This window comes from Kosakonia sp. H7A (assembly GCF_003028445.1).
In the GTDB taxonomy this organism is placed as follows: Bacteria; Pseudomonadota; Gammaproteobacteria; order Enterobacterales; family Enterobacteriaceae; genus Kosakonia; species Kosakonia radicincitans.
In genome coordinates, this window is the sequence record NZ_PYTZ01000005.1 from 1 (window position 1) to 225141 (window position 225141).

Genomic DNA, 225141 nt, shown 5'->3' on the forward strand with positions numbered 1-225141 from the left:
CCCAGGTGACACCTTCTTCACCGGTGGCCTTCTGCAGTTGCTGGTCGCTGGAGACGGCATCCCCGCCGCTCGAAGCCACGACGTCTTTATACTCTTCGGCTACAGCAGCCTGCTGCCATTTGCTGCCCAGCGTGTAATCGGCGAGTTTTTTCGACATATTCTGGCAGTTCAGCAGGGCTTTATCGTAACTGAGTCCCGCCTGCAGCACGCCGTTGGTCAGCATTTCATACAGCCCCGGGTTGGCACGCTGGATGGCCATCGCCGGCATGCTCATGACCGCACCGGTGGCCCCCTGAATCACATTGCCCATCAGGTCCTTAAACCCACTGGTGATACCGTTAAGCTGGTTGCCCACAGTGGTTTTCAGGTCGAAGTTGCCGCACATGAGGTCACTGCTCCAGCCGCCGTTCAGCCCCAAACGCGACATGTTGCTGCGGCTTGGCGGCGGAGAAATCACCGAACCGCCACCAATGGAGTAAAAAAGGCCGTCGTTGATGGCACCGCTCACCGAGGCACCGTCGGATGAAAGTGATGTATTCACGGCCAGTGCCGGCAGGGAAAGCGCGGCGAAAAGTGCCAGTGCCGCCAGGGGGCGGCGCAGCCGCTGCGGATATTGCTGTTTCATCTGCATAATCCTCATGAGAAATCGGTGCTGTAAAGAAAAGTCTGCCCGCGTCGCTTACAACAACTGTACGGTTGCCACAGTGCCCAGGCGTAGTTGCCGTCCTGAGCCTCCTGTCCACCGGTGTCCGGGAACACCGCGCAGCTCTGCGACAACTGCGGGGAAAGACGCTGCCACTTGTGATTTTTCGTACCGGTGTTTTCCTGCACGGGGTCGGGTGGCCAGTACCCCGGCGAACGCTGGCCGGTGAGCGGACTGTAAACATGCAGTTGTCCCTGGCGGGTAATGATGTCAGCCACGCGCTGCACCACTATGGCCGCCGATTTGTAGCTGTCGGTCTGGGTCACAAAGCCGCTGCGGGGGTAGACGTTGCTCCACATATTGCCGCCGGTGGTACTACCGATTTCACGCTGTCCGGGGATAAGCGCCTCCGGGTAGAGTGATTCCGGCACGCCGGTGCGCCAGGCCAGTGCATCGAGAGCACTTGTGAAGTACGGCATAAAGGGCGTGGCGGCACTGTCGCACGAATACCCCGGCACCATCCCGCCAATAAGTCTGGTGGCCGGATGGCCATACGCATCGCCATAGTAAAAGTGCAGGTTCTGCTTGCGCTCACCCGGGGCTTTCATCTCCTGACGGCCACCGCCGGTGGCCACACCTGCAGCACTACCGGGCAGCGTGCTTTCGGTGCTGTCGGCCAGGCTGCTGACAGCCGATATTTCGGTCCACGGATTGGCACCCGGGCTGAGGTAGGCCGAGACCACGGCTTCAGGAATAAAATGCGTGACCTTCACGGAGGTTTTCACCGAGCAGCCGAACGGCGTACAGAACAGCCAGTAACAGATACCGCTGATGCGCCAGCTGATACAGTCCGGACTGGCGGCACTGGAGAGCAGGCTGGCGGTATTGACGCTGGCCATCGTGCCCGTGCAGGCCATTAACGTGGCCATCGCCAGCCGGCGCGGACGGGAGAGCATCATGTTCATTGTCCCCTCTCCTTCCATGCAGTCAGTTGCTGCGTGGCCACACCGACGTCGGTGGTACCGTAGACCACCCACTTATCGTCAAACACCACGGCGGGATATTTCTCAACCCCCAGTGACCAGGCGCGCGTGAGACCGGCATAGGTTCCGGCAAGGTCCTGCTGGCGTCGCTGAAAATCCGGTGAACTGATAACGGCGCGCGCCTGCTGTTCAGCCTGCGCCGGGTCTGCCGGAAGAGAGCCGAACAGTTCGGACTGTAGCCGGTCAGGGGCATCCAGCAGAATGACAGTCACGTCAGGGCCCGGGTTGCCCGTTACCGGGTGGGCGCTGTCGGTATAAATGACGGTGCCGGCATGGGCGCCGGCGGTAAGGAAAAGTGCTGCGAGGCAGCAGACGGGTAATTTCATGGAGAACACTCCCTGAGTGAGTAACCCGCTCAGGGTGCGGTCAATGATACAGCTGGTCAGTAATTAACTCTGAGCCCGGTGCTGATAATTTATTAACCGGGTTTCCTGGTTGACAGAATGCAGAATCTGCACCATCCGGCCGGTTGACAAAACTGGGATTCTGCACCTTTAGGATGACTGACCAGTGTCGCTGTCGCGCCGCCATTCCAGATAATCCAGCTCCTGCATAAACCCGGCCGCTGCCGCGTTACGCTCAATGCTCCATCGGGTTTCGCCCTCCTGCATAAACGGAAGCCAGTCTGCCGGGACATTTTCCTCGAGTGCCTGATCAAAATCCTGTTCATACAGGAAATCAGCCTCACTGCACGACGGGGTATTTCTGGCATACCACTGGTCACCGTTTTCCCAGGCCCGCATGGCCCAGGCGGCCAGTTCCTCCTCTTCTGAATCGGTCATATAAGCAAGAAACGCCACAGCCCTGTCATTCAGATTTTCCTCAGTCGCCCCGGGTAAAATGGACAGGTAATGCAATTTACGGGACTCCAGCCACATCTGCTCTTCGGCTTCATCTGCCTGTTGCTCATCCGTCAGGATATCGGTCTCATCTTTATCTGAAGCGTACCCTTCCTCCAGAGCCTGCTGCTCACGCAGCCGCGCGAGCTGATTTTCACGCGTCTTCTCAATCCCCGCAGCCACCACGCTGTTCCAGTCTGTTTCTGCAGGCGCTGCCGTAACCGCACCGTTCAGCTGCTGGTTGAGGAAGCGGAGCCGTGCCGCATCCTCCGGCGCCGGCTGCGCGCTGACGGCCTCGCTCAGGCCCTCATCGCTGATGATGCCCGGCAGTCCCTTTTTCTCCCGGCCGGTGCTGGCGCGCTCGGTCAGGTAACGCTCCCGCCATGCCGTGCCGGTGGCGCGTTTACCCTCAGCCTCCAGGCTCGTGGTGTACTTCATCAGCCAGACGTGCATGTAACGCTGCCTGTCGGGGGCGCACAGGATGCTGATATCATGAAAGCGCTGGTAAAAAGCCTCGTCATGGCCACAGTCCATGCTGTCACCCTCATGCGCCACCTCGTGCTCCGTCATGCTGAACAGCAGGCTGGCGGTACGCAGCGCATCAGACTTCAGCCGGCGCACGATATCAATGTTGTAGGCAATGTAGGTTTCTCCGTCCGTCCAGGCATCGGCGGACGTGGACTCACCCAGCAGGATCTGAAAGCGTTTACCCCCATAAGAACGTGACTGATAACCGGCCTCGCCACCCGAACAGACGGCAGCATACCGGGCCAGGCACCAGCGCAGCGCCGTCCACGCCCGCCGGGTCTCCTTATCCAGCAGCTTTTCGCTGACCATCAGCGTGCGATCGATAAAGTTTGCGCTAAGCGTTTCAAAGTCCACGAGCGCCAGCTCTGACAGCCAGCCGGAACCCCATCGCTGCTCCCGGGGCAGGGGGTCCCGGTACGCCATGAGGTTTTCCCGGACACGGCTCAGGCACTCCATGAACTCTTCCGGCTCATAACAGCCAAAGCGGGAAAGCGTGACCGGATGCACCACCGGCGCGATCCCCGCGCGGGCAATGAGATCCCCCCGGGGCACCTCACCGGCATAGCGGATGAGAGTGAAACAACTTTTATCCACCGCAGAGGGGTAATGGCAGCATTTGCGGATGAAGTGCTCCAGCGTGACGTGCTGCTTTCCGGGCAGCAGGGTTATCACCTCTTCACCATTGAAAAGACTCTGCATGTCTCCCTCGCCGGACAGCAGCGATCGCGCCGTTTTCTCCCGCCGGGCTTCCGTTTTACGGTGCTTACCCTGATTGTCAGAAAAAGTGGCAGCAAGCCGGCCAAACCGGGCCGCAATCGATGTCCACACAGGGCAGGTCTTGCGCAGGATTTCGGTGCGTGAGACGTTCAGCGCGAGCGGCTTTTTACTGACAATAAGGCCACCCACGCCCCAGATATGAGCCGGGTCATGTCGTACCAGGACGCCCTGATTGTAAATGGATACGGCACCGTCTTCGCGCAGGCGATACCAGGCCTCATCGTCCTCCATATCCCACTTTTCCAGCGCCGGATTCCGGGTAATGATGGTGCCGTTGAGATGTACCGTGACGGGCGTATAGCGTACCAGGTCGCGGATTTCCTGGAGGCAGGACATACGCTCCTGGCTGGTGAGCGGCTCATACCATTCACCGCTGATGATGCATCCCTGAATCGGCTGAGTCAGTTCTTCCAGATCATAGTGATACCCCATTTCACGCGTATCAACGGACATCTGCCATCGCTGCGAACGCCACAGCGTCCGGGCATGTGCCATAATCTGCCCCCGCCCGAGCCGGAAACGGCCGTAAGTGGCATCGCCCTCCTGGTGCGGGGTGCCGAACCGGCCAAAGTAGCGCTTAACATCATCGTATGACGCAAAACCCCGGCCATCATCCCGGCAGGAGAAGCCTTCCGGGGTAATATCGATAATCACCGCGCCGGCGCCGGCATCGACGCTGTTCATGATGAGTTCTATCACGGCCTTGCCGATGGAACCGGCCTGGCTGTAAATAATGTGATGGATAATCTGTGGATCGAGTTCAAAGGGATAGCGCATCAGAAGTCTCCGATATGGGGGTTCAGATGCCATTTTCCGGAAGAGCGCTGAGGGTTAAATAAAGAACTGTGATTGCGTCTGTGGAAGAATAGCCGGCAATGTCATGACGGCCTGGCGATGGAGATATATGGTACTGAAAGACAGTATTGCTGAAAGTCTGGAACACCGGGGGCAGTGGCGCCGTGCCGCCCGCCGGTGGCTGGCTGTGATGGACCTGTCGGACGACGATGCCGTACGGGAAGCCATTGCCCGTCGCAGGGAACACTGCATCAGTATGGGCGCAAACATAGCACCGGACGGACGACGAAATGAAACACGACGCCTGTATAAAATGCAGAGTCGCTACAACAATGGCTACTGACAACTCGGGACTGGCATCGAAGAGGCAGACTGTAATGTTTCAGACACGATATTCCCGAAGGACTGAAAGGCAAATCAACGCGGGCTCTTTGCCGCCCGCACCCGCAGCCTGCGTATTTGTCAGACAGCAGACTGCGCTGTCCGACAAACACGCAGGTCCTGTTAACTGCAGATTTCCCCGCCCGTAACTCTGTCAATCTCCTTCAGTACCCACAGCAGGTCGGTGGCGTCGGGTACGCAGACATTCCAGCGCAGGCCATTTCTGAACTCCGCTTCACCGGGCCACAGCGTATTGCCGGTCACTGTGATCAGGATATCCAGTTTTTTTTCATTCTCATCCGTCAGGTGTACCGCCACGCAACTGCGACGGCCAACACGGTGCGGGTAAACCGACAGCAAAAACGGTGTTTTCAGACGTTTCAGTATTTCCCGCAGCAGCGTATCAAGTGACACGCTGTCAGACTGCCCTATCGAGGCCATACCCTGCGGCGGTACGGTAAAAATGACAGACGCAATCAGCGCTTTGTCCGCAACGACCATCGGCGGTGCCATAGTCAGTTTCTTCATGAATTCCCCTGTCAGATACTCAGTCCGCGATTTTCATCAAGCCGGCGCGCAACATGAAACGCAGCCTCAAGTTCACTGCACTGTAATTCATTCATAATGAGGCGTCTTTCAGCTTTCTCTTCTTTTTCTGTCATACCCAGAGCAAGGTAGAGGCTCGGGGGCACGGCACGGAACAGGGCCTGCACCTTACGTGACAAAATAACGCCTTCCGTATATTTTTTAGGGAGTTTGGTGGCAGACAACAGCATCGCCTTCTGTTCACTGTTCAGCGTTTTAAAACGCGCTATCTGCTCCACTTCATCAGGGGGCATCACCAGACAAATCCACCACTCCGCCATATTAAGCATCTTTTTGGCCGTATCCGGAAAGTCGGCCAGGTTCTGCGTGAACAGCCAGAGCCAGGCACCCAGCTTACGCCACATTTTCACAATCTTGGTGGCATAAGGCCCCATCAGGGGATTTGCGGTCACGATATGCGCCTCATCGATCGACACGATAATATCCCGGTCACTGTACTGCTCGCGCTCAGCAATATTGTTGATGGTGTTTAGCAGGGAAATCACCGCAACGGCCATCTGCGCCTCATAGCCTTCGCGTGCCAGCGTGCCGAGGTCAACGATGGTCACATCAGCCTCCGGCCACGGCGTACCCGGACGGTTAAACAGCTCACCTTCAAAGCCTTCGGTAAACATCCGTAACGCTTCCGACATTTCCTCAGCACGGGCCCGGCGGGCGGCCGTACGTTTTTCGCGCCCGTCCTCACCCATTCCGGCATCCCGGGCGATGCCCTGCAGCGCAAACATCAGATCTTCAGGCAACATCTGCCGTCCGGCCTCAAACGTACTCCGCGCGGCGATCATGATGGCCTCACGGATCATCCCGCGATCGGCGCGCGTCATTCTCTGCTCCTCCGCTGGCTCGCCGCCGGTAATCATCAGACGTGCTGCAATCTCCATCTCACCCAGCACATCACGTTTTTCATCCTTGTCCTCATCGTCATCAATATCCGGCAGGGCGTCTTCACTGATAATGAGTTCATCCGGTTTTTCCTGCATCAGCAGATGCGAATCACCGAACGGCGCCAGCGAGATGGCCTTACCGGGCTTGATGCTGACACGATGAACGGTGAGCCCCAGGGACTCAAAGTAGTCTCCGGCCAGCCCGAAGCTGTTACCCGCCTCCAGTAAAAAGATACGTGAACGGTAAATGGCTATCATTTGTGCCAGCTTATCAAGTGCGGTAGCCGATTTACCTGCACCGGTCGGCCCAAACAGCAGGAGGTGGGCGTTCTGCGTACGGTCATTTTTGTTGAGGGGATCGACGGACAGCGGACCACCGCCCCGGTTAAAAAAGGTAAAGCCCGGGTTGCCGGTGCCGGTATCACGCCCGTACACCGGCGCCAGGCAGGCAAAATGCTGCACGAACATCAGACGGGTATACCAGTTGTGCCGGTCCTGCTCCGGATTAAAGCACATGGGTAATGCACGCATGTAGGTGCTGAGCGGCCCGATATCATGCTCCGGGTTTACCGGCTCCAGCCCGCAGTTCAGTAGCTTACTGCTGAGGTCGAGATAGCGACTGTCCAGTGAAGGCAGGTCGCGGGCTTTAATCAGCAGGGTAATGGCCGCGCGATACAGTTTATGCTTATTACCCAGGTAAGTGCGGGCGGTGGCCGCATCCTCCCGGGCACGCAGCGAATCCACGTTCTCCCCCATCGAGTCGCGACTCAGCCGGGCAAAGTTCTCCTCCAGCTTGTCCTGGGGCTGAATAACCAGCGTCATGACGAGCACCGTACCTTCCGGCAGCAGGTCCATAATGGCGTTGATATTATCGCCACGGCGGACCTCACCGGTCAGGTGCCCCGTGGTGGGTGCGCTGCGCAGACGAGCCACCGGCACCGCCCTGTGCGCCACGTCATCAAACCACCATACGCCTTTCTCCGCATCACTGCGCGGGCGGGTGAACCACAGGCTTTCACTGAAATCATTCAGCAACGGCAATTCACCAGGCGCGTCGTCAGTGTGTCTGGCACAGCGATACAACGTGGCCTTATCCACCCACGTTGGTTCAGGGTTGAACCAGCGCAACAGCCAGCTGTGGATCTGCTCGCCGTTCTGGCGCTGGCACTGAATACCGGCACCGCTCATGGCGGCCGTCAGGCGATCGCAGACCTGCTTCAGCAGCACCTCGGGGGCCATCGGATCACGATACGGTGACTCCACCCAGCGGTAGATGACCATACGCGTACGACGTATCTGACCGCGCCACGGCGCACCGGTGACGGCCTCATCGACAAACAGGCCTTTTTCAGTGGCCACATTCTGCAGGTGACGGGCCTGTTCCTTCAGCCAGGCGTCGGTGAAGTCGGTGCCCTGCGCCCGGGGCTTCACATACCCCCGGATCTTATCCATATACACCATCAGGTCAGACTCGTCCTGACAGTAGAACTGCACCACCCACTGATGTGTATCCAGCTCCGGCAGACTGTCCTGCAGGGCGTTTTCGACCACGTCGCGGATTTCCTCCAGGCGGGAATCCGGACGCCCCTCGGTGCCCACCGGGATGATTTCGTAAACTGCCCCGACCGACACGCCGTCATCAAGCAGGATGCACTGATGTTCAGGGAGATATTCCCCCCAGGGAATGTGATCGATGATGGACGGAGCCGTCTCATACAACTTCGCTTCCTCGCTGCGGGTCAGACGTCCCTCGCGCGTCAGGGGTTCATGGCCGTTAACAGAAAACGGCCCGTCACCGTACTGGTGTGCTTCCTGCGCTTCAGTCCGGCGACGGAAAAGTGAAAAGGCCATTACAAATCCTCCGTGCGCTCGCCGGGCAACGCGTACTGTACCTGGCTGTAGAAGGGAAATACGGTGCTGTAGCCAGGCACCGGCGTGTTGCCATCGGCCAGATGCGGGAAGACGTACATCACCAGGTCGGGGTTGGGCAGGCGCGGAAACGTCTGCTGGATTTCATTCTCCTGGGTGCGGCTGTAGCTGTCCCGGGTCTGCCGTGAAATAACCCGCTCACTGTCCGTAACCGGACGGCGCAGGGTGGTCCGGCTCTCACCGGTTGCATGGGTGGCTGAAGCACCATCATTCCACAGTTCCAGCATGGTGCTGTCACCCGGCGGGAGCATCTCATCTTTTGATGTGCTGCAGCCGGCAAGCAGCAGTGCCACGGCTCCGGTCAGGAAAAGCGTGACGGGACGCAGACTGCGCCACCTCATCACAGCGGTATCAGGGATATCGTTTTGCATCAGTCTCTCCGTCAGTCCATGCCCGTGCCGCTGCCGGCCAGGCTGAAATCGTATTTAACCCTGCGGCCTTTTTCCTCGTAATCGATGGCCAGCTGGCGCGTGATATGCAAAGCCACTGTCTGACCCGGCGGCACGTAGATGGCATCAAACGTCTGGCCATAGCGGGCCTTCACCCAGTCAACGGTCTCACGCATGCCGCCGGAGAGCGCTTTACCCAGCACGGCCTGACCCGCATTACCGGTGAGCGTTGAGGTCACGCCACCGTAAGCGTTGGTCTGGCCGGTACTCTGGTTTTCCGCCACGGCATCCCCCGCCGCACTGGCGGCCGCAAGTGCGGTGATGGTCGGCAGATATGTCGAAGCATTGCTCTTGCGCGTCCCGGAGATGCAGGGAATACCGTTATCATCGGACAACCAGCCAATACTGCTGTTATTACCGCCCTGACTGTTCTGATTACTGCTGTTTCCGTTCTGCCCCTGACCGTCAGGCGAAGGCAGCGTCCTGACCGTGCCGTCGCTGAAGACAAAGGTGATGCTGGTAATGGAGCCCCGCACGCATGACAGCGTCCAGTCGCCCGTCGCCGTGCCGGAAACAATGGCCCCCTGCACGTCGGGCAGCTCAATGCCGTTTGCCGTCAGGTTGTCTTTGCCAATCATCACCTTGAAGGGATAGGGGTCGGTCACTTTGCCATCCACGGGGATACGCCCCAGCAGTGCGGTCATCGCGCGACTGCCAACGAGGGTGGAATTCTCCGGCAGCGTGTACACCGGGTCGGTGGCCTTCTGTGCATCCGTAAGCTGCGTCTGTACCGCTGCTGCGGTGTTGCCGACGGCCTGTTTACCGGCATCAGCGGTATCAGCAAACGACGTGGCAAACGAGAAGCCGGTGGCGTTATTCCTGTTGCTGTCAGTCACCGGCCGGCCGCTGGCATCCACGGAGACACCGTCTCTGGGTTCAACCCACTGCAGACCATCGGAGGAAGACGAGACACCGGAAGCGCCGCTGTTCAGCCCACTGTCATAGCCCAGCCCGATCGGAATATCACTGCCGGAGCCGCTGTTTTTTCCGGATCCCGTGCCGGCACCGCCATTGCGCAACTGATCCATCAGCTGTTTGACCTGGGTACTGAGATCGGTGACCTCTGCACTGAGCTGCTGGCGTTTCTGCGCCTCCTCGGCACGGGCATTGCTTACTGCCTGATTAATCTGCGTGTCCACATTGCTGTTGGTGGTTTTCAGGGCTTTATTTTCGTCGCTGAGCTTTTTGTTATCGTCCGCGAGCGTATCGAGACGGTCCTGCACTTTGCGGAAATTTCCCACCACCGTGCGCAGTGTGTCCTGCGGCGTGTCACCTTCAATACCCAGCGCTTTGAGATCTTCCGGCGACAGGTCCTTCAGCGCAACATTACTGGCAGTATGTGGTGCAGCCGTCTGATTCCCCCCCCCTGAGCAGGATTTCACGCCCACCACCACCGCGCTGGCCAGTACCACCGGAACGGCGACTTTCACGAGAAGATTTGAGGAGGGTGCCTTCATTTTTTCGCTCTCCGTTTATGTCCGTCAGCGGGCTGCAGCGAGGGTGGCTCAGCAATGAAGGCACCCTCCGGGCGTCCGGGCGTCACCAGATAGAGGACCGTTGTATCCTCCGGTGTGCCTGCGCGCCCCAGCCAGCGGTGCTGGAAGGTGGCCGTGGTAAACTGACCTTCCAGCGCGCGGGGATCAAGAATGACCTTGCCGGCAGAACGGTTACGGACCTGCAGCGCGACGACGCTGCTGCCCTGCAGACTCCAGGCGGCCATCGGCGTGACGGTGACCGGTTCAGCAGGCATCAGTGTGGTGATGACGGAAGGCAGCTTCAGTGACACCGGGCTGATACCCGGCACCGGTTCAACCGTACGCAGCGGGCCGTACATGTTCTGGGCCGCATAGCGGGTCAGGACCACCGGCAGCGGTGCATTCAGTTTCTCGGGCTTACGGTCCGGCTTTGTGGTTTCCGTATCAGCCTGTTGAGCACTGCGGCCGGTGCTGTCACCCTCGCTGCTGACGGACTGCCTGTCACTGGCGGTTGCGGTGGCCACTTCGCCGTCATAGACAATTTTCACGGGTTCACGCGTGGTTTTTCCCGGTGCGGCTGATACATCGAGCAGAATAATTTCCCCGTTTTCCTTGTTCTGCAGCTCAAGCCGCGTCACCGGAAACGCCTCACTCGCATCGAGATACACCACGCCGCCGGTGCTCTGAATACGCAGCTTATTGTTAAGCGCGGGTGGAAAGCCGACACGCACGTTTTTATTCACAAAAACGATACGCTCCTGACCCACCGTCAGGGGAACCTGCAGCGGGATACGTTCCCACTTCATCAGCTCCACAGCGTCTGCCGCCCCCGACAGGATCAGTCCGGCGAGCAGGAGCAGACGGCATTTTTTTAACGGGTTCTTCATCACTTTTTCTCCGGCTCAGGCAGCGTGACGGCCTCCAGCCGCTGCGGGGTGGCCGCATAACAGTCCAGAGCAAGTCCGAAGGGATTGCGTTCCGGATCACCCTCCCAGCGCACCACTTTCAGCGGATAGCGGACCAGCGCACGTTTTACCGGCTCAGTGTGGTAATACTCATCCGCCACCAGATCGAGCTGTGCTATCCAGTGGTCCTGATCGAGAATGGTGACGCTGCGGCTGCTGTAGCCACGGCGCGGGATCTCATACACCACGCGCACGCGGTCCCGGAGCTCGTCGCTGTTTTTACGCATCTCCGCGTCTTTATTGAGAAAATCCTGGCAGGACGGCGTCAGGTAAGGACTCATCTGGGCAATTTTTGCCGGATAATCCACCTCGCCGTTCTTTGGCCAGGAATTGAGCTGCTGAAAGATATAGAAGGCAAAGCTGTACACGGTGGAAGGCGGCACTTCCCACCATTTACGGGTGCTGCCTGAACGCAGATCCGGCGGATTGTGGATGGTAAGTTCTGACGGTGCACGCATCCAGCCAATACCGGCCATCAGCATGCCGGCGAACAGCAGCGCACAGGCGATGCGCAGGGAGAAAATATGATTATCCCGCGCGGTCATGCCATTGCGGAAACGACTCATGACAGACCTCCGCGTTTTATCGCTGTGGTACGTTTCATCTCCCATGCCCGGCTGTTGAGGATCAGGGCGCGGGACAGACCGGTACGACAGCGGATTTCCTCCAGGCGTTGCCAGATATAATTCTCCGGCTTACCGCGCTTGTAACCCGCAATCCAGCCCCCGCCGAAGAAGATGACGAACATCGGCATCAGCAGCATACAGGTGGGAAAGGCCAGCCAGCCGATAAAAGGTACCAGAGCCAGCGGCACCGCCAGCGGAATACCGGCAATGACGCCGGTGATGGCCGCCAGAAGAAATTCACCGGACGTGAAACCTTTCCACACCACAGGCGGGTTGTTCAGACGGTCAGGAAGGAAATCGATGACGGCCATAGAGTCTCCTTACAGAATGTCTGACGCTTTGGTCGCCAGAAAAATAACTACAAGGATAAGAATGATGCCCACCACACCGTAAAGCAGGAATTCCGTCCAGGAGCCTTTGCCCTTGCGGATATCATGGAAAGACGTGATGACAGCATGCGCCACGGCCAGAAATGCCCCCACGCTGACAAGCAGTCCGAGTGCGAGACCGCCCATTTTTGCGTAACCCATCATAATGTTGTACGTCCCGCCACCGCCGCCGGTCGTGGGTTGTTCAATGGGAGGAAGGTCAGCCAGGGCATTACCGGTAAAGAACAGCCCTGTCAGCAGTATGTGTTTTGCACGGGCCCGGATAGCCCGGTAACGCCTGAGTAATGTGGATAGCATTTATATGGTCCTTTCAGTGGAAAAACAGAAACAGCATTGCCAGGTAAAGCACGATCAGTCGCACGGCAAGCTCATTGAACTGACGGAATGTCACGGATTTCGAGGCAACCCCGCGATAGGCCTGCACCAGCGCCCAGGCGCTGAACAGGAGGATGACGACCGCGAGCGTACCGAGGATGAGCGTGTTCAGTTGCGAAGGCGTGAGGCTGCTGCCGGTGCCGGCGCTCCAGCCATTAAGCTGTGCACCGTTCATCGCCATGCCGGTGCCTGTGCGCGGTACTGTCCGGTGACAGAAGACGACGGTGACGCAGGCTGAGCGCGGGAGGGTTCAAGATAGGTTGAGATCCCCTGCTTCATGGTGGTGATATCGCGCGTCGCCTGCTGGTAATCGAAGTAAAAGCGGGCATCCTGGGTCTGGTTCGCCACCACGCGGGCGCGGTCCAGCCCGGCCTGCACCTGGTCGAGCTGGCGCATGACCAGCGCGAGTTCATCTTTCTCTGAAGCGTGGCACTGCAGCGCGGGCAGGACGGCCATCAGCAGGGCTGTGAGGATTCGGGTATGAGGCATTCTGCGGCTCTCCGGTTAACGGGTCGTCGGGAGAGTGACGCAAAGGCGTAAGTCTTACAGCAGGAAATTATTTATGCTCCAACGAAAATAATCCCTTAACGGCATCCTCTTTAATCGCCGATGTTTAAGACACCAGAACAGGTATGTTATAAAAATGAACAATATGACTGAGAAAGGACGCGCTGGAAGGTGAATGTTTATAAGCTGGATGTAAAAAAACAGGGATACTGGTTACTCGATAAAGATGGTTACGAACAGCGCACTGCTCGTCGTTCCCCCTGGTATAAAGTAAGTGATTCTGGTTCCCCCCGTTATTTTGCAGTCTGCCCGGCCTGCAATAATCCGATCCAGATAATAGGTATCTACAGGCTCCCCGCCAATGTCTCCGCTCCCTATGCAAAACACTATAATACGGCACTGCCTGGTGTAGGGATCTACGACAGGGAAGCATACGAACATTGCCCTTATGCCGACAAAACTAAGAGCTCTGACTCAGATAAAGGCAAAAGAGCACCTGGCGCACTTTCACGGCTGATACTTCAGTTGCTTATCGAACATTTTGATAAAGTGATCTGGCTGCTAAGTAAAACTATCGGCATCAGAATTGATGAGAAGCTGGCTGTGTCCATGCTTCGGCAGTACGCCCGTGAGGAAGGGTGGCTGTATTCCCGGGCAACGTTAATGAACATTCCCTGGATATTCGCGTATATGGCAGACTGGCAGGATATTTTTTACAAAAAACTGGAGAATAAGGAGATGGCTCAGGCACTGATGGTCGCTGAGCCGGAAAGGCTTTTGTTGAACGAGAATAGTTTTCTTGTCAAAGTCCCGTCCTGCACTGATTACCTGACTCTGGGGGCCTATTACACTTGTCACAGCGCTGTTGTGACCAACGATGTGCTCCGCGAGACAATGGATATGGTGGTCACGCTAAAGTGTGGTTATGAAGCCCCGCGTGAAATTTACCGTCAAAAAATAGATTTCGACTTTAACTATTTCAATAATATCGTGAATTTTTCTGAGTGGGAAAGCTCAGCCGCTGGACAGAAACTTCTTGCACACGCGGCTGACATTCTGGGTCCACACCTGCTCACTAACTGATTTCAGGGTATTTGCAGTTCAGCAGTGACCACCATGCCTCAGGAATGACTGGTACCTCGCCCAGTTTCTCTGCTTCACGCAGGCATCGCAGGAGCGTTTCCAGTGGCATCAGGACAGTGTGACACCTGTCCTGAAGAACAAAGTGCATCTCCTGCATCTCTGGCGAAGGTCTGATAGCTGCCACTGGCCGGGCCTGATTCGGTTCAGACAGGTTGCCAGCATTATTTTTGTTCATCATGTGTCCTCGCAGGTATTTCCTGATACAGCTCCGTACAGCATAAAGGCGCTATAAATATTTCTTGAAGGTTGCGGTTGTGATGGCCAGAACCGCACCAACCAGCAACGCTGATGGCAGCAACAGCAGATTCGGCCATACCGCCGTGGGCCATGCCAGATAGAGCATGCAGGGGCCATACAGCGCGGGTTTGATAAAGCGTTTGGCATGGTGATACACAAAGCTCGATTCATACCCCGCGCCGTAGCGGCGCAGGTCACGCCTGACCAGCCCGTCCACCACGCCCGTGATGACAACCAGCGCGAACAGCGGCAGGCTGAGAAAAAGGATCATCACCCGGATGAAGAATATCAGCGTGACCCAGACCGTCGCCTGAAGGTACACCCCCAGCCAGCTCACAAGTGAAGCACCCACCCCATTCAGCGCCGGAATAAGCCCGCTGCCTTTTTCACTCAGGGATTTAAATGACTGCAGCCAGCCACTGAACCCGCTGTCCACAAACAGCCACTGCCAGGCAACGTGCACCCACCGGCTGACTGTCTCAACCGGGGCGGCCATCAGCAGGCTGCGCGTATACCCTTCCGAGAGCCAGTGGCTTTCTGCCACCATCACCTGATAGCTGTGGGCCGCGCCTTCTTCCGGCCACAACAGCGCTATACAGACATACTCGATAAGCAGGCTGACCAGGAGTGAACCGAGCAACACACCGATAAGGCCCATCGGGAAATCCCAGAGCAGCAGGCCAATCGGACCGGACTGTCGCTGTCGGGGCGTCGCGCTGCGCTGCCCGTTCTCACTGTCCTGCTGTGGCATCCGGCCCTCCTGCATACGTTATGTCACCACCGGTCCACCAGGTTTCACCGGTGTGGTAGTTTTTCTCCATGCTGTCAGCCAGATGCTTCAGGCTGGCTGGCATATGTGGGTCGTTGTTATCCGCCGGCAGCGGCATACGGATTTTCCACAACCGTCCGCCCTCCAGCAGTGCAAAGGCCTGGCCTTTCGGCAGATTGATGATATCGGCGGGCCGTATCATCGGCACCTTCACCAGACTCACCTGGTCGTTAACGTTGCTGTTAAAGTCCGTGCCTTCCCCGGGACGCGAGACGTCGGTGACACCCGATGTCAGTGTCTTCTGGTAGACGTCCACTTCCGGGAGCTGATCAGTGAGCAGCATGGCGGTGTTTTTCTCGCGCACGCGCAGCATCACCAGAGTGTTGAAGTTACCCACCACCTGGTTCGCTTTGGCCGTACTGCCGATGCGGGCCTCGATGTCAGAAAGCGTCTGGGTGTAAGCCGTCACCTGAAAACCGGCACCACCGCCTTTGTTGATGAGCGGGATGAATTCATCCCCCATCAGCTCGTTAAACTCATCGCAGTGAAGGTTGATGGCCACCTTTGCGGATTTCCCTTCCTCCTCATCACCGAGACCGAACTTATAGATGTGGCCTCCCTCAGACACGAGGTCTGCGAACATGCTGTTACCAACGGCGGCGGCCACCACCGGGTCAGAAAGTGCATCGAGACCCACATACACCACACCGCGGGACTTGATAATGTTGTGCCAGTCCAGTATCGGACGCGGATCGTCCAGGTCGGTGTAGTCGGGGGCGAGAAGCGCGGCCGTTTTGCCGGTAGTGAGTTTCTCCAGGAGCGGCAACAGGGATGCCACAATTTTATCGAAGTAGGTGCGATCGTACTGTACCGCGCTGCGCAGGCCGTCCAGCACCGGGTCCCAGAGTTTTTTCCCCTCCGGGCTGCCGAGTACCTGCTCTGACACCCAGATTTTCGCGCCGTTGGGCCGCCCCTGCAGATGACGCGGCAGGTCCTTATCGCTGATCCCGCTCTGCATCATGGCTTCCGTTGTATTCATCAGCTGCGGCGCCTTTTCGCTCAGCAGGTTATCCACGTAAGTCTCATACAGCTCACCGATATTGGTGACATATCGCAGAATGAGGCCATAGTCCGGGCGCTGTCCGAGGGCGACCAGCGCCCGGGTGATGATATTGACGAACCGCCAGGCAAATTCACGGAAGGCCGCGGAGTTACCTTCCCCCGAGAGCTGACCGGCCACGCGGGAGGCCACCTCGGAGATACGGCTGAACCGTCCGACGGCGTTATAACGGGCGCTGATATCGGGCCAGCCGAGGTGGAACACCCAGAAGTTATCCTGACGCCCCGCGCGGTGCGACTCTGCGTACATCCGCCGGAGCAGGTCCGCGTCCCCTTTGGGGTCAAACACAATGACCACCTCGTGTTCACCGGCGGCGTTTGTGCGACGGATATCCTGGGTGATAAGCAACTCCGCCAGTCGGGTCTTGCCCACGCGGGTCGTGCCGATAACGAGCATATGCCCGACACGTTCGCCGAGATCGTAGGTCACCGTAGTCTCATCAGGCTCGACACCGTGATACACCGGGCTGCCGCCGACCGGGGGTAAAGGGCGAAAAGGGTTCAGCGCCGAATCCGTGCGGGTCAGCCGGCACAGCCAGGGGAGGCTGTACTCCATCTTCTTTTCCATCTCACGCGCCATGCGGTACAGCACGGAGGGCTGCACATAGATTTCGCACTCCGGCCGACGCGCCTCAATCAGCCGCTGGGTATGACGCACAGACCACTGAAAACCTTTCCCCAGAAACAGATGGCGCCGGCTGACCGGTATCTGTTCGCTGGTCAGTACATAACGGGGAAGACGGCGGATATTCTGCCGGTAGCGCAGAATTTTCATGCCCTCGCGGGTGCGCTTCAGGGCCAGAACGCCGAAACCGGCGGCCGTCACCCAACTGACAGAAGGCGAGAGTGCCACCGCCCACGGGGCGGTCAGGCAGATACAGGTCGCACTGGCCGCAACCGTTGCGGAATACAGTTCCACAGCCGGGCGCAGCAGGGATTCCATCACATAGCGATCGCTCATGTACGCCCCCTGCTGGTCAGCCGGCTGAAAAATCCGGGACGTTTTGTTGCAGTACGCTTATCCCGCCATGCCATCAGAGACACAAGCAATTGCCATCCCTCATCCGGACACGAAAAATCACGCGGTGCAGACAGTGCGCTGATGTCCAGGTTGTCAGCGTGTTCCCTGCACCATGACCCCACACTGAAATACAGCGACGTGGAATAGATATCGGTTTTCCAGCCTGCGGTATCCTCCCGGGCGCGATGAACGCGGTTGACATTCAGGTCCATGTGAAAGCCCTGTGCCGCATGCTGGCTCAGTTCCTCACGAAGGGCCAGATACACGGCCAGCAGGGGTTCATCGAACTCATAATGGTTCAGATGCACGCCATGCAGATACGCCATTTCCCGCTCATGAAACAGAAACCGTGCCAGACCGCTGCGGTGATTGCCGTCAGCACCGATATACCAGTCAATACCGTCATAGCTGTTGTAATACATGGAAGGTTTTTTACGGTCAGTCTCCAGGTAGTAACCCGGGTTACGTTCCAGCATCGGTATGTTCCGGTCCATGCGTTTACCCCGGTGCAGAAACTCATGCCAGGTCAGCCCCTGATAGTCAGGATGGTCGGTGCCTTTTATGCAGAACACATTAATACTGCCCTGATCGGTCCAGTAATGCCGGCGGAGAAAACCACCGTACAGGCGCAACTTATGGTCATCCCATTTGCCGATAACCTCCCCCGCCCAGTGTGGCGGGTTAGCATCCGTTCTCGCCAGAAAATCACTCATCGCTTATCTCCCTTTTCGCTGAGCCGCATTATCCGGCCAGAAATCAGGGAGAACCGTAAAACGGCGAATCAGGTAAACCAGTTCAGACAGTGCACCGGCTACGCACAGCGGGGTATACGCCCCGGGGAGCAGGTGAATCACCCGTAAGAGGCCCTGAGCCAGCACATCCGGGGTGAACGACGGACTGATAAAAACCGCAACAGGCACGGCGATCAGTACCGCGAGTACCATGCAGCAAAAGATAATGAGGGGACGCAGAATACATATTCTGAGCACACACTGCACGAGGACGAAAATGACCATCGAGGCCGTTTTTGCCGCCTGAGAGGTAACCAGGTCGACGATGCGGTCTGTCAGGGAATACAGCATTCTGGGCATAGCAATGTTCCTTCTTAATCGCGGATGACGGGGGATGGTGCCGGTTCTTTACGTTGACTTTGTGGGGTGAGGGAGCGGTGTGGCGGTCTGGTCAGTGTGTCCATCCAGCGCCGGTCACCGGACAGCAGCCAGAGCAGGCGCTGCCCGCTGATAAGGATGATGCCGTCATAGCGGCGAAAGGCTTCCCGGCTGACCTCGCCGGTCCGGCCGGTGTGAACGAACAGCCCCGGACACCCCTCGCGCTCTGTCAGTAACCCGAATACCGAAACATGCGCGGCACTGATGGTGGCGCTGTAACGTTTGGCCTGAATCAGCCAGCGACGACCGTTGATCCAGACCTGACCGTCTGCGCCGTTATCACCGCTGTAACGGGCGTTACGCTGTATGCGCAGGCCCTGCCGGGAAAGTGCCGTCAGCAGCATTTCCTCGAACACATACGGGTTCATCTTACGCAACCAGGCCATCCTTGCCGCCTCGTCGCGCAGCTGTGGCAGGCGAAGCAGCGCCCGTGCGGCCTGTTTCTGATAGCGCCGATGGCGGCGCTGACTGATAGTGCGCGGTTTTAATACCAGGAATGCCAGCACTACCGCCCCCGTCATTGCCAGGACAGACAGTCCCCTGTGCGGGTTCAGCAACTCAGCGATAAGGGAGGCCGGCATCACTGTGATATCCCCGTTGCGGTGATGAGGGCAGGATAATGCGTCAGTGCCAGGCGACGGGCCAGGTCACCGCCGCTGACAGGCACCATTGCCACCCCCGGCGCCAGCTGACGCAGTGCGTTTAATCCCTGCTCATCCCTGACACTGATAACCATGCCGGTTGCCTGCATGCGGCTGAGCGTGGTGGCGTGCTGCGTGAGCCACTGACGGGAAGACGCATCGTCACCCAGTACAAACACCGGCGGCATGCCGGGAAGATTCAGCGGCCGGGCGGCGACAGCGCCTGGTGACATTTCAGGCGTGCTGACCGGCAGCATGTCGGACAGGGAAAGCGATGCCGGCGGTGGCGGGAGAACGGGCGACTCCGTTGCAGACTGACCCGGACCGGCATTGATGGCGTCAAACAGCGGTCCTGTGGATTCACCGCCGAGGTCGCCCACCACGGTCAGCGTGGCAGAGGCACAAAAGGCACTGGTCAGCAGCCCTGAAAAAAGCGTGAAAACAAGGGTATAACGAAGCGTATTTTTCATTGCGGTTCAATCCAGGAAAGAGAATTTCGGGCCAGTAAACCGGGCTGACCGACGGCCGCCGGTGTACCGGTCATGGCTATCTGACTGAGCTTGCGTCGCACAATGGCCATATAGGTTGCCGCGTGCGCACCGCCTGACGGATGGTGGTAGCAGCCCGCCGCACGAAGCCAACTGCCGGGGCGGGCGTCATAGCAGGCCCGCAGGATACGGGCCGCTGCGCGAAGATTGGTGTACGGATCAAACGCATCACGGTACGTCGGGAAAAAATGCCCGTTCCAGCCCAGGTTCACCTGGGCCACACCGACATCAATATTTTTCAGCGGCCAGCGCTGCATAAACCCGAGCAGCGCCGTAAAGGCCTCTTCACGCGTGCTGTAATGGTAACCCCTGCCTGCCACGTTAATGGTCCAGGGCCACGGCTTCGCACCCCAGGCAGTTTTGCGGGTGCTTTCGGCCATTGCCAGCGAATACAGTGACTCCGCCGGCACCCGCTCAGCGGCGGCTATCTGCCGGTACGCATCAGGAATAACCTGCAGGTCTGTGGCGCCGGACGCCGCTGTTGCAAACAGAATCCCGGCACCCAGCATCAGAATGCGGCGAGCTGCCATCCGTTTTCCCCCTGCTGCAGAATCACCGGCATCTGGCCCTGCCCGTAGCGCAGCCACAGGCCACCGTCGTGGTTGAGCGTTATCTGGCGGCTGCGGACTTTTTCCACCGGGATGTTGTGACGGATGGCCCAGGTACGGATGGCCTCATCGCTGTTTCCGCCGACCAGATAAATATCGACGGGACGGTCGTCGGCGAGCACGGCCGCCAGACGCGCATCGCAACGCGAGCAGTTCTCTTTCACAAACAGGGCGAGACGCCCCTGTGTGTCGTGCGCGATACCCGCCGCATTGCTGCCCATGTTGACGGCCAGCGTCTCCGGATACAGTCGCAGCCAGGCAGCATTGATTTCGCGCTGAAAGGCCAGCTCCTTTTCGCTTCGCTGGTATTCGTGCCTCACCCAGAGTTCAGCCAGGCGACGGCGTTCAGCACTGTTATCGGTTTCCACACCCAGCGCCGTCAGCGGGTCAAGGCCCGGTGACATAATGCCGCGATCCCCCTTCATCAGGGTCTGATAACGGCTCCAGTCGCTGTCAGACAGTCCCCACTGCTGCGCCTGCTGCTGCGCACTCAGCACGCCGGTGGAGGACTCCTGCGATGTGGATATGCTGCTCTGCGCGGAGGAAGTCCTGACCGTGGCAGCGGAGGTCATGAGCGGCACCAGAAACAGTGAGGCCATCAGTGTTTTTTTCATCAAAGCGTTATCTCCGTTTATTCAACCTGAATCCGGTGTTCGCGGCCGTTTACCAGAAAGACAGCAGCACCGCTGCCCTCCGTTGAGCGCAGCGTCCAGCCCAGCATGGCATCCCCCGGTGAGAGCAGGCGCATGGCCGATATCTGCGAGACACCGCGGGGAATGACGACGGCGAAGGTCTGACCACCACGGCGTTCAATGCCGGTCAGCACAAACGGTGCAGCCGGCGTCACCGCACGCCTGGCTGACCGGTCAGTCTTTTTTACAGTGGCGGCCACCGTGGGGGTCACTGCGCCAGTGCTGGTCCGGGGCTTTTCAGGCGCCGGCGTTTTCTGCGTCAATTCCGCCTTACGGTTAATCTCATCAAGCTCGGCCCGGGACTGCTGTACATCGTGTTCAAGAGAGCCCACGCGTGACTGCAGCTGAGTCACCGCCCGGGTGTTGTCGTTGCCGGCCTCCTGAAGCTGACTGACGGATGTTCTCAGGGCACTCTGCTGCTCATCGGCCGACTGCATGGCAGCAGGAAGTGAGGCAAGCGTGGCCGCCTGCTGTTCGAGCGTCTTCAGGCGCGCTTCCATCGCTGAAATATTTGAGGTGAGCTGGCCTATCTGGCCGCTGCGGAATGCCGCATCGAGTGTGTTAACACGTATGGTCAGGTCTGAAACCTGACGCCCCATGACAACCAGCGCGATCAGGGAACCCGTCAGACTGACAGTCAGCAAAATGATGCTGCCAGTCTGAAGAATTTTTCGGGGGCTGAACGGAAGCCGGATACGTGGCTTAACCGCAGCAGCGGACTGCACCTCCGGCGCACTGACCTGATGCTCAGGAGCTTCAGGGAGCAGTTCATCGGGCGAGGCATGACTGAGTGACATACAGGGATTCCTTATGGCTGCACAGCAGAACGGCCATAAGGTGCTAAAACACGCCGTGAATGGCGATGATTAACTCATCAGCCATTTTTTAAAATTATTCCGGGGAGGGGATCACCGATTAAGTTCCGTTATCAGTGCCTGCTGCCTCTCCCCCTTTATGGAAGGGATTAATCAGTACGCGATGAGCTTCCCGGACGCCAGTTTCACCTGGTGGCGGAAGCCTTTTACCGGCTCGCGCTGCCAGAGCCTGAATTCGCAGAAGATGTGAGGCTGCATTTGCCAGGGCTTCATCACGATTTACTGCGGTAATAGCCGTGTGCTCCAGGTCACTGAACTGCACCCGGTACAGGCCGCCGGATTCTGAAATGTCTGCCGGATAGGGAACAAATAACGTTGCCAGCTTCTGTGCCTGACGGCGTCGGGCATCCAGTTTGCTGACCAGCTGAGAGGCCCGAAGGTGTGTATACCGTTTCAGCATATTCATACTCTTATGGCCTGAGATCGCCGCCACCTCCATGACATTCAGCGTCCCGAGCTCGAACAAGCGGCTGACCGCTTCATGACGCAGATCGTGAAAATGGAGATCATGTATCTCCAGTTCAGCCAGAAGAACCCGCCATGCGCTTTTAAAACCATTTGAGGTGTAATCAAAAACCGGCCCCGTCACCGGCCCCACAAACTCTTTCAGGACCTGTCGTGCTTTCCATGACAAAGGCACATCACGGGCGGTGCCATTTTTCGTGAGCGGCAGGTGAGCAATGCCCAGATGAAGATCCACATATTCCCAGCGCAGGGACAGAATTTCCCCCTGACGCATGGCTGTTTCCAGCGCCAGATGAAAAATGGCGAGAAGCTGTGGATTTTTCTGGCGGAGGGCGCGCACAATCCGGCGCTCTTCGGTGGAGGTCAGCCGGCGCGTACGCCCGGGGGACGCCGCAGGTTTACGGACGTGTTCCACGGGATTGTGTGAGCAGGTTCCCCATTCGATACGCGCAAGATTATACAGCGCCGAAAGTAAGGCCAGTTCAAGCCTGACCGTATTGGGACTCACAGTACGACCTGTACGGTCGCTCACCGTATTCAGCCTCATATCACGGTAATCAGCGATATCCACGGAGGTAATCTCATCCATGCACTTCAGTGACAGCGCTGAACGTTTGATAACGTTGATGCGGTAAAACTCCTGAAGATGACCACGTTTGTGGACAGAGACCGCACTGAAATATTTATCCAGTGCTTTTGCCAGTGGCATTTTTTTTATCCGATTCCTGACCGCCATCGTATTCCCCTGAAAAATCAGGAAAGATATCACACTGCTGTCAGACATCACTGTCAATCCGGTGTGTGGCAATCCAGTGGAGGATCAGGCCTCAGGGTGTGTGCAAACTACTGTGGAGGGAAATGGCCGCTGGAAGTTGGAAAAGTTAACCATGATGGAGACTGGTCATCCTGGAACACCCTGGGAGAGGGGTGTGGCGGTGGATATTCCATGAATTGGTTAACCCCTGTTTTCTGCAGCATTAACTGACTGTCAATCCGGTGTGTGGCAAAGCACCAGTCTTGGGGGATTCCAAATGGTACAGGGGAATAGCGCATGCGGAGCAAATACATTATCAACTGCTGTTTGCCCTAATGGGATGCGAGTCATTTCTGGCGGTTGGACTTTAACCGGATGGTCTGGAAATGACGGTCATAACTCTCCCGACCAAAGTATCCCTGGTAGCGCCAATACATGGCGGATAGTCACTGGAGGGGGGAATAATAATGGTCAATGTCTTGCAGCAGTAGCTTATTGCTCAAGGTAAATTATCTTCCTGTCAATCCGGTGTGTGGACCAAACAGTCAAATTCTATGTGTTTATCGAATACATTTCCGGGTGCTATAGGCATTACGCGCTGTACTGTCCTTTCGTATGTTGGGGGACTACTTACTGGAATTTGCGCGGACCAAAATCCTCAGCATGATCCATTTCATACTGGCCGACCATATACCTGGATGGCCATAGATACACCTGTCCAGTCTAACTATGTAATTCCGTGCGATTAGGTTCATCTCCGGTTCAAGTGGTAGGAAAATATGGCCGGTGTAAGATTGACAGTCACTGCAAACGGACGGCGTAACAACGGACGTTATCGTAAGTGCAGTATTCACCATCCTCCGTACACGCATCAGAACCAGAAGCTACCCACCCATCATTAATCATTCCGGATGACTGAATATATGCCTGACACACATCGCCATAATTCTCACCCGTTCCTGATACTGTCCATGTGGTTCGCTGTAGTGCAACTGTGCTTTTTCGCCACACACCGGATTGACAGGAAAGTATTGCGCCAGACGCATCACGGCTTACAAGCCCGTTTGGTGAACACGTTGTGCCCGCTGTGTTCACCCCATCGAGCTGCAGAACCTCACCGGTGGACAGACGACCATCTGCCCGTACGCTACCACCGCGAACCTGACCGGCGGTGTAAATATTCTTGTTATTAACAACCCGTACCCAGTCATTATCGGACATATAAAAACCACCGCCATGTGTTTCATCCAGCCAGCCTTTCCCGTCCCGCGTAATGAACCAGCCATTATTCGAACGGATATCGTTATTGGCTGTAATGGTATTGCCGGCGGTAACATTTGTCCCTGCAGCGACGTTCTGTCCCGTTACCGTGCCGTTTGCCGTCATATTGCCACCGGCGGTCACGTTGCCGCTGAACGTCCCCGTTACGGCATTGACGGTTCCGGTATTGTTGAGGTTGTTGCCGCCCATATCGATGCTGGTATGCATGGTATTGAGATCGGGCTTGCCGGTGACCGAAAAACGGTAAAGCCGGTCACTTTCACCGCGTGCCACCCCCAGTTCATCCGCAGTCAGCAGGGCGGCAATATGCCCCTGCGTGCTGCTGACACCAAACTGTGCGAGAGGAACAGTCCAGCTCCCCATTGCACCGGTGGCGATACCGGGCGTCCAGATGTAGCCCCCCATGCCGGCAGAGATATCCATTGATATCTGACGCAGCGCGAGAAACGGCAGCGCAGATCCGTTCTGCGTGTAGACCATCGCCTGCAGCTGGTCGGTGTTGGTGGCATTGCGTATCACCGCAGCGGAATAAGCCTGACCGTCAATGGTGGTCTCACTGAAGCCCTGCTCCAGAAAACCGGTATTTTTCAGCATAGCGGGGGTCACAATGACCGGCGCGGTGGTGGTGGCACTGGCGAGCAGCGTATCGTAATAACGCCCGGTATAACTCTTTACGGCCTGCGTGAAGCGGGACACCTGCGCGGAGGTGTTCATCCAGGTCCGTCTCTGCATCCAGTCGCTGATAAGCGAATATCCCCATACGCTGACCAGCAGCAGGATCACTAAAGCCGCACCTGTGCTGAGAATAGCCCAGCCACGATCGGTTGTTTTTGTAACGTTCACTGGTATCACCATGTAATAAGCGGCTGATAAAGTTTAAGCAGTGTCACTGACATCGCGCCGGCACACAGCCAGGGGCCCATCGGCCCGCCCTCGTGGATGCGACGCACCGTTAACTGCCACAGGACAAAAAACATCACACCGGTCAGCAGGGCATAAAGCCCGCTGGTTCCACCGAGCCATGCGGCAATGGCACCGGCCAGCCACACATCGCCAAGCCCCAGACACTCGCGCCCCTGAATCTTCGTTGAGCCATATCGCCAGCCACCAAATATCAACATCGTAATGACCGCAGAAAGGAGATGTTCCGTAAATCCCGGGTGCAGAAGTGCGGCAGCAAGCCCCGCAGTCAGGCAACTCACCGTCATTTCGCGGGGGAGCAGTCCCGTCAGCGCATCGGTCAGCGTCATTCTGAAAAGAAACAGGCTGAGGAAAAAGGACAGAAGGCGGAGCATCGCCGGTGCAGGCGCCAGCAGCATGACACTGACAGCAGCGGCATACAGCCAGACTATCGCCGGAGGCACAGGAGAACTGCGCCCGTTCCGGTGCCCCGATATCACCAGGTTAATACGGACGAGGATCGCCATAACATTAAACAAACCGAGACTAAGGGGAAAAAGGATGCCAAGCGTTGGCCACGGCATACTCAGCGTCAGCAGCGTCACAGTCTGATCCCCCGCTCTTTCAGTAAAAGGCGCCGGTAAATGGCATAAATCCGGTTGGCGTAGGATTCGCGCGTTTCATGGCGATCCTGACGAAACCCGGCGTTGTAAGAACCCAGACAGTTCCAGCTGATACCGCATACCTGAAAATGTTTCGCCAGAATCCAGGTGCCAATCTGCACATTGAGACAGGGACGGGCCAGCAGATCCTGCGGGCTGCGGATAACCCCCTGAGCCATCAGCGCCGGGATGTGTGAGGAGTTGACCTGCATCAGCCCGTAATCAGTACTGAGCGCACGCCCGGTCTTTTTATCGCGGTTAACATTCGTAATCCCCGGGCGCAGACTGCTTTCGCCGGTGGCAATGGCCTGAATCAGCAGCGGATCGATGTGGTACTTTGCCCCGGCTGCGTCAAAGCAGAATGCCCCCGCGCGGGGGCTGAGCAGGATAAACAGCAGGAGGACTGTCAGGCGCAGCATGTCATCAGCCGTTGTGCGTGAAGACCAGGGTGTTGTTACCCGTCATACCGGTGTCAGCGGTACAGGCTTTGCCGGCATCTTCGGCGCTGACCAGACCGTCGCTGTAATCGGTGCTGTTGATGCTGATGGCGCTGAACGCGCCACCGGAGCCGAGCTGGGTGGCAATGGAGATACAGTCGGCCTGCGGCACTTTCTGCGTGGTGACGGAGAAACCATTATTGAATCCGTTTGATGCCACCGGTGCCATGACAACCTGGCCACCGTAGCTGTTCCACATCGTCCCCGTGCCGGAACTGGCCGTCCCCTGAATCGTCCAGCCAGCTTTTGGCGCGCCTCCCTGCTGAATCAGCGTACCGGTCATGGTGGTGCCGCTGGTAAAGTTATACCCGCCCTGGGTCTGCTTGAGCTGCCAGGCATTGGTCACAACGGTCTGGATATTTGAGGTTTCCACCGCAACAGACTTTTTGCCAGAGAGACTCCAGACAAGCGCCCCGACAATGCAGATGACGATAACCGTAAACAGGGCAATGCTGCCGTGCTCAAGGATACCCCAGCCCCGGTCTGGCTGGCGCTGGTGATAATGTGATGTCTGAGATGACATAGTCGTTCCTTAATGTATGTTGAAGGTGTTCATGTCCTGAATCTGCATCACCATCAGCAGGATGAGTAAGAAGAAACTCATAATCAGAACGAGAGAAAAGAGTCTGGTGACATTCGCTTTACGGGCAACGCGTGTCAGCGCCTGTTCGAGCCAGCGGTCGGCATAGTTAGTGATGAGTGACCCGGCGCTATTCCCCTTATCCAGCAGCGAGAGGTAGTTCACCGCTTCGCGGCTGGGGAAGTCGTAACCGCTCTGGCGCAGCGCCATGCCCAGCGAGTCCCCCTCGCTCATACACTCGATTGCCGCTTCGATACGCTCCTGCAGCCAGGGCGGAGCGAACTCGTTGAGGATCTGCAGCGCCTTGAGTTCCTGCACGCCGGCCCCCAGCAGGGCCCCGATATTCATCAGGAAAACCGCCCCCTGTAGATCCTGGTAAACCGACCAGGGCATCAGAAAATCGGCAACACGACGCAGCCGGCCTCGCCAGCGTGGCAGTGACCAGAACGCCAGAATGACGCCCCCGACTGTGGCACCTGCTGCGGTCACACCCCACCTGTCGGTCCACTGTGCCACCCCGTTCATCAGCCCGAGTGCACCGGTCCAGCGTACAGGGTCAGACATTTTGCTCAGGGTGGGCACCAGTGCCATGTTGTTGGCCAGCAGCAGCCCCGCGCTCAGCAGGGCCAGCGCTGACGGAAAGACCGAGGCAAAAACCACCTGACCGAGGATGCGCCGGCGGGCGACAATCAGCTTGTCAGCCTGCATCAGCGCACCGGGAATATTGCCGGTTTCCATACCGGCGCTGATAAGCGCCGCCTCTTCATAAGGTGCCCAGGCAGCCAGCACATCTTTCAGGGAGCGGCCCTCACGGTTGTCTTTCACACCCTCAAGGCAGTCCTGCACCAGTTCATAATAGGGGTGCCAGCGCCGACCAAAGTCGGTATGCACCTCACCAATCATGGTCAGCGCCTCTTCCAGTGCTTTGCGGTTTTCCAGCAGAAAGCGCAGGGTTTCGTAAAACGGCTGGCGATACTGTCCGGTAAACGTTGCCCTGACCACGCGATACCGCAGCTTTTCCGCCAGCGACATATCACGCTCAGGCGAAAAACGTGTCTTAACCGACATTTGGCACCTCACACTGCATGATGTCGTCCTCGTCCAGCGGACAGATAAGATCGCCTTCCACCGGATCAACGCGCCCCTGCGCGAGATAACGCAGCAGATGCATACGGCGGGTGATACCCCCCTGGTTTACCCAGTACTGACGGGCAACGGCCGGGCCGTGAGACAACCAGAGCTGCATCAGACGGGCATCCGTTCTGACGACTTCGGCAACAGCCGTACGACCGGTTACGCCCCGGCTGATGATGCGGCCAGTCAGCGGCACCGTCTTCTGGCAATGCGGACAGCCATTGTGATTACGGAAGAAGAGCTTGCCGGTGTCACACATACCCTCCACGGTGCAGTATTTTTCCAGGCGCGCGCGGGTTTCATCGTCGAGCTCAGGCGCTTTTACCTGCCAGGGAATACGGCATTTTTCACACAGCAGTGGGACGAGCCGCTGACCTACCAGACCCGTTACGAGTGAAGCATCTGCAAGAAGATGGCGATCAATGCCAAAATGTTCCATTCGACGTAGTGCACCTATTGCACTCTGTGTATGGGTCGTGGACAGAAGCAGATGCCCTGTTTCACTTGCATAGATGGCTGCAATGAGTGAATGCAGGTCGCGCATCTCGCCGTTCAGGATGGCATCCGGATCGAGTCGTAGTGCGGAAGCATTGGCATTATTCCAGGCGCGGCTGATGGCCTCTGGCGAGTTATCAGCCGGCATGACCGGCGTCTGGATGGCGCCGGGAATACGCCCCTCGGGCGGGTTTTCCAGTGTCAGCAGGCGCTTTTTCCCGCCGGTCAGTTTCAGCCAGATATCACTGAACACACGCAGTGTGGCGCTCTTCCCTGAACCGGTAGGCCCGGTCAGCAAAACCATGCCTTCCGGCAGTCGAAGGATCTGCATAATAAGCCTTATCTGTTCCGGCAAGAATCCCAGCTGCGGCAGCGTCGGTATGTTGTTTCCGTCGTCCGGGATAAGACGCATTACGACGATAAGGCCATCGGGTGTGGGGCGATGTTCATAACGGGCACCATACAGACCGGCACGGCGTGCAAACTTCGCATCGATGCGCCCTGACTGCTCGCGGCCGGCAAAGAATGACTGCTCGCGTACGTCGCACATGGAAAGATAGGCGGTGGAGGCCAGTGTCATCCCCTCCACATCTTTCACTTCATCCACCACTTCCAGCTCGCCGTGAATCCGCAACTGGACGATGCTGAGCTTACGGTCGGCGCTGATTTCAATATGGATATCAGACGCACTGAACTCGTTTCCCAGTTTCATATAACTGATGACCTTATCCTGCGACACGCTGATATCACGGCAGTTCAGATCACTTTCACTGACGCTCTGAGACAGGGCCAGACCGCGCTGCTCTGCCACTTCGCGCCGGCGGTTCAGCTCGCTCAGCGTCACAAACTCGGTCTTTGCCGTCGGATACTCGCGGGTGACATCCATCACCCAGCGCTGTATGGCCGGTTCTTTTCGCCGGTTACCGTCGATAAGCAGCGTCACGCCGCCGGACGGATGCTGTTCGGCAAACACAAAATCCATAATGTCTTTATCGGGCGTCATCGTTGCCTCAGAAGGAAAGTTCAGAATTGTCGCTGAGGCGCACGAGCGTGGACGTGACCTCCGTGACCCGTTTTGCAGTGCCGGGGATCTGGTCACCTTTCGCCACCTCGGTAACGCCCCCGTCCGGCAGCACAATGCGGGCGCGCAGCTGTGTGCCGCGACCGTAAATCTCCTGCAGGCGCACACTGCCGGCACGCTTCTCCGTGCCAGACGTCGCGGCCGATTGTGACGGGACGGGTTGCGTCATGAGAGGGGCTGACGGTTGCAGGGATGTCGCCAGATAATTACGGTCGGTACTCTGCCCGGACTGGCTTTCGCGCAGTTGCTGTTCCAGACGGGCGGTCTGGACTTTCTGCTCCAGAATCAGGTTCCTGGCCTGTGCGGCTTCCAGTTCCCCGAGGGTGACGTTCGGTGGCAGCGCATCGGCGGTGGTGGCTGACAGCGCGGGCCCGCTGAGCAGAACGGACAGCAGCAGCCCCGTCCGGGCGGGATTAATTCTGCGCATAAATGCTCCCCTTCATGGTGTATCCGAACTGCCCCTGCGGGCTCATGGTGATGGACACGCTGGTCAGGCGAAGCCCGGCGGCATCAAAATCCTGCAGCAGGCGCTCAGGCTGCAGACGCGAGCTGACGGAAAAGGTGAATTCCCGCCAGTCCTGGACGGGCGTGTTTTTTTCCTGACCCGGCGCGACGGCAGGCGGCTTCACCTCCGTGAATTTCACGTCCAGGTTGCGGCGCTGCAGGTGAGAGATAAACCGCATCAGTTGCGCCTCGGCACCCGGCAGCGCTTCATCGGTGTACTCGCCTGCGAGGTATTTACGGAAGGGAATGAAAACATCACCATTTTTCCCGCCTTCCTGCAGGTTAAAAACGGCCGCATGCCCCAGCAGTTCACGGGCGCGGCGGGAGAAGTCTTCCACTGTTGAGCCGGGGGTGGCGACAAAGCGCAGCCGCAGTCCTTCCGGCACACACTCACCGTCGGTAAAACGCCAGCCGGCCACCGAGGCAAAGACCGGCTCCCGCGTCAGCCAGCAGTTGCTGAGCAGCACTGACACCGGAGGCTGTGAGGCCCACGGGTGAGGTGCACGGGCCGGGAGGGCTGGTTTATCGTGTTTCGGCGCCACACGGGAGCGAAACGCCTCCATCGCAGCATCCTGGTCTGCCTGCTGCTGCACGGTGTCGTGCCAGTAAACGCCGGCAGCCGTCGCCAGGGTGAGCACAACAGCCGGCAGGATGAGCGACATCGGCGCCAGGCGTTTTCGCAGGCGGCAGCGCCTGAGCTGTGCACCACTCAGCCTGTCCGTGAGCGTGGTGGCATCGCGGCCATCCTCAGCCGTAGCTGCACAGCGCAGGCCCGGCGCATCGGCATCGTTAAAGCGCAGAAAATTCTGTGCGGCTGACTCAATGAATGCCCGCGTGCCGGTCACGTCGCCCATCACGGAAAGCTGCCCCCCACTGGCGGCAAAGAACACCCACAGGTCTTCATCGCGGCTCAGACGGTAAATACCCCAGGCATTACCGCCTTCGGACAACTGAAAAGCCACGGCAAGGGCATAAAGGCGGTGACGCACGCGTCCCGGTGAGACAACGCCCGCCATGGAAGCGCTGCCTCTGCCGGCCGTCACGCAGTGGGTGTCCGGCGAGGCCCTGCCCCGCAGACGAACCCTGAGTGCGCTGTGCTGCGGCGCCCAGTGAAGACCGGCCATCCAGTCGCGCCGGTGGTGCGTGAGACGAATACCGGTGCGGCGTGCTGTTTTTTTCTGTGATGACATCGTTACCTCAGCAGAACAGGGGTGATCATGATGACGAGCGTGGTACGGCCCCGCGAGCCGGTCTGACCGCCGCCCAGGATAAAGTTGCCCGGCGTAAAGGTGCCCTGCTTATCCGCCGAGACGTTCTGCTGTTCAGAACCGGTCAGGACCAGCGTCTGGCCCGAGCGCAGGTTGACCTTACGGGCTAGCCCTTCGGTAGAGGTGTCTGCGGTATCATTGCGGGTATTACCGTCCCGGCTGACAAAACTTTTGATATCCGGCGGGCTGGTATAACTGAAGGCAAACTGCAGCTGCACATCACCGTTTTCCTGAATGAAGGGCAGCATGGTCATGAACAGACCGGTGGTGACGTTGGTCGTGGTCATCGTTGACGTCACCCCCACGTTGGCGGTGGCCGTCGAGCTGGAGCTGGTCAGCATCCCGGTGGATTTCGAGAGCTGATAGGCCACCGGCGTCAGGTTGGCGGTCGGGTCAGTCTGGTTCAGCGCCATGCTGACGTTACCCTGCTCAGACAGGGCATGAATGAGCAGGCTGGAGCCGGAGAATTTAGCAGCATTGCCGCTGGCCGTATCAAGAATGGAGATACCGGCGCTGGCGGCGGATGAGGAGGCGTTCGCCATTGAACCGGTCAGGCTGGCACCCACGTTCTGCAGCGATTTATAGACCAGTCCCCAGTCCAGTCCCATCTGCTCGTTACGCGTCTGGTTGACGCTGACAATCTGGATATTCAACTGGACCTGACGGCTCAGAACCTTGTTCTGGTATTCGATATAGCGACCGATACGATTCAGAACATCGGGTGTATCCGTTACGCTGAGCGTACCGGTGGCAGACGACAACCAGAAGCGGCCGGATTTTGGCGTCACCATCTGCTCAACCGTTTTTTTGATGTCATCGTACAGGTCGCTGTTCATGCCATAGTCGGTCTTCTGGTTCGAGCTGATATCGCCGGTGGTCCCCCCGGATGTACCGCCACCGCTGCCGAGCTGGTTACCGGAGCCGGAGTTGATGGAGGCACTGCTGTTCACCTTCGTATTGAGGATGACGAGCTGAAAGGTACGCGTATCCTGCTGGTAGAAATACACGCCGCTGCTGTCGCTGCGCCATGACAGTCCCGGACCACTCGCTGCCATATCCAGCAGCCCGCGGATATCGCCCTGATATTTCAGGCCCCGGATAAGCGAAGGAGATGACTGAACGGAGACGGGCTGCGCAGACGTGGTGCCCATCTGTGACAGAGGTACGCGGCCATTATCATCCGGTGCCGGCAACTGACCGTTCATCTGCGACGTCACCACGCTGCCGGTGGAAATGCTGCTCAGTGCGGCAAAGGCATCCGGCGTGATGGAAACGCGGATGCCGCAGAGCGCGGTGATACGCTGCCCCAGCTCCGGCAGCGAAATCCCCTCCGGCCGGTTAATCGTAATCTGGCAGGCAGGCAGGTTCTTCTCATCCGGCGTGGAGATGACCGGCGTGACCGGCTGCAGGTTCACCCAGGGTTTATCGGACCAGACAACGGTGGGCTGAGTCAGGGTCTGGCGACTCTGCAGTACGCGCTGAGCGGTATCGGCCTGCCCCGAGGCCTCCTTGTCCATTTTGCTGATTTCATTCAGCGAACATGATGACAGCGCCAGCGCGGCGGCCAGCGCTGTCAGGCAGAAAGGTAAACGCGGCATCCGCAGCTCCCTGATGAGGTTAGTTGAGGTAAACAATGCTGCCCTCCGTCACGCCGGACGGCAGGGGCAGGTTCATATCGGTGCCGTCCGCCATCCGCAGCCGCCCGCCGCTGACGGTCAGCGCCAGCGCCGAGGTCACGGACTGTGTACGCAGCGCCGCATACACGCCATCAGTGGCGGGCACCCAGACCCAGAGGCGTCCCCCCTGAATCACGGTCTGAATACGGCTGTCAGGCGCGGGGACGATGCCGGCCTGTGCAGGTGTCACCGTGCCGTCAGCGACCGTCCGGCCGTGGCGCCAGTTGTTCACCGCATCCGCGGTGCGCAGCATGTCGGTGGCAAGCTGGTCAGGCAGGGTCTGCTGCAGCGACAGCCGGACGTGTTCAGCGGAGTGACGCTGCGCATCGCCGGCCATCAGCGCAATGACCAGACAGAAAACAAAGACGGGCAGCGCATAGCCCATATCAGTGCCCTCCGCCCGTCGGGGTATCGCTCACCGAAATCAGGCACTGAATGCGGTTAGCCTCGGCAAACAGCGGTTTTTCCGCTTTGCGGTAGAGGTCAAAGACCTGTACCAGGACGGATTCGAAGTTGCCGTGAAACACCAGAGGCGCATCAATACGGTAATCCAGTGATACCGGCCAGATGACCACCCAGTTTCCGCCATTGCTGCACGTCGCCTTTGATGCCCAGCCCGTCAGGGTCTCTTTCAGTGTGGAACCCGGTTCGGCGCGCCACGTCTGGCCAACTGGCTGAGGAGTGACCGGCGCCCCCGGTATATATGAAGAAGCGGTCTGACCGGAGACGGGGGGAGCCGGCGGCAGTGAGGTGACGGGCCGGACGGGCACAGTCTGCCGGGCAGCGTTCACTGTAGCTGGCTGTACGGTAACCGGATGAACGGCTGTAACAGGGGTTTTCTGAGATGAGGCTGCTTTCGGTGCAACTGCAGGTAGTGGCACCGGCGGGCGCCCGGCTGGCGACAGCGCAGCAGACTTCTGTGCTGCAGGTGTCTTCGCCACTGTCAGTACCGGTGACGGGACGGACGGGTTCTGCGCCGTAAGTACCGGTTTTTGCACGGTGCCCGGGGTGCTGTTAATACGCGTATCACCGGTAAAGGGATTACGCGGCACAGCATTGACAGTGCCGGCGGCCCCGCCAGTCCGGGCTGGCTGTATGACCGGGGGGAGACTGACGGGTGCATGCTGTGACACCAGTGAGACCGGAGCCGGCAACGGTGCGGCGAAGCTGCGATACTGGTCCCGCAGTTCAAAGCAAATTTCACGGTTAACATCATCCACCTTCAGTCGCCAGGCCGGGCCGGCCACAATCTGCAGGGCTTCACTGAGCCGGACCGGACCGATATCACGCTGAACGGCCGGCAGTGGACGGCTGAGAAGTTCTGAAAATGCGGAGGTTGTGGCTGAGCACAGTGAATATCCGGACTCCAGCAGCAGATAGCGAAAGCCCTCACCGACCGTTTTGACCAGTTGCGCCGGCATGGTGATATCGACAATCTGATTGAGTGGATCGCGCTGTGCATCGTCCGGGCGCGTGCTGACCAGCGTATAACGGTCATAGCGAACCACGTCGGGGGCCCGGTTGCGGTAAATATCATCGAAGCGGGTGGGCTGCTGATAGCGGCCGTTTGCAAAGGGCGCGGGATCAGAAACGGCGCTGCTGCAGCCCGCCTGGATAACGGAACAGGCGAGGAGGGCGGCGCCCGTTGCCACACGTCTGGAAGGTACTGCCATCAGGATTCACCCCAGGATTAGTCTTAATCAGGAGTGCTATTCTGGCGGTGAAGAAAAAACGGACAACGTGAAACTCTGACTGCCAATTAAAGAAAAAAGCCGGGACGCCGGGCCCGTCAGACTGTCAGGAAGGTTTTACGGCCTGCGGGAGGCCAGGCAAAACCGATGGGTATTTAAAATCCCCAAAAAAAAGCGCCCTCAGGCGCTTTGTGGTCAGAAAGGCTGACAGATCATTCCGGGTAAAATTCCTGCGACAAAATCTGTCCCATATCCCAGATGCAATCTTCAGGAAAAACATCGAGCTGTGTTTCCTGCGCGGCAGAAGACACCGCATCGGCCCAGACTGTCGCAATCCAGTCAGTATCAGAGAGCGCAGTTTTAAGACTGGGTGTTCCTTTTATATGAAGTGCCAGTGCTTTTCTTTGTTCCTTAATGGTTCGCTGCCAGCTGGAGCCACGACGCCCCGGCTGGAACTTCCATTTGAGAAGATGCGCCAGCAGAACGGCCATGCGACTGGCGAGTTCACGCTTTTCGCTTTTACCCACGTCCTCGATCTCCTCGGCGATATTAGCAATATCAATCTCAGAGAACCGACCGGCACGGAGTAAAGCTGCCTGCTCCTGAGCCCAGGCAACGACGTCAGCTTCATATCGTGTGTTCATGGTTGATCTCCAGTGACATTCCTGATTAATGAACATCATTATAGAAGAAAAAAGCGCCAGACTGAACCGGCGCATAAAAGTATATAATCATCTGAATCCGTTACGAAATGGCGTAAATAGCTTTCCGGCAGATGCCATAACCGTGCCCGAGGAACGGTATGTCATCGTCAAAATCCATCGGCGGTTCATTCTGCGGATTTCGTGGCGCTGACGGTGTCTGCTGCGGTTGCTGAGGCTGGCCCCGGCCGCCCTGCTGACCTGACTGCGCATTATTTCCACTGGTACTGGTGCTGTTATTACGGCCACCGCCCAGCATCTGCATCGTTCCGTTAACCCCGACAATAATTTCGGTTGTCCAGCGATCGGTGCCGCTGTTATCCGTCCATTTGCGGGTGCGCAGCTGGCCTTCGATATATACCTGTGAACCCTTACGCAGGTATTCACCGGCAACCTCGGCCAGCTTGCCAAACAGCACGACACGATGCCATTCGGTATTTTCGCGGTTCTCACCGCTTTGTTTATCACGCCAGGTTTCCGACGTGGCCAGATTTAATCCGGTCACTGCATTACCATTTGGCATGTAACGTACTTCCGGGTCCTGACCGAGATGACCGACCAGGATCACTTTGTTGACGCCGCGTGCGGACATAATGATTTCCTCTTATGAATAGGGTTGAGAGGAGCACACCCACCGGGGTGTGTTCCGGTGGTGTGTCCGTGACGCTTAGAACGAATTCGGATCGTACTCTTTCTGAGCCGATGAACCGGATTCCGGCGTCTGGGAAGCATTGGGTGCCTGATAAACGACGTCCTGACCTTTCTTGATAAACTCCACCTTAATCAGGCGGGCTTTCAGGGAAGGGCGACTTTCACCGGCGTGATCACCCGTCTGCAGGGTAAACACATCGGCTTTCAGCCCGCTCAGCACAAAGCCAATCAGCACTTTTTCTTCTTCATCAACGGCTTTCTGACAGCGGTTGATGAGTTTGGTGGTCTCCGCACCCGCGATGGTGACATCGAAACGGGTATAAGACGCATTGTCTGTCGGACCGGTGAGGGCATTGATAACGGCGCAGGTGAATTCACCATTACCACCCTGTACACGGCGTATCGAGCTGAGATACCCGATACCATTGACATTGAGGTTGAAAAACTCTTTTTTCTGCTGAGTACCAGAAGCAGAGCCGTTTGAAGCAGGGGTCTGAGTTGTTGCAGTCATGATGGTTTCTCCGGAGTAAAACTGAACAGGTTGCGGAGAAACATCAGTCCCTTACGGGAAGTGTTTCCCGCAGGGAGGTCAGCAAGGGTTGCCGACTGGCTGTATTGGTGAAATGGACCTTAACCTGGTTATCAGGTCCCTGTTTGCAAAGGTTAACAGGTTTGAACCACCCGAAGGCGCCACTCTCAGGTTAATGTGGCATTGGCATGTGATTACCCGAAGGCGCCTGTCTCAAATCACCCAGGCATTGGCAGTTGTCGGAAAGACAACGATTAGCCTCTTTATCATTCATTCAGACGCCACGGATGTCAACGCCGCAGCGTGCAAAAAATCATCAGTACACAAAAATAAAAAGCGGTGCCCTGCGGCACCGCCTTCTGAGGTCTGCACCATCGACCTGAGGTAAACCTGCTTATCGCAGTGGCTCCGCTGGCTGAAAGGGCCCGGCACAGGTTTCACGGAGTTTTTGTGCCTTACCGGCTCCTGTTCAGGTGTGGACAGGGCCGGTCAGACTGTATTCCGGCAGCACATGCATTAGATGCTGACGAAACCCGCAGTCACGGGGTGCGGCTTCAGAGCCGGGGTCACAATAGCAGAGCCCACAACGTCCCGCAATCGGGGACAGCGGATTAATTCTTCTTTGATTCAGGAGACTTAGCCCTGCGCGATCGTTTCTTTCTGGTGCCCCCGATGTTAATGACACCTTTGCATTCCGGATAGTGCTGACAGCTCCAGAATTCCCCTTTTTCTCCCCTGCGCAGACGGGTTTTTCCGCCGCAGAGCGGGCAGGCAGGCGTGGGGGGGACACGAATGCGGACCTGCTGCTGTGATCCCTGACTGACCAGGTTGCGCGTCCATCCAGCCTGTCGCTGAAGGAAGTCATCAAGTGACATACGCCCGGCAGCAACCTCATCCAGCGCCTGTTCCCATAGCGCTGTCATGCCCGGTTCGGTCAGCTGGGGCGGCAGGGCATCAATCACATCGGAGCCAAGTTCGGTCGCCATGATTTTGCTGCCTTTACGCACGATAAAGTGACGGTTCAGCAGTTGCTCAACAATACCGGCGCGGGTGGCTTCGGTGCCCAGTCCCGCGTTGTCTTTCAGCACTTTGCGCAGCGCGACGTCGGTGACAAATGCTGCCGCGTTCATCATGGCGCCAATCAGCGTGGCAAAGGTATAGTGCGCCGGCGGACGGGTCATCAGTTGCACCACCTCAGCCCCCGTCACCGCGCAGCGGTCATTCTGCGCCAGCGGCGGCAGGGCAACGTCTGCTTCATCGCCGCCATCAACTTCATTATCACCCGCGTTCTCAAACAGAACCTTCCAGCCCTTTATCACCTCCGTTCGCCCGGTGGCACGGAACAGCTGCCCGCCAGTGTCGAACTGCAGCCGTGTGAAATCGGACTCATGCAGGGGGAGGAACTGGGCCAGATAGTTACGGCGGACAAGCAGATAGACGTTACGCTCGGTCTCCGTCAGCGCGGACAGCTGAAACGCATTGCGGGTGGGGATAATGCCGTGGTGTGCCGTGATTTTTTTGTCGTTCCAGATGCGCGAGACAAATGCCCTGTCGAGGCGTGCCAGCACCGGCGCACATTCCGGGTCGGTACGGCCGATGGCATCAAGCACACCGGAAATCTCCTCCCGCATCGATTCCGGCAGGTAACCGCAGTCGGTTCGGGGGTAGGTCGTGGCCTTGTGCTTTTCATACAGGCTCTGGGCAGTGTCAAGCACCTGCTGCGGGGACATATCCCACAGCCTGCCACACGCCTGCTGCAGGGACCCGAGGGAAAAAGCCAGCGGCGCGGCGGCTTTTTCACGCTTTGTGTCACATTCGGTCACCACGGCGTGACCTGCCTGCCGGCAGAGCTGTGCCACCTGCTGCGCGATGTTCTGGTGAACACAGCGCTTTTCCTCGTCGGTATACACCTTCGCCGGCACCCACTGCACCGGAAAGGTGAGGCCACCGGCGGAAATAAGCGCTTTAACCTGCCAGAACGGCTTCGGCACAAATGCTGTGATTTCCCGGTCCCGGCGGACAACCAGCGCCAGCGTGGGCGTCTGAACACGCCCCACGGAGACCACGCCATCAAAACCGGCTTCCGCTGCGCGCAGGGTATAAAGACGGGAGAGGTTCATACCTATCAGCCAGTCGGCCCGGGCACGACCCAGTCCGGCGTGATACATCCCGAGCGTGGCCTGACCGGGACGCAGGTCCTGAAGCGCCGCGCGGATACTGAGTTCATCCAGCGCAGACAGCCAGAGCCGCTGCACCGGACCTTCCCAGCGGCAGTATTCCAGCAGCTCACGCGCAATGACCTCGCCCTCCCGATCTGCATCAGTGGCAATCACCACATCGTCAACCTGTCGCAGCAACCGCTCGATGACTTTGAACTGATCCTGCGTCTCTTTTTTGACCACAACCTGCCAGGGGGCAGGCAGGATCGGCAGTGCCGAAAGTGACCACGGTTTACCGTATTGCTGACCGTACGCCTCGGGCGGTGCGGTTTCCAGCAGGTGCCCCACTGCCCAGGTGACGGTGACACCGCTGCCGGTCAGAAAGCCGTCACCGCGCCGGGTGGCACCGAGAACCCCGGCCAGATCGCGTCCCTGCGAGGGTTTTTCACAGATATATAGCCGCATGACCAGCCTCCGGCGACTCAGACTGTCTGATAACGCAGGCGCAGCAGGTTCACGCTCGCTTCATTAACGGGAGGGGAAAATGCTGAACGTTTTTCTCCGAGCAGCACGGCACGATCGGGCTCACCCGCCTCCTGACAGGCTTTCTGCCAGACTTCATTATTCTCCACCGCATCCAGACGTGTTGCGCCGGTTTTACGATAACGCAGCACACATCCGTAAATTTCACGCAGAAGCCGGCTGCCATCACCCAGCAGTTCATAGCGCTGCGTGCGTGAAATGACACCATAATGCGCCGCCTGGAGGACTTTTTTGGCAAACTGATCGAACCCCATCAGCAGGAATACACATCGATACCCCAGCGGAGTACCGCTGAATACGGTCAGATCCAGAGGTTCCGTCGCCTGAGCATCGCTGATAGTCACACCCGCCGGGATAAAGCTCATTTGTTTGTCCAGGCTCGCAATCAGAGAGTTCATTTGCCTGCCGGCATACTCAATTTTTTCCTCCAGAGCCAGCATAGCCATATCTGCCCAGGGATCGTTCTGAATTGAGTCTTTGTTAATGAGCGTAGCGCGGTAAAGGAACTGGGGCATGCCCATAATCGGCTGCTTTCCTTTTTTACCATCCTCCCGACTCTCCCGTTTACGTCCCTCCCATAAACCTATCGCGTAGTTTGTATGCAATTCGATATGGAGTTCAGACTGGAGCGCCCCGGCCCGTTTTTGCTTTTCTGCCATCGTTGTCATTACCTGTATTCAGTTAAGAAGAACAGGCATAGTCGTGAATATCCCGTGGCACTAACAATGTGAAACTCATAATTAACCGGATGAAATTATGATCTATCAGTTTTCAATTGTTATCCGCTATTGCGCCCCGTAACGCTGATTATTTTTTAGTCACTGTTGCGCCCCGCAACACTGCTCACTTTTTAGCCACTGTTGCGCCCCGCAACACTGCTCACTTTTTAGCCACTGTTGCGCCCCGCAACACTGCTCATTTTTTAGTCACTGTTGCACCCCGCAACACTGCTTATTTTTTAGCCGCTGTTGCACCCCGCAACACTGCTCACTTTTTAGCCACTGTTGCGCCCCGCAACACTGCTCATTTTTTGGCCACTGTTGCGCCCCGCAACACTGCTCATTTTTTAGTCACTGTTGCGCCCCGCAACACTGCTTATTTTTTAGTCACTGTTGCGCCCCGCAACACTGCTTATTTTTTAGCCGCTGTTGCGCCCCGCAACACTGCTTAATTTTCAGCCCCAATTCTGTTCTACAACACTGCACAACGTACAATTGCTGCCATACCGAAACTAAATTTTCAATATATTTTCAAACAGTTATCTTGCTCCGAATGGCAGCAATCATCGCACTAATCTCATCGCGGGAAGGCCGTCTGGCAGGCTGCACGGGGATGATCGCCGCCGGTACAGCAGGTGTACCGGTTGTCCGGGGATTGTTGCTGCCGGAACCGGCAGGGGCAGGTGCTGCGGCTTCCGGCAGGTTCAGCTCACCGCTCCGGGCACGCCGCAGCATCGTGAACAGCCAGCCCACCGGGTTATTCAGCCTGCCAAGCCGCAGTTGCTCACGCAGCATGTCAGCCAGCGTCTTCGCCACCGCCTCAGGCAGTGAGGCCATCTGTGTGGTCAGCATCTGCCGGTCATCGCTGTTCAGTCCGTTCACAAAATCGTCAGGCAGAAAATGTTCCCCGCCCGGTATGTACGTTTTTTTATTCACACTCTGTGTGAAAGAACGTACGTTACAGTCCGGATTCCGGACTCCGGTGTAACTCGTTGATTTCAGGCTGAGTCCTGATTCCGGACTCTGTGTTTTATCCGCTGTCGGGGTACTGAGTCCGTTTTCCGGACTCAGTGATTCCGGGGCGTTTTTGGTGCTTTTTTGACTGAGTCCGGATTCCGGACTCCGGTTCACTGCCGGTCTCTGGCGAACCATTTTTTCAGGTGTGGACGGCGCGCTCAGGCGACTTTCGATAAGGGCCAGGCGACTGTGACGGTGACGCATTCCGGGGTCCTGAAGTATGTCATTCACCACGGCAAGCGCGGTCATGCGGACCGCTTTATTACGGCTAAGGCAGCTCTCTTCAACCAGCTTAAGCCAGCCCGGATCGAAGGTTTCGGCGTCACGGTAACCCAGCGGCTCGTCATGTTGCGCGTAAATGTTGCCCCGCACACGCCCGCGGTCATCGCGTACCCGCTTACACAGGCTGAGCCAGCCGGTCAGGCGCAGCATCAGCAGGACGCGGCTGACCGTATCCCTCGATGCCTTCTCTGAATGCGCGGAGGCAAGCTGAACCTGCAGCTCATCGTAGGTCGGGAAGATGGCGCCTTCGTTCTGCTGGGCATAAAGTCTTATCATCACCCAGGCGGTTTTATCCAGCGGTGAAAGGCGTGTATCCAGAAACAGCCTGCGCGGGAACGCATCGTGCACGTTGCCCATGAACAGCAGCCCGCTGCGCTCCTGGCTGACATCGCCGGTATCGGTGCGCCGCTCAAGATTCTGCTGCATTCTGGCGAGCGTGTGTGCCACGATGCTGTCGGCGGGAATGGTCATTTTATGCTCTCCTCTTCAGCCTGAGACAGCACAGTGCCGGGATAAACCCGGCACTGTCTGGTCATCAGCAGCAGTCCGTTACCGCCGTATTTCACGGTTGTAGGTCTCATGGTCCATCAGCCACCACTGCCGGCCGCCATCCTTGCTCAGGATGCGCCAGAACGGCCCCACGTCTATCTTGAGGTAGCCGTTCATGGTCAGCCGGCGGAACACCTTCTGTCCACCGCAGACAGCGCAGAACAGCTGCTGCGCGCGGCGGCGTACTGCCGGTGACACCTGCTGCCGGGGGGAGAAATCACCCATCTCCATCACGCCTCCTTACGAACAGGTATTTCAGCCCGGCGGCCTGCGGCATTCGCCTCCCGACACCACTGGCAGACCCGGCTCCATACGGCCGTCAGTGAAAGACCCAGTTGCTCGGCCGCCAGCATCATCGCCTCCAGCGCCTGATGGGAGTCCGGTGATGACAACCCTGCCGCTTTCCACTCGGCCCAGAGCGCGGCGTCCTGTGGCTCTGTCAGGGCCTGGGTTCGGCCCTGCCGGGATTCAATGCCCATCAGACGGCGGCGGGCACTCACCTCCGAAGGAGACAGACCAAAATACCGGTCAATCAGCTCCATCGAACCACCGAGCTCCAGTGCGCGGTCAATCATCATGAAGCGCTTCTGCTCATTGCGGGCCTGATTCAGCATCAGCCAGAAGTTTTCATGATTCAGGGTGACATCAAGAACGGAAACATGTGACTGGCTGAGGTAATGCAGTTCATCAAGGCTCAGATGACTCAGCGCACGGATTTCCTCGACCGACATACCCAGTGACTCACAGCGGCGGATATTGCCGTTTTTGACGTCCATCAGCAGTGAGGACAGAATGGCCGTGGTGGCCTGAGAAAGATTATGCTGGCTCACAGGCCACCTCCTGATATCGCCCGGTCAGCGATGAGCAGAACATCAAAAAGCCAGCCCGACAGGCAGGCACTCCATAAAAGAACGTCAGTCATGTGCATGCCCTCCCGCTGTTATCTGCCGGGAAGCCTGTGCGCCACTGAGACCATGATGGAGGTCGGTATCGCGACCTGCGAAAAAACCGGCCACCCGGGCCGTTCTGTCACCCCGGCATTTACCCGCAGACCGGACCGCCATATCTGCCAGCGGCTCGCCGGCATGACGCCGGGCCAGCCAGCGCTGCAGTACGGCGTTCTCTTCCCCGGAGGGTGAAAAGGACTGCAACACCTGCCAGACGCCGGATACCCAGCCCTCACGGAACTGGTCTGCCCGGCGACGGCGCGTGCGCAGAAGAATGCGGCGCGTGCGATACCCGGACATATGTGCGTCTGTGGCGGCACGCAGCTGCCGCTGGAGAACGGTATAGATGTAGAGCGCCACCTCCGGTCGTTCGCTGAATCCATAAAAGTGCAGTGAACGGCGCACGCTGCTCACGCCCTGTGGACTGACATGAACATGCCACCCAAACCAGCAACGGCAGCCCGTGGCCATACAGACCACGGTTGCCAGCGAGCTCAGCCAGGCCGGCACCTTTTCTGCATCACTGGTCAGGCTGAAACAGACTGACTCACTGACATCACTGAGGGAAAGCATGTCCGGCGTCAGCCCGTGGCGCTGCATCAGCCGCTGTGCCAGCGCCACCGCACGCGCGGCTTCATGCGGGTTGCTGTTGCGGGTGCCCAGCGCCATCAGGCGCCGGATACGGGCAGTGATTTTTGCGTTATCCGACATGGCGCATCCCCCTGCCACCGTCAGCCCGGTGACGGTTTTTCATCTCTTTTACCTCCTGACAACCGGCACAGAGCTCCACGCCCGGAACCGCAAGCTGACGGGCAACCGGAATAGCCGCACCGCAGCATTCGCAGAACGCTTTCGACGGTGTTGCAGAGTTTACCGTTGCCCGGATGGCATCGATGCCGTGCTGGATGAACAGAGCTGTACTGGCCTGGGCCATTTCATCATTCAGATCATCAGACATTTTCCCCTCCTTTCGCAGCGAGTCGCTGCAGCTCACGCAGACGGCGGATAACGCGGATAAGGCGCATTGTTTTCACGACCGTGATATCGTCGAATACGGCCATGTCAGCCGGTGACTGAGAACCGAAGAAATTCAGGCAGAACATAAACATATTGAACTGCCTGTTGGGGAGCGAGCCGGACAGGCCCGCCAGGAAGAGGACAAATTCGCTGCCGGTTTCGGAGACGGCAAAGCCTGCTGACTGAGGGTTTTTATCCTCCCGCACATTGTCCGCGCAGCCCATCACCTCAGCAATCTCGAAGACAAGCCGGTAAGCCATATCCTGCAGGTGCTCAATATCATCCTGGAGTGCCGGGATGTGCCAGATATCACTGACGGGCTCAAGTCCGGTTGCGGCAAAGGCGACCGAACTGACGGACGCTGCCGGGGACGCATTCTCCTCGCCAAATGCTGACATCAGTGTGCCCGGGCTGAAATCAGGGAGAGAAATGCTGTCAGGGTCAGCCGTTTCACCGGAAATGACCGGCCGTCCGCCAAACAGATCATTCTGTACTTCACGACGTGGTTCACTGCCGGCGGTCATCAGTGCGTTCACAGGCAGTTCAGCATCTGCGGGCAGTTCCGGTGCCGGCTCAGGGCGTCCGGGCGTGGTCAGCGTGCCGCTGCGAAGTCCCGTGACCGGCGTTTCAGATGCAGTATCCGGAGGCAGGACAGTCACCTGCGGCTCCGGGGGTTCACGACCTGCCGCTCTTTCCGGTGGTGGTGTCAGTACGGGCAGCGGAGGCGGCTCACCAAACTGCTCACGGCGTTTCTGCTCGCGGGGGTCCAGTTCAATCATCCAGCGGTCATAGTTCAGGCTGGGATGTGGCAGCGCTTTGACAAGGTGACCTATCAGTTCATCACGCAGATGATCAAATGAGAAGCCATCAGGATCATTGAAATTGCGGCACGCCTCACCAAATACACGCTCGAATTCATCTGCAGAGTTATCGGATATGTCATATTTAGACCATACCTTCTCAGCAAGCGATCTCAGATTGAGTATCGGAAGGACCTGTCCACGACTTAGACCGTTTTCCAGAAGATCAGGCATGTACGGATGAAGATATTTAAGAGTATCTTCCATCCGACTAATACTGGATGCGTGAACAGGATAGCCTTCAGCATTCAGGAGATCAGACAACTCGCGAAGTGAAACCGATCTCCCCATTTGCTCTTCCTGAATAGTTCTAGCTTTATGAATCCCGAATGCTTTATCTATGTAACTCAGGTCTCCTCTGACTTCGTTTTCTGCCAGGTGCCCGACCAGACATTTCAACCGTCCTGGCCAGGGTTTAAAAATAGTGTGAACGCGATAGAAACGCTCATCACCAGTCTCCTGCCACAGTTCGCAGAGGATCTGATACCGGGTGTTACCCCCGTCGCTGAAAATGTAAACGTCTTCGCCGTCCGGATCGCGTGTCACTTTCGGTACCTGGACCAACCCACAGGCCCTGATGGAAGCCTTGATTTCATCGAAATGTGGGTTACGGCTCTTGCGGGGGTTGTCCGGATTTGGGCGCAGTTGGTCAAGGGTGAGGACCATTGCCATCTCGCTGACTGGCAGGGGGACTGCGGCGGGAACCGCATCACCCTGAGCCGGGGTTTTGCCGCGCTGCAGCATGGCCGCGCCAAGATTAAGATTACGGACGTTGCTCATGCGCTCCTCCCCGGTCGGCCCGCGATGTCAGAAAAACGGGTAAAACGACCTTCATACTGCAGGCGGATCGTCCCCGTGGGTCCCTGGCGCTGTTTACTGATAATGATTTCAGCAATCCCTTTATCCTCGGTGTTTTCGTGATAGACCTCATCGCGATAAATAAAGACGATGACGTCAGCATCCTGTTCCAGCGCACCGGAATCACGTAAATCACCGTTATTGGGGCGTTTATCCTGTCGGCTCTCAAGCGATCGATTGAGCTGAGAAAGCGCCACTATCGGGCAGGCCATTTCTTTCGCTAATGCCTTAAGAGACCGGGAGATTTCAGCGATTTCCTGGGTACGGTTTTCCTGTTCAGGGGAGCGCATGAGCTGCAGGTAATCGAGGCCAATAATTGAAGGCGCACCATAACGGCGCGCATTACGGCGGGTACGAATACGCAGCATCTGAGGAGTCAGGCCACTGGTATCATCTATAACCAGGCGCGCATTAAAATCCTCAGTACAAATCTTGTATGCCTCAGACACCCGGGCCCAGTCTTCATCATCCATCAGGCCGCTCTTCAGGCGCTGGAGTTCCAGACTGCTCAACGAGGACACCATGCGCATAAGAATCTGCTCTTCCGGTTGCTCCAGGCTGTAGAATTGTCCTCTGGAATCAGGCGTTTTCATCATGTGGTTAAGCAGCAGACTGATAAGAAATGCTGTTTTCCCCATTGATGGTCGGGCGGCGACCAACACCAGATCACCAGCCTGCAACCCACTGGTCAGGTCATCAAACTCATTAAACCCGGTCGCTGCACCGGTAATACCATCCGGCGTGTTGCACCGACGTTCAAGTTCGGTCAGCAACCTGTCCATACCGTCAATAAGCGTGTGTGCCTGTTCCGGTTCTGCACGCTCTGCCAGGCGAGTGATTTTTTGTTCGGCCTCTTCCATTACCGCGGGGATATCAGCACCGGGCTTTTGCACGTTTTCGGTAATATCCGCACCAATACGGGCAAGTTGCCGGGCCTGGCTGTACTTCGCCACAATCTCGCAGTAGGCACGAATATTCGCAGCACTGGGGGTGTTTTTGGACAGTTCGGCGAGGTACGCAAAACCACCCTGCTGCTCCAGGACATTAGTCCCCTGACTCTCAATGCTCTCTGCCAGAGTAATCAGGTCAATTGGCTTGCCTCTGCTGATAAGACGGGTCATTTCACGAAATATCGTGCGGTGAACGTGGTAGTAGAAATCATCGGTACTGACGAGCAACGCAACTTCGTCCCAGCATTCGTTATCCAGCATCAGACCACCAAGAACCGACTGCTCAGCATCCCTTGAAAAGAGACCGCTAATCACTTGTTTTTGTTCAGACATAAGCGCCCCCCGTTTGCGATAAGGAGTCGTTTAAAGCTGTGTAAAATGGCGCCGGACGAACAGTTGCCGGGAGTAAACTCCCTGAGACTGCCTGCACGATTTCAGACCGGTAAGTTTGGCGACCCCGGCCAGAAAGTGCGGACAGCACATTCATATCAACTTTGTCTAAGGAATCTCTATGAATTCTGACGAACAACTGCCATCCGGCATTGATTTTTCTGACTTTACTGGTAACGATTCGGGTAAAAGTCATTTCATGTCCCCTTCCCCGGCAAGCACATCGAACCTGTGTTTCCACTCCGGGAACAGTTCGCAGGCGAGTTTATGCATCGAGTCAAATGCGGAATCACTCTTGCGGGATGTTTTCTTCTCAAGGCGGTGAACAGGTAATCCGGATGCGTGCCCCTGCTTGTAAACATCAAGGTCATAAATGCGGGTCTGGAGCATATCGATGACAATTTTATCCGCATGCAGGCTGTAATCACCGCTCATGATGATGCTTTCGGCCTGCTCAACAGTTGTCCTGGCAAGAAGCGTATAATCCATGCAGTTCACAAGCATTCGTATGTGCGGGAGACTAATACCAAAAGCCATGTACGGGAGCAGTTCCTCCATTAAAGCAACCGTCCCGCGCATGAACTCACGCACGTCAGGCAGCACTGGCTTGACCATTCCAATCATTTCACCGGTCGCGGCCAGAATAATCAGCTCCGACATCACTGAGCGTGAACCCTGAGAATCTATCAGGATGACGTCATACTGGCTGAACACCGGATTTGACAGTGCATTGCGAAGACGCACGCGTCCGTCAGCAACATTAAGCATGTAGGTAGGTAAAAGGTTTCGGGGGTCGTTGGAGACGATGACGTCAAGATTATCGATCTCGGTGCGGGAAATGATGTTTTCGGCCCGGGAGAGGTCAACGGACTGCATCAGCAGCTCGTAAAGGCCACAGGGTGCTTCGTACTCTAAGGGATAGATGCTGCTGGCAGTGGGCTGGGCATGGTCGCCGTCAATGATGAGGGTTTTTATGCCTGCATCGGCGAGAAAACCGCCGAGATTAGCGGTCTGGGTTGATTTCCCCTCGCCACCTTTGGTGGAGACAACAGGCAAAATCTTAGGATTTAACCCAACGCTTTCGTATGCTTCTGATTTTAAATGCATTTATAACACCTGAAATTTATTCAGGTGAGATAAACAAACATTTAACATTCACTATCGAAATTTAACATCCGAACACGGGGATTGAAAATCCCCGTGTCCTTGGTTCGATTCCGAGTCCGGGCACCACTATTTAAAGAACCCAGCCTATGGCTGGGTTTTTGCTTTTCTGCTTCCGGACTCTCCATCGAACTCCGTTCGATTATTCGCCGCAAGCGGCTCACCCCTTCGGGGCCAGCGCGACAAGCGCGCTGTTCAACGCCTGACGGCGTTAGTCCGGGTCCGGGCACCACTTCTTCAAAGAACCCGCTCAAAAGGCGGTTTTTGCTTTTCTGGCTACGGTCAGACTGCTTATGGCGTCAGGGGCTGATTATGTGGATTTGCCTCAACTTTACCGGCAGAAAACGCCTCAAGTGAGAAATTAATAAAGGCGCGAATCTTGGGTGTCATTCTTTTATCCCTGAGATATAACAGCCATACCTGTCTTTCTCTTATATGCCATTCCTGAAACAGGCGTACCAGTCTCCCTGAAATCATGTCCTCCGACAGAAGTATTTCTGGCTGCATAACAATCCCAAGACCTGACCGGGCCGCTACCCTCAGCGCCTGTCCATTGTTAATCGTCAGTTTACTGTTTACCGGGATTTCAATTTTTTCCTCACCTCTGCTCAGCCTCCATGGCGAACGGGACGACGTCGAGAGAGAAAGCAACTGATGCTCGAAAAGCTCAGAAGGATGTGCCGGTGTGCCATATGCTTGCAGATATTCCGGTGATGCACAGACTGCCATCCGGTATGGCATCAATGGTCTGCCAATCATACTGCTGTCATTCAGCTCCCCAATTCTGAAAGCAATGTCGATCCCTTCATCAACCAAATCGATAACCCGATCGGTCAGAGTAATGTCAATCTCAACATCCGGTGCCATTTTCCTGTAACGCTGCAGCGCGGGTATGAGACATTCGGTACCAAAAGATATGGGAGCGGTTAGCCTCAGTTTCCCGGCAAAGGAGTGCTGCAATCCTTCAGCCTGCGTTTCGGAGGCCGCCACCCTTTCCAGAATGTCATGGCACTGCTCCAGATAACTGAGGCCAAAATCGGTCAGCTTTTGCTTCCGCGTTGTCCGGTTCAGCAATCGCATTCCCAACCGATCCTCCAGTGCCGCTATATACTGACCCACCATCGCCGGAGTAATGAGCAGCTTTCTTGAGGCAGCACTCATCGATCCGGATCTGGCCACTTCAGCAAAAACCGTCATCGCCCGGAAAAGATCCATTCGATACCTTTACTTTAAAGTCATTAAATTTATAGGCTGATTATCCTTAAAAAACTATTTTATTACTATCCCGGTTGAACTTAATGACACCCGGAGAATTTATGAACAGATTGCGTTTCGTGGACAGAGCCGTTGTGGTTACCGGTGCCGGTAGTGGGATGGGACGGACAGCAGCAATAAGGCTGGCATCAGAAGGCGCAAAGGTTATGCTCCTTGGCCGGCAGGCAGGGATGCTCGAAGAAGTACGTGATGAAATAAAACGAGCAGATGGCCTTTCTTATGTTTTCCCCTGTGATATCAGAAGCCAAAGCCAGGTGGAAAAGACCTTTACCGCTGTTGCTTCTGTTTGCGGGCAAGTTGATGCCCTGTTTGCGAATGCAGGGTATCTCGGGGCTTTTAAACCGCTGGCTGAAGCAGATATCGCGGACTTCAGTGAGCCACTGGAAACCAATCTCAATGGAACATTTCTGACGATCCGCCACTGTCTGCCCCTGATAAAGAAAGGCGCAATTCTGATCAATGCTTCCTGGACCACCGGAAGTGTGATGCCCGGCGCCGGGATTTATGCAGCAACGAAAGCAGCATTGCTTGCAATAATGCGTACACTGGCCGTGGAATGTGGCCCCCGAGGTATAAGAGTCAATGCTGTCAGCCCCGGAGTTATTCTCACCCCGATGGCAGCATCAGCACTACCCGAAGAAACGGTTAACGCGCTGGCTTCACGTTCATTATTACAACGCAATGGTGTTCCTGAAGACATCTCAGGGACAGTGGCATGGTTACTTTCTGATGATGCCAGTTATGTTACAGGGCAGGAAATTATGGTGGATGGCGGTTTCACTATCGGTGGAATGAGGTAACCACTTTTCGTTCAGGACCATGTGATGAAAATCATTTTTATGACATGGTCGCTGGCAATCACTGTGATTTCTCCTGACCTTCCTCGGCTTCCATCCCGTCATCTACTACAGCCGCTCATTCTCTGTCAGGGGAATATCCTGCACCATCCGAATCAGGTGATTCTGGCATTCCGGATACTGTACTTCAGATGACGTTTTCGGAAGGTAAACAGTACTTTGCGCAGGCCATGTGGTACGGACATTGCTCAAAAAAATCATAGATACAGAAACCATGCCCCCGATGGTACCAGCGCCAGGATTTGCCTCCTGCTGCCTGGCCTGCAGCTATGGCACCTTGCTCAGGTATACCAGCTTTTTATTACGTCGCACCAAACCACATATCCCAGTTACCGTTAAGTTTTTTGCCACACGACGGTAATTCTCCTACGGCACGGGTGATGACAAACAACCCATGCCGGAACAGATAACCGAGAAACGGGAAAGTTATGAGGGAGTCTAAGCCACAGTTAATCTGCCGCTGGAACGGCTGGTCGTATCATGATTGACACGAAAAGTGGATATCGCCTCCGCCAGCGCGCTGGCTTGCAGCTCCAGTGAATTGGCTGCGGCAGCGGCTTGTTCAACCAGCGAGGCGTTCTGCTGAGTGACACTATCCATCTGCGAAACGGCAAGATTAACCTGATCTATCCCGGAGGCTTGTTCGCGCGAAGCGTGGGATATTTCCGCAACGGTATCAGTAACATGTTTAACGGATGTCACAATTTCGAGCATGGCAGCCCCTGCCCGCCCGACTTGCTCAGTTCCCGCATTCACCCTGTCCGTTGAGTTTTGGATCAAATCTTTGATCTCTTTAGCGGCTGAAGCGGAACGCTGAGCCAGCGTACGCACTTCACTGGCGACGACCGCGAAACCTTTCCCTTGCTCTCCGGCCCTGGCGGCTTCAACGGCGGCATTGAGCGCCAGAATGTTCGTCTGGAAAGAGATGCTGTCAATCATGGAGACAATGTCAGCGATTTTGCTGGAGCTTGTCGCAATTTCATCCATGGTCTGAACCACTTCCGATACCGCTTTTCCGCCCGATTCGGCAATTTCTGACGCCTTAAGGGCCAGCAAATTCGCCTGGTACGCGTTGTCAGCATTCTGCTTCACGATGGAGGCAAGCTGTTCCATTGATGCCGCCGTTTCTTCAAGCGAGGATGCCTGTTCTTCCGTGCGGGATGAAAGATCCAAATTCCCTGCAGCAATCTCCCGGGAACCCACATGTATTTCATCCACCCCGTTTCGAACCTGCGCCACTAAATTACGCAGACTCTCCTGCATACCGCGAATAGCGTTGAGAAGTTTGCCGATTTCATTATTACCGGCCATCTGAATATTTGTTGTTAAATCGCCTTTGGCGACAGTATCAAGATGTTCAATAGCATAATTTAGAGGCCGTAATATTACATTACGAAGAACATACAAAACAGCAACACTAATTAAAAGAGCGAGCAACAATCCCACAAACATAACCCATAATAACTGACGGTATTGTTTTTGTTGCTCATCTACCAAATTATTAACAATTTCATTGGTGCTTTTTTGATATTTTTCCAGTGCGGCTGAGAAACGCCCGCCAGCTTTATCAATTTGCTGCACGTTAACATCGTAGTAACCTTGTACGTCCCCAGCCTTAAGTAATTGCTCAGCCTTATCAAGGAGTGTATTCAGCGCGCCAGCCGAGGTAACCAACTCGTTTTTTATCTCTTCATCCCGGCTATCCATCACCGGCAGAGTTTCAAATCTTCGCAGGTTGACCAGCATCCTTTCGTGGGTGGTCTGAATATTTTTAAATACCCATGCCTCGGTTTTTCCCTCTTTTAACAAGCTTGCATAGACCAGCGCAAAACCAGCACGCGTACGGGCTGAGTCTTTGTAGATATCATTAATCAGGATCACCCGACTGTCAGAATTGTGAATAAATTCAGTCGTGTTTGTTGAACGGGTAAATGCGAAAAAACCCACGGATGAGATAGCCACAATAATCAATACAAATATCGATATTGCGCCTGACAGCGCCACCCTGACAGAAATGTTTTTCATTAATACATCCTTACCTGCGTGTTCCGTAAACCCTCGTGTTATCGGTAACACCATCATCGGCAAGGCCGCTGAATTGTTTAACCTCTTTCTGTAAATTTTGCGAGTCTGCCATTACGCTCCTCTTATTGACTATTACCCCCTGAGCCGCGGCATGAAAAAGCTTAAAAATTAATACTGGCTGCAATTGAACTTGTGGTATGTCGGAATAACAAGTTTACTTCCACAGTGTTTACAAACGCGATGGCTTTCGACCATTAGCAACATTAATCAATCAGGAGGAAAAATGCATACGTTAGGAATGATTACCGGTGCAGCAATTGTGCTCATTATTTATTTTTTGGTTAAAAAAAGACGCCATTCAGCCGCAGGCAACAAAACTCAGAAAAAACAGAATTAAACTTTTCACCGGGGTCACTTCCTGGCCCTATAGTACGCCGCTACTTTTCATGCCGTGCCGCGAACCGGTCTTTCCCACGACAGACAGACAATCGTTAAGCTCGTTACCTGACTACAAAAGAATAGTTCCCTGTCGATAATTATATTTCTTATCACTCTGAAGAAATTACTGATATTCATAGCGCCTTCCACTCATACTTTCTCGTTTTCCTTGCCAGTAAACTCCCATCATTATTTAACGCAAGGAAAGGGTTATTCATGAAAATTAAAATTATCGCACTGGCCGTGGCGCTATTCAGTGCCAATAATGCATTGGCTACCGAAAATATCTCTCTTGATATGTATCGCCAGTTATTACCCAAAGATTCCTCTGGCCAGATTGATTATGATCTACATCTGGCAGATAAATTATCACTGCCGTATCACTGCAATATTAAGCAAGACAGTGAAGGCCGTTATGAAATTGATCTGGATAACTGCGAACATCATGATCTTAACTGGAAAAAAGATCGTTCCGGCGTGGTGAAACTGGATCTGCTGGGTGATAGCTCCGGTGCCACCATGGTTGAACACAAACTGTGGGCAATGGCCTTCGCGCAGGCCTATGTCAGCACCATGATCCAGATGCAGTTCGGGCTGGACAAAGAGAACGGTACCTTTGATTTGCAGCGTCCTTTCGGCGTGGGCGAGAGCTTTGGTAACTATTTCGCGCGTAATATGGGACCGAACTACTTTGTCTCTAAAGGGCTTCAGGAAAGTTCATTAGGCCGCGATCTTCCTGCTCCATCGGAAGAAGGAGATGACGGCGTCCTACAAATTGAATATCCGGGCAGCGCCTGGAGTGAATTACAGGGAACTGGCGGCGGCGGTTTCCCGCGTATTTTTGGTATGATGCAACCGAAAAAAATCCTCGACTCCTTCTCCGGCCCGGCACGCAATATTATTGGTTCAGCCGTAACCAGCGGCTTTTATAACGGTTCGGTGATTGGGATTAACACCGGTTCTCTGCCGTGGGATAAAAATAAGACCGATACGACAGTGCGTATTCAGGATTTTATTCAGGACAGTAAGGATAAAGATACATTAGCGATGGTAATGAGCTACATGTACAACCGTGGCCCCTATTCCGTTAAAGAATTGCTGCTGAAAAGCGAGCAAAGTTTCCAGCATTGTATGGCTCTGACAGACCATCTGGAAAGCGATCCGGCCTGTTTCGTTCAGTTGAATGATTTCGGGACTCGCTATATTCGCCAGATCCCATATGTCACTCAAATGCTTAACGAAGCAAGCCTGAAAGAAGAAACCCGCTATGAAACGCAACTGACGCGCCTTGATGTCAGCAACTACTTTGACCTGCTGGCCCGCTATGGTTTCTACAGCAATGCGGAGATGGCGAAAGCCAAGCCTGCCGCGATGGCCCGCTTCGATGAACTGGCGAAAAACGGCGAGATTTCCTGGTCTCACGATTTTGCCAAAGTTCTGGAAGCGCTGATGGTGGAACTGCCGGTCACCCAGTTTGCAGAGAAGAGCCCTATTGACGAGTCGCTGGTTTCTACGCTGACTAACAGTGACGACCAACGTCTGTTCCTCTCCGTGGCGGATAATGTGGGTACGATCGTCTCGCACGACTGGCTGGAGCCGAATGCTAAAATCGCGCTGATGCCGGGTAGCCAGGTGCAGCAGGCCGCATTTGAAAATGGCGCAGGTATGGATTGTGCAACGCTGATCCAGGATCAGCTCAGCAGCCTGGACGGCACGGCACCGGTGCATCTTTTCATGCAGCAGGAGAATGGCCAGTGCTCGATCAGCCAGGAAGGGGATGAAACCCCGTCCGAAAAACCGGGCATTCCGCAGAACGTTCAGGCCAGCAATATCACCACCACCACTGTGACCTTAAGCTGGAAAAAAGTGGCCGGTGATGTCGCTCGCTATCAGGTATACCGTAATGGCGAGCTGCTCGAAAGCCCGCAGTCAGAGTCGTTTACCGACAGCAATCTGAAGCCAGGCACTGCATACGTTTACCAGGTCGCAGCAGAGTTCAGCAACGGTTTAGTGTCCGACCTCAGCGCTTCGCTGAATGTGAAAACGTTAGCGGATGATGCGGAAGAAACGCCAGCGCCGGGTGATGTTACGCCATGGGCAGAGGGCGCCGTATATAAAGTCGGCGATCGCGTGTCGTTCAACGGCAAAACCTATTCCTGCCTGCAAGCGCATAGCGCTATTGTCGGCTGGGATCCGGTCAGCGTTCCGGCACTCTGGAAGCTTGAAAGCGCTCGTTAATAGCGAGCATTGACAATAAAAAAGCCCGGTACGCAAGTATCGGGCTTTTTCCGTGGTGATAAAAAATTAGAACAGCGCTTTACCCGAAGCGTCTTTGACATTCGCTTTCCAGGCGGCACGAACCTGGCTGGTTACAGACTCCGGCAGCGGCGCATAATCGAGGCTGCTCGCAATCGCGTTACCGTTTTTGTAAGACCAGTCGAAGAATTTCAGCACTTCTGCGCCTTTCGCTGCGTCATCCTGTTTTTTGTAGACCAGGATAAAGGTCGTGGAGGAGATCGGCCACGCGTCTTTGCCTTTCTGGAAGGTCAGATCCTGGGCGAAAGATTTGCTCCAGTCAGCCCCTTTGGCGCTGTTACTGAAGCTCTGCTGCGACGGTTCAACCACTTTACCGTCGGCATCAAACAGTTTGGTCCAGGTCAGGTTGTTCTGTTTGGCATAGGCGTATTCCACGTAACCAATGGAACCAGGCAGACGCTGTACGAAAGCGGCTACGCCATCGTTGCCTTTACCACCGAGACCGACTGGCCAGTTAACGGTTGAACCTTTACCAATTTTGCTTGCCCAGTCTGCGTTCACTTTAGACAGGTAGCTGGTGAAGACGAATGACGTGCCGGAGCCATCTGCACGACGCACAACGTTGATATTGGTGTCCGGCAGTTTTACTTTTGGGTTCAGCTTAGTGATTTCCGGATCGTTCCATTTTTTGATGGTGCCCAGGTAGATATCACCCAGCGTTTTACCATCCAGAGTCAGCTCGCCGGATTTCACGCCCGGGATGTTCACTGCCAGCACCACACCGCCAATCACAGTCGGAAACTGGAACAGGCCATTTTTTGCCAAATCTTCATCGCTCATCGGGGCGTCGGATGCGCCAAAATCAACGGTTTTTGCAATGATCTGTTTGATACCACCAGACGAACCAATTCCCTGGTAGTTGACCTGAGAACCCACTTGTTTCTGATATTCAGCGGCCCACTTTGCGTATACCGGGGCCGGGAAGGTACCGCCTGCGCCAGTGACATTGGTTGCTGCGAAAACGGTAGTCGTAGAAAGCGCAAGTGCTGCGGCCATCAGGCGAACAGATGCATTAAACGTTGCCATAATCTCTCCAAAAACGAAAAAGTTGATAGATTTTTGAATAATTTTGCGGACGGAGGGAAGGATAGAGCGCTTATATGACAATTTTGTGTCATGACAAAAAATAGAGCGGTATCAATCAGCAGAAAAAAACCTCCGGGCAATTACCCGGAGGAGTGAATGAAAAGCAAAATAAAAATGAAATTAACCTAAGGGTTAAAATGTGCAACCCGGCAATCATAGATTGGGCGAAGTTGCAGTAGCCGGGGATTATTAGATAGTGAAAAAATCGCAGCTATATGACAAAAGCCCCAAAAGAGTGTAAGCGTATTTTTCTACACATGACCGTATCGTTACAATTCGCGACTGACGGCGCTGACGATATTTATCGCCGCCCGGAAGACTTTCCATCCTGTTATTTTCCGGGCGGGTCTTTACTTACACTTGTTATTTCCGCAGTGCTATCGCGTTATTTAGCGTGACCGGTTCAGACTGGCCCGCAGAATCTTTACACCACAGTTTTTCATAGGTATAACCGGTCAGATCTTCCACCACCGCCCGCGCTTGCGGCGCAACATTCTGTTTCAGACCGTTCGCCTTCAGACGATCGAGTTCATCAACGAAAATCTTATGCGTGCGCTTGTTCAAATGGAATGTCAGCGCCTGCCACAATGCCACCAGCAATAACCCAACGGTGCCGACAAACAGCAGCAGCACAATGGTGGTCACCGCTTCCTGCGGCTGTACCTGGCTGCCTTTAACGAAACCACCGCTTTGCAGTAACAGACCGACAATAAAGGTGGCAATCGCGACGGTGGTTTTGCGTGAGAAGGTCATTACGGCGGCAAACAGCCCTTCCCGGCGCTGGCCGGAAATCATTTCGTCAATATCCGGAATGAACGGGAAAACGTTCCACGGCGTGAACTCCAGCACACAGCGGCCAACCTGATACACCCCGGCAAGAATCACCAGCAATAGCACCTTGTTCTCCGTCGGGAACTGGTACACCAGGAAGAAACCGCCCAGACACAGGATCATTACGCTGTAGGCGAAAACATAAAGCCGCGATGGGCCATATTTAATCATCGCCACACCCGCCGCCAGCGTTACCGGCAGCCCGACGATACTCATCGACAACAGGGTTCCCGCCAGTGAAGAGGAGACGTGCAGGCAGTAGACACAGAAGAAAACAAACACTGTGTTATAGACATCTTTTGCCGTAAATGAGAACAGATAGATAGCCAGATGTTTACGAAAAGCCCGCACTTTAAGCGTTGAAGCGTAATCTTTAAACAGGGTGAAAAACGCCTGCAATTTCTGGCTCGCGCTGGTCGGCTGGTAGCCTTTTTCCATCTCCGCCAGCATTTCCGGCGTTAATTCACGTTCCCAGGTGACTCGCCAGGAAATAAACACACAGAGCATAAACAGCACGGCAAAAACGATACCGTTAATCAGATAGGCATCGGCATTTTTCTCCCCCAGCCAGCCAATCAACACGCCGGGAATAAACGTGGCGAGGAATGTACCAGCAGCGGAAAGAAACATACGACAGGTGGAAAGTTTAGTGCGTTCATTAAAATCTTTGGTCATTTCCGAGGGCAGCGTTTCCCAGGGAATAAGCACCATTGCCGCGATCACTTCAAATGCCAGGTACACGGCGAGATAAAAGAGAAAATTCATCCCGTCGAGCCATAACAAAATATAAACCAGCATTAATGGTGCGCCGATTAGCAAGAAAAACCGGCGGCGGCCAAATTTCTTGCCGAAATAGTTTTTGTAAAAGTGGTCGGTGAAGCGCCCCATAAATAAGCTGACGATAGCATCAACAATACGGGCAATCGCCACAATCGAAGCCGCTTCAATCGGTGACAGGCCAACAAAGGTGGTATAGAAAAAGAGTAACCATGCACCAATAACGGTAAATGCGCCGCCGCCCATAATATCCGTCATGCCATAGCCGATACTGACGGGAATAGTGACTTTCCGGTTTTTGCGGATCATAGCGTCTCTCCGCGTTTATGCAGCTTACCCGCCAGCGGGAAACCGTTAACCCAATGAGTTTGTTGTTTATTTTTCATGGACATCAAAACTCCATAAGCGAATCTTCATTCAACCATGTCCAGCGTAAAGCCGGGATCGTTAAGGCAAATACATCACGGCTTTCACGGTATCTCCCTTACGGTTTTTATGTCTACTACCATACAAGATAAGGTGTCTGAATTGTGACCGGGGGCGAAGGGTACAGAAAAAAATCCCTTAAAAAGACGGAAATGAGAGGTGAAACGCAATTTCAAAATGGATTTTGGTGGGGTAAGAAAATAAAAAACCCGCCTGTTTTAGGGCGGGTTCTAATCCGGTACGCACAGTTCATTCCAGTAGCTGTAGCGCATCACCAGATGGAAGCGCTCATTTTTCATCGTAAATCCATACAGATGGATGATAATCAAGGCCGTAGAGCAGGCCGAATGGGATCATCAGCGCCACATGGCGACCAGAATCATATTCCCCTTCCTCCACGTGTACAGGCAGCACGGGAGCAAGGCGCTCAAGCCACTGTTGCAATATTTTCTTCATCCGCGAGTTCTCCGGCTAAGGTTGACCTTTTCAGTTAAGCGCAAACGCTTCCATAACCAAAACGAGAATTTTTGCGCTGGATTGCCGAAAATCGCATATACCACAGCAGATCATTGTCGCTAACAGTGTTTGTTGATGAGAATGACCTTCATTGCGGGATATAAAAAAGCCCCTGCACGATCGCAGAGGCAAGGCTGTGTCCGAGCCATCAAACGTATTAGTTAAATACCATACCACCATCAATCAGCAGGGACTGACCGGTCATATAGTCTGAATCCGGCCCTGCAAGATATGAGACGCAAGCTGCCACATCTTCGGGTTCTGACAAGCGCCCAAGCGTGATGCGTTTGGCGAACTGTTCGGTGCCGTAACCGAGCGGTTTGCCCGCGGCATCAGAGACCTGGCGATCGATTTCGGCCCACATCGGGGTTTTCACAATCCCCGGACAGTAACCGTTAACCGTAATGCCCAGCGGCGCCAGATCGCGCGCGGCGGTCTGGGTTAAACCGCGCACGGCGAATTTGCTCGAACTGTAGACCGCCAGTTCCGGGTTGCCGACATGCCCCGCCTGCGAGCAGGCATTGATGATTTTGCCACCGTGTTTTTCCGCTTTAAAAGCGCTGACCGCAGCCTGAATCCCCCAAATCACACCTTTAACATTGATGTTATAAACCTTATCCACCACTTCCGGGGTGATCGATTCAATGGGGGTTGAAGGCGCAACGCCTGCGTTATTGACGATGACATCAAAGCCTTTTAGCTTGCTTCTGGCCTCTTCCACCGCGGCAAAAACCTGTTCGCGATCGGAAACATCTACTGTTACAGCAATCGCGCTGCCCTGATGGCTATTGATCTCGTCGGCCACGGCTTTGGCGGTGGCGGCGTTATAGTCGGCAACGGCGACGGCAAAACCATCTTTCGCCAGACGCAGCGCAATGGCTTTACCAATTCCCTGACCGGCGCCGGTCACGAATGCGACTTTTTTCATCACTTCTCCTTGGTTATTCAAAGAATCTGGTTAAGGTTGAGCTGGCCCATCAACAGCGGGTTATCGCTGTAATCCACCGGAATGGCGACGACTGCCGGGCCCTCTGTGTCCATCGCTGCACGCAGTGTCGGTTCAAGTTCCGCCGTGCTCCCGACGGCAAAACCTTTCGCGCCAAATGCTTCGGCATAGGCTTTAAAATCCACCGGGCCGAAATTCACCCCGGAGAGACGCTGGTATTTTTTCTCTTCCTGAATCGCCACCATGTTGTAGGCGTTATCCACCCAGATGATGTGCAACACATTCGCGCCGAGACGCACAGCGGTTTCCAGCTCCATGCTGGATTGCAGAAAACCGCCATCGCCGGAAACCGACACCACTTTGCGCCCGGGGTTAACCAGCCAGGCGCCAATCGCCCACGGCAGTGAGACGCCCATCGTCTGTTGACCGTTAGAAATCATCATCTGGCGAGCGCGGAAGCTATAGAGATAGCGGGCGATCCAGATGTGAAAACTGCCCATATCGACTGTCAGCGTCACGTCGTTATTCACGATGTCCTGCATCGCCCGCACAATGCGCAGCGGATGAATGGCAAACTGGTTAAGCTGCGCGCCTTTGCGGTTGAGCAAATCGCGCTGGTTGCAGCGATCAATCAAAATCTCCGACGCGCGCGGGGTGAGGATCAGCGGTTTTTCAATCTTCGCCGCCAGTTTGTCCAGCGTGCTGGCGATGTCGCCAATCAGCTCAACGTCCGGAATATAGTTGCGCTCTTCATAGGCGGGCAGCACATCAATATGCACCAGTCTGGCGTTGCCGGTGTTCCACATCGCAGGTTCATATTCCACCGGGCTGTAACCAATACAGATAACCAGATCCGCCAGATGCAGAAGCCGATCCCCGGCCTGGTTATTGAATAAGCCAACGCGTCCGGCGAAACGGCTGAAATGTTGCTGGTTGACTGCGCCTGCCGCCTGGTAAGTACTGGTGACCGGAATGTGGCTTTTTTCCAGCAGCAGATGCAGCGCCTCGATATTCTCCTGTCGGCTGGCCATCAGCCCCAGCAGAAACACCGGGTTTTCCGCCGCGGAGATCATTTTTGCCACGTCGTTGATCATCGCATCCGGCGCAGCGCCTAACGCAGGAGGCGAGCCGGCAGGCAGGATCGCGCCGCTGGCGGGTTGATCGGCAATATCCTGCGGAAGGCTGACAAAAGCGCTGCCCGGGCGCCCCTGCTCTGCGGCGCGAAACGCATTCGACACCACTTCTGCAATGGCATCAGAAGAAGGGACTTCCACGGCGTATTTGGTTACCGGGCTAAACATCGCGACGGTATCCATGCTTTGGTGCACCAGTTTGGCTTTGTCGGCGCGTTTAACCGCGCCGCCCAGCGCCACCACCGGATCGCCTTCGCTGTTCGCGGTCGCCATGCCGGTGATAAGGTTGGAGCAGCCGGGCCCGGAGGTTACCAGCGCCACACCCGCTTTGCCGGTAATACGTCCGACTGCACCCGCCATAAAGGCGGCATTGGCTTCGTGACGAACCGGAATTATTTGGATGGATGAATCCAGAAGGGAGTCAAAAACTTTATCGATTTTCGCGCCTGGAATGCCGAAAACCTGTTTAACGCCCTGAGCTTCCAGTTGTTTCACCACCATGTCGGCGCCATGCGCCCACTGCTGCGTATGGTTTTCATTGCTCATTAGTCACTCCTTTGTCCGTGTCTCAGCTCTCTACCGAACGAATTGCGGCATCGAGATTATCCGGGTGCAGATCGGCCTGAAGAAACGCCTCATCCGCTGGCAAATCAACCATCAGTTTGTGAATCTCACCGAAGGTCAACGTGCCGTGATCCAACTGATAATCCAGCAAATGACCACCGCCGCGTCGATCGTCGGTAATAAAGTGTTCGTGATAACCGGCAACATTGATTCCCTGCATATGCTGCGGTGTGCGGAAACCAACCAATACGCCCGCGCGGCTGTTAAAGCGAAAGACCGGCTGATCGTCGAGTACGTCGGTCATCGCCCGATAAGGTGGCGTCTGGCGCGGCACGGTGCGGGTGTGCGCGTGGCGAAAATGGCCCTCAATGCGCAGGGCGCAAAAGAGGTTGTCGGAAGGAATCTGTTTATCAATGATCTCGTGCAGTTGTTGTCGGCTGACGGGAGCATCGAACTGCTGGCTGTAGCTCGGCCGGAACCAGGTCATCACGGCGAACGGTGTTTTTTGATCCGGGCGCGCCTCCCTGGCGCTGCCATCTGCACGCAACTGATAGACTTCGCTGTTGAAGGCAATCAGTTCGCCATCCAGTTCATTAAACGTGCCGAGTCCAAAGTCGCCGTGATTGAGTAAATCCTTAATCGTGGTATTTCCTTCGTAAACCCCACTTAATAGCGCACTCATTAGCGATGTTTGATATATCACACATTCAGGTTTGCTTTTAGAAAAAGCACGAATTGTTTCACTTAAATTTTCTTTGCAGGAACAATCATTTAGATTAGTCATCCTCTAATACCTCATTGAGTAGACCTTTAGAAAAGCTGATTAAATATTGACTCGCTTCAGCGAGAGATTCCAATATACAAACCATCAAGGTTTGAGATGTTTTCGATATGGAACTTCGTTATCTACGCTATTTTGTCGCCGTTGCGCAGACGCAACATTTCACCCGCGCGGCAGAAATGCTGGGCATGTCGCAGCCGCCGCTGAGCCAGCAAATTCGCCGTCTTGAGCAGGAAGTGGGGACGCCGTTATTTCACCGTTTAACGCGCGGTGTGGAGCTTACCGAGGCGGGCGAAGCCTTCTACGAAGATGCCTGCCAGATCCTCGCCTTAAGTGATGCCGCACTGGAAAAAGCCAAAGGTATCGCGCGGGGGATCAACGGCAAACTCTATCTCGGCGTGACCAGTTCCAACGCTTTTCACATCCGCATTTTTGCCGTGCTGCGCCAGTTTCAGCATGACTATCCGCAGGTCATGCTCCATCAGAAAGAGGACAATATGGCGACGCTCATGCAGGAGCTGGATGAAGGGCTGATCGATGTCGCTTTTGTGCGCCTGCCCTGTGAAAACAGCAAAATCTTTAATCTGAAATTGATTGATGAAGAGCCGATGCTGATTGCGTTACACCGCTCACATCCGCTGGCTGATGAAGCCGATCTCGCGCTGTCGGAGCTGCGTGATACGCCTTTGGTGATCTTCCCGCAGGCGGTGGCGCCTGGGCTGTACGAACTGATTTACAACGCCTGTCTGCGTGCCGGCATTAATATGAGCCACCCGCAGCAGGCATCGCAATTTTCTTCATCGCTGAGCATGGTCAGCGCAGGATTTGGTTTCGCCATTGTCCCGCAATCCATGTCCTGCTTTAGTCATCCGCTGGTGACGTTCCACCGCATCAAAGGTGAAGTGTTGAAAACAGACGTGGCGCTGGCGTGGAGAAAATTCGAGCGTTCACCGGCGGTGAAGCGGTTTATTGATAACTTCTGAACAAAAACGCCCGGTCTGCGCCGGGCGCGTGGCATTTAGCTGCGATGCGTATTGACCACCTGACCGATCCCTTTTCCTTCCAGCGCTTCGTGCGGATCGGCAAAGAAATCGATATTGAAGCACGTATCATCGGTAAGTAATTCAATGTGATGCCAGTATTGCGGCGGGCTGATGCCAAAGTGCCCGGCCTCAATCACCACTTCCACTTCCGGCGTGGTGTCGTACTCACCGGCAAAACCGAAATACTTCACTGCGCCCTGCATTACCGATAAACGGCCATAAACGCCCTTTTTCGTATTGTGATGGGTGAGCAGCGCCTGCGGTACCGTCTCTTTCGTCCAGAAAGGCGTGGAGCGGGTATGGCGGAAGTGAACCGGAATTTGATATGCCATCGTGAATCTCCTGAAGTGACGTATTACCAGCCGCACACATTGGTTTCTTCATCCGATTCGTAACCACGGACAATGTTAATCAACTCTTTTACCGAATCGGCGGCATTAAGCGGATCTTTCAACGCTTCAAGGCTGGAAAATTCTTTATCAACAGAAACGCCATTATTATTGTTCGTGACCGTCAGAACATATTCACTGTTATTTTCACTAAACCCGAAAGTCAGCTCCGCAACCGCTTCTGCGGCGACATCCGGTACATATAACGACATCGGCTTCAGCCATATTTTTTCTTTCGTTTCATGCTTGCCGGAATGAGAAACCGCTAAAGAATATCCTTTATTTTCAGTCGTCATGATAAATATCTCACTCTTCCAGCAAAATTTTCGGGTCAACATAGAAATCGACGCTAAATATTGTGTCGTCGGTTAATGCTTCAATGTTGTGCCATTTTTCCGGCGGAAAGACGGCAAATTCCCCGGCATTGATCGTCACGGTTTCCACCGGTTGCGGGCTGGTTTCATCCGCGTAACCGTTATAGCGGATCGCCCCTTGCGACACGCTCAGTCGCGGGTAAACACCCTGCCGGGTACCGGCGTCCAGATGGCGTTTCCAGATAGACGCCGGGGCGGTTTCTTTCGTCCAGAATGGCGTCGTACGAGTGTGAACATAGTTTGCGGGTATGGTGATACGTTGCATGTTTCATCCTCAAAGTTCTCAGCAAGCGGAGCTCACCGGGAGGGGGAAAAGCATATGTTGCATATCATATACCTCTTTTATGATTTGTAGACTACTTTTTTTAGTGGTTATTTATTGCTAATTTTCGCTACTCAAAAAGGGTTATTGTAAAAGACCATAAACAGGGTGAAAAATAGTCTCATTACGGCTTTAAATATAAGAGAAAAGGGACAATGAAAAGCAAATCAAAACTCAATTCATTCTATTACGGCTTTCCCGTTTTTATGGTCACAACGCAAGATAGCGAAGGGAAAAATAACATTTGCGCAGCTTCATCATCAATTTCACTTGGCGAGAAAATTATTATTGGAATAAGTAAAGGTAGCAAAACACATAGCAATTTAATTGCCGGTTCCGATGCGGTCATCAATATTCCCGATCATACCCTGTGGGAGAAAGTCGAGCAGGTTGGCAGGCTGACTGGCGGCGATACGCTGTCGGAAAACCAGACCAAATGGGGCGTGGAAATTTGCCATGATAAATTCGCCAAAGCCGGGTTGACTGCGGAAGCCTCAATTGACGTGGCGCCGCCGCGCATTGCTGAATGCCCGATTCAGGCGGAATGCCGTTTAGTGTCCATCAGCGATAAAGGCCGTTTTATTCTCGCCGAGCTGGATATTGTCAATCTGTGGGTAGAAAACCCACTCTTAGGTGAAAACGGCATTGTCGATTCCACCCAATGGAAGCCGCTTATTTTTAATTTCCGCGAATACGACACGGTCGGTGATGCGCTGGGCTTTAACGTTAAATACGGCAACTGATAACGAAAATTGCCCCCGTTGCCGGGGGCAATGCCTGAAAATTTACTCCAGCAGGGTTTTATCCCAGCCATCGAAAATCGCAGCCAGGCTGTATTGCGCTGCGTTCGCCTTCGTGAGCTGGTAGCGCGCGCCGCCCTGCCCGGCGCCAGGCCCGCGATTATCGGATTCATAAAAACGGCTATCTTCCGGGTAGAACCAGATTTTATTCCCGGCTTTATCTTTGCCGGACATTTTGTCCCAGCCGTAAATATGGTCATCAATCTCGCAGTGAATAAATGCCGCCAGGCCAATGGCATGCGGATCGGCATAACGCCCGTCACTGAATTCAGTGGTTGGATGCCACGGACGCCCAAGCGCAAAGCTGTTTGCCGGCACGCCCGGCTCTTTGCTTAATTTACTGTTGATAATAAACAGGCCAAATTTCTGATCCTGTTGGGTGGCGGGCGCGGTGATATAGCCGTACGGCGGGTCGATATCATTGCGGTTGCGGGCAATAATGTCGCAGCGGTCAAACACCGCAATGCCAGGGCCAAAGATAAAATCGACATGACCGCTAACTTCACAATCGGTGAAATAACTGCGGCTGCCGCTTTTGCTGTAAAACGTGTCCTGATACCCCTCCAGCCGGACATGGCGGAAACGCGCCTTATCTGCACCTTCTGAAATCATCAGCGCTACCGCCTGCGTATCTTTCAGTTTTTTCGGATCGGTATCCGCCAGAGCGGCATTGGCCGGAAAATCAAAGCTGTTGCGGATGGTCAGGTTCTCGATCGTCACGCCGGTGGCGCGGATCTCCACCGTACTGGTACGCCCGGTTCCCCACTTTTTCCCGCTGGCATCCAGCGCGCCCGCAGGGGTATTCGCTTCAATCTGCGTCCGATCTTTTGACTGCCCCACCAGCGTGACCGGTTTTTCAATCACCAGCCGCTCGTTCCAGCGTCCCTCTTTGATCAGAATGCGCCACGGCGTACCGCTTTTCGGCGCAGCGGCCAACGCCTGGCTGATGGTGGCAAACTCGCCCGCCTGCGGTGTGGCGGAAACGACCGCGTTCCACTCTTCTGCCAGTGCAGAGAACGGGCTGGTGCCAATACAAGCCAGCAACAGCACGGAATAGTGCAGTGTCCTCATCAAAACTCTCCTTCGTTTTTCAGTGTGTCAGTCAGCACGCACAACGAAGGTGTCTGGCGAATTTGCCGGGCCACCAGCGTGACAGCATTTGCCATTACGGGCAGACAGCCCAACAGCGCAGTAAATCCCAGAGGGTATTGCATAGGTATTCTCCTGAAACAGATCCTCCCGGCCTTACAGCCCGGTGTAATTGAAAATTTCTGTTTCCTGGAAAATGCGAACTTAACAAAATGCCGGAGCGCGCAATGCATATCCGGCTAAAAGAAGGTGTTAATTATTATAGAGATAAAAAAGAAACGAAGTTTTACACATTAAAAAACACTGTTTTGAGATCAGATTCAAAAATATGACAGATGGCAAACAAGCCCGCAGCAAAGCGGGCGGGAGATCACAAAGCAAACACGCGCGCGCAGCCGTTAATCTGGATATTGACCTTCATACCCGGCAACCAGCCTGGCCGGGTAACGGTCTGCACGGTGATGCGTTCATCTGTATGCGCAAAAGCGAGCGTCAGCGCGGAGAGATAACCCACGAAATCGATATCCACAATGTGCGCCTGCGGCAGCCCCGCTGCGCTGTCGCACGGCTCAACGCTGATTTGCTCCGGGCGCAGCATAATGCGCCGCGTGCCGGAAGCAGATACATCATCAACCAGAATATCGCCAAGCTGGCAGCGCGCTTTCCCTTGCGCCACCTCGGCTGGCAGAATCAGCGCGTCGCCTAAAAACAGCGCCGTTTCTTCATCCGCAGGCTGCGAATAGACCTCAAAGGGCGAGCCAATCTGGGCAAAGCGCCCGTGGCGGATCACCGCAATCTGGCTGGCGAATGACAGTGCCTCTTTCTGATCGTGAGTGACCAGAATCGACGCCACACCCGCCTGAGTGAGTAAATCTGCCGTCGCTTTACGCGTGGCGGCACGCAAACCAGTATCAAGCGCGGAGAAAGGCTCATCGAGCAGCATCAGCGCCGGTTGTTGCGCCAGCGCACGCGCCAGAGCGACACGCTGCTGCTGACCGCCGGAGATCTCATGCGGCCAGCGCTGGGCCAGTTTGCTATCCAGCGACACCATTGCCATTAACGCATCCACGCGCGCACGCTTCTCATGACGGGAGCCGCTCAGCCCCCAGGCAATGTTTTCCCCCACGCGCAAATGCGGGAACAACGCACCTTCTTGCGGAACAAAACCAATTTTACGTTGATGAGCGGGAACAAACTGATCGCCAGCAAATAGCGGCTTTCCGTGCATCATTATCTGTCCGCTGTCCGGCCGCTCAAACCCGGCAATCAACCGCAATAACGTGGTTTTCCCCGAGCCAGACGGACCAACAATCGCCGTACGGCTGCCGGGAGGAATAAGCAGGTTCACACTGTCCAGCACACGTGCGGAGCCAAAGGATTTGGAAATATTGCTCAGTTCTAACATCTTAAAGACCCGACAGTTTTTGTGATTGCTTATAAAGAAGGCCGGTCAACGGCAGGGAAATCAAAATCATCAGCAGCGCGTAAGGCGAGGCCGCAACATAATCGATCTCGCTGGTGAGCGCCCAGAAACCGGTCGCCAGCGTGCGAGTACCAAGGGGTGAAAGCAGCAGCGTGGCGGTCAGTTCATTGCTGACACCGAGAAAGACCAGCGCTGCAGCCGCCGCAGCACCAGGAGCCGCCAGCCGCAGCGTGACGCTCAGTAGCGCTCTGCCGGGCGAAGTACCAAGGCTTTGCGCCACCTGTTCCAGTTCCACCGGCGCTTGCGCAATCCCGGCGCGCAGATTGATGAGCGCTCTGGGCATCAGCATCAGCATATACGCCAGAAACAGCGTCACTTCAGTCTGGTAGATTGGCCTTGCGTAATGAATGGTGACGGTGACCAGCGCCAGCGCGACAACAATGCCCGGCAGCGAACTGGTGACGTAGTTACATCCCTCCAGCACGCGAATCAGCGGACGCGGATGGCGCACCGCAAGCCAGGCCGTCGGCAGCGCAAATGCCGTTGTCAGCAGCGCGCCGCAAAATGCCAGAAATAACGTCTGACGCAAAGAGAGCCACAAATCGGCGCTGGACCAGTTCGCCAACCCGCCAAGCCACAGCCAGCGGGCGAGCACTATCATCGGCGTACCGAGCGCAAGGATCGCCATCACCAGCATCAGCGCGAATCCACACGCTGAACTCCCGCGGCCAAGCACAACGCGGTGCTGTTTACGCGCCGCGCCTGCGCCGACGCGAGCATAACGCGCTTTACCGCGCGCGGCGGTCTCCAGTAATAGCAACGCCAGACAGCAGAGGGCGAGCACGCCCGCCAGCATGTTGGCAGCCGGACCGCTAAAGGTGGATTGAAACTGGTCATAAATGGCGGTGGTGAAGGTATCAAAACGGATCATCACGAACAGGCCATATTCCGCCAGTAAATGCAGCGCAACCAGCAGCGCGCCGCCGCAAATCGCCAGCTTGAGTTGCGGCAAAACCACGCGGAAAAAGATGCGCCACGGCGGTGTGCCCAGCGAGGCGGCTACATCTTCAAGACCCGGATCCAGCCGACGTAATACGGCGGCTACCGGCATATAAATAAAGGGAAAATAGGCCAGCACTGCGAGAAAAACGGCGGCGGGCAAACCATTGAAACCCGGCGCGACGCTGACCCAGGCATAACTTTGCACAAACGCCGGGATCGCCAGCGGCGCAACGGCCAGCAGCGACCAGACGCGTCGCCCAGGCAGCGTGGTTCGCTCCGTCAACCAGGCCATGGCAATTCCTGCCGCCACACAGGCCGGAACAGCGCAGGCAATCAGCAAAAAGGTGTTGTTGAGCAGCTCGCCAACGCGCGGGCGGAAAATGAGCGCCTTCACCGTTGGCCACCCGGTATCAATACCCACCCCAATAACAAATCCCACGGGCAGTAAAGCAAGCAGTGCCGCAAAAGTGGCTAATACCACCAGCACCCCGGAAGGGCGGCGCCGGACGGTTTGGCTGGCCGCGCGGCGTGTCGCCGGAAGACTCAAACTGGACATAAGACGCTCATTCATACCGCAATTACAGGAGACCGGCCTCGGTCATTAACTCGCTCACTTTTTTGCTATTCAGCGCAGAAGGCTCGACCTTTGGCGCATCCAGTTGATTCAGCGGCACCAATTTCGCGTTGGAAACCGCGCCCGCACCGACGGCATATTCAAAAGCGGTATTGGTACGCAGCATATCCTGCCCGGTTTTACCGGTGATCCACTTGATGAAGGCCTGCGCCTGTTTCTGGTGCTTACTGGAGGCTAAAACACCACCGCCGGAAATGCTGACGAAAGCGCCCGGATCCTGATGCTTAAAGTAGTAAAGCTGGGTGTTTTTGCTGTTCTCGCCGGTTTTGGCCTGATCAACAAAGTAGTAGTAGTGGTAGATAACGCCGCCATCAATCTGCCCTGCATTCACCGCTTTTAAGACGGTGCTGTTACCTTTATAAGGCACGAAATTAGTTTTCATGGCTTTCAGCCAGTCGAGCGTGGCCTTTTCGCCTTTCAGCGTGAGCATCGCGCTGACAATCGCCTGGAAGTCTGCGCCTGACGGAGACGCCGCCCAGCGGCCTTTCCATTCCGGTTTGGCTAAATCCATTATCGATGCCGGAAGCTGAGCCGCGCTGATTTTTGTCGGGTTATAAACAAACACCGTGCTGCGCGCGGCAATACCGATCCAGCGGCCATGCGCCGGGCGGAACTGCGCCGGAACCTGCTTCAGGGTATCGGCATCCAGCGGCGCGAACAGGTTGGCATTATCGACCAGCGTCATTGCTGGTGAGTTTTCGGTGAGGAAGACATCAGCAGGAGAAACCTTTCCTTCCTGAACAAGCTGGTTGCCCAGTTCCGTGTCGCCACCGTTACGCAGCGTCACTTTAATACCCGTTTCTTTGGTGAATTCATCAACCCAGGATTTTGTCAGGTTTTCGTGCTGCGCGTTGTACACCACGATCCCGTCGTCGTTATTGGCGGCAGATGCCGCAGACGCGGCGAAAACCGAAGAGATGACCAGTGCGATTGAACAGAACGGCAAAAAGCGATTCTTCATCCTCATTCCTTTTAAAATAAGTGTAATAGTCAGCGCATGCGAGCCGCCAGAAGTTTAATACTAGCAAAGGTGAAATGAGAATCGAAATAATTATCAAAAAGAGCGTTTCGAAATTAAATCCCATAAAAATATGGTTAACTAAATTAATCCTCCAGTTATTAACTACAGGATATTCTTAAGATTAAGACAACCTTAAGTTACGCAGAAATATTTCATCTATTATTAAGCATGAGGTTCTGGCAACTGTTGATTTTCTTTGAGAGGATAACAAATTAGCACCTGAACACGCGGAATAAAATACAGGCATCGCATAACAGCCTGAAAAGGTAAAGAAAATAGCTATGAAAAATAAAAAGATAGATACAATGGCAAAAGTGGCTATGCGCAGCAGAGGCTTGTCGGTGAAGGAGAGACGCGTTCGCTATCAGGGGAAAATTTTCACTTTTAAATATGTATCCGGCCACTATGAAGTGTTCTTTAATGATGAAAAGGTCGATGTTATCGAAACAGAAAACATCAATCAGGCAATTGCCGACTACAAAGAAAAACACAACAAAACCAAACGCCAGATACCGTAGAAATTAACCACATAATTAATGTGGCTGTACCACTCATCTTCATCATAATAACCCACCGTTTATCCCGGCAAATTCCTCATAAAGCCAATATTAAGCATGCTAAGTAAATGGCGCATTCTGTCGTCCCAAAAACGGCAGCGATGTGCCCTCTCTCGCAGCAAAACGCCAGACAGCCGCAATCCTCAGCATTAAATTGCTGAAGCAAAATGGCACCGATACTGACTTAAACTAAATACACAACAACACAGCTATGATATTCAGCTCAGGCCACCCATAACATATAAGATATATTTTATGGATAAATTCTGAATAGCCTTCGCCTTTATTACAAATTTACCGCCAGAGGATTATTCCAGATCCGTTGGCTGCGATTCTCCAGGCGTGAATGTCTGCACTTCCTGCGCGACTTTTTTGGCTTCCTGCTTGCGTTGTACATGTTCGCTGTTTTCTTTCTCGGCCCGGGCGATGTCCAGTTCCTGTTGTGTTACTTTTTTGCCGGAAAAGGCGTCAATCATTTCCGTACTACCGTCAGGATATTTAACAACTGTTACCAGACGTCCACCAAATTGCGGAATGCCGGTCATCGCCAGCGAATAATCAATTTGATGATTTTCGACTTCTTTCTTTTCTGCGAGCTGCTGCTCCGCCTTTATAGCCTTCGCCTCTTTATGGCTTTCGGCGCGGCTGGAGAGCGTCACTTTAGTACTTTCATCCTGATGAGATTTGTTACCCGCTCCGCTTTCACTGGTGGTGTGTGGATCGGCTTTGGCCGCCGTACTTTCTTGTGTTGCATTGGCAAGGTGCGTGGTTGCCTGAATCGCCTGAATCTCCTGCATCATTATCTCCGCTGATGGTTACCCAGATAATCCGCTAATGACTCCTCCGATCTGAGTCGAAAAAAAACCCTCATAACGATTATCGACAGCAGAGAGAAACGGGTTAATAACAAATAATGATGAAATAATCAGCGCTACAGACAAAATTTAAATAAGCAGATACCGATCAATAATATAATAATTTACGTTAAGGTGGATTTATTAATTTTAATATTATTTAAGTTATCTATTAAAAGTTAATTATGTACATTGCAGCAGTGTTTATTTCTTATTGTTAAAACATTCATGTGTGGAAATGCTATAGCCATCGAACACCGCACGATAACCGCATCCGACGCAAAACGAACTCCCCGCGTCTGCGGCATGCTGCTACTCTCAAACTCTCACAAAATGAAAAACAGCAGGAGTGATCATGAGCCAACAACCTTTACATGCCGCACCGCTAAGCTGGGGCCACGGCCCCCGAACTTTCGAGATTTTTATCGAACCCACCTGCCCCTTCTCCGTCCGGGCGTTTAACAAACTGGAAGCGCTGTTAGAAACCGTCGGCGAAGAGAACGTGACGGTCAAAATTCGCCTGCAATCACAACCCTGGCATCTCTTCTCTGGTGTGATTGTGCGCTGTATCCTCGCGGCTTCGACGCTGCCCGATGGCAAAAACGCCGCGCATAAGGTACTGCGTGCAGTTGCCGATCATCGTGAAGAGTTTGAATTTACGGATCATTGCAGCGGCCCGAATATGGATGCCACACCGCAGCAGATTATTGAGCGCATTGAAAACTACAGTGGCGTGAAACTGGCAGACGCTTTTGCCCGTCCGGAGCTGCAAACCGAAATCAAATGGCACTGCAAATATGCGCGCCAGAACGGCATTCATGTTTCCCCAACCTTTATGGTCAATGGGCTGGTGCAGACCGATCTTGGCAGCGGTGATGATATCAGTGTCTGGGCGCAGCGCATCCTTGCCTGAACCCGCAACCATTTATACTCACTTAACCTGAACTTCAACACATCAACGAAAAGGCGGACCAAAATGTCAGACAACTACCAGCCACCGAAGGTCTGGACGTGGGATAAATCCAGCGGCGGCGCTTTCGCGAATATCAACCGCCCGGTTTCCGGCCCGACGCACGACAAAACATTGCCGGTGGGCAAACATCCGCTCCAGCTCTATTCGCTCGGCACGCCGAATGGTCAGAAAGTCACGATCATGCTGGAAGAACTGCTGGCAAAAGGGGTTAGCGAGGCGGAGTACGACGCCTGGCTGATTCGTATCGGCGAAGGGGATCAATTCTCCAGCGGTTTTGTCGACGTCAACCCGAACTCCAAAATCCCGGCGCTGCGCGATCACAGCACGACGCCGCCGACGCGCGTATTTGAATCCGGTGCCATCCTGCTGTATCTGGCAGAAAAATTCGGCCACTTCCTGCCAAAAGATCCGGCAGGACGCACAGAAACGTTGAACTGGTTGTTCTGGTTACAAGGCTCTGCGCCATTCCTCGGCGGCGGTTTTGGCCACTTCTACAACTATGCGCCGGTTAAAATTGAGTACGCCATCAACCGCTTTACCATGGAAGCCAAACGCCAGCTGGACGTGCTGGATAAACAACTGGCCAACCATAAATTCATTGCGGGTGATGAGTACACCATTGCCGATATGGCGATTTGGCCGTGGTACGGCAACGTGGTACTTGGCAATGTGTATGACGCCGCCGAATTCCTCGATGCGGGCACCTACAAAAATGTGCAGCGCTGGGCACAGGAGATTTTCGCCCGCCCGGCAGTGAAACGCGGTCGCATCGTTAACCGTACGTTCGGCGCGCCGAACGAGCAGTTGCACGAGCGCCATGACGCCAGCGATTTCGATACGCAGACCGAAGATAAACGCAACGCCTAATCTTCCACACCGGGCGGAATGCCGCCCGGTTTCTTATCCCGCCGCCAGCTCGTCGCTCTCCATTTGCCGAAGCGCCGCAAGCGTCGCCAGCGCCTCCTGCTCATCAATAATGCTCATAGCAAAACCGACATGTACCAGCACCCACTGGCCGAGCAATTGCTGTGGCGATTCTTCGCACACCAGCGCGATATTAACGTCGCGACGCACACCACACACATCGACCTGCGCCAGTTGATGAAAATCTTCGCCAACGGCCACCACCTGGCCCGGTACGCCTATACACATCGTTGTCTTACTCCACTTCAATACTTTTGATCTGCACGCCGTCGCTGTGCTCAATATGCAACGTCGGGCAGTGACAGCGCGGGCACTCGTCGTGCCGGGTGATCTCTACCGACGCGCTACAGTTCCAGCACCACGCTTGCGCGGGTTTATGGATGATATGCAGCGCGCACCCCTGTGCCAGCGTATCGCGACAGGCAATATCGAAACCGAACCGCAGGGCGCTCTCTTCGATACAGGCCAGCGCGCCGATTTCCAGCCAGACGCCGGTCACGCGCTGCGCGCCATGCTGCTTCGCCTGCTGTTCGATAATTTCCACCGCATTCTGGCACAGCGATAACTCATGCATGCTGCGCGCCTCGCTGGCCGAACAGCAGCGCGCGGCGGCTCAAGCTGGCATCCGTTACTGGTAGCGAGAGCGCCATCTTCAGGCAGTTATCCGCCAGTTGTACGCCCTGTTGCGGACTGAGATCGGGCGTTAATGGCGACATCAAGGAACAACTCAGGTACTGCCCCAGCGCCGGTAATTCGCCAACGGAAAAAGTCATCTCGCCGTAGGGCAGTTGCAACCCCAGCCGCTCGCTGACGCGCCGCACCGGCCAGCATTGCTGCGGGCCGGGATAGATGTGCAAACTCAGCATCCACGGCGTCAACACGCAGCCAAGCCACTGGTTTTCAAACAGAGTAAACGGCGTGGCGTACACGTCCATTTGCGGGTGCACAAACGGCAGCCCCTGCATTTCATGGGCGGCAATCGCCTTAAAAGCCTGCTGCACTTCGCGGTGCGGCGAAACGTCAAATCCTGGTAATTCATCATTGTGCATGAGCAGTCTCCCGTGGCGTCAGCACAACGCCGGATTCAGCTAACGCGTCAATCACCGCCGCCAGCGCGCTATCAAGGCTGGCTTCCACGATTGGCGTCATGCCGATATGCGGCTCCAGCGAGGCTGGCGTAACGCCAATCAGCGTCAGTTTCGCCGGAAACTCACCGGTAAAACGCAGTGCCGACAGTACGTCCGCCAGCCCCAACTGGTGCGGGGAAATTTTATTGCTGAACAGCGTCGGCACTTCGTCATCACGCAGGATGATGACCCTTCCAGGCTCGCTTTTCCGGCTGACGATCGCGTCGGCAATAATCAGGTGATCGCGGTTAGCCATCGCGTCGAGCAATTCCATTCCGGCGGTACCGCCATCCAGCGCTTCAACCTCTTCAGGCAGATGGAAGCGCTGCGCCAGCGCCTCCACAACCCGTACGCCAATCGCTTCGTCGGTCAATAAAATGTTGCCGACGCCCAGCACTAAAATCGACATCACAGCACCTTCACCGACACAACGTCGTTGCCATCCGCGTCCAGCACATGCACTGCGCAGGACATGCAGGGATCGAACGAATGCACGGTGCGCACCACTTCCAGCGGTTTTTGCACATCCGCAACTGGCGTGCCCACCAGCGACAGTTCGTACGGCCCGGCGTCATCATTAAAGTTGCGCGGCCCGGCATTCCAGGTCGAGGGCACAACCGCCTGATAGTTGGCGATTTTACCGTCTTTGATCACCACCCAGTGGGAAAGCATGCCGCGCGGCGCTTCCAGAAAGCCGACGCCTTTAAACTCGCCGCTCTGCGGAATGTCGGTTTTCGCATAGGTTTGCATGTCGCCTTTGCCGATATTATCGATCAGAGCCTGATACTGATTTTGCAACACGCCGTGCAGTTCGCAGGTGTGAACGGTGCGGCCAATAATGCGCCCCAGCGTTGAATGTAGCTGCGCCACGGCGATCGTTTTGCCGGTCAGTTTCTGGTAGATAGCGACAATATCATTCAGCTTCGTCGCCGTGGTTTCGTGCTTCGCCGCCAGTTTGCAGAGCATATTAGCCAGCGGACCAACCTCCACCGTTTTGCCGTAAAAGGTGGGCGATTTCACCCAGGAATATTTGCCCTCTTCCTGCCAGCCGGTGTACTGCGGTAATGTCGTGCCCTGCCACGGCTCCTGTGGCGCCTCGTCTTTGTACCACGCGTGTTTTGCGCTCTCCTGGATCCCTTTCACCATAAACGGATCGTCACCGGTGGTGATCGCCCGGAAAGTGCTGAGATCGGCGTTTTCGATATAACCGCCGGGGAACAGGAAGCTGCCATTTTTCGCATCGGTGGGGAATTCCGGCGTACTGAGGTAATTTACCGCGCCTTTGCCGAGCGACAACCACTCGGGATAGAACGCAGCAATGACAGCGGTATCGACTTTATAAACCTGTTCAATAAAGCCTTCGAGGCGATCGATAAACGACTTCAGGTACATCAGGCGTTCAAGGTTCAGCACTTCAATACCGTCGAGATTGATCGGGTTGGCGACACCGCCGACCGCCAGATTCTGGATATGCGGTGACTTGCCGCCGAGCAGCGCCACAATGCGGTTAGCATCGCGCTGGCACTCCAGCGCCTGCAGGTAGTGTGCGACGGCTATCAGGTTCACTTCCGGCGGTAACTTCATTGCCGGATGTCCCCAGTAACCGTTGGCAAAAATACCCAACTGGCCGCTGGCAACCAGCGCTTTGATCTTATCCTGCACCGCTTTGAACTCGCCTTCGCTGTTCAGCGGCCAGTCAGAGATCCCTTTCAGCAGCGCGGCGGCTTTTGCCGGATCGGCCTGCAATGCCGAGGTGATATCCACCCAGTCGAGCGCTGAAAGCTGATAGAAGTGGACGATGTGATCGTGGATCGAGTGCGCGGCAAGAATGATATTGCGGATGTACTGCGCATTCAGCGGCACATTAACCTTCAGCGCACTTTCTACTGCCCGCACCGAGGCGATCGCGTGAATGGTGGTACAAACACCACAAATACGCTGCATGATGATCCAGGCATCGCGCGGATCGCGATCCTTCACGATCTCTTCCATTCCGCGCCACATGGTGCCCGATGACCAGGCCTTTGATACAACGCCGTTTTCAATTTCGCAATCAATGCGTAAATGACCCTCAATGCGGGTCACCGGATCGATGGTGATACGTTGACTCATGCTTCGCTCGCCTCATGTCGCGCAGGTGTTTTTAACGGAGGAATAATCGGCAACAGACGTATGAGTAAGATGTATGCACAGACTTCAATTGCCACAAAACCAATAGAGATCAACAGCTCCTCCCCGGTCGGGAAGTAGCCGTATCCGTTGCCGGGATTGAACGCCAGCAGCGAATAGGAGAGCCGCCACAGCGCGCAACCTAACAGCATGCTGAGCGCGGCCAGGAACAGAACGCGGGAATCGTTGCGCCAGCGGGAAACGCGCAGTGCCAGCAGCGGGAAATCCAGCAGTGCCAGTTCCAGCCAGAATATCAGGCTGTAAAAATCCCCGGCGAATGCGTAATGCCACTTGCCGCGCCAGCTGATTTCACCGACGCGCAGCAGCAGGAACAGCGCCAGCAGGACGCTTAGCACGCCCATCAGTTTATTGAACAGGCGCTTCTCATCCGGGCCGTTGCCGCGCAGGCTGGCCTGCATTAAGGAGCCTTCAAAGATAACGATCGAAAAGCCCATAATAAAAGCAGTCAGCAGTGAGAAGAGCGGCAGCATTTCGTAGCTTTGCCACAGCGGATAGACTTTGTATCCGGCGGCAATCATCAGCGATCCCATCGATGACTGGTGCATCGTCGGCAGCAGCGCGCCAAGGGCGATGATAAAAAACATCACCTTGTTTAGACGGCGCAGCGAGACCTTCCAGCCCAGCCTTTCCAGCAGCGCAGGCGCAAATTCCAGCGCCATCACGCCGATATAGATGGTCATACAGACTGCCGTTTCGAACAGCACCGAATTGACGTTGAAGTATCCGGGAATATAGAAATACGGCAGATTCCAGTAACGGCCAACATCGATAGTGATGGATAACCCACCCAGCGAGTAACCGAACAGGCTGCACAACAGCGCCGGACGTACCAGCGGATGGTAATCGCCGCGGTTGAAGACATAGACCGCCCACGCCAGCGCCCAGCCGCCGCAGGCAAAACCGGTGCCGATCAGCAGGTCGAAGGCGATCCAGATCCCCCACGGATAACCGCCGTTCAGATCGGAGACCGATCCAAGACCGAAGATCAGACGCTTGAGAATAAAGATCGCGCACAGCACGATCAGCGGGGCGAACAGTAGCACGGGTTTGCTCAGCAGCTTACCGCCCATGGCTTGTGGATCATGACTCATGGTCATCCTCCTCGTGGTGCGCCTTTGTATTACGCCGTACCAGCGCCGTCAGACCTGCCAGCACCGCCAGCGGCAACATCATGCCTTTGTACACCGTATGCTGAACGTGTTCGGATCGCGCGCCGGTCGCCAGGGAGTCCAGCGCCGGTAAACCAAGATCCGTATAAGGCACGCCTGTCAGCACCAGCACCTGTGTGCCGCCGCCCTCTTTCTCGCCGTACAAGTGCGGGTAGTAGTGCGGGACATCGTGAAGGTAAACATCGTCGGCATGCAGCGTCTGGCGGGGATAGCGATATTCGGAACCCGGCTTCAGCGTGAGGCGTTTTTTGGCTTCGGCCAGTAACTCCTCGCGGGTGCCGTAAATCACCGCCCCTGCCGGGCAAACTTCCACGCAGCCGGGAAGCTCGCCTTTATCAAGACGTTCGACGCCTTTCTGATTGCAGAGCTGGCATTTGTGGATCTGGCCGAACGGGTTGTCGTAATCATATTTCGGCACGTCGAAAGGACAGGCGACCATACAGTAGCGGCAGCCGGTACAGACATCCGGGTTGTAATGAACAATGCCGGTGACAGCGTCTTTCTTCAGCGCCTGTACCGGGCAGACCGACACGCAGTTGGCATCCACACAGTGCATGCACTGCTTTTTGATGTAGGCATAGCCATTTTCGGTCTGGTCTTTGTTTTGCCCGTTACCGCTGTGCCAGACCTGAATAATGTTGTTGGTATACGGAGAGAGTTTGTCGTTGTTCGACCAGGTTTGTTCACCCTGCGGATTAGGCACCGGCGAGTTGATCGCCTGGCAGCGTGAGACGCAGGCCTGGCAGCCGACACAGAGCGTCGAGTCATATAGCATTCCCAGCGCTCCGGGGATCGGCGGCCGGTTTTGCGCAGCGGCAAAACTGGCGGACGATCCCCCCACCAGCAGCGCCCCGCCGGACGCTACTTTGAGAAAATCACGTCTGTTCACGGCTATTCTCCCTGCGAATCAGCGTCGTTTTTCTTCTGTTGCCGTCCCAGCTCGCGCACCGTCATCACGCCAACGCCCGCCACCAGACCGACTACGCCACCCAGCAGACCGACGGCCGTTGCTGACACCGTGCCGCCCTCTTTCAGTTGCACGTCAGGTTTTTCAGCGCGCGGTGTTGGATTTTCGACATGAGCAAGCTGAGAGATGCCTTTATGAAAGCCAACGCCTTCTTCATTACAGCCGTAACAAGGGTGACCAATAGCAACTGGCCATGCGCCGCCGACATCGCAGAACTGTAACGTCGAGCAGTTGCCCCAGGTTTCCGGTCCTTTACAGCCGAGGTGATAAAGACACCAGCCCTGCCGGTGCCCGGCATCGCCGAACTCTTTCGCAAAACGCCCGGCATCGAAGTGCGGACGGCGTTCGCAGTGTTCGTGGATCAAGCGCCCGTAAGCAAACGCGGGCCGGTTTTTGCTGTCCAGCGCCGGAGGTTTGCCAAAGGTGATGAGATGCGCCACGGTAGCAAGGAAATTCTGTGGGTTCGGCGGACAGCCAGGAATATTAATCACCGTTTTCCCCGGCAACACCGCCTGCAAACTGACCGCGCCGGTAGGATTCACACCTGACGCCGCCACACCGCCCCAGGCGGCGCAGGAACCGATCGCAATAATAGCGGCTGCGTTTTCTGCCGCCTTGCGAATATGGTCAACAATAGGCTCGCCGGCCACCATGCAGTAAATGCCGCCGTCTTTCATCGGAATGGAGCCGTCAACCACCAGCACGTACTGGCCTTTATACTGCTCCAGCGCATGGTGTTTGTTCTCTTCGGCCTGATGCCCGAACGCGGCGGAAAGCACTTCGTGGTACTCCAGCGAAATGGTTTCCAGCACAAGGTTTTCAACGGTGGGATGAGTGGCGCGAAGCAACGATTCGGTACATCCGGTGCACTCCTGCGCACCAATCCAGACAACCGGAGGACGTTGCGGATGGCTGATGGCTTCTGCCATCTCTGCTGCCGCTTTTCCGCTCAGTCCCATCGTGGCCGCCAGCGCGGCACACAGCTTCATAAAATCACGACGACTCACACCCTGGGATGCTAAATGTAAATTATCTCCTGCCATTTATTTTTATTCCTCAGCCCGAACTAAGAATATTCTCCATCCAACAGGAAGAAGAGTGCTGCGATCGCCCCGACAATTAAGCACATAAAAATCAGGGGCATTATGCAAAAATGAGACGGGGATTACAGTACACGGACTAAGCGTAGGGGTATTAGGGCACAAATGAACAAAAAAAAATGAAAGTCACCCTCGACAAAAGTGACCTTCACAAAAGAGAACTACATATTGAGCGAAGCGTATTGTTATGTTTCGAGGCGGTATCCCGCCATAAAAAATCGGAGCACTATGCTTGAGTGACTCTCGCGAAAGAAGTCCATCACCATCTCTTTATCCAGCCCGTAGCGGCGAGTGAGAATACCTGCTTCCCACGCGCTGAGCTGTCGATCGCCTGTCTTTTCAAACATGCGGTGCGAAAACCCAAGGACAAAACCCCGCTTATAGTCCGGGCAGAAATGCGCCACATTGCTGGCGCTATCCGCCTGCGCTGCATTCAGCCCGGCCATTAAACCTTTACCAAAATGGTTTTCCATCGTTATCACCCCCAATCGCTATATAAAAAATTATATAACGATCTATTGCGGGGGTGATAGCGCTGATTAAAACGCCACCCATTCATCCGACGATGCGGCAGATTTAGAAGTGGTTTTGCGCGACAAATCCGGTTTTACCAGCGCTGTCGTCGCAGGGTTATGCTGCTCGTTACTGGAAAGACGGAACTTCTGAACAGAACGTTGCAGCTCTTCTGTCTGGCGCTCCAGCGCCGCCGCTGCCGCAGAGATCTGCTCCACCAGCGAGGCGTTCTGCTGCGTGACGCTATCCATCTGGCTGATCGCGACGCCCACCTGAGAGATACCTTTACTCTGCTCTGCAGAGGCCGAGGCAATTTCTTTCATAATGGTGGTCACTTCGGTCACGGCCTTAAGGATACTTTCCATGGTGGTGCCGGTGTCATTAACCAGTTGCGCCCCTTTCTCGACGCGGCTGACTGAATCGGCGATCAGCGTTTCGATCTCTTTCGCCGCGCCCGCACTGCGGCTGGCAAGATTACGGACTTCCCCGGCGACAACGGCAAAGCCACGCCCTTGCTCACCTGCGCGCGCCGCTTCAACCGCAGCGTTCAGCGCCAGAATGTTCGTCTGGAAGGCAATGCTGTTAATGACAGTGGTGATCTCAGCAATTTTCTTCGAGCTACCGGAAATACCGTCCATCGTGCTGATAACGTCTTTAACCAGCGCGCCGCCTTTACTGGCGGTGGCTGACGCCACTTCCGCCAGTTGGCTGGCCTGACTGGCGTTATCCGCATTCAGTTTGACCGTTGAAGTCAGTTCTTCCATGCTGGCTGCCGTCTGCTCCAGCGCGGCGGCCTGTTCTTCGGTACGGGAAGAGAGATCATTATTGCCGGAAGAGATCTCGCTCGCCCCGCGCCAGATATTTTCGCTACCGTTGCGGATACTGCTAACCGCTTCACGCAGGCTATCCTGCATTGCCAGCAACAGCGGCACGACTTTGCCGACGCAGTTACGACCAAAATCTTCCAGCGGCTGGCTGAGATCGCCCTGCGCCATCACCGTGAAATGCGCACGGATACGATCCAGCGGGCGCACCAGCATGTTGACCAGATAGCGGTCGGTAAAGAGCAGGATCAACAGGCCAATCACCATCGCTGAAATAATTGCCACGCGAGTAGTTTTCGTCTGGCTATCAACGACAACGCGCGTCTGATCGAGCATCTCACCCGCGGCTTTATTAAAGTTTTCCGTCGCTGAACCAAAGCTGCGGCTTAAACCCGGCGTAACATTATTCGCTTGCTGGCGATAAGCGTCAGATGTTCCCTGCTGCGCCAGTTGAAATTGCGGCGTGATCCCCTGCTCCAGCAGCGCCTGCCAGTTACTGATCACTTGTTCAGAGATTTTCGCATCTATCGGCCCTGGTGAAATCGCTTTAAACGCCGCCAGATAACGGGTCATATTGTCCAGCGCCTGTTGAACCGGCGCCATATCCGGCGAGCCACCCGCAGCTTTGGCTTCCATCACGCGACTGAGACGAGTCACAAACCGAAAGTACTGATCATTGCCCTGGCTAAGCAGAGTCATCTGTGACACTAACTGGCGATCTACCTCATTACCGTCGGCCACTTTTGACAGAGAAAAAACGCTATACAAACCAACGCCTGACCACAGCAGACCGAAGATCCCGAGGATCGCCAGCATAACGGCTCGTATAGTAAAGTTACGAAGCATACTCATAATATTATCCTTGCGGTGAAGGTACATTCTCGCCTGCGGGCGAGAGTTATCTCCGTTATCGGCATGGACAAGAAAATTCTGCATGGTAAAAGTGAAAAAAATGATAAAAAAAATTTCACCCTTCTCTTTTTTCGTCAGCCTGCATCGGGGCCGTACAGAATCTTATTCTGTCTCATCATTGGGTTATTAATCGTTGTCATCACCACGGCATTTATTTACAATAAATAAACATAACTTATTGTTTTTTTAACAAAATTAAAATAAAAATTAATCAGCTAATTATTTCTTTAGGTAATGATTTAAAAATCTTTAATTAATAAGACGGAAAAGAGAATTCCCTCGTTTATATATAAAAAAAGAAAAATTAAAATGTTACCGAAAGTTAAAATAAGAATTTTTAAAAAGTTAAAAAATGAATAAAAAAACGCAGGAAAATAATGCCATTAATAATGGAAAAAGGTTTTTTACAACAAATAAAAATGATGATTAAGGAGTATTAAAATTTATTTTAAGTATGGTTAACTAATTATTTATCATTCTGACCATTGTGATGTTTTTACACACTTACTGACGCGGAAACATCGCCGTAAGCCGCATGAATACAGGCCTGAAGCGATACAGCAGTGAACTTACGAACGCTATCATACGCCCGGTTTCAGCCGCAGCGAGAAGAAATATTTATATTCAGCGCGGCATCCGTGCTATTTCCGATCGCTCACTGGCATTTCGCTCGAAAGATTTTTCGCAGACATTTATCCAGGAATTTTCGCAGAAGAACGAGAGCACCTAACGTAAATTAATAGCGCAGTTTTACTTGCAAACCGGATAATAAAAATGCGCCATTATCTTTACAGAATGTGTCATTCGCCACTTAACAGCATAAAAATCGACAATAAATCCATATTATAAAGTTATAAATCAATAATTACCGATTAACGATACATTCAGCTAATGGAGATTTCCTGCTATTTTTTCAGGAACGATCCACTCAATGCAGATATTTTTCAAACCATCCAAGGGTTCGTTGCCAGGCCAGTTCCGCCGCCGCACGATCGTAGCGCGGCGTTGAATCGTTATGAAAACCGTGGTTAACGGCCGGGTAGATGTAAGCTTCAAACACCTTGTGGTTGGCCTTCAGCGCCTGTTCATAGGCAGGCCAGCCTTCGTTAATGTTTTTGTCCAGCGCAGCGTAGTGGAGCAGTAACGGCGCCTTGATTTTTGCCACCCCGTCGACTGGCGGCTGGCGGCCATAAAACGGCACTGCACAGGCCAGCTCCGGGTAAGCAACCGCCGCTGCGTTAGCAACGCCGCCGCCGTAACAAAAGCCGGTGATGCCTACTTTACCAGTGGCATCCGGATGCTTTTGCAGAAACTCAATGGCGGCAAAGAAGTCATTCATCAGTTTTGTAGGATCGACTTTTTGTTGCAGCTCGCGTCCTTCATCATCATTGCCGGGATAGCCGCCAACGGAACTTAAACCATCCGGAGCCAGCGCGAGGTAACCGGCTTTGGCAACGCGGCGGGCAACATCTTCGATATACGGATTCAGCCCACGATTTTCATGCACCACCACTACGGCTGGCACTTTACCCGTCGCTTTTGTTGGTTTAACCAGATAACCGCGAACCTCGCCGTGACCGTTGGGCGAGGGATAGGTAATGTACTCGGGGAGAATATCCGGATCGGTAAATTTGACCTGCGTTGCCAGCGCGTAGTTGGGCTTTAGCAGGTTGAACAACGCCAGCGCGGTCATGCCGCCGACCGTGTATTTGCCAGCTATCTGTAAAAACTCGCGCTTGTTGATCTTGCCGTGCGCGTAGTAATCATAGTAATCGAGCAACTCTTGCGGGAAATCTTTCGCTGTCAAACGCGCCATTCTCTGTCTCCTCCATTTAGCCATTCTAAGCAAAGCATAGCGTTACGGTTTTTGCCTAAAAAATGCGCAGGTATAACCATAACCTTTTGATAAGCTGAAAATGGACGTAAGATAAAAACGCTGTTTCGATTTTCATATAAAAGCCAGATAAGAAAGGAGACATCATGCCCGGTTTCGCCAATCCGAATCGCTACGAACAGATGCAGTATCGATACTGCGGTAAAAGCGGCCTGCAACTACCCGCGCTTTCCCTCGGTTTGTGGCACAGTTTTGGTTATGGGCAGGCGCGGGACTCGCAACGCGCCCTGCTGCGTAAAGCGTTTGACCTTGGCATTACCCATTTTGATTTAGCCAACAACTACGGGCCGCCGGCGGGCAGTGCGGAAGAAAATTTTGGTCGCCTGCTGCGCGATGACTTTGCCGCTTATCGCGACGAAATCATTATCTCCACCAAGGCTGGCTACGATATGTGGCCTGGCCCGTATGGTTCCGGCGGCTCACGTAAATACCTGCTGGCCAGCCTCGATCAGAGCCTGAAACGCATGGGCGTTGAATACGTGGATATTTTTTATTCACACCGCGTAGATGAAAAAACGCCGATGGAAGAGACCGCAGCAGCGCTCGCCCAGGCGGTGCAAAGCGGTAAAGCGCTGTACGTTGGCATCTCTTCTTACTCCACTGAACGTACGCAACAGATGGCAGCGTTGCTGCGCGAGTGGAAGATCCCACTGCTTATCCATCAGCCTTCGTACAACCTGCTGAACCGCTGGGTCGACAAAACCGGCCTGCTCGATACGCTGGAAGATAACGGCGTGGGATGTATCGCGTTTACCCCGCTGGCGCAGGGGCTGTTGACCGGCAAATACCTGAACGGCATTCCGGAAGGTTCCCGTATGCAGCGTGAAGGCAAGAAAGTGCGCGGTTTGACGGAGAAAATGCTGACACAGAGCAACCTCAATAGCCTGCGGTTACTCAATGAGATGGCGCAACATCGCGGGCAGTCGATGGCGCAAATGGCATTGAGCTGGTTATTGAAAGATCAGCGCGTTACCTCCGTGCTGATTGGCGCAAGCCGTCCGGAGCAGATTGAAGAGAACGTACTGGCGCTGAATAACCTGACGTTCAGTGAAGAGGAACTGGCGCAAATCGATCAACATGTTGCCGACGGCGAGTTGAATCTGTGGCAAGCATCGTCAGATAAGTAACAAAAAAGCCGGGTAGCGCTGCTTGCCCGGCTTTCAACTCTCTTGCGGTTTTTATCAGTGATTATGGCGCGTCAGGCGATCCAGATATCCCATGACGAAAGCAGACAAAACAAACGTCAGATGAATTATCACGTACCACATCAGTTTATTGTCCGGGACGTTTTTCGCGTCCATAAACACACGCAGCAGATGAATCGAAGAGATCGCTACAATGGAAGCCGCCACTTTATTCTTAAGCGAAGTCGCGTCCATTTTGCCGAGCCAGTTCAGCTTCTCTTTGTGCTCGGCAATATCCAGTTGCGACACGAAATTCTCATAGCCGGAAAACATCACCATCACCAGCAACCCACCCACCAGCGTCATATCCACCAGCGACAGCAGCGTCAGGATCAGATCGGCTTCCGCCAGGTTGAAGACATTAGGCAGGACGTGAATAATCTCCTGAAAGAATTTCAGCGTCAGCGCAAGTAAAGCGAGGGAAAGGCCAAAGTAGACCGGGGCGAGCAACCAGCGCGAGGCGTACATTGCGTTTTCCAGAAAGCGTTCCATGTGGCGTTAGTGTCCTGTCAGATAACGAAACCGACGCCCAGTATATCTCAGGATGGCAAACAATTTGCAACACCCGGCCTGGCGGGGTTACACATCCTCCGGGTTCACCCATGGCCGCTGATTCTCAGGCCAGACCAGCACCACCAGCGCCGGATAAGCTTCCATACTGAACTCGCGAAAACACTGGCGCAGATTGAGGACATCCAGATCGGACTGCGAGACTTTTTCACCGTTGATACAGCGTTTTTTTATATTGTCGTAATACTTATACACCGCTGAATTGAGATCGCTACAGCGACGCTGTGCTTCAAATAAACCTGGCGTACTATTTAATTCCGCCATGTTCATACGTTTAATTGTCGCATGAAGAAAATCAATATATTCATGGTTGACGCGCCAGTACCATACCGGAGTAATCGCGTTCATTAATACCGAGAAATGATCTTCGCCCTCCTCTTTCGACAATGGCTGATACTGCTGAGGGCGATTGTCAATTTCACTAAGGGGAGTTTTTTTATTGTACTCACGCATCAATAAAAGTACGCCGCCCGTCAGCAGCAATATAGCAATAACAGAATAAAAAATACTGTTCATGAGCAGGCTCCTTTTTTTTGATTTTAAAAGTGCGCCGTGATATTGTCAACGAACCTCACGCCCGCACTCCCTCTTCCTTATTGATATTAAAGGACATTAGAAATGCTTCCCGAGAATCTTGTCCCGGCACGATTTCATATTTCTACTGCTGAAACCAGCCCTGGAGAAGAAGGAACAGAAGCTAATTTAGCTCAGGGGAAAACAACCCTCGACGATCATGCCAACGATATATTAGCTAATGCCAGCCGCGGTGGGCAGTCAAGAAATATGTTACTTGAAGAGCGTGATCGCCATATAAAAGAGCGTCTGCTGCGGGTAGTAAAAATCGAGACATTCGCTCGTCTGCTTAATGACTTACAGGAAGAGGGCGAGATTGAACCCCAGGCATTAAGCCAAATAATTACCGAAAAAACGCAGCAAATTAATGAAAACGGGAATGAGATTTGGCTTAACCTGATTACTCGCGAAAAGGATGGGCCACTATTTTATAAGCTTGGGGATGAATAACGTGAGCGATGTCGATAATAATGTTTATTTAACTTTAAATGACAAAAATAGCGATGAATTTATCTTAGAGCACAATAAAGAGGCGCTGATACTCAGTAAAAATGAAACCATTGCCCGTATTGCCCATGAGCTGGTTTCCATTCCTGCGGCGCTTGTGCGCCTGAAATGGCAGAACCGCCGTGAAATCTACCCGTTACAGGTGAAAGAGGAAATTTACGGCGCGGTGATCAATGCCATCATCGAGCTAAAGCCGGAACTGCGCGACAAAATCATGGGGCGGCTGGAGGCTAACTACCAGCATTTACTGGCGCGGGAAACCGCGACGCTGCGCCTGAGCCGCAAACTCAGCGACGGCGAATACCATACGACGACGGTCACCACCGTCGCGCCAGAATCAGGCAACCAAAAAACCGCGCCGGAGAAGCAAGAAAAAACCGCAGGCACAAAATTAAAATAAGCGTGTCGCTTTTTTTATTCCTTCATATATCCGATATAAAAAAAGCTGGCCTTTGCCAGCTTTTCTCGCTTATCAGCACCGCGTTTAGTGTGCTTTAACCGTCTCTTCGCCCACCAGACCGATTTTGAGATAGCCCGCCTGATGCAGGGTATCCATCACTTTCATCATCGTCTCGTAATCCACGGTTTTATCCGCACGGAAGAAGATCGTGGTGTCCTTTTTACCTTCCGTCACGGCATTGAGCTGGTTAACCATCGTCTCGTCGGTTACCGGATCGTTGCCGATGAACATGGTGTTATCCGCTTTCACCGACAGGTAGACCGGTTTTTCCGGACGCGGCTGCGGCTGGCTGGTAGAGGCCGGAAGATTCACTTTTACATCAACGGTGGCAAGCGGCGCGGCCACCATAAAGATAATCAGCAGCACCAACATAACGTCGATAAACGGCGTCACGTTAATTTCATGCATTTCGCCGTTATCATCCAGGTTTTCATTAAGACGCATTGCCATGGAGAATCAACCTACACGTAATTTCGACGCGGCGCGAACCGGCTGCGCATTGCTGGCCGCCAGGTCAAGATCGCGGCTTTGCAGCAGCAGAACCTGTGCAGCAACATCGCCAAGCATAGCTTTGTAATTGCCAATCATGCGGGCAAAGACGTTATAAATTACCACCGCCGGAATTGCCGCTACCAGGCCGATAGCCGTTGCCAGCAGCGCTTCTGCGATACCGGGTGCCACAACAGCAAGGTTAGTGGTCTGCGTCTGCGCAATACCAATAAAGCTGTTCATGATGCCCCAGACCGTACCAAACAGGCCAATAAACGGTGAAATCGCGCCAATCGTCGCGAGATAGCCGTTGCCGCGCCCCATATGGCGGCCTGTCGCCGCAACACGGCGTTCGAGGCGGAAACCGGTACGCTCTTTAATGCCTTCGTTGTCTTCGCTGCCTGCGGATAACTCCAGTTCATTCTGGGCTTCATTAATTAATGACAGGCTCAGACTTCTGGCGTGGAAAGAGGAGGCAATTTCGCTGGCCTGATCCAAAGAACGCGCTTCAGCCAGTTTCTGCTGCTCGCGCTTAAGGCGGCGCTTCTGCGAGATCATCTCCGCGCTTTTACTGAAGAACAGCGCCCATGTAACGACTGACGCGAGAATCAGGCCGATCATCACAATTTTTACGACGATGTCGGCATGGTGATACATACCCCACACGGATAGATCCGTCTGCATCAAATTATTACCCACTGTGTATCTCCGAGACGCAAATCACAAAATCTGCGCGTAATAATATCAAAATGCCACCGAATTGATAGTGGTTCTCATTAGTATTTACATAGTGCCGTAAAGAGAAGCCTGTTTCTTTGCGCTAACACAGCAAACCGCCGCGCAAGGCACGGAATGCGAAAAAATTAACGCTCAGCCGCCAACATGGCGATGCATCAATGCGCAATCATGGTAGTCTGGACATCCAGACGTATAAAAACAGGTTGAGCAACAATGACGGCGAAGCATATAGATACCGCTCTGGTAAACGCAGGGCGCAGTAAAAAATACACGCAGGGTTCGGTGAACAGCGTTATCCAGCGCGCGTCTTCACTGGTATTCGACACGGTTGAAGCCAAAAAACATGCCACGCGCAATCGCGCCAATGGTGAATTGTTTTACGGCCGTCGCGGTACGCTGACGCACTTCTCATTACAGGAAGCGATGTGCGAACTTGAAGGCGGTGCGGGCTGTGCGCTCTTCCCCTGCGGAGCGGCAGCGGTGGCCAATACCATTCTGGCGTTTGTCGAACAGGGCGATCATGTGTTGATGACCAACACGGCCTACGAGCCAAGCCAGGATTTCTGCACCAAAATTCTCGCCAAACTGGGCGTCACTACCAGTTGGTTTGACCCGCTGATCGGCGCCAGTATCGTCAAGCTGATCCAGCCCAACACCAAAGTGGTATTTCTCGAATCTCCCGGTTCAATCACCATGGAAGTCCACGACGTTCCGGCCATCGTTCAGGCGGTAAGAAGCGTCGCGCCAGAGGCGATCATCATGATCGATAACACCTGGGCGGCGGGGATCCTGTTTAAGGCGCTGGAATTCGACATTGATATCTCCATTCAGGCCGCCACTAAATATCTGATTGGCCACTCCGACGGCATGATCGGTACGGCGGTATCCAATGCACGTTGTTGGGAACAGCTGCGCGAAAATGCCTACCTGATGGGACAAATGGTCGATGCCGACACCGCCTATATGACCAGCCGGGGTCTGCGTACGCTGGGCGTCCGTTTGCGTCAGCATCATGAAAGCAGCCTGAAGATTGCCGAATGGCTGGCAACGCATCCGCAAGTGGCGCGCGTTAACCATCCCGCACTGCCTGGCAGTAAAGGCCATGAATACTGGAAACGCGACTTCACCGGCAGCAGCGGTCTGTTCTCGTTCGTGCTTAATAAACGACTGAGCAATGAAGAGTTATCGCAATATCTCGACCACTTCAAACTGTTCAGCATGGCCTATTCATGGGGCGGCTATGAATCCCTGATTCTGGCGAACCAGCCAGAACAGCTCGCGGCGATTCGCCCGGATGGCGGCGTCGATTTCAGCGGAACATTAATCCGTCTGCATATCGGTTTAGAGAATGTTGATGATCTGATTGAAGATTTAGTGGCAGGCTTCCAGCGCATCGTGTAAACCTGGCGACCGGGGCAGCAAGGCGGGAAATTTCTTATTTCTTGCGCCCCGGATCAAGGTGTTTCAGGCGAGTTGGAGTACAATAGCCTCCTCTACGCAGTACCACAGGAAAGTCCATGGCTGTTATTCAAGATATTATTGCTGCGCTCTGGCATCACGACTTTGCTGCGCTGGCAAATCCACATGTTGTCGGTGTCGTTTATCTGGTTATGTTTGCTACGTTGTTTTTAGAAAACGGCTTGCTTCCTGCCTCATTTTTACCGGGCGACAGCCTTTTACTGCTCGCGGGCGCACTGGTTGCGCGCGGCTGCATGGACTTCATCTCCACCCTCGCGATCCTCACCACCGCTGCCAGCCTCGGCTGCTGGCTGAGTTATCTGCAAGGGAAATGGCTCGGCAATACGCGGGTGGTAAAGAGCTGGCTATCGCATCTGCCAGTGAAATATCACGAACGGGCGACTTATATGTTTGACCGTCATGGTCTGCTGGCGCTGCTGGCCGGTCGCTTTCTTGCGTTTGTGCGCACGCTGCTGCCTACCATGGCGGGTATTTCCGGCCTGTCGAACCGCCGCTTCCAGCTGTTTAACTGGCTGAGCGCGCTGCTGTGGGTTGGCGTGGTGATGTCGCTGGGCTATGCCATCAGCATGATCCCTTTCGTCAAACGTCATGAAGACCAGGTGATGACCTTCCTGATGCTGCTGCCGCTGTTCCTGCTGGTGATTGGCCTTGTCGGCGCGGTCACCGTGGTGCTGAAGAAAAAGTATTGCAACGCCTGATTCTCCCCTCTCCGCTTTGGGAGAGGGTAAATTACGCGCCCTGTATCAGGCGGATCCTTGCCACATCTTCACCCGGCGTCAGGCCGAAATACCGCTTAAATTCGCGGCTGAATTGCGACGGGCTTTCATACCCTACGCGTATTGCCGCCGCGCTGGCTTTCATGCCGTCATGCACCATCAGCATCCGCGCTTTGTGCAGGCGAAATGTTTTCAAATACTGCAACGGCGACGTGCTGGTAACTGACTTAAAGTTGTGGTGAAACGCCGAGACGCTCATATTGGCTTCCGCCGCCAGCTGATCCACGCTCAGGTTTTCCGTGTACTGGCTTTCAATACGTTTCAGCACGCGGCTGATCAGGCTGAAATGCGTTTGACGGCTGACCAACGCCAGCAGCGCTTCGCCGCGCGGCCCGGTCAGCACGTGGTACAGCATTTCGCGGATAATCTGCTTACCGAGAATACGGGCATCCAGCGGATGCTCCATCACATCCAGCAAACGTTCTGCCGCGCAGAGGATCTCTTCCGACAGCACCGCTGAGTTGATACCGCTGGCCGCAGCGCCAGGGTGGAAATATTCGTCTTCACCAATATCCATCAGCAGCTCCTGCAATTGCAGGATATCGACATTTAAGCGCAGCCCCGCCAACGGCACCTCCGGCGTAGCAAAGGTTTCGCACTCAAACGGCAGCGGAACCGTCAGCAGCAAATATTCATTGGTGTCATAACGAAACACCCTTTCATTGATATAACCAATTTTATGGCCGGAAAAGAGAAAAACGATCCCTGGCTGGTACATCACCGGCGTACGGGTTCCCGGCTGCGTACCATACAGCAGGCGAATATCCGGCAATAACTCAGCCAGACGGTTTTCATTAATTTTCAGTCGTTTAATTTTTTCTGTCAGTTGCAGGCAAATCTCTTCACGCTTCATTTTTCGCTACTCCGGCAAGACATTTTGACGAACACAGTGTGCAGAGTTTTGTGCTTTTTCTCCAGCCGCATGGAGAAACAGGCAAGACATCGGCAGGAATGTGCATTGAGAGAGTGGACGCGCACGCCCACAATAACCGTCATCAGGCAGTCCGCTGCCTCCTTTTTCTTTCACCTCTAGTTAGAAGGGAACGAGCAATGAACAACTTCAATCTGCATACCCCGACCCGCATTCTGTTTGGTAAAGGCGCGATTGCCGACCTGCGTGGGCAAATCCCAACTGGCGCACGCGTGCTGATCACTTATGGTGGCGGCAGCGTGAAGAAAAACGGCGTACTGGATCAGGTTTACAGCGCACTGGAAGGGCTGGACATTCTTGAATTCAGCGGTATCGAACCAAACCCGACGTACGAAACCCTGATGAAAGCCGTAAAAATTGTCCGCGAAGAAAACGTTACCTTCCTGCTGGCCGTGGGCGGGGGCTCTGTGCTGGACGGCACCAAATTTATCGCCGCTGCGGCAAACTATGCTGACGGCATCGATCCGTGGCACATCCTGCAAACCGGCGGTAGCGAAATCAAAAGCGCTATTCCGATGGGGTCCGTGCTGACACTGCCCGCTACCGGCTCTGAATCCAATGCCGGGGCCGTGGTTTCACGCAAAGCCACGGGTGACAAGCAGGCATTCCACTCGGCGTTCGTCCAGCCAGTGTTTGCCGTGCTGGATCCGGTTTATACCTACACTCTGCCGCCGCGCCAAGTGGCGAATGGTGTGGTCGATGCGTTCGTGCACACCGTTGAGCAGTACGTCACTTATCCGGTGAACGGCAAAATTCAGGATCGCTTTGCCGAAGGTATTCTGCTGACGCTTATCGAAGAAGGCCCGAAAGCATTGCAGGAACCGGAAAACTACGATGTTCGTGCCAACGTGATGTGGGCAGCGACACAGGCGCTGAACGGTCTGATTGGCGCGGGCGTCCCGCAGGACTGGGCAACCCATATGCTGGGCCATGAACTGACTGCAATGCACGGGCTGGATCACGCGCAGACACTGGCGATTGTGCTGCCGGCGCTGTGGAATGAAAAACGTGAAACCAAACGCGAAAAACTGCTGCAATACGCAGAACGCGTATGGAATATCACTGAAGGTTCCGAAAATGAGCGCATTGATGCCGCAATCGCAGCCACCCGCAACTTCTTCGAACGCATGGGCGTACCGACGCGCCTTTCCGGCTACGGCCTTGACGGTAGCTCCATCCCGGCGCTGCTGGCGAAACTGGAAGAACATGGCATGACGCAACTTGGCGAACATCACGATATTACGCTGGATGTCAGCCGTCGTATCTACGAAGCGGCACGCTAAGCACTGAAAAGCCCGGCTTCCGTTTTTGGTTTTTTCGACCACACTTAAGGCAAACCACCTTACCGGGCTTGTCCCGGTAAGCCCATTGAAAGGAGAAATGCATGACACATCCCACCGTGATTAAGCTTTCCGATGGCAACCTGATGCCGCAGCTCGGCCTTGGCGTGTGGAAAGCAAGCAACGAGGAAGTGGTAACCGCCATTCATAAAGCACTGGAAGTGGGCTATCGTTCTATCGATACCGCAACGGCCTACAAAAATGAAGACGGCGTTGGCAAAGCATTAGCCAGTGCAGGCGTGGCGCGCGAGGAACTCTTTATCACCACCAAACTGTGGAACGACGATCAGAAACGACCGGCAGAAGCCCTGCAGGAGAGCCTGAAAAAACTCCAGCTCGACTATATCGATCTCTGGCTGATGCACTGGCCGGTTCCGGCGATCGATCATTACGTTGACGCCTGGAAGGGCATGATCGAACTGCAAAAACAGGGACTGGTGAAGAGCATCGGCGTGTGCAACTTCCAGGTTCATCATCTGCAAAAGATCATCGATGAAACCGGCGTAGTGCCAGTGATCAACCAGATCGAGTTGCATCCGCTGATGCAGCAGCGCCAGCTCCATGCCTGGAATGCCACACATAAGATCCAGACTGAATCCTGGAGCCCGCTGGCGCAGGGCGGCGAAGGGGTGTTTGATCAGAAAATTATCCGCGATCTGGCGGATAAATACGGCAAAACACCGGCGCAGGTGGTGATCCGCTGGCATCTCGACAGCGGGCTGATAGTGATCCCGAAATCGGTCACGCCGGCGCGTATTGCCGAGAACTTCAATGTCTGGGATTTCCGTCTGGACAAAGATGAGCTGGCGGAAATCGCCAAACTGGAACAGGGCAAACGGCTGGGGCCAGATCCGGATCAGTTCGGTGGTTAATGTCTTATCCGGTTTATTGATAAACAAAACCCGGCTTTTTTGCCGGGTTTTTTATTGCGCTTAACGAACGCGCGGTGCGCGCTTTTTCGCCGGTGCCGCAGCGGCGCTCTTGCCGTTGCTGCGCTGGTGCACAATCGGCGTGTGTTTGGTCAGTGCCGGGCGCGACTGGCGATTCTGGCGGCGTGCTTCGCGCATCTCGTCCATCGTCGGCGCAGGCACCAGACAATCACGGCGTGAACCGATCAGATGTTTTTTGCCCATCGCTTCCAGCGCTTCGCGCAGCAGCGGCCAGTTCGCCGGATCGTGGTAACGCAGCAGCGCTTTATGCAGACGACGCTGTTTATCCCCTTTCGGCACCACCACTTCCTCGCTCTTGTAGTCGATTTTCGACAGCGGGTTTTTGCCGGTGTAATACATGGTGGTTGAGTTAGCCAGCGGCGAAGGATAGAAGTTCTGCACCTGGTCGAGACGGAAACGGTGGCGTTTCAGCCACAGCGCCAGGTTCACCATATCCTCATCACGCGTGCCCGGGTGCGCCGAGATAAAGTACGGGATCAGATACTGCTCCTTACCCGCCTCTTTCGAATAGGTATCGAACAGCTGTTTAAAGCGATCGTAGCTGCCCATGCCCGGCTTCATCATTTTCGACAGCGGCCCCTCTTCGGTATGCTCAGGGGCGATCTTCAGGTAACCACCAACGTGGTGCGTCGCCAGTTCCTTCACATAACGCGGATCTTCCACCGCCAGATCGTAACGCACACCAGAGGCAATCAGGATCTTCTTGATACCTTTCAGGCTGCGCGCACGGCGATAAAGATCGATAGTCGGCTGATGGTTGGTGTCCATGTGCGGACAGATATCCGGATAAACACAGGAGAGACGACGGCAGGTTTGCTCCGCGCGCGGCGATTTGCAGCGCAACATATACATGTTGGCCGTCGGGCCGCCCAGATCGGAAATCACGCCGGTAAAACCTGGCACCGAATCACGGATCGCTTCGATTTCATTGATAATCGAATCTTCAGAGCGGCTCTGAATAATGCGCCCTTCATGCTCGGTGATGGAACAGAAAGAGCAACCGCCAAAACAGCCGCGCATGATGTTGATCGAAAAGCGGATCATCTCGTACGCCGGAATACGGCTCTTACCGTATGACGGATGCGGCACGCGCTGGTACGGCAGTGCAAAAACGCTGTCCATCTCTTCAGTGGAGAGCGGAATCGCTGGCGGGTTGATCCAGATATAACGATCGCCATGCTTTTGTAACAGCGCACGGGCGCAACCGGGGTTAGTTTCATGATGCAAAATACGCGACGCATGCGCGTAGAGCACCTTGTCGCTTTTTACCTTCTCGTAGGAAGGCAACAGCACGTAGGTTTTCTCCCACGGTTTCGGGCGCGGCGGCTGAACGGTGACGCGCTTCACTTCCTGTGCCTGCGGTGCGACCGGTTTATTATCCGCGCACGGCAGATCTTCACCATAAGGATGCGGGATCGGATCGATTTTGCCCGGCGTATCCAGACGGGTGGAATCCACCCCGCTCCAGCCCGGCAACGCTTCCTTAACTATGATCGCCGTGTTACGAACATCGCGGATCTCCGCGATCGGTTCTCCGGCAGCAAGGCGGTGCGCCACTTCAACCAGCGGGCGTTCACCGTTGCCGAACATCAGCATGTCCGCTTTGGCATCGATCAACACCGAGCGGCGCACGGTATCAGACCAGTAATCGTAATGCGCGGTACGTCGCAGGCTGGCTTCAATACCGCCAAGGATCACCGGCACATCTTTCCACGCCTCTTTGCAGCGCTGGGTATACACCAGCGTGGCGCGATCCGGACGTTTACCGGCAACGTTATCTGCCGTGTAGGCATCGTCGTGGCGCAGCTTACGATCGGCGGTATAGCGGTTGATCATCGAGTCCATGTTTCCGGCGGTTACGCCGAAGAACAGGTTTGGTTTGCCCAGACGCATAAAGTCGTCTTTGCTGTTCCAGTCCGGCTGGGAAATAATGCCGACGCGGAAACCCTGCGCTTCCAGCATACGGCCGCAAATCGCCATGCCGAAGCTCGGGTGATCGACATACGCATCGCCGGTAACCAGAATAATGTCGCAGCTATCCCAGCCAAGTTGATCCATCTCTTCGCGCGTCATCGGCAAAAAAGGCGCAGGGCCGAAGCAGGCCGCCCAGTACTGGGGCCAGGAGAAAAGGTCACGATCCGGCTGGATCAGGGATATTGCGCTCATTTTGCTTCCAAAATTGGTAAAAAAATAATCAAAGGCCGGCGATTATACGCCGGATTGTAGCGGGAAATGAAGGAGTATTACGCGCTTGTTTCCGGTGCCCAAAAAGCTCAGGAAACATAAGCCTGATAAGTGCTTTATCAGGCTGTGGAATTTACGCCGACGGGTTGACCAGCAGTTGCCCCACCGAGCCACGATCGGCCATTTCCAGCGTCTGGCTCTGGAACTGAAAAGGAAAGTGCGGCCATGAAGGCTGACCAAACCACACCAGCAGTTCAACCTGCCCGTCGATCCACACCGTGTCTTTCCAGCCCCGATCTTCCGGGAACGGCAGCGCGCCGTTCACGTTGCGCACGAGGAACATTACGCCTTCAATGTGGAACGACTGCGGCATTTCTGCGCGCACGGTCCAGCGTTCCCATGTCCCTTGCTGTGTGGTGATATCAATACGCTGCGTGTCCCACAATTGACCGTTAATGCCCGGATCGCTGCCCAACGTAATATCGCGGCTGCGCGTCGGCGTGCCGGCCAGGACATCGGACGGCAGCAGACGCATCGGCAGCGTATCAGTTACCAGCGGCAGCAGCCCGGTCGGACGCAGCGTCAGCACCAGCGTAGAGATTAAAATGCTGGACGGCTCAAAAATGCCGCGCAGTCTGTCCATCAAACTCGCCGCCTCACCGCAGGTGATCGACACTTCATCGCCGTTGGTCATATCCACCAGCACTTCGCGACGCTCGCCGGGCGCCAGCGACAGTTGTTTCACGGAAACGGGCGCAGGTAAAAACCCCTGATCGCCCGCAATCACATGCAGCGCGCGGCCATCGCTCATTTGCAACTGATAGCGGCGGGAGTTGGAGGCATTCAGTAAGCGCAGGCGCACCCACCCGCGCGAGACTTCAACATACGGGCTTTGCGCGCCGTTCACCATCAGGGTATCGCCGACAAATCCGCCGCTCCCCGGCTCGCTGTACTCCGGCGTACCGAAGTTATCCAGCCTTTTGTCCTGAATAATGACCGGAAAATCATCCACGCCGTAGTGGTTCGGCACCGGCAGCGATTTGCTGATTTCATCTTCCACCAGCCACATACCGGCAAGGCCGCTGTAAACCTGTTGAGCGCTGCGGTTCGGCGTGTTGGCGTGATACCACAGCGTCGCCGCGCTCTGGCGGATCGGCAGCACCGGCGCCCAGTCGTTGTTCGCCGTCATCATCCGCGCGGCACCGCCCATTAGCGGGCCTGGCACCTGCAAACCGCTGACGGTCATGGCGACATTCTCCGCCAGCCGGTTACTGTAAATCAGCTTAACGTCGTCACCGTTCCAGACGCGAATGGTCGGCCCCAGATAACGCCCATTAATGCCGGAGACCTGCGCGCGGGTACCGGTAGCAAATGACCAGTGCGCGCGTTGCAGCGTCATAAATAGCGGCTGGCCGCGTCGCGATTCCAGTAGAGGAGGAACCGGCAGCGGGGGTTGCTGCCCGGCAGCATTTGCCCTCAGCGGCACCGCGCCTGCACAAAGCGCAACTCCTGATGCCTGAAGAAACTGACGCCGACTGAGTGACATATTTGCTCCGTGTAAAACTAACTCAATACGCCGAAAGCGATACCGCCGCCGGACTTGCTTTGTGACGAAAGATTAAACCCGGCCGGCTGCTTCGCGTTCGGCAACTTCTTTATCAAGCTCTTCAATCTTCTTTGCCATCAGATCATGGCAGTGCATCGCCAACTGGCGAACCTGATCTTTACCAAACTGCGCCACATCAATAGGCGGCAGCATCTCAACAATCGCCAGCCCGTTGCGCAGGCGGTTAAGGTTGATTTTGTTAGAGGTGGTAGAAACACAAACCGGGATAATCGGCACGCCCGCCGCAATCGCCGCGTGAAATGCGCCGGTTTTAAACGGCAGCAGACCGCGTCCACGGCTACGGGTGCCTTCCGGGAACATCCAGACAGAGATATTGCGTTTCTGGATCTGTTTCACCACCTGAGCAATGGTGCCGTGCGCTTTCGCACGGTTATCACGGTCGATCAGCAGGTTGCCAGCCAGCCAGTAAAGCTGGCCGAAAAACGGGATCCACAGCAGGCTCTTTTTGCCCACCGTCACCGTTGGCGGCAGCACAATGCTGGACGCCGTAACCATATCGTAGTTGTTCTGGTGGTTGGCGATGTAAATCGCGTTACCGAATTTCTCAGCGCCCGGCGGCAGGCGAGTTTCTACTTTCAGCCCAAGTACCGGCGCAAGCCGACCAAACATATGGCCGAACGTGGCGACATGCTTAGGATTACGCGGACTGAACAGACAGTAGATTGACCCGAATACGCACACCAGAATGGAGTAAATAACAACGATGATTACACGAAAAATGAATAGCATAGCGACCTCTGAAGCCCATACCTTTGAGCATAATATCCATGCCTGCAATGATGCTAAAACAGGCTGTGCCACCAATGACCATTACCTGGTCTGGACTTTTTGTTATGCGGCCTTTAAAACAACGTATTGTTAATCGCAATGCACGAATAAACAACGCTTTTACGGGAAATTTTACGTGTACATGCGCCCCTCCAGGAAGGAGAGGCGCACACTTTAGGAAGATTATTCTTCGCTATCGCCTACCGTCGGACGGGAAGGTGCATCAATCTCCACGCGGTCGATTTTCTGCAAGCCGCGCATCAACGTACCGCGGCGTCCGCGCTCGCCCTGCACTTTCTGCAACTCTTCCGGACGCAGTTTGATTTTACGTTTGCCGACGTGGATGGTCAGCGTGCTGAGCGGCGGCAGCAAATAGAGATGCGCCAGACTATCAACACCTTTCGCCGCATCCGCCGACGGAATGCCAATGATCTTGTTGCCTTTGCCTTTCGACAACTGCGGCAACTCGCTCACCGGGAACATCAGCATACGCCCTGCGGTGGTGATGGCCAGCAGCATATCGTCATCGTTGTCGATCGCCAGCGGCGGCATCACTTTCGCCCCATCCGGCAGGCTGATCAGCGTTTTACCGGCGCGGTTGCGCGCCACTAAATCGTTGAAGGTGCAGACAAAGCCGTAACCAGCATCGGAAGCCATCAGCAGCTTCTGATCGTCGTTACTCATGATCATATGCTCAACCGTCGCGCCCGGCGGCAGCGTCAGCTTACCGGTTAATGGTTCGCCCTGGCCGCGCGCAGACGGCAGCGTAATCGGATCGATAGCGTAACTGCGCCCGGTGGTATCAATAAACACCACGGGCTGGTTGCTCTTACCTTTTACCGACGCCTTCCAGCTGTCTCCGGCTTTGTAGCTCAGACCCTGCGCATCGATGTCATGGCCTTTGGCGCTGCGCACCCAGCCCATTTGCGACAGCACGATAGTAACCGGCTCGGACGGCTGCATGTCATGCTCGTTCATCGCTTTCGCTTCTTCACGCTCATGCAGCGGCGAACGGCGATCGTCGCCAAATGCTGTGGCATCAGCCTGCAGCTCTTTCTTCAGCAGATTGTCCATCTTGCGCTCGGAAGCCAGGATCGCCTGCAACTGATCGCGCTCTTTTTCCAGATCGTTTTGCTCACCGCGAATTTTCATCTCTTCCAGTTTGGCGAGATGACGCAGTTTTAACTCAAGGATCGCTTCCGCCTGCGTTTCACTGATGCCAAAACGCGACATCAACGCCGGTTTCGGATCATCTTCAGTACGGATAATTTCGATCACTTCGTCGATATTGAGAAACGCCACCAGCAAACCTTCAAGGATATGCAGGCGTTTAAGCACTTTCTCCAGACGATGGTTCAGACGGCGACGTACGGTATCGCGGCGGAACGCCAGCCATTCGGTAAGGATCTCCAGCAGGTTTTTCACCGCCGGGCGACCATCCAGACCGATCATGTTCAGGTTAATGCGATAGCTCTTTTCCAGATCGGTGGTGGCGAACAGGTGATTCATCACCTGCTCCATATCCACGCGATTAGAGCGCGGCACAATCACCAGACGCGTCGGGTTTTCATGATCCGACTCGTCACGCAGATCATCGACCATCGGCAGCTTTTTATTGCGCATCTGGGCGGCAATCTGCTCCAGCACGCGCGCGCCGGAAACCTGATGCGGCAGCGCCGTGATCACTACTGCGCCATCCTCTTTTTTCCACACCGCGCGCATGCGCACCGAGCCGCGACCGTTCTGGTAAATTTTACGAATTTCAGCGCGGGAGGTGATGATCTCTGCTTCAGTCGGATAATCCGGCCCCTGCACAATATCCAGCAGTTGATCGAGCGTGGTTTTCGGCTGTTCAATCAGGGCGATGGCGGCATTCGCCACCTCACGCAGGTTGTGCGGCGGAATGTCTGTCGCCATCCCAACCGCAATACCGGTAGTGCCGTTCAGCAGGATGTTCGGCAACCGTGCAGGCAGCATTTTCGGCTCCTGCAACGTACCATCGAAGTTCGGCACCCAGTCAACGGTGCCCTGGCCCAGTTCACTGAGCAGCAGTTCGGCGTATTTCGACAGGCGGGATTCGGTATAACGCATGGCGGCGAAGGATTTCGGATCGTCCGGCGCGCCCCAGTTGCCCTGGCCATCCACCAGCGGATAGCGGTAGGAGAACGGCTGCGCCATCAGCACCATCGCTTCGTAACAGGCGCTATCGCCGTGCGGATGGTATTTACCCAATACATCGCCGACCGTACGGGCGGATTTTTTAAACTTCGCGCTGGCGTTCAACCCCAGCTCTGACATTGCGTAAACGATGCGGCGCTGAACCGGTTTCAGGCCATCACCGATAAACGGCAACGCACGATCCATGATGACGTACATGGAGTAGTTCAGGTATGCGTTTTCCGTAAATTCATGCAGCGCAAGGCGCTCTGCCATATCGCTCATTAATCGAGATTCCTCAACGTATGCGGCCGCCTGTGCGGCGGCAATATTGCCGCAGATACTACCTTATCTGCGGCGAAGAGTCATAGCGATGAGCGATTTTTCGCGCACAACAGGCGCTTACTGAGTGACTTTGCGAATCTCTTTGACGTCGATTTCCACTGAATTCCAGTCTTTATCGACTTCGCCCTGAATTTCGACCACATCCTGTGGCCCGACCGTCACGCCATTCCAGCGTTTACGGTTGATATCGACATTGATGGTGCCGGTTGCATCCTTAAATAAATAAGTATCGTCAGAGAGGCGCTCGACAATGTTGCCACGCAGCGTAACCCAGGCATCGTCACGCAGCGACTTAGAGCTTTCGACGGTCGCTTTGCTGCTGTCCGGGCCGGTAAATCCACCGCTCTGCTGCGCAGATCCCGGACCGGTAAAGCCCCCCTGATTTGCCGCGAAAGCGGGGGCGGAACACAGTGCAATAGCGGCGATAATTGCAGAAATCTTCTTCATCTTTTCTCTCCCTTTTCCTGTGGTTTCCGCTCATTTAACCTGCAACTTCTTAACAACTTCTTAAGGGGAGAAAAGAAAAATTTCCGCTGTACATTACCTGTCGCAAGCGGTTTAACTGCGTGAGAGTCTAGTGAGAAAGGAGGCCATGTGCGCATTTTATTGATTGAAGATGACACGCTCATCGGCGATGGCATCAAAGCCGGGCTGAGCAAAAAAGGATTTAGCATTGACTGGTTCACCGAAGGCAAGCAGGGTCAGGCCGCGCTGTTTGCCGCGCCTTACGATGTGGTGATCCTGGATTTAACGCTGCCAGGCATTGACGGGCTGGATATTCTTCGCCACTGGCGCAGCCAAAAACGCAGCGAACCGGTATTAATCCTCACCGCCCGCGATGCCATTGACCAGCGTGTCGAAGGTTTGCGCCTGGGCGCGGATGATTATCTGTGCAAACCTTTTGCGCTGGTCGAAGTCGCCGCCCGGCTGGAAGTGCTTATTCGCCGCACCCACGGGCAGACGCAAAGCGTGCTGCGACACGGCCCGGTAACCCTTGATCCTGTCAGCCTGATTGCCACGCTTGAGGGCGAAACGCTGGTGTTAAAGCCGAAAGAGTTTGCCCTGCTGGAGCTGTTGCTACGCAACGCCGGACGCGTGTTGCCGCGTAAATTAATCGAAGAGAAACTCTATAACTGGGACGATGAAGTCTCCAGCAACGCGGTTGAAGTGCATGTCCACCACTTGCGGCGCAAGCTCGGTAGCGCGTTTATCCGCACCGTTCATGGCATCGGTTATACGCTGGGAGACGCATGAAAATTGCCCGTCCACTGAGTCTGCGTCTGCGCCTGACCCTACTCTTCTTTCTGCTGGCTATGGCGGCCTGGCTGTGCGCCAGCCTGGTGGCCTGGGATCAGACGCGTTCAAAGCTCGATAAATTGTTCGATACGCAGCAAATGTTGTTTGCCAAACGCTTAAGCGTGATGGAATTTGAACAGCTTAAAAATCCCGCGCCGCAGATCGCCAGCAAGAAGATCAAACACGGTCATCTGGACGATGATGCGCTGGCATTCGCCATCTATTCAACCGACGGCAAAATGCTGCTGCACGACGGCGAAAACGGCAAAGAGATCCCTTACAGCTATCGGCGAGAAGGCTTTGATAATGGTCATTTGCGCGATGATGACGAACGCTGGCGTTTTCTCTGGCTGACCGCACCGGACAATACCTTCCGCATTGTGGTCGGCCAGGAGTGGGAATATCGCCAGGAGATGGCACTGGAGATCATTACCTCCCAGCTCACGCCCTGGCTGGTGGCCCTGCCATTAATGCTGATCTTACTGATCGTGCTGCTGAGTATTGAATTGCGGCCACTGAAAAAACTGGCGCTGGCACTGCGGCATCGCGCGCCGGATCTCGCTCAACCACTCAATACGCAAGGCGTGCCCAGCGAGGTGCGGCCGCTAGTCGATGCGCTGAATCAGCTTTTTGCCCGCACGCACACCATGATGCTGCGCGAGCGGCGCTTCACCTCAGATGCCGCGCATGAGCTGCGTAGCCCGCTGGCGGCGCTGAAAGTACAAACCGAAGTGGCGCAGCTTTCCGATGACGACCCCGAAGCGCTGCAAAAGGCGCTCTCCCAGCTGCATCGCGGTATTGATCGCGCCACACGCCTGGTTGATCAGTTACTCACCTTATCAAGGCTGGATTCGCTGGATAATCTGGCGGATATCGAAACCGTTGCGCTGGAGAACGTATTGCAATCGGCCATCATGGATATTTATCACCCGGCGCAACAAGCGGGTATTGAAGTGCGTTTACATCTGAATACGCCCTCCGTCAGCCGCGAAGGCCAGCCGCTGTTGCTCAGCCTGCTGATCCGCAATCTGCTGGATAATGCGATCCGCTACAGCCCGCCGGGAAGCACGGTGGATGTCACGCTCGATAGCCACTCACTGACCGTGCGGGATAACGGCCCCGGCATGAGCGATGAGATGCAAAAGCGCGCCGGTGAGCGTTTCTACCGCCCGCCAGGGCAAAGCGCCACCGGCAGCGGGCTCGGTTTGTCGATTGTTAAACGCATCGCCAGGCTGCATCACATGTCGGTTTCCTTCAGCAATCATCCTGAGGGAGGCTTTGTCGCGCAAATAACGTGGTAACGCGATTATTGCCCCCAACGTAAAAGTCTTTGCACTTTTTGCCAATTTTTCCGTGCCGATGTTCAGGGTAACATTGCCGTCATTCGATTTTGATTGAGGACATCCCATGAGCAATATTCTGATTATCAACGGTGCGAAAAAATTCGCGCACTCTAATGGTCAACTGAACGACACCCTGACCGAAGTCGCGGAAAGCTATCTGCGCGACCTCGGACATGATGTTAAAACCGTGCGTACCGACGGCGAGTACGACATCAAGGCGGAAGTGCAGAACTTCCTGTGGGCCGACACCATTATCTGGCAGATGCCGGGCTGGTGGATGGGCGCGCCGTGGACGGTGAAGAAATATATGGATGACGTGTTCACCGAAGGTCACGGTTCACTGTACGCCAGCGATGGCCGTACCCGTTCCGATGCCTCCAAAAAATACGGTTCCGGCGGTCTGATCCAGGGCAAAACCTATATGCTGTCGCTGACCTGGAATGCGCCGATGGAAGCGTTCACCGAGAAAGATCAGTTCTTCCACGGTGTCGGCGTTGATGGTGTTTACCTGCCGTTCCACAAAGCGAATCAGTTCCTCGGCATGGAAGCGCTGCCGACCTTTATCACCAATGACGTGATTAAAATGCCTGACGTGCCGCGCTATATCGCAGAATATCGCAAGCATCTGGCGGAGATTTTTGCTTAACTGTGTAGCTGGACTTAGAAGGAGTTAGCCAATTATGTTGACAGTTATTGCCGAAATCCGTACCCGTCCCGGGCAGCATCATCGCCAGGCGGTGCTCGATCAGTTCGCGAAAATCGTTCCTGTTGTGTTGCAGGAAGAGGGTTGTCACGGCTATGAGCCGCTGGTCGATCACGCTGCGGGCGTTAGTTTCCAGGCTACTGCGCCGGATTCCATTATGATGGTGGAGCTGTGGGAAAGCGTGGCGCATCTTGAAGCGCACCTGCAAACGCCGCACATGAAAGCGTGGAGCGAAGCGGTCAAAGGCGACGTGCTGGAAACGCATATCCGCATTCTGCAAGCGGGTCTTTGAGCATGCGACCCTCACCGCACGGCGAGGGGAAGTGACGAAAGCCGGATAAGCGCAGCCGCTATCCGGCATTTTTATTTCTACCAGTACAGTTTCCAGCTCTGCGAAAAGCGCGCCAGCGCCTCCACATAGAAGTAATCCCCCCAGCTACAGCACTCATCCACCCCTTTATTGCCCGACAGATGGTAGACCGAATGTTTCAGCAGCCCGGTCGTGGCTTCATTTTTCCCGGCCAGGTAGTGCTTACCCAGCGACGACATAATGCGCATCGCCCATTGTTGATAGCGCGCGCGATCGGGATCGGTCACCGGCAGATGTTTAATCAGTTCCAGCAAGCCGCACACCGCAATCGCCGCCGAAGAGGAGTCACGCAGCGCATCGCTGCCCACCAGCGCCAGATCCCAGTGGCACACCGCATCTTCCGGTAGACGGTTGAGGAAGTAATTCGCCAGCCGTTTCGACAGCGCCACCATCTCTTTATCACCGGTGTAAATAAAGCTCAGCAGGAAACCATAAATCCCCCACGCCTGGCCGCGCGACCAGCAGGAGTCATCGGCATACCCCTGCTGCGTGTTGCCATAGCACGGTGCGCCCGTTTGCACGTCCATATAATACGTGTGAAAAGTGGAAGCATCTTCACGGATCAGGTATTTCGCCGCTTGCTGTACATGTGCCTGCGCAGCCTGGGCAAAGCGCCGATCCCCGGTCTGCTCACTGGCCCAGTAAAGCAGCGGCAGATTCATGTTGCAGTCGATAATCATGCGCCCGGCCTGCTCAGGATCCTGCAAATCGCCCCACGCCTGGATGATCTGCGCTTTCTCGTGAAAGCGTTCCAGCAGTGCTTCGGCAGCCAGCAGGGCAAACCCGCGCGCCTCATGATTGCTGGTCAGACGCCAGGCCGCCACGCAGGAGAGCGTATATAAGAAGCCCAGATCGTGTGTGTTGGTATCGTGACGTCCGGCAATGCGCAGACCAAACGAGCGCACGTGGCGCTCCGCCATCGCACGGAAACCGTCATCGCCGCTCATCTCCCACGCCAGCCACAATTGCCCGGTCCAGAAGCTGGTGGTCCACTCAACATTTTCGGTCAGCGGATAATAGCCGTGGACGCAGGTTTCGGCGGGGAATTTATCACCGAAATCCGTTAAATGACGGCGAATCAGTTCAAGGGTATGCGCACGCGCGGAATCCAGTTCATCTTTAAACGACTGCACATCCATCGGCGTGCCCGGATAATCGCGTAACGTTTCCTCAACGATTTTACTTAACATATTTCGGTTCCTTGTTGTTACAGAAAATAAGATCAGCGCGCTGCATTATCGCGGGCAATATCTAATGGTCCATGTTGTCGCCATTTGCTCTGGCAGGCAGACAAGGTAAATAACGAAATAAAAGTAAAGCTCAGTGCAATACAGCCCATAATGATGTAGGTATTTTCAAAGCCGATACGGTCATATAATATTCCGGCCGGAGAAGAGACCACCACATTACCGACATACAGCATGGCCTGATAACCTAATAAATACATGGTGGCGTTAACCCGCTTATCAAAATGCTCGGCGATATATTTAAATACCGACACCAACAGCAGGCAGATTTCCAGACCGTACAGCGGTTTTAATACCGAAATCAGCAGATGCGATTCGCACAGCCCGGAAATAATCAGCCGCGCGCCCACTACCAACCCGACAATCAGCAACCCGCGCTTTGCACCGATAAAATTAACGAACAGCGGGATCACCATATACATGACAAATTCCATGCCGGACTGCACCGTGCCCAGGTAACCAAACACCGCGTTGCCCTGGTGGATATCCGTAAAGAAGGTGACAAAGTAGCGGGAGAACTGCTGTTCCGCGATAAACATCATCCACGCCACGCCTGCAACATACAGGCAGAAAGCCCAGAATTTGCGGTTACGCAGCAGCGCGTAAACATCCGCTGGCACGATTTTCTCTTTCGTCAGCACATCGCTGGCGTGAGCGGAGTGGACATTCACTTTCAGGCTCAGTAGAACCACCAGCATGATCAGCGAGGCAACAGAACCCATGATGAAGTTATAAGCTGGCGAGAGGTTAAACAGCAGGCCGGAAAACGACGATGCAACAGCCCAGCCGAGCGATCCCCACATGCGGATTTGCCCGAACTCCATGCCGTTTAAGCGACTGTAACGATCGGTATAGGATTCGCAGGCAGCAACCCCGGCATACCAGGCAAAACTTAAATAAATCGCGCCGACAATAATGCCCACTAAGGTATTGGAAATAAGTAGCGGTTGATACACGTAGATAAAAAATGGTGCCATCAGCGCAGACATCAGCACAACAAAATAGAGCAAATATTTGCTCATGCCGATTTTATCCAGGATATAACCATATATTGGTTTCAGGATCACTGAAAATATCCCATTAATAGCAAATACAGTACCAATTACCGTTCCGCTAAGATTGGCTTTTTGCCCCAACCAGATAGCCAGCAAACCAATACTGGCGGACCAGGTAAAAAAGTAGAGAAATATAAAGCTGCTGATTTTGTAATACTCTGCTTTATTATTAATGGCTATTCTTTCCATACTATCCTCGACGAAAGCATGTAGGGTTCAGAGATATTTACCCGGCCGCAGCCGGGCGTTTAATTAAAATGTAATGACGATTTTTTCCTGCGCGGGCGAATGGATCACCAGCGCATCTTCTTCTATGGATAATTGCGGTAAGTGCGAATGAAACACCTGCTCTGTCACGGCCGCCTGCACCGCACAGGCCAGCCATTGCCGGCCCGGCATTATCGTGCCGCGCAGCACAGGAATGGAGGCGCAAGGAGCAAACATAATGCTGCTGTTCGGCGGCGTTACCACGCTGTCAGCTTCCCGCGGATTATCAGCCAGCAGTTCGAAAATACCGCTGACGCCATTTTCCGCCGCTACCAGGCTGCCGTTTTGCTCATGACGATGCGGGGCTTTCAGCACCGCAAAACCGCCCTCGACGCTCTGTAAATGGCGTTGTGAATCAATGCTATGCACGCGTAAATGCCAGTTTTCACAGGGAATAAGCCACGTCGAGATCTGCACGTCATGCCACGGTGACCAGCGGGAGAAAATCGCCTGTGGGCTGACCACGACCTCATCACATTCGCGGCGACCGCGGAAGTAGTTATCACCTTCACTGAGTAACAGCATCGAATCACAGGCCGCATGCTTGATGCCATAGCGCCCACGTTCAATGGTGAAACCGAACCGGCTGGAGTAGGCAAATTTGGTGTATTTCGCCTCGGTATTGACGTAGTTATTCAGTTCCAGCTGGCCGGATGTCAGCATCCAGACATGCCGTGATTGATCGGTATGCACGAGGATCTGCCCCGCAGGCGGAATAACGCGCTGTGGAGCCAGCGCGGGCAGCGGCAGCTCTTCCGACCGCCAGAAGGTATGGGATTCCGGCAGCGCAAGGATCAAAAAGACTTTCAGCGCCCAGTAGGGCGAGCCCGGCGAGTTGTAGTCTTCGCACATCGCCAGGTTCGGATAAGCAAAACCGAGCGTCAGGATGCCGTCGCGATCGAAAATCGGCTGCCGTAGCCACCAGCGCAAATGGCGCAGGATCAGCCCTTTCACCACGCCAGGTGAAAAGACCTCCAGCCCGGAGAACGCCACCGCGCTCCAGAAAGCCACCATCGCAAAACGGTAGGTCAGGCTGCGGCCAAACGGCACGGACTCCCCTTCTGCCGCCGACATATAGATAAAGTCCTGTGCAAACAGGCTGGCTCGCTGGCGGATAATCGCCGCGCGTTCTGCATCCTCTTCCCCATTCAGCGTGGCGTAGATCAGGCCATAGAAATGGAACGCCATCGAAATGTAGTAATCCTTTGGTCGGCCAGGACCATCGGAATACCAGCCGTCGCCAAGGTAATAGGCATCCATCAGGCGAAAACGGTGTGCGATAGCTGCTGGCTCCCAGGGTAATCCGGCGCGTTTAAACCCCAGTTGCACCATGATGGCAAAGAAATTCCAGTTACTGTCGGGCATCTCAGCATCGGTGATTTGATTAAGCCACTGATGCAGATTATCGGCCTCAGTCTCGCTGAATTTCACCGCCAGCTTATCGCCGAGTAACGCCAGCCCCAGACCGTAAGCGGCCATCTCCACCAGCCGCTGATCGTACGGCCCTGTTTTCCCCCAGAAACCGGCACATTGTGGATCGGTACCGCGCTTAATGGCCGTCAGATATTTATCGCTGAACGTTTCCACATCGCCGCCCGCCATCAACGGAAACAACCCCCACAACGCGCGGGACAGCCCCTCCATTTCGGCAATATCTACGCTGTAATGCGCGCTGGTTGCTCCCAGCGAAAATCGCGCTGCGCCCTGTGGAAACTGCTTATCCAGCGCGTCCAGCATCTGCGTCAACGCGCAGGCTACCTCCGCGCGGGATGACAATGGATTTGAGGTTTTCACTTCCGCCGCCTGCATAGGTTTCTCTCCCGTATCGTGTGGCAGAAGCATAGTGAATCGCCAGGAAGGGGAAATGTTAGCTCTGTCACACCGCCAAGCTTTAGCTGAACCCGTTGTTGAGGAAATTTAAAACTGTGGTTTATAAATAGCGACATCGGGGCAAAAGTTGAGTTTGGTTGCACTATGGCAGACAACTGGCAAACAGAGAGACTGGAACTGATCACCCTCAACGATGCGGTTGCATCGTTCAGCCGCCTGTTTGCCAATACGGTGCGCTATCACCACTGGCATCAGTGCCTGGAAGTGCTGTACGTCGAGGAGGGGTTTGGCGTGGTGATCGTCGATAACCGCCAGTACACCATGCGCCCTGGACGGCTGTTTTTCTTTCCACCGCTCACCATCCATAAAGTGATGGTCGATGAGCAGGCGCAGGCGAGTTATCGCCGCACTATCATTCATGTTGATCACCACGCGATCCTCCGTTATTTCCGCGATTTTCCGCACAATCACAGCCGTTTGCAGCGACTTTCTCAGCGCGGCGGCGCGGCGGTGGTGATGGATGCAGCAACTATTCACGCCCATATCGACCATCTGTTCAGCGGCTACGCCAGGCTGGCCGCCAGCGCGAAACTGAACGGCGAACAAGTCGCCTGCCTGTTGTTGAATTTGCTAAGTATGTTGCCGGAAGAGAGTGAGAAATTGCCGGAAGAAGGTTGCGGCATTGCCACGCCAGTGATGTTCTGGCTGGAAGAGAACTACCAGCAAAAATTCAGCCTGGAAAAGCTGGCGCAGGAGCTGGGGAAATCGCGCAGCTACATCTCGCGCCGCTTCCATGAAGAAACCGGCGAGCCGATTAATCACTATCTCAACACCATTCGCCTGCGCAAAGCCTGCGACTATCTGCTGCACAGCCCGCACAGCATTCGCGACATCGCCGCACTGGTGGGATTTTCTGACGTCACCTGGTTTATTAGCGCTTTCAGGAAAGGTATCGGTGAAACACCGCTGCAATACCGTAAAAATCACGTGTCGCAACGGCGCTGACTGTTGCCCGTGGCGCGCTTTTGCTATGGTGAGGCACTGATAATTCTGCGGAAAAAGACGTATGGAACGGCTGGATTGCGATCGCATGTTTGTGGCGGTGATGGAAACGGGTAGCTTTACCGGTGCGGCGCTACGCTGCGGTACCAGCCACGGCCAGGCGTCAAAACTCATCTCCCGCCTGGAACAGGAGTTGGGCGTTAATCTGCTGCGACGCAGCACCCGCTCGTTGACGCCAACCGAAGTGGGGCTGGCCTATTACGACCGTATCCGCCAGTTGTTGATTGATTACGATGCGCTTAACGATGCAGTGCGCAATATCGCCAATGCCCCCTCTGGTTTGCTGCGCATCTCTGCGCCCGTCACGTTTGGTACTTCCCAGCTCACGCCGCATCTGGTGGCGTTTGCCCGTCACTACCCGGAAATCGAACTGGATGTCAGCTTTGCCGACCGGCTGGTCAACGTGGTGGATGAAGGGTTCGATGTTGCCCTGCGCATCGGCGCGCTTTCCGACAGCAGCTTGGTGGCCCGCCGCCTGTGCGCAATCCGCAATGTGGTGGTTGCCTCGCCGGATTACCTTGCCCGACAGGGTGAGCCCACGCACTGGCAGCAGCTTGAGCAACACAGCCTGATTGTGGATACCAACTTCCGCGATCCCTGGCACTGGCCTTTTCTCGATGAGCACAAACAACAGCATCTTCAGCCGGTGCGCGGACATATTAAATTTTCCAACGCTGAAGTGTGCCTTGAAGCCGCCTGCGCCGGCCTGGGCATAGCGCGCATTCCGGTGTTTGTCGCCGGTAAAGCGTTGAAAGAGCAGCGCGTAAAACCGGTGCTTACTGCCTATGAAGCCCCGCCGCTGGCGTTGTTCGCCGTTTATCCGCCCGCTCGTTACCTGGCGCAGAAATCCCGCGTGCTGATCGATTTTCTGGTGGAGGTTTTCTCGCTGCAGCCGGAATGGGAACAGGGATGGTGATAATTTCCAAAATGGAAATAAACATCCCTGTTTTACGCGGATAATTTTCCGGCTGGAAAGACTTTACACTCCTCTCATCAACTGACTGAGAGGAACACCACCATGTTTGACCAACGCACAACCCCCTATGCCGCACTGATTATGCGCCTGGCGCTCGGTATTCTGTTTCTGGCGCACTTTAGTCTGAAATTTTTCGCCTTCACCCCAGCGGGCACCGCGAAGTTCTTCGCTTCGCTCGGTCTGCCAGGCTGGCTGGCGTATGTCACCATGGCGGTTGAACTGGTAGGGGCGATTGCCCTGATCCTCGGTGTTTACGCACGTATTGTGGCGATTGTGCTGATCCCGATTCTGCTCGGCGCGATCTTCACCGTTCATGGCCCGGCCGGTTTCTTCTTTACTAACCCGAACGGCGGTTGGGAGTTCCCGGCCTTCTGGATTGTTGGTCTGTTAACACTGGCGCTGACGGGCGACGGCAAATTTGCCCTGAAGCCCACCCCGGTAAAAGGCTAACGGAGGCAGCATGCTGATTGAGGGTAAATGGACGGCCGACTGGCACCCGGTTCAGGCCACCGACGAGAAAGGCGGTTTTGTTCGCCAGACCTCCAGCTTTCGCCACTGGGTGACCCCGGACGGGGCGCCCGGTATCACCGGCGAAGGCGGATTTATCGCCGAACCTGGCCGCTACCATCTGTATGTGGCGCTCATTTGCCCCTGGGCCTCGCGCACGCTGATTGCCCGCAAGCTGAAAGGGCTGGAATCGGTGATCAGCGTGTCAGTGGTTGAACCGTGGCTGCTGGATGAAGGCTGGCACTTTGGCGACTACCCAGGCGCCGACCGTGACACACTGAATCAGGCCGAATGGCTGCACCAGCTCTATACCCGCGCCGACCCGCGCTTTACCGGGCGCGCAACGGTGCCGGTGCTGTGGGATAAGCAAACCCACACCATCGTCAATAACGAGTCGGCCGACATTGTCCGTATGCTGAACAGCGGCTTTGGTTCGCTGGCAAATAACGCGGTCGATCTCTATCCGGCGCACCTGCACGATGAGATCGACCAGTTGAATGCGGAGATCTACCCGAACCTCAATAACGGGGTCTATCGCGCAGGTTTTGCCACCACCCAGGTGAGTTACGAAGAAGCGGTGAACGATGTGTTCAGCCAGCTTGATAAGCTGGAAAACCACCTCGTCCAGCGCACGTTCCTGTGCGGCACGCAGCTTACCGAGGCAGATATTCGCCTGTTCGTCACGCTGGTTCGCTTCGATGCGGCTTACCACGGATTGTTTAAATGCAATCTTCGTAAGCTGACGGAGTATCCGAATCTGGATCGCTATCTGCGCGAGATGCTGGCAGTTCCTGGTATTCGCGAGACGGTGAATATTGACCATATCAAGCAGGGTTATTACTCGATTAAAGCCCTCAACCCCAATGGTATTGTTCCGCAAGGGCCGGATTTACGCGCTTACGGGCTGTGACAGGAAGCGATAATGAAAAAATTGATTGTGCTGTTGCATGGCGTCGGTAGCCGTGGCTCGGATTTGCAAGGTCTGGGGAAATACTGGTCGCAAACTCTCGACGATGTGATTATCGCCACGCCGGACGGGCCGTCGCCTTTTGATATGGGGCCGGGTTTCCAGTGGTTCAGCGTTAACGGCATCACCGATGAAACGCGCGCCGCGCGGATTGCCGAAGCCCGCAGTGCCTTTAACGCCACTATTAATGGCCTGCTGGAGAAACACGATGTGCAGCCCGGACGAGACAAGCTGGTGCTGAGCGGTTTTTCGCAAGGGGCGATTATGTCGCTGGATGCGCTGGTCAACGCCCGGTGGCCGCTGGCAGCGGTGGTGGCGTTTTCCGGTCGTCTGGCCTCGGCACAGCCATGGCAGCCTGCGCCGCACACGCCGGTGCTGCTGGTGCATGGAGCGAGCGATCCGGTGATTCACTATCAGCAGAGCCAGCATGCTGCCGAACAGCTTGGCGCAGCGGGTGTCGATGTTGATACCTATTTTGAGCCTGGCGTGCCGCACACCATTACGGCGAACGGCGCGATGAAAGCAGCGAACTTCCTGCTGCCGCTGCTTAACCGCGTAGATTAAGAGACAAAAAGGGATGCCGCCCGGCATCCCTTGTCTTACGCCACCAGTTGCTGCATGACTTTGATAAACGCAGCTGTCACCTGTTCTTCCTGCGCGTGACGCCCCGCTTCAATCACCCAGCGTCCTCCGGTCATCACCCTTTTTATCGGGTTCGTCGAACAGGCGAAAATCCAGCGATTCAGACGTTCACGATCGCCTGCGGCAGCAAGGAAAGGATCGCGGCTGTCGAGCAACAGCATATCCGCGCGATGGCCGGTCGCCAGTTGACCAATCGCCTGCCCCAGCGCGCGGCGCCCGCCCTGCAATGCACCCTGATACAGCACATTGCCGATATAAGGTTCATCCGGCAGATGGAGCAAGTTGCGCCGCCGTTTGTTTAACCGCTGCCCGTACTCAAACCAGCGCAAATCCTCGCTGACGCTGACGCTGATATGGCTGTCGGAGCCAATCCCCCAGCGCCCCTGCTGCGCAAGATAGTCCGGCCCCGGGAAAATACCGTCGCCAAGATTGGCTTCGGTGGTCAGGCAGAGGCCCGCCACTGCGCCGGAAGCGGCAATCTGTTGGGTTTCCTGCGGCGTAAGATGCGTGGCGTGAATCAAACACCACTGCTCATCCACCGGCATATGCTGGTAAAGCCACTCTACCGGACGCAGCCCGGACCATGCCACGCAGTCATCGACCTCTTTTTGCTGCTCGGCAATATGAATATGCACCGGCTGCGCTTGCGGGCAGGCGTTGAGCACGCGCTGCATCTGCTCCGGCGTAACGGCCCGTAGCGAGTGGAAGCACAGCCCGGTACGCTGCATCGGCTCAGCGGCAAGCTGCGACGTCAGCGCCTCATGTAGCGCGAGATAGCCTTCCGTATCGTGAATAAAGCGGCTCTGCCCGGCGGTCGCTGGCTGCCCGCCAAATCCGGAGAAGCTGTAAAGCACCGGCAGTAACGTCAGGCCAATGCCCGCCGTTTTCGCCGCTTGCGAAATACGCAACGCCAGCTCGGCAGACTGGGCATAAGGTTTTCCGCCGCGATCGTGGTGCAAATAGTGAAACTCGGCAACCGAGGTATAACCAGCTTTCAGCATTTCGATGTACAGATAGCTGGCGATGGTTTCCAGCTGCTCGGGGGTGATTTTATCCACCAGCCGGTACATCAAATCGCGCCATGTCCAGAAGCTGTCTGCTGGATCGCCCACCACTTCGGTCAGCCCGGCCATTGCGCGCTGAAAGGCGTGCGAATGCAGGTTTGGCATGCCCGGCACCAGGAAACCGTCCAGGCGAATCGTATTGTCGTCTGGCTGACTACCGCTTTCCAGCGCGGTGATGATGCCCTGTGCGGAAACCGTAATGCGGACATTCTCCGCCCAGCCCTGCGGCAACAATGCTTTTGCCGCGAAATATACCGTCATATATCCCCTCACCGCCTGCCGTTATTTAAGATGTATATACATGTTTATATATATACATCCAATTGTGCGTAGAGTAAACTTCAACGGTCATCCGGCCGAGGAAAGGGTTAATGGAGCAAAGCGAAATTTTTAAAGCAGCCGCAAGCGAGACGCATCTCGATCAGCCCGCCCCTTTTTATGAAAGGGTGAAGAGCATGATCAAAACCAATATCCACAGCGGTGCCTGGCCGGTGAACTACCGTGTGCCTTCCGAAAGCGAGCTGGTCAGTCAGTTTGGCTATAGCCGGATGACCATTAACCGCGCGTTGCGTGAACTGACCGCCGAAGGGCTGCTGGTGCGCATGCAGGGCGTGGGCACCTTTGTCGCCGAAGTGCGCGGGCAGTCGGCGCTGCTGGAAATTAACAACATTGCCGATGAGATTGCCAGCCGCGGCCATCGCCATCACGCCAGAGTGCTGGAGCTGACCCAACTGCATGCAGATGCCCAGCAAGCGCTGGCTTTTAATCTGCCGAAAGGCAGCCGCCTGTTCCATTCGCTAATTTGCCATTATGAAAACGGCGTTCCGGTGATGCTGGAAGACAGGCTGGTGAATGCGCTGATTGTGCCGGACTATCTGCAACAGGATTTCACCCGTATCACCCCGAATGCCTATCTCTCTTCCATCGCGCCGATTGTCGAGGGCGAGCATATAATCGAAGCCGTGAACGTGCCCCGCAGCGAGTGCGTTTATCTGGAAATTGATGAGCACACCCCCTGCCTGCAAGTGAACCGCCGCACCTGGACCGGTCGTCAGGACAAAAAAATCGTCACCAGCGTGCGCCTGGTCTATCCCGGTTCGCGCTACCGCCTGGAAGGAAGTATGCGCAAATGAAGCGCCTACCTTATAGCGGCTACGCTGAGATGCGCTGGAAAAATGGCCTGGGCGTCACCCGTGAAGTGTGCCGTTTTCCCGCCAGCGAACAGTATGACTGGCGTATATCGGTTGCAACGATCCGCGAAGACGGTGCGTTCTCACGTTTCTCCGGTTACCTGCGAAATATCAGCGTGCTGGAAGGCGAAGGTATGTTTCTGACGGTTGATGGCCAGCGCAGCGCGTTAATTCCACCGTTTCAGGCGACGGATTTCAACGGCGACAGCGAGGTGTTTTGCGAGGTTGTCGGCGGGCCGTTACTCGATTTCAACGTGATTTATCGCCGTGAAACCACTCAGGCAACAGTGCGCTGGCTGCGTGATGGCGCATGGCAACATCAACAGGGAACAATGCTGCTGTTCAATGCCGGGAATTTACTTGATGTTATCGTCGAGGGTGAACGCCATACTCTGCAACATTACGACAGCCTGCTAATTGATAACCCGGCGACGGTTGCCGTCCACGCAGGCAGCGACACGCTTTTCGCCTGCGTGACGCTGACATCCCGTTAACGCCCGCTAAACTGTGGCGTCAGCCTGTTCTGAAACGCCGCCAGCCCGGCGGCACGATCCTCACTATCGGCAATCAACGCCGAGAGCGCCCGCTCATAAGCCACTCCCGCACTTAATGGCATTTCGTAGCTGGCCAGCACCGCTTTTTTGATCATCGCGGCCGCCAGCGGCGCGGCTTTGGCGATTTGTCGCGCAACGCTTAGTGCCTGCGTTTCCAGTTCGTCAGGCTGAACCAACTGGCTAATCAGCCCCGCCTGGCGCGCCTCCTCGCCATTGATGCGTCTGGCACAAAGCAGCATCTCCATCGCCAGTGATTTCCCTACCGCACGCACCAGCCGCTGGGTGCCTCCGGCGCCGGGAATAATGCCGATGTGGCTTTCCGGTAACCCAAACTGTGCCGTGGTGTCGGCAATAATAATGTCGCACAGCAGCGCCAGCTCCAGCCCACCGCCGAGCGCATAACCTGAAACGGCAGCAATCACTGGTTTTTCGATGGCGGCAATGCGATCCCATTTCTCGCTAAAACCGCTGCGCCATAAAGTGATGGCGGAAGCCGACGCCAGCGTGCCGGTATCTGCCCCGGCGGAGAAGGCCTTCGGGCCGCCCAACAGCACAATGGCACGCACCTGCGGATCCTGCTCAAGCTGCTGAAGCGTGGTGACCAGCGCATCCAGCATCTCTGCGGTCAGGGCGTTATATTTCTGCGGGCGGTTCAGCGTCACCACGGCGACGGCATCTTCATGACGGCACACAACATCACTCATCGTCTGTACCCCTTGCCGTCAGGCTGGTGACGATCGCTTCACGGTGACGCATTGCCGCCGCCGCGCTTTGCCCGTCCCAGCAATAAAAGCCTTCCCCGCTTTTCACCCCCAGTTGTTTCGCGGCGACTTTCTCCAGCAGCCAGGGCGGCAGCGTCGTGCTGTTATCCAGCGCGGGCAGCAATATCCCGGCGACTTTCTCAACCGTATCCAGCCCGGCGAAATCCATCAGTTTCATTGGCCCCATCGCCGCCCAGCGCGGTGCCAGCGTACGCTGCACTGCACGGTCAACATCCTCAACCGAGCCAATCCCGGCGCTCACCAGGTAGAGCGCCTCGCGCAGCATGGCGTATTGCAGACGGTTGATAATAAAGCCCGGAATGTCCTGATTCACGGTGATGGTCTCTTTACCAAGCTGTGCGCACAAATCGCGAACGCGCTGGCAAACGTCGTCGGCAGTTTTCTCGCCACGCACAATTTCAATCATCGGCATGGTATCCGCCGGGTTAAACCAGTGCATACCAATCAGCCGCTGCGGGTTACTGAGTACCGATGCCAGCTGCGTGATGGAGACGCTGGAAGTATTGGTCGTCAGCAGGCAGTCAGCGGAAACCTGTGGCTCAATGAGGCTGAACAGATGCTGTTTGAGCGCCACCTCTTCCGCCACGTTTTCCGACACCATATCCGCGCCCGCCAGGCAGCTTTCCAGCGACGTGCTGTACTGCACATCGGCCTGGGCGACCCGCGATTCAACGATCGCCTGAGCTTTATCCAGCGTTTCCTGCGAGCGGGAATAGAGACTGACGCGATAACCCGCGCGGGCCATGACGACAGCAATGCGTGCGCCCATGGTTCCGGCGCCAATCACCGCCACTTTATTAATTTGCGACATGCTGTTCTCCCCTAAATCACACCCTGCGTTTGCAGTTGCGCAAGCGTTGCCTCATCCATACCCAACACTTCACGCAATACTGTAAGCGTATGTTCCCCCAGCACCGGCGGGATCAGCGCCGGTTCGCCCGGCGCACCACTCATTTTCACCGGCTGCGGCACAATGGAGATCGCGCCTGCTCGCGGGTGCTGGATCTGTTTCACCAGCTCACGTTCGTGGGCGTAATCACTGTCGAGGATCTGGTCGAGGCGCAGCACCGGCGAGGCCGGAACGCCAGCGCTATCCAGAAGCGCCTGCGCGTCGCTGACGCTTTTATCTGCCAGCCAGCGTTCAATCTCTTCCCGCAAGGGCTGTTGATGCGCCAGCCGCTGCGGATCGCTGGCAAAGCGAGGATCGTCCACCAGCGCGGGATTTCCCATTGCGCCGGCAAGCTGGCGGAAGAGTTTGTCGTTGGCGACGGCAATAACAATATGTCCATCCTGCGCCCGGTAGCTGTCCATCGGCGCGCTGATCGGGTGCGCATTACCAAGCCGCCCTGCGCTGGGCTGGCCGCCGATCCACTGGGTTAACGACACCATTTGCAGCGTCACCATGGTATCGAGCATCGAAACATCCAGATGCTGGCCCTTGCCGGTAATGCCACGCTGAAGCAGCGCCGCCAGTACCGCCCAACTGCCATATAGCCCGGCGACCACATCACCAATCGCATCGCCAACGCGCGTGGGTTCGCCGTTTGCCCAGCCGGTGACCTGCATAATGCCGCCAATCGCCTGGATGATATGGTCGTAAGCCGCTTTATGCGCCAGCGAGCCTTGCTGACCAAAACCGGAGATGCTGACGTAAACCAGACGCGGATTGATGGCCTGTAGCGTCGCATAATCAATCCCCAGCCGCTGGGTTACACCGGGGCGAAAGTTCTCCACCAGCACGTCCGAACAGGCGACCAGATATTTGAGGATCGCTAAGCCCTGCGGGCTTTTCAGATCCAGCGTGACGCTTTTTTTGCCGTGGTTGAGCTGCATAAAGTAGCTGCTCTCGCCGTTGATATGCGGCGTAAAAGCGCGGGAATCGTCGCCGCTGCCTGGCATCTCGATCTTGATAACTTCAGCGCCAAGATCGTTAAGCAGCGAGGCGCACCACGGGCCCGCCAACACGCGCGACAGATCGAGTACCCGTACACCACTGAGCGGCTTAATGGCTTCACTCATCAGCTCCCTCCTGAATCAGTAAAGTGAGCTGGCGGCTCAGTTCGCCATCAGCAATCAGATCCCGGACGGCGTGCATATCCGTGTACAGCGGCGTGTCGGTTTCACGAAATGCCACTTGCTGGCGCACCTTCGCCAGCGTCAGTTCCGCCCCCACCGAGGCGCGTAGCGGGCGGTGAAATTCAATCGCCTGACAAGCGCACAGCAGTTCAATAGCCACGATATCCACTGCGTTTGCCACCGCCTGCATCGCTTTTCGCGCCGAAGAGACACCCATGCTGATATGGTCTTCCTGCCCGGCACAGGTGGAAACCGTATGTACGCTGGCGGGCGCCGCCAGGCTGCGGTTATCCCCGGCAAGCGCGGCGGCGACATACGGCGGGATCATCATCCCGGAATTAGCCCCGCTTTTTCCGACCAGAAACGCCGGTAAACCGCTGAGATGCACGTTAGTGATACGGTCAGAACGCGCTTGCGACGCGGTACTCAGTTGCGCGATAGCCACCGCCAGCGCATCGAGCGCCAGCGCCAGCGGCGCACCGTGACCGTTGCCGCCAGGCAAAATCACCAGCGCATCGTCTTCGATTAAAAATACCGGGTTGTCAGTCACCGAATTGAGTTCGGTGGTGACGATATGACGGCAGTGCGCCAGTTGATCGCGCACTGCGCCATGGATTTGCGGGATGCAGCGCAAGCTGAGAGCATCCTGCACCCGGTGGTCGCGGTAACGCTGAAGGATCTCGCTGCCGTGCAGTAAGCGGCGCAAAATCTGCGCCGTTTCTTGTTGCCCGTCATGGGGACGCAAAGCATGCAGACGCGCGTCATAGCCGCGGGTGTTGCCTTTCAGCGCTTCGAGACACATGCCGCCTGCCATATCCGCGACCGGCAGCAACTGCTCGAAATCCCGCACCGCCAGACAGGCCAGTGCGGTAATTTCGTAGGTGCCGCTGATCAGCGCGTGCCCTTCGCGCGGGCCGGGAATGCGTGGCGCAATGCCCGCTTTCGCCAGCGCTTCGGCGGAGGGCAACAACTCCCCCTGATACCAGCACTGCCCTTCGCCAAACAGCGATAAGCCGATATGTGCGGTAGCAATCAGATACCCTACGGAACCGCTGGCAGGTGACCACGGCGTCACCTGCCGGTTCAGCATCAGGCACATCCGCTGCGCCAGTTCAGCGCTGACGCCGCTGTAACCCTGCAATAACGATTTCAGCATCACCGCCATCATCGCCCGCACTTCCCGCACCGACAGATCCGGCCCCATCCCGCAGGCGTGGCTGCGCAGCATATTGAGCTGTACGCTGGCAATTTGATCCGCAGAGAGACGCTCAGTCACCAGGTCTCCCACGCCGGTCGTCAGACCATAAATCACCTTCCCTTCAGCAATCGCGCTGTGAATGTAGCCGCTGACCTTATCCATTTGCGCCAGCGCATCATCAGCCAGAACAACCGGCGCGCCATCGGCAATGCGTACCAGTTCATCAATGGTAGTGGCAACAGTGCCTAAGGTGACCGCATCCGCCTGCGGCGTGGAAGAACGGGTTGTCGTCGTCATCTCGCAGCCGTTCCTTACTTGCTCAGTTGGTGTTTAACCAGCCACTGGTGCGCCACATCATCAATGCTGGCGAACTCAGAAAGCTGTTCGTTCATGGAAATCAGATCTTCGGTGGTAAGCTGCGCGGAGATTTTGTTCAGCGTGCTTTCAATGGTCGGGTTCAGCGTGCTGCTGGCGACAATCGGCACGATGTTCTGCGCGGCAAACAGGTGCTTCGGATCTTCCAGCGCGACCAGGTGATCTTTTTTGATCTCCGGCGTTGTGGAAGTCAGGTCAGCGACCTGAATCTGGTTGTTTTTCAGCGCCGTCAGCGTCAGCGGGCCAGCGACATCCAGCACCTTGAAAGTTTTGAAATTCAGGCCGTATACTTCACGCAGGCCGGGAACGCCTTCATGACGGGTTTTCCACTCCGCCGGGCCGCCAAGCACTAATTGCCCGGCGACAGGCTTCAGGTCATCGATGGTTTTCAGTTTGTATTTTTCTGCTGTTTTCTTCGTTACCGCCAGTACATCGCTGTTCTGCGCCGTAGAAGTGTTGAGCATTTTCAGTTTTTCCGGCAGCTTAGCGGCCAGCGCTTTTGCCACATCTTCCGAGCTGTGCGCTTCATTTTTCGCATCCAGATAGCTCAGCAGCGCGCCGCTGTACTCCGGGATCACGGTGATGGAACCGTCCAGCAGCGCCGGGATATAGACTTCACGGCTACCAATATTGAGTTTTTTCTCAACTGGAATATTTTGTGCTTCCAGCGCCCCGGCGTAGATGGTCGCCAGCAGCTGGTTTTCCGGAAAATCCGCCGAACCAATAATCACTTTCTGGCCGGCATCAGCAGCCCAGACAGAAGAAGCGACAGACAGCAGCGCGGCACTGAACAACGTTAAATAGCGTTTCTTAATCATCTTATTAACCTTCTGTAATTAAAGGACTCAACATCACTGGTTTTTGGTTTTCCGGGTGATGCCCGGTGAAACCACGACTTTCCCTGAAAGCGAAAAAAAGAGATCAATGATCAATGCCAGCAGCGCGACGAGGATGGCCCCGGCGGTCATCTGCGCAAAGTCGTTGGCGGCACGCCCGTCGATAATCAATCGTCCCAGGCCGCCGAGTGAAACATATGCCGCGATGGTCGCGGTGGAGACAATTTGCAGTGCGGCGCTGCGGATCCCGGAGAGTATCAGCGGCATTGCGCAGGGCAACTCGACCTGCAACAGCACCTGAAGCGGCGTCAGGCCAATCCCTTTTGCCGCGTCATGCACGCTGGGATCGACAGAACGGATCCCGGCATGTACGCCCAGCGCCACTGGCGGCAGCGCCAGCACCACCAGCACGATAATGCAGGGCAAAACAAAGGCCATATCCGATTCGAAATAACCCGCCAGCAGGATCACCAGCAAAATAATCAGGCCAAAAGAGGGCAGCGAACGCAGGGCGTTGGTGGTGCCAATCAGCAGCGCCTCCCCTTTCCCGGTATGGCCGGTATAGCAGCCGACCGGAAAAGCAATGGCAACGGCAATCGCCAGCGCCGCAGCGCTGTAACCGATATGCTGCAACAGCAGTGGCACAATGCCGTCGTCGCCATACCAGTGGCTGAGATCGAGAAACCATTCACTCATCAGTTATCCCCTTTGTGGTTGCCAGCGGCTTAAAGAACGGGTTATCGCCACCACCAGGCAATCCAGAATGAAGGCCAGCGCGATGCACAGCACAATCCCGGCGATAATCGGGGTGAGGAACTGAAGCTGAAAGCCCTGGGTAAACAGCGAACCTAACTGCGGTGCGCCAATCAGCGCAGCCACCGAAACAATGCTGACGTTAGAAACCACCGCCACGCGCAGCCCGGAACCGATCACCGGCACGGCAAGTGGCAGGTCGATCTGCAAAAATTGCTGTAGCGGTTTGTACCCCAGCGCGAAAGCGGACTGGCGGGTATCTTCGGCAACGGAATCCAGCCCGTCGCACACGGTTCTTACCAGTAGCGCGAAGCTGTAAATGGTCAGCGCCACGACCACGTTGATCGGGTCGAGAATCTGCGTATTCAGCAGCGGCGGCAGCAGCACGAACAGCGCCAGCGAAGGAATGGTGTACAGCAAGCCGAACAGGTTCAGCACGATCCCTTTCACTTTCGGCAGGTTATTAACCGCCCAGCCCACCGGGATCGCCAGCAGCAGGCCGATCAGGATCGGCGTAATCGACAAATAGCAGTGCCAGAGCAGCAGGTTGAGGATCCTGTCGCTTTGCCCCCACAGCCAGTCAAATCTCATAGCGCCTCCTGCGTCAGCGACTTGCAGGCATCCAGCACATTTTCCAGCGCCAGCGATCCCTGCGGGGCAAGCTGTTCATCAACCACCACAGCGCGATGGCAGGGAGAGCTGAGCGCCGAATCCAGCAACTGGCGCAGCGTGCCGCCCTGCGGAGAAAACGTCGCGCCGAGATTCACGTTCTCCGGCGTAATCACCGCTACCTGCTGATGCGTGTCAAACCAGCCGCAGGCTTTGCCCTGCTGCGTCACCAGCAGCCAGCGCTGCGCGCTGATACCACGCGCCTGCGCAAGGGTTGCGCCCATTTCGATGGCTGGCTCCGCCTGCAACGCCGTCAGCGGTGCGGAGGTGTGAAAACTGAGTTTGCGATAACCGCGGTCGCGGCCAATGAAATCGGCAACAAATTCACTCTGCGGCGCATTCAGCAATTCGCCCGGCGTCGCCAGTTGCGCCAGCTTGCCGCCGGGTTTCAGCACCGCAACGCAATCACCCAGTTTCATCGCTTCATCGATATCGTGGGTGACCATAATGATGGTCTTGCTGACCTCTTTCTGAATGCGCAGAAATTCTTCCTGCAATTGTTCACGCACAACGGGATCGACTGCACTGAAGGGTTCGTCCATCAGCATAAATTCCGGGTCGGCAGCCAGCGCGCGCGCCACGCCGACGCGTTGCTGTTGCCCGCCGGAGAGCTGCCACGGATAGCGTTTCGCCAGTTGCGGCGCCAGGCCGACCACTTCCAGTAATTCCGCCGCTCTGGCCCTGGCTTTGCTTTTCGCCGCGCCATTAAGAATGGCGGTCGTAGCGATGTTATCGATGATGGTTTTATGCGGGAACAACCCGGCATTCTGGATCACGTAACCAATGCGCCGACGCAACTGCACCACATCCATCTGCGCGGTGGATTCGCCATTGAGCAAAATCGTGCCGGAAGAGGGTTCGACCAGCCGGTTGATCATGCGTAATGAGGTGGTTTTGCCGCAGCCCGACGGCCCTACCAGCACGGTAATTTTGCCTCCTGGCGCGACAAAGTTCAGGCCATCGACCACGACGGTACCGTCGTCGTAATGCTTGGTCACATTGTTGAAAGTAATCATCGTTACGCCTTATGGTCATCATTTGCCGTCCCGTTATGACGGCGATGCAAAAATGCTTTATGTATATCCTTGTATGTACAACTTGCAAGCCATGTGCCATAACGTAATTGCAACATATATCGATAAATTAAAATTCATCAAAAACAATAAGATAATTATATTTCGTTACTAAAATCAGTCTAACCTGGCGGATTAGTCCTGCTTTATTGCCCTGCTCTCTCGCCATAAAACAGCGCATGAATGCACTTAAAATGATCGTTTTTCTGCCGTTAAGCACAATAATAGTGCAGTAAAGCGCGCTAAAATCTCTTCCCCCAACACCACGCAAAAAACAGATAATTACAACTAACTGTTTTATATAGATAATAAATAAATCGATCAAAGTGGCACCATATGTGCTTATCATGTATATACAAGACAACATCAGTAAGCATTTATTCCGCTATCAAACAAAGAAGGTAAACCGCATGAGTAGTGAATTTTCCCGTTATCGTGATGTTGAGATCAGAGCGCCGCGCGGCACGACATTGAATGCGAAAAGCTGGCTGACCGAAGCGCCGCTGCGCATGCTGATGAACAACCTTGATCCCGAAGTCGCGGAAAACCCGAAAGAGCTGGTGGTTTACGGGGGGATTGGACGGGCAGCGCGTAACTGGGAGTGCTTTGACAAAATGGTGGAAGCGCTGAAACAGCTTAACGATGACGAAACGCTGCTGGTGCAGTCCGGCAAACCGGTCGGCGTGTTTAAAACCCATAGCAATGCGCCGCGCGTACTGATCGCCAACTCCAACCTGGTTCCCCACTGGGCTAACTGGGAGCACTTCAACGAACTGGACGCTAAAGGGCTGGCGATGTACGGCCAGATGACCGCTGGCTCTTGGATCTATATCGGTAGCCAGGGGATCGTTCAGGGCACGTATGAGACCTTCGTCGAAGCGGGTCGCCAGCATTATGACGGTTCACTGGTTGGTCGCTGGGTGCTGACTGCTGGTCTGGGCGGTATGGGCGGCGCACAGCCGTTGGCCGCCACGCTGGCGGGCGCCTGCTCGCTGAACATTGAGTGTCAGCAATCCCGCATCGATTTCCGCCTGCGTACCGGTTATGTGGATGAGCAGGCAACGGATCTGGATGATGCACTGGCGCGTATTGAACGCTACACCCGCGAAGGCAAAGCTATCTCTGTCGCGCTGCACGGCAATGCGGCGGAAGTCTTACCGGAATTGGTTAAACGCGGTGTTCGTCCGGATATCGTGACCGATCAAACCAGCGCCCACGACCCGCTGAACGGCTATCTGCCGATTGGCTGGCAGTGGGAAGAGTATCGCGAACGCGCGAAGGCGGAGCCAGCGGTAGTGATTCAGGCGGCGAAAGCTTCAATGGCGGAGCACGTTAAAGCGATGCTCGCCTTCCAGCAGCAGGGCATCCCAACCTTCGATTACGGCAACAATATTCGCCAGATGGCAAAAGAGATGGGCGTCAGCAACGCCTTCGATTTCCCGGGTTTTGTACCCGCTTATATTCGCCCACTGTTCTGCCGCGGTATCGGGCCGTTCCGCTGGGCCGCGCTCTCCGGCGATCCGGAAGATATCTATCGCACCGATGAAAAGGTGAAAGAGCTGATCGCGGATGATGCGCATCTGCACCGCTGGCTGGATATGGCGAAAGAGCGCATCAGTTTCCAGGGCCTGCCAGCACGTATTTGCTGGGTGGGTCTGGGGCAGCGCGCGCGTCTGGGGCTGGCGTTTAACGAAATGGTGCGTCGCGGTGAAGTCTCGGCGCCGATTGTCATTGGCCGCGATCACCTGGACTCCGGCTCCGTTGCCAGCCCGAACCGCGAGACCGAAGCGATGAAAGATGGTTCCGATGCAGTTTCCGACTGGCCGCTGCTGAACGCATTGCTTAATACTGCCAGCGGCGCAACCTGGGTTTCCCTGCACCACGGCGGCGGCGTCGGCATGGGCTTCTCACAGCATTCGGGGATGGTTATCGTCTGCGATGGCACGGATGAAGCGGCAGAACGTATCGCCCGCGTACTGCATAACGATCCGGCGACGGGCGTGATGCGCCATGCCGATGCAGGCTATGATTCCGCTGTCGCCTGTGCCAAAGAGCACGGCCTCAACCTGCCGATGATTGCAAAGTAAAACCGGCGGCGCGGCGATGGCCGCGCCGAACCATGACGGGAGAACGCGGATGCGCATTTTATGGCGTCACTGCCAGATTGCCACCATGGAAGCGGGCAAATATAACCTGATTCCACACGCGGCGATGATCACCGATGGCCCGCGCATTGTATGGCTGGGCGAAGAGGGAACGCAGCCGGACGATGCGATTGATCGTGAAGTGGATCTGCACGGACGGCTGGTTACGCCAGGGCTAATCGATTGCCATAGCCACAGCGTATTTGGCGGCGATCGCAGCCAGGAGTTTGAGATGCGTCTCAACGGCGCGAGTTACGCGGAGATCGCCGCAGCCGGCGGTGGCATTATCAGTACCGTGAATGCCACCCGCAACGCCAGCCAGCAACAACTGCTGGAAAGCGCCCGCAAGCGCATTCACGCGCTGCGCAAAGATGGCGTTACCACGCTTGAGATCAAATCCGGCTACGGCCTCAGCTTTGCCGATGAAGGCAAAATGTTGCAGGTGATCCGCGCGCTTGGCGCAGAAATGCCACTCACTATCTTTAGCACCTGTCTCGCGGCGCATGCATTACCGGGCGAGTATCAGGGGCGCGCCGACGACTATATCGATGAGATTTACCAGCACTGGCTGCCCGCCTGGCACGCACAAGGGCTGGTCGATGCGGTCGATGCTTTTTGTGAACATCTGGCCTTTTCACCGCAGCAAGTGGAACGGGTTTTCCATAAAGCGCAGCAACTTGGCTTACCGGTAAAACTGCATGCCGAACAGCTTTCACTGCTGCACGGCGCAGGGCTGGCCGCCCGCTACAACGCGCTTTCCGCCGATCATCTGGAGTATTTGTGTGAAGAGGATATCGTGCTGATGGCGGAGCATGGCACCACAGCTGTTCTGCTGCCGGGTGCCTTTTACTTTTTACGCGAGAGCCAGCAGCCACCGGTGGCGCTGCTGCGCCAGCACCAGGTGCCGATGGCCATTTCCAGCGATCTGAACCCCGGCACGTCGCCCGTGTTGTCTCTGCGCCTGATGATGAACATGGCCTGCACGTTGTTCCGTCTGACGCCTGAAGAAGCGCTGGCGGGAGTGACCTGTCATGCCGCCCGCGCATTAGGTATCAGCGATCGCTGCGGTACGCTACAGGCAGGTAAAGAGGCCAGCTTTGTCGCGTGGGATGTTGCTCATCCGGCAGAACTCAGCTACTGGCTGGGTGGAACGCTGTCGAAACAGGTTATTTATCAGGGGGAGGAAGTGTGGCATGACTAACGGATTCGAATTACATCAGGGTCGGCTGCCGCTGCTGGTCAGCATGCCCCATCCTGGCACGCACCTGACGCCGGAGATCGCCCGCGGTCTTACTGCGCGGGCGCAGCGCCTGGAGGATACGGACTGGCATATTCCGCTGCTGTATCAGCCGATTCGCGAGCTTGGCGCCAGTGTGTTGAGCGCCAGGTATTCCCGCTATGTCGTGGATTTAAACCGCCCGGCGGATGACAAACCGCTATACAGCACGGCCACCACCGGCCTGTTTCCGGGGACTTTTTTTGACGGCGAGCCGCTGTTCGAAGCGGGCAAAGCGCCGGATGACGCCACGAAAGCCGCCATTTTGCACAACGTATGGCAGCCTTATCACCAGGCGCTGGCGCAGGAACTGGCGCGGTTGCGTGATACCTTTGGCTACGCGTTGCTGTGGGATGCGCACTCCATCAAATCGGTGGTTCCGCGTCTGTTTGAAGGCAAACTGCCGGATCTGAATTTCGGCACTGCCGATGGGGCAAGCTGCGCGCCGGAGCTGAGCCGCGCATTGCTGGACTGCTGCGAGGCGTTTCCGCACTACAGCAAAGTGCTCAACGGCCGCTTTAAAGGCGGGTATATCACCCGCCATTACGGCGCACCGCAACAGAACATTCATGCGGTACAACTGGAAGTGGCGCAGTGCTGCTACATGGATGAGACGAGCTTTGCGTTCTGCGAAGAGAAGAGCGAACGCTTTCGCGAGCTGCTGAGCGCCCTGATAAACACGGCGCTTGCATGGGGCGAACAGAACCTGAGCCGCTAAGTAAAAAGGGATGCGCTAAGCATCCCTTTTTCGTGATGGGTTTTATCAGGCTTCGATATCGGCCATATCGCCTTTTTCTTGCAGCCAGTTGCGGCGATCTTCGGAACGCTTTTTGGCCAGCAGCATATCCATCATGGCGGTGGTTTGCTGCTCATCTTCATCGCTGATGATCAGCTGTACCAGACGGCGGGTGTTCGGATCGAGCGTGGTTTCACGAAGCTGCATCGGGTTCATCTCGCCCAGCCCTTTAAAGCGCTGCACGTTCGGTTTGCCTTTCTTGCGCTTAAGTTGCTCCAGCACGCCGGTTTTCTCTTCTTCCGTCAGCGCGTAATACACCTCTTTGCCGAGGTCGATACGGTACAACGGCGGCAGCGCCACGTAGACGTGACCATGCTTCACCAGCGCGCGGAAGTGACGCACGAACAGCGCGCACAGCAGTGTGGCAATGTGCAGACCATCGGAATCCGCATCGGCGAGGATACAGATCTTGCCGTAGCGTAGCTGGCTGAGATCGTCGCTGTCCGGATCAATGCCGATCGCCACGGAAATGTCGTGCACTTCCTGCGAGGCCAGCACTTCGTCCGAAGAGACTTCCCAGGTGTTCAGGATTTTACCTTTCAGCGGCATGATCGCCTGATATTCACGATCGCGCGCCTGCTTAGCGGAGCCGCCCGCCGAGTCACCCTCCACGAGGAACAGCTCGGTACGGTTCAGATCCTGCGCGGTGCAATCCGCCAGTTTACCCGGCAGCGCCGGACCGCTGGTCAGCTTTTTACGCACCACTTTTTTGGCGGCGCGCATACGACGCTGGGCGCTGGAAATCGCCATTTCGGCCAGCAGTTCAGCAGTCTGAATATTCTGGTTCAGCCACAGGCTGAACGCATCTTTCACCACGCCGGAGACAAACGCGGCGCACTGACGAGAAGAAAGGCGTTCTTTAGTCTGCCCGGCGAACTGTGGATCCTGCATTTTTACCGACAACACGTACGCGCAGCGTTCCCAGATATCTTCCGCCGAAAGCTTCACGCCGCGCGGCAGAATATTGCGGTATTCGCAGAACTCGCGCATGGCATCCAGCAACCCCTGGCGCAGGCCGTTAACGTGCGTCCCACCCTGCAAGGTCGGGATCAGGTTGACGTAGCTTTCCGTCAGCAGCTCACCGCCTTCCGGCAGCCACAGCAGCGCCCAGTCCACCGCTTCGGTTTCAGCAGAGAAATTGCCAATAAACGGTTTTTCCGGCAGCGTCGGCAGGCCGTTGACCGCTTCGCACAGGTAGTCGTTCAGGCCATCCTGATAACACCAGCGCTGCTCGGCGTTGTTCACTTCATCTTTGAAGATAATTTCCACGCCGGGGCAGAGTACGGCTTTTGCTTTCAGCAGATGCGTCAGGCGGGAAACCGAGAAACGCGGGCTATCAAAGAAGGACTCATCCGGCCAGAAATGGACGCTGGTCCCGGTATTGCGTTTGCCGCAGGTACCGATAACCTGCAGATCCTCGACCTTTTCGCCATTTTCAAACGCAATGCTATAAATCTGTCCGTCACGTTTAACCTGCACTTCCACGCGACGCGACAGGGCGTTCACCACGGAAATGCCAACGCCGTGCAAGCCACCGGAGAACTGATAGTTCTTATTTGAGAATTTACCGCCCGCGTGCAGGCGGCAGAGGATCAGCTCAACGGCCGGAACGCCCTCTTCCGGGTGAATGTCCACCGGCATGCCGCGCCCGTCGTCGATAACTTCCAGCGACTGGTCGGCGTGCAGGATCACCTCCACGCGTTTGGCGTGCCCCGCCAGCGCCTCATCGACACTGTTATCAATGACTTCCTGCCCGAGGTGGTTCGGGCGAGTGGTATCGGTGTACATCCCCGGACGGCGGCGAACCGGCTCAAGCCCGGTGAGTACCTCTATGGCATCAGCGTTATAGGATTGCGTCATGGTTTGTTCGTAGATAGTGACCGCATCGTTTCCCTGTTGGCTCAATGCAGCCCAAGGAAATCGATAATCTGTGTGAAATGATTCTCAAAGCCCACAAAGGCATGATTCCCGCCCTCTTCTACAGTCTGGCGACAGGCATCGTAATAGGCCACCGCCTGGCGGTAATCGAGCACTTCGTCCCCGGTCTGTTGCAGCAGCCAGATAAGATCCGGCGCTTCAAGCGGGTCAACTTGCATCACTTTGAGCTCGTAAATATGGCGAGACTCTAGCACATATTGTTCCCCAGTGTAGGGATTCTCGTTATTGCCGAGGTAATCGGCCAGTAACTCAAACGGACGCACAGCCGGGTTGATCACCACCGCTGGCAGCATAAAGCATTGCGAGAGCCAGGTTGCGTAGTAACCGCCCAGCGACGATCCGACGACGCCAAGCTGCCGCCCGCCCTGCTCAAGCACCAGCGACTCCAGCAATTCAGCTGCAGCAGCGGGATAAGGCGGCAATTGCGGCACCAGCACGTTGATGTCGGGATAGTGCTGCGACAGCCATTGCGACAACTGCGTGGCCTTCGCCGAACGCGGCGAACTGTTAAAGCCATGCAGATAGAGAAGAGTGGACATTAGTAGCCTTCTGAAGCCGTATCGGGGCGGAACTGCGTGCTCTCCAGCCGGCAGACTTCGGTATGCAGCGTTCCGTCATCATAGAGCTCCAGCCAGCGCCATCCCGGTGCAATGGTATCGAGCGTAAAGTTAGCGCAGTGCGGTTTGAACTGCACACAGGTTGACGGCGTCGCCAGCAGGCGGCGGCCATTCCAGTCGAGATCCAGCTCCTGGTGAATATGCCCGCACAGCAGGTGGCGCACTTTCGGAAAGCGCTGAAGCACATTATTCAGTTCGCCCGCGTTACGCAGGCTGTGCTGATCGAGCCAGCTACAACCGGATGGCAGCGGATGATGATGAAGCAGCAGCAAAGTGTGCCGCTCCGGGCTGTCGGAGAGTTTATTCTCCAGCCACTCAAGCTGAAATTCGCTCAGTTCGCCATGAGGGACGCCAAACACCTGGCTATCCAGCAGTAGAATTTGCCAATGATCGCCGATAAATACGCGTTTTGCCGGTGATATTCCCGCATCCTGCAACGCGCTGTACATGGCGGGCTGGAAATCGTGATTACCCGGTAACCAGACGCAAGGCGCAGTGAATCTTGCGATGCCTTCAGCAAAATGCTGATAAGCCGCAGCGGAGTGATCCTGTGCCAGGTCGCCGGTGGCGACGATCAGATCGCAAGGGCGCTGCTGGGCCTGGATAGCCTCCAGTACCGCCTGATAACTTTCCCAGGTATTGACCCCTAACAGCGTCTCGTGCTTTTCGGCAAACAGGTGAGAATCAGTAATTTGTAAGACCCTGACTCTGGACTCACCGGCCAGAGAGAGGTTTAACAGGCTTTCCAAATGGTGTCCTTAGGTTTCATGACGCTAACAAACCGGAATCGCCATTGCTCCATGTGCTAAACAGTAACGTAGCCAATCGGCCAGAAACTGATTAATTTGATGCTTTTCGTCGCGTTGATGCAACTTTTTATTAGGATAATCATAACGCGCTTTGAAACGAAAGATCTGCTGACTTGAACACACTTCAGCGACCATCGCGTCGTGGTACAGGCGCACCGTCATGGACGGCAGGCTCCAGTAGCTCACGGCAGGCACCGTCTGTTCAATTTCCACCAGCGTCGTATAACGCGTCGCTTCTACTATCGTTAACCGATATTGTGCGTTAGTCACCTGATAGCTCACCGTTTGGCCCGCTTCATCATTACGCGGCAACAGACGACGCAACTGAGCGAAATTGGTTTCGCACAGGCGCATCATTTCAGGGAAGTCAGGTGTATAGCGCTTCATTTTTTCCACTCGTTTCGTAAGCTCTCATGATGCAGTTGCAGCCATTGCAGGGCGATGACAGATGCTGCGTTATCGATTTTCCCCTCTTCTACCCACTGGTAAGCCTGCTCCCGACTCACCACATGAACCCGAATATCTTCGTTTTCATCCACCAGACCATGAACACCTTCGGCCTGAGTGGCATCCACTTCACCGACAAAGACGGCGGAACGCTCGCTGGTGCCGCCAGGACTTGCCAGATAGCTCAATACTTTTTTTGCGCGCCCGACGGTTAACCCCGCCTCTTCAACAGCTTCGCGGCGCACAACGTCTTCTTCGGTTTCGCCCTCTTCAATCATACCGGCGACCATCTCCAGCAGCCATGGGCTTTCGCTGGTATCGAATGCCGCAATACGGATCTGTTCGATCAGCACAACTTCGTCGCGCACTGGGTCAAAGGGTAGCAAGACTGCGGCGTGACCGCGTTCAAAAATTTCACGACGTACTTCGCCGCTCATCTCACCATTGAATAAACGGTGGCGAAAGCGGTAAAGATCAAGCGAAAAAAAACCGCTATAGAGTGTTTCTCGTGCAATAATTTCTACATCGTTTTTTGTGAAAGTCATTTCGGGTGATATTGGCTTACTCATTGGCGGCATCTCATTCGAAAATAATGACAAAAATCTGGATTTCAGACCCGTTTAATTACTGTTGCAAGCGCTATATGGTACATTGGTGCAAATTTATGCCAATGGCACGGAACGCCAAGCTGAGGCGATGCCCGTTTCTGCTAGAATCGGCGATTATTTTTCCCAATTTAGACCAGCGCTAATACTGCTTCACAACAAGGAATGCAAATGAAGAAATTGCTCTCCCTCCTTATCGGTCTGAGCCTCACCGGTTTCAGCACCATGAGCCAGGCAGAAAACCTGCTTCAGGTATACCAGCAGGCTCGTTTGAGTAACCCGGATCTGCGTAAATCCGCCGCTGATCGCGATGCCGCCTTTGAGAAAATTAATGAAGCGCGCAGCCCTTTATTACCTCAGCTCGGTTTGGGCGCTGATTATACGTATACCAATGGCTTTCGTGATAGTAATGGTGTCGATTCGAATGTAACCAGTGGCTCTTTGCAACTGACGCAAACTATTTTTGATATGTCGAAATGGCGCGCGCTGACGCTGCAAGAAAAAACGGCTGGCATTCAGGATGTCACCTGGCAAACCGATCAGCAAACCCTGATTCTGAACACGGCGACTGCCTATTTTAACGTGCTGAGCGCGATTGATGCGCTCTCCTACACGGAAGCGCAGAAACAGGCGATTTACCGTCAGTTGGATCAAACCACCCAGCGTTTTAACGTTGGCCTGGTCGCCATTACCGACGTACAGAACGCCCGTTCCCAGTATGACAGCGTGCTGGCGAACGAAGTGACCGCCCGCAACAACCTCGACAATGCCCTGGAATCACTGCGTCAGGTTACCGGCAACTACTATCCGGAGCTGGCGTCACTGAATGTCGACGGCTTTAAAACCGACAAACCGAAACCGGTGAACGCTCTGCTGAAGGAAGCGGAAAGCCGTAACCTGACGCTGCTGCAGGCGCGTCTGAGCCAGGATCTGGCGCGTGAGCAAATCCGCCAGGCGCAGGACGGCCATCTGCCAACACTTAATTTAACGGCGTCCACCAGCGTTTCGAATACCAAATACAGCGGTTCCGCGACACGTGGCAACGCAGTTTCCTCCTCCTCCTATGCGGATCGGGACATCGGTCAGAACTCTGTTGGCCTGAGCTTCAGCCTGCCGCTTTATAGCGGTGGTTCGGTAACGTCACAGGTTAAACAGGCGCAGTACAACTTTGTTGGCGCAAGCGAACAGTTGGAAAGCGCGCATCGTAGCGTCGTACAGAACGTGCGCTCCTCTTTCAACAACGTGAACGCGTCTATCAGCAGCATCAACGCCTACAAACAAGCGGTTGTTTCTGCCCAAAGCTCCCTGGATGCGATGGAAGCAGGTTACTCCGTGGGTACGCGTACCATTGTTGATGTGCTGGATGCGACCACCACGCTGTATAACGCCAAACAGCAGCTCTCCAGCGCACGTTATAACTACCTGATCAATGAGCTGAATATCAAATCAGCGCTGGGTACGTTGAACGAGCAGGATTTGCAGGCGCTGAACAACTCGCTGGGTAAAAACGTCTCCACGACACCGGAAAGCGTCGCACCGGAGAACCCGCAGCAGGATGCAAGCGTTGATAACTTCAACGGCAACGTACAGCCTGCCGCAGCACGCACCAGCGTTAAACGCTAATCAGCACCAATCCGCAACGGGGGCAATCCAGCCCCCGTTTTTACGTAAGGCAACGTAAAGGCCTCCCCTCCTCGCTTTAACTTCAACCACTCATCCTCTATCCTGAGCGTTTTACATATGCCTTTGGGATCCAGGAAGATAACAATGAAACGGACAAAAAACATCCAACACGCGACGTTCCGCAAAAGCTGGAGCGCACGTCATTTAACACCTGTCGCACTGGCGGTGACTGCCGTTTTCATGCTGGCAGGCTGTGAAAAAAGCGACGAAACGGTTTCCCTGTACCAGAATGCGGACGATTGTTCGTCGGCAAACCCGGGGAAAAGCGCTGAGTGTAAAACCGCGTACAACAACGCGCTGAAAGAAGCTGAGCGTACGGCGCCGAAATACGCGACGCGCGAAGACTGCGTGGCAGAATTCGGTGAAGGCCAGTGCCAGCAGACGCCGGTTCAGGCGGGCATGACGCCGGAAAATCAGGCACAGGCACAGTCCGGCGGCAGCTTCTGGATGCCGCTGATGGCGGGCTATATGATGGGCCGCCTGATGGGCGGTGGCGCAGGTTTTGCCCAGCAGCCGCTGTTCAGCTCGCGTAATCCGGCAAGCCCGGCTTACGGCCAGTACACTGATGCATCCGGTAAAGGCTATGGCGCAGCGCAGCCGGGCCGCACCATGACCGTACCGAAAACAGCGATGGCGCCAAAACCGGCGACCACAACCACGGTGACCCGTGGCGGCTTTGGTGAGTCTGTTGCGAAGCAGAACACGATGCAGCGCCGCGTAAGCGGTACGCCGACCCGCTCGATGGGCGGTTGATGGTCATGGAAAGAATCGCAATTACCGAACGCCCGGACTGGCGCGAAAAAGCCACCGAATATGGTTTTAATTTTCACACCATGTACGGAGAACCGTACTGGTGTGAAGAAGCGTACTACAAGCTGACGCTTGCTCAGGTTGAGAAGCTGGAAGAGGTTACCGCTGAGCTGCACCAGATGTGTCTGAAAGTGGTGGAAAAAGTGGTTGCCAGCGACGAGCTGATGGCCAAATTCCGCATTCCAAAACACACCTGGGGCTTTGTACGCCAGTCCTGGGCAACGCAGCAACCGTCGCTCTATTCGCGTCTCGATCTCGCCTGGGATGGCGTGGGCGAACCCAAATTGCTGGAGAATAATGCAGATACACCAACGTCTCTGTATGAAGCCGCTTTTTTCCAGTGGATCTGGCTGGAAGACCAGCTTAACGCCGGAAACTTGCCAACGGGCAGCGATCAATTCAACAGCCTGCAAGAGCAGCTCATTGCGCGTTTCGCCGAGCTTCGCGAGCAGCATGGTTTCCAGTTGCTGCACTTCACCTGCTGCCGGGATACCGTTGAAGATCGCGGTACCGTGCAGTATTTGCAGGATTGCGCGGCAGAAGCGGAGCTGGCGTCGGAGTTCCTCTATATCGAGGATATCGGCCTTGGCGAGAAAGGCCAGTTTACCGACCTTCAGGATCAGGTGATTGGCAACCTGTTCAAGCTTTATCCGTGGGAATACATGCTGCGCGAAATGTTCTCCACCAAGCTGGAAGATGCCGGTGTTCGCTGGCTGGAACCCGCCTGGAAGAGCATTATTTCCAATAAAGCGCTGTTGCCGCTGCTATGGGAGATGTTCCCCAATCATCCCAATCTGCTGCCTGCGTACTTTGCCGAAGACAATTATCCGCAAATGGAAAAGTACGTCGTGAAACCGATTTTCTCCCGTGAAGGCGCAAATGTGTCGATCGTTGAGAACGGAAAAACGGTCGAGGCGGTTGAAGGGCCGTACGGCGAAGAGGGCATGATTGTGCAGCAGTTCCACCCGCTGCCAAAATTCGGCGACAGTTATACGCTGATCGGCAGTTGGCTGATCAACGATCAACCCGCAGGAATCGGCATTCGTGAAGATCGCGCGCTGATCACCCAGGATCTGTCACGTTTCTATCCGCATATCTTTACCGAATAACGTAAAAGAGCATCTACATGGTGACAATAACAACCCGGCCAAACGCGCCGGGTTTGTTTTTACAGGCCCAGTCGACATCCCTAAAGTACGCCAAACAGTTTCGGCAGAAACAGCGAGATCGCCGGAATATAAGTCACCAGCATCAGCACGAAGAACAGGATCGCATAGAACGGCAGCATCGCTTTCACCACCTGCTCGATCTTCTGTTTACTCACCGCGCTGGCGACAAACAATACCGATCCCACCGGCGGCGTAATCAACCCAATGCCGAGGTTGACCAGCATAATCATGCCGAAGTGCACCGGATCGATCCCCAGCGCATTTGTCACCGGCAACAACACCGGCGTGAGGATCAGGATCAGCGGTGCCATATCCATCAGCGTGCCAATCAGTAACAGCATGATATTGATGCACATCAGAATAACGTACTTGTTATCTGAGATGCTGGTGAACGCTTCGGTGATGCGGGCAGGAAGCTGCATGTAGGTCATGATCGCGCCGAATGCAGCGGCAAAACCAATCAGGATCATCACAATGCTCACCGTTTTTACGGTGCGATACATCAGCTTCGGTAACTCCGACCATTTGTAATCGCGGTAAATAAACATAGTGACGAAGAAAGCCCACAGGCAGGCAATTGCCGCTGACTCCGTGGCGGTAAAGATCCCCGAGAGAATGCCACCCATGATGATCACTACCGTCATCAGCCCCCATAACGTATCAACAAAAATCTTTAACGCCTGGCGAAACGGTATGCGCTCTCCCTTCGGATAACCGCGTTTGTGGGCAAATGCCACGCACATCACCATCAGAGTAAAACTCAGCAGCAATCCCGGCAGGATCCCGGCGATAAACAGCGCAGCAATCGAGACTGTGCCGCCGGTTGCCAGCGAATAGATTACCGAGTTATGACTGGGAGGCGTCAGGATCGCCTGTACCGAGCCGCTGGCAGTTACGGCCGCAGCAAAATCGCGCGGATACCCTTTTTTGTCCATCTCCGGGATCATCACCGAGCCGATCGAGGCAGTATCTGCAACCGATGATCCGGAAATTGCGCCGAAGAATGTCGATGCAACGATATTCACCAGCGACAGGCCGCCGCGAATAAAACCGACAAATATATAAGCAAAATTCACCAGCCGACGCGCAATACCGCCCTCGGCCATAATCGCTCCGGCGAGAATAAAGAAAGGGATCGCCAGCAGTGAGAATTTATTGACGCCGTTGGTCAGTTGGATCATCACTGCTTCCAGCGGAATATCAATATACCATGCGCCCAGTACCGCGCTGATCCCCACGGCATAAGCGACCGGAACCCCCACCGCCAGCATAATGGCTAACGTAAAAACGAGAATAAATGCATCCATAAACGTTCCTTACTGGATGATCGGATTAACCCGACGAGCCCACCATCACCACCGATCGGTGATATTGCGCGCCACACAACATCTTTTCGAGAATAAACAGCAACGTGATTGCTGAGCCGATCGGCAGCGGCAAATAAGTTTCACCGGCGGTAAAAAACGGGAATTCAGCAACAGGCTGCTCCCATAATTCCGCACACAGCGCGCTGCTGTACCAGAAAATAAAGAGGCTAATCGCCATCAGCATCAGGTCGGCGACCACAAAACAGATCTTACGCGCGCGTTCGCTTAAGCGGTCAGTGACCATACTGACGGCGATATGTGAACCCGCGCGGTAACTTACCGCTGCGCCGACAAAGGTAAACGTCACCATGCAAATAATGGCGATCGGTTCCGGCCAGGATAAAGCGCTGTTCATTACGTAGCGCGCAAAGATCCCCAGCGGAATAATCGCCACCATAATCAGCAGCGCAATTCCGGCGATCCACATTGATATTCGGTAAAGGATATCCATCAACAACGAATAGCGTTCAGCCATAACGATTTTCCCGCAGCAGAAAATAAAGATATAACAGACAAAATAATTATCGGGGCAAGGCTTCCCCTGCCCGTAGCTGTTATTGCACGTCTTTAATGCGGGTCATCAGATCCTGATGGTCTTTGCCGTATTTATCGCGTACCGATTGTGTCGCCTCGTAAAAGGCGGTGGTATCCATATCATGGAATTGCACGCCGCCCGCTTTCATGGCTTCCAGCGACTTCTGATTGTAGGTTTTCCACAATTCACGCTGTTCGTCCTGGGCTTCTTTCGCCAGCTTGAGGATCAATTCCTGATCCTCTTTTTTCAACTTATCCCATTTAACTTTAGAAAATAAAAACAGCTCCGGAATAATAAAGTGCTTACTCCAGGTATAATTCTTCACAACGGGTAAATAGTTATGCGCAACAAAGGTTGGAGGGTTATTTTCTGTGCCATCAATCACGCCGGTTTGCATACCGCTAAATACTTCGCTAACGCCCATGGCGACCGAGTTGGCTCCCATGGCTTTCAGCGTATCAAGCGCAATCGGGCTGCCCTGCACGCGAATTTTCATCCCTTTCAGGTCTTCCGCTTTCGTGACTGGCGCTTTGGTAATCAAATTACGCGTACCGGCATCCATCCAGCCAAGGAAAACCAACCGCGATTTACTGCTTTCCGACAGGCGATTGCCAATCTCCTGGCCAATCATTCCGTCGAGCACTTTATGCATATGATCTTCATCGCGAAAAATATAGGGCAGCGTAAAGACATTGATCTCCGGTAATATTGCTGCCACTGGCGTCATCGACACGCGAATAATATCTATTGCACCGATTTGCGCCTGTTCAATAACCTGTTTCTCATCGCCTAACACACCGCCAGGAAAGGTTTTAATATCCAGTCGACCATCCGTAGCTGCACTGAGTTTTTCTCCCATATGTTTTACCGCAACAACATTGGGGTAATCTGCCGGGTGAACATCGGCTGCACGAAAAGTTTGGGCTAAAGAGGCGTGAGAGATAAACAGCAGAGCGGAACTAATACAGACTTTTAGTAAGGTTTTCGCTGAATTCATATTTCCGTGTCTCCAGAGGTTTACTGCTTTTTAGGTAAATAAGAGCGACCACGAACAGGGGTTCGAGGTACAACACCAGATAATTTTTATGGGATTGTCTGAGACATTAGACTCTTTGAGAGTAGTCACTCGGCGGGATTCTTGCGACGATAATGTTCACAAAAAAGAGTAAATTCAGCACAGCGTTTTATTTTTGCAGCACAGGTCTTTTTATTTTCAAAAAAACCGTATTTCAGATGTGATTTTTTGCGATCTTCCTCGAATTTTTCCACATCCAGGAGAATGAAAAGGGTGGCTGCCAGAGCCACCCTTTATTTTAACCAACCTGAACCGAAAGCATACTCAGCGAACCCATCTCAATACCGTCTATCGGGATAGTAATGGCCTCGGTGCCGTTCCATGCGCCCAGCACGTACAGCAGCGGCAGGTAGTGATCCGGGGTTGGGTTAGATAACGATCCGCCTTCATGATCGAGGTAATTTACCAGCGGATGCTGCTCAACCGGGCCCTGCCAGGTGAGGTTCGCTTTCACATAATCGTTGAACGATGTGGCCCACGGATACGGCGTATTTTCGCCATGCCAGCGCGCGGTACGCAGGTTATGCACCACGTTGCCGCTGGCCACCAGCATAATGCCCTCATCACGCAGCGCCGCCAGCTTGCGGCCCATCTCAAAATGCCATGCTGCGGGTTTCGTACTGTCGATACTGAGTTGCACCATCGGGATGTCGGCATTCGGGTACATTTTAATCAGCACGCCCCAGGAGCCGTGGTCAAAGCCCCAGGCTTCCTTATCAAGCACAACGGGCACAGGTGCCAGTAAATCAACCAGATGCTGAGCCAGTTCCGGCGAACCCGGTGCCGGATAATGAGTATCGTACAACGCTTGCGGGAAACCACCGAAATCATGGATAGTTTTCGGCGCTTCCATCGCGGTAACGCCAGTACCACGGGTAAACCAGTGGGCGGATACCACCACAATCGCTTTCGGGCGCGGCAGCGTCTCGCCTAACATTCCCCAGGCGCGGGTATAAACGTTATCTTCCAGAACATTCATTGGGCTACCGTGGCCCAGGAACAGTGCTGGCATACGAGGTGCAGACATGGTGATATCCTTACTGAGTGTGTCAATTTGATAACGACACATTACGCCTTTTCATGGTGCGAAGAACTCAGATAACCATGATGAAGATCTTCAGTAATTTTGAATGTAAGCATCAAGTAAAGATAAGGCTCCGGCCTCGCTTTTAAGGTAACAAACTCTTACATTAATGAGAATGATTATCACAAAGGAGTAATTCATGTCGGTACCGTTGATTCTGACCATTCTGGCTGGCGCAGCGACCTTTATCGGCGCGATTCTTGGCGTGTTAGGTCAGAAACCATCAAACCGCGTACTGGCGTTCTCGCTCGGCTTTGCTGCCGGAATCATGTTATTGATTTCGTTAATGGAGATGTTGCCCGCTGCACTGGCGACGGAAAATATGTCACCGATGCTCGGCTATGGCATGTTTGTCGTGGGCCTGCTGGGGTATTTCGCGCTGGATCGCATGTTACCCCATGCACACCCGCAGGATTTAATGCAGGGTACGCAGCGAACCTTTCCGCGCGGCCTGCGCCGTACCGCCATTTTGCTGACGATGGGTATCAGTCTCCATAACTTCCCGGAAGGCATCGCCACCTATGTCACCGCCAGTAACGACCTGGAATTAGGCCTCGGTATCGCCTTTGCGGTCGCGTTGCACAATATTCCTGAAGGACTTGCGGTTGCCGGGCCGGTTTACGCGGCAACCGGTTCAAAACGCAGCGCAGTATTCTGGGCGGGAATCTCAGGGATGGCGGAGATCCTCGGCGGCGTCCTAGCATGGTTGATCCTCGGCAGTCTGCTCTCGCCAGTGGTGATGGCGGCCATTATGGCAACCGTCGCCGGGATTATGGTGGCATTGTCGGTGGATGAACTGATGCCGCTGGCGAAAGAGATCGATCCCAACAACAATCCCAGCTATGGCGTGCTGTGCGGTATGTCGGTGATGGGCTTAAGCCTTGTGGCGTTGCAGGCGATGGGATTTAGCGGCTGAGGATCGGGACGCTCTTGCAGAGGGCAGGCGCGTCTTATTCGCCCTGCCCGACGCGGCGAGTTTTCTTCAGCTCTTCGAGCACCCGTTGATAAGCTTTATAGATCGCTTCGCGATCGTGGCGGCAGGCTTTGCAATGGCGTTTAAGTACGTGGACATAGCCGAAAACGACGATGATAATCGCCAGAAGCCAGTACCATGAGATAAACATATTGCCTCCCTTATTTCCGGCAAACATTGGTTAACAAACCAATGACAAAATAGCGTTAACTTAATGAATTATAATACTTTAAAACTGTTTTTTATGTCCGTAGAGCAGGTACCACTTTATAAGTAGCACCGCGAAATTTCAATGCGTGAATATTATAAATGCGACAAACATTGACGCAGGACAGGCAAAAAAAATCCGCAGCTTTCGGCCGCGGATTTTTTATCACTAACGCAAGTTAGCTGGCTTTACGCTCATGTTCCTGGCGGTAAGCCACCAGATCTTCAATGGTCACAACAGCCATATTGTGTTGCTTAGCAAATTCGATGCACTCCGGCGCACGCGCCATTGAGCCATCATCATTGGTTAATTCACACAGCACGCCCGCCGGTTTAAAACCCGCCAGCGTCACTAAATCGATCGTTGCTTCAGTATGACCGCCACGGGTCAATACGCCGCCAGGCTGCGCGCGCAGCGGGAAAACGTGGCCAGGACGGTTCAGATCGGAAGGTTTCGCGCCATCGGCAATCGCCGCGCGAACGGTGGTAAGACGGTCAGCCGCCGAAACACCGGTTGTTACGCCATGCGCCGCTTCGATAGTAACGGTAAAACCGGTGCCGTAGGCGCTGGTATTGTTCTCGACCATCATCGGCAGATCGAGCTGTTTCCGGCGTTCGTCGGTCAGGCACAGGCAAACAATGCCGCTGCCGTGGCGAATAGTCAGCGCCATTTGCTCAACGGTCATGGTTTCTGCGGCGAAAATCATATCGCCTTCATTTTCACGGTCCTCGTCGTCGAGCACCATCACACCACGGCCTTCGCGCAGCGCGGCGAGAGCATGTTCAATACGTTCGAAAGGCGTGCCAAAAGAAGAAAGCAGCGTCTGATTCATGGTAAAAGACCTCAATAAAGTTATGGTTACCAGAATCAGGGCAGTCTTAGGAGTGTCGCAATGCGGCAAAAAAATAACGCGAGCGGGCGTCATTGCCCGACAGATTCGTTACTCTCTCCCATCCGGACTTTAACCGTCGGCCCCGGAATTACACCGGATCTGCTGACCTTCAAACGTTAGCCTGAAGCGCTCGCGGGCTTTCAGCATCTGCTGATTTACCGCCGGTGGGGAATTTCGCCCCGCCCTGAGAATAAGCGGGATAACTATAACGCCATTGATAATCTTCGGCAATGCATAAGCTTCAAACAATTCTGGTTTATCACCTGGGTTTATCACACTACAATGACTTATTGAGCCTATCCGAGCAGGGAACCTAAAATGATTGACCCAAAGAAAATTGAACAGATTGCGCGTCAGGTTCACGAATCCATGCCCAAGGGGATCCGTGAGTTCGGGGAAGATGTGGAAAAGAAAATTCGTCAGACGTTACAGGCACAGTTAACTCGCCTGGATCTGGTGAGCCGCGAAGAGTTTGACGTGCAAACGCAGGTATTGCTGCGCACCCGCGAGAAACTGGCGCTGCTGGAGCAACGCCTGAGTGAACTCGAAAATCAGGGGAAAAGCGCAGAAGTCAAACCCGCTCCGGCCATTCCACCGGTAGACGATCAGGCGTAATAGCTTTTGCGCCGAATGGCGCGAGCGCTTTCCGGGCCTGCTCATTATGCAGGCCCGATAACAGGTTTAATCGCCCTGCTTCTGGATCTTTTTGATGATATTGGTGGTTGAACAACCATCTTCAAAGTTGAGCACCAGCACTTCCCCGCCGTTAGCCCAGACTTCTTTGCTGCCCGCAATATCTTCCGCTTTGTAGTCGCCACCTTTTACCAGCAGATCCGGCAAAATTCCGGCAATCAGACGCTGCGGCGTATCTTCTTCAAACGATACAACCCAGTCCACCGCTTCCAGCGCGCTCAGCACGATCATGCGCTGCTCCAGCGGGTTCACCGGGCGGGTTTCGCCTTTCAGCCGTTTGGTGGAAGCGTCGCTGTTAACCGCAACAATCAGGCGATCGCCGAGCTTGCGCGCATTCGCCAGATAAGAGACATGCCCGGCGTGCAAAATGTCGAAGACACCGTTCGTCATCACCACCTTTTCACCGCGCTTACGCGCCGCAGCGACTGCCGCTTTCAGCTCTTCTTCGCTCATCACGCCGAAGCCGGTTTCTGCACGGCCGCGCACGGCGTTTTCCAACTCGATAGGCGATACCGTTGAGGTACCGAGTTTACCGACCACTACGCCTGCGGCTGCGTTCGCAAAGTAGCAGGCTTCTTCCAGCGAATTACCCGCCGCCAGCGTTGCTGCCAGCACGCCAATCACCGTATCGCCGGCACCGGTCACGTCATACACTTCCTGTGCCTGGGTCGGCATGTGCAGCGGCGCTTTGCCCGGTTGCAGCAGCGTCATACCTTGCTCGGAGCGGGTCACCAGCAGCGCAGAAAGGTCGTAATCGGCAATCACTTTCATGCCGCGTTCAACGATCTCGTCTTCGTTTTTGCATTTCCCGGCCACCGCTTCAAACTCCGACAGGTTCGGGGTCAGCAGCGTAGCGCCGCGATAGCGCTCAAAATCAGTGCCTTTCGGATCGATCAGTACCGGCACGCCCGCTTTACGCGCCAGCGCAATCATCTGCTGAACGCTGGCCAGCGCGCCTTTGGCGTAATCAGAAAGCACCAGCGCGCCAATGCTGCCGAGCGCCTGGCTGATGCGCTCATGCATCGGCAGGGGATCGACGCCTTCAAACCCTTCTTCAAAGTCCAGGCGGATCAGTTGCTGGTTGCGCGACAGAACGCGCAGTTTGGTAATGGTGGGATGAGTGGGAACAGAAACGAAGTCGCATTTTACATTGACATCCGCCAGCGCCTTGCTCAGTGCGCGAGCCGCATCATCAATACCTGTCAGACCCACCAGACGCGCCGTTGCGCCCAGCGAAGCAATGTTCATCGCCACGTTCGCCGCGCCGCCCGGGCGTTCTTCAATCGTATCGACTTTCACCACCGGCACCGGGGCTTCCGGAGAGATGCGGCTGGTTGGCCCGTACCAGTAACGGTCCAGCATCACATCGCCAACCACCATTACACCCGCCTGGTTAAACTCTGGCAGCGTCACTTTCATTCCTGTCTCCTGAGAGATACAAAATTTGCGCGCGATAATATCATACTTACGCCGGAGCGCACGGTTCCACCAGCCACTTGTCCCAGCTGGTTTTGATCAGCTGGCGTTCGGCGACAAAACACGACAACGCCACATGCCCCGGCAACTCCTGTAATGCCAGGTGGTGCAACTCATCGCGCAGCGTGGTGTAAGCCTGCGTCAGCGCCAGCGCTTCCTGTTCATCCATGATGTTGTTCTGCGCCAGCCCTTCCAGAATGCGCACGTTATCAGACCAGCGCGTCAGCTTCGGTTTGTCATGCGCATAGCGCAGCACCAGATACTGAGCGATAAACTCAATGTCGGTGATACCGCCTTCATCGGCTTTCAGATCGAAGCGATCTTTATGCTTGTTACCAAGGTGAGCACGCATCTTCTCGCGCATCTCGCGCACCTCGGTTTGCAATGTTGCGCCATCGCGCGGGATCATCAGAATATCGCGGCGAATGGCATCAAACTCCACGGCCAGTTGCGGATCGCCGTACACCACGCGCGCGCGCGCCAGCGCCTGGTGTTCCCACGTCCAGGCTTCATTTTTCTGGTAATCCGCGAAGGATTCGGTGGTCGTCACTAACATTCCCGCCGCGCCGGACGGGCGCAGGCGCGCATCCACTTCATAGAGAATACCGGACGAAGTACGTGTGCTGAACAGGTGCATGATGCGCTGGGCAAGACGCAGATAGAACTGGCGGCCATCGATCTCCCGCTCGCCGTCGGTCATCACATCCATCGGGCAATCGTGCAAAAAGACCAGGTCGAGATCGGAGCTGTAACCCAACTCCCAGCCGCCCAGTTTGCCGTAACCAACGACGGCAAACCCACGCCCTTCCCGATCGCGCAGATGCATTGGCTGACCATAACGCGCCACCATTTGTCCCCATGCCTGCTGCACTACCGCATCGATAATCGCTTCCGCAAGCCACGTCAGATGATCGCTCACTTTCATTACCGGGAGCGTACCGGCAATATCCGCCGCGGCGACGCGCAGCAACTGCGCCTGCTTAAACTGCCGCAGCGCTTCCAGTTGTTGCTCTTCATCATCCTCCGGCACGCGGAGCAGATATTGCCGCAGTTCGTCGCGGTAGGCGTTCATCGCCGTCGGCTGATAAAGCGTAGTGGGATCGAGCAGCTCATCGAGCAGGATTGGGTAACGCGCCAGCTGGCTGGCCACCATCGGCGATGCCGCACAAAGGGAAATAAGATGCTTCAGCGCGCCGGGGAATTCGCTCAGCAGTTCAAGATAAGTGGTACGCGTAATGATGCCTGTCAGCAACGGCGTCAGGCGCGACAACGGCACTGGCGCGTCGTCTCGCGAGCAGACATCGCTCAGCAAATGCGGCATCAGATGATCCAGCACCTGGCGCCCGCGCGGGCCGATGGTGCGCTTATCCATCTCTTTACGGAAATCAGCAATCAGCGCCACTACGCGGCGGCGATCGTCATCGGAAAGATGTGCCAGCACCGGCGTGGTGTCATCTTCCTGCAGCGCAAGCGCATCCTGCCACAGTTCACGCCAGTTTTCGGAAAGCACATCTTCCGGCGAGTCGCTCTCGTCGTCGCCGATCAACTCATTGAAGACGCGGCGTACAGCGGCCATATGCGTTTCCAGCGTACTGCTGAGTTCATCCCAGCTTGCCACGCCCATTCCCCAGGCCAGCCGGGCGCGGTTGAGATCGTCGCCCGGCAAGGTCTGCGTCTGTTCGTCATTAATGCTTTGCAGCAGGTTTTCCAGACGCCGTAACCAAAGGTAGGCCGCCCGTAACCTGCCAGCTTCGCCTTCAGGTAACAGGTGCAGCTGATCGATGGCTTCCAGCGTTGGCAACAGTGAGCGGGATTGCAGCGCCGGTTCACGGCCGCCGCGAATCAACTGAAAAACCTGCACGATAAATTCGATTTCACGAATGCCGCCCGCGCCCAGCTTAATGTTGTCTTTCAGGCCACGGCGGCGGACTTCGCGGGCAATCATGCCTTTCATATTACGCAGCGACTGGATCACGCTGAAATCAATGTAGCGGCGGAAAACGAAGGGGCGCAGCATAGCGCGTAGCTCACGCGCGTGTTCACCGTCGTTATCGCCCATAATGCGCGCTTTCACCATCGCATAGCGCTCCCAGTCGCGCCCCTGCTCCTGGTAATAATCCTCCAGCGCGGCAAAGCTGAGCACCAGCGGGCCGCTATCGCCGAAGGGGCGTAATCGCATATCCACACGGTAGACAAAACCATCTTGCGTCGGCTGGTCGAGTACCTTGATCAGCCGTTGCCCCAGGCGGGTGAAGAACTGAGCGTTATCCAGCTCGCGCCGGCCGCCACGGGTTACCCCGTTTTCCGGCCAGGCGAAGATCAGATCGATATCGGAAGAGAAATTGAGTTCGCCGCCGCCAAGTTTGCCCATGCCTAAAATCAGCATCGGCTGCGCAACGCCCTGCGGGTTACAGGGCGTTCCCCATTCGCGGCAACAGGCGTCGTACAGCCAGTCGCGCGCGGCGACGATCAGCGTTTCCGCCAGCACGCTCAGTTGCTGCAAGACATCTTCTTCTGCCACCAGCCGCAGCGCCTGCACCCAGGCAATACGCACCATTATCCGACGGCGGAACTGGCGCAGAACGCGCATCAGTGCCGCTTCATCTGTGACATCCCGCAGTGCCGCACTGAGCCATTGCGCGTAGTGCTGCCACTCAGTTGCCTGCGGCGGCGCGCTTTCCAGCTCGGGCAGCCATTCAGGATGTGTGATGATACTGTCCTGAACAAAATCACTAAAAGTGAGTACTGACTGCGCCTGCGCACTGAGTGGCTGCGCGGTTAGCGCCTCCGGCAGACGGGAAAGCACAGTGTGCCAGTGCTGCGATAACGGCGAGGCATGCGGCATCCGAAGTATCCTTTAGTTAGCGTTTTCCGCTGTGCAGCCAGAACGGCTCCTGCGTAATTGCGGTATTACGAAAGTGTTCGATCTCGATTCTCTGGCGCGTTTCAATGGCGTGGTACAGCCCCTGCCAGTTCTCCAGCCATTCGTTTGCCAGCGCGCGATCGTAATGGCCTGCCAGCAGCAATGCGCTGTCGATGTCACGTGCCAGGCGTGGCAACTGGTCGCGATAGCTGTCGCCCAGCGGTTGTGCGAAGGCTTTTTTCAGCTCCGCCGCACTGCGTGAAAGATGTACATCGGCGAAGCGTTTAAATGAATCGGCAAATTTTGCCTGCGCTTTTTCATCAAGGAAGGCGCGCCAGCCCTGCGTTACCAGCCACTCGGTCAACAGCAGTTTTGCCATTGCCGAAGGCGCATCCCATACCGCAGTGTCGGCAGAAACCGCCGAAGTCAGCGTGGCTTCCACCTGCGTCAGTAAATCACGTAAGTGAGCGCTCGCTTTACGCGGCACAATACCGCCAAAAAGCGCCAGCGTATGGCGGATTAACGCAATCGCACGCAGTACATCCTGCTTTGCCGCGTTGTTGCCGCGCACCCACAACTCTTCATGGTATTGCCACTGGGAAAGCGCCAGTTCCAGCGCGGCAGCAAAAGCTTGCTCAACGCTGGCCTTCGGGACGGTTTGCAGAATGTCCGTTGGACGGCGCTCGCGTGGGGCATTGCCCTGCGCCAGATGGTAACCACGCGCGGCTTTGCTCAGACTTCCCTGACGCAAAACAGAGAGCGTCACTAGCTGGCGCGCCAGCTTAAGGATATCCGCAGGATCGCCACTCAGCAGCTCCAGCTCCAGCTCGCAAATCGGCTCGGCGGATTCCCCGGCTTTCACTTCGCCGAGATCAAGGCCAATCTCAATTCGGCTCTCACCTACATTGACCAGCCATTTTTCACGGTAAAAATCGGTGCTGAACAGCGGACGCGTACGCGCTTGTAAATCGGCAGGCAGCTCGCCATCGGGCCATACTTCGGCAGGGAAGCGCGACAGATCAAGCTCCGGGCTGGCAAGCGGAATATTGTATTCAGGACGCTGATGTAAACCACCAATCACCCGTCCGGCAATTTTCATCGTCATCTCATACTGACCGTCAAAACCCCGGATGCGCAGCCCCATATCATGGCCGCGCAGCCAGTTGTCAGGTGTCTCATAGTAAATATTCAGTAACTGGCTGGCGGCGATATGTTCTTCGGTCAGCGTATGTAGATGGTGACGAAGCGTTTCCACGCTGTCGGCATTAACGATAAACTTTAATTCGATTTCCTGAGCCATGGCCTTGCACTTATGGTTATGTCACATCAGTGAAAATTTCGGCGAACTAACGCCCCTGATGTTTGTCAGTAGATAGTATTGTGTGCCAAATTGCCATGCAATGCGCAATTTGCTGGGTGCAAAAGTTCGTATAAGCGCGCAGTTTGACCCGGAAGATTCCGATTGATGCCACCTGCCAGGTGTCGTCAGACTGATGTCACTGTTTCCCATTCACATTTAACGAAAATAATGACTGCCTGATGCCAAAATTACGCCTGATTGGATTGACCCTGGTTGCACTGAGTGTGTCCGTTGGGATCCACGCTGAAGAAAAACGGTATGTTTCCGACGAACTGAATACCTGGGTACGTAGTGGCCCTGGCGATAATTATCGCCTTGTCGGTACGGTAAATGCCGGCGAGGAAGTGACTCTGCTGCAACAAAACAACGATTACGGCCAGGTGCGCGACAGCACCGGGCGCACCTCCTGGATCCCGCTGAAAGAGTTGAACGTAGAGCCAAGCCTGCGTACTCGCGTACCGGAGCTGGAGAACCAGGTCAAAACGTTGACCGATAAACTGAACAATATCGATAACACCTGGAACCAGCGCACGGCTGAAATGCAGCAAAAAGTGGCGCAGAGCGACGGGGTGATCAACGGCCTGAAAGACGAAAACCAGAAGCTGAAAAATGAGTTAATCGTCGCGCAGAAGAAAGTGAACGCGGCGAATCTGCAACTGGACGACAAGCAGCGCACCATCATTATGCAGTGGTTTATGTATGGCGGCGGCGTGCTGGGCGCGGGTTTAATCCTCGGCCTGCTGTTGCCGCACATGATCCCAAGCCGCAAGCGCAAAGATCGCTGGATGAGCTAAGGACATTCGCCATCTTCTCTACACTTACGTATTATCTGTCGACTTATGTGTAGAGGAGAGTGGTGTGAAGAGTTATCTGGTCGGTGGTGCTGTACGTGATTCGTTGTTAGGCCTGCCAGTCAAAGACAGAGACTGGGTTGTGGTCGGCGCCACGCCGGAAGAGATGCTCAACGCGGGCTACCAGCAGGTAGGTCGCGATTTCCCTGTGTTTCTCCACCCGCAAAGCCGCGAAGAGTATGCGCTGGCCCGCACCGAACGTAAATCCGGCTCGGGTTATACCGGGTTTATCGTTCATGCCGCCCCCGATGTCTCCCTTGAACAAGATTTACTGCGCCGGGATTTAACCGTCAACGCACTGGCGCAGGACGAAAACGGGCACATCATCGACCCGTTTAATGGTCAGCACGATCTACGTAACCGCATTTTGCGTCATGTCTCCCCGGCTTTTAGCGAAGATCCGCTGCGCGTACTGCGCGTAGCCCGCTTCGCAGCCCGCTATGCTCACCTTAGTTTTCGGATTGCCGACGAAACGATGTCGCTGATGCGCGCCATGACCGATGCTGGCGAACTGGCGCATCTGACCACAGAGCGCGTCTGGAAAGAGACCGAGAACGCGCTGCATGCCCGTAATCCTCAGGTCTATTTCCAGGTACTGCGCGACTGCGGCGCGCTGAAGGTGCTGTTCCCGGAGGTCGATGCGCTGTTTGGCGTGCCCGCTCCGGCGAAGTGGCACCCGGAAATCGACACCGGCGTTCACACGCTGATGACACTGACGATGGCCGCGATGCTCAGCCCGGAAGTGGACGTGCGTTTCGCCACGTTATGTCACGATCTGGGCAAAGCGCTGACGCCAAAAGAGCTCTGGCCGCGCCATCATGGTCACGGCCCGGCGGGCGTCAAACTGGTCGCAGGGCTGTGCCAGCGTCTGCGCGTACCAAACGAGATCCGCGATCTGGCAAAACTGGTGGCGGAGTTTCACGATCTGATCCACACCTTCCCCATTTTGCAGCCCAAAACCATTGTGAAGTTGTTCGACTCAATTGATGCGTGGCGTAAACCGCAGCGCGTAGAGCAAATAGCCCTGACCAGCGAAGCCGATGTGCGTGGACGTACCGGTTTTGAAGCCTGCGACTATCCGCAAGGACGTTTACTGCGTGAAGCGTGGGAAGTGGCTCGTGCCGTTCCAACCAAAGCGGTGATTGAAGCCGGTTTTAAGGGGGAGGAAGTTCGCGAAGAGTTGACGCGCCGCCGGATAGCCGCGCTGGCGCAGTGGAAAGCGCATCGTTGCCCTCAGCCCGCAGACTGAGGGCGCGAGCCTTAGAAGAAGACCAGATACACTGCCGCTGCGACGATAAAACGGTAAATCGCGAACGGAATAAAAGAGATACGTTTAATCAGCTCAAGGAAAGTTTTGATGGCGATCAGCGCGACAATAAAAGCGGTGATGAAACCCACGGCAAACATCGGAATATCGCCGGTGGTGAGAAACCCCATGCTCTTATAGAGATCCAGTGCGGTTGCGCCCAGCATCATTGGCACAGCCAGCAGGAAAGAGAACTCTGATGCGGCATAGCGGCTAACGCCCATCAGCATCCCACCGGAAATGGTCGCCCCGGAGCGGGAGAATCCAGGCCACAGCGCCAGACACTGGAAACAACCAATAATGAACGCCTGGCGATAAGTCATATCATCCACACCCTGCGCGCGCGGCACTTTCGGCTTCAGCACTTCTGCGGCAATCAGCAGGAAGCCGCCGACCACCAGCGCATAAGTCACGTTGAGCGGGTTAAACAGCGACTTGATGGTGTCATGGAATACCAGACCCATCACCACCGCTGGAATCATACCTAAAATGATATGAATCAGCGAAAGGCGTCCCGTACCGGTGCCTTCATGCGGTTGCTTGCCGAAGTGAATGCCAATCAAACCAAACAGGCGTCGCCAGAACATCACGACAACCGCCAGAATCGAGCCCAACTGAATCACAACCTCGAACGTTTTTGCTGTATCACCTTCAAATCCCAGCAAATGTCCGACGATAATCATGTGACCAGTGCTGGAAACCGGCAGGAACTCCGTCAATCCTTCAACGACACCCAAAATGGCTGCCACCAGCAGCGAATGCAGATCGCTCATCAATAAACCCCTAAAAAAGATATAAAAAACGGCCCCCCGAGGAGTAGCCGTGAATGGCCATCATCTATGACCTGAATACTAGCGCTTGGTTTAACTATTATGAATTTAAATACTTTCTTTCAGATTTAACCCACGCTCAATGATTACACCGACGCTCTGCGCCCGCGCCACGGCACCTGGTTTGCTCAGTTTGATGCGTATCCACGGCGACTGAAAACGCGCCAGCAGCAGTTCGGCCACCTCTTCCGCAACACGTTCAACCAGCGCAAAACGTCCCCCTTCCACATGACCGACAACCGCATCGGCGATATCGGCATAGCTGAGACAATCATTCACATCATCACTTTTCGCCGCCTGACGGTTATCCCAGGCCATTTCGATATCGAACACCAGTTTCTGCTCAATGGTCTGTTCCCAGTCGTAAACACCAATAGTGGTGATTACCGAAAGCTGCTCAATAAATACAATATCCATCACATTCCACCCGCAGTTTGTTTCAACACTGTGCTGCCAGGCCCGATCTTTCCTGCGGTCTGGCAGATTTTGCGCATTCACTGGATACCACTTTCCAGAATTTATGCGTATTATCCATCGATGCAGAGAATAAAACGACTTTTTCACAACGGAACAGCGTCATGAGTGCAATCGCGCCTGGAATGATCCTCCTTGCGTACCTTTGTGGCTCAATCTCCAGCGCCATTCTGGTCTGCCGCCTCGCCGGTCTTCCCGATCCGCGAGCAAGCGGTTCCGGCAATCCCGGAGCGACCAACGTTTTACGCATTGGCGGCAAGGGAGCAGCCGTAACGGTATTGATTTTCGATATTCTGAAAGGAATGCTGCCCGTCTGGGGCGCTTATGCGCTTGGCGTAACCCCGTTTTGGCTGGGGCTTATTGCTATCGCCGCCTGTCTTGGTCATATCTGGCCGGTATTTTTTAAATTTCAGGGTGGTAAAGGCGTAGCAACGGCGTTTGGCGCGATTGCGCCGATAGGCTGGGATTTAACGGGCGTCATGGCGGGAACCTGGCTTTTAACCGTGTTGTTGAGCGGTTACTCATCACTGGGCGCGATTGTCAGCGCACTGATCGCGCCGTTCTATGTCTGGTGGTTCAAACCGCAGTTCACCTTCCCGGTGGCGATGCTTTCCTGTCTGATTCTGCTGCGCCATCATGACAATATTCAGCGCCTGTGGCGCCGCCAGGAAACCAAAATCTGGTCGAAGCTGAAGAAGAAAAAAGAAGAGTAAGCCCGGCGGCATCTCAGCAACCGGGCTGTTGCAGTTTACGCCGCCGGCAGATCCGCCAGTGGCCAGCGCGGACGAACCGTTACGCCAAGCCCGACATCATTTCCTGCTTTCAGACGTACCATGCCCGCATAGGCGATCATCGCACCATTATCGGTACAGAACTCCGGACGCGCATAAAAGACTTCGCCGCGACGCTTTTGCATCATTTCCGCCAGTTTTACCCGCAGAGTGCGGTTGGCGCTCACACCGCCCGCCATCACCAGACGCGTAAAACCGGTCTGATCCAGCGCGCGTTTGCATTTGATCATCAGCGTATCAACCACGGCATCCTCAAATGCTCGTGCAATGTCGGCACGGGTTTGCTCGTCATCGCCATTGGTGCGAATGGTGTTTGCAGCAAACGTTTTCAGCCCGGAAAAGCTAAAATCCAGCCCTGGACGATCGGTCATCGGGCGCGGGAAGACAAAACGGCCTTCAGTGCCCTGCGACGCCAGTTTTGACAGCATCGGCCCGCCGGGGTAATCAAGCCCCAACAGTTTGGCAGTTTTATCAAATGCTTCACCGGCGGCATCGTCAATTGACTCGCCCAGCAGTTCGTAATGACCAATACCGGTGACACTGATGAGCTGCGTGTGCCCGCCGGAAACCAGCAGTGCTACAAACGGGAAAGCCGGAGGGTTTTCTTCCAGCATCGGCGCCAGCAGATGCCCTTCCATATGGTGAACCGGAATCGCCGGGACATCCCAGGCGAAAGCCAGCGAACGTCCGACCGTCGCGCCAACCAGCAGCGCGCCAACCAGGCCTGGTCCAGCCGTGTAGGCCACAGCATCGATATCTTTTGCCGCCAGCCCGGCTTCTTTCAGCGCAGCCTGAATCAGCGGCACGGTTTTACGCACATGGTCGCGGGAAGCCAGTTCCGGCACCACGCCACCGTAATCCGCGTGCAGTTTTACTTGACTATACAGTTGGTTGGCTAAAAGCCCCTGGTGGTCGTCATAAATTGCGATGCCAGTTTCATCGCAGGATGTTTCAATGCCCAGTACGCGCATGGATCTGTTTACCTCTTTGCAATACCGCGCAGTGTAGGGCGAATACCGGTCGATGTAAAACTTTGCTCACCCCAGGTGAGGAGTTCGTGTATACTCCTCACCCTTACAAAAGTCCCTTTCAAAAAGCGCGTCGGTGCTTTACAAAGCAGCAGTAGTTGCAGTAAAATTCCGCACCATTTTGAAATATGCTGGTGTGAACGCCAGCGGCAAACCGAATTAATCAAAGGTGAGAGGCACATGCCGGTAATTAAAGTACGTGAAAACGAGCCGTTCGACGTAGCTCTGCGTCGCTTCAAACGTTCCTGCGAAAAAGCAGGTGTTCTGGCGGAAGTTCGTCGTCGTGAGTTCTATGAAAAACCGACTACCGAACGCAAACGCGCTAAAGCATCCGCAGTGAAACGTCACGCGAAGAAACTGGCTCGCGAAAACGCACGCCGTACTCGTCTGTACTAATCTCTGGAGAGCGGCACGCTCTCAGATTTAGACCGAGTTGTAGTTGTAAGGCCGTGCTTCCGAAAGGAATGCGCGGCTTATTTTCGTTTATAACCTGATATAACCAGCGTGATTTGTGCCACATTCTGCGGCCTGAAGAACGAGGGCTATAAAAGATCAAAACGGGGCCTATGGCTGGACGAATCCCACGTGTTTTTATCAATGACCTGCTGGCGCGCACCGACATCGTCGATCTCATCGACGCGCGTGTAAAGCTGAAAAAGCAGGGCAAGAACTACCACGCGTGTTGTCCATTCCATAATGAAAAAACCCCTTCTTTCACCGTAAACGGTGAAAAACAGTTTTATCACTGCTTTGGCTGCGGCGCGCACGGTAACGCCCTCGACTTTTTAATGAACTACGACAAGCTCGAGTTCGTGGAAAGCGTCGAAGAACTGGCCGCCATGCACAACCTTGAAGTGCCTTTTGAAGCAGGCAGCGGGCCCAGCCTGATAGAGCGCCATCAACGACAAACGCTCTACCAGTTGATGGACGGGCTCAACGCATTTTATCAGCAATCTCTGACGCAACCTGCTGCTGAACCGGCGCGCCAGTATCTGGCAAGGCGCGGTTTGAGTAGCGAAATTATTGCGCGTTTCGCCATTGGTTATGCCCCTCCCGGCTGGGACAACGTGTTAAAGCGTTTTGGCGGCAATAGCGAAAACCGCAAATCTCTGATCGATGCCGGCATGCTGGTAACGAACGATCAGGGGCGCAGTTACGATCGCTTCCGTGAACGGGTAATGTTCCCCATTCGCGACAAGCGTGGCCGGGTGATTGGTTTTGGCGGGCGTGTTTTAGGTAACGATACGCCCAAATACCTCAACTCCCCGGAGACCGATATTTTTCATAAAGGCCGCCAGTTGTATGGCCTTTATGAAGCGCAATTGGATAACGATGAACCTCAGCGTCTGTTGGTCGTCGAAGGCTATATGGACGTGGTCGCGCTGGCGCAGTACGGCATCAACTATGCGGTTGCTTCGCTGGGCACCTCCACCACGGCGGATCATATCCAGTTGCTGTTCAGAGTGACGAAAAACGTCATCTGTTGTTATGACGGTGACCGGGCTGGTCGTGATGCTGCCTGGCGTGCGCTGGAAACCGCGCTACCTTATATGAGCGACGGTCGTCAACTGCGGTTTATGTTCCTGCCGGATGGTGAAGATCCGGATACGCTGGTGCGTAAAGAGGGCAAAGCAGCGTTCGAAGCGCGGATGGAGCAGGCTCAGCCGCTCTCCACGTTTTTGTTTAACAGCCTGTTGCCGCAGGCGGATTTGACGACGCCGGATGGTACCACGCAACTTGCAGCGCTGGCGCTGCCGTTAATCAATCAGGTGCCAGGTGAGACGTTACGCATTCAGTTGCGACAGCTGCTGGGGAACAAGATTGGTATTTTCGACGATGCGCAACTTGATCGTTTAATGCCAAAACAAGCGGAAAACAACGCTCCGCGCCCCGCTCCGCAGCTAAAACGCACAACCATGCGTATACTTATAGGGTTATTGATCCAGAACCCGGAGCTGGCATCAGCGGTTCCGTCATTAGAAGGGCTGGATCAATCCAGGCTCCCCGGGCTTGGCTTATTCGCAGAACTGGTCAACACTTGTTTGTCTCAGCCAGGCCTGACTACCGGACAGCTACTGGAGCACTATCGCGGCACCAAAGAGGCGGCAACCCTTGAAAAACTGTCGATGTGGGACGATATAGCAGATAAGGAAATCGCAGAAGAAGCGTTTACCGACTCGCTCAATCATATGTTTGATTCGATGCTTGAACGGCGACAGGAAGAGCTGATAGCTCGCGATCGTACGCACGGTTTAAGCAGCGAAGAACGCCGGGAGCTCTGGCAGTTAAACCAGGAACTGGCGAAAAAATGAATTCAACGGCTTAAGTGCCGATAACCGATCGGGTTGATCCCGACAGCCGCGATGAGGGCCAGCGGCAAAAATATAAATACACCCTCGCGTTAAATGTTGGCTGTTTATTTCGCCGACCGACACCAACCCTCATGAATTTAAGTGTGGATACCGTCTTATGGAGCAAAACCCGCAGTCACAGCTGAAGCTACTTGTCACCCGTGGTAAGGAGCAAGGCTATCTGACCTATGCCGAGGTCAATGACCATCTGCCGGAAGATATCGTCGACTCCGATCAGATCGAAGACATCATCCAAATGATCAACGACATGGGCATTCAGGTGATGGAAGAAGCACCGGATGCTGATGATTTGCTGCTGGCTGAGACCACTGCCGACACGGACGATGACGCTGCCGAAGCGGCTGCGCAAGTGCTTTCCAGCGTGGAATCTGAAATCGGGCGCACGACCGACCCGGTTCGCATGTATATGCGTGAAATGGGTACCGTTGAACTGCTGACCCGTGAAGGCGAAATTGACATCGCCAAACGTATCGAAGACGGGATTAACCAGGTTCAGTGCTCCGTTGCCGAGTACCCGGAAGCCATTACCTATCTGTTAGAACAATACGACCGCGTCGAAGCGGAACAGGCGCGTCTGTCCGATTTGATCACCGGCTTTGTCGATCCAAATGCGGAAGAAGATCTTGCGCCAACGGCAACGCATGTCGGCTCTGAGCTCTCCAGCGAAGAGATGGATGACGACGATGATGACGAAGATGAAGACGACGATGACAGCAGCGACGATGACAACAGCATCGATCCTGAACTGGCCCGTGAAAAATTCGGCGAGCTGCGTACCCAGTACGAACTGACCCGCGACACGATCAAAGCCAAAGGCCGCAGCCACGCTGCAGCACAGGAAGAGATCCTCAAGCTGTCTGAAGTCTTCAAGCAGTTCCGTCTGGTGCCGAAACAGTTCGACTACCTGGTGAACAGCATGCGTATCATGATGGATCGCGTGCGCACTCAGGAACGCATCATCATGAAGCTGTGCGTTGAACAGTGCAAAATGCCGAAGAAAAACTTCATTACGCTGTTCACCGGCAATGAAACCAGCGAAACCTGGTTCAATGCTGCGCTGGCGATGAACAAACCGTGGTCCGAAAAGCTGCATGAAGTGACAGAAGAAGTTCAGCGCAGCCTGCAAAAACTGCAACAGATTGAAGAAGAAACCGGCCTGACCATCGAGCAGGTAAAAGATATCAACCGTCGTATGTCCATCGGCGAAGCGAAAGCGCGCCGTGCGAAGAAAGAGATGGTGGAAGCGAACCTGCGTCTGGTTATTTCTATCGCCAAGAAATACACCAACCGTGGTCTGCAATTCCTCGATCTAATTCAGGAAGGCAACATCGGTCTGATGAAAGCGGTTGATAAGTTCGAATACCGCCGTGGTTACAAGTTCTCCACCTACGCAACCTGGTGGATCCGTCAGGCGATTACCCGCTCCATCGCGGATCAGGCGCGCACCATCCGTATTCCGGTGCATATGATTGAGACCATTAACAAACTCAACCGTATTTCCCGCCAGATGCTGCAGGAAATGGGTCGCGAGCCGACGCCGGAAGAGCTGGCCGAACGCATGTTGATGCCGGAAGATAAAATCCGCAAAGTGCTGAAAATCGCCAAAGAGCCAATCTCCATGGAAACACCGATTGGTGATGATGAAGATTCGCATCTGGGTGATTTTATCGAGGATACCACCCTCGAGCTGCCGCTGGACTCAGCCACCACCGAGAGCCTGCGTGCGGCAACGCACGACGTGCTGGCTGGTCTGACAGCCCGTGAAGCGAAAGTACTGCGTATGCGTTTCGGTATCGATATGAACACCGACCACACGCTGGAAGAAGTGGGTAAACAGTTTGACGTTACCCGCGAACGTATCCGTCAGATCGAGGCGAAAGCGCTGCGTAAACTGCGCCATCCGAGCCGATCTGAAGTGCTGCGTAGCTTCCTCGACGATTAATTTATCGCATCGTTATAACGAAAGGCTCCCACGGGAGCCTTTTTTATTTCCGCCGCACTATAGCCCCCTTGTCACCAGCGCATCATCCAGTTCGCGGTAAGCGGCTACCAGTTTATCCAGCGTCGCGCGATTTAACCCACTGGGGTTCGGCAGTACCCAAATCTGTGTTACGCCGATGCTCATCGTCTGCTTGCCCCAGTTAGTACCTCTGACGCTGAATGCCTGCTCGAAGGCCTGTTTACCGAGGATCGCCAGCGCTGCAGGCTGATACTCTTCGATCTTCATAACCAGCTCTCTGCCGCCGGTACGCAGCTCATGCAGCGCCACTTCGCTGGCCTGTACCGTCGGGCGTTCCACCAGCATGGTGATGCCACAGCGCGTATCCAGCAAATGAATCTCCTCTTCCGGTCGCAGCAGCCTGTCGGTAAAGCCGGCCTGATGGATCACCTTCCAGAAACGGTTGCCAGGATGCGCAAAGTGGAAGCCGGTATGCGCGGAAGATTTACCCGGATTGATACCACAAAACACCACGCGCAGCCCGGGAGCGAGAATATCATTGATCATAGTTATTCCTGGTCAATTGTCATAAACACCAGTATAAGGGATTGAAAATCCGCTGTTTATAAAAACATCAGCCAGGATATTCATGCTGGATTGCAGGGGTAAGTTACTTTATAATCCCCCCGCTGTGGCCCCTTAGCTCAGTGGTTAGAGCAGGCGACTCATAATCGCTTGGTCGTTGGTTCAAACCCAACAGGGGCCACCAAATTTTAAATTTAGAAACAGATACTTAAGCCACCTCTTATGGTGGTTTTTTTGTTTTTTAAATCCTGAATGTCCCAAAAGTATCGCCCCAACTTTTGATAATCCCCATCACTCTGTCGCTTCTATCGCTACAACAACAGTCGCAGAATGGCGCAATGCGTTCCTTCCCGATGAAGCCATCACTCAAGCGACAACACTTTTCATGCGGTGCCTTCCGAATCTTAATAAGATCCGCATCTTTTCACACGAGAATAACGTATTACCGGCACCAACATAAAAAGTTAATCAACGCTTTACTATAAATAATTACTCTCCGCACTATAATTTCCTTAATAAATTACCTCTCTGATATATCTTAATAGAACAAATAATATAATAAAAACGTGACAACAACTATTAATAACCACCATTGCATACGCTAGAATAAATGCCTTAGCACTGTATGAATCGCTCCAGCGGCATGAATTATAGATTATTCTCCCACGTACCATGTTATAAGGCAGAAACGTATAATGTATCGCTATAATGCTTTTAGCTATCCGTATTGAGATAACCATTCATATAAAATATATCCAGGATGATTCAATGAAGAAAATGATATTCGGAAACAATACGCCGCCAGGAACCCCGGCCAATCAACCTGAATTTAAAGCGAGATATGGCGCGCCTCCGGTGATGCACAGTGGTTTTCCCAAACAAGGTTATCTGTATATTCCTTTTGCAGCAGAGGATATGATCCATCAAAGTCTGGGCTTAAATTTAATCCGCCACCTGAAGGGAAAAAGCCTCTATCCACTAATTGTGCCAAATCAGAAAATTCGAAATGAAATAATGGAACTACGTGCTGCAGAAATAAACAACCTGGTTACTCAGATAAACACTGTCAGCGATAAATTGCAGGAGGTCGATGCTGGTTTACAAGTGCATGAGGACTGGAATGGTGAGACATTAAGAAAAGCGCTGTCACCGGATATATTTGATAAATTCACAGCCAGTATTGCGAGATTATCACAACAACTGGTTGTATTAAAAAATACAAACTTTACACATATACCATTAAGTCAATTATCCGCCACCACGGATAAACTCTATATTCTTGGGCACGGAACGGCCGGTGCAGACGTACTGGCAGCCGATGAAGCGGCAACCCTGGGGTTGATGACGGCCGCAACCCTCGCTGAACAATTGCATTCATGCGGGCTACCTAAAACATTCGAGGATATCCGTATAACTGCCTGTTATAGCGCTGATTCTTTCAAGCCAACGTCTTTTGCTGCTGTCGAGCTGGAAGCATCGTCAGGTGCAAAAAGAAAAGGAATAATAGGAAAATTCATCTCCCTGAAAGGTACTCAACCTCTGGCGCAAACCATAAGCAGAGAGCTCCAGCGTCTCGGTTACAACAGCATTCAGGTAACCGGATACCATGGCGCCGGAGTAACATACAGCCAGACAGAATTCAGGGCCCGCCGAATTCCAGGGGCGCCAGATATTCGCCGCTCACTTGTCAGTCATACTTTCCGCTGACCTTTCGCAGGGGCGTTCCGACAAGCAGAACGCCCCGTTTCAGGAGGCTAATGCTCTTTCAGCCTCTGCAGATTTTTGATCATACTCATCCTGCGCCGCCGTCAATTGTGGCCCATATTCCAGCGCCCAGCGATACAGTGCCTCAAATGGCTGTCGAAGTGATTCGCCAAGCGGCGTAATACGGTATTCAACACCCACCGGCATTGTCGGCAACACTTCCCGGTGCACCAGCCCGTTGCGCTCCAGCCGTTTCAGAGCGTCGGCCAGCGCTTTATGGGTGATACCATCCAGCCTGCGACGGATCTCATTGAAACGAGAAGGTTTTGTACACAGCACAGTCAGGATCAAAATCGACCATTTATTGGTGATGTGCTCAAGTATCGGGCGCGTTTTGCCCACATTTCCTAAAACGCAGTCATCGATTTTTGTCATAGCGGTATATCCAATGATATCTAATATAAACAAAGTGCGTAATTGATACTAAATATAAAACTTATATCATCGATTTTCCACTCAACAGGAGAATCATCATGAACAGACTGCACAACAAAACGGCCCTCATACTGGGTGGCGCAAAAGGAATTGGCCTGGCGATAACCCAGCGTTTTGCCCATGAAGGCGCCACGACCTGGTTTACCTCCCGCCGCGAGGAAGAGTTACAGAACGCTGCCGCTAAAATCGAAGGAAATGCGCTGCCGCTGCGTGCTGATGTCAGCCAGCACAGCGAACTGGCGCGCATAATGGAAAATATTCAGCAACTGGATGTGCTGGTGATTAATGCCGGCATGTCAGAGTACGCCACCCTGGAGCAGGTTTCAGAAACGCACTTTGAAAGCACCTTCGGGTTGAATGTCCGCTCGCCGCTATTTGCCCTGCAAGCTGCGCTGCCGCTGCTCAAACCCGGTTCCAGCGTGGTGCTGATAGGGTCGATTGCCGATGTTATCGGAACGGAAGGTTATGGTGTCTATAGCGCCAGCAAAGCCGCGCTGCGCTCTTTTGCCCGAACCTGGACGCGCGAACTGGCAGCCAGAGGCATTCGCGTTAACGTCGTCGCGCCCGGCCCTATTGATACGGAAATGATGGCTGCGGCCTCGGAAAATGTTCGTCAGGGATTAACGCAGGCAATTCCACTGGGTCGCATGGGCCAGCCGGAAGAAGTGGCCAACGCCGCGCTGTTTCTTGCGAGTGACGAAAGCAGCTATATCGCTGGTGCCGAGATTTGTGTCGATGGCGGGTTAACGCAAGTGTAAGGGATCCTTTCAGGCCGCAAAGCATGTCAGCAGAGTGGCCTGAAAGCCGCAATGCGCGCACTTTTTCGCGTATTTCGCCGATTTAAGCCCCCATAAGCGCAATTTTCACAGAAACACTAACGCATTGAAATATGTCCAATGTAATATGGATGCAGACTATTGCGAGATTCACATCTATAGTCCAGATTTGATGAATAACCACACCCCTTAATAAACTCTTAAGCGCTTTGACGAAACGCCATGAACAAACCTATAAAACGGCTTGAAATCATCAAATACGCCATCGAACTGGAGGATGACGGCATCATCCTCAGTCAGCTTCCTTTGTTGAAAAATGAAGTTACGGATCCGGAGTTAGCGTTTATCGTCCATGCGCTTGAAGAGAAGAATTACAGCGAAGCGATGCGCGCCATAACGAACTGGCTGCAAAGCCAGCGTTCCGTCGTAAGCTGGCAGGATCCGCAAGTGGCCGCCAGTAAGCTGGAACTGAAAGCACTGGAAGAACAACTGCGCGAACTGATTGATAAACGTAACGCGCGCATCCAACTGCTCGACGAGTTCAACGATCTCTACTTAACCCGCCTTGGGCCGCTGATGTCACAGATCCTGCGCCTGCGCAAAACCCTGGCAGAAGCCGCCGTTCGCCGCCAGGAAGCGGAAGCGCGCCGTCGCGAAGCCGACTATTTGCGCTGCCAGAAGTATCTGTCGCAGGCGGTGGAAGTGCTGGTTACCTTGACGCAGCGCTGGCAAAGCATGCCGCCGCACTCATTGCAGGCTGCCGAAGCGCGTAAACATCTGCAACAGCAAAGCGAGTTGATAGCCTCGTTGCTGGCCGAAGCGCAGGAGCTGGAACGCGGTCTTACGCGTGAAGAAGAACCGGCACGCCAGGCGCGTGACGAAGCACGTCAGGAATACGAGAGCTATCAGGAACAGCAGCACGATGCCGAAAAACGTTTCAGCTTCGAGCAGAAGATGTCAGAGGATGAGCGTCACGAGCTGAAGCGCCTGTGGCGCCAGGCCAGCAAACTCTGCCACCCGGATCTGGTGGACAACGATTTAAAAAATGAAGCGCACGGCATGATGGTGCAGCTCAACCAGGCGCGCCAGCGCGGCGATCTTAGCGCTATCCGTGCCATTCTGACCCGCCTGCAGAAAGGGCTGGAGCCGCTGATGGCAAGCGATCGTTTAAACGATCTGCAGCGCCTGCGTCAGCGTATTGCTGAAGTGAAGCAGCATATTGCCAGCCTGATTGAAGAGCTGGCAACGCTCGAAAAAGAGGAGTCCTGGCAACTTGTGTCGTCGCTGGGCGATCGGGAAACCTACTTCCGCCAGCAGGAAAAAGCGCTGGGTGAAATTCGCCAGACGCTGGAGCAGCAAGTCAGCGAAGCTGAATACGACGAAGTGGCCTGAAAGCAGCAAGCCCGGTGAAATACCGGGCTTCGTCATTATTTCTTGTGCCAGTACGCCTGCGCACGCACCCGCTGCTGATCGATATTGTCGGTCGCATAGCGCTCCATCAGCGATTTCACCACCTCACCTTCCCCGGTCAGCCAGATAAAATAGTCCTCATCGGCGACGGTCAGCGAAGCCAGTTTATCGTGCAGCGCCTGCGGGTTATGGCCAACCACCCATTGAATATCAAAGCCGCTCAGATGCGCCAGATAATCCTGATACACCGCATCGGCAACCGTCACCACTGCCGTCACCTTCGGGCGAACTGCGAGCAGGCTTAGCGCTTCCAGACGGCGACGCAGCGCAGGCATACCGGATTCATCGCACACATAGAGTTGCCAGGCGTAATCTTCCGGCACCACCAGCGAACCGCGCGGCCCGCCGATCGTCAGTGTATCCCCAGCCTGCGCATTCACCGCCCAGTGGCTCGCCACGCCGCCGTCGTGAATATAGAAATCCACCACCAGTTCGTGCCGGCTGGCGTCATAGATCGGCGTGTAATCGCGGGATGCCGGGCGTGGTCCATCGCCCCAAACGATGCCTTCGTCAGTCACCGTCGGCGGTACAAAGTGCGATCCCGGCTGCGGAAAGAAGACTTTTGTGTGATCGTCAAAACCGCGCGACGTAAAGCCTTCCAGTTGTTCACCGCCCAGCACAATGCGCTGAAAACCACTGCCAGCGCGTTCCGCGCGCAGAACAGTTAACTCGCGAAAGCGCAGTTCATTGCGTACGCGTTGGGGATAACGTGGAGAATGAGTTGTCATAATCGGCCTTCGTGAAAGTGAATACGATATATCTAAATGTTGTGCAAATGATAATGATTGTTGATTGTGCAGAAGACAAGGCATTTTTATGATATAAACACATGGAAAGCACCGATTGCCAAAGCATAAAATAATTTCGTTTATTATCAATAAAATAAAAAAAACCTCACTCCAGCACTGTCTAAATAGTTAATTTAGATATAAATTAGATATATCAATTTATCAGGAGTACAGCATGCGCCATCATCACGAGCGGGCCGACCGCGAACATCCGCACCACGGCGGCGGACGACGCCAGCGCTTTTTTGGTCACGGTGAGTTACGTCTGGTCATCCTCTACTTGCTGAGCAGCAACGCCAGCCACGGCTATGAGTTGATCAAAGCCATCGAATCCCTGACTCAGGGCAACTATACGCCCAGCCCTGGCGTGATTTATCCCACGCTCGATTACCTGCAAGAGCAGGGGTTCATTACCGTTGGCGATGAAGAGAATGGGCGCAGAACTATTGCGATAACGCCGCAGGGTTTGCGCTGGCTGGAAGAGAGCCAGGCGCAGATTGCGGAGATTCAGGAACGCATCCGGGTGCGTAACGTCGGTTATCAGCTACGCAGAAACCCGCAAATGAAGCGGGCGCTGGATAACTTTAAAGCAGTGCTGGATTTACGGGTAAATCAGGGGGAACTCAGCGCCGCACAGCTTAAGCAGATAATTGGCATTATCGACCGCGCGGCGCTGGATATTTCACAACTCGATTAAGCCATTTCTGGCGTATCGCGCAGACGGAAGACCTGAACCAGTTCGCGCAGGTGCAGCGCCTGATCGTTCAGTGCCGCCGCCGCCGCAACCGACTCCTCCACCAGGCTGGAGTTCTGCTGGGTGGTTGAGTCAATCAGGCCAATGGCGCTATTAATCTGCGAAATGCCATCGGTCTGTTCGCGGCTCGCCTGGCCGATCTCACGCAGGATCACATCCATCTCCTGCACATTGCTCACCATGCCGTTAATCAATCCGCTGGCTTTTTCCACCAGCGCCATCCCTTCACGGGTCTGGCTGGTGGAATTTTCGATCAGATGGCGAATATCATTCGCCGACGAGGCGCTTTTCTGCGCCAGCTGACGAACTTCGCCCGCAACCACCGCAAAACCACGTCCGTGTTCCCCTGCGCGCGCAGCTTCAACGGCTGCGTTCAGCGCGAGGATGTTGGTCTGGAACGCAATGGAATCAATCAGGTTGATAATGTCAGACATCCGGTTTGAGGTGTCGTTAATGACGCGCATCTTCTCCGTGACCTGTTTCATCATCTCGCCGTTATTTTTCACCACTGTCGCTGCGCCCGCGGAAAGCTGCGTGGCTTCTGAGGTGTGATCGGCGGTATTTTTTACCGTGGCGGTGATTTGCTCCATCGATGCTGCAGTCTGTTCCACCGAACTTGCCTGCTCTTCCGTTCTTGCCGCCAGATCCTGGTTACCGGCAACAATCTGCGCCGCCGCGCTGGAGATACTCTCCGAACCGTTCTGTACCTGATGAACAATCTCCACGAGGCGCTCTTTCATCTCCATTAATGCCTGTAGCAGAACCCCCGTTTCGTCGCGGTGGTGTGAGTCGATCGAGCGGGTCAAATCGCCATTAGCAATGGCTTCTGCGAAGGTGACAGCCTCACGCAATGGACGCGTGATCATACGGACAATGATCCAGCCGATCAGGCTGCCGAAGCCAATGCTCAAGACTGCGAGCAGAATGAGGATCAAGCGGCTCGCGGCAAAATCGTGCTGCACGACCTCACCCGCCCCTTTCATCTGCGCATCCTGGATAGCAATCAGCTCCAGCACCTTTGCTTTGTAGGCGTTCTGGATATTCACCGTGTTGCTCATCATCTCCTGTATCGCAGCCGCACGATCGTTATTTTTCACGGCGTCGAGGATACGAAAGCGAGAATCAAGGTACTGCTGGCGTACGGTGCGGATTTCAGCAAGGATTTTCTGCGACTTGTCATCATGCAGGTTTTTCGCCAGATCTTCGAGCAACGCGGTAATGTGGCTGCTGATCTCAGAAAGCTGCTTCTGCGACTCGGAGGTCCACTTCCCTTCGCTATCAAGTAGCATCAGTTGCTGAATGCTGACAAAAGAGTTGAAGTTATCGATCAGCTGATTGGCTTTAACAGTGGTTGGATAGTCATCACGCACGATTTCTTGCATTCCATTATTTGCGCGATCCAGGCTGGTGAGTGACATTGAGGAACTCACCACCATCAACACAATAAAAAAGCCGAACGCCAGAAATAATTTCGTGCCTATTTTTACATTATGTAAAAACATATTTTCTCCATGGGTTTGATTATTTTACCGACGAAAGTGTCGGGCGCTTAACCCTAAAGGCCCGCTTAAGTCCCTGGCGCAAATTAAACATATGCAGCCAAAACACGTTATCGGTAACCAAATCGCTAACTTTATGAGTTTGATCGTTTTTTTAATTATTTATTGATGAATCTGATAGTTAAGAACTATTAATCGCTGTTTATCGATCGTTATATTCGCGAGAAGAATGATTTGCGCAACATATATTAACGCCACTTAAATGAATTTAATTCAGGATTAAACAGAAAGGTGTGAAATATATTAATGGCCCATATCAACAACAATAAATTAATAATATTTTAACAAAAAACAAAAAATATAATTACATATGCGTATAGATATTTACTCTGGAGAGATAAAAAAACCGCCACGGCATTACATGGCGGTTTTTAATAGGGCAACAAAACATTAATGCAAAACGGATACAGCGTCCTGCAGGCGGCCTGCGCGATGTTTCACCATCGCCGAGACGGTAGCACTTTCTTCTACTAAACCGGCATTCTTCTGGGTGATTGCATCCAGCTCAGCGACCGCACGCGTCAGATCGGAAAGCCCGTCAACCTGTTCGGAAGTGGAGCGGCTAATCTGCCCAATCAGCGACGTCACGTTCTGTACCTGGCTGACAATATCTTCCATCGTACGGCCAGCGGCATGCACCTGATCGTAACCCGACTGCACTTTGCTGGCGCTGGCATCGATAAGCTTACGGATGTCGTTTGCCGCGCTGGCGCTGCGGCTGGCGAGATGGCGAACTTCACCCGCCACCACAGCAAAGCCTTTACCCTGCTCCCCGGCCCGCGCCGCTTCCACCGCCGCGTTTAGTGCGAGGATATTGGTCTGGAAAGCAATGTCGTTAATCAGCGTCGTAATGGAACCGATACGTTGCGTGCTGTCGGCAATCTCATCCATGGTTTTCACCACCGTCTCCATCGCTTTACCGCCGTGGGTTGCTGCGCTGCTGGCGGAACTGGAGAGCTCATCGGCTGCCGAAGCAGTTTCCGAGTTAGTTTGCAGTGATGCCGCCATCTGGCTCATGGTCGCCACTGTCTGCTGCACATTCACCACGGTTTGGCGGGTGCGTTCATTCAAATCATCATTGCCTTTCGCCAGCGTCTCGCTGCCGTTAAGCACGCTGTTAACCTGGCCAGAAACATCATTGATCAACCAGCGGCACATCAGCCCAAGCTGGCCGATGGCGCGTAACGTCAGCCCGAGTTCATCACTACGGTTCAGCGGCTGTATGCTGTTGCTCTCGCCGGTAGCCACGCTGAGCGCCTGCCGGGCAACATTCTCCGCCGGACGGACAATCTGCCATTCAACGGCCATACAGCCCACCAGCATCGCCAGCGTACCGATCGCCAGCGCCATCCCGCCTGCGCCACTCAGCCACAGCCCGGCCATCTGCGCAAGCCACAGCAGCGACATCACGCTGCGCGTACGCCAGCGCAGCGATAAGGAAGCGAGTTTCCCCCACCAGCCTTTGCTGATCACCAACCCTTTATGCACCCGTTTATTACAGCGCCCTTCATTCAGGGCCTTGTACAACGGTTCAACCGCGGCAATCTCCTCATCGGTCGCCTGGGTACGAATCGACATATAGCCGATAGTCTTACCGTTGCGCACCATCGGTATGGCGTTAGCGCGCACCCAGTAGTGATCGCCATTCTTGCGGCGGTTTTTCACCACACCGCTCCACGGCTCGCCCTGTTTGAGGGTGTACCACATATCGGCAAATGCCGCTTTGGGCATATCAGGATGCCGCACCACGTTATGGGGCTGGTCGAGCAGTTCGCCCAGGGTGTAACCGCTGGCATGGATAAAAGCATCGTTCGCGTGAGTAATGTAGCTTTGCTGGTCAGTCGTTGACATCAGAGTTGTATCAGCATCCAGCATAAAACGCTGCTGGCTGACATAAGGAGGAGAAGACATGGTTGCGTCCTGTGCGGGTTATATTGCTGTTAAAAATTGGTGCGAATGTTATTTCGGCGATAATGAATTTATCTTTAGATGTTAAATTTGATTTAGATCGCAATTCGCAATAAAACCCTGGTTTTTATGGGTTCGTTAACTCTCTGATTTTAATAGTTTCACTATGTTACCACTAAATGGCCTTAACATAATTGCTCCATCATCGCGCATTAAGCGCACCATATTGGCGCAACGCCGCGATAACCCGGCTAAATACGTACAACTTTTAATCACAAAAGATACAAAATATTAACGTAGCGGCATGATTAAATTTTGTACGCTCGCGTTTTCCCCTGGTGTTTATCCCGATTTCACCTGCCCACGCCGATGTGGCGCAATCCCTGCAATACTTAAATCGGTATCATGTGATACGCCAGCCCCCGGAGGCCATTTTGAACAGGTTACCTTCCAGCGCATCGGCATTAGCGTGCAGCGCTCACGCCCTGAATCTCATTGAGAAGCGAACGCTTGATCATGAGGAGATGAAAGCATTAAACCGAGAGGTAGTGGATTACTTTAAAGAGCATGTCAATCCGGGGTTTTTGGAGTACCGCAAATCTGTTACCGCCGGCGGGGATTACGGAGCCGTAGAGTGGCAAGCGAGCAGTCTTAATACGCTTGTCGACACCCAGGGACAGGAGTTTTTAGATTGCCTGGGTGGTTTTGGAATATTTAATGTGGGGCACCGTAATCCAGTTGTGGTTTCCGCCGTACAGAATCAACTCGCCAAACAACCTCTTCATAGCCAGGAACTGCTCGACCCACTGCGGGCGATGCTGGCAAAAACGCTGGCGGCCCTTGCGCCAGGCAAACTGAAATACAGCTTCTTTAGTAATAGCGGGACGGAATCCGTCGAAGCCGCCCTGAAACTCGCCAAGGCGTACCAGTCGCCGCGCGGCAAATTCACCTTTGTCGCGACCAGCGGCGCGTTTCATGGCAAATCATTAGGCGCGCTGTCCGCGACCGCAAAATCCACCTTCCGCAAACCCTTTATGCCGCTGCTGCCGGGCTTTCGCCACGTGCCGTTCGGCGATATCGAGGCAATGCGTACCCTGCTTAGCGAATGCCGTAAAACCGGCGACGATGTGGCGGCGGTGATCCTGGAACCTATTCAGGGTGAAGGCGGCGTGATCCTGCCGCCTGTCGGTTATCTGCCTGCGGTTCGCAAGCTGTGCGACGAGTTTGGCGCACTGCTGATCCTCGACGAAGTGCAAACCGGCATGGGCCGCACCGGTAAAATGTTCGCCTGTGAACATGAAAACGTGCAGCCGGACATTCTGTGCCTCGCCAAAGCGCTGGGCGGCGGCGTGATGCCGATTGGCGCGACGATCGCCACGGAAGAGGTTTTCTCTGTGTTATTTGATAACCCGTTCCTGCATACCACCACCTTTGGCGGTAACCCGCTGGCCTGTGCGGCGGCGCTGGCGACCATCAATGTGTTGCTGGAGGAGAACCTCCCGGCGCAGGCGGAGCAGAAAGGCGATATGTTGCTGGATGGCTTCCTGGCGCTGGCTCGCGCGTACCCGGATTTGGTACACACCGCGCGGGGTCGTGGCATGCTGATGGCAATCGAATTTGTCGATAACGAAACGGGCTACAACTTCGCCAGCGAAATGTTCCGCCAGCGCGTGCTGGTTGCCGGAACGCTCAACAACGCGAAAACCATTCGCATCGAACCGCCGCTGACACTGACCATTGAGCAGTGTGAGCAGGTGCTGAAAGCGGCAAGCAATGCGCTGGCAGCGCTGCGGGTGGCGGTAAACGCTGAGTAATCCGGTGCCCGGTAGCGTCTGCGCTTACCGGGCCTGCAAATCATGAATGCCGGTGAGGCAACGGTGCTCTCCGGCATTTTTTTGATGCTATTCCGGCAGCAAACCAATGAAACTGCGTTTTTTGCGCGGCTCGGACATCAGCGCCTCCAGCTTCTCCACGCACGCCAGATAATGCGGTGTCTTCTTATGCGCCTCAACAGCCGCATCATCCTGATAGGCCTCGTAAATAAAAAAGCGGGTCTTCACTTTGGGATCCTGCAACACATCAAAACGCAGATTGCCCGGCTCGCGGATTGCGCCTTCATGATTGGCGCGAAACACGTGCAAAAAATCCTCCACGCAATCGGGTTTAATATTGATTTCCACCAGCGTCACATTCATGGTTGCTCTCCTTGTTTTTCTTCCAGCCAGAACTGATAAGCCTCATGGGCGCTCATATTGTCGTGAACCACTTTTTTCACCGCTTTCAGCATGGCGAGCGGCGCGCTGGACTGGAAGATGTTGCGCCCCATATCCACGCCGGATGCGCCCTGATCGATGGCGCGGAAACACATCTCCAGCGCCTCCTGCTCCGGCAATTTCTTGCCGCCAGCAATCACAATCGGCACCGGGCAACTGGCGGTGACTTTTTCAAACCCCTGCTCCACAAAATAGGTTTTCACAAACTGCGCGCCCATTTCAGCGGCGATACGGCTGGCAAGCGAGAAATAACGGGCATCGCGCGTCATCTCTTTACCAACGCCGGTCACCGCAAGCACCGGAATACCATAGCGGCTCCCCGCATCGACAAGCTTGATAACATTGCCGATTGACTGATGTTCATATTCGCTGCCGATATACACCTGTGCCGCTACGGCCGATACATTCAGGCGCAGCGCATCTTCCATCGCCACCGCGACGCATTCATGGGAAAGCTCCGTCAGCATCGAATTCCCGCCGGAGGCGCGCAGCACCACGGGTTTGTTGGTGGCCGGAGGCACCACGCTGCGCAAGATGCCCCGCGTACACATCAGCACATCGGTTTCACCAAACAGCGGCGCAAGGGAGAGATCGATACGTTCAAGCCCGGTGGTTGGCCCCTGAAAGTATCCGTGATCGAAGGCCAGCATTACCGTGCGATTGCTCTTCGGGTTAAAGATCCTTGCCAGTCGCGACTGCATGCCCCAGTCCAGCGCGCCGCAGCCTTTCAGGGTAAAGGGCACATTCTGTTGCGGTATGCCAACGCCAAAATCCTTCCCCTCTTTGTGATCGTCCAGGTCCGCCATCTCTCCTCCCGCGCAAAGCTGTGATTGAACTGTTGATTTTGTGATTGAAGATTGTTCAAAAGCGTAGGCGCTGAACTATATTTTCGACCATACGAGGATCACAGTTTTATCTATAACGCTGGTCGAGGGGGCCAAACCCATGAGTTACCTGATGGCACTGGATGCAGGAACCGGCAGCATTCGCGCAGTGATCTTCGACTTATCCGGGCGGCAAATCGCCGCCGGCCAGGCCGAATGGAAACACCTGAGCATCGAAAACGTGCCGGGATCAATGGAGTTCGATCTCGACAGCAACTGGCAACTCGCCTGCCAGTGCATCCGCAAGGCGCTGGACAGCGCGGGCCTGAGTGGTGCCGATATTCAGTCCATCGCCTGCTGCTCAATGCGTGAAGGCATTGTGCTCTACGATCGCAACGGTGATGCCATCTGGGCCTGCGCCAATGTCGATTCCCGCGCCAGCCACGAAGTGGCTGAGCTCAAAGAGATCCACGACTGGCAGTTTGAATCCGAAGTCTACAGCGTCTCCGGGCAGACGCTGGCGCTCAGCGCCATGCCGCGCCTGCTGTGGCTGGCGCACCATCGTCCCGATATCTACCGCGATACCGCGACCATGACCATGATCAGCGACTGGCTGGCGTCGCGCCTCTCCGGCTGGCTGGCGGTCGATCCTTCCAACGCCGGAACCACCGGCATGCTGGATCTCTTCACCCGCGACTGGCGACCAGAGCTGCTGGATATGGCCGGGCTGCGCGCGGATCTTCTGTCGCCGGTGAAAGAGACCGGCAGCCTGCTCGGCGAAGTGACGCAGCAGGCGGCGCAAGAGTGTGGGCTGCGCGAAGGAACGCCCGTGATCATGGGCGGCGGAGATGTGCAGCTTGGCTGCCTCGGGCTTGGCGTGGTTCGCGCCGGGCAAACTGCGGTGCTCGGTGGCACATTCTGGCAGCAGGTGGTTAATCTGCCGCAGGTGCGTACCGATCCGGAGATGAATATCCGCGTGAATCCGCATGTGATCCCCGGCATGGCGCAGGCGGAATCCATCAGCTTTTTTACCGGGCTGACCATGCGCTGGTTCCGCGACGCGTTCTGCGCGGAAGAGAAGCTGATCGCCGAACGTCTCGGCACCGATGCGTATCACCTGCTGGAAGAGATGGCCAGCCGGGTACCCGCCGGTTCGTGGGGCGTGATGCCAATCTTCTCCGACGCTATGCATTTTAAGCAGTGGTATCACGCTGCGCCGTCGTTTATTAACCTCTCCATCGATGCGGAAAAATGCAATAAAGCCACGCTGTTTCGCGCGCTGGAAGAGAATGCCGCCATCGTCTCGGCCTGTAACCTGGCGCAGATCTCACGCTTCTCCGGCGTGCAATTCGACAGCCTGGTGTTCGCTGGCGGCGGCGCAAAAGGGGCGCTGTGGAGCCAGATTTTAAGTGACGTTACCGGCCTGCCGGTACGCGTGCCGGAAGTGAAAGAGGCCACTGCGCTGGGCTGCGCAATTGCGGCCGGTTTCGGTGCCGGGCTGTATGACGACATGGCGGCAACCGGCGAGCGGCTGGTGCGCTGGAGCCAGACCTACATGCCAAACCCGGCGCATCGAGAGCTGTACGACAACATGATGCTGAAGTGGCAAAAAATCTATGCCGATCAGCTGGGTCTGGTCGATAGCGGGCTGACGACATCAATGTGGCGCGCGCCCGGCCTTGCGGAAAAAGCCTGACGTCCCTTCTCACCTGGCTCCTTCCCTGCGGGAAGCGGGGTCACTATTTTGAATCCCATCACAATCATTACCTCCCGCTTTTCCCTTTTTGGCGGCGACGGCTACAGTAGAACTCATCCGACCACATAACAATAATTTTACACTGGAAGCGCGCATGAGCCATTACCCATCGTTATTCGCCCCACTCGATCTGGGCTTTACCACATTGAAAAACCGTGTGCTGATGGGATCGATGCACACCGGTCTGGAGGAGCGCCCGGACGGCGCTGAACGGCTGGCGGCCTTCTACGCGGAACGCGCACGCCACGGCGTAGCGCTGATTGTGACGGGCGGAGTCGCGCCTGCGCTCTCCGGCGTGACGATGGAGGGCGGTGCTGTGTTGCAGGATGCCAGCCAGCTTCCACATCATCGGCTGATCACCGATGCCGTGCATCAGGAAGGCGGCAAAATCGCGCTACAAATTCTGCATACCGGCCGTTACAGCTATCAGCCGCATCTGGTGGCGCCCTCGGCGTTACAGGCGCCGATTAACCGCTTTACGCCGCATGCCCTGAGCCACGACGAGATCCTCGCGCTGATCGATGACTTCGCCCATTGTGCGCAACTGGCGCAGCAGGCCGGTTATGATGGCGTGGAAATTATGGGCTCCGAAGGCTATCTGATTAATGAATTCCTCGCCGCCCGTACCAACCAGCGGGAAGATGAATGGGGAGGCGATGAAGCCCGCCGCCGCCGTTTTGCGCTGGACGTGGTGCGCAAGGTGCGTGAACGGGTCGGCCGCGAGTTTATTATTATTTACCGTCTGTCGATGCTGGATCTGGTCGAAGGCGGCGGCACGCTGGAACAGACCATCACGCTGGCGCAGGCAGTCGAAGCGGCAGGCGCGAACCTCATTAATACCGGCATCGGCTGGCATGAAGCGCGGATCCCGACGATCGCCACGCCGGTTCCGCGTGGAGCCTTTAGCTGGGTGACGCGCAAGCTGAAAGGGAAAGTGGGCATTCCGCTGGTCACCACTAACCGCATCAACGATCCGCAGGTTGCCGAAACGATCCTGAGTAACGGCGATGCTGATATGGTGTCGATGGCGCGTCCGTTCCTTGCCGATGCCGAGCTACTTTCTAAAGCGCAAAGTGGTCGCGCAGATGAGATCAACACCTGTATCGGGTGCAACCAGGCGTGCCTCGATCAGATCTTCGTCGGCAAGGTAACCTCCTGCCTGGTCAACCCGCGCGCCTGCCATGAAACGCAAATGCCGGTACTTCCGGCATTACGCAAGAAAAACCTTGCCGTTGTCGGCGCTGGTCCCGCCGGGCTGGCGTTTGCCGTGAATGCCGCGGCACGCGGGCACAGCGTGACGCTGTTTGACGCCCAGGCGGAGATCGGCGGGCAGTTTAACGTTGCCAAACAGATCCCCGGCAAAGAAGAGTTTTACGAAACCCTGCGCTACTACCGGCGCATGCTTGAACTGACAGGCGTGGCGCTGTGCCTGAACCAGCGCGTCGATCCTTCGATGCTGATGCTGTTCGATGAGGTGATCCTCGCCTGCGGTATTGAACCGCGCATTCCGCCGATCGAAGGCATCGATCATCCTAAGGTGCTGAGCTACCTCGACGTGCTGCGCGACAAAGTCCCGGTCGGCGAAAGTGTGGCGATCATCGGCTGTGGCGGGATCGGTTTTGATACCGCGATGTATTTAAGCCAGCCAGGCGAACCGACCAGCCAGAACATTGCCGAGTTTTGCGTGGAATGGGGGATCGACACCAGCCTGAAGGAAGTCGGTGGGTTGCGCCCGGAAGGGCCGCAACTGGCGAAAAGCCCGCGGCGCATTGTGATGCTGCAACGTAAAGCCGGTAAGCCGGGAGAAAATCTGGGTAAAACGACCGGCTGGATCCATCGCGCTACGCTGCTGTCACGCGGGGTGAAAATGATCCCGTCGGTCAGTTATCAGAAGATCGATGATGCCGGGCTGCACCTGTTGGTTGGTGGCGAACCGCAACTGTTGGCGGTGGATAATATCGTGATCTGCGCCGGTCAGGAACCAAAGCGCGAGCTGGCAGAACCGCTGCGTGAGGCGGGCAAAATAGTGCATCTGATTGGCGGCTGCGATGTGGCGCTGGAGCTGGACGCTCGCCGGGCGATTGCCCAGGGCACCACGCTGGCGCTGGAGATTTAATTGGCGGCTTCGCCTTACCCGGCCTGGAACAGCGGCAAATATCGCATGCCTGATAAGCGAAGCGCCATCAGGCATGCGGTTCATTTAACCGTTAGCGCTTCTTACGCACTTTCACTGCTTTAAGGATCACGAATTTGTTGTTCGTCGCGATCGTTTCGCAGTTACCAAATACGCGCTTCAGCTTGCGGAAGTAATCCAGGTGGCGGTTGCCGACAATCCGCAGCTCGCCGCCATATTTCAGGCAAAAGCGCGCATCATTAAACATCTGCCAGGCAATATGATCGGTGATGGCGCTTTGTTGATGAAACGGCGGGTTGCACAGCACCGCATCAAAACGATCCGGCTCAATCCCGGCGAGCGAGTTGTTGATCATAAAGTCGCTGCGCGCGCTCGCTTCCGGGAGATTGCTTTCCACATTCAGCCGCGCGGATGCCACAGCCATTGCCGACTCATCGGCAAACAGCACGCGGCCAGGGTTTTGCGCCAGCAGTTGCAGGCCAATCACCCCGTTGCCGCAGCCGAGATCCACCATCTCGCCTTCTATCCCTTCCGGCAGATGTTGCAGGAAGAAGCGCGCGCCGATATCCAGCCCGCTGCGTGAAAAGACATTGGCATGATTATGGATAGTCCAGTCGGTGCCATCCAGCTTCCAGCTGACGAGCTGCAACCCACTGGCGAGCGCAGGCGCAGTAAAAGTGCAGTTGATCAAACGCGCCTTTTTCCATGCCAGCGTGGTCGTCGTTGGGCCAAGAATTTTCTCGAACAGCGCCAGCGTCGAATTGTGAATATCGCGCGCTTTCGCCCCGGCGATAATCCGCGTATTCGGCGTCACCACATCGCGCAGCGCGAACAGTTGTTGCTCCAGCAGCGCCAGTTGTTTCGGGACTTTGATCAGCACCAGCGCCGGGTTGGCAGGCAGCGGGCTAAGGCTGTCTTGCAGCGTGACGGCGTTTTCATCCATCGCATTGATACGCAGATTATGCTGCGTCGCTAATTCGGCAATGTACGAATCATTAATGCAGACCGGGTGATGCTCCGCCAGCGCGCAGGCCAGCGCACCGAAGCTGTCGTTAAAGATCAGAACCGGGCCTTCGACCTCATTCACCTGTTGCAGCAGATATTCGTCCGCCGCGTCCCACGCCTGTAATGACGCCTCTTCCACGCCGACAGGAAAGCGGTCTAAAGTAAATGATTGTCCGTTTAACTCAACCTGGCTCATCGCCCCTCCGAAGTGCTAAAATTCGCGCGTTTTATCGCTTAATTATCCGGAGATGTAAACACATTTCGCCATGAACACGCTTACCTACCTTCAGGGCTATCCTGAATCCCTGCTGGCGCAGGTAACCACGCTTATTGAACAGAACCGGCTGGGCGAGGTGCTGCAAAAACGCTATCCGCTCAGCCATGGCATCACCACCGATAAAGCGCTGTATCAGTACACGCAGGAGATGAAAAACCAGTATCTGCGTAACGCCGCGCCGGTCAATAAAGTGATGTACGACAGCAAAATTCATGTGCTGAATAATGCGCTTGGCCTGCATACGGCAGTCTCGCGCGTGCAGGGCGGCAAACTAAAGGCAAAAGCGGAAATCCGCGTAGCGACAGTGTTTCGCGAAGCGCCGGAAGCGTTCCTGCGGATGATTGTGGTGCATGAGCTGGCGCATCTGAAAGAGAGAGATCACAACAAAGCGTTCTATCAACTCTGCTGCCATATGGAGCCGCAATACCACCAGCTTGAGTTTGATACCCGCCTGTGGCTGACGCACCTGGCGCTGAAATAATCCCGCCTTTGCACCGGGCAAAAAACTGGTAGTCTGTTAGCCACTCTTTTTTGTCCGCCAGGCAGACCTATGTACAACATTGATGACTTCGATCTGAAGATCCTGACGCTGCTACAGTCCAACGGCCGTTTAACCAACCAGGAGCTGAGCGAACTGATTGGCCTCTCCGCCTCGCAGTGTTCCCGCCGCCGTATTGCGCTGGAACAGGCACAGTTGATTCTCGGTTATCACGCAAGACTCGCGCCGGATGCCGCAGGCCAGGAGATGCTGGGCCTGATCGAGGTGCGTCTGCTGAACCATACGCCGGAGTGCGTGGCGAGCTTTCATCAGATGGTCAGCGGCGTGGATGCAATCATTGACGCCTATAAAACGACCGGTGACGCGGATTATTTACTCAAAGTGGCGGTTGCCGATCTGCCGGGGTTAAACCACTTAATTAGCGGTATCCTCGCGCAAAATAAAAGCGTCGCGCATCTGAAAACCTCGGTGGTACTGAATCGCCTGAAAGAGAACGGTTTGCTGATGCCAGGCAGCAGCGCATTGCCCTGAAATGGGGCATAACGCCTTTTTTTGGTGCGACATGGCGATGCTTTCACGCATAAATCATAGCTAATACGCACGTATCACCCGAAAGTAACGCCATATACGCACGTAACGTGCAAAATTCTCTTTTCCGACATTTCAAGATGTTAGCGAGTGTGTCGTCGGTTTATTCGCCATTAGCGCTTCGCAACCCTGCCATCTGGTGTATTTATTGCAGGTGATACTTATCTTTATCACTGAAATAATTGTGCACACTTATGGATAACGTCCTTACCCCAAATAAACTCGCCCATAGCTGGCTGGAAGATGCGCTGGCGCTGCTGTTTGGTACGCTGATGATCTCTTTTGGCGTCGTGCTGTTTCGTCAGTCCGGCGCGCTGACCGGCGGGACGGCAGGGCTGGCGTTTTTGATCCACTACACCACCCATGTTTCGTTTGGCGTGGCGTTCTTCCTGATTAACCTGCCGTTTTACTGGCTTTCCGTGCGCCGCATGGGCGCGCAGTTTACGTTGAAGACCTTCTGCGCGGTGGCGATGGTATCGCTCTTTTCCGATCTGCATGGCCGCTTTATTCATATCGATCAGCTCAACCCGTTCTACGCCACGCTGTTTGGCAACATCATGATGGGTATTGGTTTTGTGGTGCTGTTCCGCCATAAAGCCAGCCTCGGCGGCATGAATATTCTGGCGCTCTGGCTTCAGGAAAAGAGTGGCATCCGCGCCGGGAAATTCCAGATGGTGGTGGATGCCTGCATCGTCACCGCTTCGCTGTTTGTGGTGAATTGGCCGATGCTGGTGGTGTCGGTTGTCGGCGCAACCATCCTCAATTTGATTATCGCCATGAACCACCGCCCCGGACGCTACGCGGTGTAATGGATTGAACCTCTGACCAACCCCAGGAGTTGTAACGTGTTCCAGAATGTTGATGCCTATGCGGGCGATCCGATCCTCTCTCTGATGGAAGCGTTCCATCAGGATAACCGTAGCGACAAGGTCAATCTCAGTATCGGTCTTTATTACAATGAGCAGGCGATCATTCCGCGCCTCAAGGCCGTACAGCAGGCGGAAGAGCGCCTGCAAAGCCAGCCGCAAAGCGCCAGCCTCTATCTGCCGATGGAAGGTTTTGCGCCTTACCGCAGTGCAGTGCAAACGCTGCTGTTTGGTGAGTTACATCCGGCGCTGCGTGCCGGGCGTATCGCAACCATCCAGACGCTGGGCGGTTCCGGGGCGCTGAAAGTGGGTGCGGACTTTCTGAAAAGCTACTTCCCGGATTCCGAAGTCTGGGTCAGCGATCCGACCTGGGAAAACCATATCGCGATTTTCGCCGGTGCCGGGTTCACGGTGCATAGCTATCCCTACTTTGATAACGCCAGCCGCGGCGTCGATTTCGCAGCTCTGCTCGACACGCTGAGAACGCTGCCGCCGCGCAGTATCGTGCTGTTGCATCCCTGCTGCCATAACCCAACCGGGGCGGATCTGACGCGTAACCAGTGGGATCAGGTCATTGAAGTGCTGATTGCCCGCGAACTGATCCCGTTCCTCGACATCGCCTATCAAGGCTTTGGCGCCGGGCTGGATGACGATGCCTATGCCATTCGCGCCATTGCCAGCGCCGGTTTGCCTGCGCTGGTCAGCAACTCGTTCTCGAAAATCTTCTCACTCTATGGCGAGCGCGTCGGCGGATTGTCAGTGGTATGTGAAGATGCGGACGCCGCCGCCCGCGTGCTTGGGCAGCTTAAAGCCACGGTGCGTCGCAACTACTCAAGCCCGCCTAATTTCGGCGCACAGGTGGTTTCGCTGGTGCTTAACGACCCGCAACTGAATGTACTCTGGCGTGCTGAAATGGAAGCGATGCGTACCCGTATCAGCGAGATGCGTCACGCGCTGGTGGCGGCGCTGAAAACCGCGTTACCGCAGCAGGATTTCAGCTTCCTGCTAAGCCAGCGCGGCATGTTCAGTTACACCGGTTTTAGCCCTGAGCAGGTGGAAAAACTGCGTGAAATATTTGGCGTCTACCTGATCGCCAGCGGCCGGGTTTGCATGGCGGGGCTGAACCACCACAATATCGCCCGCGTGGCGCAGGCGTTCGCCGTCGTTCAATAATCCCTGGCGGGTTCCGCAAGGACGCGGAACCCGGTTTGTTAATGCATGGTCATGCCACCGGTGACATTGATGGCCTGCCCGGTCATATACGAGGCTAACGGGCTGGCGAGAAAGGCGACCACGTTGGCGACATCCAGCGGCTGCGCGGTGCGCCCCAGCAGCACTTGCGAACAATCTTCTGCGTAGATATCTTCCGCCGTTAAACCGCGCAAAACCGCACCTTCGCGGCGTTCGCGCCACTTCATTTCGGTCTCAACAATACCGGGGCAAACGGCGTTCACCAGAATGTTATGCCGCGCCAGTTCGATAGCCATCACCCGCGTCAGCCCCAGCACCGCATGCTTGGTGGCGACATATTGCCCCATCAACCGGTAACCGTTTTTCCCGGCCTGCGACGCAATATTGATGATGCGCCCGGCGGATTGCGGTTTCATCACGCGGATCGCCGCTTCTGACAGGTAACTCAGCCCCTTAACATTGATGTCCAGCAGCCGCTGCCAGTCGCTGTCGCGCATTGCATCTACCGGACTCATCGCCGAAACGCCGCAACTATTGACCAGAATATCCACCCCGCCAAACGTACTCATCGCAGCGTCGATCAAGGCCTCCGCCTGCGGACGCGAAGCCACATCGCAGGGTTGCAGCAGATAGCGTGAATGCAATTGTGCGGCTGTCGCAGCGATATCGCCGACAACAACATTCGCGCCGCCATGATGCAGCAGATCGGCAATCGCTTTGCCGATCCCCTGTAACCCACCGCTCACCACGGCGGTTTGCCCGCTAAAGTCGAGGGCAATCATGGTTAGTTACGCCGGAACGGGTCATCGCTGATCCCGGCGTCAAGCACCTGTTTTGCGTACTCCTGCGCCGAGAAAAGCGAATGGTCACGATAGTTGCCGCAGGCCAGCGGCGTCACAGCCGGAACATCTGTCGCGTCAAGTACGCGGCGCAGGACGCGCGTCAGAGCGGCAGCCACATCAGCAGGTTTGTGCTCATCCCATAGGATCAGGTAGAAACCGGTACGACAGCCCATTGGTGAGATATCGATAATGCCGTCCAGCTCCTCGCGCAGGCCAAAGGCCAGCAGATGCTCCAGGGTGTGCAGCGCCGCTGTCGGAATGGCGTCGGTATTCGGTTGCAGCAAACGCAAATCAAACTTTTGCACCACGCTGCCCAGCGCGTGGCGTTCAACACCGGCAACGCGAACGTAAGGGGCTTTTACTTTGGTGTGGTCGAGCGTAAAGCTTTCAACAACAGGCATGATTTTCTCCTCAGGGTTACTGCGACGACTCGCGGCGCAGACGGCGCGCCAGGCGGGTGCCGAGGGTCTGGATTAACTGCACAATGACAATCAGAACAAGGGCGGTCACCAGCGTGGCAAACGCATCAAAACGCTGGTAACCGTAAGTAATGGCGAGATCGCCGATGCCGCCGCCGCCGACCGTTCCGGCCATCGCGGTGGCGCCCAGCAGGCCAATGGTGGCAGTCGTTAATGCGAGGACCAGCGAAGAGGCGGCTTCCGGCAGCATAAAGTGCCAGATCGTTTGCAACGGAGAAGCGCCCATCGCATCCGCCGCTTCCAGAATGCCGTCATCAATATCCAGCAGTGAGCTCTCCACCAGCCGCGAAATGTACGGGGCGATAAAGACAATCAGCGGCACAATCGCCCCGGCAGTACCGATGGTGGTGCCAACCAGCAAACGGGTGAAAGGCAGAATGGTGATCAGCAAAATGATAAAAGGCAGCGAGCGCACGACGTTGATCACCGGGTTTAGCACCTGATGAACCACGCGATTAGGCACAATGCCGCCGGGTCGGCAAATCACCAGCACAATCCCCAGCGGAATGCCGAGCAGGGAGCCAAACCCTAACGACACGCACACCATTACCAGCGTGTCATGCAGCGCCAGCACAAACTGATCGCCGGTCACGGCAGTATCAAATAACTCAAACATCGCTGATTTTTACCCCCGCCTCGTGAAGATCGGCAATCGCGCTGGTTATCGCCGCGTCGTCTCCCTGAATTTGCACAATCATAAAACCGATAATGCGGTTCTGGACTTCTGACATGCTGGCAAAAAGGATATTGATTTCAATCGCATAACTTTTAATGATGCGGTTGATGATCGGCTGTTGCGCGGTGCTGCCGACAAACTCCAGCCGCAACCCGCGCCCGTGCGCCTGAAGTAATGCATCAACGCGCGCCGGAAGCCGGTCATGGATCACCGACTGCACAAAGCTGGCGGTTACGGCGTGACGGGGTTCAGCAAACAACGTAAACACCTCGCCGTGCTCCACGACCCGGCCCCGCTCCATCACCGCCACTTTGTTGCAAATCTTTTGCACCACTGACATTTCATGAGTAATCAACACGATAGTGATGCCATAGCGCTGATTGATCTCTTTCAGTAGCAGCAGGATCTGTACGGTCGTGTGCGGATCCAGCGCCGAGGTCGCTTCGTCGCACAGCAGCACTGAAGGGTTGGTTGCCAGCGCACGGGCGATGCCAACGCGCTGTTTCTGCCCGCCGGATAACTCGTCCGGATAGCTGTGCGCCTTGTCGCCAAGGCTGACGAAATCAAGCAGTTCCGTAACACGCGCCTGAATAAAAGCTTTATCTTTGCCTTGCAGAATCAACGGGATGGCCACGTTATGGAAAACGGTTTTCGCATTCAGCAAATTAAAATTCTGAAAGATCATGCCGATGTTTTTTTTGATCGCCTGCAAGCGCTTTCCGGTTACGCCCTGCAGTGATTCTCCATTCAGCACGACATCGCCTTTCCCTGGCGATTCAAGACGATTGATTAAACGTAGCAAGGTACTTTTCCCTGCACCGCTGTAACCAATAATCCCGAAAATATCGCCCTTTTCAATTTTCAGCGTAATGTTATCCAGCGCCTGGATTTGGTGGCCGTTACGCGCAAAGGTTTTACTGACGTTACGAAACTCAATCATCGGATTATTTATTTAAAGTAATCAGGCAACAGATAGCCGCTATATTGCGATTGTCCGTGAATATAATTTTTGAATTCGGCCGAGTGATAGCCAGCAATAATATCTTTGGCAAACTGCGCATCTTTATTTTTGCCCGCGATGGTCACCACATTAATAAAGTTGCTGGTGGGATCTTCCAGTTTTAATGCCGAAGCCAGTTTCATTCCGCTGGAGACCGCAAAATTCCCCTGAATTAATCCATAATCCACATCCGGCAGGGCGCGAACCTGCTGGGCGTTATCCATCTCTTTCAACACGATTTTATACGGGTTTTCGCTGATATTGCGCTGGGAGAAGGTTGCCGGATCGCTCTTTGGATCGATCTTTATCCAGCCCAGGCTTTGCAGCACCAGCGCGGCGCGATACTCGTTCGAGGGCTGATTCGGTACCGATACCGTGGTGCCCGCTTCGGGTTTCACCAGTTGTTTTATCTTCGCGGAATAGAGGCCCATCGGCGGTGTCGGCACTTGCACAATGCCGATATTATCGATGCCTAACCGTTCATTCACCGATTTTAGATACACCGGATGCTGCATGATATTGGCTTCAATATTCCCGCGCGCCACCGCATCATTCACCTGAATACCGTCGCTAAAATCTTTAAATTCGACGGTGTAGCCTTTGGCCTGCAGGAAAGGGACAACACCTTTTTCAAACTGTTCTTTATAAGGACCAGGGTTAAAACCCACGCGGATGAGTTTGGTTTGTGCATCCGCCGCCAGCGCCAGCGAAGAGGAAGTGGCTAATAATGCAAAGATAACACCCAATATGACTGGCCTGCTCATTAATAATGTCCCCATCAGAGTAAATTTCGATCTGATTAAATCACAGGCGATATATTTTTATTTTGCTTTTTTGTCATAACGATAATTGCCCACAGAATATTCAAAAAATAAAAAAACATTGCCGCTTTTATTCTTTAGCGAATCCGCCATTTGCTGTTATGCCATAGGGAATAATGGATACTATGTTGAGCAAACTATGCCTGATTTTTCCCCTTCACCGTTGATCGATGCGCTGGAAGAGAACCTGTTTAGCGCGCTGGAAAAGGTGGCGGCAACCATTGATACCGCCGCGTTGCCGCTCGTGGATCTCTCCAGCGGCAGCCCAGGGCAACCCACACCGCCGGAAATCATTGCCCGCCTGCAACACGCCGTTGCCGACGAGCAGAACCACGGTTATCCCTCGTTCTGGGGCAAGACACAGGTGCGCCAGGCGATTGCCGATTTTTACCAGCAACGTTATGGCGTCGAACTGGATCCGGGGCGGGAAGTGGCAGTTTTTCAGGGATCGCATATCGGCGTCAGCGGTCTGCCGCGCGCGCTGCTCAAGCCCGGGCAATACCTGATCTCCACCGATCCTTGTTACCCCATTTATCGCTCAGCCGCGCTACAGGCGCAGGCTCGCTTTTATGGCATCCCGCTGGAGGAAGCCGGTGACTTTTTACCGGACTTCAGCCGCGTGCCCGCCGATGTCGCCCGTCATGCCGGTTTGTTGATGCTCAATTATCCGCACAACCCCACCGGCGCGCTGGCCACGCCAGCGTTGTTCTCGGCGGCGCTCGATTTCGCCCGCGAATACCATATTCCGGTGGTGCATGATTTTGCCTATGCGGCGATTGGCAGCCACGCGGAAGAAGCGCCATTAAGCCTGCTGGCGATGCCCGGCGCTAAAGCGTGGGGCGTAGAGACCTATACGCTGTCGAAAACTTTCAGCATGGCGGGCTGGCGCTTTGGTTTTGCCGTCGGCAATGCATCTGTCATTCAGGCGTTTAAAAAGCTGCATACCCACAGCTACAGCACCGTTTTTGGTGCGGTACAGGATGCGGCAATCGCGGCGTTAGCGCTGCCGCCACAGCGTACGCAGCAACTGGTGGCGGTTTACCATCAGCGACGCAAATGGGTGCTGGAAATGCTGGCCGCGATGTCATGGCCGGTACACGCAAGGCAAGGCACGTTTTTTCTCTGGCTGCCCGTACCTGCGGGCTTTAACGCCGCTACGTTTTCCGCTTTACTGCTCAACGAGGCGCATGTGCTGGTTGCGCCGGGTTCAGGCTTTGGTAAAGGAGGCGAGCAGTTTATTCGTATCAGCCTGACGGCCAGCGATGAGGCGCTCGAAACCGCGCTTTCGCGTATTGCTGCGCTGCGTCTCTTCCCCGGTTGAGGCCATTTGTGCTTCTGCGTAGCAGTGCACTGGTTTTGTCATTATGACGTGGTAGAGTGCACAAATACCCCCTTTACGGAGAAATTGCGCCCTTATGATACGTTTCGCTGTCATAGGTACAAACTGGATCACCCGCCAGTTTGTCGACGCCGCCCATGAGACGGGCAAATATAAACTCACCGCCGTTTTTTCCCGCAGCCTTGAACAGGCGCAAACGTTCGCCAACGACTACCCGGTAGAACATCTGTTTACCTCTCTGGAAGAGATGGCGAAAAGCGATGCCATTGATGCGGTGTATATTGCCAGCCCGAACTCTCTGCATTTCCCGCAGACCCGGCTGTTTCTGAGCCACAAAAAGCATGTGATCTGTGAAAAACCGCTGGCCTCGAACTTACAGGAAGTCGAAGCGGCGATTGCCTGTGCGCGGGAAAATCAGGTGGTGCTGTTTGAAGCCTTCAAAACCGCCAGCCTGCCGAACTTCATCCTGCTGAAACAGTCGCTGACGAAAGTGGGCAAAGTGCGAAAAGCCTTTATCAACTACTGCCAGTACTCTTCGCGCTACCAGCGTTATCTGGATGGCGAAAACCCGAATACCTTTAATCCGGCGTTCTCTAACGGTTCGATTATGGATATCGGCTTCTACTGCCTGGCATCTGCGGTAGCGCTGTGGGGCGAGCCGCACAGCGTACAGGCCACCGCCAGCCTGCTCGACAGCGGCGTTGATGCGCACGGCGTGGTGGTGATGGATTACGGCGATTTCAGCGTTACGCTGCAACACTCGAAAGTGAGCGACTCCGTTTTGCCAAGCGAGATCCAGGGTGAAGCCGGTTCGCTGGTGGTGGAAAAGATCTCCGAATGCCAGAAAGTGTCGTTCGTGCCGCGCGGCAGTAAAGCGCAGGAGCTGACGCAGCCGCAGCATATCAACACCATGCTCTATGAAGCGGAGACCTTTGCGCGGCTGGTGGAAGAGAATGAGATCAACCATCCGGGGCTGGCTATCAGCCGTACCACGGCCAAACTGCAAACGGAAATCCGCCGTCAGACCGGCGTGAAATTCCCGGCAGATGACGTTGGCGTCGAACTCACTGCGTAAAGGTTCGTAAACCAGGCAAGCCGAATCATTGACGGCACGAATAGACTGACATATTTTGTTACTCGCAAAGGGGAGTAACTTCATTGCCGGTGGATCGTCATTACGATGCGTTATTGCATCCGGTCGCCGGGCGTCTTCGCAGACGTAAGTGAGACCTTGCCGGAAGGCGAGACTCCCTGCATCTAAAGCAAGCGGCTGACGTCTTTCGACGTTAGCCGTTTTTTGTTTTAGGTAAGGAATTCATTATGAATACAGTCGGCACACCGATGTTATGGGGCGGGTTCGCTGTCGTGGTCGTGATTATGCTGGCCATCGACCTCTTGCTTCAGGGACGACGCGGCGCGCACACCATGTCCATGAAGCAAGCGGCCGTATGGTCGATCGTCTGGGTTAGCCTCTCGCTACTCTTCAATGCCGCGTTCTGGTGGTATCTGACGCAAACCGAAGGGCGCGCAGTGGCAGATACGCAGGCGCTGGCGTTTCTCACCGGTTACCTGATTGAAAAAGCGCTGGCGGTGGATAACGTCTTTGTCTGGCTGATGCTGTTCAGCTACTTTGCGGTTCCGGCGGCGCTCCAGCGGCGGGTGCTGGTTTACGGCGTACTCGGCGCGATTGTGCTGCGTACCATCATGATCTTCGCCGGTAGCTGGCTGATCTCGCAATTCTCATGGTTGCTGTATGTGTTTGGCGCTTTCCTGCTGTTTACCGGCGTGAAGATGGCGCTGGCGAAAGAAGATGAAACCGGGATCGGCGATAAGCCGCTGGTGCGCTGGCTGCGCGGGCATTTGCGCATGACGGATCGCATCGAAAGCGAGCACTTCTTTGTGCGTAAAAATGGCCTGCTGTTCGCCACGCCGCTGTTGCTGGTGCTGATTCTGGTGGAACTGAGCGATGTGATTTTTGCCGTCGACAGCATTCCGGCGATCTTTGCGGTGACCACCGATCCCTTTATCGTACTGACCTCAAACCTGTTCGCGATTCTGGGTCTGCGCGCCATGTACTTCCTGCTGGCGGGCGTCGCGGAGCGCTTCTCAATGCTTAAGTACGGGCTGTCGGTGATCCTGGTGTTTATTGGTATCAAGATGCTGATCGTGGATTTCTTCCATATCCCTATCGCCATTTCGCTGGGGGTGGTCGGCGGGATCCTGGCGCTGACGCTGCTGATCAACGCCTGGGTTAACTACCAGAACGACAAGAAAAAAGCGCAGGAATAGCAAACCTGCCGTCAGCGGGCGGCAGGCTCTTTATGCACCGCGGTTTCGATTTTAAACGGATCGATACCGCGTCGCTGCATACGCCAGAAACGAATAATGTTCAGCCCGTTCATCACCAGAAAACTGCCTTCGATCAGCGTACCGCCAATCGATCCGAGCCAGAAGTTGTGGATCACCCAGCATCCGGTCGAACACCAGATGACACAGCGCATCGGTAAACCTTTAAAGCGGAACAGCGCCCAGGTACTGACGATCGTTCCCGCCACCGGCAACAACTCAATCGGATTGTGGAATTTTGCCAGCCCCAACCCGCCGGTCAGCACAATGAACAGCACCATCACCCACACATTGCGGGTGCGCAGCGTGATTAGCGTTCGTATTGCGTTGAGCATGGCGCTCGATCCGGCGGGAAATGCGCCCATGAGAAAAAAGTGCACGCCGATGATGGCGCTGTAGAGCGAGAGCTGCTTTTTGAAGCGGCGCTCATCACGATTGATGAAGGTTGTAATACCAATCAGAAAGGCAATGACACCAACGCCCTGGGCAAGCCAATACGTGGTCATGAAAAATCCTTGTCAGGTCCAAAAGAGAAGATGTTACAACATGCCAGCGCTAACGTATTTACCAAAATATTTCGCGCCAGGGCTACAACGGCGACCCCGGGCGCGAAAGATAAAGGCCAATCAGAGCGTAACGCCGCTTTTGAAAATGGCTAACTCGCGGAAATCGTTCTTCTCGTTACAGGTTTGCTTACCGTTAGCGATATCGACAATCACATCAACAAACTCGTTCAGCAGTTGCGGCATCGCTTTGCCGTGAATCAGTTGACCTGCATCGAAGTCGATCCAGTGTTTTTTCTTCCCGGCCAGTTCGCTGTTGGTGGCGATTTTTACCGTTGGCACAAAACCACCGTACGGCGTACCGCGACCGGTACTGAACAGCACCATATGGCAACCAGCACCTGCCAGTGCACTGGTGGCAACGGCATCGTTACCCGGAGCGCTCAGCAGATTCAGGCCGTGAGTTTTCAAACGCTCGCCGTAACGCAGCACATCCACGACCTGGCTGGCCCCTGCTTTCTGTGTACAGCCGAGGGACTTCTCTTCCAGCGTGGTGATACCGCCTGCTTTGTTACCCGGCGATGGGTTCTCATAAATCGGCTGATTATGAGCGATAAAGTACTGTTTGAAGTCATTCACCATGGTGACGGTCTTCTCAAAGGTGCTTTCGTCGCGGCAATGGCTCATCAGAATACGCTCAGCACCGAACATTTCCGGCACTTCGGTCAGCACGGTAGTACCGCCGTTACCGATCACATAATCGGAGAAACGACCGAGCATCGGGTTCGCGGTAATACCGGACAGGCCATCTGAGCCGCCGCATTCCAGACCGAATTTCAGCTCGCTCAGTTTACCCGGCTCGCGTTTGTCGTTACGCATTGCCTGATAGAGCTCATGCAAATGTTCAAGCCCGGCTTCCACTTCGTCGTCCTGGTGTTGGCAAATCATAAAGTGAACGCGTTCCGGGTCGAACTCACCCAGCGTCTCGCGGAAGGCATCGACCTGGTTGTTTTCACAACCCAGACCAATTACCAGCACCGCTCCGGCGTTAGGGTGACGCACCATGTTTTGCAGCATGGTGCGGGTGTTGATGTGGTCGTCGCCCAACTGGGAACAACCATAGGTGTGGCTGAACAGGTAAACGCCGTCGATACCTTCGGCATCCTGGGTCTCTTTCAGGAAACGGTTCTGGATCTGGCGGGCGATGCCGTTAACACAGCCCACGGTCGGCAGGATCCACAGTTCGTTGCGGATCCCGACTTCACCCTTTGCGCGACGGTAGATCTGAATGTCCCGATCCACCGCCTGTGCGCCTTCATCCTGAAAATCAGGTTGATAGCTATACTCGTCCAGATCGCTCAGATTGGTACGCGCGTTATGGGAATGAATGTGCTCGCCCGGCGCGATATCTGATGTCGCATGACCAATTGGCAGACCATACTTGACAACATTTTCACCTTCGGCAATGGGTTGCAGAGCAAACTTATGCCCGCGCACCACTGCCTGGCGCAGCCGAACGGTCTGGTTGTCGACAACGACTTCCGACCCTTCGGCGAGATCCGCCAGTGCTACCGCAACGTTATCCAGCGAATGGATCTTGATGTATTGCATATCAACCTCAAACGGCCTTAGTTCAGTTCAATTGCGAAGTAATCACGCGCATTGTTAAAGCAGATATTTTTCACCATCTCGCCCAGCAGCTGGATATCTGCCGGCGCTTCGCCTGCTTCCACCCAGCGGCCAATCATCTGGCACAGAATGCGGCGGAAATACTCGTGACGGGTGTAAGACAGGAAGCTGCGGCTGTCGGTCAACATGCCGACGAAACGGCTCAGCAGGCCGAGCTGCGCAAGCTGGGTCATCTGACGTTCCATGCCATCTTTCTGGTCGTTAAACCACCAGCCGGAGCCGAACTGCATTTTGCCCGGCATACCTTCACCCTGGAAGTTACCGACCATGGTGCCCAGCACTTCGTTGTCGCGCGGGTTCAGGCAGTAGAGGATGGTTTTCGGCAGCAGGTTTTCTTCATTCTGCTTGCTCAGCAATCTGGAGAGCTCTTCTGCCAGCGGACGGTCATTGATGGAGTCAAAGCCAACATCCGGCCCCAGCAGTTTGAACTGGCGCAGGTTGTTGTTACGCAGCGCGCCAATGTGGTACTGCTGCACCCAACCGCGACGCGCGTATTCCGCACCCAGCCAGACCAGTACTGCGGTTTTGAACTGCGCGATCTCTTTTTCATTCAGGCTTTCACCAGCCAGGCGGCGGGCCAGGATGCTATCCAGCTCTGCTTCGCTGGCTTCGGCGAACAGCACAACATCCAGCGCATGGTCGGAAACTTTACAACCGTGCGCCGCAAAGTGATCCAGACGTTTGGCCAGTGCAGTTTGCAGATCGGCAAAGCGGCGGATGTCGGTATCGGACACTTCACCCAGTTTCGCCATGTAATCGTTAAAGGTCGCCTGTTCAATGTTGAACGCTTTATCCGGGCGCCAGCTTGGCAGCACTTTGACGTTAAAGGTTTTGTCTTTGGCGACAGATGCGTGATGCTCCAGAGAGTCGATCGGATCGTCGGTGGTGCCGACCATTTTCACATTCATCTGCTGCATGATGCCGCGCGCGGAGAATTTATCCTGCGCCAGCAGTGCATTGCCCTGCTCCCAGATTTCATCCGCAGTCGCCGGAGAAAACAGCTTACCTGTAATACCAAATGGGCGACGCAGCTCAAGATGTGTCCAGTGGTATAACGGGTTACCGATCGTGTGCGGCACCGTCGCCGCCCAGGCGTCAAACTTCTCACGATCGGACGCATCGCCGGTACACAGGCGCTCAGGCACACCATTGGTACGCATCGCGCGCCACTTGTAGTGGTCACCTTTCAGCCAGATGTCATACAGGTTTTTAAAACGGTAGTTTTCAGCGATCTGTTGCGGCGGTAAGTGGCAGTGATAGTCGAAAATCGGTTGGTCTTTGGCGTAGTCGTGGTACAGGCGGCGCGCAAATTCGGTATCTAATAGAAAATCTTCAGTCATAAACGGGGTCATTATCGTCTTCCTCTCAACGAGTGCGTCTGATGCTTACCTTTGATGCTGACAAAGTTATCACACCAATTTCTATAGACCGAAGATATTTTCGTGAGTTGGATCAATAAAAACGGACAAAAATTTACGCTTCTGCGCGATAAATACCCCGCCAGACCGCGCCAAATCTGGCTTCTCCCGGCAAAGTTAAAGACCACACAAAGAAAAACACTTTTGTGATATCACTCACCCTTTCAAGTTGTATGACAAGTTATCTTTCAGCCGTCGAACACATAGCCGACGGAATGCATTCCCGATAACTCATTAAATCGGTCTTGACGGTACGGATGCCGGATTAAAAAAACGCTTACTTGTGGCAAGGTTTGGGCCGTACCGGGGACTCTCCCGGTTACGTCCTCCCGTTTTCATCCTCCGAACACGATCGAAGGGTGACCGCGCTAGCGGTAATAACATAACGATGAGGTTTACATGCGTAAAATCAAAGGATTACGTTGGTACATGATAGCTCTGGTGACGGTCGGCACCGTATTGGGCTATCTGACACGTAACACAGTGGCAGCCGCGGCTCCAACATTAATGGAAGAGCTGCACATTTCTACCCAGCAATATTCTTACATCATTGCAGCGTATTCCGCGGCTTATACTGTTATGCAGCCTGTGGCCGGCTATGTGCTGGATATTTTGGGCACCAAAATTGGTTACGCCTTCTTCGCGATCACCTGGGCTGTATTCTGTGGCGCTACAGCGCTGGCAGGCAGCTGGGGCGGCCTGGCGCTGGCGCGTGGTGCGGTAGGTGCGGCTGAAGCAGCCATGATTCCGGCAGGCCTGAAAGCCGCGTCTGAATGGTTCCCGGCGAAAGAACGTTCTATCGCCGTTGGCTACTTTAACGTCGGTTCTTCTATCGGTGCTATGATCGCTCCGCCGCTGGTGGTGTGGGCAATTGTGATGCACAGCTGGGAAATGGCGTTCATCATCTCTGGTGTGCTGAGTTTCGCATGGGCAATGGCCTGGTTGTTCTTCTATAAACACCCGCGTGACCAGAAAAAACTGAGCGAAGAAGAACGCGAATACATCATTGGCGGTCAGGAAGCACAGCACCAGACCAACAACGGCAAGAAAATGTCCGTCTGGCAGATTCTGGGCACCCGTCAGTTCTGGGGTATCGCACTGCCGCGCTTCCTGGCAGAACCGGCCTGGGGTACTTTCAACGCCTGGATCCCGCTGTTCATGTTTAAAGTGTACGGTTTCAACCTGAAAGAAATCGCCATGTTCGCCTGGATGCCGATGCTGTTCGCTGACCTGGGCTGCATCGTGGGGGGTTACCTGCCGCCGCTGTTCCAGCGCGTGTTTGGTGTCAACCTGATCGTTTCCCGTAAAATGGTGGTGACCATGGGCGCACTGCTGATGATCGGCCCAGGCATGATCGGCCTGTTCACCAGCCCGTACGTTGCAATTGGTCTGCTGTGCATCGGTGGTTTTGCTCACCAGTCTCTGTCCGGCGCACTGATTACGCTCTCTTCTGACGTCTTTGGTCGTAATGAAGTGGCAACGGCAAATGGCCTGACCGGTATGGCTGCCTGGACCGCAAGTACGCTGTTCGCTCTGGTCGTCGGTGCACTTGCGGATACCATCGGTTTCAGCCCGCTGTTCGCCGTGCTGGCACTGTTTGACCTGATGGGCGCCGTGGTGATTTGGACGGTGCTGAAAAACCAGACCGCCGAAGAGGTGGTGAATCATACTGTTGGCGGAACCGCTGCGCAAAATTAGCGATTCACGGAAGTATGACAGAACGATGTAAAAGCCGCCTCAAGGCGGCTTTTTCGTCACAGATGATGGTGAGAATGCGGTAAAAGTGGTATAACAAATCTACTCTCGCCTTTCTTTTCCCTGGAGCCTATATGGAAATTTCCGAGTCACGTCGTTTGTACCAGCAGCTTGCCGCCGAGCTTAAGAGCCGTATTGAGCAAGGCGTGTATCTTGTGGGGGACAAACTGCCCGCTGAGCGCTTTATTGCCGATGAGAAAAGCGTCAGCCGGACCGTGGTTCGCGAAGCGATCATTATGCTGGAAGTGGAAGGGTACGTTGAAGTTCGCAAAGGCTCCGGCATCCATGTCATTTCCAACCAGCCGCGCCATACGCAAGCGCCGGATGAGAGCCTGGAGTTTGCCAATTACGGCCCGTTTGAACTGTTGCAGGCTCGTCAGCTTATCGAGAGTAATATCGCTGAGTTCGCCGCCACTCAGGTGACGAAACAGGACATTATGAAGCTGATGGAAATCCAGGATAATGCCCGCAAAGAGAAGTGCTTCCGCGATTCAGAATGGGATTTGCAATTCCATGTTCAGGTCGCACTGGCAACGCAAAATAGCGCACTGGCGGCGATTGTCGAGAAAATGTGGACGCAGCGCGTACATAACCCGTACTGGAAAAAACTGCACGATCATATTGATTTACGCACCGTAGATAACTGGTGTGACGATCATGACCAAATTCTGAAGGCGCTGATCCGCAAAGATCCGCACGCGGCGAAAGTGGCGATGTGGCAACACCTGGAAAATACCAAGCAGATGCTGTTTAACGAAACCAGCGATGATTTTGAGTTCAACGCTGACCGCTACCTGTTTGCCGAAAACCCGGTGGTCCATCTTGATGCTGCCGCTACCGGCACGAAATAAAAACCGCTATGCAGGCGCACACTTACGCTGCGCCGCCCCCTTTTTGGGTCAGTGAATGGTATAGAGTGTCAGCCTTTGTAAATACCCTCGCCACCCCCTCTCCTGGCAAGCAAAATCGTTTGCGAGCGTTATTCTGACTGACGCACATGGTCAGCTTTTGTTACAATTAGATGCATTTCGCCATTGAATGAGTTAGCGCTTACTCACAGCGTCTTTTAGCTGCATAACAATCGCACCCGGATGTGCCATGCGCGGTCATAATATATTAGAGCCCGCCGCCGTGTTGTTCTGTGCCAGTAACAGACGTGACGTAAACCGATGTACCAGGAACACCGAATGGAACTTTTAAGCCAATTACTTCATGCCCTCTGGAGCCAGGATTTCGAAACGCTTTCGCATCCCGGCATGATCGGCATGCTCTATTTTGTTTTATTTGTCATCTTATTTCTGGAAAACGGTCTGCTTCCGGCGGCGTTTCTGCCTGGTGATAGTCTTCTGGTGCTGATCGGCGTGTTGATTGCCAAAGGCGCGCTGGGCTACCCGCAAACCATCCTCCTCCTGACCGTTGCGGCCAGCCTTGGCTGCTGGCTGAGCTACATCCAGGGACGATGGCTTGGCAATACGCGCATCGTACAAAACTGGCTGTCGCATCTGCCCGCGCATTATCACCAACGCGCGCACCACCTGTTCCATAAGCATGGCCTTTCCGCACTGTTAATCGGGCGTTTTATTGCTTTTGTTCGCACCTTGTTGCCAACGATTGCCGGACTTTCTGGTCTGAGTAATGCACGCTTTCAGTTCTTCAACTGGATGAGCGGCCTGCTGTGGGTGTTGATTCTGACATCGCTCGGTTACCTGCTGGGTAAGACGCCAGTGTTTCGTAAGTATGAAGACGCGCTGATGTCCTGCCTGATGTTGCTTCCGGTCGTATTGCTGGTGATTGGCCTTGTCGGCTCACTGGTGGTGCTGTGGAAGAAAAAATATCGCGATCGAGGCTAAGAAACATGGAATTGCAACGTCCCTTCCTGCGCCGGTTATTAATGGGTTTCATTACGATGGCGATTTTCAGCGTCATGTTTATTGCCTGGGCGACGCTGCAAAACCGTGAATCCACGCTGGCGATTCGCCCGGCGACGCAGAACGTCAGCGTGCCGGATGGTTTCTCCGTCTGGCACCATCTGGATGCCAACGGCATCCAATTCAAAAGTATTACGCCGAAAAACGATACGTTATTGATTACTTTCGAATCCAGCGACCAAAGCGCAGCGGCGAAAGCCGTCCTCGATCGTACCTTGCCCCGTGGCTATATCATCGCCGCCCAGGATGATGAAAACGGCCAACCCTCTGCGTGGCTGGCGCTTCTGCGCACTACCACTCACCGATTCGGTTAATCCTTCCAGGATTCTGAATCTTTTCACTCACTTTGGTGTTTATTGGTTTACTTACTATGCTTGAGTAAACGGAACCAGGGTTCACTTTGTACAACTGGATGCTGGCGCAACGACCGTTTCGCTGGCCAACAATGGAAGGTTTCGATGATGAAAAACCGCATCGCACTGGCGTTGGTTCTTCTTTCTCTGAGCGCTGTTGCACAGGCTGCAAGCCCCTGTCAGGAGAAAGAACATGATATCCAGCGCGAAATCAGTTATGCCGAAAAGCATAACAACCAGAGCCGAATTGAGGGGCTGAAAAAGGCGCTGCATGAAATGCGCGCTAACTGTTCAGATACCCAACTCCGCGCCGCCCACCAGAAAAAAATAGCCGAGCAGAAAGAAGAGGTTGCCGAGCGCCGTCGCGATCTGGCGGAAGCAAAGCAGAAAGGCGATGCGGAGAAAATAAGCAAACGCGAACACAAGCTGAAAGAAGCACAGCTTGAACTGAAAGAGCTGGAGGCTCGCGATTACTGATTTTTAAGGACGTTACCACTCACTCACCTGGAGAAAATTATGTCAAAAGATAATGCCGATCATTTGCGCGCTGAACTGAAATCCCTCGCGGATACGCTGGAAGAAGTGCTGAGTAATTCTGGTGAAAAATCGAAAGAAGAGCTGAGTAAATTGCGGGGGAAAGCTGAGCAGGCTTTGCGTGAGAGCCGTCATCGCCTCGGCGAAACGGGCGATGTTATCGCCAAACAAACGCGTGAAGCCGCCGCCCGTACTGATGAATATGTCCGCGAAAACCCATGGGCCAGTGTAGGCATCGGTGCCGCTATTGGGGTGGTGTTGGGCGTGCTGCTGACGCGTCGTTGATATGACGGAGCCACGACACGCGCAGGGGCCAGGCAAAAGCGCACTGGGGATTGGTCAGCGTATTCTGACGATCCTTGTAGAGATGGTTGAGACCCGCCTGCGGCTGGCGGTTGTCGAGCTGGAAGAAGAGAAAGCCAATCTGTTCCAGCTGTTGATGATGCTGGGTCTGACCATGCTTTTTGCCGCATTTGGCCTGATGAGTCTGATGGTGCTGATTATTTGGGCCATTGATCCGCAATATCGCCTGAACGCGATGATTGCCACCACGGTAGTGTTACTGGTGCTGGCGCTGATTGGCGGCATCTGGACGCTACGCAAAGCGCGCGCATCAACACTGTTGCGCCATACCCGGCAGGAGCTTGAAAATGACCGCGCCCTGCTGGAGGACGATAAATCGTGAGTAGCAAAGCAGAGCGTCTGAAACGTAAAGCGCGCCTGCTCAGCGAGATCCAGCAGCAACGGCTGGATCTCACCGCCGGGCGTCGTGACTGGCTTGAAGCGACCAGCCCTTACGATCGCGGCTGGAATACCTTGCTCAGCCTGCGTTCATGGGCATTAATTGGCAGCAGCGCGCTCGCTGTCTGGTCGGTTCGCCATCCTAATATGCTGGTGCGCTGGGGTAAACGCGGTCTCGGTATCTGGAGCCTGTGGCGCCTGGTTAAAACCACGCTTAACTCACCGCGTTAATGCGTTAAGGGCGGTCGCGACGACCGCCCTTCTCTTCTTACTCAGTTTTTTTGAAAAGATTCGACAGTTTTCCTTGCTAACAATCTTTTCCCGCCACGATTACTATCCTCTCCATCAACAGCAAGCACGCGGCATATGCCCGTAATTGCACACTATTTACTGATAGCCGCGGTAGTGGCCCCCTGGAGAGAAAGATGAAAAAATTAGAAGATGTTGGTTTTCTGGTCGCACGTATCCTGATGCCGATTCTGTTTATCGTGGCTGGCTGGGGAAAAATCACCGGTTATGCAGGTACACAGCAATATATGGAAGCAATGGGCGTGCCGGGGTTCCTGCTGCCGTTGACCATCCTGCTTGAGTTCGGCGGCGGTCTGGCAATTCTGTTCGGTTTCCTGACCCGTACCACCGCTCTGTTCACTGCGGGCTTCACACTGCTGACCGCATTCATCTTCCACAGCAACTTTGCGGAAGGCGTGAACTCTCTGATGTTTATGAAAAACCTGACCATCGCTGGCGGCTATCTGCTGTTGGGCATCACCGGTCCGGGTGCCATCAGCATCGACCGCGTGCTGAATAAAAAATGGTAAGCACTCTATACTGAGTAAAGAGATCAAAGCGAGGAGTTCACTCCTCGCTTTTTTGCTATCAGAAGGAGGAAGCAAAATGGGACAACTGATTGACGGCGTCTGGCACGACACCTGGTATGACACCAAATCCACCGGTGGGCGGTTTAAGCGCTCTGTTTCCGCATTTCGCAACTGGCTCACTGCCGACGGCGCGCCAGGCCCATCCGGCGAAGGTGGCTTCGCCGCAGAGAAAGATCGCTACCATCTCTATGTTTCGCTGGCTTGCCCGTGGGCGCACCGCACTCTGATCCTGCGTAAACTGAAAGGCCTGGAGCCGTTTATCTCTGTTTCCGTAGTTAACCCTTTGATGCTGGAAAATGGCTGGACGTTTGATGACGATTTCCCGGCAGCGACCGGTGATACCCTCTATCAGCACGAATTTCTCTATCAGCTTTATCTGCATGCCGATCCACACTACAGCGGCCGCGTCACCGTGCCGGTGCTGTGGGATAAAAAGAATCACACCATTGTCAGTAATGAATCAGCGGAAATTATCCGCATGTTCAATACCGCCTTTGACGGGCTGGGCGCCAGAGCCGGGGATTACTACCCGCCGGAACTGCGCGCGCAAATCGATGAGCTTAATAGCTGGATCTACGACAACGTCAACAATGGCGTTTATAAAGCGGGTTTCGCCACCAGCCAGCAGGCATACGACGAAGCCGTAACGAATGTCTTTACCTCGCTGGAACGGCTGGAGCAGATCCTGGGTCAGCACCGTTATCTGACCGGCGATCGGCTGACAGAAGCTGATATTCGCCTGTGGACCACGCTTATCCGCTTCGATCCGGTATATGTCACCCATTTTAAATGCGATAAACACCGCATCAGCGACTACCTCAATCTGCACGGTTTTCTGCGCGATATTTACCAGATGCCGGGCGTTGCGGAAACCGTCGATTTTGCGCATATCCGCAATCACTATTTCCGCAGCCACAAAACCATCAACCCAACCGGGATTATCTCTGTCGGGCCATGGCAGGATCTGGATGAACCTCACGGGCGCGACATTCGTTTCGCCTGATCTTTCGGGCGCGTTAGCGCGCCCAAATTATTTCCCGCCGGATTTATCGCTTTGTATTTTTGCCGTCTATTCTTACTTTGATCGTTTAGAAAACAACGAATTGACCGTTGATCGAGGTTAAAAATGGACTGGTATTTTAAGGTACTGGGTAACTATGCCACCTTCCACGGACGGGCGCACCGACGCGAGTTTTGGATGTTCGCGCTGGTCAACATCATCCTTTGCGGCGTGCTGATGACGGTGGACCACATTCTTGGCTGGCACTTTGACGGCGGGTTTGGCCCATTGAGCCTGATTTACACGTTACTGGTACTGGTGCCTTCGCTGGCGGTGCAGGTTCGCCGCCTGCACGATACCGATCGCCGCGGTCGCTGGTTGTTGTTGCTCCTGCTTCCGGTGCTGGGCTGGTTAATGTTGCTGGCCTTTTACAGCCAGCGCAGTACGCCGGAGGAGAACCGTTTTGGGCCGCAGCTGAAAGCGTTTCCCTGAAAGCGGTTATTTACCGGCAAACAACCTGGGGATTTCACGCAGGCACCAGGCTTTCCCTTCACCCATGCTGTCGCGACGCCACGCCATAATGATATCCACCTGGCTGGTATATTCCGGGCTCACCACCCGCAACCGGCCTTCGGCAATATCCTGTTCCACCAGCGGGTAAGGCATTGTCGCCACGCCGAGGCCGGCCAGCAACGCCTGGCGTTTATCTTCAATGGTACTGACCGTCAGACGCGGCTGTTTATCCAGCAGTTGTACTGTTAATACCGGCCGTTCGCGAGCGGTATCCGCCACCGCCACGCCACGGTATTTCACGCGAGTGACTTCCGACAGCGGTTCCGGCTCCTGATGAATCGGGTGATCCGGCGCGGCAACATACACATTCATTACCGAGTAGAGCTTGCGGGAGTTAATTTCCGAGGAGGAACGAAAGTGCATATCCGGCGCGACAACGATATCCGCACGCCCCTGCTCCAGACGCTCCCACGCCCCGGCCAGCACTTCGGTAATAATCGATAATTGCGTATTGGCTTTCGCCGCCAGCCTCTCCACCAGCGGGAAGAGTTCAACCGTCGGCACCAGCGCTTCGGTGACCAGCGTCAGATGCGTTTCCCAACCGCGCGCCAGCGCTTCGGCATCGGTCGTCAGTTTATCTGCCGCTTCCAGCAGCACGCGCCCGCGCTCCAGCAGCATACGCCCGACGTTAGTGAATTTGGTCCGGTGGCCGGAGCGGTCAAACAGCACCACATCCAGTTCTTCTTCCAGTTTTTGCATGGTGTAGCTGAGTGCGGAAGGAACGCGCCCCAACTCATCCGCCGCAGCGGCAAAGCTTCCGCGTCGATCAATCGCATCCATCACGCGCAACGCTTCCAGCGTAAGTGCCCTTTCTTTCGCCATTTATTGTTCTCATTCAGTAAATTTGAACATACCGGGCAGAATATCTGGCTAACAATGCATCGTCCATACCTTTAACATTGTTTTAAGTAAAGAGAGGTCAATAACGATGATTACTACCCGTACTGCAAAACAATGCGGACAAGCTGACTTCGGCTGGCTTCAGGCCCGCTACACTTTTTCTTTTGGACATTACTTTGACCCGAAACTGTTAGGTTATGCCTCCCTGCGTGTACTGAACCAGGAAGTCCTTGCTCCAGGTGCCTCCTTCCAGCCACGGGCCTACCCGAAAGTGGATATTCTGAACCTGATCCTTGAAGGTGAAGCGGAATACCGCGACAGCGAAGGGAACCATGTCCAGGCGAAAGCCGGTGAAGCGCTGCTTATTGCCACTCAGCCAGGCATCAGCTATAGCGAACATAACCTGAGCAAAGACAAGTCGTTAACGCGTATGCAGTTGTGGCTTGATGCCTGCCCGGAGCGCGAAAATCCGCCAGTGCAGAAAATGACGATTGCCGATGCAGCGCAACAACTGCTGGCTTCGCCGGATGGCAACCAGGGCAGTTTGCAACTGCGCCAACAAGTGTGGCTGCACCATATCGAGTTGAAAAAAGGCGAAGAGCTGACAATTCAGTTACATGGCCCGCGCGCCTATCTGCAATCGATCCACGGCACGGTGCATGCGGTTACGCATTGCGAAGCGAAGGAAGCCCTGACCTGCGGCGACGGCGCTTTTATTCGTGATGAGGCTAACATAACGTTAGTTGCCGATACGCCGTTGCGCGCTTTGCTGATAGATTTACCAGTGTGACAGTTATGTTTTAGCAGGTGAGTATATGAATAGCAGCGTAACTAAAATATCTGTTGAGAGCGTCCACACACAGCCTACGCTCCATGAACCGCTTCCGGCCTTTGGGTTTGAAGAGATGCTGACCGAGCTGGAAGCCATCGTCGCCGAAGCCGAAATTCGGCAGGCGGAAGAAGACGCCGCCTAATCTCCCGCCCCGGTTTATGCCGGGGCATCTTTATACATTTCCCCAGCGATACTTCTCTACGACAATAAAGCTGTTTTCCCAAAACGGGGAAGGCAGAAGCGCAAGAGATTTAATTCGCATGCTCTGTTCAGTGGAATATCGCCATGCGCCTGGCGTAGCGGGAGTGTGGGATTGCAGGTCCGGGCGTAGGCCGGGTAAGCGGAGTGGACAGTCATTCATCTCTCGCCGCAAGGCCGCAGAAAAGCAAAAACCCGCCGAAGCGGGTTTTTACCTGAAAAACTGAAGCTGACCGGTAAGCCGCGTTCTTTACATAGAAAGCGGAGTGGACAGTCATTCATCTCTCGCCGCAGAGCCGCAGAAAAGCAAAAAAGCAAAAAAGCAAAAACCCGCCGAAGCGGGTTTTGCCTGAAAAATTGAAACTGACCGATAAGCCGGGTTCTGTCGTGGACAGTCATTCATCTAGGCCAGCAATCGCTCACTGGCTCAAGCAGCCTACCCGGGTTCAGTACGGGCCGTACCTTGTGAACCCCTATTTGGCCTTGCTCCGGGTGGAGTTTACCGTGCCGCGAACTGTTGCCAGACGCGCGGTGCGCTCTTACCGCACCCTTTCACCCTTACCTGATCCCACTTGCGTGGGCCATCGGCGGTTTGCTCTCTGTTGCACTGGTCGTAGGCTTGCGCCCCCCAGGCGTTACCTGGCACCCTGCCCTATGGAGCCCGGACTTTCCTCCCCTCTGCCCGTCTCCCCCGAAGGAGGACTGCAACAAAGCGGCGACTGTCTGGTCAGCTTCGGCGCGCAGTATAGTGGGTTTGCGCGCGCCTGTCACCCTTCCGTCAGCATTCCGACCTGCAATGTGGCCGCAATATTGCGTGACGCGCGGTAAATATTATCAAACGCGCCGCGGAACGCCTCTTCCAGCGTGGTAATGCCGGTCAACACGCTGAACACCGCATCGATACCGTACTGGTGAACCACGCCAACATCGCTGGTCAGACTGCCGGCAATCCCGATGACTGGTTTGTGGTATTTTTTAGCAACATGTGCCACGCCGACCGGCACTTTACCGTGAATGCTCTGACTGTCGATACGCCCTTCGCCGGTCACCACCAGCGTACAGTCATGAATATGCTCTTCGAGATTCAACGCCTGGGTCACAATCTCAATACCGCTGCGCAGTTCCGCGCCGAGAAAAGCCATCAGCGCCGCGCCCATACCGCCTGCCGCGCCGGAGCCTGGCACCTCTTTCACATCCACTCGCAGCGATTTTTTGATGACGTCGGCGAAGTGACCAAGGTTTCGATCCAGCTCAACGATCAGCGCTTCGGTGGCCCCTTTTTGCGGCCCAAAAATACGCGATGCGCCCTGCTCGCCGGTCAGCGGGTTAGTCACATCGCAGGCCACGCGAATCGTACAATCGCTCAGGCGCGGATCCAGCCCGGAAATATCAATCGCATTCAGGCTCATCAGGCTGCCGCCGCCGTAACCAATCTCGGTGCCGTTCGCATCGGTCAGTTTGGCGCCCAGCGCCTGTACCATGCCCGCACCGCCATCGTTGGTCGCACTGCCGCCAATGCCGATAATAATATTGTTCGCCCCATGTTCCAGCGCCTGCAAAATAAGTTCCCCGGTGCCGCGCGAAGTGGTAATCAAAGGGTTACGTAATTCCGGTGGCACCAGCGCCAGACCGCTGGCCGCCGCCATTTCAATAAAAGCGGTTTTCCCGTCGCCGGACATCCCCCACCGGGCATCAACATCATTCCCCAGCGGGCCTGTAACGTGCGCGGTATGCACAATACCTTTAGTGGCAGCAATCATGGCTTCAACTGTTCCCTCACCACCGTCGGCAACCGGAACTGACACGTAGTGAGCATCAGGAAAAATTTCCCGAAATCCTTTTTCTATCGCCTGAGCTACTTCAGTAGCGGAAAGGCTTTCTTTATAAGAGTCTGGGGCGATTACGATTTTCATAATTGTGAGCCTGATAGTGCCGCGCACTTCACTCTTCAGGCCCACTGCGGCCCGAAGATGTGGATGTACAAGAAATCCAGGGCGCAGAGCCGCGCCCTTCTTAATTAACGAGTAACTTCGATTTTCGCCAGTTTCTCGTAGTAGCAAGCAATGGCGCTGTGGTCGGCGTTGCCCAGACCATCAGCGCGCAGCGCCTGCATCATTTCCATCACTGCAGCGGTCAGCGGCAGTTGAGCGCCCACGCCATGCGACGTATCCAGCGCGTTGGAGAGATCTTTGATGTGCAGATCGATACGGAAACCCGGTTTGAAGTTGCGATCCATCACCATTGGCGCTTTCGCATCCAGCACGGTACTGCCTGCCAGACCACCACGGATAGCCTGATACACCAGATCCGGATTAACGCCGGCTTTGGTTGCCAGTGTCAGCGCCTCAGACATCGCAGCGATGTTCAGCGCCACAATCACCTGGTTTGCCAGTTTGGTGACGTTGCCCGCACCGATATCACCGGTGTGCACGACAGAACCGGCCATGGATTTCAGCAGGTCGTAGTATTTGTCGAAGACAGCTTTGTCGCCGCCAACCATCACAGACAGCGTACCGTCGATCGCCTTCGGTTCGCCGCCGCTTACCGGCGCATCAAGCATTTGCACGCCTTTCGCTTTCAGCGCGTCACTGATTTCACGGCTGGCCAGCGGTGCGATGGAGCTCATGTCGATCAGCACGGTACCGGCTTTAGCACCTTCAATAATGCCGCCCTCGCCCAGTGCCACTTCTTTCACGTGTGGGGAGTTCGGCAGCATGGTGATGATGACATCGCACTTCTCAGCAATCGCTTTCCCGTTCGCTGCCGTTTCCGCGCCTGCAGCGATAAGTTCAGCCACCGCTTCCTGGTTACGGTCCACGACCACCAGTGAGTAACCTGCTTTAATGAGGTTTTTACTCATTGGTTTACCCATGATGCCAAGGCCAATGAAACCAACTTTCATCGTCATAATTGCGTCTCTCTTTTAAAGGGTGGTTTGGTTATTTTTTAAAGGTGTCGGCCAGTTTCTGCGTCGCCGAACGGAACACGCCCAAATCGCTGCCAACCGCAACGACGGTCGCGCCCCATTCCAGGTAGCGGCGAGCATCAGCTTCCACCGGCGCCAGAATGCCGCTCGGTTTGTTGTGTGCTTTAGCGCGGGCAAAAATGTGCTGAATGGTGCGCTGGACTTCCGGGTGCGCCGCGTTACCGATATAACCCAGCGTCGCCGCCAGATCGCTTGGGCCGACAAACACGCCATCCACGCCGTCGGTGGCAAGGATTGCATCAAGATTATCCACACCGGCCTGGCTTTCGATCTGTACCAGGATGGTGATGTTGGCGTTGGACTGACGGAAGTAATCCGGCACGGTGCCGAACATATTGGCGCGATGCGAAACCGACACGCCGCGAATGCCTTCCGGCGGATAACGGGTTGCCGCTACCGCATTTACCGCTTCCTCTTCGGTTTCCACAAACGGGATCAGGAAGTTGTAAAAGCCGATATCCAGCAAGCGCTTGATAACCACCGGCTCGTTAGTCGGTACACGCACGACCGGTGCGCTGACGCTGCCTTTCAACGCCATTAATTGCGGTACAAAAGTGAGCACGTCGTTTGGGGCGTGTTCGCCGTCCAGAAGCAGCCAGTCAAAGCCTGCCAGGCCCAGAACTTCAGTGCTGATATGACTACCCAGCGCAGACCAACAACCGATTTGAATCTGTTGGGCCGCCAGCGCGGCCTTGAATTTGTTTGGGAAGATATCGTTATTCATCTTTTGTACCTTAAATGTGTCGTTGCTTATTTCTTCAATTCCATACGTTTGATGTCGCCGACCACGAACAGATAGCAGACCATCATCATCAGCGCTGAACAGCCTACGAACACCAACGCACCGTTGAAAGAATGCAACTCTTTAACCATGTATCCGATGACCAGCGGCGTCACGATAGAAGCCACGTTACCAAATACGTTGAATACACCACCGCACAGACCGACAATCTCTTTCGGCGCGACGTCGGAGATAACCGGCCAACCCAGCGCGCCAAAACCTTTACCGAAGAAAGCGAGCGCCATCAGTGCGACCACCATCACCGTGTTATCGGTGTAGTTACACAGAATGATGCTGGAAGCCAGTAACATCCCGACCACAATCGGGAATTTACGCGCCATCGTCAGGGTTGAACCGCGCTTGATCAGATAATCAGAGAACAGCCCGCCCAGTACGCCACCGGCAAAACCACACAGCGCCGGAATGGAAGCAACAAATCCCACTTTCAGGATCGACATGCCTTTTTCCTGCACCAGGTAAATCGGGAACCATGTCAGGAAGAACCAGGTAATGGTGTTCAGGAAGTATTGCCCGAAGAAGACGCCGAGCATCATGCGGTTGCACAGCAACTGCTTGATATAATCCATTTTTGGACCCGCATTTTTGCCATCGTCGGCTTTTTTGTGGTCCATATCGACAACCGCGCCATTTTTCTCAATATACTCCAGCTCTTCGCGGCTCATACGCGGGTGATCGGTCGGGTTGTGAACAAATTTCACCCAGGCGAAGGTCAGCACAAAACCGATCACGCCCATCACAGTGAAGACATGTTCCCAGCCCCAGGCAAAGGTCAGCCAGCCCAGCAACGGCGAGAACAGCGCCAGTGAGAAGTACTGCGCAGAGTTAAAAATCGCTGATGCCGTGCCGCGCTCTTTCGCCGGGAACCAGGCCGCAACGATGCGGGCATTCGCCGGGAATGACGGCGCTTCAGAGAAGCCCAGCATAAAGCGCATGAAAAACATGGAAATGCCGGCCCAGGCGATCGGGAAAACGTCGACAAAACCTTGCAGGAAAGTAAAGAGCGACCAGAAAAAGAGGCTCCATGTATACACTTTTTTAGAGCCGAAGCGGTCAAGCAGCCAGCCGCCAGGGATTTGCATCAGCAGGTAAGCCCAGCCGAAAGCCGAAAAAATGTAGCCCATCGATACAGCGTCAAGTTGCAGCTCTTTCGCCACTTCGGTCCCGGCAATGGACAATGTGGCGCGGTCTGCATAATTCACTGCGGTTACAATAAATATAATCAGCAGAATTAAATAACGGGTCGGCAACCCCCGTTTTGTTTCCACGACAGAATCTTCGATAGTCATTTTTAATTTCCTTGGGCGCCGCTAACTTTAAAATATAATTATTGAGACGTTTCTTATCTGATTTTATTTAAGCACTCGAAACTTATTATCAGATAATGGCACTTTGATTTTATTAGCCTTCAGTATAATCACCGACAAGGCACCACACACTGGTGGGTTGCTCAATTTTAACATTGTCTGAAAAGATTATTTTGAGCATTTGCACATAAGCCTGGGCGCTGATGCACAGATCTTGCAATATGCAGCCCCGCCAGATGGGGAATCGAGATAATAAGTGATTTAGATCACATTTTAATATTTAAACTCCTGACATTCTTATTTCAGCAAACAAGATTTTTATTCCCGATATTAATTCCAGAATAAAGAATGATTCCGCTTTTATAGAGCAATGCATCGTATAAGTTAGCTGGAGATTACTTGACAATGTCCAACATTGAAATTAGACAGCAACCGCCAGGGGCGTTTTATATTAAGGTACACGACACGGATAATGTCGCTATCATCGTCAATGACAATGGCTTAAAGGCGGGAACCCGTTTTCCGGACGGTCTCGAGCTAATTGAGCATATTCCGCAAGGCCATAAAGTGGCGCTGGTTGATATCCCCCATCACGGCGAAATCGTGCGCTATGGTGAGATCATTGGTTACGCCATGCGTGATATCCCCCGCGGTAGCTGGATTGATGAATCCATGGTTGAGCTGCCAAAAGCACCGCCGCTGAATACACTGCCGCTGGCGACGAAAGTCCCGGAGCCACTACCGCCGCTGGAAGGGTATACCTTTGAAGGTTACCGCAACGCGGATGGAAGCGTCGGCACCAAGAACCTGCTCGGCCTGACCACCAGCGTGCACTGCGTTGCGGGCGTGGTGGATTATGTCGTGAAGATCATTGAGCGCGATCTGCTGCCGAAATACCCGAACGTTGACGGCGTGGTCGGCCTGAATCACCTGTATGGCTGCGGCGTAGCCATTAATGCACCGGCGGCAGTCATTCCCATTCGCACCATTCATAACATTTCGCTGAACCCGAACTTCGGCGGCGAAGTCATGGTAATTGGCCTGGGCTGTGAAAAATTGCAGCCGGAACGTCTGCTGGAAGGGACCGAGGATGTGAAAGCCATTCCGGTTGACAGCGCCAGTATTGTTCGTTTGCAGGATGAGCAGCATGTGGGCTTCCGCTCAATGGTTGACGATATTCTGCAGGTTGCCGAGCGCCACCTGGCGAAGCTGAACCAGCGTAAACGTGAAACCTGCCCGGCTTCTGAACTGGTAGTCGGTATGCAGTGTGGCGGCAGCGATGCATTCTCCGGCGTGACGGCGAACCCGGCGGTGGGCTATGCCTCCGACCTGATTATTCGCTGCGGTGGTACGGTGATGTTCTCCGAAGTGACCGAAGTACGTGATGCGATTCACCTGCTGACGCCGCGTGCCATCAACGAAGAAGTGGGCAAACGCCTGCTGGAAGAGATGGCCTGGTACGATAACTATCTCGATATGGGTAAAACCGACCGCAGCGCCAACCCTTCTCCGGGGAACAAAAAAGGCGGCCTGGCGAATATCGTGGAAAAAGCGCTGGGTTCGATCGCGAAATCCGGTAAGAGCGCCATCTCTGAAGTGCTCTCTCCGGGACAACGTCCGACCAAACGCGGGCTGATTTATGCCGCAACACCGGCGAGCGACTTCGTCTGCGGTACGCAGCAGGTGGCTTCCGGGATCACCGTACAAGTGTTTACCACCGGGCGTGGCACGCCGTACGGCCTGGTTGCCGTACCGGTAATCAAAATGGCGACCCGCACCGAGCTGGCAAATCGCTGGTATGACTTAATGGATATCAATGCCGGGACGATCGCCACCGGCGAAGAGACTATCGAGGATGTGGGCTGGAAGCTGTTCCACTTTATCCTTGATGTCGCCAGCGGTCGTAAGAAAACCTTCTCCGATCAGTGGGGGCTGCATAACCAGCTGGCAGTGTTTAACCCGGCTCCGGTGACTTGATTTTAATAACAAAAACGTAAACCTCACTTTTAAGCATGGCTTCGGCCATGCTTTTTTTTGCCTGCTTTTCCTTTCACAAACTTCCTTTCACTTTCGAAATTTTCATTTTCCAGACACCAATCACAAAAAAACATTACGAAAGCCTATAGATTCTTTCGAAGAAAACAAACGAAAGATTTCGGAGGCTGTGTGTATATTATTTCGACGAAAACCATGCTTAACAAAGCACAACGTGAAGGTTACGCGGTGCCCGCCTTCAATATCCACAATCTCGAAACCTTACAAGTGGTAGTCGAAACTGCTGCCGAATTGCGCTCTCCGCTGATTGTTGCGGGCACACCAGGGACATTCAGTTATGCAGGCGTCGGCAATCTGGTCGCTATCGCCGGTAATCTGGCCAGCCACTTCAACCAGCCACTGGCCATTCATCTCGATCACCATGAAACATTCAGCGACATAGAAACCAAAGTTCAGGCCGGTATTCGTTCGGTGATGATTGACGGTTCCCACTTCCCCTACCACGACAATGTTGCGCTGGTGAAAGCGGTAACGGATTTATGCCATCGCTACGACGCCAGCGTGGAAGCGGAGCTGGGCCGCCTCGGCGGACAGGAAGACGATCTGATTGTCGATGCAAAAGACACCCGCTACACCAATCCGCAACAGGCTAAAGATTTCGTCGAGAAAACCGGTATTGATTCGCTCGCAGTGGCGATTGGCACCGCACACGGCCTTTATACCGCCGAGCCGAAACTCGATTTTGAACGGCTGGCGGAAATACGCCAACAGGTTGATATTCCTCTTGTTTTACACGGCGCATCCGGGCTGCCCGCAGCGGATATTCGCCGTGCCATCGCGCTGGGCGTTTGCAAGGTGAACGTCGCTACCGAACTGAAAATCGCCTTCTCGGACGCGTTAAAGGCCTGGTTTGCTTCACACCCGGATGCCAGCGATCCGCGCCACTACATGGTTCCGGCCAAAACGGCCATGAAAGAGGTGGTGCGCAAAGTGATCGGCGTCTGCGGCTGCGAAGGCAAGCTGTAACGCCACAACCTTTTGAAAATATTGCGTAATAACCGGAGGAAGACGTGAAAGAGATTATTGCCCGCCATAAAGCGGGGGAGCACCTCGGTATCTGTTCTGTTTGCTCAGCGCACCCGCTGGTCATTGAAGCCGCGCTGCGCTTTGATTTATCGACCGACGCGAAAGTATTGATCGAAGCAACCTCGAACCAGGTCAATCAGTTTGGCGGCTATACCGGCATGAAACCCGCCGATTTCCGCGACTTTGTCTACCGCATCGCCGATGAGATCGGCTTTCCACGGGAGCGGCTGATCCTTGGCGGCGATCACCTTGGGCCTAACTGCTGGCAAAACGAAACCGCTACCGCCGCGATGGAAAAATCCGTGGCGCTGATCAAAGCCTATGTGGCTGCCGGTTTCAGCAAGATCCATCTGGATGCATCGATGTCCTGCGCCGACGATCCGGTTCCGCTGGAACCGCATGTTGTCGCCGAACGCGCCGCACGTTTGTGCCAGGCGGCGGAAGAAACCGCCAGCGACGCGCTGAAAAAAAACCTGACCTACGTGATAGGTACTGAAGTTCCGGTTCCCGGCGGCGAAGCCAGCAGTATCAATACGGTTCACGTTACACGCGTCGAAGATGCTGCTCGTACGCTGGAAACACACCGTGTCGCTTTCCATGCATTAGGGCTGGATGACGCGATGAACCGCGTTATTGCTATCGTCGTGCAGCCAGGCGTTGAATTCGATCATACCCAGGTGATCCACTATCAGCCGCAGGCAGCAGAAGCGCTTTCCGGCTGGATCCGCCAGACGCCGATGGTCTACGAAGCGCACTCCACTGATTACCAGTCCCGCCAGGCTTACCGCGCGCTGGTACGCGACCATTTCGCCATTCTGAAAGTGGGTCCCGCGCTGACCTTTGCGCTGCGCGAAGCCATTTTTGCGCTGGCGCAGATGGAAAACGAACTGATTGCGCCGGAAAACCGCAGCCGCGTGCTGGAGGTGATCGATGAAGTGATGCTTAACGAACCGGATTACTGGAAAAAGTATTACCGTCCGACCTGGAGCCAGTCGATGGTGGATATCCACTTCAGCCTTTCGGATCGTATTCGCTACTACTGGCCGCACCCGCGCATTCGCCAGAGCGTCGGGAAACTGCTGGCGAACCTCAGCGCTACAACGCTGCCGTTAGGGCTGATTAGCCAGTATTTACCCGTACAACTGGAACGCGCGTCGCTAAATGAGATCGCCGCAACGCCGCACAGCCTGATCATTGACAAAATACAGGATGTATTGCGCGCCTATCGCTATGGATGCGCCCCTGAAATTGCCTGATGACCGGAGAATGTATGAGCCAACTGTTTGTCTGTACCGGAATTGAATTTACCTCGCGACAGCATGTGCTGACGCATATTGGCGAGGAGATGCTGGCGCAGGGCGTCGTGCATGAAAGCTATCCGGCAGCCCTCCTGGCGCGCGAAGCGATTTACCCGACCGGCATTGCCCTTGAACACCACGCGGTGGCCATCCCGCACTGCGAGGCGGTACATGCTAAGTCCCCGGCACTGTATCTGATCCGCCCGGATAAACCGGTTTATTTTCAACAAGCTGACGATGATGCCGAAATCGCCGTCTCGCTAATTATCGCCCTGATTGTGGAAAACCCGGCCGAGCAATTGAAGTTGTTACGACGTCTTTTTAGTGAGCTGCAAAACCCGAACACGCTGGAAGCGCTGCTGGATACGCCTGCCGATAACCTGGCGACGCTTTTTCGGGACACGATCCTGGAGCCTGAGAAGTGCGAGCAGGCTTAGTAACATACTGATAATAAAAGGAGTACCCTATGAAACGTAAAGTAATCGTCGCCTGCGGCGGTGCGGTCGCCACCTCCACCATGGCAGCGGAAGAGATCAAAGAGCTCTGCGCCGACCACCAGATCGAACTCGACCTCGTGCAGTGTCGGGTGAATGAAATTGAAACCTATATGGATGGCGCAGATATGATCTGCACCACTGCGAGAGTCGATCGTACCTTTGGCGATATACCTGTTGTGCACGGCATGCCTTTCGTCTCCGGCGTGGGCATTGAAGCGCTGCAACAAAAAATCCTGACGATCCTCAGGGGGTAACGCGATGTTTAGCGAAATTATGCGTTATATCCTCGATTTAGGTCCTACCGTCATGCTGCCGGCGGTGATCATCATCTTCTCGAAATTACTGGGGATGAAGCTCGGGGATTGCTTTAAATCGGGCCTGCACATCGGGATTGGCTTTGTCGGTATTGGGCTGGTGATTGGCCTGATGCTGGACTCCATAGGCCCGGCGGCAAAAGCAATGGCTGAACATTTCCAGATTAACCTGCATGTGATTGATGTCGGCTGGCCTGGCTCGTCACCGATGACATGGGCGTCACAGATCGCGCTGGTCGCCATCCCGGTCGCGATTGCCGTGAATATCCTGATGCTGGTCACCCGCATGACGCGCGTGGTGAACGTCGATATCTGGAATATCTGGCACATGACCTTTACCGGCGCCATGCTGCACCTCGCTACCGGCTCTTACTGGATCGGCATACTCGGCGTCGTGGCGCATGCGGCGTTCGTCTTCAAGCTGGGCGACTGGTTTGCAAAGGACACGCGGGATTTCTTTGGGCTGGAAGGGATTGCCATCCCACACGGTACCTCTGCTTACCTCGGCCCCATTGCCGTGCTGGTTGATACAATCATCGAAAAAATCCCCGGCCTTAACCGCGTTCACTTTAGCGCCGACGATATTCAGAAGCGCTTTGGCCCGTTTGGCGAGCCGGTCACCGTGGGGTTTGTGATGGGGATTGTCATTGGTCTGCTGGCAGGCTACGACCTGAAAGGCGTGCTGCAACTGGCGGTGAAAACGGCTGCCGTGATGCTGCTGATGCCGCGCGTCATCAAACCGATTATGGATGGGCTAACGCCTATCGCGAAACAGGCGCGTAAACGGCTACAGGCTAAATTTGGCAGCCAGGAATTCCTGATTGGTCTCGATCCGGCGTTGCTGCTTGGCCACACCTCAGTGGTCTCCGCCAGTTTGATCTTTATTCCGCTAACCATTTTGATTGCGGTGCTGGTGCCGGGTAACCAGGTGTTGCCCTTCGGCGACCTGGCAACCATCGGGTTCTTTGTGGCGATGGCGGTTGCGGTACATCAGGGCAACCTGTTCCGCACGCTGATCTCCGGCATCATTATTATGAGCATCACGCTGTGGGTCGCCACGCAAACCATCGGCCTGCATACGCAACTTGCCGCCAACGCAGGCGCGCTGAAATCGGGCAGTCTGGTGGCATCAATGGACCAGGGCGGTTCGCCATTCACCTGGCTGCTTATTCAGCTTTTCACCTGGCAAAACGTGGTGGGTTTTGTGGTGATTGCCACCCTTTATCTGGCCGGTGTGCTGCTGACATGGCGCAGAGCACGCAACTTCAGAGCGGCCGAAAAGGCCTCGCTCGCCGCACAAAGCCAGACCGTATCCTGATCCCCGGGGAGCCCAGCTCCCCCTTTGTTGTTCCTGGAGAGTATTATGAAATCAGTGGTTATCCATGCTGAGGGCCACGTCTGCGTTGAAGAACGCCCGGAACCTCAGTTGCAGCACGATGATGATGTCAAAGTCAGGGTTGTCAGCTCCGGCCTGTGCGGTTCTGACATCCCGCGTATCTTTGCTGGTGGCGCGCATTTTTACCCAATTACCCTGGGACATGAATTCAGCGGTTATGTTGAAGCCTGTGGCGCGGCAATCAACGATTTACACGCCGGGGATGCAGTGGCATGCGTGCCGCTGCTGCCCTGCTTTGATTGCCCGGAGTGCCGCCGCGAGTACTTCTCCTTGTGCAAGCGCTACCAGTTTGTCGGCTCGCGCAGCGATGGCGGTAATGCCGAATACATCGTAGTGAAACGGGCGAATCTGATCGCGTTGCCGAAGGATATGACGATTGAAGATGGCGCATTTATTGAACCCATCACCGTCGGCCTGCATGCCTTCCACCTTGCTGGCGGTTGTGAAAACAAAAACGTGATCATTGTCGGTGCCGGTACCATTGGCCTGCTGGCCATGCAGTGCGCACGGGCGCTTGGTGCCAAAAGCGTTACCGCTATCGATATCAACCCCGACAAGCTGCAACTGGCAAACGAACTCGGCGCAACCTTCACCTTCAATAGCAGCAAGCAGGATGTAAGGGCGATTACCGCAGGCCTGGAAGAGGCGCGTTTCGACCAGTTGGTACTGGAAACGGCAGGAACACCGCAAACCGTCTCACTGGCAATCGAAATCGCCGGGCCGCGCGCCCAGCTGGCATTGGTCGGGACGCTGCATCATGACCTGACGTTAACCGCGCCCGTGTTCGGCCAAATTCTGCGCAAAGAGATGACCCTGATTGGCAGCTGGATGAACTACTCCGGCCCGTGGCCGGGGGAAGAGTGGACAACGGCTACACGTCTGCTGACAGAGAAAAAACTGATGCTGGAGCCGTTGATCGCCCATCGCGGCGATCCGGACAGTTACGCCCGTGCAGTACAGAACCTTAACGGTGCGCCGATGCAGGGCAAAATCCTGTTACGGCTCGATTAAGCGAGAGAGCCAGCAACCTGCGCTGGCTCACATTTCCTTTCGAAAGTTAGCGTTCAACTTTCACAATCCTTCGATTACACTAGAGGAAGTTAATTATCAGGCAAATTAATATGAACTCATTTGAACGAAGGAATAAGATCGTCGAACTGGTTAACTCACAGGGAAGTGTGCTGGTGATTGACCTTTCGAACAGCTTTGGCATTTCTGAAGTCACCATCCGCGCAGATCTGCGTCTGCTGGAAGAGAAAGGCCTGGTAACACGCTTTCACGGCGGCGCCGCGAAACCCGGCGCAACGGTGCTGGATAACGAAAATCAGGAAGTGGTGCTGGAAGAACGCTACCGGCTGGCGAGCGATCCGAAAAAACGTATCGCCCAGGCCGCCGCCAGCATGATCGAAGAGGGTATGACGGTGATCCTCGACAGCGGCAGCACCACCATGCTGATTGCTGAGGCCCTGACGAAAAGAACCAACATTACCGTTATTACTAACAGCCTTCCCGCCGCATTTGCCCTGTCGGAAAACAAAGACATCACCCTTGTGGTTTGCGGCGGTACCGTGCGGCATAAAACGCACTCCATGCACGGCACCATTGCCGAACGCTCTTTGCAGGGCATCAGCGCAGATTTAATGTTCGTCGGTGCGGATGGCATTGATACGACGAACGGCATCACCACCTTTAATGAAGGCTACTCCATTAGCAGCGTGATGGCCGCCGCCGCGCATAAAGTCGTGGCAGTCGTGGATGCCAGCAAATTCAATCGTCGCGGTTTTAATCAGGTGCTGCCGATGGAGAAAATCGATGTGGTGATCACCGATGACAGCATCAGCGACAAGGACAGAGCCGCGTTTCGCAAAATGGAGAAGGAACTGGCGGTAGTGTAAAAAGCGGGTCTACGGCGCTGCGATCGCTGATGCGGCTCTCCAGCGCCTGTATTGCTCGGGTTATTGCTGATCCAGCGCGTACTTGTACAACGCGTTTTTCTTCACGCCGTGGATCTCCGCCGCAAGGGCTGCGGCTTTCTTCAGCGGCAGTTCAGCCTGCAACAGCGCCAGCGTACGCAGCGCATCGGCAGGTAACTCATCTTCCTGCGCTTTATGGCCTTCGACAATCAGCACCATCTCACCTTTACGGCGGTTTTCATCCTCTTTCACCCATGCCAGCAGTTCGCCTACTGGCGCGCCCTGAATGGTTTCCCAGGTTTTGGTCAGCTCGCGGGCCAGCACGACATAACGGCTCTCGCCCCACACTGCAGCCATATCTTCCAGGCTTTCCAGTAAACGGTGGGTGGATTCATAGAAAATCAGCGTGCGGCTTTCCGTTTCCAGCGCTTTTAACGTATCGCGACGCCCTTTCGATTTGGCAGGCAGAAACCCTTCGTAACAAAAACGATCCGACGGTAATCCCGCAGCGCTCAACGCGGCAATCGCAGCGCACGGTCCAGGCAAAGGTACAACGCGAATGCCCGCTTCACGGCAGGTGCGCACCAGGTGATAGCCCGGATCGTTGATCAGCGGCGTTCCGGCATCCGAGACGAGGGCAATGTTCTGCCCCTCTTTCAGCTTTGCCACCAGCGTTTCCGCTTTCTGCTGCTCGTTATGGTCATGCAGGGCGAACAGGCGGGCATTAATAGCAAAGTGTTGCAGCAATAAACCGGTGTGGCGGGTATCTTCCGCCGCAATTAAATCAACGGCCTGCAACACGTTGAGGGCGCGTTGCGTAATATCAGCCAAATTCCCAATGGGAGTAGGTACAATATAAAGCTGACCCTGAGAATTCTCCGCCGATTCGTGTTGTTTCATTGTTTCATCCGTATTGCCGATTTAATATTGAGCATTGCGTAAAAATTATCACTGGATACAGTATGCTACCGTCAAGATTTCTACGTTCGAAAGCCACGCGCTGCGTGCCTGTGGTGCTGGCCGCCCTGCTGTTTGCAGGATGCGGTACCCAGTCGACAGACCAGAGCACCACGCATCTGCAAGGCGCGGCGCAAGCCGATTCTGGCTATTACCTGCAGCAGATGCAGCAAAGCACAGATGATAGCAAGACCAACTGGCAATTACTCGCCATTCGTGCACTGCTTAAAGAGGGTAAAACCCAGCAGGCAAGCGAACTCTTCAGCCAGCTACCGCAGAATCTGAACGACAATCAGCGTAAAGAATATTCTCTGCTCGCCGCCGAAATGAAACTGGTGCAGAAAGATTTCGCCGGCGCACAGGCGCTGCTGAGTAAGATCGATCCTGCCGATCTGGAGCAAAATCAGCAGGCGCGTTACTGGCAGTTAGGGATTGAAGCCGCGCAAGGCAAGCCGTCCCTGACATTGCTGCGCGCGCTGATTGCCCAGGAGCCACTGTTAACGAAACCCGAAGAGAAGCAGAAAAACATCGATGCCACCTGGCAGGCGCTGGCTTCGATGACGCAGGATCAAGCCAGAGCGCTGGTGATCAACGCCGATGAAGTCACCCTGCAGGGCTGGCTCGATCTGCAACGCGTCTGGTTTGATAACCGCAACGATCCCAACATGCTGAAAGCGGGCATCACCGACTGGCAGACCCGCTACCCGCAAAACCCGGCGGCGAAAATGCTGCCGACCCAACTGTCGAATCTGCAAAACTTCAAACCGGCATCGGCCAATAAAATCGCGCTGCTGCTGCCATTAAATGGCCAGGCCGCTGTTTTTGGCCGGGCGATTCAGCAGGGGTTTGAAGCCGCTAAAAACGGTGTTTCCACCGTTTCCGGCCCGGCCGTTCCGCAGCAGGTGGCGCAGGCAGCCAATGCTGCGGTGGTTAGCCCATCGCAGACCAGCGTTAATGATTTAACCAGCGCTGCTGCGCCGGATGCACAGCAGGTGCAGGCACCGGATAGCGCCGCGCAGAGCGAAACAGACACGCAATCCAACACCACAGCAGAGCAGGATCCCGCAGCGGTAACGCCGCCTCAACCAGCCGATGCCAATGCGACGCAGCCGGTTGCCGCGCCAGCCGTTGCCGGTACGCCAGCAAACCCGGGCGCTGAACTGAAAATTTACGATACCAGCGCGCAGCCGATGGATCAGATCCTCAATCAGGTGCAGCAAGATGGCGCGAGTATCGTGGTCGGCCCGCTGCTGAAAAACAATGTTGAAGAGTTGATGCGCAGCCACACCACGCTGAACGTGCTGGCGCTCAACCAGCCGGAAAGCGTCGAAAACCGTGCAAATATCTGCTACTTCGCACTCTCGCCGGAAGATGAAGCACACGATGCCGCGCGCCACATCCATGAACAGGGCCGTCATGCGCCGCTACTGTTGGTGCCGCGTAGCAATCTGGGCGAACGAATCAGTAAAGCCTTTGCCGAAGAGTGGCTGAAACTCGGCGGCGGCGTGGTGCTGGAGCAGAAATTTGGTTCCACCGCCGAACTGCGGATGGGCCTGAATGGCGGTTCCGGTATTGCTATGACCGGCAGCCCGGTGGTTGCCAGCCTGCCGCAGCAGCAGGGCGTGACTATTGGCGGTCTGAACATTCCGGCTCCGCCGACCGACGCGCAAATCAGCGGCAGCGGCAGCGTGGATTCGGTTTATATCGTGGCGACGCAGGATGAGATCGCGCTGATTAAACCGATGATTACCCTGCGCACCGGCAGCCAGAGCAACGTGATGCTCTATGCCAGCTCGCGCAGCGCGCAGGGCGGCGCAGGCCCGGATTTCCGTCTGGAGATGGAAGGCCTGCAATTTAACGAAATCCCGATGCTGGCAGGCGCGAACCCATCGTTAATGCAGCAGGCGCTGAAAAGCGTTAACAATGACTACTCACTGGCGCGCCTGTATGCCATGGGCGCGGATGCCTGGTCGCTGGCGAATAACTTCTCGCAGATGCGCCAGGTTCCGGGGTTTGAACTGAACGGAAATACCGGTGATTTAACCGCCACCCAGGATTGCGTGATCAACAGGAAGTTGTCATGGCTCAAATACCAGCAGGGACAAATCGTCCCGGCCAGTTAACCCGTAAACAGACCGGCGACGCGTGGGAAGCCAAAGCGCGTCGCTGGCTGGAAAGCAAAGGACTGCATTTTTTAGCCGCCAATGTGCGCGAGCGCGGCGGCGAAATAGATCTGATAATGCGGCACAAAACTACCACCGTCTTTATTGAAGTGCGCTATCGCAGATCGTCACGTTTTGGCGGCGCTGCGAGCAGTGTCACACGCGCGAAACAGGTCAGGCTCCTGCAAGCAGCCCGTTTGTGGCTCGCCCGGCACAATGGGAGTTTTGATACTGTGGATTGCCGGTTTGATGTGGTAGCCTGCACCGAAAATGACGTTGAGTGGATACAAAACGCCTTTAACGACCACTCATAATTGCAAAATGATAGGGATTACTGTGCTCGAACGAATTAAAGCCTGCTTTACGGAAAGCATTCAAACCCAAATTGCGGCGGCGGAAGCGTTGCCTGATGCCATTTCCCGCGCAGCCATGACGATGGTTCACTCCCTGCTTAACGGCAACAAAATCCTCTGTTGTGGCAACGGCACTTCTGCCGCCAATGCACAGCATTTTGCTGCCAGCATGATCAACCGTTTTGAAACAGAACGTCCCAGTTTACCTGCCATTGCACTTAATACCGATAATGTGGTCTTAACCGCGATAGCAAATGATCGTCTGCATGATGAGATTTACGCCAAGCAGGTTCGCGCGCTCGGCCACAGCGGGGATATCCTGCTGGCCATCTCCACGCGCGGCAACAGCCGCGATATCGTTAAAGCCGTGGAAGCGGCAGTAACGCGTGATATGTCCATCATAGCGCTGACCGGCTACGACGGTGGCGAGCTGGCGGGTCTGCTGGGGCCGCAGGATGTCGAAATCCGTATTCCTTCCCATCGCAGCGCGCGCATCCAGGAAATGCACATGCTGACAGTGAATTGCTTATGCGATCTGATTGATAACACGCTTTTTCCTCACCAGGATGATTAAGGAGTACACATGAAGGCATTCACGCCCCTCGCAGTCCTTATTTCCGCGCTGCTGTTACAAGGTTGTGTTGGCGCAGTCGTGGTCGGTTCTGCCGCCGTTGGCACTAAAGCCGCGACGGATCCGCGAACCGTTGGCACCCAGGTGGATGACAGCACGCTGGAACTGCGCGTCAACAGCGCGTTGTCCAAAGATGAGCAGCTTAAAAAAGAAGCGCGTGTCAACGTTACCGCGTATCAGGGGAAAGTTCTGCTGACCGGGCAGGCCCCGAATACCGAACTCTCTTCCAGAGCGAAACAGATTGCCGTGGGCGTTGAGGGTGCAACCGAAGTATTCAACGAAATTCGCCAGGGCCAGCCGATCGGCCTCGGTACGGCGTCTTCAGATACCTGGATAACCACTAAAGTCCGCTCGCAACTATTGGGCAGCGATCAGGTGAAATCCTCTAACGTGAAAGTGACCACCGAAAATGGCGAAGTGTTCCTGATGGGTCTGGTCACCCAGCGTGAAGGCCAGGCAGCGGCAGATATCGCCAGCCGCGTCAGCGGTGTGAAACACGTAACTACGGCATTTACCCTGCTGAAATAACAAAAAAGCCCGGCAAATTCGCCGGGCTTTTTTTACTCTGTCAAAACTCAGAATAACGCAATAGCGCCAGTGATCGCCCCGCACAGCACCACCAGCCCGCCGGTCAGCCACAACGCTTTTAATGGAAACGATTTACGCAGCATGATCAGCGACGGCAGGCTTACCGCCGGTAGCGTGATCAACAGCGCCAGCGCAGGCGCCATTCCCATACCCGCCAACATCATGGTCTGCACAATCGGGATCTCGGCTGCCGTCGGGATCACAAACAGGCAGCCGACAATCGCCATCGCAATCACCCACAACAGCGTGTTATCGATCGCGCCATCCGCATGCGGGAATAACCAGACACGCGCCGCACCCAGCACCAGAACAGCGAGAATATAGACCGGAATGGTGCTCCAGAAGAGTTGCCATAAGGCTTTGCCCCAGCGCGCCATAAAGCTGCCCTGCGGCTCCGTAAGCGTAATATCCACCGCTTCAGCCTGCTGCTGGCCCTCTTTGACCAGCGCCTGTACCAGCATCGCAACGCCCAGCACCGTCACCAGACCTGCAACCAGACGGATTGCGGCAAAATGCCAGCCAAGAACAAAGCCCATAAACACCAGCGTAGCCGGGTTAAGCAGCGGGTTGCCCATCCAGAATGCCAGTGCGCCGCCCATTGAGACGCGCTGACGGCGCATGCCCGCCGCCACCGGCGCGGCACAGCAGGTGCACATCATGCCAGGCAGAGAGAACAGCGTACCAAACAGCGTGCCGCTAAAGCGTTTTTGCCCCAGCGTGCGCAGTAACCAGTCGCGCGGAATCAAAACCTGAATCAACGAGCCCAGCACTACGCCCAGTACTGCCGCTTTCCAGACGGCAAGAAAATAGACCAGCGCATAATCCCACGCCGCCTGAATCGGGCTGGAATCGGCCTGAGCAAGAATAGATTTACCAATGCTGTGCGTCTCGGCAGCAGTGAAGGCTTTACCGTAATAAGGCTGCCATTTCACGTACCAAAGACCAACGATAACCACAAGAAAGAATAGCGCGGGTTTCCACCACTGAATGGGTGTTGCCGCCTGAGGTGAAGACTGACCAGTCATAACATTCCCCGGGGAAATAGGTGATAAGCCGGGGAATAGTACGCCGGGAAAACTATTTTGCCAATTGCGAGCCTGCAGCAATCGCGCGTAACTGCGCAGAGGAGACGACCTCGACGCGATTTTCCGCGGGCGTGAAGGACAATGTCAGCAGCGCGCGGGCGACATCCTGCGCGCGGATCGACTTCCAGTTGCCCGGCAGCAGACGAAACAGCGGTGCGAGCAGAGATTCACTGAAGCGCTGCTTTTCGCGCTCCCCCAGCAGCATCGACGGACGGGCAATAACCAGCCGGGGCCACTCCTGCGCGATGAGCGCTTTTTCCATCTCGCCTTTTACCCGGTTATAGAAAAATGGTGAACGCGCGTTTGCGCCCATCGAGCTGACCACCAGCATCTGCCGGGCGCCAAGCCGCAACCCGGTTAATGCCGTATCGACCACCAGCGTATAGTCCGCATGTATGAATGCCTCTTCACTTCCTGCTTCACGCCGCGTGCTACCAAGGCAGCAAAAAACCGTATCCACCGCTCCTGTTACCTGCGCCAGCGCATCGCTTAACTGCGGATCGTGCGGGTTCTCCACGTCGGAGAAGCCCAATAATGGGCGGCGAGTTGGCGCAACAAGAGTGCCGACTCGCGCATCGTTACTCAGTAATCGCAGCAGGTGTCCGCCAACCAGACCCGTTGCACCAGTGATCATTACGCGTGGCATTTACTCTCCTTTTGCAGATGAATCTGTCTTGCAATACCCGCCAGCTAAACCAGGCTTAGTAGTCTGATGGGTTATCAGTATGGATAACAACGAGCGCTGAAGCCAAAACAACGGAGGAATTATGAGCAAGAAAATTGCAGTCTTGATCACCGACGAGTTTGAAGATTCAGAATTCACCTCTCCGGCACAGGAATTTCGTCAGGCCGGCCATGAGGTGATCACTATAGAGAAACAGGCGGGGAAAACCATCCACGGCAAACAAGGCGAAGCTGAAGTGGTGATTGATAAAGCCATTGATGAGGTGCGGCCAGCGGATTTTGACGCCCTGCTGCTACCGGGCGGCCACTCACCCGATCATTTGCGCGGCGACGACCGGTTTGTTACCTTCACCCGCGATTTTATCAGCAGCGGTAAACCCGTCTTCGCCATTTGTCACGGCCCGCAGTTGCTGATCAGCGCGGACGCCATCCGCGGACGCAAGCTGACAGCGGTGAAACCTATTGTCGTCGATGTGAAAAACGCCGGGGGTGAGTTCTATGACCAGGAAGTGGTGATCGATAAGGATCAACTGGTGACCAGCCGCACCCCCGAAGATTTGCCTGCGTTTAACCGCGAGGCATTGCGTTTACTGGGTGCCTGAGTCGCGGATCCAGTGTAATTTTTTACCAAAACCCAGCGTGTTGTCAGTGAATTTCAATTCGTGAAGGCGAATCTCCCACATAGGGGCTGACAACATGCGCGCAACAGGAAAGCGACGGGTGTACTGCGCACGCGGCACCTCGCTTTCCTCCCCTTCCAGACGACGGATCTCGCCGGTAAATTGCACGCCGCGAATCAGCGCTACGGTTTTCGGCTGGCCGTTGACGGTTCCCGCCACCTTCGCCTGAAGCCCTGTCATCTGCGAGTGGCGCGTATGATCTTCACTGAGGATATAAAACGCCACTTTCTGCGCATCGTAAACGTAAAACGCATTAGCACACCACAATTCGCCCCGGTTCGCCACGCACCAACTGACAACATGCTGTTTCGCCAGCCAGCGGTTAATGGCTGTAAGCGTCTCCATTTTTTCTCTTCCTCGTGTTATTTTTTCGTTCACATTAACACAATGAATAATGCCATGACGCTCTGGTTTCTTTATCTTATCCGCACCGCCGACAACATGCTGTATACCGGCATTACCACCGATGTGGCGCGTCGCTTTACGCAGCATCAAAACGGGAAAGGGGCAAAAGCGCTGCGGGGAAAAGGCGCACTGGCGCTGGTTTTTTCAGCTCAGGTAGGAGAAAGATCGCTGGCGTTACGGCTGGAGTATCGCATCAAGCAGTTAACCAAACGCCAGAAAGAGCGCCTCGTCGCCGGAGATGGCACGTTCGAGGCGCTATGGGAAAGCCTGCAAGCAACCGTCGTTAAAGGCGATTGAAGTGATCGCTGTATTCCACCAGCCCACTGACGCCATTCAGCGCATCATCAGCAAGAGGGTGAACTAAAAACGCCTCATCCGTTTGCGGCCAGCGGCAACGCAGATCGTACTGCGAGGCATTTTTAAACCCCAGACGGCTATAGAACGCCGGATCGCCCAACGTGACGACTGCGGCATAACCAAACTCATTCAGCGAATCCAGCCCTTCATAGACAAGCTGGCGCGCAATGCCCTGGCCGCGATACTGCTCATCGACTGCCAGCGGCGCAAGCCCAACCCATTGCAGCTCTTCACCGGCAACCGTAACCGGGCTAAAGGCCACATAGCCCACAACCTGACCTTCATCATCGGTTGCGACAAATCCCAGCGTGATCAAACCATCCTCACGCAGATTGTGCACCAGCGTGGCTTCGCCTTCACCACCAAAACTACGACGCAATAACGCGTCGATACCGGGTGCATCAATGGGAATTTCAACTCTAATCAGCATGGCTCACCTATAGAAGGTTGTGTCGTTGCGGGCGGCGCTTGCAGGCCGGCCTCAACAAAATCCGCCAGTTGCAGCAGCATCACCCGCAGGGGTTTTGGCATCTGCTCCAGTTCAATGGCGTCCATCAGATTTTTTACGTACAGCCCAAGCTCCGTATCGCCTTCAATCGCCAGCCGACGCTGGAAAAAGAGCGTGTCCGGATCCTGCTTGCGCGCGGCAATCATTAGCAAATCGCTGGCGTCCGCACTGAAGCTGACATCAGCATCAGCTGACTCACGAACAATCAACTGACCATTCTCAACAGAGGTATACCACGTCAGGCCGATATCCCGTACCTGAATACTTAACCAGCGCCCTTCGAGAAACTCAAGCTCTCCGTCCGCCAGCGCCTGCTGGAATTGCCATCGCAGCACCTGCTCCAGCACCTGACGCTTGATGGCGAAAGGTGTGAGCTTAACCGGAACACTTAGTAATGCCGGGCCGAAGTGAACAAGACGTGAGCGCAATGAATCCAACACGGGCTTAACTCCCAGAAATGATAATTGCGGCTATTTTGCCACATTCCCGTAATGGTATAGCGGCGCAAATCAACAATCAGGCAATAAATAGACGGCGGTTATGGCTCCATCAATACGCATTTAACTGCCTCAAATCAAAAATTGTCGCCAGCAGGTTAACTAAAATCCCAGTTCGTTAACAATTTGGCGACCCTGCGGGGTACGTCCGGGCCATCTGGCCCGCTGATTGCAGGATACACTATGGAGTTGCTCTGCCCTGCCGGAAACCTTCCGGCATTGAAGGCGGCTATCGAAAACGGTGCCGATGCGGTTTATATCGGCCTGAAAGATGATACGAACGCCCGCCATTTCGCCGGACTCAACTTTACGGAGAAAAAACTCCAGGAGGCGGTGAGTTTTGTTCATCAGCACCGCCGCAAACTGCATATCGCCATTAATACTTTTGCGCACCCGGATGGTTACCAGCGCTGGGAGCGGGCCGTGGATATGGCCGCACAGATTGGTGCCGATGCGCTGATCCTCGCCGATCTGGCGATGCTGGAATACGCCGCCGAGCGTTATCCGCATATTGAGCGTCATGTCTCCGTGCAGGCCTCCGCCACTAACGAAGAAGCAATTCGCTTTTATCATCGTCACTTTGATGTCGCACGTGTGGTACTGCCGCGCGTTTTATCCATTCATCAGGTGAAACAACTGGCGCGCGTAACGCCCGTTCCGCTGGAGGTCTTCGCTTTCGGCAGCCTGTGCATTATGGCCGAAGGCCGTTGCTACCTCTCCTCCTATCTCACCGGCGAATCGCCCAATACCGTTGGCGCCTGTTCGCCCGCGCGTTTTGTCCGCTGGCAGCAAACGCCGCAAGGGCTGGAATCCCGCCTGAATGACGTGTTGATCGACCGCTATCAGGAGGGTGAAAACGCGGGTTATCCCACGCTGTGCAAAGGGCGTTATCTGGTGGATGGCGAGCGTTATCATGCGCTGGAAGAGCCTACCAGCCTGAATACGCTGGAGCTGTTGCCGGAATTGTTGGCAGCAAATATCGCCTCGGTAAAAATCGAAGGCCGCCAGCGCAGCCCGGCGTACGTCAGCCAGGTGGCGAAGGTGTGGCGTCAGGCTATTGATCGTTGCATAGCCGCGCCGCAGGACTTTGTCCCGCAATCCGCATGGATGGAGACGTTAGGAGCCATGTCGGAAGGCACACAAACCACGCTCGGCGCATATCACCGTAAATGGCAGTAGGTAGACAATGAAATATTCATTAGGGCCGGTCCTTTATTACTGGCCAAAAGAGACGCTGGAAGATTTTTACCGCCAGGCGGCTACCAGCAGCGCTGATGTGATTTATCTTGGCGAGGCGGTGTGCAGCAAGCGTCGCGCGACCAAAGTGGGCGACTGGCTGGATATGGCAAAAGCGCTCGCCAGTAGCGGCAAACAGGTGGTGCTCTCCACGCTGGCGCTGGTGCAAGCCTCTTCAGAATTAAATGAACTGAAGCGCTATGTTGATAACGGCGAATTTCTGCTGGAAGCCAGCGATCTGGGCGTAGTGAACATGTGCGCCGACCGTAAACTGCCGTTCGTCGCCGGGCATGCCCTTAACTGCTATAACGCCGTGACGCTGCGTCTGCTGCTCAAGCAAGGCATGGTGCGCTGGTGTATGCCGGTCGAGCTTTCCCGGGACTGGCTGGTCAATCTGCTCGAACAGTGTGAAACGCTGGGCATTCGTCGGCAGTTTGAGGTAGAAGTGTTGAGCTACGGC

General features: G+C 54.9%; 226 protein-coding genes, 1 tRNA gene, 1 other RNA gene, 2 pseudogenes and 1 riboswitch (1 of these 231 only partly in view). Of the genes and pseudogenes, 85 read left to right on the plus strand and 145 right to left on the minus strand.

What is annotated here, in order from left to right; all coding sequences use genetic code 11:
* The 4 genes and pseudogenes from CWM66_RS17005 to CWM66_RS17020 all read right to left on the minus strand — a co-directional run.
* Positions 1-625 (minus strand): annotated as a pseudogene (locus tag CWM66_RS17005) (integrating conjugative element protein); the annotation flags it as partial.
* Between the two features lie 11 nt (positions 626-636).
* Positions 637-1608 carry a TIGR03756 family integrating conjugative element protein gene (locus CWM66_RS17010; protein ID WP_107146956.1) on the minus strand — a complete coding sequence of 324 codons (972 nt, stop codon included), beginning with the start codon at positions 1606-1608 and terminating at the stop codon, positions 637-639.
* A complete protein-coding gene (locus CWM66_RS17015) occupies positions 1605-2012 on the minus strand; it encodes a TIGR03757 family integrating conjugative element protein (RefSeq protein WP_107146957.1) in 408 nt (135 codons plus the stop codon). The genes CWM66_RS17010 and CWM66_RS17015 overlap by 4 nt, the downstream gene beginning before the upstream one ends.
* A gap of 168 nt (positions 2013-2180) precedes the next feature.
* Positions 2181-4607, minus strand: coding sequence for an ATP-binding protein (locus CWM66_RS17020; protein ID WP_107146958.1), 2427 nt, complete (start codon positions 4605-4607; stop codon positions 2181-2183).
* Positions 4608-4710: 103 nt separating this feature from the next.
* On the opposite strand from CWM66_RS17020, the gene CWM66_RS17025 reads away from it, so the two are divergent.
* Complete coding sequence (locus CWM66_RS17025) at positions 4711-4968, plus strand: PerC family transcriptional regulator (protein WP_233218400.1); 258 nt, start codon at positions 4711-4713, stop codon at positions 4966-4968.
* Between the two features lie 161 nt (positions 4969-5129).
* On the opposite strand, the gene CWM66_RS17030 is transcribed toward CWM66_RS17025, so the two are convergent.
* From CWM66_RS17030 to CWM66_RS17075, 10 genes are read right to left on the minus strand one after another with little or no spacing between them, the layout of a single operon-like run.
* A complete protein-coding gene (locus CWM66_RS17030; RefSeq protein WP_007372621.1) occupies positions 5130-5534 on the minus strand; it encodes a hypothetical protein in 405 nt (134 codons plus the stop codon).
* A gap of 11 nt (positions 5535-5545) precedes the next feature.
* Positions 5546-8344, minus strand: a complete 2799-nt coding sequence (locus CWM66_RS17035; RefSeq protein ID WP_107146960.1) for a conjugative transfer ATPase — start codon at positions 8342-8344, stop codon at positions 5546-5548.
* Positions 8344-8763 (minus strand): TIGR03751 family conjugal transfer lipoprotein, encoded by a 420-nt coding sequence (locus CWM66_RS17040; RefSeq protein WP_035943490.1) that lies wholly within the window; start codon positions 8761-8763, stop codon positions 8344-8346. The genes CWM66_RS17035 and CWM66_RS17040 overlap by 1 nt, the downstream gene beginning before the upstream one ends.
* Before the next feature lie 41 nt (positions 8764-8804).
* A complete protein-coding gene (locus tag CWM66_RS17045; RefSeq protein ID WP_107146961.1) occupies positions 8805-10328 on the minus strand; it encodes a TIGR03752 family integrating conjugative element protein in 1524 nt (507 codons plus the stop codon).
* On the minus strand, positions 10325-11233 hold the full coding sequence (locus tag CWM66_RS17050; RefSeq protein ID WP_107146962.1) for a TIGR03749 family integrating conjugative element protein: 909 nt from the start codon (positions 11231-11233) through the stop codon (positions 10325-10327). The genes CWM66_RS17045 and CWM66_RS17050 overlap by 4 nt, the downstream gene beginning before the upstream one ends.
* Entirely contained in the window at positions 11233-11877 is a 645-nt protein-coding gene (locus tag CWM66_RS17055) for a PFL_4703 family integrating conjugative element protein (RefSeq protein ID WP_013095173.1), read from the minus strand. Before CWM66_RS17055 ends, CWM66_RS17050 begins: the two co-directional genes overlap by 1 nt.
* On the minus strand, positions 11874-12248 hold the full coding sequence (locus CWM66_RS17060) for a TIGR03750 family conjugal transfer protein (RefSeq protein ID WP_007372615.1): 375 nt from the start codon (positions 12246-12248) through the stop codon (positions 11874-11876). The genes CWM66_RS17055 and CWM66_RS17060 overlap by 4 nt, the downstream gene beginning before the upstream one ends.
* Positions 12249-12257: 9 nt before the next feature.
* A complete protein-coding gene (locus tag CWM66_RS17065) occupies positions 12258-12623 on the minus strand; it encodes a TIGR03745 family integrating conjugative element membrane protein (protein WP_107146963.1) in 366 nt (121 codons plus the stop codon).
* A 13-nt stretch (positions 12624-12636) separates the two neighbouring features.
* On the minus strand, positions 12637-12882 hold the full coding sequence (locus CWM66_RS17070) for a TIGR03758 family integrating conjugative element protein (RefSeq protein ID WP_007372613.1): 246 nt from the start codon (positions 12880-12882) through the stop codon (positions 12637-12639).
* Positions 12873-13190, minus strand: a complete 318-nt coding sequence (locus CWM66_RS17075; RefSeq protein ID WP_007372612.1) for an RAQPRD family integrative conjugative element protein — start codon at positions 13188-13190, stop codon at positions 12873-12875. The genes CWM66_RS17070 and CWM66_RS17075 overlap by 10 nt, the downstream gene beginning before the upstream one ends.
* A 189-nt stretch (positions 13191-13379) precedes the next feature.
* Here CWM66_RS17075 and CWM66_RS17080 point away from each other — a divergent pair, with 189 nt between their 5' ends.
* A complete protein-coding gene (locus CWM66_RS17080) occupies positions 13380-14291 on the plus strand; it encodes a hypothetical protein (protein ID WP_107146964.1) in 912 nt (303 codons plus the stop codon).
* Here CWM66_RS17080 and CWM66_RS17085 read toward each other — a convergent pair.
* From CWM66_RS17085 to CWM66_RS17265, 36 genes are all read right to left on the minus strand, one after another.
* Entirely contained in the window at positions 14284-14529 is a 246-nt protein-coding gene (locus CWM66_RS17085; protein WP_107146965.1) for a hypothetical protein, read from the minus strand. The two genes, CWM66_RS17080 and CWM66_RS17085, sit on opposite strands and share 8 nt — an antisense overlap.
* Before the next feature lie 48 nt (positions 14530-14577).
* Complete coding sequence (locus tag CWM66_RS17090; RefSeq protein WP_107146966.1) at positions 14578-15339, minus strand: TIGR03747 family integrating conjugative element membrane protein; 762 nt, start codon at positions 15337-15339, stop codon at positions 14578-14580.
* Entirely contained in the window at positions 15320-17437 is a 2118-nt protein-coding gene (traD, locus tag CWM66_RS17095; protein WP_107146967.1) for a type IV conjugative transfer system coupling protein TraD, read from the minus strand. Before traD ends, CWM66_RS17090 begins: the two co-directional genes overlap by 20 nt.
* Positions 17434-18210, minus strand: a complete 777-nt coding sequence (locus tag CWM66_RS17100; RefSeq protein ID WP_107146968.1) for a hypothetical protein — start codon at positions 18208-18210, stop codon at positions 17434-17436. Before CWM66_RS17100 ends, traD begins: the two co-directional genes overlap by 4 nt.
* 3 nt (positions 18211-18213) lie before the next feature.
* Positions 18214-18588, minus strand: coding sequence for a hypothetical protein (locus tag CWM66_RS17105; protein WP_007372606.1), 375 nt, complete (start codon positions 18586-18588; stop codon positions 18214-18216).
* Positions 18589-18602: 14 nt separating this feature from the next.
* Positions 18603-19247, minus strand: coding sequence for a restriction endonuclease (locus CWM66_RS17110; protein WP_107146969.1), 645 nt, complete (start codon positions 19245-19247; stop codon positions 18603-18605).
* The gene (locus CWM66_RS17115; RefSeq protein WP_107146970.1) at positions 19247-19777 is read right to left on the minus strand and encodes an integrating conjugative element protein; all 531 of its coding nucleotides are present in this window, start codon (positions 19775-19777) and stop codon (positions 19247-19249) included. Before CWM66_RS17115 ends, CWM66_RS17110 begins: the two co-directional genes overlap by 1 nt.
* On the minus strand, positions 19774-20385 hold the full coding sequence (locus CWM66_RS17120) for a transglycosylase SLT domain-containing protein (protein ID WP_007372603.1): 612 nt from the start codon (positions 20383-20385) through the stop codon (positions 19774-19776). The genes CWM66_RS17115 and CWM66_RS17120 overlap by 4 nt, the downstream gene beginning before the upstream one ends.
* Entirely contained in the window at positions 20364-21077 is a 714-nt protein-coding gene (locus tag CWM66_RS17125; RefSeq protein WP_007372602.1) for a TIGR03759 family integrating conjugative element protein, read from the minus strand. The genes CWM66_RS17120 and CWM66_RS17125 overlap by 22 nt, the downstream gene beginning before the upstream one ends.
* A 17-nt stretch (positions 21078-21094) precedes the next feature.
* Positions 21095-21952: a plasmid transfer protein gene (locus tag CWM66_RS17130; protein ID WP_107146971.1), complete on the minus strand. Its 858-nt coding sequence runs from the start codon at positions 21950-21952 to the stop codon at positions 21095-21097.
* A gap of 118 nt (positions 21953-22070) precedes the next feature.
* Positions 22071-23231, minus strand: coding sequence for a site-specific integrase (locus CWM66_RS17135; protein ID WP_107147042.1), 1161 nt, complete (start codon positions 23229-23231; stop codon positions 22071-22073).
* An 819-nt stretch (positions 23232-24050) separates the two neighbouring features.
* Positions 24051-25373, minus strand: coding sequence for a shufflon system plasmid conjugative transfer pilus tip adhesin PilV (gene pilV, locus CWM66_RS17140; protein WP_233218401.1), 1323 nt, complete (start codon positions 25371-25373; stop codon positions 24051-24053).
* Positions 25374-25378: 5 nt separating this feature from the next.
* Entirely contained in the window at positions 25379-26035 is a 657-nt protein-coding gene (locus CWM66_RS17145; protein WP_107146972.1) for a prepilin peptidase, read from the minus strand.
* Entirely contained in the window at positions 26032-26511 is a 480-nt protein-coding gene (locus CWM66_RS17150) for a lytic transglycosylase domain-containing protein (protein ID WP_107146973.1), read from the minus strand. The genes CWM66_RS17145 and CWM66_RS17150 overlap by 4 nt, the downstream gene beginning before the upstream one ends.
* Before the next feature lie 4 nt (positions 26512-26515).
* On the minus strand, positions 26516-27112 hold the full coding sequence (locus CWM66_RS17155; protein ID WP_107146974.1) for a type 4 pilus major pilin: 597 nt from the start codon (positions 27110-27112) through the stop codon (positions 26516-26518).
* A gap of 9 nt (positions 27113-27121) precedes the next feature.
* Entirely contained in the window at positions 27122-28237 is a 1116-nt protein-coding gene (locus CWM66_RS17160) for a type II secretion system F family protein (RefSeq protein WP_107146975.1), read from the minus strand.
* Positions 28227-29801: a GspE/PulE family protein gene (locus CWM66_RS17165; protein ID WP_107146976.1), complete on the minus strand. Its 1575-nt coding sequence runs from the start codon at positions 29799-29801 to the stop codon at positions 28227-28229. The genes CWM66_RS17160 and CWM66_RS17165 overlap by 11 nt, the downstream gene beginning before the upstream one ends.
* Before the next feature lie 7 nt (positions 29802-29808).
* Positions 29809-30306 carry a type IV pilus biogenesis protein PilP gene (pilP, locus tag CWM66_RS17170; protein ID WP_063436952.1) on the minus strand — a complete coding sequence of 166 codons (498 nt, stop codon included), beginning with the start codon at positions 30304-30306 and terminating at the stop codon, positions 29809-29811.
* Positions 30293-31573: a type 4b pilus protein PilO2 gene (gene pilO2, locus CWM66_RS17175; protein ID WP_199200050.1), complete on the minus strand. Its 1281-nt coding sequence runs from the start codon at positions 31571-31573 to the stop codon at positions 30293-30295. The genes pilP and pilO2 overlap by 14 nt, the downstream gene beginning before the upstream one ends.
* Positions 31574-31575: 2 nt before the next feature.
* Complete coding sequence (locus CWM66_RS17180) at positions 31576-33249, minus strand: PilN family type IVB pilus formation outer membrane protein (RefSeq protein ID WP_107146977.1); 1674 nt, start codon at positions 33247-33249, stop codon at positions 31576-31578.
* Positions 33250-33268: 19 nt separating this feature from the next.
* Positions 33269-33712, minus strand: coding sequence for a type IV pilus biogenesis protein PilM (gene pilM, locus CWM66_RS17185; RefSeq protein ID WP_107146978.1), 444 nt, complete (start codon positions 33710-33712; stop codon positions 33269-33271).
* Position 33713: 1 nt separating this feature from the next.
* Positions 33714-35000, minus strand: a complete 1287-nt coding sequence (locus tag CWM66_RS17190) for a TcpQ domain-containing protein (protein ID WP_107146979.1) — start codon at positions 34998-35000, stop codon at positions 33714-33716.
* 230 nt (positions 35001-35230) lie between these two features.
* Entirely contained in the window at positions 35231-35662 is a 432-nt protein-coding gene (locus tag CWM66_RS17195) for a DUF29 domain-containing protein (RefSeq protein WP_107146980.1), read from the minus strand.
* Positions 35663-35762: 100 nt separating this feature from the next.
* A complete protein-coding gene (locus CWM66_RS17200) occupies positions 35763-36311 on the minus strand; it encodes a single-stranded DNA-binding protein (protein WP_107146981.1) in 549 nt (182 codons plus the stop codon).
* 75 nt (positions 36312-36386) lie between these two features.
* Positions 36387-36881 carry an STY4534 family ICE replication protein gene (locus CWM66_RS17205; protein WP_107146982.1) on the minus strand — a complete coding sequence of 165 codons (495 nt, stop codon included), beginning with the start codon at positions 36879-36881 and terminating at the stop codon, positions 36387-36389.
* A 629-nt stretch (positions 36882-37510) separates the two neighbouring features.
* Positions 37511-39523, minus strand: a complete 2013-nt coding sequence (locus CWM66_RS17210) for a DNA topoisomerase III (RefSeq protein ID WP_107146983.1) — start codon at positions 39521-39523, stop codon at positions 37511-37513.
* Between the two features lie 17 nt (positions 39524-39540).
* Positions 39541-40260: a PFL_4669 family integrating conjugative element protein gene (locus tag CWM66_RS17215; RefSeq protein WP_107146984.1), complete on the minus strand. Its 720-nt coding sequence runs from the start codon at positions 40258-40260 to the stop codon at positions 39541-39543.
* A 591-nt stretch (positions 40261-40851) separates the two neighbouring features.
* The gene (locus CWM66_RS17220) at positions 40852-42090 is read right to left on the minus strand and encodes an STY4528 family pathogenicity island replication protein (RefSeq protein WP_107146985.1); all 1239 of its coding nucleotides are present in this window, start codon (positions 42088-42090) and stop codon (positions 40852-40854) included.
* A 78-nt stretch (positions 42091-42168) separates the two neighbouring features.
* Positions 42169-42399, minus strand: a complete 231-nt coding sequence (locus CWM66_RS17225; RefSeq protein ID WP_107146986.1) for a hypothetical protein — start codon at positions 42397-42399, stop codon at positions 42169-42171.
* Positions 42399-42998 (minus strand): DUF2857 domain-containing protein, encoded by a 600-nt coding sequence (locus tag CWM66_RS17230; protein ID WP_007372575.1) that lies wholly within the window; start codon positions 42996-42998, stop codon positions 42399-42401. Before CWM66_RS17230 ends, CWM66_RS17225 begins: the two co-directional genes overlap by 1 nt.
* Positions 42999-43082: 84 nt before the next feature.
* Positions 43083-43826, minus strand: a complete 744-nt coding sequence (locus CWM66_RS17235) for a DUF2786 domain-containing protein (protein ID WP_107146987.1) — start codon at positions 43824-43826, stop codon at positions 43083-43085.
* Complete coding sequence (locus CWM66_RS17240; protein ID WP_107146988.1) at positions 43816-44073, minus strand: TraR/DksA C4-type zinc finger protein; 258 nt, start codon at positions 44071-44073, stop codon at positions 43816-43818. The genes CWM66_RS17235 and CWM66_RS17240 overlap by 11 nt, the downstream gene beginning before the upstream one ends.
* Positions 44066-45772 carry a ParB family protein gene (locus tag CWM66_RS17245; RefSeq protein ID WP_107146989.1) on the minus strand — a complete coding sequence of 569 codons (1707 nt, stop codon included), beginning with the start codon at positions 45770-45772 and terminating at the stop codon, positions 44066-44068. Before CWM66_RS17245 ends, CWM66_RS17240 begins: the two co-directional genes overlap by 8 nt.
* Positions 45769-47133 carry an SPI-7-type island replicative DNA helicase gene (dnaB-PI, locus tag CWM66_RS17250; protein WP_107146990.1) on the minus strand — a complete coding sequence of 455 codons (1365 nt, stop codon included), beginning with the start codon at positions 47131-47133 and terminating at the stop codon, positions 45769-45771. The genes CWM66_RS17245 and dnaB-PI overlap by 4 nt, the downstream gene beginning before the upstream one ends.
* A gap of 249 nt (positions 47134-47382) precedes the next feature.
* Positions 47383-48297: a ParA family protein gene (locus CWM66_RS17260; protein WP_107146992.1), complete on the minus strand. Its 915-nt coding sequence runs from the start codon at positions 48295-48297 to the stop codon at positions 47383-47385.
* A 348-nt stretch (positions 48298-48645) separates the two neighbouring features.
* The gene (locus CWM66_RS17265) at positions 48646-49569 is read right to left on the minus strand and encodes a LysR family transcriptional regulator (RefSeq protein WP_107146993.1); all 924 of its coding nucleotides are present in this window, start codon (positions 49567-49569) and stop codon (positions 48646-48648) included.
* A gap of 101 nt (positions 49570-49670) precedes the next feature.
* Here CWM66_RS17265 and CWM66_RS17270 point away from each other — a divergent pair, with 101 nt between their 5' ends.
* Entirely contained in the window at positions 49671-50429 is a 759-nt protein-coding gene (locus tag CWM66_RS17270) for an SDR family NAD(P)-dependent oxidoreductase (protein WP_107146994.1), read from the plus strand.
* A gap of 495 nt (positions 50430-50924) precedes the next feature.
* Here CWM66_RS17270 and CWM66_RS17275 read toward each other — a convergent pair whose 3' ends face one another.
* Entirely contained in the window at positions 50925-52511 is a 1587-nt protein-coding gene (locus CWM66_RS17275; RefSeq protein ID WP_107146995.1) for a methyl-accepting chemotaxis protein, read from the minus strand.
* Between the two features lie 654 nt (positions 52512-53165).
* Between CWM66_RS17275 and CWM66_RS17280 the strand changes: the two genes are divergently transcribed.
* Positions 53166-55187, plus strand: coding sequence for a carbohydrate-binding protein (locus CWM66_RS17280; protein WP_107146996.1), 2022 nt, complete (start codon positions 53166-53168; stop codon positions 55185-55187).
* Positions 55188-55253: 66 nt separating this feature from the next.
* Here the strand turns inward: CWM66_RS17280 and pstS are convergent, their stop codons facing one another.
* From pstS to budA, 6 genes are all read right to left on the minus strand, one after another.
* Positions 55254-56291 (minus strand): phosphate ABC transporter substrate-binding protein PstS, encoded by a 1038-nt coding sequence (pstS, locus tag CWM66_RS17285; protein ID WP_035889631.1) that lies wholly within the window; start codon positions 56289-56291, stop codon positions 55254-55256.
* Between the two features lie 423 nt (positions 56292-56714).
* On the minus strand, positions 56715-58268 hold the full coding sequence (locus CWM66_RS17290; RefSeq protein ID WP_107146997.1) for an MFS transporter: 1554 nt from the start codon (positions 58266-58268) through the stop codon (positions 56715-56717).
* A 405-nt stretch (positions 58269-58673) separates the two neighbouring features.
* Positions 58674-58841, minus strand: coding sequence for a hypothetical protein (locus CWM66_RS29110; RefSeq protein WP_007370169.1), 168 nt, complete (start codon positions 58839-58841; stop codon positions 58674-58676).
* Positions 58842-59058: 217 nt separating this feature from the next.
* Positions 59059-59829, minus strand: coding sequence for a (S)-acetoin forming diacetyl reductase (locus CWM66_RS17295; protein WP_007370168.1), 771 nt, complete (start codon positions 59827-59829; stop codon positions 59059-59061).
* Between the two features lie 17 nt (positions 59830-59846).
* Positions 59847-61526 carry an acetolactate synthase AlsS gene (alsS, locus tag CWM66_RS17300; RefSeq protein WP_107146998.1) on the minus strand — a complete coding sequence of 560 codons (1680 nt, stop codon included), beginning with the start codon at positions 61524-61526 and terminating at the stop codon, positions 59847-59849.
* Positions 61527-61548: 22 nt separating this feature from the next.
* Positions 61549-62328, minus strand: a complete 780-nt coding sequence (budA, locus tag CWM66_RS17305; RefSeq protein ID WP_035889634.1) for an acetolactate decarboxylase — start codon at positions 62326-62328, stop codon at positions 61549-61551.
* 107 nt (positions 62329-62435) lie between these two features.
* Between budA and CWM66_RS17310 the strand changes: the two genes are divergently transcribed.
* Positions 62436-63308, plus strand: coding sequence for a LysR family transcriptional regulator (locus CWM66_RS17310; protein WP_007370165.1), 873 nt, complete (start codon positions 62436-62438; stop codon positions 63306-63308).
* A 35-nt stretch (positions 63309-63343) separates the two neighbouring features.
* On the opposite strand, the gene CWM66_RS17315 is transcribed toward CWM66_RS17310, so the two are convergent.
* The 3 genes from CWM66_RS17315 to CWM66_RS17325 are packed head-to-tail and all read right to left on the minus strand — an operon-like array spanning position 63344 to position 64396.
* Positions 63344-63700 (minus strand): DUF1971 domain-containing protein, encoded by a 357-nt coding sequence (locus tag CWM66_RS17315; RefSeq protein ID WP_107146999.1) that lies wholly within the window; start codon positions 63698-63700, stop codon positions 63344-63346.
* Positions 63701-63723: 23 nt separating this feature from the next.
* On the minus strand, positions 63724-64053 hold the full coding sequence (locus tag CWM66_RS17320; protein WP_107147000.1) for a DUF1869 domain-containing protein: 330 nt from the start codon (positions 64051-64053) through the stop codon (positions 63724-63726).
* A gap of 10 nt (positions 64054-64063) precedes the next feature.
* Positions 64064-64396 carry a DUF1971 domain-containing protein gene (locus CWM66_RS17325; RefSeq protein WP_072439393.1) on the minus strand — a complete coding sequence of 111 codons (333 nt, stop codon included), beginning with the start codon at positions 64394-64396 and terminating at the stop codon, positions 64064-64066.
* A gap of 212 nt (positions 64397-64608) precedes the next feature.
* Between CWM66_RS17325 and CWM66_RS17330 the strand changes: the two genes are divergently transcribed.
* On the plus strand, positions 64609-65196 hold the full coding sequence (locus CWM66_RS17330; RefSeq protein WP_007370161.1) for a flavin reductase family protein: 588 nt from the start codon (positions 64609-64611) through the stop codon (positions 65194-65196).
* Between the two features lie 42 nt (positions 65197-65238).
* On the opposite strand, the gene CWM66_RS17335 is transcribed toward CWM66_RS17330, so the two are convergent.
* From CWM66_RS17335 to CWM66_RS17350, 5 genes are all read right to left on the minus strand, one after another.
* Positions 65239-66324: a pectinesterase family protein gene (locus CWM66_RS17335; protein ID WP_007370160.1), complete on the minus strand. Its 1086-nt coding sequence runs from the start codon at positions 66322-66324 to the stop codon at positions 65239-65241.
* A complete protein-coding gene (locus CWM66_RS28920) occupies positions 66324-66467 on the minus strand; it encodes a hypothetical protein (RefSeq protein ID WP_007370159.1) in 144 nt (47 codons plus the stop codon). The genes CWM66_RS17335 and CWM66_RS28920 overlap by 1 nt, the downstream gene beginning before the upstream one ends.
* 245 nt (positions 66468-66712) lie before the next feature.
* Complete coding sequence (locus CWM66_RS17340) at positions 66713-67747, minus strand: ABC transporter ATP-binding protein (RefSeq protein WP_035889639.1); 1035 nt, start codon at positions 67745-67747, stop codon at positions 66713-66715.
* Between the two features lies 1 nt (position 67748).
* Entirely contained in the window at positions 67749-69323 is a 1575-nt protein-coding gene (locus CWM66_RS17345) for an iron ABC transporter permease (protein WP_186298790.1), read from the minus strand.
* Between the two features lie 22 nt (positions 69324-69345).
* Positions 69346-70362 carry an iron ABC transporter substrate-binding protein gene (locus CWM66_RS17350; protein ID WP_035889642.1) on the minus strand — a complete coding sequence of 339 codons (1017 nt, stop codon included), beginning with the start codon at positions 70360-70362 and terminating at the stop codon, positions 69346-69348.
* 341 nt (positions 70363-70703) lie between these two features.
* Here CWM66_RS17350 and CWM66_RS17355 point away from each other — a divergent pair, with 341 nt between their 5' ends.
* Positions 70704-70940, plus strand: coding sequence for a hypothetical protein (locus CWM66_RS17355; protein ID WP_007370154.1), 237 nt, complete (start codon positions 70704-70706; stop codon positions 70938-70940).
* Between the two features lie 347 nt (positions 70941-71287).
* Here the strand turns inward: CWM66_RS17355 and CWM66_RS17360 are convergent, their stop codons facing one another.
* Entirely contained in the window at positions 71288-71779 is a 492-nt protein-coding gene (locus CWM66_RS17360) for a hypothetical protein (protein WP_233218402.1), read from the minus strand.
* Positions 71780-72188: 409 nt separating this feature from the next.
* Here CWM66_RS17360 and CWM66_RS17365 point away from each other — a divergent pair, with 409 nt between their 5' ends.
* Positions 72189-72746 carry a thioredoxin domain-containing protein gene (locus CWM66_RS17365; protein ID WP_107147001.1) on the plus strand — a complete coding sequence of 186 codons (558 nt, stop codon included), beginning with the start codon at positions 72189-72191 and terminating at the stop codon, positions 72744-72746.
* A gap of 63 nt (positions 72747-72809) precedes the next feature.
* Positions 72810-73673, plus strand: a complete 864-nt coding sequence (gene yghU / locus CWM66_RS17370; RefSeq protein ID WP_035889643.1) for a glutathione-dependent disulfide-bond oxidoreductase — start codon at positions 72810-72812, stop codon at positions 73671-73673.
* Positions 73674-73706: 33 nt separating this feature from the next.
* On the opposite strand, the gene hybG is transcribed toward yghU, so the two are convergent.
* The 11 genes from hybG to yghX form a co-directional block, all read right to left on the minus strand.
* Positions 73707-73958 (minus strand): hydrogenase maturation factor HybG, encoded by a 252-nt coding sequence (gene hybG, locus CWM66_RS17375; RefSeq protein ID WP_007370150.1) that lies wholly within the window; start codon positions 73956-73958, stop codon positions 73707-73709.
* 7 nt (positions 73959-73965) lie between these two features.
* Complete coding sequence (hypA, locus tag CWM66_RS17380; RefSeq protein ID WP_007370149.1) at positions 73966-74304, minus strand: hydrogenase maturation nickel metallochaperone HypA; 339 nt, start codon at positions 74302-74304, stop codon at positions 73966-73968.
* Positions 74297-74779 (minus strand): hydrogenase-2 assembly chaperone, encoded by a 483-nt coding sequence (hybE, locus tag CWM66_RS17385; protein WP_071921519.1) that lies wholly within the window; start codon positions 74777-74779, stop codon positions 74297-74299. The genes hypA and hybE overlap by 8 nt, the downstream gene beginning before the upstream one ends.
* Positions 74769-75266 carry a HyaD/HybD family hydrogenase maturation endopeptidase gene (locus CWM66_RS17390; protein WP_035889646.1) on the minus strand — a complete coding sequence of 166 codons (498 nt, stop codon included), beginning with the start codon at positions 75264-75266 and terminating at the stop codon, positions 74769-74771. Before CWM66_RS17390 ends, hybE begins: the two co-directional genes overlap by 11 nt.
* Positions 75266-76969, minus strand: a complete 1704-nt coding sequence (gene hybC / locus CWM66_RS17395) for a hydrogenase 2 large subunit (RefSeq protein WP_035889647.1) — start codon at positions 76967-76969, stop codon at positions 75266-75268. The genes CWM66_RS17390 and hybC overlap by 1 nt, the downstream gene beginning before the upstream one ends.
* Entirely contained in the window at positions 76966-78138 is a 1173-nt protein-coding gene (gene hybB, locus CWM66_RS17400) for a Ni/Fe-hydrogenase cytochrome b subunit (RefSeq protein WP_107147002.1), read from the minus strand. The genes hybC and hybB overlap by 4 nt, the downstream gene beginning before the upstream one ends.
* Positions 78128-79105: a hydrogenase 2 operon protein HybA gene (gene hybA / locus CWM66_RS17405; RefSeq protein ID WP_007370144.1), complete on the minus strand. Its 978-nt coding sequence runs from the start codon at positions 79103-79105 to the stop codon at positions 78128-78130. Before hybA ends, hybB begins: the two co-directional genes overlap by 11 nt.
* 2 nt (positions 79106-79107) lie before the next feature.
* Positions 79108-80226, minus strand: a complete 1119-nt coding sequence (gene hybO / locus CWM66_RS17410; protein ID WP_107147003.1) for a hydrogenase 2 small subunit — start codon at positions 80224-80226, stop codon at positions 79108-79110.
* A 242-nt stretch (positions 80227-80468) separates the two neighbouring features.
* Positions 80469-80756, minus strand: a complete 288-nt coding sequence (locus CWM66_RS17415) for a DUF2623 family protein (protein ID WP_035889649.1) — start codon at positions 80754-80756, stop codon at positions 80469-80471.
* A gap of 66 nt (positions 80757-80822) precedes the next feature.
* Positions 80823-82472, minus strand: coding sequence for a methyl-accepting chemotaxis protein (locus tag CWM66_RS17420; protein WP_007370141.1), 1650 nt, complete (start codon positions 82470-82472; stop codon positions 80823-80825).
* A gap of 988 nt (positions 82473-83460) precedes the next feature.
* Complete coding sequence (gene yghX, locus CWM66_RS17430) at positions 83461-84348, minus strand: YghX family hydrolase (protein ID WP_146159938.1); 888 nt, start codon at positions 84346-84348, stop codon at positions 83461-83463.
* Between the two features lie 164 nt (positions 84349-84512).
* Here yghX and CWM66_RS17435 point away from each other — a divergent pair, with 164 nt between their 5' ends.
* The gene (locus CWM66_RS17435) at positions 84513-85553 is read left to right on the plus strand and encodes an aldo/keto reductase (RefSeq protein ID WP_035889653.1); all 1041 of its coding nucleotides are present in this window, start codon (positions 84513-84515) and stop codon (positions 85551-85553) included.
* 54 nt (positions 85554-85607) lie between these two features.
* Here the strand turns inward: CWM66_RS17435 and CWM66_RS17440 are convergent, their stop codons facing one another.
* Together CWM66_RS17440 and CWM66_RS17445 are read right to left on the minus strand one after the other, a co-directional pair.
* Positions 85608-86102: a TIGR00645 family protein gene (locus CWM66_RS17440; protein WP_007370135.1), complete on the minus strand. Its 495-nt coding sequence runs from the start codon at positions 86100-86102 to the stop codon at positions 85608-85610.
* An 87-nt stretch (positions 86103-86189) separates the two neighbouring features.
* Positions 86190-86696: an ESA_00282 family adhesion-associated protein gene (locus CWM66_RS17445; protein WP_107147005.1), complete on the minus strand. Its 507-nt coding sequence runs from the start codon at positions 86694-86696 to the stop codon at positions 86190-86192.
* A gap of 102 nt (positions 86697-86798) precedes the next feature.
* Between CWM66_RS17445 and CWM66_RS17450 the strand changes: the two genes are divergently transcribed.
* Together CWM66_RS17450 and CWM66_RS17455 are read left to right on the plus strand one after the other, a co-directional pair.
* Entirely contained in the window at positions 86799-87203 is a 405-nt protein-coding gene (locus CWM66_RS17450) for a hypothetical protein (RefSeq protein ID WP_007370133.1), read from the plus strand.
* Entirely contained in the window at positions 87196-87660 is a 465-nt protein-coding gene (locus CWM66_RS17455) for a hypothetical protein (protein WP_035889654.1), read from the plus strand. Before CWM66_RS17450 ends, CWM66_RS17455 begins: the two co-directional genes overlap by 8 nt.
* 84 nt (positions 87661-87744) lie before the next feature.
* Here the strand turns inward: CWM66_RS17455 and exbD are convergent, their stop codons facing one another.
* Together exbD and exbB are read right to left on the minus strand one after the other, a co-directional pair.
* Positions 87745-88170, minus strand: a complete 426-nt coding sequence (gene exbD / locus CWM66_RS17460) for a TonB system transport protein ExbD (RefSeq protein WP_007370131.1) — start codon at positions 88168-88170, stop codon at positions 87745-87747.
* Positions 88171-88176: 6 nt separating this feature from the next.
* Entirely contained in the window at positions 88177-88908 is a 732-nt protein-coding gene (gene exbB, locus CWM66_RS17465; protein WP_035889656.1) for a tol-pal system-associated acyl-CoA thioesterase, read from the minus strand.
* A gap of 252 nt (positions 88909-89160) precedes the next feature.
* Here exbB and metC point away from each other — a divergent pair, with 252 nt between their 5' ends.
* Both metC and CWM66_RS17475 read left to right on the plus strand, forming a co-directional pair.
* On the plus strand, positions 89161-90348 hold the full coding sequence (metC, locus tag CWM66_RS17470; protein WP_007370129.1) for a cystathionine beta-lyase: 1188 nt from the start codon (positions 89161-89163) through the stop codon (positions 90346-90348).
* 116 nt (positions 90349-90464) lie between these two features.
* Complete coding sequence (locus CWM66_RS17475; protein WP_007370128.1) at positions 90465-91124, plus strand: DedA family protein; 660 nt, start codon at positions 90465-90467, stop codon at positions 91122-91124.
* A 31-nt stretch (positions 91125-91155) separates the two neighbouring features.
* Here CWM66_RS17475 and CWM66_RS17480 read toward each other — a convergent pair whose 3' ends face one another.
* Positions 91156-92055, minus strand: a complete 900-nt coding sequence (locus CWM66_RS17480) for an AraC family transcriptional regulator (protein WP_007370127.1) — start codon at positions 92053-92055, stop codon at positions 91156-91158.
* Positions 92056-92252: 197 nt separating this feature from the next.
* Here CWM66_RS17480 and yqhD point away from each other — a divergent pair, with 197 nt between their 5' ends.
* Both yqhD and dkgA read left to right on the plus strand, forming a co-directional pair.
* Positions 92253-93416, plus strand: coding sequence for an alcohol dehydrogenase (gene yqhD, locus CWM66_RS17485; protein WP_072439372.1), 1164 nt, complete (start codon positions 92253-92255; stop codon positions 93414-93416).
* A gap of 101 nt (positions 93417-93517) precedes the next feature.
* A complete protein-coding gene (dkgA, locus tag CWM66_RS17490) occupies positions 93518-94345 on the plus strand; it encodes a 2,5-didehydrogluconate reductase DkgA (protein ID WP_007370124.1) in 828 nt (275 codons plus the stop codon).
* Between the two features lie 60 nt (positions 94346-94405).
* Here the strand turns inward: dkgA and CWM66_RS17495 are convergent.
* The 5 genes and pseudogenes from CWM66_RS17495 to CWM66_RS17515 form a co-directional block, all read right to left on the minus strand.
* Positions 94406-96657: pseudogene (locus CWM66_RS17495) on the minus strand (YgiQ family radical SAM protein).
* A gap of 83 nt (positions 96658-96740) precedes the next feature.
* Positions 96741-98153 carry a cell division protein FtsP gene (ftsP, locus tag CWM66_RS17500; protein ID WP_072439368.1) on the minus strand — a complete coding sequence of 471 codons (1413 nt, stop codon included), beginning with the start codon at positions 98151-98153 and terminating at the stop codon, positions 96741-96743.
* Positions 98154-98225: 72 nt separating this feature from the next.
* Positions 98226-98963: a 1-acylglycerol-3-phosphate O-acyltransferase gene (locus CWM66_RS17505; RefSeq protein WP_035889663.1), complete on the minus strand. Its 738-nt coding sequence runs from the start codon at positions 98961-98963 to the stop codon at positions 98226-98228.
* 222 nt (positions 98964-99185) lie between these two features.
* Positions 99186-101444, minus strand: coding sequence for a DNA topoisomerase IV subunit A (gene parC / locus CWM66_RS17510; protein ID WP_007370120.1), 2259 nt, complete (start codon positions 101442-101444; stop codon positions 99186-99188).
* A 117-nt stretch (positions 101445-101561) separates the two neighbouring features.
* Entirely contained in the window at positions 101562-101951 is a 390-nt protein-coding gene (locus tag CWM66_RS17515) for a YgiW/YdeI family stress tolerance OB fold protein (protein WP_071921526.1), read from the minus strand.
* A 147-nt stretch (positions 101952-102098) separates the two neighbouring features.
* Between CWM66_RS17515 and qseB the strand changes: the two genes are divergently transcribed.
* The 4 genes from qseB (at position 102099) to CWM66_RS17535 (ending at position 105138) form a co-directional block, all read left to right on the plus strand.
* Entirely contained in the window at positions 102099-102758 is a 660-nt protein-coding gene (qseB, locus tag CWM66_RS17520) for a quorum sensing response regulator transcription factor QseB (protein WP_107147006.1), read from the plus strand.
* A complete protein-coding gene (gene qseC, locus CWM66_RS17525) occupies positions 102755-104101 on the plus strand; it encodes a quorum sensing histidine kinase QseC (RefSeq protein ID WP_007370117.1) in 1347 nt (448 codons plus the stop codon). The genes qseB and qseC overlap by 4 nt, the downstream gene beginning before the upstream one ends.
* A gap of 106 nt (positions 104102-104207) precedes the next feature.
* Positions 104208-104789 (plus strand): NAD(P)H-dependent oxidoreductase, encoded by a 582-nt coding sequence (locus tag CWM66_RS17530; protein ID WP_007370116.1) that lies wholly within the window; start codon positions 104208-104210, stop codon positions 104787-104789.
* Positions 104790-104823: 34 nt separating this feature from the next.
* Positions 104824-105138: a putative quinol monooxygenase gene (locus CWM66_RS17535; RefSeq protein WP_035889666.1), complete on the plus strand. Its 315-nt coding sequence runs from the start codon at positions 104824-104826 to the stop codon at positions 105136-105138.
* A 77-nt stretch (positions 105139-105215) separates the two neighbouring features.
* On the opposite strand, the gene CWM66_RS17540 is transcribed toward CWM66_RS17535, so the two are convergent.
* The 3 genes from CWM66_RS17540 to CWM66_RS17550 form a co-directional block, all read right to left on the minus strand.
* Positions 105216-106406 carry a glycoside hydrolase family 88 protein gene (locus CWM66_RS17540; protein WP_035889667.1) on the minus strand — a complete coding sequence of 397 codons (1191 nt, stop codon included), beginning with the start codon at positions 106404-106406 and terminating at the stop codon, positions 105216-105218.
* Between the two features lie 32 nt (positions 106407-106438).
* Positions 106439-107707 (minus strand): oligosaccharide MFS transporter, encoded by a 1269-nt coding sequence (locus CWM66_RS17545; protein ID WP_007370113.1) that lies wholly within the window; start codon positions 107705-107707, stop codon positions 106439-106441.
* Between the two features lie 63 nt (positions 107708-107770).
* Positions 107771-109594: a DUF2264 domain-containing protein gene (locus CWM66_RS17550; protein WP_107147007.1), complete on the minus strand. Its 1824-nt coding sequence runs from the start codon at positions 109592-109594 to the stop codon at positions 107771-107773.
* 165 nt (positions 109595-109759) lie between these two features.
* On the opposite strand from CWM66_RS17550, the gene CWM66_RS17555 reads away from it, so the two are divergent.
* The 5 genes from CWM66_RS17555 (at position 109760) to CWM66_RS17575 (ending at position 113691) form a co-directional block, all read left to right on the plus strand.
* Positions 109760-110620, plus strand: coding sequence for an AraC family transcriptional regulator (locus CWM66_RS17555; RefSeq protein ID WP_107147008.1), 861 nt, complete (start codon positions 109760-109762; stop codon positions 110618-110620).
* A gap of 61 nt (positions 110621-110681) precedes the next feature.
* Complete coding sequence (locus CWM66_RS17560) at positions 110682-111593, plus strand: LysR family transcriptional regulator (protein WP_090397782.1); 912 nt, start codon at positions 110682-110684, stop codon at positions 111591-111593.
* Between the two features lie 102 nt (positions 111594-111695).
* Positions 111696-112103 carry a DoxX family protein gene (locus CWM66_RS17565; protein ID WP_007370109.1) on the plus strand — a complete coding sequence of 136 codons (408 nt, stop codon included), beginning with the start codon at positions 111696-111698 and terminating at the stop codon, positions 112101-112103.
* Between the two features lie 10 nt (positions 112104-112113).
* Entirely contained in the window at positions 112114-113070 is a 957-nt protein-coding gene (locus CWM66_RS17570; RefSeq protein WP_107147009.1) for a glutathione S-transferase family protein, read from the plus strand.
* A gap of 12 nt (positions 113071-113082) precedes the next feature.
* Positions 113083-113691 (plus strand): alpha/beta hydrolase, encoded by a 609-nt coding sequence (locus CWM66_RS17575; protein ID WP_090397778.1) that lies wholly within the window; start codon positions 113083-113085, stop codon positions 113689-113691.
* A gap of 35 nt (positions 113692-113726) precedes the next feature.
* Here the strand turns inward: CWM66_RS17575 and CWM66_RS17580 are convergent, their stop codons facing one another.
* A complete protein-coding gene (locus tag CWM66_RS17580; RefSeq protein ID WP_107147010.1) occupies positions 113727-115094 on the minus strand; it encodes a formimidoylglutamate deiminase in 1368 nt (455 codons plus the stop codon).
* Positions 115095-115204: 110 nt separating this feature from the next.
* Here CWM66_RS17580 and hutC point away from each other — a divergent pair, with 110 nt between their 5' ends.
* Complete coding sequence (gene hutC, locus CWM66_RS17585; protein ID WP_007370105.1) at positions 115205-115966, plus strand: histidine utilization repressor; 762 nt, start codon at positions 115205-115207, stop codon at positions 115964-115966.
* Entirely contained in the window at positions 115963-116517 is a 555-nt protein-coding gene (locus tag CWM66_RS17590; protein ID WP_107147011.1) for a HutD family protein, read from the plus strand. The genes hutC and CWM66_RS17590 overlap by 4 nt, the downstream gene beginning before the upstream one ends.
* On the opposite strand, the gene CWM66_RS17595 is transcribed toward CWM66_RS17590, so the two are convergent.
* From CWM66_RS17595 to CWM66_RS17635, 9 genes are all read right to left on the minus strand, one after another.
* Positions 116514-117281, minus strand: a complete 768-nt coding sequence (locus CWM66_RS17595; RefSeq protein ID WP_079517325.1) for an enoyl-CoA hydratase-related protein — start codon at positions 117279-117281, stop codon at positions 116514-116516. The two genes, CWM66_RS17590 and CWM66_RS17595, sit on opposite strands and share 4 nt — an antisense overlap.
* On the minus strand, positions 117274-118170 hold the full coding sequence (locus CWM66_RS17600) for a 3-hydroxyacyl-CoA dehydrogenase family protein (protein ID WP_107147012.1): 897 nt from the start codon (positions 118168-118170) through the stop codon (positions 117274-117276). The genes CWM66_RS17595 and CWM66_RS17600 overlap by 8 nt, the downstream gene beginning before the upstream one ends.
* Positions 118171-118181: 11 nt before the next feature.
* Complete coding sequence (locus CWM66_RS17605) at positions 118182-119378, minus strand: CaiB/BaiF CoA-transferase family protein (RefSeq protein ID WP_107147013.1); 1197 nt, start codon at positions 119376-119378, stop codon at positions 118182-118184.
* Positions 119371-120930, minus strand: a complete 1560-nt coding sequence (hutH, locus tag CWM66_RS17610; protein ID WP_107147014.1) for a histidine ammonia-lyase — start codon at positions 120928-120930, stop codon at positions 119371-119373. The genes CWM66_RS17605 and hutH overlap by 8 nt, the downstream gene beginning before the upstream one ends.
* 14 nt (positions 120931-120944) lie before the next feature.
* Positions 120945-121826, minus strand: coding sequence for an ABC transporter substrate-binding protein (locus CWM66_RS17615; protein WP_007370099.1), 882 nt, complete (start codon positions 121824-121826; stop codon positions 120945-120947).
* A 33-nt stretch (positions 121827-121859) separates the two neighbouring features.
* Positions 121860-122540, minus strand: a complete 681-nt coding sequence (locus CWM66_RS17620; protein ID WP_007370098.1) for an ABC transporter permease — start codon at positions 122538-122540, stop codon at positions 121860-121862.
* 3 nt (positions 122541-122543) lie between these two features.
* Positions 122544-123188, minus strand: coding sequence for an ABC transporter permease (locus CWM66_RS17625; RefSeq protein ID WP_007370097.1), 645 nt, complete (start codon positions 123186-123188; stop codon positions 122544-122546).
* Positions 123185-124282 (minus strand): ABC transporter ATP-binding protein, encoded by a 1098-nt coding sequence (locus CWM66_RS17630; protein ID WP_007370096.1) that lies wholly within the window; start codon positions 124280-124282, stop codon positions 123185-123187. Before CWM66_RS17630 ends, CWM66_RS17625 begins: the two co-directional genes overlap by 4 nt.
* Before the next feature lie 127 nt (positions 124283-124409).
* On the minus strand, positions 124410-124664 hold the full coding sequence (locus tag CWM66_RS17635; RefSeq protein WP_146159939.1) for a hypothetical protein: 255 nt from the start codon (positions 124662-124664) through the stop codon (positions 124410-124412).
* A gap of 85 nt (positions 124665-124749) precedes the next feature.
* Here CWM66_RS17635 and hutU point away from each other — a divergent pair, with 85 nt between their 5' ends.
* The 3 genes from hutU to hutG are packed head-to-tail and all read left to right on the plus strand — an operon-like array spanning position 124750 to position 128477.
* Positions 124750-126426: a urocanate hydratase gene (gene hutU / locus CWM66_RS17640; RefSeq protein ID WP_007370094.1), complete on the plus strand. Its 1677-nt coding sequence runs from the start codon at positions 124750-124752 to the stop codon at positions 126424-126426.
* Positions 126427-126475: 49 nt separating this feature from the next.
* Complete coding sequence (hutI, locus tag CWM66_RS17645) at positions 126476-127684, plus strand: imidazolonepropionase (RefSeq protein ID WP_090397771.1); 1209 nt, start codon at positions 126476-126478, stop codon at positions 127682-127684.
* Entirely contained in the window at positions 127677-128477 is an 801-nt protein-coding gene (gene hutG, locus CWM66_RS17650; RefSeq protein ID WP_007370092.1) for an N-formylglutamate deformylase, read from the plus strand. The genes hutI and hutG overlap by 8 nt, the downstream gene beginning before the upstream one ends.
* Before the next feature lie 45 nt (positions 128478-128522).
* Here the strand turns inward: hutG and parE are convergent, their stop codons facing one another.
* From parE to nudF, 5 genes are read right to left on the minus strand one after another with little or no spacing between them, the layout of a single operon-like run.
* The gene (gene parE, locus CWM66_RS17655) at positions 128523-130415 is read right to left on the minus strand and encodes a DNA topoisomerase IV subunit B (protein ID WP_035887822.1); all 1893 of its coding nucleotides are present in this window, start codon (positions 130413-130415) and stop codon (positions 128523-128525) included.
* Between the two features lie 41 nt (positions 130416-130456).
* Entirely contained in the window at positions 130457-131032 is a 576-nt protein-coding gene (gene yqiA / locus CWM66_RS17660) for an esterase YqiA (protein ID WP_071921536.1), read from the minus strand.
* Positions 131032-131859 (minus strand): 3',5'-cyclic-AMP phosphodiesterase, encoded by an 828-nt coding sequence (gene cpdA, locus CWM66_RS17665; protein ID WP_007370089.1) that lies wholly within the window; start codon positions 131857-131859, stop codon positions 131032-131034. The genes yqiA and cpdA overlap by 1 nt, the downstream gene beginning before the upstream one ends.
* A 24-nt stretch (positions 131860-131883) precedes the next feature.
* Positions 131884-132306: a DUF1249 family protein gene (locus tag CWM66_RS17670; protein ID WP_007370088.1), complete on the minus strand. Its 423-nt coding sequence runs from the start codon at positions 132304-132306 to the stop codon at positions 131884-131886.
* The gene (gene nudF / locus CWM66_RS17675) at positions 132303-132935 is read right to left on the minus strand and encodes an ADP-ribose diphosphatase (RefSeq protein WP_007370087.1); all 633 of its coding nucleotides are present in this window, start codon (positions 132933-132935) and stop codon (positions 132303-132305) included. The genes CWM66_RS17670 and nudF overlap by 4 nt, the downstream gene beginning before the upstream one ends.
* A gap of 207 nt (positions 132936-133142) precedes the next feature.
* On the opposite strand from nudF, the gene tolC reads away from it, so the two are divergent.
* The 3 genes from tolC (at position 133143) to CWM66_RS17690 (ending at position 136573) form a co-directional block, all read left to right on the plus strand.
* Entirely contained in the window at positions 133143-134594 is a 1452-nt protein-coding gene (gene tolC / locus CWM66_RS17680) for an outer membrane channel protein TolC (RefSeq protein WP_007370086.1), read from the plus strand.
* Positions 134595-134738: 144 nt separating this feature from the next.
* Positions 134739-135407: a DUF1190 family protein gene (locus tag CWM66_RS17685; RefSeq protein WP_007370085.1), complete on the plus strand. Its 669-nt coding sequence runs from the start codon at positions 134739-134741 to the stop codon at positions 135405-135407.
* 5 nt (positions 135408-135412) lie between these two features.
* On the plus strand, positions 135413-136573 hold the full coding sequence (locus CWM66_RS17690; protein ID WP_007370084.1) for a glutathionylspermidine synthase family protein: 1161 nt from the start codon (positions 135413-135415) through the stop codon (positions 136571-136573).
* Between the two features lie 80 nt (positions 136574-136653).
* On the opposite strand, the gene CWM66_RS17695 is transcribed toward CWM66_RS17690, so the two are convergent.
* The 4 genes from CWM66_RS17695 to ygiD form a co-directional block, all read right to left on the minus strand.
* The gene (locus CWM66_RS17695) at positions 136654-137940 is read right to left on the minus strand and encodes a TRAP transporter large permease (protein ID WP_007370083.1); all 1287 of its coding nucleotides are present in this window, start codon (positions 137938-137940) and stop codon (positions 136654-136656) included.
* Between the two features lie 25 nt (positions 137941-137965).
* A complete protein-coding gene (locus tag CWM66_RS17700) occupies positions 137966-138475 on the minus strand; it encodes a TRAP transporter small permease (protein ID WP_072439346.1) in 510 nt (169 codons plus the stop codon).
* A 79-nt stretch (positions 138476-138554) separates the two neighbouring features.
* Positions 138555-139532, minus strand: a complete 978-nt coding sequence (locus tag CWM66_RS17705; protein ID WP_007370081.1) for a TRAP transporter substrate-binding protein — start codon at positions 139530-139532, stop codon at positions 138555-138557.
* A 316-nt stretch (positions 139533-139848) separates the two neighbouring features.
* Positions 139849-140637 (minus strand): 4,5-DOPA dioxygenase extradiol, encoded by a 789-nt coding sequence (gene ygiD, locus CWM66_RS17715; RefSeq protein WP_071921537.1) that lies wholly within the window; start codon positions 140635-140637, stop codon positions 139849-139851.
* 196 nt (positions 140638-140833) lie between these two features.
* Between ygiD and zupT the strand changes: the two genes are divergently transcribed.
* Positions 140834-141610, plus strand: coding sequence for a zinc transporter ZupT (gene zupT / locus CWM66_RS17720; protein ID WP_035887835.1), 777 nt, complete (start codon positions 140834-140836; stop codon positions 141608-141610).
* 34 nt (positions 141611-141644) lie between these two features.
* On the opposite strand, the gene CWM66_RS28925 is transcribed toward zupT, so the two are convergent.
* Positions 141645-141818, minus strand: coding sequence for a hypothetical protein (locus tag CWM66_RS28925; RefSeq protein WP_035887839.1), 174 nt, complete (start codon positions 141816-141818; stop codon positions 141645-141647).
* Between the two features lie 235 nt (positions 141819-142053).
* Complete coding sequence (gene ribB, locus CWM66_RS17730) at positions 142054-142707, minus strand: 3,4-dihydroxy-2-butanone-4-phosphate synthase (protein ID WP_035887841.1); 654 nt, start codon at positions 142705-142707, stop codon at positions 142054-142056.
* 106 nt (positions 142708-142813) lie between these two features.
* Positions 142814-142963, minus strand: a riboswitch (FMN riboswitch).
* 122 nt (positions 142964-143085) lie between these two features.
* On the opposite strand from ribB, the gene ubiK reads away from it, so the two are divergent.
* Entirely contained in the window at positions 143086-143382 is a 297-nt protein-coding gene (ubiK, locus tag CWM66_RS17735; RefSeq protein ID WP_007370074.1) for a ubiquinone biosynthesis accessory factor UbiK, read from the plus strand.
* 66 nt (positions 143383-143448) lie between these two features.
* Here the strand turns inward: ubiK and hldE are convergent, their stop codons facing one another.
* Genes hldE through CWM66_RS17750 form a run of 3 tightly spaced genes read right to left on the minus strand, consistent with a single transcriptional unit; the run spans position 143449 to position 149099 of the window.
* The gene (gene hldE, locus CWM66_RS17740) at positions 143449-144879 is read right to left on the minus strand and encodes a bifunctional D-glycero-beta-D-manno-heptose-7-phosphate kinase/D-glycero-beta-D-manno-heptose 1-phosphate adenylyltransferase HldE (protein ID WP_007370073.1); all 1431 of its coding nucleotides are present in this window, start codon (positions 144877-144879) and stop codon (positions 143449-143451) included.
* Between the two features lie 46 nt (positions 144880-144925).
* Positions 144926-147781: a bifunctional [glutamate--ammonia ligase]-adenylyl-L-tyrosine phosphorylase/[glutamate--ammonia-ligase] adenylyltransferase gene (gene glnE, locus CWM66_RS17745; protein ID WP_107147016.1), complete on the minus strand. Its 2856-nt coding sequence runs from the start codon at positions 147779-147781 to the stop codon at positions 144926-144928.
* A 16-nt stretch (positions 147782-147797) separates the two neighbouring features.
* On the minus strand, positions 147798-149099 hold the full coding sequence (locus tag CWM66_RS17750; protein ID WP_007370071.1) for an inorganic triphosphatase: 1302 nt from the start codon (positions 149097-149099) through the stop codon (positions 147798-147800).
* 239 nt (positions 149100-149338) lie between these two features.
* Here CWM66_RS17750 and CWM66_RS17760 point away from each other — a divergent pair, with 239 nt between their 5' ends.
* Both CWM66_RS17760 and CWM66_RS17765 read left to right on the plus strand, forming a co-directional pair.
* Entirely contained in the window at positions 149339-149953 is a 615-nt protein-coding gene (locus tag CWM66_RS17760) for a TIGR04211 family SH3 domain-containing protein (RefSeq protein ID WP_007370070.1), read from the plus strand.
* 64 nt (positions 149954-150017) lie between these two features.
* Positions 150018-151259, plus strand: coding sequence for a multifunctional CCA addition/repair protein (locus CWM66_RS17765; RefSeq protein ID WP_107147018.1), 1242 nt, complete (start codon positions 150018-150020; stop codon positions 151257-151259).
* An 11-nt stretch (positions 151260-151270) separates the two neighbouring features.
* On the opposite strand, the gene bacA is transcribed toward CWM66_RS17765, so the two are convergent.
* Both bacA and folB read right to left on the minus strand, forming a co-directional pair.
* Positions 151271-152089 (minus strand): undecaprenyl-diphosphate phosphatase, encoded by an 819-nt coding sequence (bacA, locus tag CWM66_RS17770; RefSeq protein WP_007370068.1) that lies wholly within the window; start codon positions 152087-152089, stop codon positions 151271-151273.
* Positions 152090-152194: 105 nt separating this feature from the next.
* Positions 152195-152563, minus strand: a complete 369-nt coding sequence (folB, locus tag CWM66_RS17775) for a bifunctional dihydroneopterin aldolase/7,8-dihydroneopterin epimerase (RefSeq protein ID WP_007370067.1) — start codon at positions 152561-152563, stop codon at positions 152195-152197.
* A 161-nt stretch (positions 152564-152724) separates the two neighbouring features.
* Between folB and plsY the strand changes: the two genes are divergently transcribed.
* Positions 152725-153333, plus strand: coding sequence for a glycerol-3-phosphate 1-O-acyltransferase PlsY (plsY, locus tag CWM66_RS17780; protein WP_007370065.1), 609 nt, complete (start codon positions 152725-152727; stop codon positions 153331-153333).
* Between the two features lie 35 nt (positions 153334-153368).
* On the opposite strand, the gene tsaD is transcribed toward plsY, so the two are convergent.
* Complete coding sequence (gene tsaD, locus CWM66_RS17785) at positions 153369-154382, minus strand: tRNA (adenosine(37)-N6)-threonylcarbamoyltransferase complex transferase subunit TsaD (RefSeq protein ID WP_071921543.1); 1014 nt, start codon at positions 154380-154382, stop codon at positions 153369-153371.
* Positions 154383-154619: 237 nt separating this feature from the next.
* Here tsaD and rpsU point away from each other — a divergent pair, with 237 nt between their 5' ends.
* From rpsU to rpoD, 3 genes are all read left to right on the plus strand, one after another.
* Positions 154620-154835 carry a 30S ribosomal protein S21 gene (gene rpsU, locus CWM66_RS17795; RefSeq protein ID WP_001144069.1) on the plus strand — a complete coding sequence of 72 codons (216 nt, stop codon included), beginning with the start codon at positions 154620-154622 and terminating at the stop codon, positions 154833-154835.
* Between the two features lie 170 nt (positions 154836-155005).
* Positions 155006-156751, plus strand: coding sequence for a DNA primase (gene dnaG / locus CWM66_RS17800; RefSeq protein ID WP_035887854.1), 1746 nt, complete (start codon positions 155006-155008; stop codon positions 156749-156751).
* Between the two features lie 157 nt (positions 156752-156908).
* Positions 156909-158753 carry an RNA polymerase sigma factor RpoD gene (gene rpoD / locus CWM66_RS17805; protein ID WP_007370062.1) on the plus strand — a complete coding sequence of 615 codons (1845 nt, stop codon included), beginning with the start codon at positions 156909-156911 and terminating at the stop codon, positions 158751-158753.
* 57 nt (positions 158754-158810) lie between these two features.
* Here the strand turns inward: rpoD and mug are convergent, their stop codons facing one another.
* Positions 158811-159317, minus strand: coding sequence for a G/U mismatch-specific DNA glycosylase (mug, locus tag CWM66_RS17810; RefSeq protein WP_035887857.1), 507 nt, complete (start codon positions 159315-159317; stop codon positions 158811-158813).
* Positions 159318-159443: 126 nt separating this feature from the next.
* On the opposite strand from mug, the gene CWM66_RS17815 reads away from it, so the two are divergent.
* Both CWM66_RS17815 and CWM66_RS17820 read left to right on the plus strand, forming a co-directional pair.
* Positions 159444-159519: transfer RNA gene (locus CWM66_RS17815), tRNA-Ile, on the plus strand.
* Between the two features lie 584 nt (positions 159520-160103).
* Positions 160104-161042 (plus strand): hypothetical protein, encoded by a 939-nt coding sequence (locus CWM66_RS17820; RefSeq protein ID WP_107147045.1) that lies wholly within the window; start codon positions 160104-160106, stop codon positions 161040-161042.
* 39 nt (positions 161043-161081) lie between these two features.
* On the opposite strand, the gene CWM66_RS17825 is transcribed toward CWM66_RS17820, so the two are convergent.
* Positions 161082-161474 carry a helix-turn-helix domain-containing protein gene (locus tag CWM66_RS17825; RefSeq protein ID WP_007370012.1) on the minus strand — a complete coding sequence of 131 codons (393 nt, stop codon included), beginning with the start codon at positions 161472-161474 and terminating at the stop codon, positions 161082-161084.
* A gap of 98 nt (positions 161475-161572) precedes the next feature.
* Here CWM66_RS17825 and CWM66_RS17830 point away from each other — a divergent pair, with 98 nt between their 5' ends.
* Positions 161573-162292: an SDR family NAD(P)-dependent oxidoreductase gene (locus CWM66_RS17830; RefSeq protein WP_035887863.1), complete on the plus strand. Its 720-nt coding sequence runs from the start codon at positions 161573-161575 to the stop codon at positions 162290-162292.
* A gap of 240 nt (positions 162293-162532) precedes the next feature.
* Positions 162533-163702, plus strand: a complete 1170-nt coding sequence (locus tag CWM66_RS17835) for a hypothetical protein (RefSeq protein WP_007370010.1) — start codon at positions 162533-162535, stop codon at positions 163700-163702.
* Between the two features lie 35 nt (positions 163703-163737).
* Here the strand turns inward: CWM66_RS17835 and CWM66_RS17840 are convergent, their stop codons facing one another.
* The gene (locus tag CWM66_RS17840; protein WP_107147019.1) at positions 163738-164508 is read right to left on the minus strand and encodes a siderophore-interacting protein; all 771 of its coding nucleotides are present in this window, start codon (positions 164506-164508) and stop codon (positions 163738-163740) included.
* A 235-nt stretch (positions 164509-164743) separates the two neighbouring features.
* Here CWM66_RS17840 and CWM66_RS17845 point away from each other — a divergent pair, with 235 nt between their 5' ends.
* Positions 164744-165265: a PadR family transcriptional regulator gene (locus CWM66_RS17845; RefSeq protein ID WP_035887866.1), complete on the plus strand. Its 522-nt coding sequence runs from the start codon at positions 164744-164746 to the stop codon at positions 165263-165265.
* Here CWM66_RS17845 and CWM66_RS17850 read toward each other — a convergent pair.
* Together CWM66_RS17850 and CWM66_RS17855 are read right to left on the minus strand one after the other, a co-directional pair.
* A complete protein-coding gene (locus CWM66_RS17850) occupies positions 165262-166824 on the minus strand; it encodes a methyl-accepting chemotaxis protein (protein ID WP_035887869.1) in 1563 nt (520 codons plus the stop codon). The two genes, CWM66_RS17845 and CWM66_RS17850, sit on opposite strands and share 4 nt — an antisense overlap.
* Before the next feature lie 447 nt (positions 166825-167271).
* A complete protein-coding gene (locus CWM66_RS17855) occupies positions 167272-168792 on the minus strand; it encodes a PAS domain-containing methyl-accepting chemotaxis protein (protein ID WP_079517318.1) in 1521 nt (506 codons plus the stop codon).
* Positions 168793-169223: 431 nt separating this feature from the next.
* On the opposite strand from CWM66_RS17855, the gene ygjG reads away from it, so the two are divergent.
* The gene (ygjG, locus tag CWM66_RS17860; protein WP_172745712.1) at positions 169224-170603 is read left to right on the plus strand and encodes a putrescine aminotransferase; all 1380 of its coding nucleotides are present in this window, start codon (positions 169224-169226) and stop codon (positions 170601-170603) included.
* Between the two features lie 87 nt (positions 170604-170690).
* On the opposite strand, the gene lsrG is transcribed toward ygjG, so the two are convergent.
* Entirely contained in the window at positions 170691-170984 is a 294-nt protein-coding gene (gene lsrG / locus CWM66_RS17865) for a (4S)-4-hydroxy-5-phosphonooxypentane-2,3-dione isomerase (RefSeq protein ID WP_007370002.1), read from the minus strand.
* Positions 170981-171868, minus strand: a complete 888-nt coding sequence (gene lsrF / locus CWM66_RS17870) for a 3-hydroxy-5-phosphonooxypentane-2,4-dione thiolase (protein ID WP_007370001.1) — start codon at positions 171866-171868, stop codon at positions 170981-170983. The genes lsrG and lsrF overlap by 4 nt, the downstream gene beginning before the upstream one ends.
* 139 nt (positions 171869-172007) lie before the next feature.
* Between lsrF and lsrK the strand changes: the two genes are divergently transcribed.
* Positions 172008-173582 (plus strand): autoinducer-2 kinase, encoded by a 1575-nt coding sequence (lsrK, locus tag CWM66_RS17875; protein WP_035887873.1) that lies wholly within the window; start codon positions 172008-172010, stop codon positions 173580-173582.
* Between the two features lie 154 nt (positions 173583-173736).
* Complete coding sequence (locus tag CWM66_RS17880; RefSeq protein ID WP_035887876.1) at positions 173737-175758, plus strand: NADPH-dependent 2,4-dienoyl-CoA reductase; 2022 nt, start codon at positions 173737-173739, stop codon at positions 175756-175758.
* Between the two features lie 91 nt (positions 175759-175849).
* On the opposite strand, the gene rlmG is transcribed toward CWM66_RS17880, so the two are convergent.
* Positions 175850-176977: a 23S rRNA (guanine(1835)-N(2))-methyltransferase RlmG gene (gene rlmG, locus CWM66_RS17885; RefSeq protein WP_107147020.1), complete on the minus strand. Its 1128-nt coding sequence runs from the start codon at positions 176975-176977 to the stop codon at positions 175850-175852.
* A 70-nt stretch (positions 176978-177047) separates the two neighbouring features.
* Between rlmG and CWM66_RS17890 the strand changes: the two genes are divergently transcribed.
* The 4 genes from CWM66_RS17890 to CWM66_RS17905 all read left to right on the plus strand — a co-directional run bounded on the left by CWM66_RS17890 (position 177048) and on the right by CWM66_RS17905 (position 180184).
* Positions 177048-177539, plus strand: a complete 492-nt coding sequence (locus CWM66_RS17890; RefSeq protein ID WP_107147021.1) for a M48 family metallopeptidase — start codon at positions 177048-177050, stop codon at positions 177537-177539.
* A gap of 69 nt (positions 177540-177608) precedes the next feature.
* Positions 177609-178088 (plus strand): Lrp/AsnC family transcriptional regulator, encoded by a 480-nt coding sequence (locus CWM66_RS17895; protein ID WP_007369995.1) that lies wholly within the window; start codon positions 177609-177611, stop codon positions 178086-178088.
* 251 nt (positions 178089-178339) lie between these two features.
* Positions 178340-178954 carry a YitT family protein gene (locus CWM66_RS17900; RefSeq protein ID WP_007369994.1) on the plus strand — a complete coding sequence of 205 codons (615 nt, stop codon included), beginning with the start codon at positions 178340-178342 and terminating at the stop codon, positions 178952-178954.
* Positions 178955-178990: 36 nt separating this feature from the next.
* Entirely contained in the window at positions 178991-180184 is a 1194-nt protein-coding gene (locus CWM66_RS17905) for an amino acid aminotransferase (RefSeq protein ID WP_107147022.1), read from the plus strand.
* A gap of 38 nt (positions 180185-180222) precedes the next feature.
* Here the strand turns inward: CWM66_RS17905 and CWM66_RS17910 are convergent, their stop codons facing one another.
* Genes CWM66_RS17910 through CWM66_RS17930 form a run of 5 tightly spaced genes read right to left on the minus strand, consistent with a single transcriptional unit; the run spans position 180223 to position 183963 of the window.
* Positions 180223-180984, minus strand: a complete 762-nt coding sequence (locus CWM66_RS17910) for an SDR family NAD(P)-dependent oxidoreductase (RefSeq protein ID WP_007369992.1) — start codon at positions 180982-180984, stop codon at positions 180223-180225.
* 2 nt (positions 180985-180986) lie between these two features.
* Complete coding sequence (locus CWM66_RS17915) at positions 180987-181445, minus strand: S-ribosylhomocysteine lyase (RefSeq protein ID WP_035887884.1); 459 nt, start codon at positions 181443-181445, stop codon at positions 180987-180989.
* Between the two features lie 16 nt (positions 181446-181461).
* Positions 181462-182139 carry a methionine ABC transporter permease gene (locus CWM66_RS17920; protein WP_107147023.1) on the minus strand — a complete coding sequence of 226 codons (678 nt, stop codon included), beginning with the start codon at positions 182137-182139 and terminating at the stop codon, positions 181462-181464.
* Positions 182132-183139, minus strand: coding sequence for a methionine ABC transporter ATP-binding protein (locus tag CWM66_RS17925; RefSeq protein WP_064563487.1), 1008 nt, complete (start codon positions 183137-183139; stop codon positions 182132-182134). Before CWM66_RS17925 ends, CWM66_RS17920 begins: the two co-directional genes overlap by 8 nt.
* Positions 183140-183147: 8 nt before the next feature.
* Positions 183148-183963, minus strand: a complete 816-nt coding sequence (locus CWM66_RS17930; RefSeq protein ID WP_035887889.1) for a MetQ/NlpA family ABC transporter substrate-binding protein — start codon at positions 183961-183963, stop codon at positions 183148-183150.
* A gap of 196 nt (positions 183964-184159) precedes the next feature.
* On the opposite strand from CWM66_RS17930, the gene CWM66_RS17935 reads away from it, so the two are divergent.
* The 3 genes from CWM66_RS17935 (at position 184160) to CWM66_RS17945 (ending at position 187648) form a co-directional block, all read left to right on the plus strand.
* Positions 184160-185341, plus strand: a complete 1182-nt coding sequence (locus tag CWM66_RS17935) for an aminotransferase class I/II-fold pyridoxal phosphate-dependent enzyme (protein WP_107147024.1) — start codon at positions 184160-184162, stop codon at positions 185339-185341.
* Positions 185342-185435: 94 nt separating this feature from the next.
* Positions 185436-186434: a Gfo/Idh/MocA family protein gene (locus CWM66_RS17940; RefSeq protein ID WP_007369985.1), complete on the plus strand. Its 999-nt coding sequence runs from the start codon at positions 185436-185438 to the stop codon at positions 186432-186434.
* Positions 186435-186679: 245 nt separating this feature from the next.
* On the plus strand, positions 186680-187648 hold the full coding sequence (locus CWM66_RS17945; RefSeq protein ID WP_007369984.1) for a TerC family protein: 969 nt from the start codon (positions 186680-186682) through the stop codon (positions 187646-187648).
* 11 nt (positions 187649-187659) lie between these two features.
* On the opposite strand, the gene CWM66_RS17950 is transcribed toward CWM66_RS17945, so the two are convergent.
* From CWM66_RS17950 to uxaC, 3 genes are all read right to left on the minus strand, one after another.
* Positions 187660-188211, minus strand: coding sequence for a YgjV family protein (locus CWM66_RS17950; RefSeq protein WP_007369983.1), 552 nt, complete (start codon positions 188209-188211; stop codon positions 187660-187662).
* Between the two features lie 120 nt (positions 188212-188331).
* On the minus strand, positions 188332-189819 hold the full coding sequence (locus CWM66_RS17955; protein WP_107147025.1) for a UxaA family hydrolase: 1488 nt from the start codon (positions 189817-189819) through the stop codon (positions 188332-188334).
* Between the two features lie 17 nt (positions 189820-189836).
* Entirely contained in the window at positions 189837-191249 is a 1413-nt protein-coding gene (gene uxaC, locus CWM66_RS17960) for a glucuronate isomerase (protein WP_007369981.1), read from the minus strand.
* Positions 191250-191714: 465 nt separating this feature from the next.
* On the opposite strand from uxaC, the gene CWM66_RS17965 reads away from it, so the two are divergent.
* The 11 genes from CWM66_RS17965 to CWM66_RS18015 all read left to right on the plus strand — a co-directional run bounded on the left by CWM66_RS17965 (position 191715) and on the right by CWM66_RS18015 (position 198996).
* Positions 191715-193013 carry an MFS transporter gene (locus CWM66_RS17965; protein WP_007369979.1) on the plus strand — a complete coding sequence of 433 codons (1299 nt, stop codon included), beginning with the start codon at positions 191715-191717 and terminating at the stop codon, positions 193011-193013.
* Positions 193014-193144: 131 nt separating this feature from the next.
* On the plus strand, positions 193145-193921 hold the full coding sequence (exuR, locus tag CWM66_RS17970; RefSeq protein ID WP_007369978.1) for a transcriptional regulator ExuR: 777 nt from the start codon (positions 193145-193147) through the stop codon (positions 193919-193921).
* 336 nt (positions 193922-194257) lie between these two features.
* On the plus strand, positions 194258-194920 hold the full coding sequence (gene yqjA, locus CWM66_RS17975; RefSeq protein WP_007369977.1) for a DedA family general envelope maintenance protein YqjA: 663 nt from the start codon (positions 194258-194260) through the stop codon (positions 194918-194920).
* 5 nt (positions 194921-194925) lie between these two features.
* Positions 194926-195312, plus strand: a complete 387-nt coding sequence (gene mzrA / locus CWM66_RS17980) for an EnvZ/OmpR regulon moderator MzrA (RefSeq protein ID WP_007369976.1) — start codon at positions 194926-194928, stop codon at positions 195310-195312.
* Between the two features lie 147 nt (positions 195313-195459).
* The gene (locus CWM66_RS17985; protein ID WP_007369975.1) at positions 195460-195828 is read left to right on the plus strand and encodes a DUF1090 domain-containing protein; all 369 of its coding nucleotides are present in this window, start codon (positions 195460-195462) and stop codon (positions 195826-195828) included.
* Positions 195829-195867: 39 nt separating this feature from the next.
* Positions 195868-196170 carry a YqjD family protein gene (locus CWM66_RS17990; RefSeq protein ID WP_007369974.1) on the plus strand — a complete coding sequence of 101 codons (303 nt, stop codon included), beginning with the start codon at positions 195868-195870 and terminating at the stop codon, positions 196168-196170.
* Position 196171: 1 nt separating this feature from the next.
* Entirely contained in the window at positions 196172-196570 is a 399-nt protein-coding gene (locus tag CWM66_RS17995) for a phage holin family protein (RefSeq protein WP_007369973.1), read from the plus strand.
* Positions 196567-196857, plus strand: coding sequence for a YqjK-like family protein (locus tag CWM66_RS18000; protein ID WP_007369972.1), 291 nt, complete (start codon positions 196567-196569; stop codon positions 196855-196857). Before CWM66_RS17995 ends, CWM66_RS18000 begins: the two co-directional genes overlap by 4 nt.
* Positions 196858-197051: 194 nt before the next feature.
* Complete coding sequence (locus CWM66_RS18005) at positions 197052-197444, plus strand: DoxX family protein (RefSeq protein WP_007369971.1); 393 nt, start codon at positions 197052-197054, stop codon at positions 197442-197444.
* 76 nt (positions 197445-197520) lie between these two features.
* Complete coding sequence (locus tag CWM66_RS18010) at positions 197521-198507, plus strand: glutathione S-transferase family protein (protein ID WP_107147026.1); 987 nt, start codon at positions 197521-197523, stop codon at positions 198505-198507.
* A gap of 123 nt (positions 198508-198630) precedes the next feature.
* Complete coding sequence (locus tag CWM66_RS18015) at positions 198631-198996, plus strand: DUF805 domain-containing protein (RefSeq protein ID WP_079517309.1); 366 nt, start codon at positions 198631-198633, stop codon at positions 198994-198996.
* 6 nt (positions 198997-199002) lie between these two features.
* Here CWM66_RS18015 and CWM66_RS18020 read toward each other — a convergent pair whose 3' ends face one another.
* Positions 199003-199899, minus strand: coding sequence for a LysR family transcriptional regulator (locus tag CWM66_RS18020; protein ID WP_007369968.1), 897 nt, complete (start codon positions 199897-199899; stop codon positions 199003-199005).
* A 106-nt stretch (positions 199900-200005) separates the two neighbouring features.
* On the opposite strand from CWM66_RS18020, the gene CWM66_RS18025 reads away from it, so the two are divergent.
* On the plus strand, positions 200006-200707 hold the full coding sequence (locus CWM66_RS18025) for a pirin family protein (RefSeq protein WP_007369967.1): 702 nt from the start codon (positions 200006-200008) through the stop codon (positions 200705-200707).
* A 25-nt stretch (positions 200708-200732) separates the two neighbouring features.
* Positions 200733-200891: a hypothetical protein gene (locus CWM66_RS29115; RefSeq protein WP_007369966.1), complete on the plus strand. Its 159-nt coding sequence runs from the start codon at positions 200733-200735 to the stop codon at positions 200889-200891.
* 411 nt (positions 200892-201302) lie between these two features.
* On the opposite strand, the gene rnpB is transcribed toward CWM66_RS29115, so the two are convergent.
* From rnpB to CWM66_RS18050, 5 genes are all read right to left on the minus strand, one after another.
* An RNA gene (rnpB, locus tag CWM66_RS18030) (RNase P RNA component class A) lies at positions 201303-201682 on the minus strand.
* Between the two features lie 32 nt (positions 201683-201714).
* Positions 201715-202860, minus strand: a complete 1146-nt coding sequence (garK, locus tag CWM66_RS18035) for a glycerate 2-kinase (RefSeq protein ID WP_035887910.1) — start codon at positions 202858-202860, stop codon at positions 201715-201717.
* Between the two features lie 104 nt (positions 202861-202964).
* Positions 202965-203855, minus strand: coding sequence for a 2-hydroxy-3-oxopropionate reductase (gene garR, locus CWM66_RS18040; protein ID WP_035887912.1), 891 nt, complete (start codon positions 203853-203855; stop codon positions 202965-202967).
* A 31-nt stretch (positions 203856-203886) separates the two neighbouring features.
* A complete protein-coding gene (gene garL, locus CWM66_RS18045) occupies positions 203887-204657 on the minus strand; it encodes a 2-dehydro-3-deoxyglucarate aldolase (RefSeq protein WP_007369961.1) in 771 nt (256 codons plus the stop codon).
* 26 nt (positions 204658-204683) lie between these two features.
* A complete protein-coding gene (locus CWM66_RS18050) occupies positions 204684-206021 on the minus strand; it encodes an MFS transporter (RefSeq protein ID WP_007369960.1) in 1338 nt (445 codons plus the stop codon).
* Positions 206022-206444: 423 nt separating this feature from the next.
* Here CWM66_RS18050 and garD point away from each other — a divergent pair, with 423 nt between their 5' ends.
* The 8 genes from garD to CWM66_RS18090 all read left to right on the plus strand — a co-directional run bounded on the left by garD (position 206445) and on the right by CWM66_RS18090 (position 214520).
* The gene (gene garD / locus CWM66_RS18055; protein ID WP_043956430.1) at positions 206445-208016 is read left to right on the plus strand and encodes a galactarate dehydratase; all 1572 of its coding nucleotides are present in this window, start codon (positions 206445-206447) and stop codon (positions 208014-208016) included.
* A gap of 189 nt (positions 208017-208205) precedes the next feature.
* A complete protein-coding gene (locus tag CWM66_RS18060) occupies positions 208206-209060 on the plus strand; it encodes a tagatose bisphosphate family class II aldolase (RefSeq protein WP_035887915.1) in 855 nt (284 codons plus the stop codon).
* A gap of 44 nt (positions 209061-209104) precedes the next feature.
* The gene (gene gatZ, locus CWM66_RS18065; RefSeq protein WP_035887916.1) at positions 209105-210376 is read left to right on the plus strand and encodes a tagatose-bisphosphate aldolase subunit GatZ; all 1272 of its coding nucleotides are present in this window, start codon (positions 209105-209107) and stop codon (positions 210374-210376) included.
* Positions 210377-210390: 14 nt separating this feature from the next.
* Positions 210391-210855 carry a PTS galactitol transporter subunit IIA gene (gene gatA, locus CWM66_RS18070; protein WP_107147027.1) on the plus strand — a complete coding sequence of 155 codons (465 nt, stop codon included), beginning with the start codon at positions 210391-210393 and terminating at the stop codon, positions 210853-210855.
* Between the two features lie 29 nt (positions 210856-210884).
* Positions 210885-211169 (plus strand): PTS galactitol transporter subunit IIB, encoded by a 285-nt coding sequence (gatB, locus tag CWM66_RS18075; protein WP_007369954.1) that lies wholly within the window; start codon positions 210885-210887, stop codon positions 211167-211169.
* 4 nt (positions 211170-211173) lie between these two features.
* Entirely contained in the window at positions 211174-212547 is a 1374-nt protein-coding gene (locus CWM66_RS18080; RefSeq protein ID WP_007369953.1) for a galactitol-specific PTS transporter subunit IIC, read from the plus strand.
* A 45-nt stretch (positions 212548-212592) separates the two neighbouring features.
* Positions 212593-213636 carry a galactitol-1-phosphate 5-dehydrogenase gene (gene gatD / locus CWM66_RS18085; protein WP_107147028.1) on the plus strand — a complete coding sequence of 348 codons (1044 nt, stop codon included), beginning with the start codon at positions 212593-212595 and terminating at the stop codon, positions 213634-213636.
* 110 nt (positions 213637-213746) lie between these two features.
* Positions 213747-214520: a DeoR/GlpR family DNA-binding transcription regulator gene (locus CWM66_RS18090; RefSeq protein WP_107147029.1), complete on the plus strand. Its 774-nt coding sequence runs from the start codon at positions 213747-213749 to the stop codon at positions 214518-214520.
* A 60-nt stretch (positions 214521-214580) separates the two neighbouring features.
* On the opposite strand, the gene rsmI is transcribed toward CWM66_RS18090, so the two are convergent.
* Positions 214581-215438: a 16S rRNA (cytidine(1402)-2'-O)-methyltransferase gene (gene rsmI / locus CWM66_RS18095; protein ID WP_107147030.1), complete on the minus strand. Its 858-nt coding sequence runs from the start codon at positions 215436-215438 to the stop codon at positions 214581-214583.
* Positions 215439-215500: 62 nt separating this feature from the next.
* On the opposite strand from rsmI, the gene CWM66_RS18100 reads away from it, so the two are divergent.
* The 4 genes from CWM66_RS18100 to dolP are packed head-to-tail and all read left to right on the plus strand — an operon-like array spanning position 215501 to position 219169.
* Positions 215501-217618, plus strand: coding sequence for a penicillin-binding protein activator (locus CWM66_RS18100; RefSeq protein WP_035887925.1), 2118 nt, complete (start codon positions 215501-215503; stop codon positions 217616-217618).
* Positions 217576-217971 carry a YraN family protein gene (locus tag CWM66_RS18105; protein WP_071921588.1) on the plus strand — a complete coding sequence of 132 codons (396 nt, stop codon included), beginning with the start codon at positions 217576-217578 and terminating at the stop codon, positions 217969-217971. Before CWM66_RS18100 ends, CWM66_RS18105 begins: the two co-directional genes overlap by 43 nt.
* Before the next feature lie 22 nt (positions 217972-217993).
* The gene (diaA, locus tag CWM66_RS18110; RefSeq protein ID WP_035888033.1) at positions 217994-218584 is read left to right on the plus strand and encodes a DnaA initiator-associating protein DiaA; all 591 of its coding nucleotides are present in this window, start codon (positions 217994-217996) and stop codon (positions 218582-218584) included.
* A 9-nt stretch (positions 218585-218593) separates the two neighbouring features.
* The gene (dolP, locus tag CWM66_RS18115; protein WP_007369946.1) at positions 218594-219169 is read left to right on the plus strand and encodes a division/outer membrane stress-associated lipid-binding lipoprotein; all 576 of its coding nucleotides are present in this window, start codon (positions 218594-218596) and stop codon (positions 219167-219169) included.
* A gap of 47 nt (positions 219170-219216) precedes the next feature.
* Here the strand turns inward: dolP and CWM66_RS18120 are convergent, their stop codons facing one another.
* Positions 219217-220254, minus strand: a complete 1038-nt coding sequence (locus CWM66_RS18120) for a permease (protein WP_107147031.1) — start codon at positions 220252-220254, stop codon at positions 219217-219219.
* A 52-nt stretch (positions 220255-220306) separates the two neighbouring features.
* Positions 220307-220960, minus strand: coding sequence for an NAD-dependent epimerase/dehydratase family protein (locus CWM66_RS18125; protein ID WP_007369944.1), 654 nt, complete (start codon positions 220958-220960; stop codon positions 220307-220309).
* A 121-nt stretch (positions 220961-221081) separates the two neighbouring features.
* On the opposite strand from CWM66_RS18125, the gene CWM66_RS18130 reads away from it, so the two are divergent.
* A complete protein-coding gene (locus CWM66_RS18130; RefSeq protein WP_007369943.1) occupies positions 221082-221600 on the plus strand; it encodes a type 1 glutamine amidotransferase domain-containing protein in 519 nt (172 codons plus the stop codon).
* Here the strand turns inward: CWM66_RS18130 and CWM66_RS18135 are convergent.
* Positions 221586-222023 (minus strand): YhbP family protein, encoded by a 438-nt coding sequence (locus CWM66_RS18135; protein ID WP_107147032.1) that lies wholly within the window; start codon positions 222021-222023, stop codon positions 221586-221588. The genes CWM66_RS18130 and CWM66_RS18135 overlap by 15 nt on opposite strands.
* Before the next feature lie 54 nt (positions 222024-222077).
* Here CWM66_RS18135 and CWM66_RS18140 point away from each other — a divergent pair, with 54 nt between their 5' ends.
* Complete coding sequence (locus CWM66_RS18140; protein WP_079517301.1) at positions 222078-222380, plus strand: GIY-YIG nuclease family protein; 303 nt, start codon at positions 222078-222080, stop codon at positions 222378-222380.
* Here the strand turns inward: CWM66_RS18140 and CWM66_RS18145 are convergent.
* Complete coding sequence (locus CWM66_RS18145; RefSeq protein WP_007369940.1) at positions 222367-222870, minus strand: GNAT family N-acetyltransferase; 504 nt, start codon at positions 222868-222870, stop codon at positions 222367-222369. The two genes, CWM66_RS18140 and CWM66_RS18145, sit on opposite strands and share 14 nt — an antisense overlap.
* Entirely contained in the window at positions 222864-223388 is a 525-nt protein-coding gene (locus tag CWM66_RS18150) for an SCP2 domain-containing protein (RefSeq protein ID WP_035887934.1), read from the minus strand. The genes CWM66_RS18145 and CWM66_RS18150 overlap by 7 nt, the downstream gene beginning before the upstream one ends.
* 240 nt (positions 223389-223628) lie before the next feature.
* Between CWM66_RS18150 and CWM66_RS18155 the strand changes: the two genes are divergently transcribed.
* On the plus strand, positions 223629-224624 hold the full coding sequence (locus CWM66_RS18155; RefSeq protein WP_007369938.1) for a peptidase U32 family protein: 996 nt from the start codon (positions 223629-223631) through the stop codon (positions 224622-224624).
* 7 nt (positions 224625-224631) lie between these two features.
* A protein-coding gene (locus CWM66_RS18160; RefSeq protein WP_035887936.1) for a U32 family peptidase crosses the window boundary here: on the plus strand, positions 224632-225141 show its 5' portion. It continues 369 nt past the right edge of the window; only the first 510 of its 879 coding nucleotides appear in the window; it begins with the start codon at positions 224632-224634; the stop codon falls past the right edge of the window.

What these genes read in the sequence shown, in the direction of transcription:
- CWM66_RS17010 (WP_107146956.1), bottom strand. Translation starts at nt 1,608, where the DNA reads ATGAACATGATGCTCTCCCGTCCGCGCCGGCTGGCGATGGCCACGTTA.
- CWM66_RS17015 (WP_107146957.1), bottom strand. Translation starts at nt 2,012, where the DNA reads ATGAAATTACCCGTCTGCTGCCTCGCAGCACTTTTCCTTACCGCCGGC.
- CWM66_RS17020 (WP_107146958.1), bottom strand. Translation starts at nt 4,607, where the DNA reads ATGCGCTATCCCTTTGAACTCGATCCACAGATTATCCATCACATTATT.
- CWM66_RS17025 (WP_233218400.1), top strand. Translation starts at nt 4,711, where the DNA reads ATGACGGCCTGGCGATGGAGATATATGGTACTGAAAGACAGTATTGCT.
- CWM66_RS17030 (WP_007372621.1), bottom strand. Translation starts at nt 5,534, where the DNA reads ATGAAGAAACTGACTATGGCACCGCCGATGGTCGTTGCGGACAAAGCG.
- CWM66_RS17035 (WP_107146960.1), bottom strand. Translation starts at nt 8,344, where the DNA reads ATGGCCTTTTCACTTTTCCGTCGCCGGACTGAAGCGCAGGAAGCACAC.
- CWM66_RS17040 (WP_035943490.1), bottom strand. Translation starts at nt 8,763, where the DNA reads ATGAGGTGGCGCAGTCTGCGTCCCGTCACGCTTTTCCTGACCGGAGCC.
- CWM66_RS17045 (WP_107146961.1), bottom strand. Translation starts at nt 10,328, where the DNA reads ATGAAGGCACCCTCCTCAAATCTTCTCGTGAAAGTCGCCGTTCCGGTG.
- CWM66_RS17050 (WP_107146962.1), bottom strand. Translation starts at nt 11,233, where the DNA reads ATGAAGAACCCGTTAAAAAAATGCCGTCTGCTCCTGCTCGCCGGACTG.
- CWM66_RS17055 (WP_013095173.1), bottom strand. Translation starts at nt 11,877, where the DNA reads ATGAGTCGTTTCCGCAATGGCATGACCGCGCGGGATAATCATATTTTC.
- CWM66_RS17060 (WP_007372615.1), bottom strand. Translation starts at nt 12,248, where the DNA reads ATGGCCGTCATCGATTTCCTTCCTGACCGTCTGAACAACCCGCCTGTG.
- CWM66_RS17065 (WP_107146963.1), bottom strand. Translation starts at nt 12,623, where the DNA reads ATGCTATCCACATTACTCAGGCGTTACCGGGCTATCCGGGCCCGTGCA.
- CWM66_RS17070 (WP_007372613.1), bottom strand. Translation starts at nt 12,882, where the DNA reads ATGGCGATGAACGGTGCACAGCTTAATGGCTGGAGCGCCGGCACCGGC.
- CWM66_RS17075 (WP_007372612.1), bottom strand. Translation starts at nt 13,190, where the DNA reads ATGCCTCATACCCGAATCCTCACAGCCCTGCTGATGGCCGTCCTGCCC.
- CWM66_RS17085 (WP_107146965.1), bottom strand. Translation starts at nt 14,529, where the DNA reads ATGATGAACAAAAATAATGCTGGCAACCTGTCTGAACCGAATCAGGCC.
- CWM66_RS17090 (WP_107146966.1), bottom strand. Translation starts at nt 15,339, where the DNA reads ATGCCACAGCAGGACAGTGAGAACGGGCAGCGCAGCGCGACGCCCCGA.
- traD (WP_107146967.1), bottom strand. Translation starts at nt 17,437, where the DNA reads ATGAGCGATCGCTATGTGATGGAATCCCTGCTGCGCCCGGCTGTGGAA.
- CWM66_RS17100 (WP_107146968.1), bottom strand. Translation starts at nt 18,210, where the DNA reads ATGAGTGATTTTCTGGCGAGAACGGATGCTAACCCGCCACACTGGGCG.
- CWM66_RS17105 (WP_007372606.1), bottom strand. Translation starts at nt 18,588, where the DNA reads ATGCCCAGAATGCTGTATTCCCTGACAGACCGCATCGTCGACCTGGTT.
- CWM66_RS17110 (WP_107146969.1), bottom strand. Translation starts at nt 19,247, where the DNA reads ATGCCGGCCTCCCTTATCGCTGAGTTGCTGAACCCGCACAGGGGACTG.
- CWM66_RS17115 (WP_107146970.1), bottom strand. Translation starts at nt 19,777, where the DNA reads ATGAAAAATACGCTTCGTTATACCCTTGTTTTCACGCTTTTTTCAGGG.
- CWM66_RS17120 (WP_007372603.1), bottom strand. Translation starts at nt 20,385, where the DNA reads ATGGCAGCTCGCCGCATTCTGATGCTGGGTGCCGGGATTCTGTTTGCA.
- CWM66_RS17125 (WP_007372602.1), bottom strand. Translation starts at nt 21,077, where the DNA reads ATGAAAAAAACACTGATGGCCTCACTGTTTCTGGTGCCGCTCATGACC.
- CWM66_RS17130 (WP_107146971.1), bottom strand. Translation starts at nt 21,952, where the DNA reads ATGTCACTCAGTCATGCCTCGCCCGATGAACTGCTCCCTGAAGCTCCT.
- CWM66_RS17135 (WP_107147042.1), bottom strand. Translation starts at nt 23,231, where the DNA reads ATGGCGGTCAGGAATCGGATAAAAAAAATGCCACTGGCAAAAGCACTG.
- CWM66_RS17150 (WP_107146973.1), bottom strand. Translation starts at nt 26,511, where the DNA reads ATGCTGCGCCTGACAGTCCTCCTGCTGTTTATCCTGCTCAGCCCCCGC.
- CWM66_RS17155 (WP_107146974.1), bottom strand. Translation starts at nt 27,112, where the DNA reads ATGTCATCTCAGACATCACATTATCACCAGCGCCAGCCAGACCGGGGC.
- CWM66_RS17160 (WP_107146975.1), bottom strand. Translation starts at nt 28,237, where the DNA reads ATGTCGGTTAAGACACGTTTTTCGCCTGAGCGTGATATGTCGCTGGCG.
- CWM66_RS17165 (WP_107146976.1), bottom strand. Translation starts at nt 29,801, where the DNA reads ATGACGCCCGATAAAGACATTATGGATTTTGTGTTTGCCGAACAGCAT.
- pilP (WP_063436952.1), bottom strand. Translation starts at nt 30,306, where the DNA reads ATGCGCAGAATTAATCCCGCCCGGACGGGGCTGCTGCTGTCCGTTCTG.
- pilO2 (WP_199200050.1), bottom strand. Translation starts at nt 31,573, where the DNA reads ATGTCATCACAGAAAAAAACAGCACGCCGCACCGGTATTCGTCTCACG.
- CWM66_RS17180 (WP_107146977.1), bottom strand. Translation starts at nt 33,249, where the DNA reads ATGCCGCGTTTACCTTTCTGCCTGACAGCGCTGGCCGCCGCGCTGGCG.
- pilM (WP_107146978.1), bottom strand. Translation starts at nt 33,712, where the DNA reads ATGGGCTATGCGCTGCCCGTCTTTGTTTTCTGTCTGGTCATTGCGCTG.
- CWM66_RS17190 (WP_107146979.1), bottom strand. Translation starts at nt 35,000, where the DNA reads ATGGCAGTACCTTCCAGACGTGTGGCAACGGGCGCCGCCCTCCTCGCC.
- CWM66_RS17195 (WP_107146980.1), bottom strand. Translation starts at nt 35,662, where the DNA reads ATGAACACACGATATGAAGCTGACGTCGTTGCCTGGGCTCAGGAGCAG.
- CWM66_RS17200 (WP_107146981.1), bottom strand. Translation starts at nt 36,311, where the DNA reads ATGTCCGCACGCGGCGTCAACAAAGTGATCCTGGTCGGTCATCTCGGT.
- CWM66_RS17205 (WP_107146982.1), bottom strand. Translation starts at nt 36,881, where the DNA reads ATGACTGCAACAACTCAGACCCCTGCTTCAAACGGCTCTGCTTCTGGT.
- CWM66_RS17210 (WP_107146983.1), bottom strand. Translation starts at nt 39,523, where the DNA reads ATGCGGCTATATATCTGTGAAAAACCCTCGCAGGGACGCGATCTGGCC.
- CWM66_RS17215 (WP_107146984.1), bottom strand. Translation starts at nt 40,260, where the DNA reads ATGGCAGAAAAGCAAAAACGGGCCGGGGCGCTCCAGTCTGAACTCCAT.
- CWM66_RS17220 (WP_107146985.1), bottom strand. Translation starts at nt 42,090, where the DNA reads ATGACCATTCCCGCCGACAGCATCGTGGCACACACGCTCGCCAGAATG.
- CWM66_RS17225 (WP_107146986.1), bottom strand. Translation starts at nt 42,399, where the DNA reads ATGGAGATGGGTGATTTCTCCCCCCGGCAGCAGGTGTCACCGGCAGTA.
- CWM66_RS17235 (WP_107146987.1), bottom strand. Translation starts at nt 43,826, where the DNA reads ATGTCGGATAACGCAAAAATCACTGCCCGTATCCGGCGCCTGATGGCG.
- CWM66_RS17240 (WP_107146988.1), bottom strand. Translation starts at nt 44,073, where the DNA reads ATGTCTGATGATCTGAATGATGAAATGGCCCAGGCCAGTACAGCTCTG.
- CWM66_RS17245 (WP_107146989.1), bottom strand. Translation starts at nt 45,772, where the DNA reads ATGAGCAACGTCCGTAATCTTAATCTTGGCGCGGCCATGCTGCAGCGC.
- dnaB-PI (WP_107146990.1), bottom strand. Translation starts at nt 47,133, where the DNA reads ATGTCTGAACAAAAACAAGTGATTAGCGGTCTCTTTTCAAGGGATGCT.
- CWM66_RS17260 (WP_107146992.1), bottom strand. Translation starts at nt 48,297, where the DNA reads ATGCATTTAAAATCAGAAGCATACGAAAGCGTTGGGTTAAATCCTAAG.
- CWM66_RS17265 (WP_107146993.1), bottom strand. Translation starts at nt 49,569, where the DNA reads ATGGATCTTTTCCGGGCGATGACGGTTTTTGCTGAAGTGGCCAGATCC.
- CWM66_RS17270 (WP_107146994.1), top strand. Translation starts at nt 49,671, where the DNA reads ATGAACAGATTGCGTTTCGTGGACAGAGCCGTTGTGGTTACCGGTGCC.
- CWM66_RS17275 (WP_107146995.1), bottom strand. Translation starts at nt 52,511, where the DNA reads ATGAAAAACATTTCTGTCAGGGTGGCGCTGTCAGGCGCAATATCGATA.
- CWM66_RS17280 (WP_107146996.1), top strand. Translation starts at nt 53,166, where the DNA reads ATGAAAATTAAAATTATCGCACTGGCCGTGGCGCTATTCAGTGCCAAT.
- pstS (WP_035889631.1), bottom strand. Translation starts at nt 56,291, where the DNA reads ATGGCAACGTTTAATGCATCTGTTCGCCTGATGGCCGCAGCACTTGCG.
- CWM66_RS17290 (WP_107146997.1), bottom strand. Translation starts at nt 58,268, where the DNA reads ATGATCCGCAAAAACCGGAAAGTCACTATTCCCGTCAGTATCGGCTAT.
- CWM66_RS29110 (WP_007370169.1), bottom strand. Translation starts at nt 58,841, where the DNA reads ATGAAGAAAATATTGCAACAGTGGCTTGAGCGCCTTGCTCCCGTGCTG.
- CWM66_RS17295 (WP_007370168.1), bottom strand. Translation starts at nt 59,829, where the DNA reads ATGAAAAAAGTCGCATTCGTGACCGGCGCCGGTCAGGGAATTGGTAAA.
- alsS (WP_107146998.1), bottom strand. Translation starts at nt 61,526, where the DNA reads ATGAGCAATGAAAACCATACGCAGCAGTGGGCGCATGGCGCCGACATG.
- budA (WP_035889634.1), bottom strand. Translation starts at nt 62,328, where the DNA reads ATGACTAATCTAAATGATTGTTCCTGCAAAGAAAATTTAAGTGAAACA.
- CWM66_RS17310 (WP_007370165.1), top strand. Translation starts at nt 62,436, where the DNA reads ATGGAACTTCGTTATCTACGCTATTTTGTCGCCGTTGCGCAGACGCAA.
- CWM66_RS17315 (WP_107146999.1), bottom strand. Translation starts at nt 63,700, where the DNA reads ATGGCATATCAAATTCCGGTTCACTTCCGCCATACCCGCTCCACGCCT.
- CWM66_RS17320 (WP_107147000.1), bottom strand. Translation starts at nt 64,053, where the DNA reads ATGACGACTGAAAATAAAGGATATTCTTTAGCGGTTTCTCATTCCGGC.
- CWM66_RS17325 (WP_072439393.1), bottom strand. Translation starts at nt 64,396, where the DNA reads ATGCAACGTATCACCATACCCGCAAACTATGTTCACACTCGTACGACG.
- CWM66_RS17330 (WP_007370161.1), top strand. Translation starts at nt 64,609, where the DNA reads ATGAAAAGCAAATCAAAACTCAATTCATTCTATTACGGCTTTCCCGTT.
- CWM66_RS17335 (WP_007370160.1), bottom strand. Translation starts at nt 66,324, where the DNA reads ATGAGGACACTGCACTATTCCGTGCTGTTGCTGGCTTGTATTGGCACC.
- CWM66_RS28920 (WP_007370159.1), bottom strand. Translation starts at nt 66,467, where the DNA reads ATGCAATACCCTCTGGGATTTACTGCGCTGTTGGGCTGTCTGCCCGTA.
- CWM66_RS17340 (WP_035889639.1), bottom strand. Translation starts at nt 67,747, where the DNA reads ATGTTAGAACTGAGCAATATTTCCAAATCCTTTGGCTCCGCACGTGTG.
- CWM66_RS17345 (WP_186298790.1), bottom strand. Translation starts at nt 69,323, where the DNA reads ATGTCCAGTTTGAGTCTTCCGGCGACACGCCGCGCGGCCAGCCAAACC.
- CWM66_RS17350 (WP_035889642.1), bottom strand. Translation starts at nt 70,362, where the DNA reads ATGAAGAATCGCTTTTTGCCGTTCTGTTCAATCGCACTGGTCATCTCT.
- CWM66_RS17355 (WP_007370154.1), top strand. Translation starts at nt 70,704, where the DNA reads ATGAAAAATAAAAAGATAGATACAATGGCAAAAGTGGCTATGCGCAGC.
- CWM66_RS17360 (WP_233218402.1), bottom strand. Translation starts at nt 71,779, where the DNA reads ATGATGCAGGAGATTCAGGCGATTCAGGCAACCACGCACCTTGCCAAT.
- CWM66_RS17365 (WP_107147001.1), top strand. Translation starts at nt 72,189, where the DNA reads ATGAGCCAACAACCTTTACATGCCGCACCGCTAAGCTGGGGCCACGGC.
- yghU (WP_035889643.1), top strand. Translation starts at nt 72,810, where the DNA reads ATGTCAGACAACTACCAGCCACCGAAGGTCTGGACGTGGGATAAATCC.
- hybG (WP_007370150.1), bottom strand. Translation starts at nt 73,958, where the DNA reads ATGTGTATAGGCGTACCGGGCCAGGTGGTGGCCGTTGGCGAAGATTTT.
- hypA (WP_007370149.1), bottom strand. Translation starts at nt 74,304, where the DNA reads ATGCATGAGTTATCGCTGTGCCAGAATGCGGTGGAAATTATCGAACAG.
- hybE (WP_071921519.1), bottom strand. Translation starts at nt 74,779, where the DNA reads ATGCACAATGATGAATTACCAGGATTTGACGTTTCGCCGCACCGCGAA.
- CWM66_RS17390 (WP_035889646.1), bottom strand. Translation starts at nt 75,266, where the DNA reads ATGTCGATTTTAGTGCTGGGCGTCGGCAACATTTTATTGACCGACGAA.
- hybC (WP_035889647.1), bottom strand. Translation starts at nt 76,969, where the DNA reads ATGAGTCAACGTATCACCATCGATCCGGTGACCCGCATTGAGGGTCAT.
- hybB (WP_107147002.1), bottom strand. Translation starts at nt 78,138, where the DNA reads ATGAGTCATGATCCACAAGCCATGGGCGGTAAGCTGCTGAGCAAACCC.
- hybO (WP_107147003.1), bottom strand. Translation starts at nt 80,226, where the DNA reads ATGGCAGGAGATAATTTACATTTAGCATCCCAGGGTGTGAGTCGTCGT.
- CWM66_RS17415 (WP_035889649.1), bottom strand. Translation starts at nt 80,756, where the DNA reads ATGGAAAACCATTTTGGTAAAGGTTTAATGGCCGGGCTGAATGCAGCG.
- CWM66_RS17420 (WP_007370141.1), bottom strand. Translation starts at nt 82,472, where the DNA reads ATGAGTATGCTTCGTAACTTTACTATACGAGCCGTTATGCTGGCGATC.
- yghX (WP_146159938.1), bottom strand. Translation starts at nt 84,348, where the DNA reads ATGGCGCGTTTGACAGCGAAAGATTTCCCGCAAGAGTTGCTCGATTAC.
- CWM66_RS17435 (WP_035889653.1), top strand. Translation starts at nt 84,513, where the DNA reads ATGCCCGGTTTCGCCAATCCGAATCGCTACGAACAGATGCAGTATCGA.
- CWM66_RS17440 (WP_007370135.1), bottom strand. Translation starts at nt 86,102, where the DNA reads ATGGAACGCTTTCTGGAAAACGCAATGTACGCCTCGCGCTGGTTGCTC.
- CWM66_RS17445 (WP_107147005.1), bottom strand. Translation starts at nt 86,696, where the DNA reads ATGAACAGTATTTTTTATTCTGTTATTGCTATATTGCTGCTGACGGGC.
- CWM66_RS17450 (WP_007370133.1), top strand. Translation starts at nt 86,799, where the DNA reads ATGCTTCCCGAGAATCTTGTCCCGGCACGATTTCATATTTCTACTGCT.
- CWM66_RS17455 (WP_035889654.1), top strand. Translation starts at nt 87,196, where the DNA reads ATGAATAACGTGAGCGATGTCGATAATAATGTTTATTTAACTTTAAAT.
- exbD (WP_007370131.1), bottom strand. Translation starts at nt 88,170, where the DNA reads ATGGCAATGCGTCTTAATGAAAACCTGGATGATAACGGCGAAATGCAT.
- metC (WP_007370129.1), top strand. Translation starts at nt 89,161, where the DNA reads ATGACGGCGAAGCATATAGATACCGCTCTGGTAAACGCAGGGCGCAGT.
- CWM66_RS17475 (WP_007370128.1), top strand. Translation starts at nt 90,465, where the DNA reads ATGGCTGTTATTCAAGATATTATTGCTGCGCTCTGGCATCACGACTTT.
- CWM66_RS17480 (WP_007370127.1), bottom strand. Translation starts at nt 92,055, where the DNA reads ATGAAGCGTGAAGAGATTTGCCTGCAACTGACAGAAAAAATTAAACGA.
- yqhD (WP_072439372.1), top strand. Translation starts at nt 92,253, where the DNA reads ATGAACAACTTCAATCTGCATACCCCGACCCGCATTCTGTTTGGTAAA.
- dkgA (WP_007370124.1), top strand. Translation starts at nt 93,518, where the DNA reads ATGACACATCCCACCGTGATTAAGCTTTCCGATGGCAACCTGATGCCG.
- ftsP (WP_072439368.1), bottom strand. Translation starts at nt 98,153, where the DNA reads ATGTCACTCAGTCGGCGTCAGTTTCTTCAGGCATCAGGAGTTGCGCTT.
- CWM66_RS17505 (WP_035889663.1), bottom strand. Translation starts at nt 98,963, where the DNA reads ATGCTATTCATTTTTCGTGTAATCATCGTTGTTATTTACTCCATTCTG.
- parC (WP_007370120.1), bottom strand. Translation starts at nt 101,444, where the DNA reads ATGAGCGATATGGCAGAGCGCCTTGCGCTGCATGAATTTACGGAAAAC.
- CWM66_RS17515 (WP_071921526.1), bottom strand. Translation starts at nt 101,951, where the DNA reads ATGAAGAAGATTTCTGCAATTATCGCCGCTATTGCACTGTGTTCCGCC.
- qseC (WP_007370117.1), top strand. Translation starts at nt 102,755, where the DNA reads ATGAAAATTGCCCGTCCACTGAGTCTGCGTCTGCGCCTGACCCTACTC.
- CWM66_RS17530 (WP_007370116.1), top strand. Translation starts at nt 104,208, where the DNA reads ATGAGCAATATTCTGATTATCAACGGTGCGAAAAAATTCGCGCACTCT.
- CWM66_RS17535 (WP_035889666.1), top strand. Translation starts at nt 104,824, where the DNA reads ATGTTGACAGTTATTGCCGAAATCCGTACCCGTCCCGGGCAGCATCAT.
- CWM66_RS17540 (WP_035889667.1), bottom strand. Translation starts at nt 106,406, where the DNA reads ATGTTAAGTAAAATCGTTGAGGAAACGTTACGCGATTATCCGGGCACG.
- CWM66_RS17545 (WP_007370113.1), bottom strand. Translation starts at nt 107,707, where the DNA reads ATGGAAAGAATAGCCATTAATAATAAAGCAGAGTATTACAAAATCAGC.
- CWM66_RS17550 (WP_107147007.1), bottom strand. Translation starts at nt 109,594, where the DNA reads ATGCAGGCGGCGGAAGTGAAAACCTCAAATCCATTGTCATCCCGCGCG.
- CWM66_RS17555 (WP_107147008.1), top strand. Translation starts at nt 109,760, where the DNA reads ATGGCAGACAACTGGCAAACAGAGAGACTGGAACTGATCACCCTCAAC.
- CWM66_RS17560 (WP_090397782.1), top strand. Translation starts at nt 110,682, where the DNA reads ATGGAACGGCTGGATTGCGATCGCATGTTTGTGGCGGTGATGGAAACG.
- CWM66_RS17565 (WP_007370109.1), top strand. Translation starts at nt 111,696, where the DNA reads ATGTTTGACCAACGCACAACCCCCTATGCCGCACTGATTATGCGCCTG.
- CWM66_RS17570 (WP_107147009.1), top strand. Translation starts at nt 112,114, where the DNA reads ATGCTGATTGAGGGTAAATGGACGGCCGACTGGCACCCGGTTCAGGCC.
- CWM66_RS17575 (WP_090397778.1), top strand. Translation starts at nt 113,083, where the DNA reads ATGAAAAAATTGATTGTGCTGTTGCATGGCGTCGGTAGCCGTGGCTCG.
- CWM66_RS17580 (WP_107147010.1), bottom strand. Translation starts at nt 115,094, where the DNA reads ATGACGGTATATTTCGCGGCAAAAGCATTGTTGCCGCAGGGCTGGGCG.
- hutC (WP_007370105.1), top strand. Translation starts at nt 115,205, where the DNA reads ATGGAGCAAAGCGAAATTTTTAAAGCAGCCGCAAGCGAGACGCATCTC.
- CWM66_RS17590 (WP_107147011.1), top strand. Translation starts at nt 115,963, where the DNA reads ATGAAGCGCCTACCTTATAGCGGCTACGCTGAGATGCGCTGGAAAAAT.
- CWM66_RS17595 (WP_079517325.1), bottom strand. Translation starts at nt 117,281, where the DNA reads ATGAGTGATGTTGTGTGCCGTCATGAAGATGCCGTCGCCGTGGTGACG.
- CWM66_RS17600 (WP_107147012.1), bottom strand. Translation starts at nt 118,170, where the DNA reads ATGTCGCAAATTAATAAAGTGGCGGTGATTGGCGCCGGAACCATGGGC.
- CWM66_RS17605 (WP_107147013.1), bottom strand. Translation starts at nt 119,378, where the DNA reads ATGAGTGAAGCCATTAAGCCGCTCAGTGGTGTACGGGTACTCGATCTG.
- hutH (WP_107147014.1), bottom strand. Translation starts at nt 120,930, where the DNA reads ATGACGACGACAACCCGTTCTTCCACGCCGCAGGCGGATGCGGTCACC.
- CWM66_RS17615 (WP_007370099.1), bottom strand. Translation starts at nt 121,826, where the DNA reads ATGATTAAGAAACGCTATTTAACGTTGTTCAGTGCCGCGCTGCTGTCT.
- CWM66_RS17620 (WP_007370098.1), bottom strand. Translation starts at nt 122,540, where the DNA reads ATGAGTGAATGGTTTCTCGATCTCAGCCACTGGTATGGCGACGACGGC.
- CWM66_RS17625 (WP_007370097.1), bottom strand. Translation starts at nt 123,188, where the DNA reads ATGAGATTTGACTGGCTGTGGGGGCAAAGCGACAGGATCCTCAACCTG.
- CWM66_RS17630 (WP_007370096.1), bottom strand. Translation starts at nt 124,282, where the DNA reads ATGATTACTTTCAACAATGTGACCAAGCATTACGACGACGGTACCGTC.
- hutU (WP_007370094.1), top strand. Translation starts at nt 124,750, where the DNA reads ATGAGTAGTGAATTTTCCCGTTATCGTGATGTTGAGATCAGAGCGCCG.
- hutI (WP_090397771.1), top strand. Translation starts at nt 126,476, where the DNA reads ATGCGCATTTTATGGCGTCACTGCCAGATTGCCACCATGGAAGCGGGC.
- hutG (WP_007370092.1), top strand. Translation starts at nt 127,677, where the DNA reads ATGACTAACGGATTCGAATTACATCAGGGTCGGCTGCCGCTGCTGGTC.
- parE (WP_035887822.1), bottom strand. Translation starts at nt 130,415, where the DNA reads ATGACGCAATCCTATAACGCTGATGCCATAGAGGTACTCACCGGGCTT.
- yqiA (WP_071921536.1), bottom strand. Translation starts at nt 131,032, where the DNA reads ATGTCCACTCTTCTCTATCTGCATGGCTTTAACAGTTCGCCGCGTTCG.
- CWM66_RS17670 (WP_007370088.1), bottom strand. Translation starts at nt 132,306, where the DNA reads ATGAAGCGCTATACACCTGACTTCCCTGAAATGATGCGCCTGTGCGAA.
- nudF (WP_007370087.1), bottom strand. Translation starts at nt 132,935, where the DNA reads ATGAGTAAGCCAATATCACCCGAAATGACTTTCACAAAAAACGATGTA.
- tolC (WP_007370086.1), top strand. Translation starts at nt 133,143, where the DNA reads ATGAAGAAATTGCTCTCCCTCCTTATCGGTCTGAGCCTCACCGGTTTC.
- CWM66_RS17685 (WP_007370085.1), top strand. Translation starts at nt 134,739, where the DNA reads ATGAAACGGACAAAAAACATCCAACACGCGACGTTCCGCAAAAGCTGG.
- CWM66_RS17690 (WP_007370084.1), top strand. Translation starts at nt 135,413, where the DNA reads ATGGAAAGAATCGCAATTACCGAACGCCCGGACTGGCGCGAAAAAGCC.
- CWM66_RS17695 (WP_007370083.1), bottom strand. Translation starts at nt 137,940, where the DNA reads ATGGATGCATTTATTCTCGTTTTTACGTTAGCCATTATGCTGGCGGTG.
- CWM66_RS17700 (WP_072439346.1), bottom strand. Translation starts at nt 138,475, where the DNA reads ATGGCTGAACGCTATTCGTTGTTGATGGATATCCTTTACCGAATATCA.
- CWM66_RS17705 (WP_007370081.1), bottom strand. Translation starts at nt 139,532, where the DNA reads ATGAATTCAGCGAAAACCTTACTAAAAGTCTGTATTAGTTCCGCTCTG.
- ygiD (WP_071921537.1), bottom strand. Translation starts at nt 140,637, where the DNA reads ATGTCTGCACCTCGTATGCCAGCACTGTTCCTGGGCCACGGTAGCCCA.
- zupT (WP_035887835.1), top strand. Translation starts at nt 140,834, where the DNA reads ATGTCGGTACCGTTGATTCTGACCATTCTGGCTGGCGCAGCGACCTTT.
- CWM66_RS28925 (WP_035887839.1), bottom strand. Translation starts at nt 141,818, where the DNA reads ATGTTTATCTCATGGTACTGGCTTCTGGCGATTATCATCGTCGTTTTC.
- ribB (WP_035887841.1), bottom strand. Translation starts at nt 142,707, where the DNA reads ATGAATCAGACGCTGCTTTCTTCTTTTGGCACGCCTTTCGAACGTATT.
- ubiK (WP_007370074.1), top strand. Translation starts at nt 143,086, where the DNA reads ATGATTGACCCAAAGAAAATTGAACAGATTGCGCGTCAGGTTCACGAA.
- hldE (WP_007370073.1), bottom strand. Translation starts at nt 144,879, where the DNA reads ATGAAAGTGACGCTGCCAGAGTTTAACCAGGCGGGTGTAATGGTGGTT.
- glnE (WP_107147016.1), bottom strand. Translation starts at nt 147,781, where the DNA reads ATGCCGCATGCCTCGCCGTTATCGCAGCACTGGCACACTGTGCTTTCC.
- CWM66_RS17750 (WP_007370071.1), bottom strand. Translation starts at nt 149,099, where the DNA reads ATGGCTCAGGAAATCGAATTAAAGTTTATCGTTAATGCCGACAGCGTG.
- CWM66_RS17760 (WP_007370070.1), top strand. Translation starts at nt 149,339, where the DNA reads ATGCCAAAATTACGCCTGATTGGATTGACCCTGGTTGCACTGAGTGTG.
- bacA (WP_007370068.1), bottom strand. Translation starts at nt 152,089, where the DNA reads ATGAGCGATCTGCATTCGCTGCTGGTGGCAGCCATTTTGGGTGTCGTT.
- folB (WP_007370067.1), bottom strand. Translation starts at nt 152,563, where the DNA reads ATGGATATTGTATTTATTGAGCAGCTTTCGGTAATCACCACTATTGGT.
- plsY (WP_007370065.1), top strand. Translation starts at nt 152,725, where the DNA reads ATGAGTGCAATCGCGCCTGGAATGATCCTCCTTGCGTACCTTTGTGGC.
- tsaD (WP_071921543.1), bottom strand. Translation starts at nt 154,382, where the DNA reads ATGCGCGTACTGGGCATTGAAACATCCTGCGATGAAACTGGCATCGCA.
- rpsU (WP_001144069.1), top strand. Translation starts at nt 154,620, where the DNA reads ATGCCGGTAATTAAAGTACGTGAAAACGAGCCGTTCGACGTAGCTCTG.
- dnaG (WP_035887854.1), top strand. Translation starts at nt 155,006, where the DNA reads ATGGCTGGACGAATCCCACGTGTTTTTATCAATGACCTGCTGGCGCGC.
- rpoD (WP_007370062.1), top strand. Translation starts at nt 156,909, where the DNA reads ATGGAGCAAAACCCGCAGTCACAGCTGAAGCTACTTGTCACCCGTGGT.
- mug (WP_035887857.1), bottom strand. Translation starts at nt 159,317, where the DNA reads ATGATCAATGATATTCTCGCTCCCGGGCTGCGCGTGGTGTTTTGTGGT.
- CWM66_RS17820 (WP_107147045.1), top strand. Translation starts at nt 160,104, where the DNA reads ATGAAGAAAATGATATTCGGAAACAATACGCCGCCAGGAACCCCGGCC.
- CWM66_RS17825 (WP_007370012.1), bottom strand. Translation starts at nt 161,474, where the DNA reads ATGACAAAAATCGATGACTGCGTTTTAGGAAATGTGGGCAAAACGCGC.
- CWM66_RS17830 (WP_035887863.1), top strand. Translation starts at nt 161,573, where the DNA reads ATGAACAGACTGCACAACAAAACGGCCCTCATACTGGGTGGCGCAAAA.
- CWM66_RS17835 (WP_007370010.1), top strand. Translation starts at nt 162,533, where the DNA reads ATGAACAAACCTATAAAACGGCTTGAAATCATCAAATACGCCATCGAA.
- CWM66_RS17840 (WP_107147019.1), bottom strand. Translation starts at nt 164,508, where the DNA reads ATGACAACTCATTCTCCACGTTATCCCCAACGCGTACGCAATGAACTG.
- CWM66_RS17845 (WP_035887866.1), top strand. Translation starts at nt 164,744, where the DNA reads ATGCGCCATCATCACGAGCGGGCCGACCGCGAACATCCGCACCACGGC.
- CWM66_RS17850 (WP_035887869.1), bottom strand. Translation starts at nt 166,824, where the DNA reads ATGTTTTTACATAATGTAAAAATAGGCACGAAATTATTTCTGGCGTTC.
- CWM66_RS17855 (WP_079517318.1), bottom strand. Translation starts at nt 168,792, where the DNA reads ATGTCTTCTCCTCCTTATGTCAGCCAGCAGCGTTTTATGCTGGATGCT.
- lsrG (WP_007370002.1), bottom strand. Translation starts at nt 170,984, where the DNA reads ATGAATGTGACGCTGGTGGAAATCAATATTAAACCCGATTGCGTGGAG.
- lsrF (WP_007370001.1), bottom strand. Translation starts at nt 171,868, where the DNA reads ATGGCGGACCTGGACGATCACAAAGAGGGGAAGGATTTTGGCGTTGGC.
- lsrK (WP_035887873.1), top strand. Translation starts at nt 172,008, where the DNA reads ATGAGTTACCTGATGGCACTGGATGCAGGAACCGGCAGCATTCGCGCA.
- CWM66_RS17880 (WP_035887876.1), top strand. Translation starts at nt 173,737, where the DNA reads ATGAGCCATTACCCATCGTTATTCGCCCCACTCGATCTGGGCTTTACC.
- rlmG (WP_107147020.1), bottom strand. Translation starts at nt 176,977, where the DNA reads ATGAGCCAGGTTGAGTTAAACGGACAATCATTTACTTTAGACCGCTTT.
- CWM66_RS17890 (WP_107147021.1), top strand. Translation starts at nt 177,048, where the DNA reads ATGAACACGCTTACCTACCTTCAGGGCTATCCTGAATCCCTGCTGGCG.
- CWM66_RS17895 (WP_007369995.1), top strand. Translation starts at nt 177,609, where the DNA reads ATGTACAACATTGATGACTTCGATCTGAAGATCCTGACGCTGCTACAG.
- CWM66_RS17900 (WP_007369994.1), top strand. Translation starts at nt 178,340, where the DNA reads ATGGATAACGTCCTTACCCCAAATAAACTCGCCCATAGCTGGCTGGAA.
- CWM66_RS17910 (WP_007369992.1), bottom strand. Translation starts at nt 180,984, where the DNA reads ATGATTGCCCTCGACTTTAGCGGGCAAACCGCCGTGGTGAGCGGTGGG.
- CWM66_RS17915 (WP_035887884.1), bottom strand. Translation starts at nt 181,445, where the DNA reads ATGCCTGTTGTTGAAAGCTTTACGCTCGACCACACCAAAGTAAAAGCC.
- CWM66_RS17920 (WP_107147023.1), bottom strand. Translation starts at nt 182,139, where the DNA reads ATGTTTGAGTTATTTGATACTGCCGTGACCGGCGATCAGTTTGTGCTG.
- CWM66_RS17925 (WP_064563487.1), bottom strand. Translation starts at nt 183,139, where the DNA reads ATGATTGAGTTTCGTAACGTCAGTAAAACCTTTGCGCGTAACGGCCAC.
- CWM66_RS17930 (WP_035887889.1), bottom strand. Translation starts at nt 183,963, where the DNA reads ATGAGCAGGCCAGTCATATTGGGTGTTATCTTTGCATTATTAGCCACT.
- CWM66_RS17935 (WP_107147024.1), top strand. Translation starts at nt 184,160, where the DNA reads ATGCCTGATTTTTCCCCTTCACCGTTGATCGATGCGCTGGAAGAGAAC.
- CWM66_RS17940 (WP_007369985.1), top strand. Translation starts at nt 185,436, where the DNA reads ATGATACGTTTCGCTGTCATAGGTACAAACTGGATCACCCGCCAGTTT.
- CWM66_RS17945 (WP_007369984.1), top strand. Translation starts at nt 186,680, where the DNA reads ATGAATACAGTCGGCACACCGATGTTATGGGGCGGGTTCGCTGTCGTG.
- CWM66_RS17950 (WP_007369983.1), bottom strand. Translation starts at nt 188,211, where the DNA reads ATGACCACGTATTGGCTTGCCCAGGGCGTTGGTGTCATTGCCTTTCTG.
- CWM66_RS17955 (WP_107147025.1), bottom strand. Translation starts at nt 189,819, where the DNA reads ATGCAATACATCAAGATCCATTCGCTGGATAACGTTGCGGTAGCACTG.
- uxaC (WP_007369981.1), bottom strand. Translation starts at nt 191,249, where the DNA reads ATGACCCCGTTTATGACTGAAGATTTTCTATTAGATACCGAATTTGCG.
- CWM66_RS17965 (WP_007369979.1), top strand. Translation starts at nt 191,715, where the DNA reads ATGCGTAAAATCAAAGGATTACGTTGGTACATGATAGCTCTGGTGACG.
- exuR (WP_007369978.1), top strand. Translation starts at nt 193,145, where the DNA reads ATGGAAATTTCCGAGTCACGTCGTTTGTACCAGCAGCTTGCCGCCGAG.
- yqjA (WP_007369977.1), top strand. Translation starts at nt 194,258, where the DNA reads ATGGAACTTTTAAGCCAATTACTTCATGCCCTCTGGAGCCAGGATTTC.
- mzrA (WP_007369976.1), top strand. Translation starts at nt 194,926, where the DNA reads ATGGAATTGCAACGTCCCTTCCTGCGCCGGTTATTAATGGGTTTCATT.
- CWM66_RS17985 (WP_007369975.1), top strand. Translation starts at nt 195,460, where the DNA reads ATGAAAAACCGCATCGCACTGGCGTTGGTTCTTCTTTCTCTGAGCGCT.
- CWM66_RS17990 (WP_007369974.1), top strand. Translation starts at nt 195,868, where the DNA reads ATGTCAAAAGATAATGCCGATCATTTGCGCGCTGAACTGAAATCCCTC.
- CWM66_RS17995 (WP_007369973.1), top strand. Translation starts at nt 196,172, where the DNA reads ATGACGGAGCCACGACACGCGCAGGGGCCAGGCAAAAGCGCACTGGGG.
- CWM66_RS18005 (WP_007369971.1), top strand. Translation starts at nt 197,052, where the DNA reads ATGAAAAAATTAGAAGATGTTGGTTTTCTGGTCGCACGTATCCTGATG.
- CWM66_RS18010 (WP_107147026.1), top strand. Translation starts at nt 197,521, where the DNA reads ATGGGACAACTGATTGACGGCGTCTGGCACGACACCTGGTATGACACC.
- CWM66_RS18015 (WP_079517309.1), top strand. Translation starts at nt 198,631, where the DNA reads ATGGACTGGTATTTTAAGGTACTGGGTAACTATGCCACCTTCCACGGA.
- CWM66_RS18020 (WP_007369968.1), bottom strand. Translation starts at nt 199,899, where the DNA reads ATGGCGAAAGAAAGGGCACTTACGCTGGAAGCGTTGCGCGTGATGGAT.
- CWM66_RS18025 (WP_007369967.1), top strand. Translation starts at nt 200,006, where the DNA reads ATGATTACTACCCGTACTGCAAAACAATGCGGACAAGCTGACTTCGGC.
- CWM66_RS29115 (WP_007369966.1), top strand. Translation starts at nt 200,733, where the DNA reads ATGAATAGCAGCGTAACTAAAATATCTGTTGAGAGCGTCCACACACAG.
- garK (WP_035887910.1), bottom strand. Translation starts at nt 202,860, where the DNA reads ATGAAAATCGTAATCGCCCCAGACTCTTATAAAGAAAGCCTTTCCGCT.
- garR (WP_035887912.1), bottom strand. Translation starts at nt 203,855, where the DNA reads ATGACGATGAAAGTTGGTTTCATTGGCCTTGGCATCATGGGTAAACCA.
- garL (WP_007369961.1), bottom strand. Translation starts at nt 204,657, where the DNA reads ATGAATAACGATATCTTCCCAAACAAATTCAAGGCCGCGCTGGCGGCC.
- CWM66_RS18050 (WP_007369960.1), bottom strand. Translation starts at nt 206,021, where the DNA reads ATGACTATCGAAGATTCTGTCGTGGAAACAAAACGGGGGTTGCCGACC.
- garD (WP_043956430.1), top strand. Translation starts at nt 206,445, where the DNA reads ATGTCCAACATTGAAATTAGACAGCAACCGCCAGGGGCGTTTTATATT.
- gatA (WP_107147027.1), top strand. Translation starts at nt 210,391, where the DNA reads ATGAGCCAACTGTTTGTCTGTACCGGAATTGAATTTACCTCGCGACAG.
- gatB (WP_007369954.1), top strand. Translation starts at nt 210,885, where the DNA reads ATGAAACGTAAAGTAATCGTCGCCTGCGGCGGTGCGGTCGCCACCTCC.
- CWM66_RS18080 (WP_007369953.1), top strand. Translation starts at nt 211,174, where the DNA reads ATGTTTAGCGAAATTATGCGTTATATCCTCGATTTAGGTCCTACCGTC.
- gatD (WP_107147028.1), top strand. Translation starts at nt 212,593, where the DNA reads ATGAAATCAGTGGTTATCCATGCTGAGGGCCACGTCTGCGTTGAAGAA.
- CWM66_RS18090 (WP_107147029.1), top strand. Translation starts at nt 213,747, where the DNA reads ATGAACTCATTTGAACGAAGGAATAAGATCGTCGAACTGGTTAACTCA.
- rsmI (WP_107147030.1), bottom strand. Translation starts at nt 215,438, where the DNA reads ATGAAACAACACGAATCGGCGGAGAATTCTCAGGGTCAGCTTTATATT.
- CWM66_RS18100 (WP_035887925.1), top strand. Translation starts at nt 215,501, where the DNA reads ATGCTACCGTCAAGATTTCTACGTTCGAAAGCCACGCGCTGCGTGCCT.
- CWM66_RS18105 (WP_071921588.1), top strand. Translation starts at nt 217,576, where the DNA reads ATGGCTCAAATACCAGCAGGGACAAATCGTCCCGGCCAGTTAACCCGT.
- dolP (WP_007369946.1), top strand. Translation starts at nt 218,594, where the DNA reads ATGAAGGCATTCACGCCCCTCGCAGTCCTTATTTCCGCGCTGCTGTTA.
- CWM66_RS18120 (WP_107147031.1), bottom strand. Translation starts at nt 220,254, where the DNA reads ATGACTGGTCAGTCTTCACCTCAGGCGGCAACACCCATTCAGTGGTGG.
- CWM66_RS18125 (WP_007369944.1), bottom strand. Translation starts at nt 220,960, where the DNA reads ATGCCACGCGTAATGATCACTGGTGCAACGGGTCTGGTTGGCGGACAC.
- CWM66_RS18130 (WP_007369943.1), top strand. Translation starts at nt 221,082, where the DNA reads ATGAGCAAGAAAATTGCAGTCTTGATCACCGACGAGTTTGAAGATTCA.
- CWM66_RS18135 (WP_107147032.1), bottom strand. Translation starts at nt 222,023, where the DNA reads ATGGAGACGCTTACAGCCATTAACCGCTGGCTGGCGAAACAGCATGTT.
- CWM66_RS18140 (WP_079517301.1), top strand. Translation starts at nt 222,078, where the DNA reads ATGACGCTCTGGTTTCTTTATCTTATCCGCACCGCCGACAACATGCTG.
- CWM66_RS18145 (WP_007369940.1), bottom strand. Translation starts at nt 222,870, where the DNA reads ATGCTGATTAGAGTTGAAATTCCCATTGATGCACCCGGTATCGACGCG.
- CWM66_RS18155 (WP_007369938.1), top strand. Translation starts at nt 223,629, where the DNA reads ATGGAGTTGCTCTGCCCTGCCGGAAACCTTCCGGCATTGAAGGCGGCT.